The organism is Maribacter sp. HTCC2170 (assembly GCF_000153165.2).
Taxonomy (GTDB): Bacteria; Bacteroidota; Bacteroidia; order Flavobacteriales; family Flavobacteriaceae; genus Maribacter_A.
This window is the reverse complement of sequence record NC_014472.1, coordinates 594306-824991: the sequence shown is the minus strand read 5'-3', so window position 1 is coordinate 824991 and position 230686 is coordinate 594306. Positions and strand designations below refer to the sequence as shown.

Annotated in this window: 211 protein-coding genes, 2 tRNA genes and 1 other RNA gene (2 of these 214 only partly in view); 125 read left to right on the top strand and 89 right to left on the bottom strand. The window is 36.7% G+C overall.

Annotation, left to right across the window (positions count from 1 at the left end):
* Window positions 1-2717: the 5' portion of a SusC/RagA family TonB-linked outer membrane protein gene (locus tag FB2170_RS03825; RefSeq protein ID WP_013305197.1), read on the bottom strand. The gene continues 514 nt to the left of window position 1, outside the view; the window shows 2717 of its 3231 coding nt (coding positions 1-2717); the start codon lies at window positions 2715-2717; its stop codon lies off the left edge, out of view.
* 409 nt (window positions 2718-3126) lie between these two features.
* Between FB2170_RS03825 and rpsL the strand changes: the two genes are divergently transcribed.
* The 40 genes from rpsL to FB2170_RS03630 all read left to right on the top strand — a co-directional run bounded on the left by rpsL (window position 3127) and on the right by FB2170_RS03630 (window position 30873).
* Window positions 3127-3501 (top strand): 30S ribosomal protein S12, encoded by a 375-nt coding sequence (gene rpsL / locus FB2170_RS03820; protein WP_013305196.1) that lies wholly within the window; start codon window positions 3127-3129, stop codon window positions 3499-3501.
* Between the two features lie 23 nt (window positions 3502-3524).
* A complete protein-coding gene (gene rpsG / locus FB2170_RS03815; protein WP_013305195.1) occupies window positions 3525-4001 on the top strand; it encodes a 30S ribosomal protein S7 in 477 nt (158 codons plus the stop codon).
* A gap of 6 nt (window positions 4002-4007) precedes the next feature.
* A complete protein-coding gene (gene fusA, locus FB2170_RS03810; RefSeq protein ID WP_013305194.1) occupies window positions 4008-6140 on the top strand; it encodes an elongation factor G in 2133 nt (710 codons plus the stop codon).
* Window positions 6141-6150: 10 nt separating this feature from the next.
* On the top strand, window positions 6151-6456 hold the full coding sequence (gene rpsJ, locus FB2170_RS03805; protein ID WP_007094989.1) for a 30S ribosomal protein S10: 306 nt from the start codon (window positions 6151-6153) through the stop codon (window positions 6454-6456).
* 154 nt (window positions 6457-6610) lie between these two features.
* Complete coding sequence (gene rplC, locus FB2170_RS03800) at window positions 6611-7234, top strand: 50S ribosomal protein L3 (protein ID WP_013305193.1); 624 nt, start codon at window positions 6611-6613, stop codon at window positions 7232-7234.
* On the top strand, window positions 7234-7863 hold the full coding sequence (rplD, locus tag FB2170_RS03795) for a 50S ribosomal protein L4 (protein ID WP_013305192.1): 630 nt from the start codon (window positions 7234-7236) through the stop codon (window positions 7861-7863). The genes rplC and rplD overlap by 1 nt, the downstream gene beginning before the upstream one ends.
* 7 nt (window positions 7864-7870) lie before the next feature.
* Window positions 7871-8161: a 50S ribosomal protein L23 gene (gene rplW / locus FB2170_RS03790; RefSeq protein ID WP_013305191.1), complete on the top strand. Its 291-nt coding sequence runs from the start codon at window positions 7871-7873 to the stop codon at window positions 8159-8161.
* 9 nt (window positions 8162-8170) lie between these two features.
* Complete coding sequence (gene rplB / locus FB2170_RS03785) at window positions 8171-8995, top strand: 50S ribosomal protein L2 (protein ID WP_013305190.1); 825 nt, start codon at window positions 8171-8173, stop codon at window positions 8993-8995.
* A 12-nt stretch (window positions 8996-9007) separates the two neighbouring features.
* The gene (gene rpsS, locus FB2170_RS03780) at window positions 9008-9286 is read left to right on the top strand and encodes a 30S ribosomal protein S19 (protein ID WP_013305189.1); all 279 of its coding nucleotides are present in this window, start codon (window positions 9008-9010) and stop codon (window positions 9284-9286) included.
* A 3-nt stretch (window positions 9287-9289) separates the two neighbouring features.
* Window positions 9290-9697, top strand: coding sequence for a 50S ribosomal protein L22 (gene rplV / locus FB2170_RS03775; RefSeq protein ID WP_013305188.1), 408 nt, complete (start codon window positions 9290-9292; stop codon window positions 9695-9697).
* A gap of 1 nt (window position 9698) precedes the next feature.
* The gene (gene rpsC, locus FB2170_RS03770; protein ID WP_013305187.1) at window positions 9699-10418 is read left to right on the top strand and encodes a 30S ribosomal protein S3; all 720 of its coding nucleotides are present in this window, start codon (window positions 9699-9701) and stop codon (window positions 10416-10418) included.
* 20 nt (window positions 10419-10438) lie between these two features.
* Complete coding sequence (gene rplP / locus FB2170_RS03765; protein WP_013305186.1) at window positions 10439-10864, top strand: 50S ribosomal protein L16; 426 nt, start codon at window positions 10439-10441, stop codon at window positions 10862-10864.
* Window positions 10865-10876: 12 nt separating this feature from the next.
* Entirely contained in the window at window positions 10877-11068 is a 192-nt protein-coding gene (rpmC, locus tag FB2170_RS03760) for a 50S ribosomal protein L29 (protein ID WP_013305185.1), read from the top strand.
* 13 nt (window positions 11069-11081) lie between these two features.
* Window positions 11082-11339, top strand: a complete 258-nt coding sequence (gene rpsQ, locus FB2170_RS03755) for a 30S ribosomal protein S17 (RefSeq protein ID WP_013305184.1) — start codon at window positions 11082-11084, stop codon at window positions 11337-11339.
* 2 nt (window positions 11340-11341) lie between these two features.
* Window positions 11342-11710 (top strand): 50S ribosomal protein L14, encoded by a 369-nt coding sequence (gene rplN, locus FB2170_RS03750; protein ID WP_013305183.1) that lies wholly within the window; start codon window positions 11342-11344, stop codon window positions 11708-11710.
* Between the two features lie 13 nt (window positions 11711-11723).
* The gene (rplX, locus tag FB2170_RS03745) at window positions 11724-12038 is read left to right on the top strand and encodes a 50S ribosomal protein L24 (RefSeq protein WP_013305182.1); all 315 of its coding nucleotides are present in this window, start codon (window positions 11724-11726) and stop codon (window positions 12036-12038) included.
* Window positions 12039-12040: 2 nt separating this feature from the next.
* The gene (rplE, locus tag FB2170_RS03740) at window positions 12041-12592 is read left to right on the top strand and encodes a 50S ribosomal protein L5 (protein WP_013305181.1); all 552 of its coding nucleotides are present in this window, start codon (window positions 12041-12043) and stop codon (window positions 12590-12592) included.
* 1 nt (window position 12593) lies between these two features.
* Entirely contained in the window at window positions 12594-12863 is a 270-nt protein-coding gene (rpsN, locus tag FB2170_RS03735; protein WP_013305180.1) for a 30S ribosomal protein S14, read from the top strand.
* A 62-nt stretch (window positions 12864-12925) separates the two neighbouring features.
* Window positions 12926-13324, top strand: a complete 399-nt coding sequence (gene rpsH, locus FB2170_RS03730) for a 30S ribosomal protein S8 (protein WP_013305179.1) — start codon at window positions 12926-12928, stop codon at window positions 13322-13324.
* Window positions 13325-13345: 21 nt separating this feature from the next.
* Complete coding sequence (gene rplF / locus FB2170_RS03725; protein ID WP_013305178.1) at window positions 13346-13888, top strand: 50S ribosomal protein L6; 543 nt, start codon at window positions 13346-13348, stop codon at window positions 13886-13888.
* An 11-nt stretch (window positions 13889-13899) separates the two neighbouring features.
* Window positions 13900-14256, top strand: a complete 357-nt coding sequence (gene rplR, locus FB2170_RS03720) for a 50S ribosomal protein L18 (RefSeq protein ID WP_013305177.1) — start codon at window positions 13900-13902, stop codon at window positions 14254-14256.
* Window positions 14257-14264: 8 nt separating this feature from the next.
* Window positions 14265-14789, top strand: a complete 525-nt coding sequence (gene rpsE, locus FB2170_RS03715) for a 30S ribosomal protein S5 (protein ID WP_013305176.1) — start codon at window positions 14265-14267, stop codon at window positions 14787-14789.
* A 9-nt stretch (window positions 14790-14798) separates the two neighbouring features.
* Window positions 14799-14978: a 50S ribosomal protein L30 gene (gene rpmD / locus FB2170_RS03710; protein ID WP_013305175.1), complete on the top strand. Its 180-nt coding sequence runs from the start codon at window positions 14799-14801 to the stop codon at window positions 14976-14978.
* A 15-nt stretch (window positions 14979-14993) separates the two neighbouring features.
* Window positions 14994-15446, top strand: coding sequence for a 50S ribosomal protein L15 (gene rplO / locus FB2170_RS03705; protein WP_013305174.1), 453 nt, complete (start codon window positions 14994-14996; stop codon window positions 15444-15446).
* Window positions 15447-15464: 18 nt separating this feature from the next.
* The gene (gene secY / locus FB2170_RS03700) at window positions 15465-16808 is read left to right on the top strand and encodes a preprotein translocase subunit SecY (RefSeq protein ID WP_013305173.1); all 1344 of its coding nucleotides are present in this window, start codon (window positions 15465-15467) and stop codon (window positions 16806-16808) included.
* Window positions 16809-16811: 3 nt separating this feature from the next.
* Entirely contained in the window at window positions 16812-17027 is a 216-nt protein-coding gene (infA, locus tag FB2170_RS03695) for a translation initiation factor IF-1 (protein WP_013305172.1), read from the top strand.
* Between the two features lie 9 nt (window positions 17028-17036).
* Window positions 17037-17153, top strand: a complete 117-nt coding sequence (gene ykgO, locus FB2170_RS17155; RefSeq protein ID WP_013305171.1) for a type B 50S ribosomal protein L36 — start codon at window positions 17037-17039, stop codon at window positions 17151-17153.
* Between the two features lie 2 nt (window positions 17154-17155).
* Entirely contained in the window at window positions 17156-17530 is a 375-nt protein-coding gene (rpsM, locus tag FB2170_RS03690; protein WP_013305170.1) for a 30S ribosomal protein S13, read from the top strand.
* 13 nt (window positions 17531-17543) lie between these two features.
* Window positions 17544-17936: a 30S ribosomal protein S11 gene (gene rpsK / locus FB2170_RS03685; RefSeq protein ID WP_013305169.1), complete on the top strand. Its 393-nt coding sequence runs from the start codon at window positions 17544-17546 to the stop codon at window positions 17934-17936.
* 87 nt (window positions 17937-18023) lie between these two features.
* Window positions 18024-18629, top strand: a complete 606-nt coding sequence (gene rpsD / locus FB2170_RS03680) for a 30S ribosomal protein S4 (RefSeq protein ID WP_013305168.1) — start codon at window positions 18024-18026, stop codon at window positions 18627-18629.
* Between the two features lie 18 nt (window positions 18630-18647).
* Entirely contained in the window at window positions 18648-19640 is a 993-nt protein-coding gene (locus FB2170_RS03675) for a DNA-directed RNA polymerase subunit alpha (RefSeq protein WP_013305167.1), read from the top strand.
* 66 nt (window positions 19641-19706) lie between these two features.
* Window positions 19707-20210 carry a 50S ribosomal protein L17 gene (rplQ, locus tag FB2170_RS03670; RefSeq protein WP_013305166.1) on the top strand — a complete coding sequence of 168 codons (504 nt, stop codon included), beginning with the start codon at window positions 19707-19709 and terminating at the stop codon, window positions 20208-20210.
* Between the two features lie 95 nt (window positions 20211-20305).
* Window positions 20306-21433, top strand: coding sequence for a glutamine-hydrolyzing carbamoyl-phosphate synthase small subunit (carA, locus tag FB2170_RS03665; RefSeq protein WP_013305165.1), 1128 nt, complete (start codon window positions 20306-20308; stop codon window positions 21431-21433).
* 102 nt (window positions 21434-21535) lie between these two features.
* A complete protein-coding gene (gene eno / locus FB2170_RS03660; protein WP_041632660.1) occupies window positions 21536-22828 on the top strand; it encodes a phosphopyruvate hydratase in 1293 nt (430 codons plus the stop codon).
* A gap of 109 nt (window positions 22829-22937) precedes the next feature.
* Window positions 22938-24482 (top strand): glycogen synthase, encoded by a 1545-nt coding sequence (locus FB2170_RS03655; protein WP_013305163.1) that lies wholly within the window; start codon window positions 22938-22940, stop codon window positions 24480-24482.
* A 107-nt stretch (window positions 24483-24589) separates the two neighbouring features.
* Window positions 24590-25873 (top strand): citrate synthase, encoded by a 1284-nt coding sequence (locus FB2170_RS03650; protein ID WP_013305162.1) that lies wholly within the window; start codon window positions 24590-24592, stop codon window positions 25871-25873.
* A gap of 105 nt (window positions 25874-25978) precedes the next feature.
* Window positions 25979-26893, top strand: a complete 915-nt coding sequence (locus FB2170_RS03645) for a dimethylarginine dimethylaminohydrolase family protein (protein WP_013305161.1) — start codon at window positions 25979-25981, stop codon at window positions 26891-26893.
* A gap of 92 nt (window positions 26894-26985) precedes the next feature.
* Complete coding sequence (gene ctlX, locus FB2170_RS03640) at window positions 26986-27915, top strand: citrulline utilization hydrolase CtlX (protein ID WP_041632659.1); 930 nt, start codon at window positions 26986-26988, stop codon at window positions 27913-27915.
* A gap of 119 nt (window positions 27916-28034) precedes the next feature.
* Window positions 28035-29822: an arginine--tRNA ligase gene (gene argS / locus FB2170_RS03635; RefSeq protein ID WP_013305159.1), complete on the top strand. Its 1788-nt coding sequence runs from the start codon at window positions 28035-28037 to the stop codon at window positions 29820-29822.
* A gap of 28 nt (window positions 29823-29850) precedes the next feature.
* Window positions 29851-30873: a glycosyl hydrolase family 18 protein gene (locus FB2170_RS03630; RefSeq protein ID WP_013305158.1), complete on the top strand. Its 1023-nt coding sequence runs from the start codon at window positions 29851-29853 to the stop codon at window positions 30871-30873.
* A 68-nt stretch (window positions 30874-30941) separates the two neighbouring features.
* On the opposite strand, the gene FB2170_RS03625 is transcribed toward FB2170_RS03630, so the two are convergent.
* From FB2170_RS03625 to FB2170_RS03605, 5 genes are all read right to left on the bottom strand, one after another.
* Entirely contained in the window at window positions 30942-33137 is a 2196-nt protein-coding gene (locus FB2170_RS03625; protein ID WP_013305157.1) for a hypothetical protein, read from the bottom strand.
* An 11-nt stretch (window positions 33138-33148) separates the two neighbouring features.
* Window positions 33149-35083, bottom strand: coding sequence for a transglutaminase domain-containing protein (locus tag FB2170_RS03620; protein WP_013305156.1), 1935 nt, complete (start codon window positions 35081-35083; stop codon window positions 33149-33151).
* Between the two features lie 134 nt (window positions 35084-35217).
* On the bottom strand, window positions 35218-37788 hold the full coding sequence (locus FB2170_RS03615; protein WP_013305155.1) for a TonB-dependent receptor plug domain-containing protein: 2571 nt from the start codon (window positions 37786-37788) through the stop codon (window positions 35218-35220).
* Window positions 37769-38680: a FecR family protein gene (locus tag FB2170_RS03610; protein ID WP_013305154.1), complete on the bottom strand. Its 912-nt coding sequence runs from the start codon at window positions 38678-38680 to the stop codon at window positions 37769-37771. The genes FB2170_RS03615 and FB2170_RS03610 overlap by 20 nt, the downstream gene beginning before the upstream one ends.
* Window positions 38681-38731: 51 nt before the next feature.
* Entirely contained in the window at window positions 38732-39244 is a 513-nt protein-coding gene (locus tag FB2170_RS03605; RefSeq protein WP_013305153.1) for an RNA polymerase sigma factor, read from the bottom strand.
* Between the two features lie 109 nt (window positions 39245-39353).
* On the opposite strand from FB2170_RS03605, the gene FB2170_RS03600 reads away from it, so the two are divergent.
* The 4 genes from FB2170_RS03600 to FB2170_RS03585 all read left to right on the top strand — a co-directional run bounded on the left by FB2170_RS03600 (window position 39354) and on the right by FB2170_RS03585 (window position 44086).
* Window positions 39354-41117 carry a hypothetical protein gene (locus FB2170_RS03600; protein ID WP_041632658.1) on the top strand — a complete coding sequence of 588 codons (1764 nt, stop codon included), beginning with the start codon at window positions 39354-39356 and terminating at the stop codon, window positions 41115-41117.
* A gap of 62 nt (window positions 41118-41179) precedes the next feature.
* A complete protein-coding gene (locus FB2170_RS03595; protein WP_013305151.1) occupies window positions 41180-41632 on the top strand; it encodes a hypothetical protein in 453 nt (150 codons plus the stop codon).
* Window positions 41633-41819: 187 nt separating this feature from the next.
* Window positions 41820-43160 (top strand): signal recognition particle protein, encoded by a 1341-nt coding sequence (ffh, locus tag FB2170_RS03590; RefSeq protein ID WP_013305150.1) that lies wholly within the window; start codon window positions 41820-41822, stop codon window positions 43158-43160.
* A gap of 41 nt (window positions 43161-43201) precedes the next feature.
* Window positions 43202-44086, top strand: a complete 885-nt coding sequence (locus FB2170_RS03585; RefSeq protein WP_013305149.1) for a bifunctional 5,10-methylenetetrahydrofolate dehydrogenase/5,10-methenyltetrahydrofolate cyclohydrolase — start codon at window positions 43202-43204, stop codon at window positions 44084-44086.
* A gap of 2 nt (window positions 44087-44088) precedes the next feature.
* Here the strand turns inward: FB2170_RS03585 and FB2170_RS17325 are convergent, their stop codons facing one another.
* Window positions 44089-44229, bottom strand: a complete 141-nt coding sequence (locus tag FB2170_RS17325; protein ID WP_158306079.1) for a hypothetical protein — start codon at window positions 44227-44229, stop codon at window positions 44089-44091.
* A gap of 141 nt (window positions 44230-44370) precedes the next feature.
* On the opposite strand from FB2170_RS17325, the gene FB2170_RS03580 reads away from it, so the two are divergent.
* From FB2170_RS03580 to FB2170_RS03560, 5 genes are all read left to right on the top strand, one after another.
* Entirely contained in the window at window positions 44371-46101 is a 1731-nt protein-coding gene (locus FB2170_RS03580; RefSeq protein WP_013305147.1) for an alpha/beta hydrolase-fold protein, read from the top strand.
* Between the two features lie 6 nt (window positions 46102-46107).
* Window positions 46108-46731 carry a DUF2306 domain-containing protein gene (locus FB2170_RS03575; protein ID WP_013305146.1) on the top strand — a complete coding sequence of 208 codons (624 nt, stop codon included), beginning with the start codon at window positions 46108-46110 and terminating at the stop codon, window positions 46729-46731.
* 114 nt (window positions 46732-46845) lie between these two features.
* Window positions 46846-47703 (top strand): alpha/beta hydrolase, encoded by an 858-nt coding sequence (locus FB2170_RS03570; protein ID WP_013305145.1) that lies wholly within the window; start codon window positions 46846-46848, stop codon window positions 47701-47703.
* A 4-nt stretch (window positions 47704-47707) separates the two neighbouring features.
* Window positions 47708-47896: a hypothetical protein gene (locus FB2170_RS03565; RefSeq protein ID WP_013305144.1), complete on the top strand. Its 189-nt coding sequence runs from the start codon at window positions 47708-47710 to the stop codon at window positions 47894-47896.
* A gap of 1 nt (window position 47897) precedes the next feature.
* Window positions 47898-48869, top strand: a complete 972-nt coding sequence (locus FB2170_RS03560) for an aldo/keto reductase (RefSeq protein WP_013305143.1) — start codon at window positions 47898-47900, stop codon at window positions 48867-48869.
* 1 nt (window position 48870) lies between these two features.
* On the opposite strand, the gene FB2170_RS03555 is transcribed toward FB2170_RS03560, so the two are convergent.
* The gene (locus FB2170_RS03555) at window positions 48871-49293 is read right to left on the bottom strand and encodes a VOC family protein (RefSeq protein WP_013305142.1); all 423 of its coding nucleotides are present in this window, start codon (window positions 49291-49293) and stop codon (window positions 48871-48873) included.
* A gap of 31 nt (window positions 49294-49324) precedes the next feature.
* Window positions 49325-50164 carry an alpha/beta fold hydrolase gene (locus FB2170_RS03550; RefSeq protein ID WP_013305141.1) on the bottom strand — a complete coding sequence of 280 codons (840 nt, stop codon included), beginning with the start codon at window positions 50162-50164 and terminating at the stop codon, window positions 49325-49327.
* Between the two features lie 105 nt (window positions 50165-50269).
* Here FB2170_RS03550 and FB2170_RS03545 point away from each other — a divergent pair, with 105 nt between their 5' ends.
* Window positions 50270-50692: a winged helix-turn-helix transcriptional regulator gene (locus FB2170_RS03545; RefSeq protein WP_148232055.1), complete on the top strand. Its 423-nt coding sequence runs from the start codon at window positions 50270-50272 to the stop codon at window positions 50690-50692.
* A 4-nt stretch (window positions 50693-50696) separates the two neighbouring features.
* On the opposite strand, the gene FB2170_RS03540 is transcribed toward FB2170_RS03545, so the two are convergent.
* Both FB2170_RS03540 and FB2170_RS03535 read right to left on the bottom strand, forming a co-directional pair.
* Window positions 50697-51251 (bottom strand): hypothetical protein, encoded by a 555-nt coding sequence (locus FB2170_RS03540; RefSeq protein WP_013305139.1) that lies wholly within the window; start codon window positions 51249-51251, stop codon window positions 50697-50699.
* 5 nt (window positions 51252-51256) lie between these two features.
* Window positions 51257-52765, bottom strand: coding sequence for a helicase HerA-like domain-containing protein (locus FB2170_RS03535; RefSeq protein WP_041633025.1), 1509 nt, complete (start codon window positions 52763-52765; stop codon window positions 51257-51259).
* Window positions 52766-52839: 74 nt separating this feature from the next.
* Here FB2170_RS03535 and FB2170_RS03530 point away from each other — a divergent pair, with 74 nt between their 5' ends.
* On the top strand, window positions 52840-53472 hold the full coding sequence (locus tag FB2170_RS03530; RefSeq protein ID WP_013305137.1) for a 7-carboxy-7-deazaguanine synthase QueE: 633 nt from the start codon (window positions 52840-52842) through the stop codon (window positions 53470-53472).
* 3 nt (window positions 53473-53475) lie between these two features.
* Here FB2170_RS03530 and FB2170_RS03525 read toward each other — a convergent pair whose 3' ends face one another.
* Window positions 53476-54273, bottom strand: a complete 798-nt coding sequence (locus tag FB2170_RS03525; protein ID WP_013305136.1) for a hypothetical protein — start codon at window positions 54271-54273, stop codon at window positions 53476-53478.
* A 54-nt stretch (window positions 54274-54327) separates the two neighbouring features.
* Complete coding sequence (locus FB2170_RS03520; protein WP_013305135.1) at window positions 54328-55032, bottom strand: class I SAM-dependent methyltransferase; 705 nt, start codon at window positions 55030-55032, stop codon at window positions 54328-54330.
* 63 nt (window positions 55033-55095) lie between these two features.
* On the opposite strand from FB2170_RS03520, the gene FB2170_RS03515 reads away from it, so the two are divergent.
* The gene (locus tag FB2170_RS03515) at window positions 55096-55617 is read left to right on the top strand and encodes a DUF2059 domain-containing protein (protein WP_013305134.1); all 522 of its coding nucleotides are present in this window, start codon (window positions 55096-55098) and stop codon (window positions 55615-55617) included.
* Window positions 55610-56101 carry a YkgJ family cysteine cluster protein gene (locus FB2170_RS03510; RefSeq protein WP_013305133.1) on the top strand — a complete coding sequence of 164 codons (492 nt, stop codon included), beginning with the start codon at window positions 55610-55612 and terminating at the stop codon, window positions 56099-56101. The genes FB2170_RS03515 and FB2170_RS03510 overlap by 8 nt, the downstream gene beginning before the upstream one ends.
* Before the next feature lie 15 nt (window positions 56102-56116).
* Here the strand turns inward: FB2170_RS03510 and FB2170_RS03505 are convergent, their stop codons facing one another.
* A complete protein-coding gene (locus FB2170_RS03505) occupies window positions 56117-57358 on the bottom strand; it encodes an exo-beta-N-acetylmuramidase NamZ domain-containing protein (protein ID WP_013305132.1) in 1242 nt (413 codons plus the stop codon).
* A 3-nt stretch (window positions 57359-57361) separates the two neighbouring features.
* Between FB2170_RS03505 and FB2170_RS03500 the strand changes: the two genes are divergently transcribed.
* The 12 genes from FB2170_RS03500 (at window position 57362) to FB2170_RS17605 (ending at window position 70224) form a co-directional block, all read left to right on the top strand.
* Window positions 57362-58600, top strand: coding sequence for an ABC transporter permease (locus tag FB2170_RS03500; RefSeq protein WP_013305131.1), 1239 nt, complete (start codon window positions 57362-57364; stop codon window positions 58598-58600).
* A gap of 77 nt (window positions 58601-58677) precedes the next feature.
* Entirely contained in the window at window positions 58678-60072 is a 1395-nt protein-coding gene (locus tag FB2170_RS03495; RefSeq protein WP_158306078.1) for a CotH kinase family protein, read from the top strand.
* A 21-nt stretch (window positions 60073-60093) separates the two neighbouring features.
* On the top strand, window positions 60094-61389 hold the full coding sequence (locus FB2170_RS03490) for a M20/M25/M40 family metallo-hydrolase (RefSeq protein WP_013305129.1): 1296 nt from the start codon (window positions 60094-60096) through the stop codon (window positions 61387-61389).
* 2 nt (window positions 61390-61391) lie between these two features.
* Complete coding sequence (locus FB2170_RS03485) at window positions 61392-62168, top strand: aldose 1-epimerase (RefSeq protein ID WP_013305128.1); 777 nt, start codon at window positions 61392-61394, stop codon at window positions 62166-62168.
* Window positions 62169-62202: 34 nt separating this feature from the next.
* Entirely contained in the window at window positions 62203-62793 is a 591-nt protein-coding gene (locus FB2170_RS03480) for a DinB family protein (protein WP_013305127.1), read from the top strand.
* 2 nt (window positions 62794-62795) lie between these two features.
* Window positions 62796-63251 (top strand): GNAT family N-acetyltransferase, encoded by a 456-nt coding sequence (locus FB2170_RS03475; RefSeq protein WP_013305126.1) that lies wholly within the window; start codon window positions 62796-62798, stop codon window positions 63249-63251.
* Between the two features lie 113 nt (window positions 63252-63364).
* On the top strand, window positions 63365-65185 hold the full coding sequence (locus tag FB2170_RS03470) for a hypothetical protein (protein ID WP_041632657.1): 1821 nt from the start codon (window positions 63365-63367) through the stop codon (window positions 65183-65185).
* A gap of 78 nt (window positions 65186-65263) precedes the next feature.
* Entirely contained in the window at window positions 65264-66442 is a 1179-nt protein-coding gene (locus tag FB2170_RS03465; RefSeq protein WP_013305124.1) for a cytochrome-c peroxidase, read from the top strand.
* Window positions 66443-66471: 29 nt separating this feature from the next.
* A complete protein-coding gene (locus FB2170_RS03460) occupies window positions 66472-68199 on the top strand; it encodes a SulP family inorganic anion transporter (RefSeq protein WP_013305123.1) in 1728 nt (575 codons plus the stop codon).
* Window positions 68200-68262: 63 nt separating this feature from the next.
* Window positions 68263-69672, top strand: coding sequence for an MBL fold metallo-hydrolase (locus FB2170_RS03455; RefSeq protein WP_013305122.1), 1410 nt, complete (start codon window positions 68263-68265; stop codon window positions 69670-69672).
* A gap of 111 nt (window positions 69673-69783) precedes the next feature.
* Window positions 69784-69993, top strand: a complete 210-nt coding sequence (locus FB2170_RS03450) for a DUF2892 domain-containing protein (protein ID WP_013305121.1) — start codon at window positions 69784-69786, stop codon at window positions 69991-69993.
* Window positions 69994-70092: 99 nt separating this feature from the next.
* Window positions 70093-70224 (top strand): hypothetical protein, encoded by a 132-nt coding sequence (locus tag FB2170_RS17605; protein ID WP_013305120.1) that lies wholly within the window; start codon window positions 70093-70095, stop codon window positions 70222-70224.
* Between the two features lie 115 nt (window positions 70225-70339).
* On the opposite strand, the gene FB2170_RS03445 is transcribed toward FB2170_RS17605, so the two are convergent.
* Window positions 70340-71725, bottom strand: a complete 1386-nt coding sequence (locus tag FB2170_RS03445; RefSeq protein ID WP_013305119.1) for an exonuclease domain-containing protein — start codon at window positions 71723-71725, stop codon at window positions 70340-70342.
* A 259-nt stretch (window positions 71726-71984) separates the two neighbouring features.
* Between FB2170_RS03445 and FB2170_RS03440 the strand changes: the two genes are divergently transcribed.
* From FB2170_RS03440 to FB2170_RS03370, 15 genes are all read left to right on the top strand, one after another.
* Window positions 71985-73466, top strand: a complete 1482-nt coding sequence (locus FB2170_RS03440; protein ID WP_013305118.1) for an alpha-L-fucosidase — start codon at window positions 71985-71987, stop codon at window positions 73464-73466.
* 9 nt (window positions 73467-73475) lie between these two features.
* A complete protein-coding gene (locus tag FB2170_RS03435) occupies window positions 73476-75710 on the top strand; it encodes an alpha-L-fucosidase (protein ID WP_041632656.1) in 2235 nt (744 codons plus the stop codon).
* A gap of 33 nt (window positions 75711-75743) precedes the next feature.
* Complete coding sequence (locus FB2170_RS03430; RefSeq protein ID WP_013305116.1) at window positions 75744-78101, top strand: PDZ domain-containing protein; 2358 nt, start codon at window positions 75744-75746, stop codon at window positions 78099-78101.
* Window positions 78102-78112: 11 nt separating this feature from the next.
* Window positions 78113-79705, top strand: a complete 1593-nt coding sequence (locus tag FB2170_RS03425; protein ID WP_148232054.1) for a sulfatase family protein — start codon at window positions 78113-78115, stop codon at window positions 79703-79705.
* A complete protein-coding gene (locus FB2170_RS03420; RefSeq protein ID WP_013305114.1) occupies window positions 79702-81108 on the top strand; it encodes a sialate O-acetylesterase in 1407 nt (468 codons plus the stop codon). The genes FB2170_RS03425 and FB2170_RS03420 overlap by 4 nt, the downstream gene beginning before the upstream one ends.
* 19 nt (window positions 81109-81127) lie before the next feature.
* Window positions 81128-83491, top strand: coding sequence for a glycosyl hydrolase family 95 catalytic domain-containing protein (locus FB2170_RS03415; RefSeq protein ID WP_013305113.1), 2364 nt, complete (start codon window positions 81128-81130; stop codon window positions 83489-83491).
* Between the two features lie 4 nt (window positions 83492-83495).
* Window positions 83496-84410, top strand: coding sequence for an alkaline phosphatase (locus FB2170_RS03410; RefSeq protein ID WP_049782635.1), 915 nt, complete (start codon window positions 83496-83498; stop codon window positions 84408-84410).
* A complete protein-coding gene (locus tag FB2170_RS17150; protein ID WP_013305111.1) occupies window positions 84397-86934 on the top strand; it encodes a sulfatase-like hydrolase/transferase in 2538 nt (845 codons plus the stop codon). The genes FB2170_RS03410 and FB2170_RS17150 overlap by 14 nt, the downstream gene beginning before the upstream one ends.
* Entirely contained in the window at window positions 86934-89378 is a 2445-nt protein-coding gene (locus tag FB2170_RS17540) for an alpha-L-fucosidase (protein WP_013305110.1), read from the top strand. Before FB2170_RS17150 ends, FB2170_RS17540 begins: the two co-directional genes overlap by 1 nt.
* Before the next feature lie 82 nt (window positions 89379-89460).
* The gene (locus FB2170_RS03395; RefSeq protein ID WP_013305109.1) at window positions 89461-91629 is read left to right on the top strand and encodes an alpha-galactosidase precursor; all 2169 of its coding nucleotides are present in this window, start codon (window positions 89461-89463) and stop codon (window positions 91627-91629) included.
* A gap of 21 nt (window positions 91630-91650) precedes the next feature.
* A complete protein-coding gene (locus tag FB2170_RS03390; RefSeq protein ID WP_013305108.1) occupies window positions 91651-92472 on the top strand; it encodes a glycoside hydrolase family 16 protein in 822 nt (273 codons plus the stop codon).
* Between the two features lie 35 nt (window positions 92473-92507).
* Window positions 92508-94607, top strand: coding sequence for an alpha-L-fucosidase (locus FB2170_RS03385; RefSeq protein ID WP_041633019.1), 2100 nt, complete (start codon window positions 92508-92510; stop codon window positions 94605-94607).
* Between the two features lie 14 nt (window positions 94608-94621).
* Window positions 94622-95623, top strand: a complete 1002-nt coding sequence (locus FB2170_RS03380; protein WP_013305106.1) for a metallophosphoesterase family protein — start codon at window positions 94622-94624, stop codon at window positions 95621-95623.
* A gap of 111 nt (window positions 95624-95734) precedes the next feature.
* Window positions 95735-96247: a TlpA family protein disulfide reductase gene (locus FB2170_RS03375; RefSeq protein WP_148232052.1), complete on the top strand. Its 513-nt coding sequence runs from the start codon at window positions 95735-95737 to the stop codon at window positions 96245-96247.
* The gene (locus tag FB2170_RS03370) at window positions 96247-97455 is read left to right on the top strand and encodes a hypothetical protein (RefSeq protein WP_013305104.1); all 1209 of its coding nucleotides are present in this window, start codon (window positions 96247-96249) and stop codon (window positions 97453-97455) included. The genes FB2170_RS03375 and FB2170_RS03370 overlap by 1 nt, the downstream gene beginning before the upstream one ends.
* A gap of 563 nt (window positions 97456-98018) precedes the next feature.
* Here the strand turns inward: FB2170_RS03370 and FB2170_RS03360 are convergent.
* Window positions 98019-98312: a hypothetical protein gene (locus FB2170_RS03360; protein ID WP_013305102.1), complete on the bottom strand. Its 294-nt coding sequence runs from the start codon at window positions 98310-98312 to the stop codon at window positions 98019-98021.
* Window positions 98313-98643: 331 nt separating this feature from the next.
* Here FB2170_RS03360 and FB2170_RS03355 point away from each other — a divergent pair, with 331 nt between their 5' ends.
* The gene (locus FB2170_RS03355; RefSeq protein WP_013305101.1) at window positions 98644-99948 is read left to right on the top strand and encodes an alpha/beta hydrolase family protein; all 1305 of its coding nucleotides are present in this window, start codon (window positions 98644-98646) and stop codon (window positions 99946-99948) included.
* A gap of 106 nt (window positions 99949-100054) precedes the next feature.
* Here FB2170_RS03355 and FB2170_RS03350 read toward each other — a convergent pair whose 3' ends face one another.
* Genes FB2170_RS03350 through FB2170_RS03325 form a run of 6 tightly spaced genes read right to left on the bottom strand, consistent with a single transcriptional unit; the run spans window position 100055 to window position 105405 of the window.
* Entirely contained in the window at window positions 100055-101086 is a 1032-nt protein-coding gene (locus FB2170_RS03350; protein WP_013305100.1) for an SMP-30/gluconolactonase/LRE family protein, read from the bottom strand.
* 2 nt (window positions 101087-101088) lie between these two features.
* Entirely contained in the window at window positions 101089-102411 is a 1323-nt protein-coding gene (locus FB2170_RS03345; RefSeq protein WP_013305099.1) for a GntP family permease, read from the bottom strand.
* A gap of 45 nt (window positions 102412-102456) precedes the next feature.
* Window positions 102457-103614, bottom strand: a complete 1158-nt coding sequence (gene dgoD / locus FB2170_RS03340; protein ID WP_013305098.1) for a galactonate dehydratase — start codon at window positions 103612-103614, stop codon at window positions 102457-102459.
* Window positions 103614-104246, bottom strand: coding sequence for a bifunctional 4-hydroxy-2-oxoglutarate aldolase/2-dehydro-3-deoxy-phosphogluconate aldolase (locus FB2170_RS03335; protein WP_013305097.1), 633 nt, complete (start codon window positions 104244-104246; stop codon window positions 103614-103616). Before FB2170_RS03335 ends, dgoD begins: the two co-directional genes overlap by 1 nt.
* Window positions 104243-105250, bottom strand: coding sequence for a sugar kinase (locus FB2170_RS03330; protein WP_013305096.1), 1008 nt, complete (start codon window positions 105248-105250; stop codon window positions 104243-104245). Before FB2170_RS03330 ends, FB2170_RS03335 begins: the two co-directional genes overlap by 4 nt.
* The gene (locus FB2170_RS03325; RefSeq protein WP_013305095.1) at window positions 105247-105405 is read right to left on the bottom strand and encodes a hypothetical protein; all 159 of its coding nucleotides are present in this window, start codon (window positions 105403-105405) and stop codon (window positions 105247-105249) included. Before FB2170_RS03325 ends, FB2170_RS03330 begins: the two co-directional genes overlap by 4 nt.
* Before the next feature lie 259 nt (window positions 105406-105664).
* On the opposite strand from FB2170_RS03325, the gene FB2170_RS03320 reads away from it, so the two are divergent.
* The 5 genes from FB2170_RS03320 (at window position 105665) to FB2170_RS03300 (ending at window position 110281) form a co-directional block, all read left to right on the top strand.
* On the top strand, window positions 105665-106036 hold the full coding sequence (locus FB2170_RS03320; RefSeq protein ID WP_013305094.1) for a MauE/DoxX family redox-associated membrane protein: 372 nt from the start codon (window positions 105665-105667) through the stop codon (window positions 106034-106036).
* Between the two features lie 414 nt (window positions 106037-106450).
* The gene (locus FB2170_RS03315) at window positions 106451-107713 is read left to right on the top strand and encodes a phage integrase SAM-like domain-containing protein (RefSeq protein ID WP_083802948.1); all 1263 of its coding nucleotides are present in this window, start codon (window positions 106451-106453) and stop codon (window positions 107711-107713) included.
* 57 nt (window positions 107714-107770) lie between these two features.
* Window positions 107771-108442 carry a hypothetical protein gene (locus FB2170_RS03310; RefSeq protein ID WP_013305092.1) on the top strand — a complete coding sequence of 224 codons (672 nt, stop codon included), beginning with the start codon at window positions 107771-107773 and terminating at the stop codon, window positions 108440-108442.
* Between the two features lie 154 nt (window positions 108443-108596).
* On the top strand, window positions 108597-108878 hold the full coding sequence (locus FB2170_RS03305) for a helix-turn-helix domain-containing protein (RefSeq protein ID WP_013305091.1): 282 nt from the start codon (window positions 108597-108599) through the stop codon (window positions 108876-108878).
* Window positions 108879-108883: 5 nt separating this feature from the next.
* A complete protein-coding gene (locus tag FB2170_RS03300) occupies window positions 108884-110281 on the top strand; it encodes a hypothetical protein (protein WP_013305090.1) in 1398 nt (465 codons plus the stop codon).
* Window positions 110282-110353: 72 nt separating this feature from the next.
* Here FB2170_RS03300 and hsdR read toward each other — a convergent pair whose 3' ends face one another.
* The 4 genes from hsdR to FB2170_RS03280 form a co-directional block, all read right to left on the bottom strand.
* A complete protein-coding gene (gene hsdR, locus FB2170_RS03295; protein WP_013305089.1) occupies window positions 110354-112801 on the bottom strand; it encodes an EcoAI/FtnUII family type I restriction enzme subunit R in 2448 nt (815 codons plus the stop codon).
* Window positions 112802-112803: 2 nt separating this feature from the next.
* Window positions 112804-114828 (bottom strand): N-6 DNA methylase, encoded by a 2025-nt coding sequence (locus FB2170_RS03290; RefSeq protein WP_237701156.1) that lies wholly within the window; start codon window positions 114826-114828, stop codon window positions 112804-112806.
* A 102-nt stretch (window positions 114829-114930) separates the two neighbouring features.
* Complete coding sequence (locus FB2170_RS03285; protein WP_158306077.1) at window positions 114931-115971, bottom strand: bacteriophage abortive infection AbiH family protein; 1041 nt, start codon at window positions 115969-115971, stop codon at window positions 114931-114933.
* Window positions 115972-116018: 47 nt separating this feature from the next.
* A complete protein-coding gene (locus FB2170_RS03280; RefSeq protein WP_041633015.1) occupies window positions 116019-117593 on the bottom strand; it encodes a hypothetical protein in 1575 nt (524 codons plus the stop codon).
* 703 nt (window positions 117594-118296) lie between these two features.
* Between FB2170_RS03280 and FB2170_RS03275 the strand changes: the two genes are divergently transcribed.
* Window positions 118297-121371, top strand: a complete 3075-nt coding sequence (locus tag FB2170_RS03275; protein WP_013305085.1) for a UvrD-helicase domain-containing protein — start codon at window positions 118297-118299, stop codon at window positions 121369-121371.
* A 316-nt stretch (window positions 121372-121687) separates the two neighbouring features.
* Here FB2170_RS03275 and ssrA read toward each other — a convergent pair.
* Window positions 121688-122085: a transfer-messenger RNA gene (ssrA, locus tag FB2170_RS17140) on the bottom strand.
* Window positions 122086-122191: 106 nt separating this feature from the next.
* Here ssrA and FB2170_RS03270 point away from each other — a divergent pair.
* On the top strand, window positions 122192-123397 hold the full coding sequence (locus FB2170_RS03270; RefSeq protein ID WP_013305083.1) for an NAD(P)-dependent oxidoreductase: 1206 nt from the start codon (window positions 122192-122194) through the stop codon (window positions 123395-123397).
* Window positions 123398-123464: 67 nt separating this feature from the next.
* On the opposite strand, the gene creD is transcribed toward FB2170_RS03270, so the two are convergent.
* The 8 genes from creD to kdsA form a co-directional block, all read right to left on the bottom strand.
* Window positions 123465-124811: a cell envelope integrity protein CreD gene (gene creD, locus FB2170_RS03265; RefSeq protein ID WP_013305082.1), complete on the bottom strand. Its 1347-nt coding sequence runs from the start codon at window positions 124809-124811 to the stop codon at window positions 123465-123467.
* A gap of 49 nt (window positions 124812-124860) precedes the next feature.
* Window positions 124861-125157: a winged helix-turn-helix domain-containing protein gene (locus FB2170_RS03260; protein ID WP_041632654.1), complete on the bottom strand. Its 297-nt coding sequence runs from the start codon at window positions 125155-125157 to the stop codon at window positions 124861-124863.
* 2 nt (window positions 125158-125159) lie between these two features.
* Window positions 125160-125768, bottom strand: a complete 609-nt coding sequence (locus FB2170_RS03255) for a hypothetical protein (RefSeq protein ID WP_013305080.1) — start codon at window positions 125766-125768, stop codon at window positions 125160-125162.
* 78 nt (window positions 125769-125846) lie between these two features.
* Complete coding sequence (locus tag FB2170_RS03250; protein ID WP_041633014.1) at window positions 125847-127301, bottom strand: sulfatase; 1455 nt, start codon at window positions 127299-127301, stop codon at window positions 125847-125849.
* A 13-nt stretch (window positions 127302-127314) separates the two neighbouring features.
* The gene (locus FB2170_RS03245) at window positions 127315-128430 is read right to left on the bottom strand and encodes an Sb-PDE family phosphodiesterase (protein ID WP_041633013.1); all 1116 of its coding nucleotides are present in this window, start codon (window positions 128428-128430) and stop codon (window positions 127315-127317) included.
* Between the two features lie 159 nt (window positions 128431-128589).
* The gene (locus FB2170_RS03240; RefSeq protein WP_013305077.1) at window positions 128590-130197 is read right to left on the bottom strand and encodes a sulfatase; all 1608 of its coding nucleotides are present in this window, start codon (window positions 130195-130197) and stop codon (window positions 128590-128592) included.
* Window positions 130198-130249: 52 nt separating this feature from the next.
* A complete protein-coding gene (locus tag FB2170_RS03235; RefSeq protein WP_262492780.1) occupies window positions 130250-131647 on the bottom strand; it encodes a sulfatase-like hydrolase/transferase in 1398 nt (465 codons plus the stop codon).
* Window positions 131644-132465: a 3-deoxy-8-phosphooctulonate synthase gene (kdsA, locus tag FB2170_RS03230; protein WP_013305074.1), complete on the bottom strand. Its 822-nt coding sequence runs from the start codon at window positions 132463-132465 to the stop codon at window positions 131644-131646. The genes FB2170_RS03235 and kdsA overlap by 4 nt, the downstream gene beginning before the upstream one ends.
* Before the next feature lie 165 nt (window positions 132466-132630).
* On the opposite strand from kdsA, the gene typA reads away from it, so the two are divergent.
* Entirely contained in the window at window positions 132631-134430 is a 1800-nt protein-coding gene (typA, locus tag FB2170_RS03225) for a translational GTPase TypA (RefSeq protein WP_041632653.1), read from the top strand.
* A 66-nt stretch (window positions 134431-134496) separates the two neighbouring features.
* Here the strand turns inward: typA and ppgK are convergent, their stop codons facing one another.
* The 3 genes from ppgK to FB2170_RS03210 form a co-directional block, all read right to left on the bottom strand.
* Entirely contained in the window at window positions 134497-135246 is a 750-nt protein-coding gene (gene ppgK / locus FB2170_RS03220) for a polyphosphate--glucose phosphotransferase (RefSeq protein WP_013305072.1), read from the bottom strand.
* Window positions 135247-135319: 73 nt separating this feature from the next.
* On the bottom strand, window positions 135320-135742 hold the full coding sequence (locus FB2170_RS03215; protein WP_013305071.1) for a hypothetical protein: 423 nt from the start codon (window positions 135740-135742) through the stop codon (window positions 135320-135322).
* Between the two features lie 5 nt (window positions 135743-135747).
* Window positions 135748-137253 carry a ComEC/Rec2 family competence protein gene (locus FB2170_RS03210; RefSeq protein WP_013305070.1) on the bottom strand — a complete coding sequence of 502 codons (1506 nt, stop codon included), beginning with the start codon at window positions 137251-137253 and terminating at the stop codon, window positions 135748-135750.
* Between the two features lie 227 nt (window positions 137254-137480).
* On the opposite strand from FB2170_RS03210, the gene FB2170_RS03205 reads away from it, so the two are divergent.
* Window positions 137481-138668 (top strand): exo-beta-N-acetylmuramidase NamZ domain-containing protein, encoded by a 1188-nt coding sequence (locus FB2170_RS03205; protein WP_013305069.1) that lies wholly within the window; start codon window positions 137481-137483, stop codon window positions 138666-138668.
* 19 nt (window positions 138669-138687) lie between these two features.
* On the opposite strand, the gene FB2170_RS03200 is transcribed toward FB2170_RS03205, so the two are convergent.
* Entirely contained in the window at window positions 138688-139371 is a 684-nt protein-coding gene (locus FB2170_RS03200; protein WP_013305068.1) for a cell division ATP-binding protein FtsE, read from the bottom strand.
* Between the two features lie 258 nt (window positions 139372-139629).
* Here FB2170_RS03200 and FB2170_RS03195 point away from each other — a divergent pair, with 258 nt between their 5' ends.
* The 3 genes from FB2170_RS03195 to FB2170_RS03185 all read left to right on the top strand — a co-directional run bounded on the left by FB2170_RS03195 (window position 139630) and on the right by FB2170_RS03185 (window position 145724).
* Window positions 139630-142653 (top strand): tetratricopeptide repeat protein, encoded by a 3024-nt coding sequence (locus FB2170_RS03195; RefSeq protein WP_013305067.1) that lies wholly within the window; start codon window positions 139630-139632, stop codon window positions 142651-142653.
* 21 nt (window positions 142654-142674) lie between these two features.
* Complete coding sequence (locus tag FB2170_RS03190; RefSeq protein ID WP_013305066.1) at window positions 142675-144426, top strand: TonB-dependent receptor; 1752 nt, start codon at window positions 142675-142677, stop codon at window positions 144424-144426.
* Between the two features lie 83 nt (window positions 144427-144509).
* Window positions 144510-145724, top strand: a complete 1215-nt coding sequence (locus FB2170_RS03185; protein WP_013305065.1) for an OmpA family protein — start codon at window positions 144510-144512, stop codon at window positions 145722-145724.
* On the opposite strand, the gene FB2170_RS03180 is transcribed toward FB2170_RS03185, so the two are convergent.
* Entirely contained in the window at window positions 145721-146512 is a 792-nt protein-coding gene (locus FB2170_RS03180) for an NIPSNAP family protein (protein WP_013305064.1), read from the bottom strand. The two genes, FB2170_RS03185 and FB2170_RS03180, sit on opposite strands and share 4 nt — an antisense overlap.
* A gap of 130 nt (window positions 146513-146642) precedes the next feature.
* Between FB2170_RS03180 and FB2170_RS03175 the strand changes: the two genes are divergently transcribed.
* From FB2170_RS03175 to FB2170_RS03140, 9 genes are all read left to right on the top strand, one after another.
* Window positions 146643-147947 (top strand): MFS transporter, encoded by a 1305-nt coding sequence (locus FB2170_RS03175; RefSeq protein ID WP_013305063.1) that lies wholly within the window; start codon window positions 146643-146645, stop codon window positions 147945-147947.
* Between the two features lie 130 nt (window positions 147948-148077).
* Complete coding sequence (locus FB2170_RS03170) at window positions 148078-148269, top strand: cold-shock protein (RefSeq protein ID WP_013305062.1); 192 nt, start codon at window positions 148078-148080, stop codon at window positions 148267-148269.
* Window positions 148270-148395: 126 nt separating this feature from the next.
* Window positions 148396-149130 carry a subclass B1 metallo-beta-lactamase gene (bla, locus tag FB2170_RS03165; RefSeq protein ID WP_013305061.1) on the top strand — a complete coding sequence of 245 codons (735 nt, stop codon included), beginning with the start codon at window positions 148396-148398 and terminating at the stop codon, window positions 149128-149130.
* On the top strand, window positions 149069-149419 hold the full coding sequence (locus FB2170_RS17535) for a GyrI-like domain-containing protein (protein ID WP_237701180.1): 351 nt from the start codon (window positions 149069-149071) through the stop codon (window positions 149417-149419). The genes bla and FB2170_RS17535 overlap by 62 nt, the downstream gene beginning before the upstream one ends.
* A complete protein-coding gene (locus FB2170_RS17530; RefSeq protein ID WP_237701155.1) occupies window positions 149394-149615 on the top strand; it encodes a GyrI-like domain-containing protein in 222 nt (73 codons plus the stop codon). The genes FB2170_RS17535 and FB2170_RS17530 overlap by 26 nt, the downstream gene beginning before the upstream one ends.
* Before the next feature lie 22 nt (window positions 149616-149637).
* Window positions 149638-152883, top strand: a complete 3246-nt coding sequence (locus tag FB2170_RS03155; protein ID WP_013305060.1) for a S41 family peptidase — start codon at window positions 149638-149640, stop codon at window positions 152881-152883.
* 64 nt (window positions 152884-152947) lie between these two features.
* The gene (locus FB2170_RS03150) at window positions 152948-153712 is read left to right on the top strand and encodes an NYN domain-containing protein (RefSeq protein ID WP_041633012.1); all 765 of its coding nucleotides are present in this window, start codon (window positions 152948-152950) and stop codon (window positions 153710-153712) included.
* Window positions 153713-153807: 95 nt separating this feature from the next.
* Window positions 153808-154224 carry a hypothetical protein gene (locus tag FB2170_RS03145; protein WP_013305058.1) on the top strand — a complete coding sequence of 139 codons (417 nt, stop codon included), beginning with the start codon at window positions 153808-153810 and terminating at the stop codon, window positions 154222-154224.
* A gap of 138 nt (window positions 154225-154362) precedes the next feature.
* Window positions 154363-155877, top strand: a complete 1515-nt coding sequence (locus FB2170_RS03140) for a M20/M25/M40 family metallo-hydrolase (protein ID WP_013305057.1) — start codon at window positions 154363-154365, stop codon at window positions 155875-155877.
* 80 nt (window positions 155878-155957) lie between these two features.
* Here the strand turns inward: FB2170_RS03140 and FB2170_RS03135 are convergent, their stop codons facing one another.
* Window positions 155958-156497 (bottom strand): DUF2911 domain-containing protein, encoded by a 540-nt coding sequence (locus FB2170_RS03135; protein WP_041633011.1) that lies wholly within the window; start codon window positions 156495-156497, stop codon window positions 155958-155960.
* A gap of 242 nt (window positions 156498-156739) precedes the next feature.
* On the opposite strand from FB2170_RS03135, the gene asnB reads away from it, so the two are divergent.
* The 3 genes from asnB (at window position 156740) to FB2170_RS03120 (ending at window position 161714) form a co-directional block, all read left to right on the top strand.
* Entirely contained in the window at window positions 156740-158404 is a 1665-nt protein-coding gene (gene asnB / locus FB2170_RS03130; protein WP_013305055.1) for an asparagine synthase B, read from the top strand.
* A 292-nt stretch (window positions 158405-158696) separates the two neighbouring features.
* Complete coding sequence (gene gyrB / locus FB2170_RS03125) at window positions 158697-160637, top strand: DNA topoisomerase (ATP-hydrolyzing) subunit B (RefSeq protein ID WP_013305054.1); 1941 nt, start codon at window positions 158697-158699, stop codon at window positions 160635-160637.
* 72 nt (window positions 160638-160709) lie between these two features.
* Window positions 160710-161714 (top strand): DUF6588 family protein, encoded by a 1005-nt coding sequence (locus FB2170_RS03120; RefSeq protein WP_013305053.1) that lies wholly within the window; start codon window positions 160710-160712, stop codon window positions 161712-161714.
* Between the two features lie 77 nt (window positions 161715-161791).
* Here the strand turns inward: FB2170_RS03120 and FB2170_RS03115 are convergent, their stop codons facing one another.
* On the bottom strand, window positions 161792-162163 hold the full coding sequence (locus FB2170_RS03115; protein ID WP_013305052.1) for a hypothetical protein: 372 nt from the start codon (window positions 162161-162163) through the stop codon (window positions 161792-161794).
* 253 nt (window positions 162164-162416) lie between these two features.
* Between FB2170_RS03115 and FB2170_RS03110 the strand changes: the two genes are divergently transcribed.
* Both FB2170_RS03110 and secDF read left to right on the top strand, forming a co-directional pair.
* Complete coding sequence (locus FB2170_RS03110) at window positions 162417-163343, top strand: malate dehydrogenase (RefSeq protein WP_013305051.1); 927 nt, start codon at window positions 162417-162419, stop codon at window positions 163341-163343.
* Window positions 163344-163498: 155 nt separating this feature from the next.
* Entirely contained in the window at window positions 163499-166471 is a 2973-nt protein-coding gene (secDF, locus tag FB2170_RS03105) for a protein translocase subunit SecDF (protein WP_013305050.1), read from the top strand.
* A 69-nt stretch (window positions 166472-166540) separates the two neighbouring features.
* On the opposite strand, the gene FB2170_RS03100 is transcribed toward secDF, so the two are convergent.
* From FB2170_RS03100 to folE, 8 genes are all read right to left on the bottom strand, one after another.
* Window positions 166541-166921: a hypothetical protein gene (locus FB2170_RS03100; protein WP_013305049.1), complete on the bottom strand. Its 381-nt coding sequence runs from the start codon at window positions 166919-166921 to the stop codon at window positions 166541-166543.
* Between the two features lie 555 nt (window positions 166922-167476).
* Window positions 167477-168715, bottom strand: coding sequence for an ATP-binding cassette domain-containing protein (locus tag FB2170_RS03090; protein ID WP_013305047.1), 1239 nt, complete (start codon window positions 168713-168715; stop codon window positions 167477-167479).
* A 62-nt stretch (window positions 168716-168777) separates the two neighbouring features.
* Window positions 168778-169308: a GNAT family N-acetyltransferase gene (locus FB2170_RS03085; protein ID WP_013305046.1), complete on the bottom strand. Its 531-nt coding sequence runs from the start codon at window positions 169306-169308 to the stop codon at window positions 168778-168780.
* Entirely contained in the window at window positions 169305-169796 is a 492-nt protein-coding gene (locus FB2170_RS03080) for a DUF192 domain-containing protein (RefSeq protein ID WP_013305045.1), read from the bottom strand. Before FB2170_RS03080 ends, FB2170_RS03085 begins: the two co-directional genes overlap by 4 nt.
* Window positions 169797-169833: 37 nt before the next feature.
* Window positions 169834-170796, bottom strand: coding sequence for a prolipoprotein diacylglyceryl transferase (lgt, locus tag FB2170_RS03075; RefSeq protein WP_013305044.1), 963 nt, complete (start codon window positions 170794-170796; stop codon window positions 169834-169836).
* 98 nt (window positions 170797-170894) lie between these two features.
* Entirely contained in the window at window positions 170895-171134 is a 240-nt protein-coding gene (yidD, locus tag FB2170_RS03070; RefSeq protein ID WP_013305043.1) for a membrane protein insertion efficiency factor YidD, read from the bottom strand.
* A 40-nt stretch (window positions 171135-171174) separates the two neighbouring features.
* Complete coding sequence (gene cysS, locus FB2170_RS03065; protein ID WP_013305042.1) at window positions 171175-172656, bottom strand: cysteine--tRNA ligase; 1482 nt, start codon at window positions 172654-172656, stop codon at window positions 171175-171177.
* A gap of 15 nt (window positions 172657-172671) precedes the next feature.
* Complete coding sequence (gene folE / locus FB2170_RS03060) at window positions 172672-173352, bottom strand: GTP cyclohydrolase I FolE (RefSeq protein WP_013305041.1); 681 nt, start codon at window positions 173350-173352, stop codon at window positions 172672-172674.
* A 137-nt stretch (window positions 173353-173489) separates the two neighbouring features.
* Here folE and FB2170_RS03055 point away from each other — a divergent pair, with 137 nt between their 5' ends.
* Together FB2170_RS03055 and FB2170_RS03050 are read left to right on the top strand one after the other, a co-directional pair.
* Window positions 173490-175298, top strand: a complete 1809-nt coding sequence (locus tag FB2170_RS03055) for a T9SS type B sorting domain-containing protein (RefSeq protein ID WP_013305040.1) — start codon at window positions 173490-173492, stop codon at window positions 175296-175298.
* Window positions 175299-175423: 125 nt separating this feature from the next.
* Window positions 175424-176854 carry a T9SS type B sorting domain-containing protein gene (locus tag FB2170_RS03050; RefSeq protein ID WP_041633009.1) on the top strand — a complete coding sequence of 477 codons (1431 nt, stop codon included), beginning with the start codon at window positions 175424-175426 and terminating at the stop codon, window positions 176852-176854.
* Window positions 176855-176906: 52 nt separating this feature from the next.
* Here the strand turns inward: FB2170_RS03050 and FB2170_RS03045 are convergent, their stop codons facing one another.
* Together FB2170_RS03045 and FB2170_RS17135 are read right to left on the bottom strand one after the other, a co-directional pair.
* Window positions 176907-178409: an OmpP1/FadL family transporter gene (locus tag FB2170_RS03045; RefSeq protein WP_013305038.1), complete on the bottom strand. Its 1503-nt coding sequence runs from the start codon at window positions 178407-178409 to the stop codon at window positions 176907-176909.
* Window positions 178410-178447: 38 nt separating this feature from the next.
* Complete coding sequence (locus FB2170_RS17135; protein ID WP_193363980.1) at window positions 178448-179809, bottom strand: hypothetical protein; 1362 nt, start codon at window positions 179807-179809, stop codon at window positions 178448-178450.
* 95 nt (window positions 179810-179904) lie between these two features.
* On the opposite strand from FB2170_RS17135, the gene proS reads away from it, so the two are divergent.
* The 4 genes from proS to rpsT all read left to right on the top strand — a co-directional run bounded on the left by proS (window position 179905) and on the right by rpsT (window position 182053).
* Window positions 179905-181380 carry a proline--tRNA ligase gene (gene proS, locus FB2170_RS03035; protein ID WP_013305034.1) on the top strand — a complete coding sequence of 492 codons (1476 nt, stop codon included), beginning with the start codon at window positions 179905-179907 and terminating at the stop codon, window positions 181378-181380.
* A gap of 171 nt (window positions 181381-181551) precedes the next feature.
* Window positions 181552-181623, top strand: a tRNA-Glu gene (locus FB2170_RS03030).
* 58 nt (window positions 181624-181681) lie between these two features.
* Window positions 181682-181756 (top strand) — tRNA-Glu (locus FB2170_RS03025).
* Between the two features lie 45 nt (window positions 181757-181801).
* Entirely contained in the window at window positions 181802-182053 is a 252-nt protein-coding gene (rpsT, locus tag FB2170_RS03020; RefSeq protein WP_013305033.1) for a 30S ribosomal protein S20, read from the top strand.
* Between the two features lie 42 nt (window positions 182054-182095).
* On the opposite strand, the gene FB2170_RS03015 is transcribed toward rpsT, so the two are convergent.
* From FB2170_RS03015 to rho, 4 genes are all read right to left on the bottom strand, one after another.
* Window positions 182096-182794, bottom strand: a complete 699-nt coding sequence (locus FB2170_RS03015; RefSeq protein WP_013305032.1) for a hypothetical protein — start codon at window positions 182792-182794, stop codon at window positions 182096-182098.
* A 55-nt stretch (window positions 182795-182849) separates the two neighbouring features.
* Window positions 182850-183524: a hypothetical protein gene (locus tag FB2170_RS03010; RefSeq protein ID WP_013305031.1), complete on the bottom strand. Its 675-nt coding sequence runs from the start codon at window positions 183522-183524 to the stop codon at window positions 182850-182852.
* A 21-nt stretch (window positions 183525-183545) separates the two neighbouring features.
* Window positions 183546-184241 carry a hypothetical protein gene (locus FB2170_RS03005; RefSeq protein WP_013305030.1) on the bottom strand — a complete coding sequence of 232 codons (696 nt, stop codon included), beginning with the start codon at window positions 184239-184241 and terminating at the stop codon, window positions 183546-183548.
* Between the two features lie 198 nt (window positions 184242-184439).
* Complete coding sequence (gene rho, locus FB2170_RS03000) at window positions 184440-186071, bottom strand: transcription termination factor Rho (RefSeq protein WP_013305029.1); 1632 nt, start codon at window positions 186069-186071, stop codon at window positions 184440-184442.
* Between the two features lie 194 nt (window positions 186072-186265).
* On the opposite strand from rho, the gene FB2170_RS02995 reads away from it, so the two are divergent.
* The gene (locus FB2170_RS02995) at window positions 186266-186676 is read left to right on the top strand and encodes a DUF4293 domain-containing protein (protein WP_013305028.1); all 411 of its coding nucleotides are present in this window, start codon (window positions 186266-186268) and stop codon (window positions 186674-186676) included.
* An 88-nt stretch (window positions 186677-186764) separates the two neighbouring features.
* Here FB2170_RS02995 and FB2170_RS02990 read toward each other — a convergent pair whose 3' ends face one another.
* Window positions 186765-187259 (bottom strand): metallophosphoesterase family protein, encoded by a 495-nt coding sequence (locus FB2170_RS02990; protein WP_013305027.1) that lies wholly within the window; start codon window positions 187257-187259, stop codon window positions 186765-186767.
* A gap of 91 nt (window positions 187260-187350) precedes the next feature.
* On the opposite strand from FB2170_RS02990, the gene truA reads away from it, so the two are divergent.
* A complete protein-coding gene (truA, locus tag FB2170_RS02985) occupies window positions 187351-188100 on the top strand; it encodes a tRNA pseudouridine(38-40) synthase TruA (protein WP_041632650.1) in 750 nt (249 codons plus the stop codon).
* On the top strand, window positions 188093-189859 hold the full coding sequence (locus FB2170_RS02980) for an ABC transporter ATP-binding protein (protein ID WP_013305025.1): 1767 nt from the start codon (window positions 188093-188095) through the stop codon (window positions 189857-189859). The genes truA and FB2170_RS02980 overlap by 8 nt, the downstream gene beginning before the upstream one ends.
* Here FB2170_RS02980 and FB2170_RS02975 read toward each other — a convergent pair.
* Together FB2170_RS02975 and folP are read right to left on the bottom strand one after the other, a co-directional pair.
* On the bottom strand, window positions 189856-190641 hold the full coding sequence (locus tag FB2170_RS02975; protein WP_041633007.1) for a diadenylate cyclase: 786 nt from the start codon (window positions 190639-190641) through the stop codon (window positions 189856-189858). The two genes, FB2170_RS02980 and FB2170_RS02975, sit on opposite strands and share 4 nt — an antisense overlap.
* Before the next feature lie 54 nt (window positions 190642-190695).
* Entirely contained in the window at window positions 190696-191517 is an 822-nt protein-coding gene (folP, locus tag FB2170_RS02970) for a dihydropteroate synthase (protein WP_013305023.1), read from the bottom strand.
* 114 nt (window positions 191518-191631) lie between these two features.
* On the opposite strand from folP, the gene FB2170_RS02965 reads away from it, so the two are divergent.
* The 8 genes from FB2170_RS02965 to FB2170_RS02930 all read left to right on the top strand — a co-directional run bounded on the left by FB2170_RS02965 (window position 191632) and on the right by FB2170_RS02930 (window position 200308).
* The gene (locus tag FB2170_RS02965) at window positions 191632-192177 is read left to right on the top strand and encodes a DUF1599 domain-containing protein (protein WP_013305022.1); all 546 of its coding nucleotides are present in this window, start codon (window positions 191632-191634) and stop codon (window positions 192175-192177) included.
* Window positions 192174-193271, top strand: a complete 1098-nt coding sequence (locus tag FB2170_RS02960; RefSeq protein WP_013305021.1) for a BT_3928 family protein — start codon at window positions 192174-192176, stop codon at window positions 193269-193271. Before FB2170_RS02965 ends, FB2170_RS02960 begins: the two co-directional genes overlap by 4 nt.
* Before the next feature lie 51 nt (window positions 193272-193322).
* A complete protein-coding gene (gene tpiA, locus FB2170_RS02955; RefSeq protein ID WP_013305020.1) occupies window positions 193323-194072 on the top strand; it encodes a triose-phosphate isomerase in 750 nt (249 codons plus the stop codon).
* A gap of 68 nt (window positions 194073-194140) precedes the next feature.
* Window positions 194141-194977 (top strand): 50S ribosomal protein L11 methyltransferase, encoded by an 837-nt coding sequence (gene prmA / locus FB2170_RS02950; RefSeq protein WP_041632649.1) that lies wholly within the window; start codon window positions 194141-194143, stop codon window positions 194975-194977.
* A 32-nt stretch (window positions 194978-195009) separates the two neighbouring features.
* Window positions 195010-195285 carry an ATP-dependent Clp protease adaptor ClpS gene (locus FB2170_RS02945; RefSeq protein WP_013305018.1) on the top strand — a complete coding sequence of 92 codons (276 nt, stop codon included), beginning with the start codon at window positions 195010-195012 and terminating at the stop codon, window positions 195283-195285.
* Window positions 195278-196051 carry a family 16 glycosylhydrolase gene (locus FB2170_RS02940; protein ID WP_013305017.1) on the top strand — a complete coding sequence of 258 codons (774 nt, stop codon included), beginning with the start codon at window positions 195278-195280 and terminating at the stop codon, window positions 196049-196051. The genes FB2170_RS02945 and FB2170_RS02940 overlap by 8 nt, the downstream gene beginning before the upstream one ends.
* A 188-nt stretch (window positions 196052-196239) precedes the next feature.
* Window positions 196240-197844, top strand: a complete 1605-nt coding sequence (locus tag FB2170_RS02935; RefSeq protein ID WP_013305016.1) for an MFS transporter — start codon at window positions 196240-196242, stop codon at window positions 197842-197844.
* A 28-nt stretch (window positions 197845-197872) separates the two neighbouring features.
* Window positions 197873-200308: a GH36-type glycosyl hydrolase domain-containing protein gene (locus FB2170_RS02930; RefSeq protein ID WP_013305015.1), complete on the top strand. Its 2436-nt coding sequence runs from the start codon at window positions 197873-197875 to the stop codon at window positions 200306-200308.
* Window positions 200309-200311: 3 nt separating this feature from the next.
* On the opposite strand, the gene FB2170_RS02925 is transcribed toward FB2170_RS02930, so the two are convergent.
* The 13 genes from FB2170_RS02925 to FB2170_RS02865 all read right to left on the bottom strand — a co-directional run bounded on the left by FB2170_RS02925 (window position 200312) and on the right by FB2170_RS02865 (window position 213063).
* The gene (locus FB2170_RS02925) at window positions 200312-200725 is read right to left on the bottom strand and encodes a DUF6691 family protein (RefSeq protein WP_013305014.1); all 414 of its coding nucleotides are present in this window, start codon (window positions 200723-200725) and stop codon (window positions 200312-200314) included.
* Window positions 200725-201288, bottom strand: coding sequence for a YeeE/YedE family protein (locus FB2170_RS02920; protein WP_013305013.1), 564 nt, complete (start codon window positions 201286-201288; stop codon window positions 200725-200727). Before FB2170_RS02920 ends, FB2170_RS02925 begins: the two co-directional genes overlap by 1 nt.
* Window positions 201289-201405: 117 nt before the next feature.
* Window positions 201406-202104: a DUF2490 domain-containing protein gene (locus tag FB2170_RS02915; protein WP_013305012.1), complete on the bottom strand. Its 699-nt coding sequence runs from the start codon at window positions 202102-202104 to the stop codon at window positions 201406-201408.
* 293 nt (window positions 202105-202397) lie between these two features.
* Window positions 202398-203819, bottom strand: a complete 1422-nt coding sequence (locus FB2170_RS02910) for a DASS family sodium-coupled anion symporter (protein WP_041632648.1) — start codon at window positions 203817-203819, stop codon at window positions 202398-202400.
* A 1-nt stretch (window position 203820) separates the two neighbouring features.
* Window positions 203821-204807 carry an amidohydrolase family protein gene (locus tag FB2170_RS02905; RefSeq protein WP_013305009.1) on the bottom strand — a complete coding sequence of 329 codons (987 nt, stop codon included), beginning with the start codon at window positions 204805-204807 and terminating at the stop codon, window positions 203821-203823.
* Between the two features lie 160 nt (window positions 204808-204967).
* A complete protein-coding gene (locus tag FB2170_RS02900; protein ID WP_013305008.1) occupies window positions 204968-205468 on the bottom strand; it encodes a lipocalin family protein in 501 nt (166 codons plus the stop codon).
* A 128-nt stretch (window positions 205469-205596) separates the two neighbouring features.
* Window positions 205597-206214 (bottom strand): class I SAM-dependent methyltransferase, encoded by a 618-nt coding sequence (locus tag FB2170_RS02895; protein WP_013305007.1) that lies wholly within the window; start codon window positions 206212-206214, stop codon window positions 205597-205599.
* A gap of 103 nt (window positions 206215-206317) precedes the next feature.
* Window positions 206318-207208: a glycoside hydrolase family 16 protein gene (locus tag FB2170_RS02890; RefSeq protein ID WP_013305006.1), complete on the bottom strand. Its 891-nt coding sequence runs from the start codon at window positions 207206-207208 to the stop codon at window positions 206318-206320.
* A 36-nt stretch (window positions 207209-207244) separates the two neighbouring features.
* Complete coding sequence (locus tag FB2170_RS02885; RefSeq protein ID WP_013305005.1) at window positions 207245-208585, bottom strand: hypothetical protein; 1341 nt, start codon at window positions 208583-208585, stop codon at window positions 207245-207247.
* Window positions 208586-208599: 14 nt separating this feature from the next.
* Entirely contained in the window at window positions 208600-210702 is a 2103-nt protein-coding gene (locus FB2170_RS02880) for a right-handed parallel beta-helix repeat-containing protein (protein ID WP_013305004.1), read from the bottom strand.
* A 218-nt stretch (window positions 210703-210920) separates the two neighbouring features.
* The gene (locus tag FB2170_RS02875; RefSeq protein ID WP_013305003.1) at window positions 210921-211496 is read right to left on the bottom strand and encodes a hypothetical protein; all 576 of its coding nucleotides are present in this window, start codon (window positions 211494-211496) and stop codon (window positions 210921-210923) included.
* Window positions 211497-211598: 102 nt separating this feature from the next.
* On the bottom strand, window positions 211599-212141 hold the full coding sequence (locus FB2170_RS02870) for a GNAT family N-acetyltransferase (RefSeq protein ID WP_013305002.1): 543 nt from the start codon (window positions 212139-212141) through the stop codon (window positions 211599-211601).
* 361 nt (window positions 212142-212502) lie between these two features.
* Window positions 212503-213063: a hypothetical protein gene (locus FB2170_RS02865; RefSeq protein ID WP_013305001.1), complete on the bottom strand. Its 561-nt coding sequence runs from the start codon at window positions 213061-213063 to the stop codon at window positions 212503-212505.
* A 134-nt stretch (window positions 213064-213197) separates the two neighbouring features.
* Between FB2170_RS02865 and FB2170_RS02860 the strand changes: the two genes are divergently transcribed.
* Entirely contained in the window at window positions 213198-214100 is a 903-nt protein-coding gene (locus tag FB2170_RS02860; protein WP_049782632.1) for a winged helix-turn-helix domain-containing protein, read from the top strand.
* A gap of 82 nt (window positions 214101-214182) precedes the next feature.
* On the opposite strand, the gene FB2170_RS02855 is transcribed toward FB2170_RS02860, so the two are convergent.
* The 17 genes from FB2170_RS02855 to FB2170_RS02775 form a co-directional block, all read right to left on the bottom strand.
* Window positions 214183-214776, bottom strand: coding sequence for a TPM domain-containing protein (locus FB2170_RS02855; RefSeq protein WP_013304999.1), 594 nt, complete (start codon window positions 214774-214776; stop codon window positions 214183-214185).
* 90 nt (window positions 214777-214866) lie between these two features.
* Entirely contained in the window at window positions 214867-215124 is a 258-nt protein-coding gene (locus tag FB2170_RS02850) for an alpha/beta hydrolase (protein ID WP_262492785.1), read from the bottom strand.
* A 35-nt stretch (window positions 215125-215159) separates the two neighbouring features.
* The gene (locus FB2170_RS02845) at window positions 215160-215438 is read right to left on the bottom strand and encodes a hypothetical protein (RefSeq protein WP_013304997.1); all 279 of its coding nucleotides are present in this window, start codon (window positions 215436-215438) and stop codon (window positions 215160-215162) included.
* A 4-nt stretch (window positions 215439-215442) separates the two neighbouring features.
* Window positions 215443-215952, bottom strand: a complete 510-nt coding sequence (locus FB2170_RS02840; RefSeq protein ID WP_041632647.1) for a peptide-methionine (S)-S-oxide reductase — start codon at window positions 215950-215952, stop codon at window positions 215443-215445.
* A 103-nt stretch (window positions 215953-216055) separates the two neighbouring features.
* The gene (locus FB2170_RS02835; RefSeq protein WP_013304995.1) at window positions 216056-216997 is read right to left on the bottom strand and encodes an aldo/keto reductase; all 942 of its coding nucleotides are present in this window, start codon (window positions 216995-216997) and stop codon (window positions 216056-216058) included.
* A 1-nt stretch (window position 216998) separates the two neighbouring features.
* Complete coding sequence (locus FB2170_RS02830) at window positions 216999-217463, bottom strand: carboxymuconolactone decarboxylase family protein (RefSeq protein WP_013304994.1); 465 nt, start codon at window positions 217461-217463, stop codon at window positions 216999-217001.
* On the bottom strand, window positions 217460-217717 hold the full coding sequence (locus FB2170_RS02825) for a hypothetical protein (protein WP_013304993.1): 258 nt from the start codon (window positions 217715-217717) through the stop codon (window positions 217460-217462). Before FB2170_RS02825 ends, FB2170_RS02830 begins: the two co-directional genes overlap by 4 nt.
* A 176-nt stretch (window positions 217718-217893) precedes the next feature.
* Complete coding sequence (locus tag FB2170_RS02820) at window positions 217894-219306, bottom strand: serine hydrolase domain-containing protein (RefSeq protein ID WP_013304992.1); 1413 nt, start codon at window positions 219304-219306, stop codon at window positions 217894-217896.
* Between the two features lie 145 nt (window positions 219307-219451).
* On the bottom strand, window positions 219452-220384 hold the full coding sequence (locus tag FB2170_RS02815; protein ID WP_013304991.1) for a nitrilase family protein: 933 nt from the start codon (window positions 220382-220384) through the stop codon (window positions 219452-219454).
* 160 nt (window positions 220385-220544) lie between these two features.
* Window positions 220545-221387 (bottom strand): alpha/beta hydrolase, encoded by an 843-nt coding sequence (locus FB2170_RS02810; RefSeq protein ID WP_083802947.1) that lies wholly within the window; start codon window positions 221385-221387, stop codon window positions 220545-220547.
* Between the two features lie 134 nt (window positions 221388-221521).
* Window positions 221522-222124, bottom strand: coding sequence for a hypothetical protein (locus tag FB2170_RS02805; protein ID WP_148232047.1), 603 nt, complete (start codon window positions 222122-222124; stop codon window positions 221522-221524).
* A gap of 136 nt (window positions 222125-222260) precedes the next feature.
* Window positions 222261-222749, bottom strand: a complete 489-nt coding sequence (locus FB2170_RS02800; RefSeq protein WP_013304988.1) for a GNAT family N-acetyltransferase — start codon at window positions 222747-222749, stop codon at window positions 222261-222263.
* A 190-nt stretch (window positions 222750-222939) separates the two neighbouring features.
* Window positions 222940-225003: an FN3 associated domain-containing protein gene (locus tag FB2170_RS02795; RefSeq protein WP_013304987.1), complete on the bottom strand. Its 2064-nt coding sequence runs from the start codon at window positions 225001-225003 to the stop codon at window positions 222940-222942.
* Window positions 225004-225849, bottom strand: a complete 846-nt coding sequence (locus FB2170_RS02790) for a chitobiase/beta-hexosaminidase C-terminal domain-containing protein (RefSeq protein WP_083802974.1) — start codon at window positions 225847-225849, stop codon at window positions 225004-225006.
* The gene (locus tag FB2170_RS02785) at window positions 225804-226838 is read right to left on the bottom strand and encodes a peptidylglycine monooxygenase (protein ID WP_013304985.1); all 1035 of its coding nucleotides are present in this window, start codon (window positions 226836-226838) and stop codon (window positions 225804-225806) included. Before FB2170_RS02785 ends, FB2170_RS02790 begins: the two co-directional genes overlap by 46 nt.
* 10 nt (window positions 226839-226848) lie before the next feature.
* Complete coding sequence (locus FB2170_RS02780; protein WP_013304984.1) at window positions 226849-228342, bottom strand: DUF1501 domain-containing protein; 1494 nt, start codon at window positions 228340-228342, stop codon at window positions 226849-226851.
* Window positions 228343-228344: 2 nt separating this feature from the next.
* On the bottom strand, window positions 228345-230686 hold the 3' portion of the coding sequence (locus FB2170_RS02775; protein WP_013304983.1) for a PSD1 and planctomycete cytochrome C domain-containing protein. The gene runs 4 nt beyond the window's last position; the window shows 2342 of its 2346 coding nt (coding positions 5-2346); its start codon lies off the right edge, out of view; its stop codon occupies window positions 228345-228347.

Below are 230686 nucleotides of genomic sequence, written 5' to 3'. Positions count from 1 at the left end.
GTCCAATCTGGGTTTGGATCCCCAATAGGAACATCATTAGTATCGTTCACATAGGCACCTGTACTAGCTGTAATTACTTTATTTCCAGCATCGTCCCTTACAATTTTATCACCAATCAAAACACCAAATGGCTGACCTACAATAGCGGCATTTTTTGCATCCGCAGTAAAGAAGTTTCCTATGATAATTTGGTCAATACCGTCAGGTAATCTTGTTACCAAAGACTCATCTGCATAAAAATTAACATTTGTTTTCCAATTAAAACCATTGTCAACACTTTTTACTAAATGCAAATCTAAATCAACTTCAACACCTTTGACCTCCATGTCTCCACCATTGATTGTTGTTAGTGTATATCCAGTTGAAGGATCTAAATCTTTATCAGTGATCAAATCTTTAGTTTCTTTCTTGAATATACTTGCATTAAGACCAACTCTATTGTTTAAGAATCTTGTGTCTACACCAATTTCAATTTCAGATACTGTCTCAGGTTCCAAGGTAGGGTTACCGAGGAAATTGGATGTTGTGTTACTAGATACAACATTTCCACTTTCATCCACAAACGCTCTTCCCGATAATGATAAGGTGTTTCTTGTACTATAAACACTTGGGAAACCTGCAGAAGAACCATATCCAAATCTCAATTTAAGATAGTTTAAACCATTGCCATCTGAACGCAAACCTTCAAATGCGTTGGTAGGTACAAACGATACACTTGCAGAAGGATATAACAATGAGTTATTATCACTTTCCAAAGTTGATGTCCAGTCATTTCTAACAGAACCGTTTAAGTATAAGAAATCTTTGTATCCTAAAGAAACATCAGCATAAACACCATAGGTGTTGTTTTGTGTTTTTCTCTGGAAGTTGATACCATTAAATGAATTTGAAGATGCAGCATTGGTGAAGTTCCAGTGCTTTAATACTCCATAAGCAATTTGATTGGTACTCTCAAGACCATCTCTTTCGAATAAAATTGAGTTGGCATTAAAACCACCTACTAATTTTAGATTGAAGTTTTCGTTCAAATCCTTGTCATAATTAATGCTCATATTATGATCAGTAATCATGTTTCTAATTTTTTGGGTTCTATAAAGTCCCAAGGCGTTACCGTCGATACCACCTTTTTGTTGGCCATAGAATGAACCTTCATTATAGATATCCAAACCATAGCGGTAAGAAGCACTCAAATTTTCAGAGAGTTCGTAGCTAAGGGAAACATTTCCAAAAAATCTATCGACTTTTTGACCAGTCTTAGAGTTCTCTACTGTCCAATTTGGATTTTGGATACTGTTTGTTTCTCTATAGTATAAAGAACCACCATCAGCTCTAGTATAAGGAATGTTAGATAAATCAACACTTCTAGGAGTATACATTAAATCTCCGAATAAAGAAGCACCATCACCTTCAACACCTGAACCCCTTGAGGCTGCGATTGGAGGGCTGTTAAGATCTGTAACACTATAATTTAAACTAGCATTAACAGAAAGTTTACCTAGTTTGGTAGAACCACCAACACCAAAGTTGTTCTTCATTAATCTGTTGCCAGGAACAAAACTTTTGTCCTCAGTACGAGAATATGTTACGTTATATCCGGTAGTTCCATTACCTCCGTTGATTCCAACAGATTGGCTTGTGTAAACACCAGTTCTGAAGAATTCAGGAACACTTTGGTAGGCTTTGTATTCATATTGTCCAGCTGCTAAATCCTCGTAACCTGTTATATAGGCAGGCACTGTATTAGTTGCAAATGGGTGATTTAAGAATACTCTTCCATCTCTGATTTCATTTAAATAACCAGTCCATATACCTGGATTTGTATCTCCAAATCTAGGCCCCCAGTTACTAAAGTACCATCCGAATTCTTGATCGAATCCTCCACCGTACTCTTGTTGGTATTCAGGTAAGTGAGGATTACTAAAGAAAGTAGAGCTACTTACTGTTACAGTAGTTTTACCTTCAAAATCTCCTCCTTGTGCATTTTTGGTAGTAATCAAGATCACACCGTTTCTACCTCTATTTCCATAAAGAGCAGTTGCACTAAGGCCTTTCAATACATTTATGTCAGCAATATTGTTTGGATCCAAATCCAAAAATCTACTTGACTCAGTTGCATTATCGAAAAAGGCTTCATTGTTATTAGTGTCACTTCCAAAAGGAACACCATCTACTACGAATAGTGGTTGGTTTGAACCAGTAATAGAAGTATATCCCCTAATTACAATATTGGTTGACGAACCAGAAAGACCATTCGAAGCAGTAATGTTAACACCGGCAGCTTTTCCTTGAAGAAGTCTACCAACGTCACTTGAAGGCTTCTGAGCGACCTCATCACCATCAACCTTTGCGATGGAATAACCTAGCGATTGCGCCTCCTTTTTAACACCAAGAGCCGTTACAACAACTTCTTCCAGTGCTTGTGCATCTTCCTGCATTTGCACATTCATTGAATTGCCAGCACCAACTATTTGTCTGATGTCTTTTTGACCTATATAGGTAAAAAGAAGTGATTGACCTTCAGCGGCACTAATTGAATAGTTTCCATCAAAATCGGTCTGGGTACCATTTGTAGTACCTTCTACAACGATGTTAACTCCGGGAAGTGGCAAACCGTCTTGGTCTGTAACTGTACCAGAAATCGTTTTCTCTTGTGCAAATGAAATGTGCACAACAAACGCCAATAGCAGCGTTAAGATTCCATTGAATTTTGTTCTCATTTTTTAATTATTTGAATTAGCTATCGGCAAAAATCACAATTTCATGTTAATAATCCAAAATAATTTTAATAAAACTTTAAGAGTGGAATTAGATAATACAACTTTCTCAGTCCTTTTTGTTATACGTTGAGAATAGTGTAAGAAAAGTACACAAAAAATGAATATATGTGATTTATAGGATTCGATAAATGTTAAAAATGTAATAAAGCGTGATTTTAGGCAAGATTTTTTACAAAAAGCTAAGAGTGTTTTTTGAATCAGAGGTGACATAATAGCTTAGCGCGAGGTGTTTTTTGAGGAAGATTAAAAAACTTTAAAATTAATCTTGGAAGGATTTGAATTATAATGAAATATTACTACATTTGCCAGCCCTTAAACAGAGGGTAAAATTTTTATACATATATATAGTATGCCAACAATTTCACAATTAGTACGAAAAGGAAGGGCCACGATTACTAAGAAGAGTAAATCGGCTGCTTTGGATTCGTGTCCTCAAAGGAGAGGTGTATGTACTAGGGTATATACGACTACTCCAAAGAAACCAAACTCGGCAATGCGTAAAGTTGCAAGGGTAAGGTTGACAAATGGAAAGGAAGTGAATGCTTACATTCCAGGAGAGGGTCACAATTTACAAGAGCACTCGATAGTATTAGTAAGGGGCGGAAGAGTAAAGGATTTGCCAGGTGTTAGATATCATATTGTTAGAGGCGCATTGGACACCGCAGGTGTTGCAGGTAGAACTCAGCGTAGATCTAAGTATGGTGCAAAACGTCCAAAGAAATAATCATAACTATTTAAGAGACAGTAATGAGAAAAAGACAGGCAAAGAAAAGACCATTATTACCAGACCCACGGTTTAACGACCAATTGGTAACACGTTTTGTGAACATGATGATGTGGGATGGCAAGAAATCAGTTGCATTCAGTGTATTCTATGATGCTATTGATATTGTTGAGGAGAAGAATACTGATGAAGAAAAAACAGCATTGGAGCTTTGGAAAGATGCTCTTTCCAATGTAATGCCACATGTTGAGGTGAGAAGTAGGAGAGTTGGTGGGGCTACCTTCCAGATTCCTATGCAGATCAGGCCAGACCGTAAAATATCTACCGCCATGAAATGGTTGATAAGTTTCGCTCGTAAACGAAACGAAAAAGGTATGTCTCAAAAATTGGCAGCAGAAATATTGGCAGCTTCAAAAGAAGAAGGTGCAGCTGTTAAGAAAAGAGTTGATACGCATAAGATGGCCGAAGCAAATAAAGCATTCTCTCACTTTAGATTCTAGATAGAAATGGCAAGAGATTTAAAATACACGAGAAATATTGGTATTGCGGCTCATATTGATGCAGGTAAGACCACTACAACAGAGCGTATATTGTTTTATACGGGTGTAAGTCATAAAATAGGTGAGGTGCATGATGGTGCTGCAACAATGGACTGGATGGAGCAGGAGCAGGAGCGTGGTATTACCATTACTTCGGCTGCGACCACTTGTACATGGGAATTTCCTACAGAAAATGGTAAGCCAACAAGTGATGCTAAAGGGTATCACTTTAATATAATAGATACTCCGGGTCACGTTGATTTTACGGTTGAAGTTAACCGTTCTTTAAGGGTTCTTGATGGGTTGGTTTTCTTGTTTAGTGCTGTTGATGGTGTTGAGCCGCAATCGGAAACTAACTGGAGATTAGCTGATAATTATAAAGTGCCTCGTATTGGTTTTGTCAACAAGATGGATCGTCAGGGTTCAAATTTCTTGATGGTTTGTAAGCAAGTTAAAGAAATGTTGGGCTCTAATGCAGTACCTATTGTATTGCCAATTGGTGATGAGGCTGATTTTAAGGGAATTGTCGACTTAGCTAAGAACAGGGCAATTGTGTGGCATGAGGATAATTATGGGTCAACTTTTGATGTTGTTGCTATTCCAGAAGAAATGAAGGAAGAGGTACATGAGTATCGTGCGGCATTGATTGAGGCTGTTGCTGAATATGATGAAGAGTTAATGGAGAAATTCTTCGAAGATGAAGATTCTATTACAGAAGAGGAAGTTCACGCTGCTTTAAGAGCTGCTGTTATGGATAGGGCTATTATTCCTATGATCTGCGGTTCTTCTTTTAAGAATAAAGGTGTTCAGTTTTTATTGGATGCAGTGTGTAGATATTTGCCTTCTCCTATAGATAAGGATGATATTATTGGTACTGATCCTGATACAGGAGACCAAATTTCTCGCAAGCCAGATGTTAAAGAGCCATTTTCGGCTTTAGCATTTAAGATTGCAACCGATCCATTTGTAGGTCGTTTGGCATTTTTCAGAACATATTCAGGTCGCTTGGATGCGGGTTCATATATATTGAATAACCGTTCAGGTAAAAAAGAACGTATTTCACGTATATATCAAATGCATTCTAACAAGCAAAATGCAATTGATTACATCGAAGCTGGAGATATTGGGGCCGCTGTTGGATTTAAGGATATTAAGACTGGAGATACTATGTCTTCTGAAAAACATCCAATTGTTTTGGAGAGTATGGACTTTCCTGATCCGGTAATTGGTATTGCAGTGGAGCCTAAAACTAAGGTTGATGTTGATAAATTGGGTATGGCTTTGGCTAAATTGGCTGAAGAAGATCCTACATTCCAAGTAAAAACGGATGAAGCATCAGGTCAGACCATTATATCTGGTATGGGTGAACTTCACTTGGATATTATAGTTGATCGTTTAAGGCGGGAGTTTAAAGTTGAGGTGAGCCAAGGTGAGCCACAAGTTGAATATAAAGAGGCCTTGACAAAATTGGCTGCCCACAGAGAGACATACAAGAAGCAATCTGGTGGTCGTGGTAAATTTGGAGATATTGTTTTTGAAATGAGTCCTGCTGATGAAGATTTCGAAGGAACTGGACTTCAATTTGTTGACCAAATTAAAGGAGGGCGTATCCCAAAAGAATTTATTCCATCGGTTGAAAAAGGCTTTGCTGCGGCAATGTTAAATGGACCGTTGGCGGGATTTGAGATGGATACAATGAAGGTTGTATTGAAGGACGGGTCTTTTCACCCTGTTGATTCGGATGCATTATCATTCGAATTGGCTGCAAAAATGGGGTACAAAGCTGCAGGTAAAGCAGCTGGTGCTGTAATCATGGAGCCAATCATGAAGCTTGAGGTGCTTACACCTGAAGAAAACATGGGTGATATTGTTGGTGACTTGAACAGAAGACGTGGTACTATTAGCGATATGAGCGATAGGGCCGGAGCGAAAGTTGTAAAAGGTACTGTTCCTTTATCTGAAATGTTTGGCTATGTAACATCATTAAGAACATTATCATCAGGTAGAGCAACTTCAACTATGGAATTTTCACATTATGCTGAAACACCATCAAATATCGCTGAGGAAGTAATTAAGGCTGCTAAAGGAGTAACCGCTTAATTTTTAGAAAATGAGTCAGAAAATTAGAATAAAACTAAAATCTTACGATCATAACTTGGTAGATAAGTCGGCCGAGAAAATCGTAAAAACGGTAAAGACAACCGGAGCGGTGGTAACTGGGCCAATTCCTTTACCAACACATAAAAAAATATTTACGGTTTTGCGTTCTCCGCACGTAAATAAAAAATCAAGAGAGCAATTTCAATTGAGCTCTTATAAAAGATTGTTGGACATTTATAGTTCTTCGTCTAAAACAATTGATGCCCTTATGAAGTTAGAACTTCCAAGTGGTGTTGAGGTTGAGATTAAAGTGTAAGTATCGGTCATTCCAAATAGGAATGGTTTAAACATGTCCCGAGCTGCGTGCAAGGGAAAAACGGTAACAAAAATAAATTCAGGGTTGAATTATTTTTGACCCTGTTTTTTTGTAAAAGAGTTTAATAGTTGAATAATAAATAAATAATAATTATATGTCTGGGTTAATAGGAAAAAAAGTAGGCATGACCAGCATCTTTGATGAGAATGGAAAAAATGTTCCATGTACCGTCATTGAGGCAGGCCCATGTGTGGTTACCCAAGTCAGAACCGAAGAGGTAGACGGGTACAGTGCCCTTCAACTTGGTTTCGATGACAAGGCAGAAAAACGTGCTAATAAGGCTGAATCTGGCCACTTTAAAAAAGCAGGTGCTTCTCCAAAGAAAAAAGTCGTTGAGTTCCAAGGATTTGAAGGTGAATATAAATTGGGAGACACTATTGGTGTTGACGTTTTTGTAGAAGGAGAATTTGTTGATGTTGTAGGAACATCAAAGGGAAAAGGTTTTCAAGGAGTTGTAAAGCGACACGGTTTCGCCGGTGTTGGTCAAGCAACTCACGGGCAACACAATAGACTTAGGGCTCCTGGTTCTATTGGGGCGGCTTCTTATCCTGCGAGAGTATTCAAAGGTATGAGGATGGCCGGTAGAATGGGTGGTGACCGTACAACGGTTCAAAACCTTAGAGTTTTAAAAATAGTTCCAGAGAAAAATCTTTTAGTTGTTAAAGGGTGTGTTCCTGGTCATAAGAATGCTTATGTAACCATTAAAAGGTGGCAGTAATGAAGGTAGCAGTTTTAGATATTAAAGGAAAAGAAACAGGAAGAAAGGTAGACCTTTCTGACAATGTTTTCGCTATAGAACCAAACAACCACGCTATTTACCTGGATGTTAAGCAGTACTTGGCTCATCAGAGGCAGGGTACTCACAAGGCTAAGGAAAGAGGCGAGATTGTTGGAAGTACAAGAAAGATTAAGAAGCAAAAAGGTACTGGTACCGCTAGAGCGGGTAGTATCAAGTCTCCTATCTTTAGAGGTGGTGGTCGTATTTTTGGCCCAAGACCTAAAGATTATAGCCAAAAACTGAATAAAAACGTAAAACGTTTGGCTAGAAAATCTGCTCTTAGTATTAAGACAAAAGAGAAGGCCGTAATGGTAGTTGAAGACTTTGATTTGGAGACACCTAAAACGAAGGATTTTGTACAAATTTTAAAGTCCTTGGGACTGGAAAACAAAAAATCTTTGTTTGTGTTGGGTGATTCAAATAATGGTGTATATTTGTCTTCGCGTAATTTAGAGCGTTCTGAAGTTGTAATCAACTCAGAATTAAGCACTTACAAAATATTAAATGCAAATAATATTGTATTGCTTGAAGGTTCATTAGAAGGTATAGAATTGAACTTAAATAAATAGGAAAACGATGAGTGTGTTAATAAAGCCAATTATAACGGAAAAAATGACTGCGGATAGCGAGTTGCACAATCGTTATGGTTTCGTTGTGGATCCTAAGGCAAACAAAATCCAGATTAAGGATGCTGTTGAGGCAACTTATGGTGTTTCTGTGAAAAAAGTAAGAACCATGAATTATGGTCCTACTAGAAAGTCACGATATACTAAAACTGGAATTCAGCACGGTAAGACAAATGCTATTAAAAAGGCTATTATCGATGTTGCTGAAGGTGATATAATTGATTTTTACAGTAATCTATAAAGACAAGAAATGTCAGTTAGAAAATTAAAACCAATCACTCCTGGACAGCGTTTTAGAGTAGTAAACGGATTTGACGCCATTACTGCTGATAAGCCGGAGAAAAGCTTGCTTGCTCCGTTAAAAAAGTCGGGAGGTAGAAATAGTCATGGAAAAATGACCATGCGCCATAGAGGCGGAGGTCATAAAAGAAGGTATCGTATTATTGATTTTAAAAGAGATAAGCAAGGAGTTGCTGCTACAGTAAAATCAATTCAGTATGATCCTAACAGAACCGCTTTTATTGCGTTACTGGAATATGTAGATGGAGAAAAACGCTATGTGATAGCGCAAAACGGATTAGAAGTAGGTCAAACAGTTTCTGCTGGAGCTACTGCTGCTCCGGAGATAGGAAATGCACTTCCATTGAATGATATTCCTTTAGGAACTATTATTTCATGTATTGAGTTGAGACCAGGACAAGGTGCCGTGATGGCGCGAAGTGCTGGAACATTTGCTCAGTTAATGGCAAAGGACGGTAAGTTTGTTACGGTAAAATTACCATCAGGTGAAACTAGGCTTGTGCTCTCTGGTTGTTTAGCGACTATTGGGGCTGTCTCAAATTCGGATCATCAATTGTTGGTATCTGGTAAAGCAGGTAGAAGCAGATGGTTGGGTAGAAGACCTAGGACAAGGCCGGTAGCTATGAACCCTGTTGATCATCCAATGGGTGGTGGTGAAGGTAGAGCTTCTGGAGGACACCCAAGATCTAAAAATGGAATTCCTGCCAAAGGTTATAGAACTCGTTCTAAAACCAAAAGCACGAATAGATATATATTAGAACGTAGAAAGAAATAAAAAGAAAAAGAAATGGCACGTTCACTAAAAAAAGGACCTTACGTTCATCATAGTTTGGATAAAAAAGTCCAACAAAATGCATCTTCTGGAAAGAAGAGTGTGATAAAAACTTGGTCAAGAGCATCAATGATAACACCTGATTTTGTTGGTCTTACTGTAGCTGTTCATAATGGGAGACAATTTGTTCCTGTTTATATTACAGAGAATATGGTAGGTCACAAACTAGGCGAATTTTCTCCGACTAGATCTTTTAGAGGTCATGCAGGAGCTAAGAATAAGGGTAAAAAGTAAGCTATGGGAGTTCGAAAAAGACAAATGGCCGAAAGAATCAAGGCTGAAAAACAACAATTGGCATTCGCTAAATTGAATAATTGCCCTACCTCTCCTAGAAAGATGAGATTGGTTGCAGATTTGATTAGAGGAGTTGAAGTTGAGAAAGCTTTGGCAATCTTGAGATTTAATTCAAAAGAAGCTTCTAGAAGATTGGAAAAATTGCTTTTATCTGCATTGGCAAATTGGCAAGCTAAAAATGAGGATGCCAGTATGGAAGATGCTGACCTTGTAGTTAAGGAGATTAGAGTTGATAGTGGTAGTATGTTAAAAAGATTGCGACCAGCACCACAGGGTAGAGCGCATAGAATAAGAAAACGTTCAAACCATGTTACTTTGGTTTTGGGGTCTAACAATAATATAGCAAGCTAGAATGGGACAGAAAACAAATCCGATAGGAAATCGTCTAGGAATTATCAGAGGATGGGAATCTAACTGGTATGGTGGAAATGATTATGGCGATAAGCTGGCAGAAGATGATAAAATCAGAAAGTATATACATGCCCGTCTTTCTAAGGCAAGTGTATCTAGGGTAATTATTGAGCGCACTTTAAAGTTGATTACCGTTACGGTAACAACTGCGAGACCAGGTATTATAATTGGTAAAGGTGGTCAAGAAGTTGACAAGCTAAAAGAGGAGTTAAAGAAGATTACCAATAAAGAGGTTCAGATCAATATTTATGAGATCAAAAGACCTGAAGTAGATGCTAATTTGGTTGCTGCAAGTATTGCAAGACAAATTGAGAGTAGAATTTCATTCAGACGTGCAATCAAAATGTCAATTGCTGCTGCAATGAGAATGAATGCGGAGGGGATAAAAGTTCAGATATCAGGACGTTTGAATGGGGCTGAAATGGCTCGTTCCGAATCTTATAAAGATGGTCGTATTCCTTTATCAACTTTTAGGGCCGATATTGATTATGCCTTACATGAAGCTCATACTACCTACGGAAGATTAGGTATAAAGGTTTGGATCATGAAAGGTGAGGTATACGGTAAAAGAGAGCTTTCTCCATTGGTTGGCATGCAAAAAGGCCAAGGTGGAAAAGGTGGAAAGCAAGACGGACAGAGAAAGCAACGTCGTAGAAAGTAATTTTTTAAAGAAGTAGAGAAATGTTACAACCGAAAAGAACCAAGTTTCGTAAAATGCAAAAGGGCCGTATGAAGGGTAACTCCGGAAGAGGTCATAGGCTTTCAAACGGAATGTTCGGCATAAAATCCTTGGATTCATCTTTTTTGACTTCCCGTCAAATTGAAGCAGCTCGTATTGCTGCAACAAGGTTTATGAAAAGGGAAGGGCAATTATGGATTAAAATATTCCCAGATAAGCCTATTACCAAGAAACCATTGGAAGTACGTATGGGTAAAGGTAAAGGTGCTCCAGAATATTTTGTTGCTGTGGTAAAGCCAGGTAGAATAATGTTCGAAGTTGGTGGTGTGCCCCAAGAAGTTGCAAAGGAAGCTTTGCGATTGGCAGCCCAGAAATTACCTGTAAAAACGAAGTTCGTTGTTGCAAGAGATTATACTGAAGAGAATTAATCGTAAGGAATCATGAAAAATTTAGAAATAAAGAAATTATCTGTCGAAGAACTTACGGAAAAGCTTGCTGAGTACAAGAAGCAGCATGCAGATTTAAAGATGGCGCATTTTGTAACTCCATTGGAGAACCCTCTTCAGATCAGAAAAGTAAGAAGAACGGTTGCAAGATTAGCAACAGAATTAACTAATAGGGAAAACCAATAATTGGTTCTGCTTTATGGAAAAAAGAAACTTAAGAAAAGAGAGAGTAGGGGTTGTTACTAGCGACAAAATGGAGAAATCTATTGTAGTCGCTGAAGTAAAAAGAGTTAAACACCCTATGTACGGTAAGTTCGTTTTGAAAACGAAGAAATACGTTGCACACGACGAAAAGAACGATTGTAATATTGGTGATACCGTAAAGATTATGGAGACCCGTCCCTTGAGCAAGACAAAATGTTGGAGGTTAGTAGAAATCTTAGAAAGAGCTAAATAATTATGTTACAGCAAGAATCAAGATTAAAGGTAGCGGACAATACAGGAGCAAAAGAGGTTTTGACCATCCGAGTTCTTGGTGGTACCAAAAGAAGATATGCTTCTATTGGCGATAAAATCGTTGTTACGGTAAAAGAAGCTACACCAAATGGTGGTATCAAAAAAGGAGCAGTTTCAACCGCAGTTGTGGTTAGGACAAAGAAAGAAGTAAGAAGACAGGATGGTTCTTACATTCGTTTTGATGATAATGCTTGTGTTTTATTGAACCCAACAGGTGAAATGAGAGGTACTCGTGTTTTTGGCCCAGTTGCCAGGGAATTACGTGATAAGCAGTTCATGAAGATTGTATCATTAGCCCCTGAGGTGCTTTAATATTAAGACGATAATGAAAAAGTTAAAGATAAAAACAGGAGATACCGTTCGGATAATTGCTGGAGACCATAAAGGTACTGAAGGTAAAGTGACCAAGGTGTTTATTGAAAAGGACAAGGCTATCGTGGAAGGAGCCAATATGGTTTCAAAACATGAGAAGCCAAGTGCGAACAATCCTCAAGGCGGTATTGTTAAGAAAGAGGCTCCTATTCATATTTCCAATCTATCATTGATAGATTCCAAATCTAGTGAAGCAACTAGGGTGGGGTTAGAAGTTAGAGATGGTAAGAAGGTTAGATTTTCTAAAAAATCCAATGAAGTAATTTAGTTATGGCTTACGTTGCAAGATTAAAAACAGAATATAACGAGCGTATTGTAAGTGCGCTTAAAGAGGAGTTTGGTTACAAAAATGTAATGCAAGTTCCTAAATTAGAAAAAATTGTGGTGAGCAGAGGTGTAGGAGCTGCAGTAGCTGATAAAAAGTTGATTGATCATGCTGTTGATGAATTGTCAAATATCACTGGTCAAAAGGCTATAGCTACTATATCAAAAAAGGATGTTGCCACATTTAAACTTCGTAAAGGAATGCCGATTGGGGCGAAAGTTACTTTGCGTGGAGAAAAAATGTATGAATTCTTGGATAGATTAGTTACTTCGGCTTTGCCAAGGGTAAGAGATTTTCAAGGAATTCGTGCCACAGGTTTTGATGGCAGAGGTAATTATAGTTTAGGTGTTACTGAACAGATTATTTTTCCTGAAATCAATATTGATAAAATCAACAGAATTAATGGTATGGATATAACATTCGTTACATCTGCGCCAACTGATAAAGAAGCGAAATCATTATTAACGGAATTAGGATTACCTTTTAAAAAGAACTAGTATGGCTAAAGAATCAATGAAGGCCCGTGAAAGAAAAAGGGCAAAGACAGTTGCTAAATATGCTGAAAAGCGTAAAGCTTTGAAAGAAGCTGGTGACTATGAAGCGCTTCAGAAATTGCCAAAAAATGCTTCTCCTGTCCGCATGCACAATCGTTGCAAATTAACAGGGAGACCTAAAGGGTATATGAGAACTTTTGGTATTTCAAGGGTGACTTTCAGAGAGATGGCCAACCAAGGGTTGATTCCTGGAGTTAAAAAAGCAAGCTGGTAATAAAAGATTAATTGGTTTTAGGTTCGACAAATTGTTGAAAACCGCTACCGAAATATATATACATGGTAACAGATACTATAGCAGATTACTTAACAAGAGTTAGAAATGCCAATTCGGCTGGTCACAGAGTGGTCGAAATTCCGGCATCCAATGTTAAGAAAGAGATAACGAAAATATTATTCGATCAAGGATATATTTTAAGTTATAAGTTCGAGGAAGATGAAGTACAGGGTTCAATAAAGATTGCCTTAAAATATGATAAGGTGACAAAAGAGCCAGTAATTAAAAAATTACAGCGTATAAGTAAGCCAGGTTTACGTAAGTATGCCAACTCTGGTAATATGCCACGAGTACTTAACGGGTTGGGTATTGCGATTGTTTCTACTTCTCACGGGGTAATGACCAGTAAGCAGGCCAAAAACGAGAATGTTGGTGGCGAGGTATTATGCTATGTATATTAATACTATTTAAAGAGTAAAAAAATGTCAAGAATAGGTAATAATCCAATCGCAATCCCAGAAGGTGTAACCATCGAGGTTAAGGATAATGTGGTTGCCGTAAAAGGAAAATTGGGTGAATTAACTCAGGATTTTTCTGGTGTAGAGATTAAGATAGAAGATGGTCAGGCATTGGTGACTAGGCCTTCAGATTCAAAAGAACATAAAGCAAAACATGGTCTGTACAGATCTTTGGTTTTGAATATGGTTGAAGGTGTATCTAAAGGTTGGACCAAGGAACTGGAATTGGTTGGTGTTGGTTATAGAGCTAGCAATCAAGGTCAAAAATTGGATCTTGCCCTTGGGTTTTCCCACAATATTGTGATGAACATTGCTCCAGAAGTTAAGATTGAGACAACATCTGAAAAAGGAAAGAATCCAATTATAAAACTTTCCTCTTTTGACAAGCAATTAGTTGGGCAAGTGGCAGCAAAGATTCGTTCTTTCCGTAAGCCAGAGCCTTACAAAGGAAAAGGTATCAAGTTCGTTGGTGAACAATTAAGAAGAAAAGCAGGTAAATCAGCTTAATAATTAGCGTCATGGGATTATCAAAGACTCAAAGAAAATTAAGAATCAGAAGGAGAATCAGAAAGGTTTCCTTCGGAACTGCTGACAGACCAAGATTGTCAGTATTTAGAAGTAATACTGGAATCTATGCTCAAGTAATCGATGATAACGAAGGGACTACCCTACTTGCAGCTTCATCCAGAGATAAAGATTTGGCTTCTGAAAAGGGAAGCAAATCGGAAATTGCTACGTTGGTAGGAAAGACTATCGCTGAAAAATGCAAAAAAGCTGGCATTGAGCAAGTTGCATTTGATAGAGGGGGTAACTTATATCACGGCAGAGTAAAATCGCTCGCTGAAGGAGCAAGGGAAGCAGGACTAAAATTTTAATAAAGAGTATGTACCAGAAATACAAAAACGTAGAGACTGTTAAGCCAGGAGGTTTAGATTTAAAAGATAGATTGGTTGGCGTACAAAGGGTAACCAAAGTAACCAAGGGTGGTAGAGCATTTGGTTTCTCGGCTATCGTCGTGGTAGGTGATGAAGCAGGAGTTGTAGGGCATGGCTTGGGTAAATCCAAAGAAGTTGCAACAGCTATTGCTAAGGCTATCGAGGATGCTAAAAAGAACCTTATTAGAATTCCTTTGGACAAACACACTTTGCCGCATGAGCAAAAAGGAAAATTTGGTGGTGCCCGTGTTTATATTCAACCTGCATCACATGGTACAGGTGTAATTGCTGGTGGTGCTGTGAGAGCGGTACTGGAAGCGGTGGGAGTACATGATGTATTGTCAAAGTCACAAGGTTCTTCTAACCCTCATAATGTTGTTAAAGCTACTTTTGATGCGCTTTTACAGTTAAGAGGTGCAAAAACAGTCGCGCAACAAAGAGGTGTTTCTTTGGAAAAAGTTTTTAAAGGATAATTGAATATTATGGCAAAGATTAAAGTAAAACAGTTAAAAAGTAGTATTAAGCGTCCACAGAACCAAAAGAGAACGTTGGAAGCTTTGGGACTACGTAAGATTGGCCAGATTGTAGAGCATGATGCCACGCCAAATATTCTTGGCATGATAGATAAAGTTAAACACTTAGTTTCCACAGAGGAGGCTTAATATATATACGGTGTAATGAATTTAAGTAATCTAAAACCAGCTGAAGGTTCTGTCAATAGAGACGGTAAAAGAGTAGGAAGAGGACAGGGATCAGGAAAAGGTGGTACTGCGACCAGAGGTCACAAGGGAGCCAAATCTAGATCAGGTTATTCCAAGAAAATTGGTTTTGAAGGTGGTCAAATGCCTTTGCAAAGACGTGTTCCTAAATTTGGATTTAAGAACATAAACAGGAAAGAATACCAAGGAATAAATCTTGATAAGCTACAAGAGCTTGTAGACACTAAGGTGATTAAAGATGTTGTTACTTTTGAAAACCTTGTTGAAAACGGTTTAGTTGGAAAGAACGAATTGGTTAAAATTTTAGGTAGAGGGGAGTTAAAGGCTTCTTTAAAAGTTTCTGTGCATAAGTTTACGGCTACGGCAAAAGCTGCTATTGAGGCTGCTGGTGGTGAAGCAATAAGTTTATAAGCTAGACAAGACAAGACTATGAAGAAATTTTTCGAGACAATATCAAACATTTGGAAGATTGAAGAGCTAAGGAATAGAATTATTATCACCTTAGGTCTTCTTTTGGTATACCGTTTTGGCTGTCAAATTGTTCTTCCTGGTATTGATACCACACAATTAGCAGAGTTATCCTCAAATACCGATAATGGTATTTTAGGCATACTTAATGCTTTTACAGGTGGTGCATTTGCTAATGCCTCTGTTTTTGCCTTGGGGATAATGCCCTATATTTCTGCGTCGATTGTTGTACAATTAATGGGTATTGCAATTCCGTATTTACAGAAATTACAGAAAGAAGGCGAGAGCGGCCGAAAAACTATAAACCAAATTACTAGATGGTTGACCATTGGTATTTGTATTGTTCAAGCGCCGGCATATCTTTATAGTTTAGGTGCATTGGGTGTTCCTGATAGTGCTTTTGTACTAGGAAAAGGATTGGATTTTATAGTGCCTTCTGTTATTATATTGGTAACAGGATGTGTGTTTGCAATGTGGTTGGGTGAGAAAATTACAGATAAAGGTATTGGTAATGGTATTTCATTATTGATAATGATTGGTATTATTGCCACTTTACCGCAATCTTTCGTTCAGGAATTCATTTCTAGAACTGCTAATAATAATGGTGGTTTAATGTTCATCCTAATCGAGGTCATATTATGGTTCTTGGTTATCCTAGCCAGTGTATTATTGGTAATGGCAACACGTCAAATTCCCGTGCAATATGCTCGAAGAACTGCCTCTGGTGGTTACGAGAAAAATGTAATGGGGTCTAGACAATATATTCCATTGAAGTTGAATGCTTCTGGGGTAATGCCAATCATCTTTGCACAAGCTATAATGTTTGCTCCTGGTTTAATTGGGAAAACGTTTAATAATACAGCAGTTGGTCAGTGGATGGAAGTACAGTTTCAGGATATTTTTGGATTGGCCTATAATATATTGTTTGGACTATTGATTATAATCTTTACATATTTTTATACTGCAATTACAGTGCCTACAAATAAGATGGCTGATGATTTGAAAAGAAGTGGTGGTTTTATCCCAGGTATTAGACCAGGGAAGGAAACCGGAGATTTCTTAGATAAGATAATGTCATTGATTACATTACCTGGATCAGTCTTTCTAGCTCTATTGGCAGTATTACCGGCAATAGTGGTTAAGTTGATGGATGTTCAAGCAGGTTGGGCATTGTTTTATGGTGGTACATCGCTATTGATTATGGTTGGTGTAGCCATTGATACTGTTCAGCAAGTAAACGCTTACCTATTGAACAGACATTATGATGGTTTAATGAAATCTGGTAAAAACAGGAAAGTAGCATAAGTTATGGCTAAACAAGCGGCAATTGAACAAGATGGGTCTATTATAGAGGCTCTTTCGAATGCAATGTTTCGAGTGGAACTTGAAAATGGGCATGTGGTAACAGCTCATATATCGGGCAAAATGAGAATGCATTACATAAAATTGCTTCCTGGAGATAAGGTTAAATTGGAGATGAGCCCATATGACCTGACCAAAGCAAGAATTACATATAGATATTAAGACAGCAAGATGAAAGTTAGAGCTTCAGTAAAGAAAAGAAGTGCCGATTGCAAAATAGTTCGCAGAAAAGGCAGGTTGTACGTAATCAACAAAAAGAATCCTAGATTTAAACAAAGACAAGGGTAATTATGGCAAGAATTGCAGGTATAGATATACCAAAACAGAAGAGAGGTGTTATAGCCCTTACCTATATTTTTGGTATTGGTAAAAGTAGGTCTAAAGAGATTTTAGATAAGGCACAGGTTAGTGAAGATACTAAAGTATCTGATTGGAACGATGATGAAATTGGTCGTATTCGTGAGGCTGTTGCTTTATACACTATTGAAGGTGAATTAAGGTCTGAGACACAATTGAACATTAAGCGATTAATGGATATTGGTTGTTACAGAGGTATTCGTCATAGAGCTGGTCTGCCTTTAAGAGGTCAAAGAACCAAGAACAACTCTAGAACCCGTAAAGGAAAAAGAAAAACAGTTGCCAACAAGAAAAAGGCAACTAAATAATAAGTAGCATATTATGGCAAAGACAAATGCAAAATCGGCTAAGAAACGTAAGGTAATAGTAGATGCCGTGGGAGAAGCTCACGTTACAGCATCTTTCAATAATATTATCATATCCTTGACTAATAAAAAGGGAGATGTTATCTCTTGGTCATCTGCTGGAAAACAAGGTTTCAGAGGTTCTAAGAAGAACACTCCATATGCTGCTCAAGTAGCTGCTGAGGATTGTGCTAAGGTAGCTCACGAAGCAGGTCTTAGAAAGGTGAAGGTTTATGTAAAGGGGCCAGGTAATGGTAGAGAATCTGCAATTCGTTCTTTACACAATGCTGGTATCGAGGTTACTGAAATCATCGATGTTACCCCAATGCCACATAACGGGTGTAGACCTCCAAAAAGAAGAAGAGTTTAATTAATATTAATATTTCAAAGGAGGTGTAGTTACGATTATCGAAGGATTAAGCCTTAATTCATAATCACATTTCCAAATTAAAAGAAGATGGCAAGATATACAGGACCAAAAAGTAAGATCGCACGTAAGTTTGGCGAAGCGATTTTTGGAGACGATAAGTCTTTTGAAAAGAAAAGTTACCCTCCTGGGCAACACGGACAGAATAGACGTAGAGGTAAAAAATCTGAATACGCTGTTCAGTTGATGGAAAAACAAAAGGCAAAATATACCTATGGTATATTGGAAAAACAATTTAGAAACTTGTTTGCCAGTGCAAATAGAAGTAAAGGAGTAACCGGTGAGGTACTTTTACAACTTTGTGAATCAAGACTTGACAATGTAGTTTACAGAATGGGAGTCTCTACTTCTAGAAGAGGTGCAAGACAATTGGTTTCTCACAGGCATATTACGGTTAATGGGGAGTTGGTTAATATTCCTTCTTATTCTTTGAAAGCAGGTGATGTTGTAGGAGTAAGAGAAAAATCAAAATCTTTACAGACTATTGAAGATGCTTTGTCAGCTAGTGGTCATGTATATGAATGGATTACTTGGAACTCAGAAAAGAAAGAAGGAACTTTTGTTTCTGTTCCAGAGAGAATGCAGATTCCTGAAAATATCAAGGAACAATTAATCGTCGAGTTATACTCAAAATAAAACAACACTGATCCAATTATGGCATTATTTAATTTTCAGAAACCCGATAAAGTAATAATGATCGATTCTTCAGATTTCGAAGGGAAATTTGAATTTAGACCATTGGAACCTGGTTACGGTTTAACCGTTGGGAACGCATTAAGAAGAGTATTGCTTTCATCTTTGGAAGGCCATGCTATTACTTCTGTAAGGATTGATAAAGTAGAACATGAGTTCTCTGTAATTCCTGGTGTTGTAGAAGATGTTACAGAGATTATTTTGAACTTGAAACAAGTTCGTTTTAAAAAGCAAATTGAGGATTCAGAAGCTGAGGTTGTATCTATTTCTGTAAGTGGAAAAGATCAATTGACTGCTGGTGATTTTCAAAAATTCATTTCTGGGTATCAAGTTTTGAACCCTGATTTGGTTATCTGTAATATGGATTCCAAGGTCAGTATCAATATGGAAATTGTTATTGATAAAGGTAGAGGGTATGTTCCTGCAGAGGAAAACAAAAAATCCAATGCTGCCTTAGGTACAATTGCGGTTGATTCTATTTTTACACCTATAAAAAATGTAAAATATAGTATTGAAAACTTTAGGGTTGAACAAAAGACTGATTATGAAAAATTAGTTTTTGAAATCGTTACTGATGGTTCAATACACCCGAAAGATGCTTTGACTGAAGGTGCAAAAGTTCTTATTCACCACTTCATGTTATTCTCCGATGAGAGAATCACACTTGAGGCGGATGAGATAGCTCAAACTGAAACATATGATGAGGAATCATTACATATGCGTCAATTGTTGAAAACGAAATTAGTAGACATGGATCTTTCAGTTCGTGCTTTGAATTGTTTGAAAGCAGCTGAAGTAGATACTTTGGGAGACTTGGTTTCATTCAATAAAAATGACTTGATGAAGTTCAGAAACTTTGGAAAGAAATCCTTAACTGAACTTGAAGAGTTGGTGATCAACAAAGGATTGAGCTTCGGAATGGATCTTTCAAAATATAAATTAGACAAAGATTAAATAATCATATTTTGCTCTCCTAAAGGTAATTTTTGGGATTTGGTAGCAAGATGATAAAATTGAATAATGAGACACGGAAAAAAAGTTAATCATTTAGGAAGAAAAGCTGCACATAGAAAAGCTATGTTGGCAAATATGGCTTCTTCTCTTATAGAGCATAAAAGAATAAACACTACTGTTGCCAAGGCAAAAGCCTTAAAGCAGTTTGTTGAGCCATTGATAACAAAGTCTAAGGCAGCTAACAATCAGACAGCTGAAAAGGGCACACACAACAGACGTATAGTTTTCAAATATTTAAGAAACAAATATGCTGTCACTGAGTTGTTCAGTGCAGTTTCTGAAAAAGTTGGTGATAGACCAGGTGGTTATACAAGAATCATTAAATTAGGAAATAGACTTGGGGATAACGCCGATATGGCAATGATCGAGTTGGTTGACTTTAATGAGATTTATAACGCTGATAAGCCTAAGAAGAAAACGACAAGACGAAGTAGAAGAGGTGGTGGTGCAAAAACAGAAACTCCACCAGTAGCTGTGGCTGATAGTAAATCAGATGATTCAGAAGAATAAAATGTTATTAACTAATAATATTTACGAAAGGATAAGCTTTACAGTTTATCCTTTTTTTATGTTTATTTGTGAAATTTAATTATTGAGAATAGAATATGAAGTATCAATCTAAAAAACGTGCCGTTCTTTTACTAGCTGACGGCACAATTTTCTATGGTAAAGCTGTAGGCGGAAAAGAGGGGACATCATTTGGTGAGGTATGTTTCAATACTGGTATGACCGGGTACCAGGAGATTTTTACAGACCCGTCCTATTTTGGGCAATTAATGGTTGCTACAAACGCACATATTGGGAACTATGGGACCAATGAAGGTGAGGTTGAATCACAAACAGTAAAAATTGCTGGATTAATTTGCAAGAATTTTAGTTATGAATATTCACGACCTGATGCCGATTCAAGCTTATTGGATTTTTTGAATAAAAGCAATACGCTCGCAATTTCAGATGTTGATACACGGGCTTTGGTGTCTTATATAAGAGATAATGGAGCTATGAATGCGGTTATTTCTACTGATGTGGACAACATTGAAAATCTAAAAACTGAATTAGCGAAGCTACCTAGTATGAAAGGTTTAGAACTTGCTTCTAAGGTATCTACAAAAGAACCGTACTATTATGGGGAAGAGAATGCAACTTATAAAGTGTCAGCTCTTGACATTGGTATAAAATTGAATATTCTTCGAAATATTGCCAAAAGAGATTGTTACATTAAGGTTTTCCCTTACAATGCTACATTTGATGAAATGCAAGAATGGAATCCTGATGGTTATTTTATTTCGAACGGGCCTGGGGATCCAGAACCATTGAATGCTTCGATAAATACTGCAAAGGATATCATTAGCAGTGATAAGCCTCTTTTTGGAATATGTTTGGGCCACCAAGTTATCGCATTGGCCAATGGGGTATCTACCTATAAAATGCATAATGGGCATAGAGGAATAAATCACCCAATTATGAATCTAAAAACTGGAAAGGGTGAAATTACTTCTCAGAACCATGGTTTTGCAATTAATAGGGAAGAGACTGAAGCTAATCCTGATATAGAGATAACACATGTTCATTTAAATGACAATACTGTTGCAGGTATTAGGTTGAAGAATAAAGATGTTTTTTCTGTACAATACCATCCTGAAGCAAGTCCTGGACCGCACGATTCTGAGTATCTTTTTGATGAGTTTTTAAATTTGATCAAGAATTCCGCAAACCAGAAAGTCAAAGTTTAGATTATCACAAATTTAATGTGAATATATGGTGTGATTGCACCTTATAATTTGGTTGTTTCGTATCTTTGTACTTTGAAAAAATCAATACTAAAAGCAAATTATATGAGTGTTATTATTAGTGTGCACGCGAGACAGATTTTGGATTCTCGAGGCAATCCAACGGTAGAAGTTGATGTAATCACAGAAAATGGTATAATGGGTAGAGCAGCGGTTCCTTCTGGTGCTTCTACTGGAGAACACGAAGCTGTTGAACTTAGAGACGGTGGTAATACTTTCATGGGTAAAGGTGTTAGTAAGGCTGTTAATAATGTGAATTCCCTAATCGCAGAAGAAATATTGGGAATGTCTGTTTTTGAGCAGAACCTAATTGATCAAACAATGATTGATTTGGATGGGACTCCCAATAAATCCAAGCTAGGCGCAAATGCTATCCTTGGAGTTTCCTTGGCAGCAGCAAAAGCCGCGGCCAATGAACTTGGAATATCATTGTTCAGATATGTTGGTGGTGTAAGTGCAAATACATTGCCAGTGCCAATGATGAATATAATCAATGGAGGTTCGCATTCAGATGCGCCAATAGCTTTTCAGGAATTTATGGTGATGCCAATAAAGGCTAAAAACTTTTCTCATGCTATGCAAATGGGAACTGAGATTTTCCATAATCTTAAAAAAGTTTTACATGATAGAGGCTTAAGTACTGCTGTTGGTGATGAAGGAGGATTTGCTCCTACATTGGACGGAACAGAAGATGCTATTGAGACTATTGGAAAAGCGGTAGAAAATGCCGGTTACAAATTCGGAGATGAAGTAAAAATTGCTTTAGATTGTGCTGCAGCAGAATTTTACGAAAACGGTAAATATGATTACACCTTGTTCGAAGGGGATAAAGGAGCTGTACGTTCTTCCGAGGAACAGGCAAAATATCTTGCTGAACTTTGTGCTAAGTATCCCATTATTTCCATAGAAGACGGTATGGATGAAAATGATTGGGACGGTTGGAAAGTTTTGACGGAGATGATTGGGGATAAAGTACAATTGGTTGGTGATGATCTTTACGTGACCAATGTAGAGCGTTTATCTAGAGGTATAGAAAATGGTATTGCGAACTCTATATTGATAAAAGTGAACCAAATCGGTTCATTGACTGAAACCATAGCAGCTGTAAACATGGCTAAAGATGCTGGTTTTACTTCAGTGATGTCTCATCGTTCTGGTGAAACTGAAGATAATACCATTGCGGATTTGGCGGTGGCATTAAACACAGGTCAGATAAAAACTGGTTCAGCTTCACGTTCAGATAGAATGGCAAAATACAACCAATTACTTCGTATCGAGGAAGAATTAGGTAGTACGGCTTATTATCCGCAGGAGAAAGCTTTTAAAGTAAATCAATAAGATTTGAACCTTTGCAAAAGCCTTTCTTTGAAAGGCTTTTTTTGGCTCTGAGCTAAACTTTACTTACCTTTTTAGACCAACCGATTACTAATCAAATTAATACACCTAAATGAATAACTTTCTTTTTGTTGCTGCTGAAAATGATGGATTGTACAATTGTAAAGCAGGAGGTATGGGCGATGTTGTTCGGGATGTGCCGAGACAGATATCTGAAAGAGGGGATAAGGTCCATGTAGTAGTTCCTGCATATTCAAGACTACATAAAGGAGGTATACTCAAGGCCAAATTGAATTTTGGATTAAGAGGTACTACCTATACGGCAGAACTGTATGAGGTTATTCCCAAAAAAGAATTCAAAAACGTTCATCATTATGTGATTCATCATCCTGAAATTGAGGGAGGTGAAATAGCAAAGATTTACCACGATAATCCGGTTGAGCCATTTTTTACTGATTTTGTGAAGTATGTCATATTCTGTACAGCGGTAGCCGAGGCAATTAAACATGGTGAGTTTGGTAAGCTTGATATTGTGCATATGCACGATTGGCATTCTAGCTTATTATTGTTCTTGAAAACTTTTCATCCTAAGTATAAATCCCTAAGGAAGATGAGGTTTGTATATAGCATACATAATCTTGCAATTCAGGGGATAAGACCTTTAGAAAACAATTATGCCTCTGTACGGAATTGGTTTCCTGATATTCCCTTTGATTCCAAAGGGTTGATGGATTATCGATATCAAGACTGTATTAATTTAATGGCCGTAGGTATACGGTACGCCGATGCTGTTCACACAGTTTCACCTTCTTATATGGAGGATGTACTCCTGCCCAGTGAACCGCCTGAATTCATTGGTGGGGAGGGTCTCGAAAAGGACTTGCAAAAAGCAGCCAATGAAGGAAGGTTGTTTGGTATTTTGAACGGAAGTAATTATTCAAATATTAATGAGGAATCCACGGGGATGATTTATCGTAATACGGTATTAGCATTGTTTCAATGGTTACAAGATGAGACTAAAAAGTACAAATCAGATTTTTTGGCCCACACAGGAGAAAAAATAATTAAGTACATAATAGAGGGCAGACCCAGTTTTATTGCATCAAGCGTGGCGCGTCTAACGGAGCAGAAATTCTATTTTATTAAACGTTCGCCCGATGCATTTGTTGAAATTCTAAAGAAGCTGGATAAGGTAAACGGTATTTTTATGCTCTTAGGTACTGGTGCCCCGGAATATGAAGATTTATTTAGGAAGATCAGTTATGAGAATAAAAACTTCATTTTTACTAATGGTCAATCAGAAAGTTTGATTGATTCAATGTACCTTGAATCAGATCTTTATTTTATGCCAAGCCTTTTTGAGCCCTGTGGAATAAGTCAAATGTTGGCAATGCGTAATGGAGTACCATGTTTGGTGCACCATACAGGAGGTTTAAAAGATACAGTGGAACATATGAAAACTGGATTCAGTTTTGATGGGGCAACTTATGAGGAGAAGATCAAAAACATGACAACCTCATTTGACCTGATCTTAGATATTTATAAAAATGATAAGCCCAAATGGAAAAAAATCCAGGGGAATGCGAAGAAAATGCGTTTTACTTGGAAGAAGTCTGTTGATGCATATTATAAGCAGTTGTATTCCTTCAGTTCTTAAGCAAAATAGATTGATTATAAATGACTTGTCATTACTACAGCAAAATTGTTAAAATGATGGGTTTTTCTTAAATTTGTCTTTCACCATAATCCAAGTAAAATATACAAATGTCAGATAAAGCAACTCTAGAGTATAACGGTAAAAAATATGAATTTCCTGTAATAAAAGGTTCAGAAGATGAACTGGCCATTGATATAAAAACATTGAGGTCTACCACGGGTATGATTACTATAGATCCTGGGTATAAAAATACAGGCTCTTGCGAAAGTGCCATTACATTTTTAGATGGTGAAAAAGGAATGTTGAGGTACCGTGGATATTCAATAGAAGAATTGGCTGAAAAGGCTGATTTTTTAGAAGTTGTTTATTTGCTGATTTTTGGAGAACTACCCAATAAAGAACAATTGACTTCTTTTCATAATGATATTAAGGCTGAATCCCATGTAGATGAAGAAATGAAGAAAATTTTAGATGGTTTTCCTAAGTCTGCACACCCAATGGGAGTGTTGTCTTCATTGACCAGTGCTTTAATTGCCTTTAATCCAACTTCTGTAAATGTTTCATCTGAAAAAGAAATGTACCATGCTATGGTGAGGATATTGGGTAAATTCCCTGTATTGGTGGCTTGGACCATGCGTAAGAAAAAAGGTTTGCCTTTGGATTATGGCGATGATAGTTTAGGTTATGTAGAGAACCTACATAAAATGATGTTCAAAAAGCCGAACAAGGAATATGAAAAAAACAAAATTGTAATTGATGCTCTTGACAAGTTATTGATATTGCACGCTGATCATGAACAAAATTGTTCTACTTCGACAGTGCGTATTACAGGTTCTTCCCATGCAGGATTGTTTGTTTCATTATCAGCTGGTATCTCAGCGCTTTGGGGCCCGTTACATGGTGGAGCCAATCAGGCTGTTTTAGAAATGTTGGAAGCTATTGCTGAAGATGGTGGTGACACGGAAAAGTATATGGCGAAGGCAAAGGACAAGAGCGATCCTTTTAGATTAATGGGCTTTGGGCATAGGGTTTACAAGAATTTTGATCCAAGAGCAAGAATAATCAAGAAAGCTGCTGATGAAGTATTGGAAGATTTAGGAGTTGATGATCCAATTTTGGAAGTAGCCAAAGGATTGGAAAAAGTAGCTTTGGAAGATCCATATTTTGTTGAAAGAAAACTATATCCCAACGTAGATTTTTATTCTGGAATTATTTATCGCGCATTGGGTATACCAGTAGAAATGTTTACAGTGATGTTCGCTATGGGTCGATTACCAGGATGGATGGCTCACTGGAGGGAAATGCGCTTGAGAAATGAGCCGATTGGTCGCCCAAGACAAGTATTCATTGGCGAAACTACAAGACCTTTTGTTCCTTTGAACAAAAGGTAACAAGTTCAAATAACTAAACAGTAATCAACCACTTTTTTCAATTTTAGAAAAAGGTGGTTTTTTATTATCTACAAAACTGAATTCATATATTTGCGCAAAAAGTATATGCTGCATCTAAATATAAATGACGAAACATCAAAGTTGAAAGCTGTTGTGCTAGGCACTGCAAAAGAAAGTGGTGGTATGCCTTTACCTGAAGAGGCTTACGATCCTAAATCATTGGAGCATATATTGGCTGGTACATATCCTGCAGAGGAAGATATGATTAATGAAATGGAGGCATTTGCTGAGGTGTTTGAAAAGCATGGTGTTGATGTTTTTAGACCAGAAGTATTGAGCGATTGTAATCAGATATTTTCTAGGGATATTGCTTTTGTAATAGATGATAAATTGATCAAAGCGAATATACTGCCAGATCGGGAGGAAGAGTTTGAGGCAATACTTCATGTGTTGGACAGAATTGATCCCGAGAAGATTTTATATCCACCTGACGAAGTGCATATAGAAGGTGGAGACGTGATGCCATGGAATGACCATATTTTTATTGGAACCTATACTGGTAAGGATTATCCAGATTATATTACCGCAAGAACTAATTGGCAGGGAGTTGAGTATATCAAAAAAATGTTTCCGAAAAAGATTGTTAAGTCATTTGAATTGAGAAAATCAATCACCAACGCAAAAGAAAATGCCTTGCATTTAGACTGTTGTTTTCAGCCAATTGGAACAAATAAGGCCATTATGCATAAGAATGGATTTTTGGTCGAGGAAGAATACGAGTGGTTGTTGAATTATTTTGGTCAAGAGAATGTGTTTGAAATCACCGCTGATGAAATGTATCAGATGTGCAGTAATGTGTTTTCGATAGCACCAAATGTCGTAGTTTCTGAGCGCAATTTTACGCGTTTGAACACTTGGCTCAGGGAACAAGGTTTTGTTGTAGAGGAAATTCCATATTCTGAGATTTCTAAGCAAGGAGGTCTTTTACGTTGTAGTACGATGCCTCTGATTCGTGAGTAAGACCCATTTATGCCGGCTAATTTGACTTTTGACGCATTTTTGTCAAAAATCTAAAGCAAAAAATTACATTTGCCCAAAATTTCAGAAAACCTATGCAGATTACAAATACAATATTAATGATTCGCCCTGTGAACTTTCGTATGAACGAACAGACTGCAGTGAACAATTATTTTATGGAGGAGATAGATTTGAAAGCAAAATCTGTCAATGAAAAGGCACAAGAGGAGTTTGATGCGTTTGTTGACGCATTACGAAGCAAAGGTGTTAATGTAATTGTAATTGATGATACCCAAGTGCCAGATACTCCCGATTCTATTTTCCCTAATAATTGGATTTCTTTTCACGCTAGCGGTACGGTTGGTATTTACCCTATGTTCGCTGAGAACAGAAGAAATGAAAGGCGTGAGGATATTCTTGAAATATTGGAAGACGAAGGGTTTATCATCAAAGATGTTGTAGATTATACTTCGGCGGAGGAAGAAGGTTTGTTTTTAGAGGGTACAGGTAGTATTCTTATGGATCGCATACATCAAAAAGTATACTGTGCGCTGTCAGATAGGGCTCATGAGGAGTTGATCATTGAGTTTTGTGAGGATTTTAATTGTTTTCCCGTAATATTTACAGCCAATCAAACAGTTGATGGGCAGAGATTACCAATTTATCACACAAATGTGATGATGGCTTTGGGTGAGGAATTTGCTGTGATTTGTTTAGGTTCTATTGATGACAAAAAAGAACGCAAGAGTGTCGTTGAACACCTAAGGAAAGATGGTAAGGAGATTATTGAAATCACCGAAGATCAGATGCATCATTTTGCAGGGAATATGTTACAGGTCCTGGGAGCCAATGACAAGCGGTTTTTGGCAATGAGCAGCGCTGCATTCAATAGTTTGGATTTTAAACAAATTAAGGCCTTTGAGAAACACTGTGAAATAATACATAGTTCATTGGATACAATAGAAACCTGTGGAGGTGGTAGTGCCCGCTGTATGATGGCTGAAGTATTCTTGCCAAAGGCCTAAGAAGCTATCGTGTTTGTTTTCGTGTAATGTCTAACACCCAAATAGGGGTTTAAGTAAATGTGGGCAATAGGTCTTAAAGCATAAAAAATGTTTAGTTTTGCAGCTTAAATTACAGCCCAATGAGCATTCAAGAAATCCTAACCACTAAGGTAAAAGAAGCAATTTCTACAGTATACAAAGTTGATTTGCCAACTGTTGAGTTTCAGCCTACCAGAAAGGACTTTGAAGGGGATATTACGGTTGTTGTTTTTCCGATGCTACGATTTGTCAAAGGCAACCCTGCGGTATTAGGAAATCAAATAGGTGAATACCTAATGGAACATGTTGAGGATGTATCAGGTTTCAATGTGGTGAAAGGGTTTTTGAATATTGTAATCAGTGATTCACACTACATTGAGTTTTTTAAATCCATAAAAAAAATTAAAAATTTTGGCTATAGAGCTAATGCAGGTAAGGAAGCCGTAATGGTGGAATATTCCTCTCCCAATACCAACAAGCCACTGCACTTAGGTCATATTCGTAATAATCTATTAGGTTACTCAGTTGCCGAAATTTTGAAGGCAGCAGGTAAAAAGGTATATAAAACCCAAATCATCAATGATAGGGGTATTCATATATGTAAAAGTATGCTGGCTTGGCAGAAATTTGGAAAAGGCGAAACACCTCAAAATACTGGATTAAAGGGCGATAAACTTGTTGGTAATTACTATGTCGCATTTGATAAGGCTTATAAAGCTGAAATCGAAGAAATGGTCTCGAAAGGAGTTGAAAAGAAACAAGCAGAAAAAGAAGCCCCTATTTTGTTGGAAGCTCAATCAATGCTACGAAAATGGGAAGCTAGCGATGATGAGGTTGTAGGTCTTTGGAAAACCATGAACGGATGGGTTTATAAAGGTTTTGATGAGACGTACAAGAACCTTGGCGTTGATTTTGATAAACTTTATTACGAGAGTGACACTTATCTTTTAGGAAAGGATGTTGTAGCAAGTGGATTAGAAAAAGGTGTTTTTTACAAAAAGGAGGATGGCAGCGTTTGGATTGATTTGACCGATGAAGGCCTTGATGAGAAAATTGTACTGCGATCAGATGGTACGGCAGTATATATGACCCAAGATATTGGTACGGCAATACAACGAGTAAAGGATTATTCTGATATCACAGGTATGGTCTATACGGTCGGAAATGAACAGGATTATCATTTTAAAGTGCTTTTTCTGATTTTGAAAAAACTCGGTTTTACATGGGCAGAGCGTTTACATCATTTAAGTTATGGAATGGTTGATTTGCCCAGTGGTAAAATGAAGAGTAGGGAAGGTACTGTTGTGGATGCTGATGATTTAATGATTGATATGTCAGAAACAGCGGCCAAAATCTCAGAAGAATTAGGGAAATTGGATGACTATTCTGTTACAGAGAAACAAGGATTATTTAAGATGATTGGCTTAGGAGCTTTGAAATATTATATATTGAAAGTGGACCCTAAAAAAAGAATTCTTTTTGACCCTGAAGAGTCGGTTGATTTTCAAGGGAATACAGGGCCATTTATTCAATACACATACGCCAGAATACAATCTATACTTCGCAAAGGGGACGAGATAGCGAATGTTTGGGATTCCGAGGTTGAACCTGCTATGGAATTACATTCCAAGGAGAAAGAGTTATTAAAACAGGTTCAAGCTTTTCCTGAAACCATTCAATTGGCGGCAGAAAATTATAGTCCAGCTCTCATCGCAAATTATACGTATGATTTGGTAAAGGAGTTTAATTCTTTTTATCAGCAGGTATCAATTTTGGGCGAATCTGTTGAGCAAAAGAAAGTTTTTAGAGTACAACTTTCGAAAAAAGTGGGTGAAGTGATCCAGTCTGCATTTTTATTGCTGGGGATTCAAGTTCCTGAGAGGATGTAGAATTGGTTAAATAGGGAAATGAGTTTATATGTTTTTGATAAAATTCTTCAAAAGACTTGCTCTATGTACTATAGTTTGGGCAGGAGCCTGTTCTGACTCATCAACAGAGGATTCCATTATTTATGAAAACAATGGGGAGAAAAGAGTTGTTGGGTATTTGCCCTACTATCGTTTTTTTAATAGTAACAAAATTGATTATTGCAAATTAACCCATCTTAACCTGGCCTTTGCAAACCCTGATAATGAAGGTAACCTTATTGTTCCAGAAAGCATAAATGATGTGGTGAATGACGCTCGGAGCAGAAATGGGGATATCCTCATTTTTATTTCTCTCGCAGGTGGCAGCCTCTCTGTCGAGCAAGAAATAAATTGGTCTTCGTTTGTTGATGATAATACCAAAACAAGCACCCTTGTTGATAAAATAATAGACTATGTATTGTTAAATGATTTGGATGGGGTTGATGTAGATTTAGAATGGAGTCATGTTACTATTGGATACAGTAATTTTATTTTGACATTAAATCAGGCATTGAAAAAAGAAGATAAACTTCTAACTGCTGCACTACCAAATAATACGCGATTTGAACATATTAACGATGCAGCGCTTGCCGCGTTCGATTTTATAAATATTATGGCTTATGATGGCACAGGGCCATGGAACGCTAATAATCCTGGCCAGCATAGCTCTTATGATTTTGCTGAGAATGGGATTGACTTTTGGAATAGCTCTCAAAATATAAACTCCGATAGACTAACACTTGGAGTTCCTTTCTATGGATACGATTTTACCAATCAAGAAGTTGTGTCATTCACTTATGGGCAAATGATTGAAGAGAGCACTGAGTTTGCCGACTTAGATGAATCTACACAGCGGTACTATAATGGAAGATCTACTATAGAAAGGAAAGTGGAATTGGCAGTAAAGAGAACAGGTGGTATTATGATTTGGGAGCTTGGTCAAGATTCATTTGATCAATATTCATTGCTCAATACGATTCATAATAAGTTTACGGTGATGAAGGTTAAGACTACAGGAATGTGTGGCAATTAGTTATTTGAAATAAAAAACCTCACAAGTAGATTAACTTCTGAGGTTAGTCGCTATTACTTTTAAGCTTATTATTTAGCTGTTGATTTACCCTTTTTGAAAATTATCTTTTCTTGTGTGAATTGGTAGGCGGCTTCAAGAAAATCTACTATTTGAGGCCAGTTTGCATTTGGTTCAAAATAATTTTTGTAGTGCTTACGAGTATGAATTTTTAATACGTCACCTTCGATTTTGGCAGAACTAATGAATCCACCAGAGGCATTTTCAATATTCACATTCAATTTGTCAAGACCTCCAACAGAATATCCAATAGGAATTTTCAATTCAATGGTGTTTTCAAAAGACCTTGGCGAGTACATGTAAACGTTATTTGTACGTGCTTTTTCTTTCTCTGTTAAACTAACTTGGCCGCCGACTAATCTCCCAACTTCAAAAATATAGTTCTTTCCTGCTTTTTTTACCAATTGGTTTTCAATGGTAAAATACTCTTTAGTTACTAACGGACTTTCGTGACCATATCTACCCGTTTCCAAAATTTCATACGTATGTTCGTCTATAGTCAAATCGTACTCTTTTTCAGTCTGTTTTTTTATAGATTCCCCTTGCCTTTTCTTCAGTTTGGAAATTAACGCATGTGACTCTTTCTGGATTTGGTCTTTTCGTTTTTTCTTTTTTACCTGTTTGTCTATATAGTTTTGGTTGTTGAATTTCTTATAGTCTTCATTTATATAGTCAAAATAATAAAGTAGGTCTTCTTGGGCAGAACTTTTGCTGTTCCCCTTGTAGGCCACGTTTTTTTCAACCTTGAAACCACTAAAATCTTCATTGAGGGTAATTATAGCGTTATCTACAGTGCCATTATCTTCAAAAGAGGTTTTTCTGGTTGAGACTGTCTTAATGTTGTTCAACTTGTTTTTGCCATCAATCTTGTTAAGGGCATAGACTTCGGTATTTTCAAACTTATACGCTAGCTCATCAATATCGGAATGTTGCGACAATGGTGGAACATATAATGTTTTTCCGTTTACATGAACTTCTAAAAAAGTCGAGATTTCACTTTTAAAAAGAACGTCCTTTATGGTGCCTTCATACCTTGGGACAGCAAGAATACGGTCAAATTTTATTTCATGCCTATCTAAGTATTCAGCCATCAATGAGGTATTCTCAAATGCATCAAAATGGTCATCATAAGCAGTGCTGCCATAGACCATGTTAGGAATGATCTCGGTTTGGGCATAGACCGATCGCTCTATGAATTGAGTGAGGTAAAAATGTCTAAAATAATAGTACGCCTGTTTTATCTTTTCTTCTTCAGAAAGGTTATGACCTTCAAAAAACTTGTCTAATTCCCTGAATCTTGAGTTCTTCGCGTCATAATCCCAGTGATCATGGTAAAGCTCTAGAACGTCTTCTTTTGACACCACCTTTTTGATTACATCTTCATCTTCGGAAATGAAATCGAAAATTCTGTTCTCATGACTTCCTCTGCGTGCAAAAGTTACTTGAAACTTGTAATAGGGTAATTCTATTTGAGGATAATACCAAAATGGGAAATCGTTCTTATCTATGTTTTCTGCCTTAAGTGTATACCTTCTGTCATTTCTTTTGTCAGTCTTTATTTCGGCAAGCTCGGGAGCACCGTTATAGCTGTTGAAATTGATGAAAAAATCATTTTCGGTGTTGAATTTCAATACCATCTCTTTAATAGGGTATTCATCGCTTATGGTTCGTGTTATGGGTTCAAAAGTGTACCCGTATTTTTGTTTAAAGGGTTCTATGCTATAGATGTAATAATCTAATATATCACCTTCCTCTAATCCGGATATAGCCAATTTATATTCATCATCGGCCCTGACCGCTTCTTCATCAATCTCAATTTCTTTTTCAGAACCATCTGGTTTTATGATTTTTACCCCTACATAGTTGGTGCCTCTTCTTCCCCAACCTTTTCTAGCCCTCAATCTTTTGGTGAATGAAAATTCAGAATGATCGTCAATAGCCGCTTTATCCAATAGCATAATTCGTTTTCTAAATGAGTGTACATAATCTACCTGCTTGGCAAATTTGTGGTAATCATAGAAGTACTCCTTATAAAGAATAACGGCCGACTGATCTTGCCATTTTGATGGTATATCTGCATTTTCTTTTTGGGTGTCGTTTGCACCCCAGAAGATCTCTTTTATCTCAATTTCCTTTTTGGATTGTGCAACAATCGAAAATGTGCATAAACTAACGAACAGGCAAATTATTGATTCTTTGTTGATCATGTTTAGGTTGTTTATTTGGTATTATTGTTTTTGATAAGTATCACTTGTTCTTGGTAGATATTGTTCAGTTGTTTGACGGCTGAATTCCATTTCTCAAAATTAGTTTTGGTAATCGCTGCCTTATTTAATACAAACTTTTTGTTATACTCAAGAGTATTGTTCTTTTTGATAATTGTTATTGAAATGTTGAAATCTTCAGTTTGTACATTGAAATCTTCAGGAATCTCTTTTATACTATAGCCGTTCGGAATTTTTAATGTAGTGTTATACTCAACGTGTGTTTTATACGGGAACTCCAAATCAAGTTCTCTTTCGGAAAGGTCCAAATCTTTAAAATGATTCCCGTATTCCAAATCAATGTAAACCTCGTCATCAAAAGAAGAGATTTTATTGTCCAAAGAAATAGAATAATCAATAGTTATATCATTGTCCCTATTTTCCAAGTCTGTTGTATTGACATCAGTGACTTGACAATTTTTATCCGCTTTACTCAAATAGGCATTAAGAGCGTTCTCTTTTTTGTTTGTCTTGATTGAATTATAGCTATGTAAAAAGTGCGACCTGCTTTCTCCCTGATAGGTCTTATTTACCGTTCCGATAATTTTATCATCGGAAATCTCAAAGTCATAGTTTGTAATTTCCTTATTCTTGGAAGCAATCCCATTGGGGATGTTATCTAAAATATACTCATCACCATTTTCTATTAAAACTGGTCTTCCTTGAATGCGTTCAGCATATTCACCAAAGGAGTTATATTTTTCTGTGCTATCTAAGAAATATGTTTTTCCGTTGTCAATAAGTGAACAAATCATGTGATTGTCTACAGCTAAACTTGGGATAGAATAGTCATAGGCGATTCTCTTAGTGCCAATCCAAGTTAATCTGGCATCAAAACCCGCGAGAACCAGCATTTTTTTAGTGAGATTGGCCATACCTTTACAATCACCATAACGTTTGGTAAATACATTCTGTGATTCATCGGGTTTAAAACCGGCAATACCATCTTCAAAAGCTATATATCTTATATTGTCCTGAACCCAGTAGTAGATATTTTTGATTTTCTCATCATCTGTCTTGGCATCTTCGGTAAGTTCATCGACTTTACTTTTTAGGACAGCTGTATCATCTTCCATACTATCAACCAAAGATTTGTACCAATCGTATAATTGTTGGGTTTCAGGAAACAAGTTTACCTTGTTTTCGTCCTTGGTCATTGATTTGGCAATTACTAGAACATGTGGTTGATAGTGTGATGGTCCTGGGGCATTCTTTTCTGTTGGAAAAGCAGGCATGTTTTTTATGGTATACGTATACTCAGTGGCTTTTTTCTTTTCGTCGTATTTTTCTTCTTTATTGATTTCATATCCTTCAAGATTAAATTCCATTACTTTCAATTGTAACCAATCAGGGATATAAAATGATACTTTCTTTTCTAGAATAGGGTATTCATTATTAAAGGCGATTTTAGTAAAGTACTTTATATCGCTATATTCTTTTTCAAGGTTGTATTTGTATTTGTACCCTTTGACAGGAAAGTCAATATTCATGTATTTGACCCGGGCATCATGATAAAAAATGTCACCACTTTCATAAAATTCATCTTTTACCGCAAAATATTTTGGCTTACCATTTCTGAGCTTTGTGCTAAAATTTTTGATTTTGGTTGTGTTGTCGTACATGACATATTTCTGAATGTCTGACCTTGGCACAATATTCATTAATTCCTCGTTGAGTTTCTGGTTCACCTCCACAAGATTATCTGATTTATTGTAATCAAAGGTTATGTTTTCATTACTGTTGAGAATAAGAATCTCATCATCGGGATAGATTGAGCTCAATAACTCGGCATGGGCTATGTGTTCTTCAGTTGGGTTAACACTTTTTTGTGCAGTTATATTTGTAATAATTAAAAGCGCTGAACAAATGAAGGAATAAGAAGTTTTCATTCTAAAAACGTAGGTTGGTTTGGGTTGATTATATTAACTTTTAAAACGTTAAAATATTGTCTTGTTCAACCAGAATAATCCTCACTATGTTCGATATAGTAGGAAAAGAAGTAGAATTAATAGAGTGACTAATTTTAAAATTTCAGTCTAAAACTAAAATTGGGTGTTAGACCTAAAGAAACACTCTCTACCGTTTCAACTTCGTCATTACTATTTAGACGGTAATACGTGTTGAGAATGTTTTTACGATTTGTGACATTCAGTATTGATACACCTACTGTCGCCTTAATTTTAGGAAGGAGGTCAAAATCATACAAGGCTGAGGTGTCAACTCTTAAGAATTCGGGCAATCGGCTGCTATTTGGTTCTTGAAAAGTAATTCTACTAGGAAAGAAATTAGTGTTAACCGGATTGTTTTCCTCAGGTTTGGTAAATGGCTTTCCGCTCCTATAATTTAACCCGACACCAATTCTAAAATCATTATAGGTGTAATTACCTGCAAAAGTAAGCGTATGCCTAACATCTAGATTGTTGGGAAATGTACTGGGAACAACATCATCAAAAGTATAATTATTAACGTTGTAGGTATAACTTAACCATGCGCTATAATCTGCTGTTTTTTTATTAATCAGAAACTCGATTCCTTTCACATCATAACTGCCGATTTCTTCATTGAATTGATCTTTGCTTTGGAATCCTTGGGTTCGGGCACTAATTCCATTGACTTGTTTATAAAACGCCTCAGCCCCAACATATAGGCTGTGATGGTCATAATTTAAGCCAATTGAACCTTGTTTGCTTTTTGTAATTGGCAAAGGTACTAGTGCGTTTTCTGGGTCGGCGATGTACCATCTACGTTTTTCAATTCCTAAAAAATTCTGTTCTAAATCTACAACTTGATGCGTGGATTGACTTTTAAACTCCCCTTGCAATTCAATATTAAAATCTTGGGATAGCTCATAATTGACATTTAAGCGAGGTTCAACAATATATTCACTGAAAGTGTCAAGATTTTCAACATAGTTTACGCGAGCTCCTCCTCTTGCAAAAAGCTTTTCGTCTGGGGACCTATATTCCACTTCTGAAAAAACCGAATGTGAGCGCAAAACGTTTTTAATTTTATTAAAATAAGGAGGTTGACTAACTTCTGAAAAATTGAACACTCCTGTTTCTCTTAAGTTGTAACCATTTAACCAATGTAACGCATCACTTAGTTGAAACCGTGTATTCAAAACAAGCGCGGTTTCTATTACTTCGTTTTCCTGCGATAGGATTTGGGGAGAATTCACCGTGGTGTTCTCCGAATCAAGGTCATAATGGGTGTAATATGTGTTGATCTTTGTTGAGAAAACATCACTCCAATTGCTTTCTAAGCTTCCTCCTATAGAAAGATTTGTTTGGTTTAACCTGCTGTTGGTTTCACGTAATGAAGTTATGTTTTGTTCTGTGTAATCAAGATGATTGTTGATATTGATAAAACTGACCCTGATTTTATGATTTTCATTTATGTCATATAAAAGTTTACCCGTAAAATCGTAGAAATAAAAATCTTCCGTTCTGTTGATTTCATCCGACTGCCCGGTCCCGCCTTTGATTTGAGTATCTTGAAATGCTCTTTTAAAAAATTCATCGTAGGTTGGGGTATTGAAAAAATCGGTTAACGATCTTCTTCCTGAAAACTGAAATGCTGCATTATGCGCAATAGGTACCTGCCCATATATATCTCCGTTAATCAAGTTAAATCCTGCTCCACCAGCTAAATAATCGGTAATTTGATTATTGGTTTTAATATCAAGAATACCACTGACTCCACCGCCATATTCTGCGCTAGTACCATTTTTAATTAAGGTAACCTTTTCGGTCAGGTAGGGATTAAAGGCAGAAATCAGACCAAAAAAATGACCTGACTGGTACATTCTGATGCCGTCCCAAAGAATAAGATTTTGGTCATTGGTTCCGCCACGAATGTTGATATTGGATACAGTTTCATCAATACTTTTTATTCCTGGTAGTGCCTGAATGGTTTGTAATACATCTGGTTCAATTAACCCTGGAAGTATACCAAAGTCATTGGTTTGTAGTTGAATACTTGCATCCGGTTCTTTGCTTAAACCGGTTGTCAAGAACTGATGTACAATAACCTCTTCCAATTGCTCAAATTTTTCATCCAGCAGAAGTGTTTTGCATGGGTTGGCCCCTGTCAATTCTTTGGCGGCAATGAACAAAGGTTTAAAGCCTATATGTTTGATTTGAATGATTGCATCTCTTGGAATATTCTCAAAATTGAAAGCTCCATTTTCATCGGTTATACCTGCAACAGAACTTCCCAGCACCTCTATGGTTGAACCATTTACCGTATTTTCTTTGAAATTATCAAGAACCGTTGCGCAAATATCCACCGTAGTGCTTTTAGTCAGGGTATAATAGCGAGTATTAAGTTTTTGAATTTTAATCTGCGTTTGTTCCTGCAGATTCAATAGAATTTCCTGTAGGTTCTGATTTTCAGGAATAACGATGTTAATTTTATCAATGTCCTCATCAACAAAAGAAAACTTTATTTCAAAACGTTGCTCCAATATTTGAAGGTAAGTGACTAGGTTTTGGGAATCACCAACGTCTTCCTGTGCTATTATGTTTTTTGGGTAAAACGATAGTAACAGAAAAGATAAAACAATTAAGAATTGCTTATGGCGTTTCTTGGGCATAGAACAACACTTTATTTCCTTCTAATTTAAACTTTATTTGAGAAGGAACACTAATACTTTGTAACGCCAATTCTGTATTTGTGTTGCTAAAAGTGCCTGTAAATAATGTATTAATACTAATATTTTGTGTTTCAACCTTAATGTTGTGCTGTCTCTGAAATTCATCAAGGACATATTTTAAAGGAATACTCTTGAAAGAACTTTCATTGTTCATCCATGATGGTGTCTCCGCATTCGGTTTGTCAGTATCTATTACTTTACCATCGATTGCCAAGAAAGAAGTCCCGGCTGGTAGTTTGGTTTCTTCATTGTTGAAGGTTACACTTACCAATCCTTCATAACAAGTAACCTCAAAATAACCTTCTCTATTTTCAACATTGAACTGGGTTCCCAACACCACCACATCTCCATGATCTGTGGATACTGTAAATCGTTTTCCTTTGGCCACTTTGAAAAAAGCCTCTCCTTCCAAAGAAACATTTCTTTCTTCATCCCATTTCTTTTCGCTATAGGATATTTGTGATTCGGCATTTAAAAGAATCTCCGATGCATCTGGGAGTACTACCTCTTTATTTTCAGCATATTGGGTAGCAATATTTTCGTTCAAAGTATTCAGATAAAAATAAGAGCCCACCATAATAAGTGTTACAGCAGCAGCCACTCTTAAGAACCTTTTAAAAGGTTTCAATTGAATCACTTTATCCTCCTGTAGAACCCGTTTATTTTTAACAGCCTCTAGAGCATTTTCTATATTAAAATCAGGCCCTTCCAAAGTACTGGAGGTCTCTCGAATTCGTTTATAAGAAGTGTACTCGTCAGATTTCTTGAATTCTGCGAGTTCAGCCTCTGTGAGTTCGTTATTGAGCCATTTAGCCAAGTAATTTTCTTGCATGATTTCTAGCTTTATATCTTAATAACAATTCAAATTAAAAAAACCCTACTTTTAAATTCCATCTATTTGTTCGCGTAGCGTTTTAAGCGCCAAATGCATACGCTTTTCAATCGCTTTTACGCTTACCCCTTCCATTTCTGCAATCTGGGCATATTTCTTTCCGTCGATTCTATTTAACAAGAAGGTAGTTCGTTGGTTTTCAGGAAGTGCGTTCAACGCGTCGTCCAATTTTTTCTTGAATTCGTTTTCCTCCATTAAAAATTCTGGGGACTCAAAATTGGTTGTATTTACTTTATCGGCATGTTTTAATCGTACTTTCTCGGCCTTTATTACATTAAGGTATAGATTGTTCGCTATAGTATAAACGTATGCCTTGGCTTTTTCTGGCGTAACCTTCGCGCAGTTCTCCCAAAGTTTTACAAAGGCCTCTTGCACCGCATCATTCGCCTTTTCTTCATTACCGAATTTATAATATATATAGTTAAAAACCGTTTTGGAATTAGCCCTGAAGAGATTGCTATATACCTCTTCTTCACATACGTTGTCCTGAGTATTGGAGTTCAATTAGATTGGTTTTACTCCAAAGATATTTGAAAAAAATGAAATAACGGGGTAGGGTATTTTTAAAGTTGGTTGTTTTAAAGTCATACGAACAAAAAAAATCCAAATCGTTATGAAAAAGTTTTTTAGTTACACATTTTACTCTAGCCTACTGGTAATGGCATTAACATTCACTTCTTGTCAGGATGAGTTTGAGAAATTACCTGAGGATGAGGCCCAAGAACAAGCGATAAATGCAAGTTCATCAACTGCCAAGTTGATAGAGGATACATGCTCTAATGATGGGTCATTTGACAATATAGTTGATGAATCAAGTTGTTTCAACATCAATTTTCCATATACGGTTAACGTAAACGGAGTTGAATTAACAATTAATTCAATAGAGAATCTTGATATGATCGAGGAGATTTTTGATGCTTTGGAAGATGATGAGGATGTTTTAGACATTATTTTCCCAATAACAATCACTATGGCAGATTATGCCGAAGTAACCATTAATGGTATTGAGGATTTACGTGAACTGGCCCAGGATTGTAAAGAAGGTGGTGATGATGACGATATTGAGTGTATAGATTTTGTATATCCTATTACGATGTACACTTTTGATCTTAATAATGAAGAAACAGGGAATATTATTGTTGAGAGTGATAAAGATCTTAGAAGATTTTTTGCGGGACTTGACAAGGATGACCTGATAAGTATGGATTTTCCTGTAACTCTGAAATTGTATGATGATACTGAAATGGTGGTTAATTCAAATGCTGAAATGGCTGCGGCAATAGAAAATGCGAAAGAGTTATGTGATGAAGATGATGATAATGATCATAACGATGATGACTTTACCCAAGAAAGATTAGAAGAGTATTTGGTTGAGTGCCCGTGGTTAATTCATGAGGTTAAAAGAGATAATCAATTACAGACAGACCAATATATTGATTACGTGATGAATTTCACCGAAGATGGTGCAGTTAAGGTTGTTGACCGCGAGGGTAATGAATTGAATGGAACATGGTCTACTAGAGTAGCAGAGCATAAAGTAATGTTGAAGATGGAGTTTGATGACTTGGTTGATTTTACTTTAGAATGGTTTGTTTATGAATTGGGTGAAGGTAGAATCAAGATTTATGGTGATGACGGAAACCGTATTATAATGCACAGAGGTTGTGATATTATTAATGATGATCCAAACACACTGAGAGAAGTGTTAACTGAATGTAGTTGGATAATAAAGAGAGTGTTCAACGAAGGTCAGGAAATCAAAAGGTTGTTAGGATTTGAATTCAATTTCGAACCAGAAGGTGTTGTTACATTGAGTAGTGGAGATATTGTATCTCAAGGTACTTGGGAGATAACCACAAATGAGCAAGGACGTTTGGTAATGGCAATAACTATGGGAGAAGAGCCTGGTGTTAGTTTTGAATGGCCATTGTCTGACTTAAGAGATGATAGACTAAAATTCTCAATACCCGGAACAGATTATGAGTTGGTTCTTGAAAGAAATTGTGATAATGACGATAACGACGAAGATGTAACTTGGATTAGAGGGTTGTTCAATGAAACCGAATGGGAATTAGCTTTGTTCAATCAAAATGAGGATCCAATGGTTGAAGCTTATGGTGGTTTCATTTATAAGTTCAGTACAGATGGTGCGATTACCGTTCTAGATCAGGACATGCAAGAGATTAGTACTGGCAAATGGTATGTGTATAGAAATAGTGATGAAAAATTGGAAATGATAATTAGGTTCGAGCCTGGAAGTAATTTCCAACCTCTTAGCAATGACTATAAAATTCTAGAGGTTGAAGAAAATCGAATAGAATTAAAGCACGAAAATCGCTATGGCGGCTATGACCATTTGATTTTTGAGAAGATATAATATATTGATTCCCAATGCAATTTGTGTTGGGGGTCTTTTTTAATACCCCTAAATTCTAACCTATGAAAAAAAGAATAATGTTTATGGCATTTGCCATACTGAGCATGGGATTAATAATTTCATGTGATAAGGATGAAACAGAAGTTGAACAAGAGATTACATCGGCTGATATGTCTAAAATTAAGACGGCAGTTGAATCTGGTGATTGGAAAATAACTGATTATTCAGATGCTGGCTCTAATGAAACCATCAATTATGAAGGCTTCAATTTCACATTCAACAATGATGGTACTTTAGGAGCTACAGATGGGAGTACTTCGGTATCTGGTGCTTGGTCTTTGAAATCTACAGATAATGACGAGTTGGATTTCAATATATTCTTTACAACCCCAGATATTTTTGAGGAGCTTGCAGATGATTGGGAAATAAAGAAATACTCAAGTTCAAAAATTGAACTTATCGATGTAAGCACAGAGGATAGTAGCACTGATTATTTGACTTTCGAAAAAATATAACCCTTTTTTGCCCCACAACCCTTGAAAAAGCATTCATTTTAAATGGGTGCTTTTTTGTTTTTATTAAAATGAAGAAAAAGTTTATAGGTTTAACAAAACTCAACAATCAACGATTCTTATTAACACTCACTTGCCTATGGACACTATATTTCTTTACTTTGCAAACCTCCGCTAACAATGCAAGAATATGTTTGATAATTTAAGCGAAAAGCTAGATAAAGCACTGCACGTCCTAAAAGGACATGGGCAGATTACCGAAATAAATGTTGCTGAAACGACCAAAGAAGTCCGTAGGGCTTTATTGGATGCTGATGTTAACTTTAAGATAGCCAAAGAATTTACCAATAGGGTAAAAGAGAAAGCTTTGGGCCATAATGTATTGACTTCTTTACAACCAGGCCAATTAATGGTCAAAATTGTAAAAGATGAACTAACCCAGCTAATGGGAGGTGAAACCGAAGGTATTGACCTTTCAGGCACTCCTTCAGTGATTCTGATGTCTGGTTTACAGGGTTCTGGTAAAACCACGTTCTCAGGTAAATTGGCCAATTTTCTTAAGACAAAAAAATCAAAGAAACCATTATTGGTTGCCTGTGATGTTTATCGCCCAGCTGCGATTGATCAGTTACACGTTGTTGGTGACCAAATAGGTATTGAGGTTTATTCCGACAGGGAAAATAACGATCCTGTTTCGTTGGCGCAAGCAGGTGTGGCACATGCAAAGGCAAATGGGCATAATGTGGTAATTATAGATACCGCTGGTCGACTTGCTGTGGATGAAAAGATGATGACCGAAATATCGAACATTCATGGTGCGGTTAAACCACAGGAAACGTTGTTTGTTGTCGATTCCATGACAGGGCAGGACGCAGTGAATACTGCTAAAGCCTTTAATGACGTCTTGAATTTTGATGGGGTTATATTAACCAAATTAGATGGTGATACACGTGGTGGTGCTGCTATTTCAATTAAATCAGTTGTAGATAAGCCGATTAAATTCATTGGTACTGGTGAGAAGATGGAGGCCATTGATGTGTTCCATCCATCAAGAATGGCTGAACGTATTTTAGGAATGGGAGATGTTATATCTCTTGTTGAAAGGGCCCAAGAGCAGTTTGATGAAGAGGAAGCCCGCAAAATCCAAAAGAAAATCGCCAAGAATAAATTTGGTTTTGATGATTTCTTGAACCAGATCCAACAAATTAAAAAGATGGGTAACATCAAGGATCTTATGGGCATGATTCCAGGAGCGGGTAAAGCTTTAAAAGGACTTGACATAGATGATGACGCTTTCAAACATATTGAGGCCATCATTCATTCTATGACACCTGATGAGCGCTCAAACCCTTCTAAATTGAACGCTAGTCGTAAAAAACGAATTGCAAAAGGCAGTGGTCGTGATGTTCCAGAGGTAAATCAGCTTCTAAAACAATTTGACCAAATGGGTAAAATGATGAAAATGATGCAAGGCGGTGGCGGTAAAAAGATGATGCAAATGATGGGTGGCATGAAAGGTATGCGACCATAATTTTTTAAGTAAAGCAACAACCATAATAAATCATTAGACACATGACAATTCTAGACGGGAAAAAGGTTTCCAACGAAATAAAAGAGGAAATTGCTTTAGAAGTGACCAAGATGAAGGAAAACGGGGAAAAAGTTCCTCATTTGGCTGCAATTATTGTGGGTAATGATGGCGCTAGCCTTACCTACGTAGGTAGCAAAGTTCGTTCTTGTGAGCGTGTTGGATTTGAATCTACCTTGGTTCAAATGCCTAACACCACTTCGGAGGTAGAGTTACTTAATAAAATTGAAGAGTTGAACCAAAATGATGATATTGATGGGTTTATAGTACAATTGCCATTACCTGACCAGATTGATACGCAAAAAGTACTTATGGCCGTTGATCCTGATAAAGATGTTGATGGTTTTCATCCTACGAATTTTGGCAAAATGGCGTTGGACATGAGTACATTCATACCAGCGACCCCATTTGGAATTTTGGAACTTATTGAAAGATACGGGGTAGAAACCCAGGGGAAGCATACCGTAGTTATCGGTAGAAGCCATATTGTTGGTAGACCTATGAGTATTCTTATGGGCCGTAAAGGATTCCCAGGCAACTCAACTGTCACCTTAACCCATAGCCGTACCAAGAATATCACGCAAATTACTTCTCAGGCAGATATTATCATATCGGCATTGGGTGTGCCTAAATTTTTAAAGGCTGAAATGGTCAAGGACGATGCCGTTATTATTGATGTGGGTATTACCCGTGTACCAGATGAAACTCGAGAAAGAGGATACTATATTACCGGTGATGTAGATTTTGAAAATGTAAGCAAAAAAGCCTCTTTTATTACGCCAGTTCCAGGAGGTGTTGGTCCAATGACCATTGCCATGTTACTTAAGAATACTTTATTGGCGAGAGAACGTCATAGAAGTAGGGCGTAAGGTCAATAGTCTTCCAGTATCATCTTGGCTTCAATACTATCATTGGGTGTAATTACATCCAAATCATTACTATCATCATAATCACAACTGCTCATACAGATTATCGCGTAAAGTAGTATTCCAATAAAAAATAACTTCTTCATAGGTGGTAATTTAGTAGGTATTATTACCATGTTATGCTATCTAAATAACGTCAAAAAGTTGAAAATGTTACCTGTATACAGACGTGAGGTTTGATTGATTGCCTGCAATTCAGTACCTTTTGTAGATAATCAACCTTCAACATGAAAAACCTCATACTTATTTCCCTTTTTTGTTTGCTATGTATATATGGTTGCAATACCCCAACCAAAAACCAGAACAGTATTGCCATTTCTTTCTCAGAAAGTGTGAATGTAGAGGAATTAGATGGGCGCCTACTATTAATGTTGTCCAATAATGACGAAAAGGAACCGCGTTTTCAAATTAATGATGGATTAAACACCCAACTGATTTTTGGAATGAATGTAGATAATATGAAAGCTGGAGAATCTATAACTTTTGACGATTCAGTATTTGGTTATCCATATGCATCACTCAAAGATGTGCCTCCGGGAGAGTATAATGTACAGGCCTTATTGCATGTTTACGAAACCTTTGACCTTTCTACCGGTCATACGGTGAAATTGCCAATGGATAATGGCGAAGGGCAACAATGGAACAGGTCGCCTGGAAACTTGTACAGCAAACCATTCAAGATTACAGTAACTGAAAGCGGTATTCATAATGTAGAGGTTGTTATGGATGAGGCAATTCCACCAATAGAAGAACCCAAGGATACTGAGTGGATAAAACACATAAAAGTTAAATCAGAAAAACTATCGGAGTTTTGGGGTAGGGATGTATTCTTGGGCGCACATGTGTTATTGCCCAAAGGGTTTAATGAGCATCCTGAGGCCAAATATCCTTTGATGGTTTTTCATGGTCATTTTCCATCAGATTTTGGCGGTTTTAGAACCACACCACCTGATCCAAATATGAAACCAGAGTACTCGGCTCGTTTTAGTATGGAAGGTTATAACATAATCCAGGAGCAGGAATCATACGATTTTTATAAACGATGGAATGAACCTGATTTTCCGAGGTTCCTGATTATTGAGATTCAACACCCTACTCCGTATTATGATGATTCTTATGCAGTTAATTCTGCCAGCCAAGGACCCTATGGTGACGCCATTACTTACGAATTGATTCCAGAGATTGAGAAGCAATTTCGAGGAATGGGAGAAGGGTGGTCACGTTTTTTATATGGTGGTTCAACAGGTGGTTGGGAAGCATTGGCCGTACAGGTCAAATACCCTGAAGAATACAATGGTTGCTTTGCGGCTTGTCCCGACCCAATAGATTTTAGGGCATATTGCCTTACTAATATTTATGAGGATGAGAATGCCTATTATTACGATAGCGGTCATAAAAAGCTTGAAGTTCCATCACACCGTGATTATCTGGGGCAAATTCAATCTACATTGCGACAGGGTAATCATTTGGAATTGGTGCTGGGCGACAAATCTAGATCTGGACAACAATGGGATATATGGGAAGCAACCTATTCTCCTCAAGGGGAAGATGGTTATCCTGTACGACTTTGGGATAAAATGAGCGGGGATATTGACCATAAAGTCGCTGAATATTGGAAAGAGAATTTTGATTTAAGACATATTTTAGAAAGGGATTGGGATAAGTTAGGCGATAATCTAAAAGGAAAAATACATATCTATTGTGGCGATATGGACAACTATTACCTTAATAATGCGGTTTATTTAATGGAAGACTTTTTAGAGAGTACCACTGAGCCGTATTATGGTGGTGAGGTCACTTATGGTGATAGGGACGAACATTGTTGGAATGGTGACCCAGACCAACCCAACGCCATAAGTCGAATGCGTTATAATTCAATGTATGTTCCAAAAATAATGAAGCGTATAGCAGAAAGCGCACCCAAAGGGGCAGATTTAACAAGTTGGAGATATAAATAGTAGGAAATGAAGAATAAGTCCAATAAGGTTTCTTGGCTGGTATTTGTGGTATTGGCGGTAGCAGTAGGATTATATCCGCTTATTTATTTTTTTATTGACAGACAGTTTGGGCTTTTAGGCTCTAAATCACCTGAATTGCTTGCAAATACACTATGGAATATTGGGTTTTACGGGCATATTTTACTCGGGGGATTGGCGCTTTTTATCGGTTGGGCGCAATTCAGTAAAAAACTAAGAAAAGTCAATCTGAAAATGCACAGGAATGTTGGTAAACTGTACATTATTTCCGTTCTGATAAGCGGAATTTGTGGGGTGTATATTGCATTCTATGCAACAGGTGGGATTATCGCCTCCCTTGGTTTTATTTGTTTGGGATTATTATGGCTCTTCACTACAATTAAGGCATATACAGCAGTCCGAAATAAGGATATTACTTTACATAAAGGTTTTATGATCTACTCCTATGCCGCCTGTTTTGCAGCCGTGACCTTGAGAATTTGGTTGCCCATTTTGAACATTATTTTCGAGGATTTTGCCATCGCCTACCGAATTGTAGCATGGCTTTGCTGGGTGCCTAATATGATCTTCGCATTCTTTTGGGTGCGCAAAAGAGGTTTTGCAATAGGATAACTACTTCAAATATTTCAAGATTTGCGTATTCTTTGCAAGAATATAACTCAAATTTCTGAGCACATTTCATTAACTTGTATGTTCTTAAATTAAGAATATAACAATCATTAATATATGAGAAAATTACTCTTTACGCTAACTTTCATTTTTGGGTTTTTAATATCCTGTTTGGCACAGACAGGCAAGGTGTACGATAATTTGTCAATGACCAGTAAAATATTGGATGGTGAAAGAAAGTATGCTGTGTACCTTCCTCCGGATTATGAAACTTCGGAACGTAGTTACCCAGTTATGTATTTGTTGCATGGAGCGACTGACGACCACACGGGTTGGGTACAGTTCGGCGAGGTGTTGAGAATTACTGATAATGCGATAAAAGACGGCACTGCAACGCCTATGATAATTGTAATGCCAGATGCCGATACTGGTCGTATGGGGTATTTCAATGTAGGTGATTGGAAATATGAAGATTTTTTCTTTGAGGAATTTATGCCTCATGTGGAAAAGAAATATCGTATCAAAAGTGAAAAAAAATATCGTGCAGTAGCGGGACTTTCAATGGGAGGAGGAGGATCCTTTATGTATGCACTTCGACACCCGGAACTGTTTTCCTCAGCTTGCCCTTTAAGCGCTTACGTTGGCCCTTTGACTAAAGAAAACATGAAACGGCAAGGTGAAAGAAGAGGTGAAAAATATACAGATGCTGAAATAAAATCTTATATGAAAAATTACGATGCGCTCAATCTAGTAGAAAGTGTTGCTGTTGAGAAAATAAAATCTGTTCGTTGGTATATAGATTGTGGAGATGACGATTTCTTGTTTGAAGGTAATAGTTTGGTACATATTGCTATGAAAAAGAAAGATATTCCACATGAATATCGCGTTCGTAATGGGGCCCATAGTTGGACCTACTGGAGAGAGTCTTTGCCCAAGGTCTTAGAGTTTGTTTCACAGGCATTTCATCAATATTAAATATATGAGTATTAAAAGATTGGTATTACAAGTATTGGCTGCAGTGATACTCTATGTTGGGATTTCATTGATATTGGAGAAGGAGTATACGAATGATATTATTCTTCGAGAAATTCTTGAAGGCGTGGTATTTGGACTTCTTTATGGTGTATTTATTTGGTTTAGAGAGAAGTTTAGGAATAAAAAAAATTAGTATGATTTATAGACGGTTCGGAAGAACAGATTGGCAGGTAAGCGAAATTGGTTATGGTATGTGGGGCATGGGTGGATGGAAAGAGTCTGATGATGTGCAATCCGCAAAATCACTTGATTTAGCTGTTGAAAATGGAGTTAATTTTTTCGATACTGCCTGGGGTTATGGTGAGGGTCACAGTGAGAAATTGTTAGGGCAATTAGTACGTAGACATGTCAACAAAAAATTGTATACCGCAAGTAAAATTCCGCCTAAGAATTTTAAATGGCCTGCAAAACCCGAATATAAATTTGAAGATTCTTATCCCATTGGGCATATTATTGAGTACACCGATAAAACTTTGCAGAATTTAGGTTTGGAACAGATAGATTTGATGCAATTGCATACTTGGGACGATGTGTGGACAGAAAGGGAAGAATGGCAGCGAGCAATTGAGGAATTAAAGGAGGCAGGAAAAATAGCTTCTATGGGTATAAGTATGAATCGTTGGGAACCAGAAAATGGCATTGAGGCCCTTAAAACTGGAATGTTGGATGCGGTTCAGGTTATCTATAATATTTTTGACCAAGCTCCAGAAGACAAACTATTTCCCTTGTGTAATGAAATGGATATTGCCGTGATTGGAAGGGTTCCTTTTGATGAAGGCACTTTAACAGGAAATATAACTAAAGAAACCACTTTCCCCGAAGGTGATTGGAGGGGTACTTATTTTGTTCCAGAAAATTTAAATTCAAGTGTTGAAAAGGCCGATGCCTTACGACCGTTAATTCCTGAAGGAATGACAATGGCCGAAATGGCTTTACGTTTTATCACAATGAATAAAGCGGTAAGCACCATGATTCCCGGTATGCGAAAAGAACGTAATGTTTTGGCCAATACTGCTATAAGCGATGGTAAAGGTATTTCAGAAGCATTATTCGAAAAATTGAGAGGGCATAGATGGGATAGGGTGCCAACTGTATGGTCTCAATAACTTATTTGGCAAATAATTGCCCCATATCTTTGAAAGCTTTGAATTCCAATGCGTTTCCTGCAGGATCTAGAAAGAACATTGTGGCTTGTTCCCCTACTTGGCCCTCAAATCTTATATATGGCTCAATTACGAAATTGATTCCTTTAGACTTCAACTCGGTTGAAAAAGTTTGAAAGGTGTCCCATGGCAGAACCACACCATAATGAGGTACAGGAACGTTTTTTCCGTCTACAGGGTTCGTGTGCAGTTCTTCGTTGGTTTTTGGTTTATAATGTATCACCAATTGATGTCCGAACAGATTAAAATCTACCCAATGATCGCTACTTCGACCTTCTTCGCAGCCAAGAATTTCACCATAAAATTTACGGCATTCAGATAGATTGTGAACAGGAATGGCAATGTGAAAAGGAGATACTTCTGGCATAACTGAAAGTTTGCTTAAAAGTAGATCTTTTCTATGATTTAAGAAACCTCATTATCTCTAGATTCACATTGCCTTGATGCATAGAATGGCCTAACCCCTTGGTTTTGTAAAAAGTGCTATTCTCCCAGTTTGCATGTACACTTTCAGAAGCTTTGAAAGGAGCAATGCTATCTTCCTCATCATGAATTACAAGCCCTCTTTTTGATAAATGCCCCGTAAATGTTGAAGTGGAAAACTCATGTATTCTAAATCCGAAATAATCTTTGAAATAGTCATCTAGTGCACTAAAAACACTATCGTTGAATTTTAGTAGCTGTTGATAGTGTTCCATTATATCCTGAAGCTTGGAAGGTGATCCAATCGTTACTATTTTTTTTATCTGGTCATTGGGATATTTTTCATGGTGATACAATGTGTTCATACCACCAACGGAATGTCCGATTACTATTTGAGGTTTATAGTAATCAACGATTGCCTCAGTACATTCGGTATATAACGGTACATTTAGAATTGTACCTGTAGAATTACCATGGGCAGGGGCGTCAAAAGCTACGATGTTGTAGTCCTCATTATTCAAGTATGATATTAGGTTTCTCCATCGAAAAGCATTGCTTTCCCAACCATGTAAAAGCAGAACAGTTTCATTAGAGCCTTTCCATTCGTAGGCCTGTAACTCTAAATCTTTAACCTTTATCCTTTGACTTTTGGCTTGTTCAAGGAATTCTTGTTGCTCCGGTCTTACTTTTCCTTTTCTAGGAGTGCAAAATAGATTAAAGGCTTTTTTTGCAGCTTGTTTTCTTGAAAAGAGGGCGATTAGGTTAAAAAAGGCCCCGAAAGCCAGTGGAACTAATTTGTTAAGTGTTCTTTTCATTTTATAATGAAGTTACTTTTTGTAACTTAGTATTAAATTAATACCAAAAATAAGAATATTACACCAATTTTTTGTTAGGTGTAAAAAAGGTCACAAGGTATGCAAATGGAAACTATCACTGAGAATCAAAAGGTTAAGGTTGCAAAAAAAATAAAAAAAATGTTTGGACATCTTGATCCAAAATTTGAAGAATATTGTCCAATTAGGGATGTTATGGCCTTGGCTTCTGATAAGTGGAGTATTCTCATAATCCTGTATTTGGGTTATTTTCCAGTAATACGTTTCAATAAGTTAAAGAAATATGTGTATGGTATTTCAAGCAAAGTTCTGAGTGAACGCTTAAAAAACTTAGAGGCTGATGGTTATATTTTTAGGAAGATGTATCCCGAGGTTCCTGTACGCGTTGAATATGGACTTACAGATTTTGGCCATTCCTACCTGCAAAAATTGATTGAACTTACTGAATGGGTCAACGACTATAGTGATGTAATCATGAGAAACAGGAAAAACTACAAGCAAAGCATTTAGTTGGTTAATCCCAACCAACCATCAAATATTTTATTTTCGCCTCATCCGGTACTTGAACGGCATCTATACTTGGACTTGAAACATAGCGAAGACTTGCCGGTAATTCACTCTTGTCAATCGTAAAATACACGTCAGAATCCTTAACGAAGATTACAATATTGTTAATCGATGTTATGATTTTTTTTATTGAGTATTTTTCTTTGATATCCTTAAACGTACTGTTTAAACCTACCCCTTTTTCTGTTTTGAACCTTGAATCATTAATCCTAACATTCTGCACTTTGGGAATACTATCTGTACTTGGTGTTAAGGTCAAAAGATGACTGCCACTTTTCTCATAGACATTTATGCTTCTGGCTCCAAAACCCAAGGCCAGCTTCATTGTATCTTTTACAATCGAATCTTGATCGTAGATTACCTCCAGATCCCGCACTAAACTTATTTTGTCAAGTTTACCAACGCTGTTGTTGGTAATCAAAAAAGTTGTGTCTTTTTCTTTACTACATTGAGTCAATAAAGCAATAGCAAATACCGCTATAACCGCATATACCTTCTTCATATTTATTATCGCATTACTTTTTTTAATACTCCTAAAACACCTCTTATGAAGGTGGCACTAGTTAATACCTTGATGACTGGATTTTGTCTTGTACTTCTTCGAGAGGATGTTCTTTTTCTACTTTTTGGTTTATTCCGTTCTTTTTCAGCCTCTTTTTCAGCTTTCTCTATTTTTTCATTGAGAATTTCATAAGCACTTTCCCTATCAATGACTTTATTGTATTTGCCTACGAGATTAGAGCTTTTAATTACAGACCTTAGCTCACTATCGGTAAGAACATCCATGCGGCTCATTGGAGCACGTAACAATGTAGCTGCCAAAGGAGTGGGGCGGCCTTTTTCGTCCAAAGCCGAAATCAATGCCTCACCTATTCCTAGAGATGTCAATACTTCTTTGGTGTCATAATAATCTGAAAGCGGATAGTTCTCAGCGGTCAATTTAATAGCTTTTCTGTCCCGGGCGGTAAATGCCCTCAACGCGTGCTGAACTTTAAGCCCTAATTGTGCGAGTACTTCATTGGGAACATCGGTTGGGTTTTGGGTAACGAAATACAATCCAATACCCTTAGAACGTATTAATTTTACAATACTTTCAATTTGATCCAACAACGCTCTCGAGGCTTCTTTGAATATTAAATGTGCCTCATCAATGAATAATATCAGTTCAGGTTTATCACTGTCACCTTGTTCAGGGAATGTTGAATATATTTCGGCCAAAAGGCTCAACATAAAAGTTGAGAATAACTTAGGACGGTCTTGAATGTCGGTAAGACGAATGATGTTTATATATCCTCTACCATTTTCATCAATTCTGGTAAGGTCATCAACCTCAAAAGATTTTTCACCAAAGAACAAATCTGCTCCTTGTTGTTCCATTTCAATGATTTTTCTTAAGATGGTTCCAGTAGAACTGGTTGAAATTCGCCCATAATCCTTAGTGAATTCCTTTTTGCCAGTTCCTGTTGCGTATTGAAGTACTTTTTTAAAATCTTTAAGATCTAATAGAGGTAGCTTATTATCATCACAATACTTGAAGACCACAGCGACGATTCCTTCTTGAGTTTCTGTCAGATCAAGAATTCTTGATAGTAAAACTGGTCCAAATTCTGAAACCGTAGCCCTCAATTTCACCCCGTCTTGTTCCGACAGTGAAAGTATTTCCACCGGAAAATTCTTCGGCTCAAAAGGGATCCCTATTTTCTCATGACGCTCATCAATTTTAGGATGGCCTGGACTAGGTTCTGCAATACCACTTAAATCACCTTTGAGGTCCATAAGCAATACCGGAATTCCTTTATCAGATAAATTTTCTGCAATAATCTGAAGGGTCTTTGTTTTACCTGTCCCTGTAGCACCCGCGATCAAGCCATGACGATTTAGGGTTTTTAGGGGGACTTTTACAAGCGCATTGCTAACGGCTTCACCATCTAACATTGCAGCGCCCATTGTTATGAAATCGCCCTTTGTGGTATACCCTTTTTCTATATGTGCGAAAAATTCTTCTTTGGAGCTCATGAGGTCTAATTTTTGATAAAAATAGGGCATTTTTAGGCAACAATAAAACGAATACTAAGTACTATCTTTGCCAAATGGCAAATGAGGAAGTTTTAGCATTGGTAGACAAAGGATTGATGCTTCCGTTAATGGAAGAATTTTATACCATTCAAGGGGAAGGTTACCATAAAGGTACGGCTGCATACTTTGTAAGGGTTGGTGGTTGCGACGTAGGGTGTCACTGGTGCGATGTAAAAGAAAGTTGGGATGCAGAGACACATCCGCCTACAGACATAAAAAGTATTGTAGTTAATGCCGCCGTTTATTCAGATACCATTGTTGTAACTGGGGGTGAACCCCTAACTTGGGACATGGGGCCTTTAACGCAGGCGTTGAAATCAAAAAATATAAATACTCATATAGAGACTTCTGGAGCTTATAAACTTACTGGTGATTGGGATTGGATCTGTCTCTCTCCAAAAAAGAACAAACTTCCGTCTGGTCTTATATATGAAAAGGCCCACGAGCTCAAAGTAATTGTCTATAATAAACATGATTTGATTTTTGCAGAAGAACAGGCAGCTCAGGTAGGCAAGAATTGTATTTTGTATTTGCAGCCAGAATGGAGTGTTCGTGATAAGGTTGTGCCAATGATAGTTGAGTATGTAATGAAGAACCCTAAATGGAAAGTATCATTGCAGACTCATAAATATTTGAATATTCCTTAGCTATTACCTGCCGCCATTGGTTTGAAGGTCCAATATGCACTCAGGATCCAGTCCAGGTGCATCGGCGAATCCTTTGGAAGCTCTTTTTTCAAGCATTTTTTTCATTCCTGCGCCAAATTGTAATTCAGCTCTCATTAGGCAACCCTCAACATTGCAATGGTTTTCAGAATCTACATCTTCATGGCCGTTAACAGGAGTTGAGCCAAGGTCTACAAGCCCTAACAAATGCCCAAATTCATGGTTAAGTGTAGCCGTCTCTACATCGCCAACCGAGATCAGATTGCTTTTACTGGCCAAAGTGCGAATTGTATCCTCATAAATAACCATAGAAGTATTTAGGTACACAGCTCCCAAGGTCACTAAATCTTCTTCTTCCTTATCGTCTTCGGAAGGAGCATCTGCAAAATAAATATAGATTGCCAGAGTGCTGCCATCATTATAAATGGTTCTGTTCTTATCCTCTAATTCAACAATTTCATCTAGTGTTAACTTAGCTTCGTTTGGTGAAGGTAATTCCTTGTAAATGAGTTCTATATTTTGTTTGAATGAATGGGTCTCTAAAAAGTTGACAAAATCTGTCATAGCACTTGTCGTAGGTCTAAAACCGTCAACATATGCTATTTCAATTTGTAGTTTATCAAAATTTGTGTTCGACAGAATATCGTTTGCAGAGGAGCCTGTGGCTTTTAAGTTTGCTGTTTTATCAACCGCACTTTGTTTGGGGTCATCGTTCGAGTTTTTTGAACAACCGAGTACTATACCCAAAAATAACAGCAACACTACCCAAATACGTTTTTTCATGGCTCTTTTATTGTAAAATGTAAAAAGATAACGCAAAAAACATACCTACTATTATTATTTGTGCGTCAATCTGGCTAAATAGTCGTAATGTTCCCCTTGGCTTACAAGTTCACATACGAATCCGCTATCATTTGCGGCATTCTGTAATGTGTTGTAATCAAGGTATAACCAATCAAAAGGCGAGCCTTTCTCACCTTTGTATTGCATGGTAAACTGTACTTCCCCATAATATGAGACATTGTTGGGAACCCAATGGCCCCCGTCCTCATCTTCTTCGAACATATAAATAATATCGCTAGAGTCCAAGATTATTTGACCTTGAGGTTTTAGTAATGATTTAAAATGACTTAAATATGACTTGAGCAATGATAGTTTTCCAACTATGCCAACACCGTTCATGAGCATCAATAAAGTATCAAACCTTTCGCCGTTAAAATCGAGGATTGTACAGTTTTTAGTTGATTTAATCCCTCTTTGAATACAAGTCCTAATAGCTCCGTTAGAACTGTCCAGGGCAGTGACTGTCTTATTTTTATTTTGTAAATAAAGGCTATGATTACCGGCTCCACATCCAATATCCAAGATACTTCCTTTACATAGTTTTAAGGCTTCTTGTTCAATTGGGGGCATTTCTTCATATGCTCTAAAAAGATAAGTTAGAGGAATAGTATCTTGTTCATCTAAGGAAGAAATAGTGATAATATCATCGGAATACTTGCCATTTTCGTAATCCCATAAAGCCTTTCCGAATACATCCATATCCTAAGAATTTGTACTTTGCGTGCAAAAGTGGGGTTTTTACCTCGTTATAAAAAACTGTAGATGAATAACCTCAAGAAGATTTTATGTTGCTTACTATTTTTACCACTAACAATTACGGGGCAAGAATCAGGTTATTCGGAAGATGTATCCAAATATTTGGATAGTAATGGTACAATGTTGCAATATGAATATGCCTATGCTGAACTGATAAAAATATTGAGTGGCCATTATCCGGAAAATAAGGGAAATGCGCATAAATGGAAATACTTGAAAGAAAATAGAAGTAAGGAATTGAAAAAAATGAAGCATTTATTAATTCCCATCTATGAGTCAAATTTCACCAAAAGTGAAATCAACAGAATGTTGACTTTTTATAAGACTGAAGCTGGAACCTTGTTAATAAAGGATCGTACTAAAATGACCGAGACCCATAAGTCCGAACTTAAAGTTTTTTATATTTCGGAGATTGGAAAAAAAATCAATGCGAAGCAAGAAATTTTGAGCCAAGAAGTATCCAAGGTTTCTGAAGTTTGGAGCAGAAACCTCTACATGTCATCTTTAAATCTGTTGAAGAATGAATGAAATTCTAAAACAACTTCCTAAAAAAGCAGCAGAAAAAAAGAATGAAAACAAGAAGTTTTTCACTAGACTAAAAAAGAAACCACCGAAGAACATAGATTATGTAATGCAGGAATTACATGACAATGAATTTGAAAAAACAAATTGTCTTACTTGCGCAAATTGTTGTAAAACCACGGGACCTCTTTTTACGAATGCCGATGTTGAGAGAATTTCCAAACATTTTAGATTAAAACCTCAACAGTTTATAAAAGAATACTTAAAAATTGATGAGGATAACGACTATGTGCTTCAGCAAGTCCCCTGTACTTTTTTGGGTACTGATAATTATTGCTCCATATATGATGTAAGGCCAAAGGCTTGTCGTGAATTTCCACATACCGACAGGAAAAAATTTCAGCAAATAAGTGGTCTAACCATGAAGAATGTCGCTATTTGTCCTGCGGCTTTTAACATTGTTGAGGAAATGAAAAAAAGGCTCAAATAATGAATAAAACCTGCTTTAATTATATAGCAGATACTTTGCTCTTATTTTCATAAATCGCTTCAAATCGGCTTGCCAAGTTTTTTTTATTTCATTTTCAGAAAGTCCAGCTTCGATTTGTTGCTGTAATTTTTCGGTTCCTGCATGTTTGGTAAACCCACTAGTATTGAAAACCTTAGATTTATCATGGGCATTTTCATAAGCATCAATTATCCATTTTAGAGAAACTTCGTTCATTTTAGGAAATTTGGACAAATCTTTTCCATAGCACAACTGCCCATTTTCTTTAGGACTTTTAGAACCAAAATTTGGTTTTGGGGAATATTTAAAACTGTATTGGATACTATCTAAAAACGATGCGCCGTACCGTTGAAATTGAAATTCGGTACCCCTACCGGCATTGATATTGGTTCCTTCAAATAATCCTAAACTTGGATATAAATTAATGGCCGTGTCACTGGGTAAATTGGGCGAGGGTCTTAAAGCAATACTGTATTCAGAATCATGAGTGTAATTTTTCAATTTAATCACCGTAAGGTTTGCTTTAACTTCATTTGCTAACCACCCTTCGGTATTTATCATTTGTGCATATTCCCCTATTGTCATTCCGTACACAAGGGGTATAGTGGTCATTCCTAAAAAGCCTGTATGTTCCTTTTCCATGGTTGGTCCATCAACATAATGACCGTTGGGATTGGGTCTGTCCAATACGATTACGGGAATATTATTATCCGCGCAGGCTTCCATGACCAATTGAAGCGTAGCGATATAGGTGTAAAATCGGACGCCTACATCCTGTATATCAAATAAAACAACATCCAAGCCTTTCAAAAGTTCCTTTGAAGGCTTTCTGTTTTTTCCATAAAGTGAAATTAGGGGCAGTCCTGTTTTGGTGTCAACACCATCTTTAACCTTTTCACCTGCATCGGCTTGACCACGAAACCCATGTTCTGGAGCAAACACTTTTATAATGTCAATCTTTAAACTTAATAACGAATCTACCAGATGGGTATAATTTTTATTGGTTTTATAAATAACACTGGTCTGGTTCCCAACGATTCCTACTTTTTTTCCTTTTAGTAAATTTAGATACTCCTCAGTTCTATTGGCACCTACTTTTATAGGTTTTTTTTCTTCCAATGAAATTTTATCAATTTCAGAACCTTCTGTTTTTTTAGATTGTTTTTCACTGTTTCCACAGCCTGACATTACTAAAACCCATAAGAAAACTGTACTTTTGAAACTGGATAAAAACGCCATAATTTGAATTTAGAATATTTTATAGCCAAACGACTCATCAAGGGTGCGGCGCATAAAATTAGCATATCCGCACCAATAATAAAAATTGCTATAGCGGCTATTGCTATCAGTGTTTTTATGATGTTGATTGCTATTGCAACGGGTGTTGGTTTAAAGCATAAAATACGTGAAAAAGTAGCAGCTTTTAATGGGCATATCCAAATTTACAATTATGATAACAATACTTCAGATGTATCTGTAGTTCCCGTTTCAAAAGAGCAAGAGTTTTATCCTAATTTCAATATTGTAGAGGGTGTTGACCATATTCAGGCAGTCGCTTCAAAAGCCGGAATCATAAGAACAGAAGATACTTTTGAGGGTTTTATTGCCAAGGGTGTGGGCAAAGATTACAATTGGAAAGTTTTCGAAGAGTATTTAGTGGTTGGCGAATTGCCAGATTATTCGGGTGACTTAAATACTGAAGTCGTGCTTTCACAGTTAATGGCCAATCGGTTGCAATTGAAGACCGGGGATTCTTTTTCTGCTTTTTTTCCAAAAGAAGAAGATCCCTTGAAACCAAATCAGCGAAGATTTAAATTAGTTGGTATTTATGATAGTGGTTTTGAGGAGATTGATGGTGTATTTGCATTTGTTGATATTCGGCATGTGCAACGAATGAACAAATGGGAACAAGATCAAGTGGGTAATTTTGAGGTCTTTTTAAATGGTTATGATGATATTGATCAGATAAGCCAAGAAATCTATGGTAAGATTTTATCCAATTTAGATACACAGACAGTGGTAAATAAATATTATAAAATTTTTGAGTGGATAAATTTATTTGACTTTAATATTGCACTCATTATAGGTATAATGATTATTGTAGGTGGTATTAATATGATTACTGCCTTATTGGTGCTTATCCTTGAACGTACCCAAATGATAGGTATTTTAAAAGCCTTAGGTTCTGCGAATTGGAGTATTCGAAAGGTTTTTTTGTACAATGCTGCGTATTTGATTGCTGTTGGCTTATTTTGGGGCAATCTATTGGGGTTAGGTTTTATTTGGGCTCAGCAAAAATATCGTATTCTTAAGTTTCCGAATCCTAAAGAATACTATATAGAATATATTCCTGTGCATATTGATCTTCCAACTATTCTTTTTCTGAATCTTGGTGTATTGGCCTTGTGTTTATTAATGCTTCTTGTACCTTCTTATATTATTACCAAAATAAACCCTGTTAAAGCTATTAAGTTTGAATGATTAAGGGTGGATAATCAAGTACAGTGTAATTTAAAATGAAGAATAGATTTGGTATCTTCGGAAAAAATTGTTTTTCGATGAATTATAAGTTCCAAATGTTTAAAATTCAATATCGCTTATTACTTGTTTTATTTACGACATTGATTGTTGGCTGTAGCAATGATGATGGTAACATTTCCGTTGATCCTGATAAAGAAACTGAAATCCCTGATGGCGATAGACTTCCGTCCGTTTCAATTAATACGCTTGGCGGTTCAATTGTTGATGAGCCCAAAATTGATGCTTTAATGACGATTACAGAGGATGGCACAATAACCTTTGATGGCAATATCGCTATTGAAATTAGGGGTTCTTCTTCTCAGTTTTTCTTCCCTAAAAAATCATACGGTTTTGAAACACGTGACGCCAGCAACGAAGATTTAGATGTTGCATTGATGGGTTTTCCTGAAGAAGAAGATTGGATACTTCATGGCCCATTTAGTGATAAATCACTTGTGAGGAATAAACTTATATTCGATTTGGCCAGAGATTTTGGCATGTATGCAAGTAGAACAAAATTTACTGATGTATCTATAAATGATGATTATCAGGGAGTTTACGTGTTAATGGAAAAAATAAAGCGTGATAGTGTTAGGTTAGATATAAGTAAGTTGAAAATAGATGATAATTTAGGTGAAGAGCTTACTGGAGGATACATATTAAAGATCGATAAATCAACTGGTGCCGGTAGTGGTCTAAGTTCAATGAATTCATTTATATCTCCACATGCCCCATTAAGTGGTAATTCTGGTCAAACCATAGTATATCAATATGCATATCCAAAACCGGATGAAATTACCAGCGAACAGAGAGCATATATTACCGATTATGTTTTAGGGTTTGAAAATGCCTTGGCGGCTGATACATTTACTGATCCCACACTTGGTTATAGCTCCTATATTGATGTAGCAAGTTTTATAGATTTTTTCATTCTGAATGAGCTTTCGAATAATGTAGATGGATACCGTTTAAGTACTTATTTGCACAAGGATAAGAATGAAAAACTTAGAATGGGGCCGATTTGGGATTTTAACTTGGCTTTTGGCAATGCAGATTATTGCAGCGGGGGGTCAACGCAAGTGTGGGCATATAGATTTAATGAACGCTGCCCAGGGGACTTTTGGCAGGTGCCTTTCTGGTGGGATAGATTATTGCAAGATCCTGAGTTTGTTTCACAATTGAAAGCACGATGGACAGCGCTTAGATCCGGTATATTGGCTGATGGTAATATTCACAACAAGGTCGATTCATATGTAGCCAATTTGGAGACTACAAATGCCATTGAATCAAATTTTCAAAAATGGAATATTTTCGGCACATATGTTTGGCCCAATAATTATGTAGGGGCGAGTTACAGTGATGAAGTTGACTATTTAAGAACGTGGATCGATAATCGCCTGTGGTGGTTAGATGGTTCCATTGAAGCTTTATAATTTCAAATAATTATTTTTTACATGAATATTAGATTTTTTATTTTCCTCATTCTATTTTTTTCTTCATTCCATATTACTGCTCAAAAACTGACAAGAGTTGAGAAGAAATTAGTGAAAATCGTTGCAAAGAACAATGCCGATGCCATTACATTATTAGAAAAGACTGTGAATATTAATAGTGGCACTTTAAATACCAAAGGTGTTAAAGAGGTCGGAGAGGTATTTGCCAAGGAGTTTCAATCAATAAATTTTGAAACTAAATGGATTGATATGCCTGCCGAAATGAATAGAGCGGGACATTTGTTTGCAGAGATTAAGGGCGGTAAAGGAAAAAAGTTATTGCTTATTGGTCATCTTGATACTGTTTTTGAAGAGAATAGTCCTTTCCAAACTTTTAAAATGGTCAATGACAGTATTGCCCATGCTCCAGGGGGAAATGATATGAAGGGGGGTAACATCATCGTGCTTTATGCATTAAAAGCTTTACGTGAAAATGGGTTGCTAGATGATGCACAAATTATTGTGGCTTACACAGGTGATGAAGAAAGTACGGGTAAACCTTTGAAAACCAGTAGAGGGGATTTGGTCAATGCTGCAAAAAGGAGCGACATTGCCTTAGGTTTCGAAACTTCGACCGGTTTTAATTATGCAACGGTAGCCCGACGGGGGGCCTCGGGTTGGGAAGTTGAGGTAAAAGGGAAACGCGCACACTCCTCGGGTATATTTAGTGAAAGTGTTGGTGCTGGCGCCATATTCGAGATGTCCAGAATTTTGAACGAATTCTATACCAATGTTAAAGGCGAAGAGTTCTTGACCTTTAATCCAGGAATTTTAATGGGCGGTACATTCTTGGATTATGACATTAAAACAGGAAATGCTTCTGCTTTCGGAAAAAGCAACGTAGTTGCTCAAAATGCCATCGTAAAAGGGGGATTACGTTTTATATCAGAAGAACAGAAAGAAGATGCAAGAAATAGAATGCGTGAAATAGTTAAAAATAATCTTCCAAACACTTCCGCTAGCATTAAATTCACGGATAGTTATCCGGCAATGGGGCCAACAGACGGAAACAAAAGCTTACTTAAACAGTTGAACCAAGTTAGTTTGGATTTATCCCAAGGAGAGGTAATTGCTTATGACCCGGGAAAAAGAGGAGCGGCCGATACTTCATTCGTCGCCGCCTATGTTGATTGTTTAGATGGTTTGGGCACCATGGGCTCGGGAGCCCATACTCCAGAAGAAACGGTCAACTTGAATACCATTGAGTCTTTGACCAAGCGAACAGCAGTACTTATTTATAGACTAATTAATCAATAAGAATGGTCATTCTAAATTGCGAAAACCAAACCGTCAGGATTGATAAAGGTGAGTTGCTTGGTTATGTGGTAGATGACCATGAGTATATTCATCAAAAAGGGAGCTTAGGATGGCGAAACTCAGATACCGAGATGTTTCCTATAATAGGCCCAACCGCCGAGGCTGATTATCAAGTTGCAACTCTGAAAGGCACAGCTGTTCAAGACCAACATGGGCTTTTGAGGGAACTTGATTATGAATTGGTACAAGTCTCGAATAAGCATGCAGTTTTTGCGAAAGAGTATTTTGCCAGCAGCAAGGTGGTGAATTCAAAATATCCTGATAAATCATTGGTTGAAGAATTATCTTGGCCCTATGATTTTAAGTTTGAAAAAAGATTTGAACTTTCTAAGAAAGGCTTGGTAATAACATTTGAGATTTTCGGAGATGAAGATATGCCTTTCATGTTGGGCTATCATCCTGCTTTTAAATTGTATGCAAAGGATTCGTTTGTCGAGACAAAAAAACAGAGAATAAACTTGGAACAAGTGCTTTCGGTTGGTAGTCGAGCATTGTGTTTAGACGAGTGTGAAGACCTTTTTTTGCAGGATGCAAAAAGATTGCAAATAAGAACAGCAGGATTTGGTAACTTTATGTTGTGGACAGAGGTTGACAATATGATCTGTATAGAACCAATTACTTTCTATCCATATAAGGTGAAGCAAAAAAAACTAAATGAGGGATTCATGTTTTTGAAAGAGGGTAGTGCCCAATTCAAAGTTGAAATTCTACCACAATAGTAACCTACTATGAATTTTAAAAAAAAAAGGCTAAATGAAAGCTTATATTAATGTTATTCTGTTATTTATCACAAGTTCAATCCTAGCACAAGAATCTATGAAAGACCCGCTCCCATATGCCGTCATTCCTGAAGTTCCAGAATCTTATACACCAGGCACTGTGGTTTCTCGAATGATAGATGGACTTGGTTTTAGGTATTATTGGGCCACGGAAGGCTTAACCCAGGAAAATATGCAGTACAAGCCTAGTGAGGATGGTAGAACAATTGAACAGACGATGGATCACGTATATGGCCTTTCTAGAACCATTGTTAATTCAGCAAAAAAAGAGCCAACTGACTTTACCGCTGAACGTGAAGAATTATCAATTGAAGAAAAGCGAAAAAGAACACTTGAAAATTTTAAGATTGCTAGTGATTTGTTCAAAGCGACAAAAGATTTAAGCGATCATAAAATTATATTTTTAAGAAAAAACGGTCAGTCTGAATTCCCTTTTTGGAATCATTTGAATGGTCCAATTGAAGACGCAGTTTGGCATGCAGGACAAATTGTTATGATGCGGCGCGCGGCTGGTAATCCGTTCAATTCGAAGGTTAGTTTGCTTGCAGGAAAAGTGAGGGATTAAAAATGATTGAGGTAATCAGGACAAATTCTCAAAATCAAGATTTTGTAAGTCTTGTAAAACGCTTGGACGGCGAGTTGGCTGAACGTGACAAAGAGGAACATGCTTTTTACGATAAATTCAATAATATTGACGTCATTCAACATGTCGTGGTACTTTATGAAAATCAAAAACCTTTAGGATGTGGAGCAATAAAAGAATTTGATAATTCTACAATGGAGGTGAAACGTATGTACACCATTCCAGAAAATAGAGGAAAAGGATTGGCAACTAAAATTCTTACTGAACTTGAGACTTGGGCCTTAGAGATGTCATATGAAGGTTGTGTTCTGGAAACAGGGAAAAGGCAGCCTGAAGCCATTAAATTATACGTCAAAAATGGTTATATGCAAATTCCCAATTATGGCCAATATACCGGAATAGATAATAGTGTTTGCTTCAAAAAAACACTTGGTGTTTGACCAATGCATGACAATTGTCATATTTTCTCCCAGATTAAGAGTTTAGTTTTGAGGTTTTTCGGCTCTGTTCGAAACCTAGCACTAAACAAAACAATCAGTTACATAGTACAATTATGACGAAAACACATTCATTCCATATTCCGGTCATGGGAATTGGGTTTACAGTTGATACCCCTTTAAAAGTTGCACAGTATGGCATGGATTCTGTGATTTCTTTGGTCGATGACATTCTTCTCGAGAAGTTGAGAAAAATGTATTGTGAGGTTCACGAAATTCCATATAAGGAAATCACTGATAAAATAGAAGATTTTAGGGCCAAGAGAATCACATCGTATCTCAACCTTATCAATTCACTGGCCGAAAAAAAGTTTGATGAATTAAAGAATTCTGCCCTAAATACAGGTAAAGAGGTTAAGGATTATCTTAATATGTTACCAGATGGGACCACTATAAAAAAGGAGTTCAAAAACTTAAGTGAGAAGTTCTTGAACATCAACGAAGCTGGTAATTGGATAAAGGAGAATTTGTCACTTGGTAGTATTGATGTGAATATTATGACCAAGGTTGATAAGGCAAATTATTTCAAAGGTGAAAAATTACCATCTGAGTATAATGATGCCCATGCCGCTTTAAGGGGTTATGCTGAAAGTGATTTATGTTCTTCAGTTATTCTTTCTGCCGGAATGAATCCTCGTCTATATGGTTTTTTAGAGAAATTTGATGACTTTTTTCCCGACGAGAATGGTTTTATTAAGAAAAAAGTTGTTCTCAAGGTTAGTGATTACCGATCAGCTTCGATTCAAGGGAAATTTTTGGCAAAAAAAGGTATTTGGGTGTCTGAATATCGAGTGGAGTCAGGATTGAATTGTGGAGGACATGCTTTTGCGACCGACGGTTATCTTTTAGGGCCTGTCCTTGAAGAATTCAAAGAAAAAAGAGAAGAGTTGATTACATCTACATTTACAGTATTGGAACAAGCCTTGACTAGTAAGAATAAAACGGTGCCTAGCTCTTTACTACCTTTAAAAATCACGGCTCAAGGTGGTGTAGGTACAGCTGAGGAACATCAATTTTTAATTGATACTTATGACCTGGATTCGGTAGGATGGGGAACGCCATTTCTTCTGGTGCCGGAAGCCACGACGGTTGATGATCCGACAATGGAAAAATTGATGGGCGCCAAAGAGGAAGATTTATATTTAAGTAATATATCACCACTTGGGGTGCCGTTCAATAGCCTCAAAGGCAATACAAAAGATGATGAAAAAAAGGCCTTGATTGATAAAGATAGGCCAGGCAGTTCATGCCCGCGTAAATTTGTTTCGTTGAACACTGAATTTACAGATAAGGCAATATGTGTTGCATCCCGTCAATATCAGCATTTGAAAATCAAAGAATTAAATGAGACAGAGTATGCTCCAGAAAAATATGACGAGGAGTTTAATAAGATAGTGGACAAATCCTGTATTTGTGTAGGTTTAGGAACTTCAGCACTTTTGGTCAATGACCTTGATACAAGGGTAGAGGGTACTGGTGTTTCAGTATGTCCAGGACCCAATATGGCATATTTTTCGAGCTCAATGAGCCTTAAAGAGATTACAGATCATATTTATGGTCGGGCGAATGTAATTACAAGATTGGACCGTCCAAATATGTTTGTCAAAGAACTCTCAATCTACGTTGATTTTTTAAAAAATAAAATAGATGAGGTTAAGGACACAATTAGTAAAAAGCAAGAGAATTACTTAAACAATTTTGCTAAAAACCTTAATGAAGGTATAAGTTATTACGAGTCGTTGTTCAATACATCAAAAGAACTATTCAAAGAGACCAATGCCATTATATTGGGTGATTTGAATAGTAATAGAAAAAAGTTGCAGCTTTTACATGTTGAGATTGGAAAGTTAACTGAGTTGAGCGCCCATTTGAACTAGACGAGTTTAATGGACTTATGAATTTAAATTATATTTTTATAGCAATAAGATGAAAAAGAACAGCAAATAACGAATGAAATGAGAAGTTTACTTTTATTCATATTGTTATTTGTTTCAGTGTTCAGTTTATTGGGATGTTCTGATTCAAAAACTAAAAAAATATCCAATAAGCCCGTTAAAAAGGTTTCTACTACTATATCGGCCCTGCCAAAACAGGTAATGGACCCAAAAGGCAATGTGAATTCGTTTGAAAAAATTGAACTTGGGCGATTATTGTTTTTTGATCCAATTCTTTCAGGAAATAAAGATGTGGCTTGTGCCACTTGTCATCACCCTAGTACTGGTTATGCCGAGTTTTTGGATATTTCAATCGGTGCGAATGCGAAAGGTTTTGGGAGCAAACGAAAATTCAATTCTCCAAACGATATACCATTTGTTAAAAGAAACGCGCAAACCATTATTAATACGGCGTTTAACGGAATAAATACATATAACAAGTATAATCCTGGAGATGCTCCAATGTTTTGGGATGACCGGGTTAAGAGCCTAGAGAAACAGGCTTTGGAGCCAATAAAGGCCTTTGAAGAAATGCGAGGTCACGGGTTTTCTGAATCTGAGATTTTGGAAGAAGTAGTTAGTAGGTTGAATCAAATTCCTGAATATAGAGAATTGTTCAATACTGCTTTCGGGGATGCTAATATTTCAATTGAAAATCTAGGAAAGGCTATTGCGGCATTTGAGCGTAGTTTAATAACAAATAATTCGCGCTTTGATCAATTTATGCGAGGGGATAATGATGCTATTCTCATTTCTGAGAAAGAAGGCTTTGAGCTTTTCAAAAAAGTAGGTTGTGTAAACTGTCATAATGGTCCCATGTTCTCTGACTATAAAGTTCATGTCCTTGGAGTTCCCCAAAACAGTAAATTAGAGTTGCCAGATGCGGGTGTAAAGGATAGTTTTGGGTTTAGGACACCATCTTTGAGAAATCTAAGATATACTGCGCCATATATGCATAATGGTAGCCTAAAGACTTTGAAAAGAGTGTTGGAGTTCTATGAAGATATAGCCAACGGAAAAAGCAGAAACCCTCTGGTTCCAAAAGAAAAGTTTGACCCGTTTGTTCGTGAATTAGAGCTTAGTGTCAAAGAAATGTCGTTGATAATTTCTTTTTTGAATACATTGAACGATGATGATTTTGATAAGTCGATTCCTGAAAAAGTGCCAAGCGGACTTTCTGTGGGTGGAAATATTCATTAATTCCTGCTTGATTTGCGTAAATTTGACCAATGCGAAATTTTTTCCCATTTCAAGATTGGTTGTCCAAATACAATAAAAGCTTCCTTTTAAAGGATTTGATAGCAGGTCTTACTGTTGGAATCATTCTTGTTCCGCAAGGCATGGCGTATGCCATGATTGCTGGGTTACCACCCGTATATGGTTTGTACGCTTCTGTTTTTCCTATATTGGTTTATTTGTTTTTAGGTACTTCAAGACAATTGGCCGTTGGCCCTGTTGCGATGGATTCTTTGTTGGTTGCTGCCGGGTTAGGTACCTTGGCTATTACAGGCATTGAGAATTACATTGCAATAGCAATTTTTTTGGCATTTATGGTTGGTGCCATACAACTGCTTTTTGGTCTGTTTAGAATGGGGTTTTTGGTGAATTTTCTGTCTAAACCTGTGATTAGCGGTTTTACTTCCGGTGCAGCACTTATTATTATGTTCAGTCAAATAAAGCATTTGTTGGGTGCTGATATTGAAAAAAGTAATAAGTTCCATCAACTTGTGCTTAATGTTTTTGACAAGCTCGTCGAAACTAACATATATGATTTTGCTATCGGCATTATCGGCATACTTATCATTGTTCTTCTAAAAAAAGTTAACAGAAAAATACCCTCTATTCTGTTAGTAGTTGTTTTGGGGATTCTAAGTGTCTATTTTCTTGAACTTCAGCATTTAGGCATTAAAATTGTAGGCGAGATACCAAATGGGTTGCCAAATTTTCAAGTCCCTGATTTTAGTTTTCAGAATGTAATGGATCTTTGGCCAATTGCTTTGACTTTAGCACTGGTGGGTTACCTTGAGGCTATTTCAATAGGAAAAGCCATCGAAGAAAAGAACAACGAGGAGACCATAGATGCAAACCAGGAACTTATTGCACTCGGGAGTTCCAATATCGTTGGTTCTTTTTTTCAATCGTATCCCGTTACAGCAAGTTTTTCCCGTTCGGCAATTAGCGGTGATGTCGGTGGCAAGACAAATCTTTATGCGTTGTTCAGTGTTATTACGGTAGTGGTTACTTTATTGTTTTTGACTCCGCTGTTCTATTTTTTACCAAAGGCAATTCTAGCAAGTATAATAATGGTCTCTGTATTTGGCTTGATAGATTTTGAGTACCCCAGAACATTATGGAAATTTCGTAAAGATGAGTTTATCGTTTTAGTGCTTACTTTCTTGATTACTTTGTTTATTGGAATTAAGGAAGGTGTACTAATTGGCGTTCTTTTTTCATTACTCTTGATGGTATATCGTACTTCAAAACCTCATTTTGCTGTATTGGGAAAGGTAAAAGGATCCGAATATTATAAGAATATAGAGCGGTTTGGCGATGAAATTGAGAAACGGGAGGATTTACTCATATTAAGATTTGACTCTCAATTATATTTCGGAAACAAAAGTTATTTTAAGTCCCATTTAATGAAAGAGGTTAATGCCAAAGGGAATGGTTTAAAAGGCGTTATATTAAATGCCGAAGCGGTGAACTATATAGACTCAACTGCTGCGAATATGTTGATTTCAGTTATTAACGAATTACATGATCACGATCTAAGATTTTATATAGCCGGTGCAATTGGCCCTACCAGGGATATTATTTTTAGTAGTGGAATTATTGATGCTTTGGATAAGGATTTTCTTTTTGTAAGGACCAAGGAGGCAGTTGCCCATTTTGATGATCCAGCTAATATTCCCGATTTTCGTGAAAAGATTGCTCATCAGAGCAAAAAATTGTGGTAAATATTATTGCTGATTTATAAATACTTATATCCTATAATTACAATATTTATACAGAAGAAGAATATGAACATAGAACAGATTTATACGGGGTGCCTTGCCCAGGGAGCTTATTATATTGAAAGTAATGGGGAAGTAGCCATTATTGATCCATTACGGGAAGTGGAGCCCTATATTGAACGCGCTAGAACTGATAATGCCAAAATCAAGTATATTTTTGAAACACATTTTCATGCTGATTTCGTGAGTGGTCATGTTACCTTATCCAGGCAAACAGGTGCCCCTATTATTTATGGGCCAACAGCTAACCCATCCTTTGAGGCAATTATTGCAGAAGATAATCAAGAATTTAAACTTGGGGAACTAACCATTAAGGTATTGCATACGCCAGGTCATACCATGGAAAGTACGACTTATCTTCTTAAAGATGAAGAGGGTAAAGATCATGCAATATTTTCCGGTGATACTTTGTTCTTGGGAGATGTTGGAAGGCCGGATTTGGCTCAAAAAGCTGCAAATATGACTCAGGAAGATTTAGCCGGAATATTGTTTGATAGTCTTCGCACCAAAATAATGCCTTTGGCCAATGATATCATTGTTTATCCCGCGCATGGTGCTGGATCGGCTTGTGGTAAGAATATGATGAAAGAAACAGTTGATACCTTGGGTAATCAAAAGAAAATGAATTATGCGCTTCGTACGGATATGACGAGGCAGGAATTTATAGATGAGGTTACCGAAGGTCTGTTACCTCCACCAAAATATTTTCCATTGAATGTGAAGATGAACAAAGAGGGTTATGAGGATATAGATGATGTGCTAAAAAGAGGTAATGTTGCTTTGTCTCCTGAAGCTTTTGAAGCTGTAGCTAATGAAACTGGGGCTTTGGTCTTGGATGTACGACATCAAAATGAATTTGTAAAAGGGCACATTCCGCGTTCAATTTTTATTGGATTAAACGGTGATTTTGCTCCTTGGGTGGGGGCATTGATCGCTGATGTAAAACAACCCATTTTATTGGTCGCACCTACAGGTAAAGAAAATGAAACGGTCATAAGACTTTCTCGCGTTGGCTTTGATGGTACTTTGGGATATTTAAAAGGAGGATTTGACTCTTGGAAAGAAGCGGGTAAGGAAGATGATACTATTACTTCGTTGTCTGCGACAGAAGTGAAGGAACAAATTAATAAGAAAGGAATATCAGTCTTTGATGTTCGCAAAGAAAGTGAGTACAAATCTGAACATGTTATTGATGCTCTAAATACTCCACTGGATGTTATAAACAAGCACCTTGCAGAATTCCCTAAAGAGCAAGAATTTTTGGTGCATTGTGCAGGGGGCTATCGATCTGTTATTGCAGCATCAATTTTGAAGAGTAGAGGAATCCATAATTTTATTGATGTCGCCGAAGGGTTCAAGGCAATCAAAACTGCTGGGATTGAAGTTACCAATTATGTCTGCCCTACTACTTTGTAGAGAGAGAAATTGGTTTTAAAATAGAGGTTTGATTATAGTCCTTGATTCTTTACGATAATTGTTTAGATGATTACATTTTATTTAATGATTAGTTAACAAAACCGATTAGGCATGAAAAAAAATATGGGAGGTTTGGACAAAATAATAAGGGTTGTTTTGGCAATAGTTGCTGGACTTTTAGTTTATTTTGAGGTTGTAAGTGGTACTTCGGCTTATATTCTTTTAACAGCATCAGCTATTTTTGTAATTACCAGTTTGGTAGGTTTTTGTCCTTTATATGGTATGTTCGGAATAAACAGTTGTAGAAGAAAGAAGGATTAGCTTCGTTTTATGGCTGCGGTATTAACGTTACCTGACTTTTATCATATTTTGAAGTTTTAAGACATTTTATTTTTACACTTTGATTAAATATTCAATACAATGGCATACATACTACCTTTAGTGAATTGGGGCAACGGAATTATAATGATTGGTGTTTTTGCCGCGGTGTGCGTAGCATTGGTCGTGGCATTATTAATGCTCATGAATAGTGGTAAGAAAAAAGATAGCTAAATCTTAGGCGGCATTTTTTACATTGGACTATAAGAAATCTTCTAATTAAGAAACGATTTTCTATTGCCTAGGTTTTTCATAGCATGGCGATTTGCAAATACTCTATGCACAGGATTCATTCGAATGTTAGTTCCTCAACACCTTCTTGCAACTTGTTGGGATTTCTTGTTACAAATGACTTAATGATACGTTCAGTTTCCAATGTGTTTTTTTGGGGTATTAAATAGGCTTCTAAATCTTCATTAGTGTTTATTTGGACTTCCTTATCAATAAAGCCATATCCAACGTAGATTCCATTTTTGACCATTACAAATGCACTTTCAATAAAACTTCTTCCCTTTTCCTGAATGATAAAATTTTCATTTGAATCTTTTATATAAGAAAGGGCCATATTTACCTTGTTATTATAAACTTCTGAAGTTTCGATGCCCCTGCAAATACCATCGCATTGTTTTATTCTGTAATGAGAACATGTCGTTACATTTTCTTGGAGGTGGCAAAATTTAGCACAGAGCGAAAATGACTTACATATTTCTTCGAGATACAATCGGCAATCTGTGGTGTTATATAAGATAGCAACAGGATTTGGTGCCATCTTTATTTTATTGAATGCCAAATGCATAATCCCATTTCTGTCCTCATAAGTGAAAATACCATAGCGCTGAACATTTCTTTTTTGGGCCCGGTTATATTCGGGGTAATGGTGCTTTATTGCCGCGGATTCCATTAAAAGTGCTACGAGGTCACTGCCGGATAGTTCGTAATCAATATCCGTTGTTTCCTCACACATTTGAATTTCTTTGGTTGCTTTATCATAGAAATGACTCAATACCCTTTTCTTGATATTTATCGCCTTGCCAACATAAATTATCTTCCCTTTTTCATTTTTAAAATAATATATGCCAGGAACTGTGGGAAGGTTATCATAGGTTTGTTTGGGTAAACTTGGTGGGAGAGTGGTTTCCTGTGAACGGGCGTTCAGAAATTTTTTGAATACGGCATCGGCATCTTTAGCCCGTAATAATTTTTGGAATAATAAGGTGGTTGCATGGGCATCGCCCCTTGCCCTATGCCTATCGGTCAAAGGAATTTTTAGGGCAGAGCATATTTTTCCAAGGCTGTATGAATTATAACCGGGTATCAGTTTTCTGGACAATCGCACCGTGCACAACTTTTTTCGAGTAAAATCAAGGCCAATGGTTTTCAACTCATTTTTGATAACTCCATAATCAAAACCAACACTATGGGCCACAAAAATGGTGTCTTTGGTTATTTCTAAAATCTTATGAGAAATTTCAATCAATTTGGGAGCATCACGAACCAAGTCATTGTCTATCCCTGTCAGCCCAGTAATGAAATAGGGGATTTCACATTCAGGATTAACCAATGAGGTAAATTCATCTATAATATCATATCCATCATACTTAAAAATCGATATTTCTGTAATCTTGTTGCCTTTTATTCCATTTCCGGTGGTTTCTATGTCAACAATCGTATACATTGTAGGTAGCCTAAATTTAATAATTTGTAAAGAAAACGTGAGTTGAATAGAAACTTCGATTTTTAATATCGAAACCTACTTTTTAGTCCCTAAAGATACTTAGAATTGTATTGCCCATTCGTGGTAAATCTATGAAGATTATTGTCCATGATTGAATAACTACAATCAAAAAGGGCAAAAAAAGTATCGGTAATAATAAATTTTGTGGTAGCAATTTAATCTTTCTGAAGGTAAATTTGATACACTAAGATTAAAGGTTATGCTCAAAAAAGTTACAATTCTCTTCGTATTTCTATGCATAGTTTATTCAGGTGTGGCTCAGACCCAAAAACAATATCAACCCACCTGGGAATCAATTGACTCCAGATCGGTTCCGAATTGGTTCGGAGGAGCCAAGTTTGGAATATTTATTCATTGGGGCCCATATTCGGTTCCTGCGTGGTCGCCCAAAGGCACTTATTCTGAATGGTATCAATACTGGTTGCAAAGCGAGGCTCTTTTTGGAAATGGAGATTTTAAAGGAGATGAGGTTACCAAGTATCATCATAAGACATACGGTAAGAATTTTGACTATTACAAATTTGGGGAAATGTTCAAAGCAGATTTGTTCGAACCAGATAAATGGGCAAGTTTGTTTGAAGAAGCTGGTGCAAAATATGTGGTTCTTACTTCAAAACATCATGATGGTTTTACATTATGGCCAAACAAAGAAGCCAATGATCGAGGATTTGCATGGAATAGTATGGAAGTTGGGTCTAAAAAAGATTTGGTTGGAGAATTGTCAAATGCAGTTAAGAAGAAGGGAATTAAGATGGGCTTGTATTATTCATTATACGAATGGTATCACCCTTGGTGGCAAAATGACAAGGAACGTTTTGTAGATGAACATTTTCTGCCTCAAGTAAAAGATTTAGTTCAAAATTACCAACCGGACATCCTTTGGGCAGACGGGGAATGGGATATGGAAGCCGAAAAATGGAAGTCGAAAGAATTTTTGGCTTGGTTGTTCAACGAATCCAAGATAAAAAATACGGTGGTTGTAAACGATCGCTGGGGAAAAGGTGTTCGAAAAAAGCATGGAGGTTATTTTACAACAGAATATGAATCTGAAGCACCTGAATTTGAAAAACCTTGGGAAGAATGCAGAGGAATGGGGTTCTCATTTGGGTACAACCAAAATGAAGATAGTGAGGATTATAACACTCCTAAAGCATTGGTTTTGATGCTAGTAAATATTGTTAGTACGGGTGGTAATTTATTGCTGGACATTGGTCCTGATTCTCGAGGTAGAATCCCGGTAATAATGCAAGAAAGGTTAAAACAAATGGGTAAGTGGTTAAGAGTTAATGGGGAGGCCATTTACAATACCACTCCTTGGAATAGTTCTTTTCAGTGGTCTGAAGGTGAACGAAATTTCAAACCAAAACAGCACTATTTAGGCGGTGACTTTATATTAAAACAAACTGTTGATCCCGAACCAGGATATGCGGTAAAAGAGGTATTCTTCACTCAGACTAACAGTGCTTATTATGCTATTGTCCCCAGATGGTCAGATAAAGAAATTGTTTTAGAAAATGTCGTGTTGAATAAAAGCTCTCTTATTACCTTGTTGGCGACTGGAGAGACGATTAACTGGAAACAACAGGGAAATAATATTGTTTTGGAAGGTTCCACCTACGACCCAAATAAAATTCAGCCTGGATTGGACTACGCTTATGTTTTTAAAATAACCAAAGAATGATTAAAAAAAATGAAAAAACTCCTTTGTTTTATCAGTTTAGCCTTGACATTAGTGTCTTGCAATATGTCTACAAGACAATTACCGATTACCACTTCAACCAGTTCAATTGACAATGATGATACGAATGATTCCATTATATATAAAGCGGCACATATTGTGCCCACAGCAAATCAATATAATGCCTTAAAGAATGAGTTTATAGCGTTTATTCATTTTGGCCCCAATACGTTTACCAGAATGGAATGGGGTAACGGAATGGAAGATCCAAAAATTTTCAATCTGGAAGAATTGGATACCGATCAGTGGTGCAAAGCAATGAAAGCAGCCCAAATGAAAATGGTCGTTATCACTGTTAAACATCATGATGGTTTTGTGCTCTGGCAGAGTCGTTATACTAAACATGGTATAATGTCAACACCTTTTCAGGACGGGAAAGGCGATATTTTAAAAGAACTTTCTGCTTCTTGTAAAAAGTATGGGTTAAAGTTGGGGGTTTATTTATCGCCGGCCGATCTATATCAAATTGAAAACAAAGAAGGGTTATATGGGAATTTAAGTACTTATTCTGATCGAGTTATTCCTAGACCAATTGAAGGGCGCCCTTTTGAAAACAAAACAAAATTTACATTTAACGTCGATGATTATAATGAGTATTTCTTAAATCAGTTGTTCGAATTGCTGACTGAGTATGGCCCAATTCACGAAGTATGGTTTGATGGGGCACACCCAAAACGTAAAGGAGGGCAAAAATATAATTATATAGCCTGGAAAGAGTTGATTTCTACCTTAGCGCCAGAAGCCGTTGTCTTTGGTAAACAGGATATTAGATGGTGTGGTAACGAATCTGGTGGTACAAGAAATACGGAGTGGAATATTGTTCCTTATCAGGAAAATCCGCTCGAAATGAACAGTTTTGCTGATATTACCAGCAAGGATATAGGTAGTAGGGAAAAATTATATAACGCTAAATATTTACACTATCAACAGGCTGAAACAAATACTTCGATTCGGGAAGGATGGTTTTATAGAGATGATACTTCGCAGAAAACAAGAAGCGTAGATGATATTTTTGATATCTATGAGCGTTCAGTAGGGGGTAACTCTACCTTTTTATTGAACATTCCACCAAATAGAGTAGGTAGATTTTCACCTGAAGATGTTCGTGTTTTGCAAGAAGTTGGTGAGCGTATTAATGAAACGTACACTACCGATTTGTTTAGAGGTGCATCGGGGCCAAAAAATGTATTGGATACAAATACGGATACTTTTGAGCTTTTGGACAGTGAACAGAAAGAAATCGAAATTACACTGAACGAAGCAATTACAATTAATCGTTTGGTCCTACAAGAGGCAATTTTCACACATAGTGAAAGGGTTGAAAAGCATGCCATTGATGCATGGCTAAATAATTCTTGGCAAGAAGTGGCTACGGCCACTAATATTGGGTATAAGCGAATTTTGCGTTTTCCTGAGATAACTTCCAATAAATTCCGAATTAGAATTTCAGAATCACGATTAAGTCCAGCAATTTCTGTTGTTTCTGCATTTTATTATAATACCCGCCCACCACAATTAAGTATTACAAGAACTATTGAAGGAGAAGTAAGTATTCAGCCAAAAAAACATGTGTTTGGATGGAAACCTCACGGACAGGGTAATGGGGGTAATCTGTCTTACGGTTTGGAAATCAGGTATACCACAAATGGAAGCGAACCATCAAAGGAATCGTCTTCATTTGAATCTCCTTTCAGATTAGATTTTGGTGAGGTAAAAGCAAGAGCCTTTATTAAGAATGTTTCTGGCAGTGAAACGTCCAGAAGGTTAGGTATTCTCAAAAAAGATTGGAAACTTATTGATACAGACAGTAATTTAAAAGAGCATCAAGGCAATCATGTTTTTGATGAGGATGAAAATACGTATTGGAAATCAAAATCGGATAGTAAAAAGCACTATGTCTCAATCGATTTAGGAAAAAAGTATACACTTAACGGATTTGTATATACTCCACAAAAAGAGAATGGCGAAGGAATGATTGAACAAGGTGAACTTTTAGTAAGCGACGATGGGAAATCTTGGAAGCCTTTTGATGTTTTTGAATTTGGTAATTTAATTAACGACCCGGTTGCTAGGACGCATCAATTTAATAATACTATTACAACCAGATACATTAAAATAGCATCTAAGGTAATTGCAGGAAGCGATACGTCAGCGGCTATTGCAGAATTAGATTTTTTAGTGAAGTAATACTGGACCTAGAAAGACATAAATAGAATAACCATGAAAAATTTATCTTTCATTTTAGTACTGTTTTTCGTTACATTGGTAGGTTGCTCTCCTCAAATAAATGATATTTATATTGCTCCATCTGGGGTCAACACTTCCCAAGCAAATAAGAATCCGGTTTTTAATTCAATTAAAGAGGGAATAGACAAAGTGAACCTGTTAAGAGAAGAAGGTTATGATGATTTGATAACCTTGCATTTATTGGCAGGTGATCACAGGTTGTTCTCTCCGATTGTGATATCGGCGAATCTGGGTCCATTGAAAATTATTGGGGCTGGGAGTGACAAGACAAGTGTTAAGGGTTCAGAAAAAATTGATATAGTATGGGAAAAGCATGATGATGAGATATGGGTTGCAAATGTGACTAAAGATGTAGGTTTTGATCAACTGTTTGTGGATGGAAAAATGCAAATTTTGGCGAGATATCCAAATTATAGCGAGCTAGGAGGTCATTGGCAGGGACATGCCGCGGACGCAATTTCAAAAGAAAGGGTGAATACATGGGCAAATCCTAAAGGTGCAATTGTTCATGCTATGCACAGAGGAGAATGGGGTGGTTTTCATTTTGAAGTTTCAGGTGTTGATGAAGATGGCGGACTGATTCTCAAAGGAGGGCACCAAAATAACAGACCTTCTGAAATGCATGCAACCTATAGAATGGTCGAAAACGTATTTGAGGAATTGGATACCGCTGGAGAATGGTATTTAGATAAAGAGTCTTCAAGATTATATTACTGGCCGATAGCTGGTACCGATTTAAAGAAGGCAGAGTTTGAAGTGGTTCGGCAAAAGCATTTGTTCGAAATAGTTGGTTCTGAAGAAAACCCAGTTGAAAATGTAGTAATTGAAGGTATTCGTTTTGAACATGCCCAAAGAACAGTAATGGAGAAGTATGAACCGTTATTGCGAAGTGATTGGATGATGTATCGAGGGGCGGCGGTATTTATAGAAGGTACAGAAAATGTTTCTATTAATGATTGTGAATTTACAGAGTTAGGCGGTAATGCAATTTTTGTGAGCAATTATAATCGAGGTACAATAATCTCAAACAATCATATTCATCAAATTGGAGCAAGTGCGGTTAGTTTTGTTGGTAGCCCAAATGCTGTTCGGTCACCTTCTTTTCAATACGGGCAGTATGTAGAATTAAGCGAGATGGATACAATTGTTGGGCCTAAAACCAATTCGTACCCTAGTAATTCTTTGGTTGATAATAACTTGATTCATAGAATTGGACGTGTAGAGAAGCAAACAGCAGGGGTTCAGATTGCAATGGCAATGAAAATCACCATAAGTAATAATAGTATTTATGATGTGCCAAGAGCAGGTATTAATATTGGTGATGGCACATGGGGAGGTCATATTATTGATTATAATGATGTTTTCAATACCGTTTTGGAATCAGGTGATCATGGGGCTTTCAATTCATGGGGTAGAGATCGTTTTTGGCACCCGAATAGGAACGAGTTAGATAAACTGGTTATTGATAATCCTGAAATGCCAAAATGGGATGCCATTCACACCACAATAATTCGAAATAATAGGTTTCGATGTGATCATGGTTGGGATATAGACTTGGACGATGGTTCCTCCAATTATCATATTTATAACAATGTTTGTTTGAATGGAGGATTGAAATTTAGAGAAGGATTCAATCGAATAGCTGAAAATAATATTTTGGTAAACAATGGCTTTCACCCACATGTTTGGTTTAAAGAAAGTAAAGATGTTTTTATGAGAAATATTGTTTTTACAGAACATAAAGATATTCGACTACAGGGATGGGGTAAAGAAGTGGATTATAATTTCTTTCCAGACAAGGCCACATTGCTAAAAACACAGGAGAAAGGTGTTGACGTCCATAGTATTTATGGAGATCCTTTATTCATCGATTCGAAAATTGGCAATTATAGTTTAGTCAATGATTCTCCAGCTATTGAAGTTGGGTTTAATTCTTTTTCTACGGATGTCTATGGCGTAAAAAATGAGTCACTTAAAATGTTGGCAAAGAGCCCGGAAATTCCAAAGATATTTTTTGGGGTATCAAGTGATAGCTCAGCAGAATACAAATGGTTAGGTAGTGTTTTAAAAAACATTGAGACCATGGCCGAACGTTCAGCTTCGGGGCTGGACAATACAGCTGGAGTATTAATTTTATCAATAGAGGAGAATTCTACTATTGCTCGTTCAGAATTAAAGGTTAATGATGTCATAATATCGAGCGAAGAAGATGAAATAACCACAGTTGAAGATTTAATGAAATCTTTTCAAAATAATAATTGGAAAGGGAAATTGAATTTGCAAGTTATTCGTAATCAAAAAGAAATATCCGTTATCTTGATAACAAAATGAAAGTAATGCAAATGTTTAGATCAGTAGTTTTTGCCATTTTTTGTATAGTCTTACTTGTAGGGTGTTCAGAAAAAACACAAATTGTCAAAAAGCAGAAACCGCCGAATATAGTTTACATTTTAGCAGATGATTTGGGTTATGGCGATATAAGTGCATTTAATGCAGAAGGTAAAATACAAACCCCTAATATAGATAACTTAGCTAAAGATGGTATGAAATTTACTGATGCCCATACTTCTTCAGCCGTTTGTACACCTACGCGTTATGGTATATTAACAGGGAGGTACAATTGGCGCAGTCCAATAAAAAGTGGAGTTTTAACAGGTAAATCGGAAGCTTTGATTCCGAATTCAAGAACTACAGTTGCCTCCTTTTTAAGTGATAATGGCTACAAAACCGGTTTTATAGGTAAATGGCATTTGGGTTGGGACTGGGCAATAAAGGATTCTACCAATAATGGTGGAGAAGGCTGGAATGCAACAGATTTTGAAAACCTTGATTTTACAAAGCCTGTTACAAATACCCCAAATGATTTAGGTTTTGATTATGCCTATGGGCATTCAGGTTCATTGGATATGGCACCCTATGTTTATGTGGAAAACGGAATGGCCACTGCTAAAGTTGATACGGTAACTGTCGATAAAGGAAAATACACCTGGTGGCGTGAAGGCCCAACAGCTGCGGATTTTGTTCATGATGAGGTAACCCCTAACTTTTTTAGAAAATCCATGTCTTTTATTAAAGAACAAGGTGCTGAGGAACAACCATTCTTTTTATACTTGGCTTTACCATCACCACATACTCCCATTTTACCAACTGAGGAGTGGCAAGGAAAAAGTAATTTGAATCCATATGCGGATTTTGTGGTAATGATTGATGATTATCTGGGGCAATTGGTTGAGGTTCTAGAACAAAAGGGTTTAGCTGAAAATACGATAGTCATTTTTACAAGTGACAATGGCTGTTCTCCACAGGCCGATTTTAAGATTTTAGGAGATTTAGGTCATGATCCAAGCGCCATTTATAGAGGACACAAAGCTGATATTTATGAAGGAGGGCATAGGATTCCGTTTGTGGTGAAATGGCCGTCAAAAATTGAATCAGGTTCTGTGTCGGATAAAACAATTTGTACTACGGACTTATTGGCAACAGTCGCTGATATTCTTAATGTTGACCTTTTAGATAATCAAGGAGAGGATAGTTTCTCAATCTTACCGCTTTTGGATACTACGGATAAAAGAGAGTTTAAACGTGAGGCGACGGTTCATCATTCGATCAATGGAAGTTTTGCTTTGCGAAAGGCAAATTGGAAAATGATTTTTTGTACTGGGTCTGGTGGTTGGAGCGACCCCAAACCTAATTCAGAGGGAATAGAGGAGTTACCAAAGTTTCAATTGTATGATTTGGCGAATGACCCCTCTGAGCAAACAAATTTATTTGGGCACCACCCTGATATTGAAGGCCAACTTAGTGAGCTTATGCTTGACTATATTGACGACGGTCGAAGTACTCCAGGAAAAAAGCAAACCAATGAAGAAAACGGTTTTGGTAATGAAGAATGGAATCAACTAACCGCATTAAGAAATAATATTCTAGAAAAATGAAAAAATCAATTAAGTTCTTTTTAGTAGTAGTATCACTTTGTTTCGTTCAAGAAAGTCTTGCCAAAATTTGGCTTCCTTCGATACTTTCAGATAATATGGTGTTACAACAAAATTCAGAAGTCACTATTTGGGGATGGACGACGCATACCTCTGAAAAAATTACCGTTATTGGGTCTTGGGATAACGAGGGGGTAACAACAGAAGCCTATCAGGGTACTTGGTCGTTGAAAATTAAAACCCCAAAATCTGGAGGCCCATTTACCCTTAAAATTGAAGGGCATGAGGCAATAGAGATCCAAAATGTATTGATTGGGGAAGTTTGGATAGCTTCTGGTCAATCGAACATGCAGTGGACTCCTACCAATGGCTTATTAAATGCAGAGGAAGAGATTAAAAATGCGAATTTTCCTAACATTCGATTTTTTCAAGTCGATCAACATACGGCAAAATTTCCACAAGAAAACACACCTGGAAAATGGATGGAGTGTACACCGGAGACAATGAAGGACTTTAGTTCTGTGGCGTATTTTTTTGCTAGGAATATTCAAGATAGGCTGTCTTTTCCTATGGGAATGATTAGTTCTAATTGGGGAGGTACTCCAATAGAAACTTGGATTCCGTCAGAACTAATCAATGGGGATATGGAATTAAAAAAAGCGGCGACCAAGGTAGAAGAAAAACCATGGTGGCCCAATGATGCTGGCTTAGCCTATAACGCAATGATTCATCCCTTATCAAAATTTAATATTGCAGGATGTATTTGGTATCAAGGGGAATCAAATAGACAAAACCCCAATTCATATTATAAATCATTTCCTTTACTTATTAAGTCTTGGAGAGACCTATGGCGGAAGGATTTTTCATTTTATTTTGCGCAGATTGCTCCATTTAAATACGGAAAAATGGATGCTATTGATGCCGCTATTGTTCGCGATGCCCAATTGACAACAATGCTACATGTTCCCAAAACAGGAATGGCCGTTACCTCAGATATTGGTAATTTGGAAAATATTCACCCTATTAATAAGCAAGAAGTTGGTAAAAGGCTTGCGCTATGGGCATTGGTCAACGATTACGGTATTCGGAAGTTAGTGGAATCGGGTCCCATTTATAAATCGATGAAAATCAATAGAAACAAGATTATCTTGTCTTTTGATCATGCCAACAACGGATTGATTAAAAAGGGAAAAAAATTGACCAATTTCAAAGTCGCCGGAACAGACAAGGTTTTTTATTCCGCTAAAGCTAAAATCGAAGGAAATACGATTGTAGTTTATGCCAAAAATGTAAAAAATCCAAAAGCTGTCAGATTTGCATTTACTGACACTGCCGAGCCTAATTTATATAATACCGAGGGACTACCGGTACCGGCTTTTAGAACAGATTCTTGGAAATTTGAATAATCATAATGAATAATCGACCATGACAGCAAAAAAGATACTTGTTAGGCTAGTTTTTATTTTATTGATGACCTCCTGTAGTACTGAAAAATCTTTTGAGTACGAGGATAAATTATGGTACGGCAAACCTGCTAAGGAATGGATGCAGGCCTTACCGGTTGGTAACGGTCGTTTGGGGGCCATGGTATTTGGGGACCCCAATCATGAACGAATTCAATTGAATGAGGACTCAATGTGGCCCGGCGAGGCAGATTGGCCAGATTATAGGGGCAATTCAGATGATTTAGAAGAGATTAGAAATTTACTGAATGAGGGTAAAACCGGTGAGGTAGATAGCTTAATAGTAGAAAAATTCTCCTATAAAACCATTGTTCGTTCGCATCAAACCATGGGAGACCTCTATATAGATTTTGAAAATGAAAGGTCGGTCGAAAATTATACGAGGTCTTTAAATTTGAATGATGCTTTGATTACCGCAGCGTACCAATCAGGAGGAAATTCTTATTCTCAAAAGGTTTTTAGTTCAAAACCTGATGATGTTATGGTCATTGAACTATCCACTGATGCTACAGATGGCATGGATTTTACACTTCGAATGAACAGGCCCACTGATGATGGAAATGCAACTGTAACTACGAGAAATCCATCAGAATCTGAAATAAGTATGAAAGGGGTAGTGACTCAATACAGTGGTAAAAGAGATTCCAAGTCTTTCCCATTGGATTATGGGGTTAAGTTTGAAACTAGATTACGTGTGCATAATGAAGGAGGAACAGTTACTGCCGATAAAGGGCAATTAACTTTGAAGGGGGTGAAAACGGTGCTGATTCATTTAGTAGGTAACACCTCTTTTTATCATGGAGAAAATTACACTAAGAAGAACCTTGAGACTTTGGAAAAAGTCAATAACTCTTCGTTCAAGACACTTTTGAAAAATCACACAAAGGACTATGAAGAACTGTACAATCGAGTAGGTTTGGATTTGGGTGGTAGGGAATTGGATAGTCTTCCAATTGATGCCCGGTTACAGCGAATAAAGGAAGGGAATGATGATCCAGATTTGGCTGCAAAATTATTTAAATATGGTCGTTATCTTCTAATCGCATCTTCTCGTCAAGGAACAAACCCTGCAAATCTTCAAGGTATTTGGAATGAGCACATTACTGCCCCTTGGAATGCGGATTATCACTTGAACATTAATTTACAAATGAATTACTGGCCGGCGGAAGTGGCCAATTTAAGCGAGCTTCACCAACCTTTTTTCGAATACTTGGATAGGGTTTTGGAGCGCGGAAAAAATACTGCAAAAAAACAATACGGCATTAATAGAGGTACAATGGCCCATCATGCATCCGATTTATGGGCAACACCATTTATGCGTGCTGAACGGGCCTATTGGGGTTCATGGGTACATGGTGGTGGATGGTGTGCCCAACATTATTGGGAGCATTACAGATATACAGAAGATAAGGAATTTTTAAAGAATAGAGCATACCCTGTTTTAAAAGGGATATCAGAGTTTTATTTGGATTGGTTGGTTTGGGATGAAACCAGTAAAGCTTGGGTTTCATCACCAGAAACCTCCCCCGAAAATTCTTATTTTAATGCAGATGGCAATTCTGCTGCAGTTTCATTCGGTAGTGCCATGGGCCACCAAATAATTGCTGAGGTATTTGATAATGTGTTAGAGGCGGCAAAGGTTTTGGGAATTCAAGATGAATTTACCAAAGAGGTAAAAGCAAAAAGAGAGAAGTTATTCCCTGGAATTGTTGTTGGTGATGATGGTAGATTATTGGAATGGAACGAACCCTATGATGAACCAGAAAAAGGGCATCGACATATGTCTCATTTATATGCCTTGCACCCTGGCGATGAAATAACTGCTGACAATTCAGAAGCTTTTGCCGCTGCAAAGAAGACCATTGATTATAGGTTGGAACATGGTGGTGCTGGTACTGGATGGAGTAGGGCCTGGATGATAAATCTCAATGCGCGCCTTTTGGATGGTAATGCGGCGGAGGAAAATATAAGGAAGTTTCTGGAGATATCAATTGCGGATAATATGTTCGATGAGCACCCACCTTTTCAAATTGACGGGAATTTTGGATTCACCGCCGCTGTACCAGAATTGTTGTTCCAATCCCATGAAGGTTTTTTAAGAATTTTACCGGCTCTCCCGGCTAATTGGAAAAACGGTAAAATAAATGGTATAAAAGCCAGAGGTGATATTGAGGTTGATATTGAATGGAAGGATGGCGAGCTTGTGAAACTAGGATTGACAGCGAAGAAAACAAAAAGCATAAAAATAAAATATGGTACTAAAGAAGTTGAAATTGAACTTCCAAAGAACGAAAAAATAGAGTTGAATTCAATATTAGAAAAATAAGAAAATGAAGAGAGTTTGGACTATATGCATATCATGCACATTGATTTTATTTTCATGTAAGACTGAAGTAAAAATTGAAGCGCAAAAACCTCTGGCGAAACATGTAATCCTTATCGGTTCAGATGGTTTTGGTGCTTATGCTATTAAGAAAGCAAAAGTGCCTAACCTTAGGAAAATGATGGAGGAGGGGTCGTATTCCTTGGAAGCAAGGGCAGTTTTACCTTCTTCCAGTGCTGTAAATTGGGCATCAATGATTATGGGCTCGGGACCAGAACTTCATGGGTATACCGAATGGGGAAGTAAAACCCCTGAAGTACCTTCCCGAATAATCGGAAAGGACAGTATATATCCCACAATATTTGGAGTAATAGATGAACAAATGCCAGATGCGAAGAAAGGGGTTTCCTATAAATGGGGAGGTATTGGCTATTTGTTTGAAAAGAATATGGTGGATCTTGATTTTAATGGGAAATCAGATGAAGAAACTGCCGATAAGGCCTTAGAATTCATTATCAAAGAAAAGCCCGCCTTGACATTCATTCATTTTGATGAACCTGATGGTGCAGGTCATAATTTAGGTCATGACACCCCCGAGTATTATGAGGCAGTGGAAATGATTGATGGATTGGTTGGTAAGATTTTGAAATCACTTGAAGAAGCTGGAATGATTGAAGAAAGTATAATTATCTTTAGTTCTGATCACGGAGGAATTGATAAAGGTCACGGAGGAAAGACTTTGTTGGAAATGGAGATTCCTTGGATAATTTATGGTAAGAATGTTCCAGCTAAGGGTAAATTGGAAACAAGTATAGTTACTTACGATACTGCATCGACTATTGCGCATATCCTTGCCCTTGAATCACCAGATTTTTGGAGAGGAAAACCGGTAATAAAGGCATTTGAGAATGATAAAAACTAGATTATTATTGTTATTGGTTTTGTTTTTTGGTATAACCTCATGTGAGCCAGAGCAAATACCTGAGCCCAAACCAAATATTGTTTTGTTTTTTGTGGATGACATGGGGTGGCAAGATACATCTGTACCTTTTTGGTATAAAAAAACGCCGTTCAATGAGGTTTATAAAACTCCTAACATGGAACGTTTGGCTGCGGACGGAGTTAAATTCACCCAAGCATATTCGACGGCAGTCTGTTCACCAACTCGAGTAAGCTTAATGACCGGGATGAATGCCGCAAGACATCGTGTGACGAACTGGACATTGAGAAAGGATAGTATTCAGCCTATGGAAAAAAACCACCCAATACTGGAATTTCCATTATGGAATGTAAACGGAATGAGTCCGGTAGCAGGTGACCCCAAAGCAGTTCATGCAACTCCACTACCTCAATTATTGAATGATGCGGGTTATTTTACTGTCCATTCTGGTAAAGCACATTTAGGAGCTATTGGTACGCCAGGTGAGGATCCCTTGAATTTAGGTTTTGATGTGAATATTGGAGGGCATGCGGCCGGAGCCCCAGAGAGTTATCATGGTACCGATAATTTCGGAAACGGAAAAGAAGGCAAAGAAATATGGGCGGTACCGGGATTGGAAAAATATCATGGGAAGAACGTACATTTATCAGAGGCTATAACCCAAGAGGCGTTGATGTCTCTTGACTCTGTTGTAGCAACACAACAGCCCTTTTTCTTATACATGGCCCATTACGCGGTTCATACCCCGATAATGCCAGATGACCGCTTTGTTCAAAAGTATTTTGAAAAAGGAATGGATTCCACTGAGGCCAAATATGCATCTATGGTCGAAGGAATGGACAAGAGTCTTGGGGATATCATGGATTATTTAGAGGAGAAGGAAATTGCAGAGAATACCATTATTCTATTCATGTCTGATAATGGAGGATTGAGTTCCGTAGCCCGGGGAGGTGAAAGACATAAACATAATTTACCACTATCGAGTGGTAAAGGTTCAGTATACGAAGGCGGAATTCGAGAACCTATGTTGGTTAAATGGCCTGGAACCGCAGCTCCAAATACGGAATCAAATGAACAGGTGATTATCGAAGACTTCTATCCATCCATACTTGAAATGGCAGGGATTGAAGGATATGAAACTGTGCAGGCTGTAGACGGAAAAAGTTTTGTGGCAACCTTTGAAGAGGAGATGAAAGAACCTGGAGAGCCGCGTGCATTGTTTTGGCATTATCCAAATGAATGGGGCCCTGATGGTCCGGGAATAGGGGCGTCCAGTGCCGTGCGCAAAGGAGATTGGAAATTTATCTATTTTCATGAAGATAGGCGAATGGAATTGTACAATTTAAAACGGGATATAGGTGAAACCAAAAACTTGGTAGCTGAAGAAAGTGATAAAGTGAAAGAATTGGCAAGTGTCCTTACAAATCATTTAAAAGATGTTAAGGCACAAATGCCTATCGAAAAGAGTACGGGAGAACGAGTTCCATATCCTTCAGAATTAATTATAGAAGAAACCGGACCAGAATTATCATTTATTGCTAAAAACCTGGAGTTTAAAGGTGTAGCTCTTGAGGATAAAGATTACACGATTTGGGGATGTGCCCCAATTCAAAGTAAAGATGGTAAAACACATTTATTTGCAGCTCGTTGGCCGGAGAAGAATGTGGACCCAGCATGGAGAAAATCATCAGAAATAGCACATTATGTTTCCAATAGCCCAGAAGGGCCATTTACTTTTTCGGATGTTGCAATTACTGGAACCAATGAGAATACTTGGGATAAATATGCCCCTCACAATCCAGAAATAACAAAAGTTGATGATAAATACGTATTGGTATACATAGCAAATACCGACCACCAGCAACCTCCTCACCCATCTAATCAAAGTATAGGAATGGCAATGTCCGATAGCCCTTACGGACCTTGGGAGAAAGTAGGCGTAGATGGTAAAATATTAGACTCGAACAATCCTGAAAAATGGAACTATCAGTCCAAAAATGGGGTGGCCAATCCGACTTTCTTAACTCATAATGGTAAGTTTTATCTCTATTTTAAAACGAGACATATAAATGGTAATTTACAATACGGTTTGGCCGTTGCTGATAATTTAGAAGGTCCCTATACTATAACCGATTCTCCTGTAACTTCAAACAAAGGAACTTTGGAAGATGGTACAGTTTTTAAGTATGAAGATCATATTTATCTTCTTACCACTGATAATCATGGTGAAAACACTGGTGTTGTTGGTGGAGGAACCTTATGGAAATCCAAGGATGGTATTTATTTTAAATTAGAAGATGCAACTATTGGTTATGGTCGACTTCCATCATATTATCTTGAATATGATGAAAAAATAAGTACTAAGATTTATGGACCGGACCCCAAATTGGAACGCCCTAAAATTTTAATGTCAGAAGGGAAGCCGGCCTATTTGTATGGGCCAGGAGGATGGAATATTTATGGAGGTGATAGAACTGTGGCATATGTCTTTAAAATCAACCTATAATGGTCATTAGCGTTAATGTAGCTTCAGAAATACCTAATTACAAGATGAGTTTTGATTTTAGATTTCTTAAAAGCTTAGTTGCTCCACTGTTATTTTTCTTTTTTATCAACTCCATTGCCCAATCCCCACCAGACACCTTATTTTTTAAAGATAGGATACAACTACTTTCATCAGATAATATTTTTAAGACAGAGGGTTATTATAACTGGGGAGCCTCCATTATTAAGGACAAGAAAGGCACCTACCATCTTTTTTACTCACGTTGGAAAAAAGACTACAAGTTCACTGGTTGGTTAACTCATTCAGAAATTGCCCATGCAACATCTAGGAGCCCGCAAGGGCCTTGGAAATTTAAAAACACCGTAATTACCGGTAGGGGAAAGGGTAAGTGGGATGCTATTACAGCCCATAATCCCAAAATCAAATATTTTGACGGCAAATACTACTTATACTATATATCCACCAACTTAGGAGAGAAGGATTTTACTGAAAAAGAACTTATTGAGACAGCTCACACTGGTTATAACCATGCCAATTGGAAGATTTTAAGACCAAATCAGCGTACTGGTGTAGCAGTTTCGAATTCTATAAATGGGCCATGGACACGAATGGGAAAACCATTAATTGAACCGTCTGGCCCAATTACGACATTGACAGTGAATCCGGCCATAGACAAAGGAAAAGATGGCAGGTATTATTTGATCGTAAAAGGAGATAAACCCAATGAAAAACGATTTGTTAGAAACCAGGCTATTGCTATTTCCAAATCTCCTCTTGGGCCTTTTGAAATGCAACCAAGCCCAGTGATTGATTATCTCGATACTGAGGATATGTCCATGTGGTATGACGCTAAACGCGATTATTTCTATGGTACTTTTCATGCACATACAATGATTGGAATGATCAGCTCGCCGGATGGTATAAATTGGAAAAAAGCCACCGAGTATGCACTTATGCCAAAAAAATCGTTATGGCTTGGAGATTCAGAAATTATCCCAGACCGAATGGAACGGCCTTTTATTTATGTAGAGGACAACCAACCTCAGGTATTGAGCATGGCCGTAAAGAAGGGTGATGAGTCCTATACGGTATTTGTGCCTATCAAAGAAAAAGAAGAGCTTCCAGTACCCAATAAAAGACAATTGGCCTGGCAGCAAGCCGAAATGGGTGCGGTATTTCACTATGACCTCCATGTTTTTGATGGTTTGAAATATGGGCAGGGAAACAACCGTATTGACCCTGTAAAAGACTATCAGGTTTTTAATCCAGAAAAATTGGATACAGATCAATGGGTAAAGGCTGCAAAAGATGCTGGTTTTACTTTTGCCATATTAACAGCAACCCATGAAACCGGTTTCGCGCTGTTCCAATCGAACGTAAATCCTTATGGCATGAAGGCCTTAAAATTTCAGGACGGTAAAGGAGATGTGGTACGTGATTTTGTAAACTCGTGCCGTAAATATGGCATAAAACCTGGTATTTATTTAGGAATTCGATGGAATTCATTCATGGGAGTGCATGATTTTAAAGTGAACGGCGAAGGTGATTTTAAGGTTAACCGCCAGAAATGGTACAACAATATGGTCGAAAAAATGGTCAAAGAAATCTGTACCAGCTATGGCGAATTGTTTGAAATTTGGTTTGATGGAGGAGCTGATCATCCAGATAACGGAGCGCCAGATGTGTTGCCAATTGTTCAGCAATATCAACCTAATTGTCTCTTTTATCACAACGGTCAACTTGCAGAGGCGCGTTGGGGCGGTTCAGAATCCGGGACTGTGTCTTATCCGTCATGGGCTACATTTCCCTATAGGGCTACAGGAGCTGGCGAGAGTGCTAAGGAGAATATTGCAAAAAACGGATTTCAGCTATTGAAAACTGGTGATCCAAATGGAGGGTATTGGATGCCAGCCATGTCAGATGCTCCATTACGTGGATATAACGGGCGTCATGAATGGTTTTGGGAACCGGGGGATGAAGCCCATATTTTTCCATTGAATAACCTTATGGAGATGTATTACAAATCTGTAGGGCGTAATTCTACTTTGATTATGGGCCTAACACCAAATCCTGATGGTTTATTGCCTGAACCAGATGTTCAAAGATTAAAGGAATGGGGAGATGAAATAAGAAGAAGGTTCTCCACGCCGATTAAATCTGCGAAGGGAGAAGGTGCCAAATTGGTAATGAAATTGGAAGAGTCAAGAATAATTGACCACGTCATAATACAAGAGGATATTAAATTTGGGGAACGAATTCGAGAATACAAAATTGAAGGCTTGGTAAATGGGAAATGGCAATTATTGGCGCAAGGACAAAGCGTTGGAAATAAAAGGATAGAACAATTTGATGCTGTTAAAGTAAAACGAATTCGATTGGTGGTTACAAAACACACTAAAACTCCTAAGGTTAAGAATTTTAGTGTGTTTTTCGTAAATAAGTAAAACAGTTTTTTTGTTTTAGACGGTCCAAAAATACTTAAGACAAACAAATGATGATATTTTAATTTGAATAAAACCTGAATAGATGATTTTAAAGAGTAGAATAGGGAAGTTTGTTTCTTTAATGGTGGTTGGCATTAGTAGTACATTGTGCATGGCTCAAAAATCTGAAGACACAAAAGACTGGCTGATAGATAATTCGGGATTTACATCCTTGGTGATTCAAAAAGGAAATGATATTAGCTTGGATAATGGGCTTGTAAACCGAACGATTAGAATAGCACCAAATGCAGCAACCGTCGAATACAGGAATCTAACCACGGGTGAATCCATGCTTCGAAGTATAAAACCTGAGGCCGAAGTTTCAATCAATGGGGAAACTTATGCGGTCGGTGGCTTAGTGGGATTGAAAGAACATGGCTATCTTTTGGAAGAATGGTTAGATGATTTAACAGCAGATGCCGATGCCTTTCAATATGTAAAACATGAAGTGAAACAAATTCAATCCAAAATAAAATGGAATGATAAAAAACGTTTTCATACTACTGAAAACGCCACTCCAAAAGGTAAAGAGTTAATCATTCAATTTAATCATTCATTAAAGGAGTTAGATGGAGTTTTGGTCAATGTACATTATGAGATTTACGATGGCATTCCATTGATTGCCAAATGGATTTCCGTAGAAAATAAGTCAAATAAAAGCATAGGAATCACCGGGTTTAAAAATGAAATTTTGGCATTTCCTGAAGCTGAAAACTTTGTTGAACCTTCAAAAAGATGGCGACGACCCAATATGCACGTAGAAAGTGATTATTCTTTTGGAGGGTTTACATCCGGCGAGTCAGAAACATCCATCTTTTGGGAATTTGACCCAGAATATACTTCACAGGTCAATTGGTTGATGAAGACTGAATGTTTATTGGAAAGTAAATTATTGGTTGGGCCGAATGAAGTTGTTAAGCCAAAAGATTCTTTTGAGAGTTTTCATACCTATGAATTGCTACAAGATAATACGGATCGAGAAAGAACATCTTTGGCTGTTCGTAAAATGTATAGATTATTGGCTCCTTGGTCTACAGAGAATCCCATTTTTATGCATTTGACAACCACCAACCCTGAAAAGGTTAAAACGGCCATAGACCAGTGTGAAGCTACAGGTTACGAAATGGTGATATTGAGCTTTGGAAGCGGGCTCAATATGGAGGATAATTCAGAGGGTAATATTAAAAAGTTCAAAGAACTGGCCGATTATGCACATAACAAAGGCATTGAATTGGGTGGATATTCATTGTTCTCGAGTCGAAAAATCAGTGATTCTGTTGATGTAATCGACAAGGATACAGGAAAACCGGGTGGTGCCAAATTCGGGAATGCCCCTTGCTTGGCTTCGGAATGGGGGCACACCTATCTAAAAAGAATTAAATACTTCCTTGATAAAACAGGGTTTGACCTCCTAGAGCATGATGGGCCTTATCCAGGAGATTATTGTGCATCTACCACTCATAAACACCACAAAGGATATGAAGATTCTCAATGGGTGCAATGGAATATGACCAAAGACTTTTACCATTGGCTAAAAGAGAAAGATATTTATTTAAATGCCCCTGATTTTTATTATTTGCAAGGCTCAAACAAATGTGGGATAGGTTATCGAGAGGTAAATTGGTCCTTGCCTAGAGCGCAACAGATTATGTTGGGGAGGCAGAATATTTATGATGGTACTTGGGAGAAAACACCTTCGATGGCCTGGACATTCGTTCCTTTGACCGAATATCATGGAGGAGGTGCCGAAGCTACTTTAGAACCTTTGAATGATCATTTAGATTCTTATGAAGCGCATATGGTGCAAAATTATGGTTCAGGGGTGCAAGCTTGCTACAGGGGCCCTAGACTGTTCGACTCTCAGGCCACAAAAGAATTGGTCATAGATCAGATCGACCATTACAAGAAGTATCGAAATATATTGAATTCAGATATTATTCACTTGAGAAGACCAGATGGTAGGACTTGGGATGGATTTATGCATGTGAATCCGAGCCTGGAAGAAAAAGCTTTGGTTATGCTTTTTAATCCTACATCAAAAACGATTGAAGAAGAAATTAGTTTACCCCTGTATTTTACAGGATTGGATGAAGAAGCACGCATAGTGGAGAAAGGAGAGAATTCTCTAACTTCAAAATTGAACCGGAATTACGAATCGGAAATCAAAGTGACAATTCCACCAAACGGATATACCTGGCTGGTAGTTCAATAATCTAAAGGGTTAAAGAAAAGTATGAAAAATGTATTATGGCTCGTAGTGTTGATTTTGGTTGTTGGGTGCAAATCTGTTTCAACTAAAAAAGCGAGTACTACTATTTATGTTCAAAAGGAAAATAGAATACATAAAGATTGGAAAGTAGTTTGGCAGGATGATTTTGACAAAGCAAAAATAGATACTACAAAATGGACACGCATACCCCCCAATAATGCGGATTGGGGAAATTATATGACCAGCGACCCACGATGCTATTCTCTAACCGATGGTAAATTGTCCTTAATTGGTATTAATAATCCTGATACTATTAGTGATCCACGTCCTTTTTTGACCGGTGGTATTTATACCAAAGGGAAATTTGCCTTTCAGTACGGAAAAATTGAAATCAGGGCCAAATTTGAAAGTGCAAAGGGAGCATGGCCAGCAATTTGGATGTTGTCAGAGCAAAGCAAGTATGGTGCATACCCTCGAAATGGAGAAATTGATATCATGGAACATTTAAATTATGAGGATAAAGTATATCAAACCACACATTCATATTATACCCTGGAATTGAAACAAAAAAAGAACCCGCCCTATTATACCACGGTCAAATGTGATACTGAAAAGTTTAATACATATGGTTTAGAGTGGTATCCAGATAAACTGGTGTACACCCTAAATGGAAAAGAATCTTATACATATCCAAAAATTGAAGGGATTGATCCATCTCAATGGCCATTTGATCAACCATTTTATTTATTGATAGACCAACAACTCGGGGGTTCTTGGGTAGGCGATGTAAACCCAAAGGATTTACCAGTACAAATGATAATAGATTGGGTCAAAGTGTATCAATGATTAACTTTAAAGAAAGTTATCTTTTAAATGATTTTATGATGAGCAAAGAAAAGATATTTATTGTTGCTATTTTACTCCTATTCCAATCCTGTGATAAAGTAAATCCACCCGAACCTATTGGTCCTTTGCCATCTGAGCGGCAATTGGCATGGCATGAGCTAGAATATTATGCATTTGTGCATTTTAATATGAACACCTTTACCAATATGGAATGGGGTACTGGAGGTGAAAAACCAGCTCAGTTCAATCCTTCGGAATTGGATACAAGACAATGGGCAAAAGTGGCCAAAGAAGCTGGAATGAAGGGAATAATAATTACGGCAAAACACCACGATGGTTTCTGTCTTTGGCCTACTAAGACCACAGAGCACTCAGTAAAGAATTCTCCTTGGAAAAATGGTAATGGTGATTTACTGAAAGACCTCTCAGAGGCTTGTAAAGAATTTGGTCTTAAGTTTGGGGTTTATCTATCCCCATGGGACCGGAATCATGAGGATTATGGAAAACCAGAATATGTGAAAGACTTTCACGAGCAATTACGAGAACTATTGACCAATTATGGTGAAGTCTTTGAGGTTTGGTTCGACGGTGCCAATGGGGGTTCCGGATATTATGGGGGAGCTAATGAAACCAGAAAAATTGATAATAAGACATATTATGAGTGGGGAGAGGCAGTGGCCATTGTCCGAGAACTTCAACCCAATGCTGTTGTTTTTAGTGATGGAGGGCCTGATATACGTTGGGTTGGTAATGAAGAGGGTTGGGCTAATGAAACCAATTGGAGCATCATGCGACGAAACGAGATTCATCCAGGATGGCCAAGATATGTTGAGTTACGTTCTGGGCATGAAGATGGCACACATTGGTTACCTGCTGAAGTTGATGTGTCAATTAGACCAGGTTGGTATTACCATGCAGCTGAGGACCATCAAGTTAAAACCTTGCCTAAACTTTTGGATATTTATTATCACTCCGTTGGAAGAAATGCATCTTTCTTATTGAATTTACCTGTAGATAATCGCGGGTTGGTACATGAAACGGATGTGGAACAACTTAAAACATTACGTAAACAATTGGATGCGGACTTTAAGACAGAATTGGCCAAAAATGCTAAAGTCTCGGCTACTGACGAAAGAGGTAAGAATACATCCTATAAAGCGGTCAATGTAAACGATGGAAAACCAGAAACGTATTGGGCAACCAATGACACAGTAACAAATGCTTCATTGTTTTTTGAATTTGATGAGCCAACGGAAGTAAACCGAGTCTTATTGCAGGAATATATACCACTGGGACAAAGGGTTAAAAATTTTATTGTTTCGGCGGAACTGCATGGGGAATGGCGAGAGTTAGATGGGCAGACAACAATTGGGTTTAAGCGAATATTAAGATTTGAGACCGTTAAGACCAAGAAAATAAAAGTACATTTTTTAGAAGCTAAAGGGCCGTTGGCGATATCGAACATAGAGCTGTTTAGGGCTCCCAATCTCTTGATTGAACCAACTATTAAAAGGACAAGAGAAGGTATGGTAAGTATGGTTGTTCCAGATGAAAGTGTTCAAATATTTTATACGCTTGATGGTTCTGAACCTACCGATAAATCAATGAAATATGACAAATCTTTTGAGGTTAACTCACCAACCATGGTAAAAGGTATTTCATATGACCCCGACACCAATGAACAAAGTGAAATTACAGAAACCTATTTTGATGTCTCTAAGAAAAATTGGGAAGTAATACATACAACAACTGGTAATATGAACGATGGAATTAGACTTATGGATGATGACCCAAATACTTTCTGGTCAACTGACAAAGGTGTTTCCACAATTCAAGAAGTAATTATTGATATGGGTGAGGTTCATAACTTAAAAGGGTTCACCTATTGGCCCATTCAAGAGAGATATCCGTTTGGTATTATAACAAACTATGAATTCTATGTTAGTACAGATGGTAAAAGCTGGAACCGTGTTGTACGGGGAGAATTTGCAAATATTGTAAACAATCGGATTCAGCAGAAAGTGAATTTCAAATCAACCAAAGGGAGATATATTAGGTTGAGGGGAATAAAAGTGGCAGGTGAAGATTATACTACTTCCTTTGGGGAAATTGGGGTGATAACAGAGAAATTATAAGCGAGTATAACGTTATGGATCGACGATATTTTATAAATAAAATAGGTCTTGGGACTGCTGCAACCGTTGTTCCTACCACCATGCTTTCTTTTGCTCCATCTATCAATACTGAAAAAAACGAATTGAATTTTGGAATCATTGCCGATGTTCATAAAGATTTAATGCCCGATGCCAACAGACGTTTGGAAGAATTCATTTCCGAGGCAAATCAAAGAGAAGTTGATTTCATAATTCAAATGGGTGATTTCTGCATGGCGGAAGAAGAAAACACCGCATTTATGAATATATGGGAAACGTATAAAGGGCCGAAATATCATGTTTTGGGCAATCATGATATGGACAGGCATTCAAAGAAAGAGATGCTCGATTATTGGGGAATGCCAAAAACCTATTATTCCTATGATTTTCAGGGATTTCATTTTGTGGTATTGGATGCTAATTTTTTGTTCCAAGATGGTAAGTTCATTGATTATGAAAAAGCTAATTTTTATGTAGATAGTAGTCTGCGAACATTTATTGATGATGCCCAGATTGAATGGTTCAAAGCTGATTTAGAAGCTACAAAACTACCAACTGTTGTTTTTTCACATCAAAGTCTTTGGCACTATGAATGGGGTGTGAAGAATAGACTTGCACTTCAAAGAATAATGGAAGCCCAAAAAGAAAAAGTGATATGTTGTATGAACGGGCATAACCACATTGATTTTCATCATTATCAAAACGGAATTGATTATATCGAAATAAATAGCGCGTCATACCAGTGGATGAGCGATAAATATCGAAGTACGGAACGCTATTCCAAAGAGTTATATGAGGAGTACAAATGGTTGGCAAATTTGGCACCATACAAAGATCCATTATATGCGTTTGCCACATTAAACCCTAAAGGAAGTTTAATCATTGAAGGAGTGAAAAGTGAATGGATGCCGCCATCACCTTTTGATATTGGGAAGCCAAAAGGTATTCTAGGCTCTCAATTATCAGCGGAAATATCGGATTATAAGTTGGATTTTTGAAAATTTAAGTAGAGGTATAGTGGTGTGTTTTTGTGGATTATTTAGTTTTTTTTGTGCCTTTCAAACAACTAAAATGAGTTAATTTTGTGCATTGAACTTCAAAAAATATTTATGAGAACTCCAGTTTTTTTATTGGTCCTGATAATGGGGATGTTGAATTCTTGTAAGGATGCGGATAAAAAAAGTACGACCGTCGTCAGAATGGATAAATCGATTGAAGAGGCGGTTGTTTCAAGTAACGGTTATGAAGATTTAGAAGGAAACCCTGTAGACCTTAGTGATTATAAAGGAAAAAGAATTCTTCTTAATTTTTGGGCAACTTGGTGTAGACCTTGTGTTGAAGAAATGCCCTCACTATTAAAAGCAGAAGAGATTCTAGAAAAGGAGAACTATGTCGTTTTGTTGGCCACTGACCAATCGGTTAAAATCATTAACTCCTTTAAAGAACGGAAAGGTTTTGAATTCACGTATATTAGATATACTGGAGCCTTTGCCGATCTTGGTATTAAAGCATTGCCAAAAACTTTTGTATATAATGAAGAGGGGAAAAAAGTTGATGAAATTTCTGGAGCTCTGGAATGGGATTCCCCAGAAACTATTGAAAGACTTAAAAGTTTAGATTAATGAGGTTTTGTTTATTCGCGCTTGCTTTTATTTTGTTTTTATCATGTAAAGAAGAACAAAAGAGAGAGGTACAATTGGTAAAGTTTGTTTCTTCGCCGACGGGACCCATGAGTTCACTGCCAAGTTTGTCTTCTAATAAGGATATTACACTTATTTCTTGGGTTGAAAAAGTTAATGATTCATTGACGAAACTGAAGTATGCGAGGTTGATAGGTGGACAATGGAAAGATCCGAAATTAATAACGCAAGGTGAGGATTGGTTTGTGAATTGGGCTGATTTTCCTACCATAGCTGAGAACAACGGTAATCTTGTTTCACATGTTTTAAAAAAGTCATCAAAAAAGACTTTTTCGTATGATGTCCGATTAAATGTAATGGGGAAAGAGAACTCTCAATGGGCGGCAGATCTTCAATTACACTCAGATTCTACCAAAACTGAACATGGTTTTGTAACAACATTACCATATGATGAGGCGTTTTTTATTACTTGGTTAGATGGTCGTAACACCTCAGGTTCTGGTCATGACCACCATGGTGGAGCAATGACCATTAGAGCCGCTGAAGTATCTTCAAAAGGCTTAATAAGTAATGAACATGTATTGGATGAAAGAACCTGCGATTGTTGCCAGACTACTGCTGCTATAACGGCAAATGGGCCAGTAGTTGTTTATCGGGATAGATCGGATGATGAGGTAAGAGATATGTCTATCGTAAGGTTGGTCAATGGAAATTGGACAGCTCCAAAGACCATCAACAATGATAATTGGCAGATAAAAGGATGTCCTGTAAATGGCCCCAAGGCTGATGCTATTGACAATGATTTGGTTGTAGCTTGGTTTACGGAGGCGAATGGTGAAGCCAAAGTAAAAGTCACCTTCTCCTCAGATGGTGGGGTTAATTTTGACAAACCTATTCGTATAGGAGATACCAAGGCTATGGGAAGAGTGGATATTGCACTTATTGATGCTGAAAGGGCCATAGTAAGTTGGATGGAAACAATCAACCAAAAAGCGCTCTTCAAGGCAGTTAAAGTAAATAAAAATGGGCAAATGGGAAGGTCTATAGTTATTGATACGATGGCCGCCTCTAGAAAATCAGGCTTCCCTCAAATGGAACTGGTTCAAGACAAAATATATTTTGCCTGGACTGATGCAACGGGCGATATAACAACGGTTAAAACTGCTAATGTTCGATTAGATAGCTTTTAAAAGGGATGCATTGAATAGATTTCAATAAAATTTTGGGTATAAAAGATGGTTATTGGGCTGCCCTAGTCGGTAAATAAGTCATTTTCCTTTGTATCGAGAACTGCTCTTTGAGCTGTGTTTTGTACAGAAGGATCATCAAGTTTCTGTTCTTGTAAGTTCTCTGAAAGAACATATTCTTCAACTAAATCAGAATTTTTATCACAGGAAGTAAAACAAAGGACGAAAAGGGAAAATGAACAAAAGTAAAGTGTGGCGCGAAAAAAGGTTTTCATATAAATCTGCGAGATGGTAGAGGTTTAGCTTCAGGTTTATTAATTCGCACACGAAAATATCCAAAAGAATCAAGGCGCGGATGAAATGCATTATTTTTTCGATGAAATGCACACTTAAAATTTTGTTAAAGCTTTGTGGGTGTGATTTTAAGGTGTTTTTCGTTGATTTTTTTCAATCAAAAAAAATCCTTCGCGTGGTATAGATGTTACAATCAATTTCGAAAAAGGAAATCGGTCACTATCAGGTGTCAAGAATTACTTATCTGATTTGTAAATAGATACGTCAGTAATTTATTGCTGTGGCGTTTTCCGGGTATTATTCAGGCTGTCAACTTCTTTTCTAAACCTTAGAATCACCAAAGTATCCATTTGGTGATGAATACTATCTCGCATTGCCTTCCAATTCCTTGAATTTATTTGGGAAGTAAATTTTTGAATATTCTGGAGTCTACCCATATTATGTCTATTGGCCTTCCAATATGCACTTGTACTTTCCTTGTGTTTTAAGTCTTGTAGGTATATTCCAATACCAAATCCGGCAAGGATAATTATTTCAACAATAAAAAGTGTACTTCTTTTAACCATGTTATTTGGTTTAAGTTCAATGGGGCATGTAAAAATAAAGGTTTTTTTCTAATTACTGCACTAGGCATACCTCAAGGAGGACTCATTAAAAAAAAGAGATACTTAAAATCTAAATCAAATTTACATATCCGGAGCAAAGAACCCAAAATAGGTTTAAATAAGGAATTAAATTGGCTGTAAAGATCAATTTTAGTGATGAAACCTTTTTTATCGTAACTCGTCGGTGAATACCTGGATTAGTTTTATTAAGGATTGGTTTATGTGACTTCTGATTAAGATTATTACTCCCTGATAAATTCCGTACATTTAAACAAAACCAATATTCCCTAATATGAAGTTCAGTTTTGTTCTAAAATCATCTTTCTGCTTTACCCTTATTATTCTTTTTTTAAATGTTTCCCTAAATGCTCAGGACACTTTTTTGTATGGTGATCCTTTACCTGATGCGCCCGAGCTATCGAAGCGTGGTGAGCTTTCCGTAGGAGTGCGTACAATTGATTTGGTAAACACAGGTCAAGTAGATATTTTGAATTCCAAGGAGGGAAACGATCCGTTGTATAATCGTAACTTGAAAGTAGAAATATGGTACCCCGCACAAGTAGAAACAGATGTAGAAGCCATTGTAATTTATGAAGAAGTAATGGGCACTCGTGGTGATTCGTTACGTCCTTTGGTGCCTTTTACCTTTAAGGGAAGGGCTTTGCGTGATGCAGAACCCAAAGCTGCTACTGAAAAGTATCCACTAGTTATTGTGTCCCATGGTTATGTTGGTTCACGATACCTAATGACATATTTGACCGAAAATTTGGCCTCCAAGGGGTATGTGGTCGTTGCCATTGATCATACCGATTCTACTTTTAAGGATGCTGCCCCTTTTCCAAGTACATTGCTGAATCGTGCGAAGGATATACAGTTCGTTATCAGTGAAATGGAACGCTTAGGTAAAAGCGATAGTAGTGATACATTGGCAGGAATCATTGATGCCAATAAAACTGGCATTGTTGGATATTCCATGGGAGGTTATGGTGTCCTTAATGTAGCGGGTGCTGGTTATTCTGATGGTATGGGCAAGTTTTTTACAGGCATGACCGGCGGTAGTTCGGCCATTTCAGAGCTTTTGGCCAGTAATCCCAACTTTATGGGCGGAAAAGACTCTCGCATCAAAGCAGTTGTGGCCTTTGCTCCTTGGGGCATGGAACGTGGCGTTTGGGATGCAGAAGGCTTAAAAGGCTTAAAAACCCCAACATTATTTGTTGCAGGCAGTGAAGATGATATTTCGGGCTATGAAAAAGGTATCAAGGCCATCTATGAAGGGGCTGTTAATGCTGATCGCTATTTACTCACATATATGAATGCAAGACATAACGTAGCGCCTAACCCTCCCCCAGCGGAGTCCTTAAGGCTTGGATTACATATTGATGAGTATTATCGTTATGCAGAGCCCACTTGGGATCAACGTAAAATCAACAATATCAATCAGCATTTTGTTACAGCGTTTTTAGGCACCCATTTAAAAGGAGGTGATTTTTCAAAATACCTTGGCCTCCCTAAAAATTCCAATATAAAAACTTGGGAAGGGTTTAAAAATCGTTCTTCAACAGGGATGGAGTTGCTTCATAGCAAGGCTCTTGAGTAGATATTCGTAGTTCGAAAAAAAAACAAAAATTATGATAAGCTAAGTTGTTTGCTTATTGGGTTTGTTTTCGTTCATCACACTGTAAATTAGAACTGTTTTTGAAAGGTTATTTCAGGTTTACTGACATAATGTAATCATCCGCTGTAATGAAAAGTGTTTTTTGGTCTTTTGATAAAGCACAGTTAGATGTAAGTTGACCTGTATAAATCCTGCCTATTGGCTTTGCAGATTTATTGAAAATCCATATTCCACCAGGACCTGTTGCAAAAAGATATCCTTTATTGTTCACTTTCATTCCGTCCGGGAGTCCTTGTTGACCTTTTTGGCCAACTAAATAGGTAACATCATGGAATATTCTTTTATTGACAACTTTGCCTGGTTCAAGGATATCATATTGGTACCAGACTGCATGTTTTTTATCTGAAACGGCTACATAGAGGGTTTTTTGGTTCAAAGAAAGAGCTATCCCATTTGGTCTTGACAGTTTATCCAACAGCATTATCTCGCCATTTTTCAAAAGACAGTATACACCTTGAAATTCAAGCTGCTTATTTGGGTCGTTCATTTTTTTTGGAAGCCCATATGGGGGGTCTGTGAAGTATAGGTTTCCTTCTTTGTCAAAAGAACCGTCGTTTGGACTGTTGAATTTCTTTCCTTTAAAGGAGCTTGCCAGTGAAATGTACTTTTCACTTGGTGCTGATAATGGTGCATCCATTAATCCAATTTGCCTATCTCCATGTTGCATAAGCACTAGTTTTCCTTCTGGGTTCAGTAATAATCCATTTGAACCTGGTTCATCTCCTGAAAAACCTTTTGCAGTGAAGCCTGAAGGTTGTAAATATGTAATGGTATCATTCTTGGAGTCAAGTTTATAAACCTTATTGTTGGGAATGTCAGAGAATAATAAATACTTCCCATCATCAATCCACAAGGGACCTTCTGTCCAAATAAAACCACTAGCCAAAACATTTATGGTTGCATTGGGCGCTATAACGCCCAACGCTTCATTATCCAATATTTCTATTGAAAAGCTAGCTGCTTTCTCAGTCTTTGGTTCTACAGAGTCTTCTTTTCGGATTTTTTTGCAAGAAACTGTTACTATCAAAATGGATAGACCTATTACTACGAAATATTTCATGACTATAAAATGAGTTTGGTTATGAAATATATTACCGCCATTGCAGTAACTCCAAAAATTAGAGTTCCTGCCGTAAGTACCTGATAACCTTGTTTCACATTCATACCAGTAAGTTGGGTAAGTACCCAGAAAAAACTATCATTAACGTGGGTGACAACTGAGGAACCAGCTCCAATCGCTAAGACTGTCATGGTCTGAAACGACGGTTCATCTAAACCTAAAACAGGCATTAGTGGGGCTACAATCGAAGCTGTAGTAACTAGTGCCACAGTTGATGATCCTTGAGTAGTTTTAAGGCAAGCAGCTAAAAGAAAAGGAAAAAAAAGCCCTATTTCCATTCCAGAGAATCCTGTTGTAATTATGTCGGCGATTCCTGAATTCTGGAGCATCTTACCAAAAATTCCGCCTGCACCTGTTATGAGTATGATAGGTGCTGCAACTTTCAAAGATTCCCCAATCCAGCCAGAACTTGAAAAAACTTTTTCATCCAATTTTTCAGGTAATACAAGGGTCAATAATACTCCAATTAGAAGTGCAATTACTGGAGTACCCAAGAATGAAAGACATTGCGTAAAAATCGACGGTTCAATTTTTAATTCGGGATAGTCTAACACTGATTTGGCTAAGATTAGCACTAGAGGAACTACAATGGCCAGCAAAGATTTCCATAAAGCCGGTTGTCGTTTTGGATTGGCAGTAGGTTTAATTTTAATGGGTAATTCGATTTTTGAGGCCACTCGTTTAGCATAAAAATAACAAGGTCCTAATGAGATAATACTCACTAAAAGTCCCCATAATATTACATCTCCTAGATTGGCCCCAAGAATTCCTGCGGCGGCGATTGGACCGGGTGTTGGCGGTACCATGACATGTGATGCGGTAAGTCCCATCGCCAACGCAGCAGTGGTTCCAGCATATGAAACAGCGGCTTTTTTTGATAATACCTTATTTAGAGGATTCATTATTAAAAGTGCACTATCAGCGAAAATTGGTATAGATAAGAAGTATCCAGTAAGAAGCATTGCTAAATGAATAGCTTTTTCACCAATGAGATTAATAATTTTGGACGCTATGACCAATGCCCCCCCAGATTTTTCCAGTATGGTCCCTATAGTTACGCCAAATAGAATTATTAATCCTATTTTACCTAAAATATCTCCGAAACCGTTATTGATAGATGCAACTATCATATCAATACTCATTCCTGTGAAAAAGCCATATATAATTGCAGCCATTAGTAATACAAAGAAAGGATGAATCTTAAATTTAACAATGCCAACAACTAAAAACACCAACGATACTATTAATGCAACTATATATATCATTTCAAATATTATTCTGATTAAAAATCATTTGTGCAATTTAGGATATTACCATTCTGCAAAACTAGAATCTTCATTACGCCAAATAGGATTAGTCCAATCATGACCTATTTTTGAGGCTTTCTTTAACTTATCTTCATTTATTTCCACTCCTAAACCTGGTTTGGTTAAAACATTTATATAACCATCATTGAGATAAAAATCTTCAGGATTCAAGACATAATCCAATAAGTCATAACCTTGATTATAATGAATACCCAAGCTACTTTCCTGAATAAATGCATTGGCCGAAACAAAATCAATTTGTAATGCCGATGCTAAAGAAATGGGACCTAAAGGACAGTGTGGTGCCAGTGCTATATCATAAGCCTCGGCCATTGTGGCAATTCTTCTTACTTCTGATATTCCACCGGCATGACTTAAATCCGGTTGAATAATATCGACCACCCCTTGATGCAATATCTCCTTGAAATCCCATCTAGAGTACATTCTCTCCCCAGTCGCTATGGGAATGTTGGAATAGTGATAAATATCTTTTAAAGCATTATTATTCTCACTAAGCAAAGGTTCTTCGATAAACATGGGCTCATAAGGGGAAAGTTCATCAATTAATTTCTTTACCATTGGCTTATGTACTCGTCCATGAAAGTCCAATCCAACGTCCAAATCATATCCAAATTCTTCTCTTAGCAGTTTAATGTTCTGTGATATTTTTTTTATATCCTTTAGTGATGAAACCCAATCCATGGGACCGGTGGCATTCATTTTAACAGCCTTGTAGCCAGATTTGACTTTTTCATGAGCTTGTTCAAGCACAACATCTGGGTTATCACCTCCTATCCAGCAGTACATCTTCATCTTTTGACGGACAGCCCCTCCAAGCAGTTCGTGTACAGAGACATTTAGAAATTTTCCTTTTATATCCCAAAGTGCTTGATCTATGCCGGCTATTGCACTCATAATAATGGGACCTCCTCTATAGAACCCTCCTCTATAAAGAATTTGCCATATATCTTCTATATTATTGGCTTTTTGCCCCAGTATAAACTTTTGAAGCTCTTTTACACAAGCTGCAACTGTATCAGCCTTTCCTTCTACAACAGGTTCTCCCCATCCTACAATTCCTGATTTGGTAGTTATTTTTATAAAAAGCCATCTCGGAGGGACTTTAAATAATTCTATTTTTTCAATTGTAAGTTTATCCATTAGAAATTTTTGATCAGATTTATAAATTCTTGAGCCTTATTTTTGATGGTTTCTTCACATATTTCCTCGTTTGGTGAGTTGGTTAAAACGCTACCAATACCAACGCCAGATACTCCGGCCTTGAACCATTCTTGAATGTTTTCCAAATTAATTCCGCCTACAATAAAGAATTTAGCATCATTAAGAGGCCCCTGTATTGCCTTAAAGTAATCTATCCCCAAATTTCCAGCGGGAAAAAGTTTAATTATATCTGCTCCATATTCAATTGCTAAACAAATTTCTGAGGGAGTAAAAGCACCCATTAAAACCGGAACATCATTTTCATGTGCGAGCGTTAGTACATCAATATTGGTATTGGGCGTAACCAAGAACTGAGCTCCTGCCTCTATGGCAATTTTAGCAATAGACGTATTTACAACTGTTCCTGCCCCAATTAAGATATTCGGATAAGAATCTCGGGCTTTTTTTATTTCCTTGTTGAATCCAGGGGTATTGGAAGTTATTTCCAATACTTTTATTCCGCCTAAAATCAACCCCTTAATTACAGTATCAACCTCCGATTGTTTCTTCAATCGGATGATTGCAACTATTTTCTCTTTTTCAATGATGTTTGTAACTTCTTTTCTTTTCATCTTAAGACATATCCTCCTGCATTACCTATCATAATGGACAGGATTTCTTTTTCATCGCTCGTATGTTGATCTCCTTTTATTGTGTGTTTTAGCGCAAAAGCAGCTGCCCCAAAATTGATAATGTCATCATTTTTCCAGTCATGATTAATTGCATGAAGACATGCCGCTGCAAAGGCATCTCCTGTTCCAAAGCGATCTGTGATTTCCACGTCATATGAATCTGAAATATAATGTTTCGAACCTGAAATGTAAATGGCCGAAACCAAGTTATTACTTGCTGAAATGTGTTTTCGAATAGTAAAGGCAATGTGTGGGACATTAAACTTTTTAGATGCATCAAATGCAACTTTCAGGGTTTGCTCACTTATATTGCTCCCTTTTGCTTGCATTTCATAAACATCTTTAAGAACACCGAAATTGCCAAACAACAAATCTGTGTGTTTCAAAATTTTATCGAATATCTTTCGTGCATCTGCAGGATTATTCCACAATGACCTCCTATAATTCATATCGAAGGCGACTTTTACGCCCATTTTTTTTGCAATCTCTGCAGCTTTAATTGTTTCGAGGGCACATTGTTCAGAGAGAACCGGAGTTATTCCGGATAAGAATAACCATTTTTTATTAAGTAGAATTTCTTCCCAATCAAATTCTTCGGAACTTAATTCACTTATGGCAGAGCCTTTTCTATCATAAATAACACTGGATGGTCTTATCGAAGAACCGATTTCAACAAAATAAGTGCCAATTCTATTCCCACCTTTAACTATATACTTTGTGTCGATGCCAAATCCACGAATCGAGCTAATGGCCGCATCTCCCAATTGATTACCAGGTAATTTTGTAATATATGAAACTTGATTCCCCAATTTCCCTAAAGAACTGGCTACATTGGATTCAGAACCTGCATATCCAACATCAAATGCCTGTGATGTCCTTATTTTATTAGAAAAGTCGGCAGGACTTAGACGTAACATTATTTCTCCAAAGGCTACAAAACTCATTGTTTTTTAATTGATAATAAATAATTATTTCTGGTTTCCAGTAAATGATCACGCATTGCTTTTTTGGCCCTTTTTTCACCCATGTCAACAATAGCACTTAAAATATTAACGTGGTGGGTCAGCATAATGTTCTTGTAGTATAATAAATCACCCATATTAGGTTTAGCGAATACTTCACTTTTAAATTTTGGCAACAAGTTAAAATTAAGCTTTTCCTGTTAAATGTTTATTTTCGTAATGAATTTACTATAACTGTATTTAATTATTATTTCAAAATACCTTGACCTCCTTAAAAATTCCAATGGAAAAACTTGGAAAGGATTTAAAAATCGCTCTTCAACAAGAATGGAACTGTTTCATATTGCGGGAAAAGAATGGCTATTAGTAAACTAAATCAATAAAAATAGGGTGCATATGAAGATATTTTGGAGGGTATTACAAATTCTATTGGCTGTGTTTATGATTTATGCTGGAATTCAGCATTTTATGAAGCCCGAGTTTTATACACCATTTGTTCCTAGTTTTTTGCCTTTTGAAATAAGCCTCATTTATCTCTCTGGTTTATTTGAAGTTGTTTTTGGTTTACTGTTGCTGATTCCCAGATATGCTAAATTGGCGAGTACTGGAATACTATTACTCATGTTGGTTTTTTTACCAATACACATTTGGGATGTGTTTGCAGATACACCTGCAATAGGTAGCCATAAAGCGGCATTAATTCGCTTGCCAATTCAGTTTGTATTTATTGGCTGGGCATTTAAGGTTAGGCAGTTTCTTAATAAATAGAAAAGTTATAAAACCACTCCGCAAAGAGTGATTTGTTATTGTGGAGTCGCAGTGGTTAGCTTCGTTGCTCCCAAATATCTCGCAATGTTGCAAATAAAAATACCCATCGCTATCACGATGGGCATCTTACTAATCATTCAAAAATGCTTTAGCAAGCTAGGCATTTTATAATGCTCTAAGCGGCTGGGTATTTTTGAGTGTCGTGGAGCCGGAGGGACTACATTAGTACAATGTGTCTATCGAAATAACTCTAATGAAATCTACATATATTTATTTAAATACAATCAAAACCATTGAATTTCGGTTCTTTTGTAATTGAACTGGATTGATATAAGTAGCATCTAGTTGCAAATAAGCTGACTAATAAATGACTAAAATGTAATATTATTATACATTTGTAGTTATTTAATTATCATGGCTACAATTAAATATTTATTACAAAGCTCTGCGAATAACGTCCCAATCTACATGAGACTTTCTCTTGGGAAAAGCAAAAGTATAAAAAGAAAGACCGGAGTTTTTATAAATCCAAATAGTTGGAGCTTGGCTACTGGCTATCCAAAGCAGAATGAAGCTAAGAACAAGAATTTAAGTGTTAAGTTAAAAGAATTAGAGGCCTTTGTTTATGAAAGTCTAAACGACACCAAAGTTCCCCCACACTCTATAAATGGTGATTGGTTAGAAACTATTATTGATAAGTTTCACGGCCATAGTAAAGAGGATTCTAAGGAATTTCTAGCCGAGTATTGTACATTCTTTCTTAGTAAAATAAGAAGCAGTCAAAAGTCTCTTTCAACAGTTAAAAAATACCATACGATAGTTAACAAGTTATCTAATTATGAAAAACATACAGGAAAAAAGTATTTAGTTCAGGATATTGATTTAGCCTTTCGTGAGAGATTTATTGACTATCTATCAGATGTGGACAAACTTTCTATGAATACTATTGGCCGCTATTTGAAATTTGTAAAAACTATTTGTATTGATGCAGATAAAAATGGTATTACAGTAAGTAAGCAGTTACCATTTTTTATGGGGTTTACAGAAGAGTCACCAACAGTTACACTTTCGTTTGATGACCTAGAAAAAATTAAGCAAACCAAATTGGAAGAAGAAAAACTTTTGATAGCCAGAGATTGGCTTATTATTGGTTGCTATACCGGTCAAAGAGTATCTGATTTATTGAGAATATCAACAAGTATGTTTCAGAAAATTCAAGGTTTTAACTTTATAGTCTTAAATCAAAAAAAGACAGGTAAGATTGTTCAAATTCCTATTCATCCAGAAGTAAGGAAAATCTTAGATAAAAGAAATAGCCAGTTTCCTCCGTTACATACTAATAACTTGGAGAGTAGTAAAACCCTTTTTAATAGGTACTTAAAAAAATTGTGTGAATCTGCCCAGATAAACGAATTGGTTGAGGGTAATCTTTATGACAAAGAGACTGAGCGAACGAAGAAAGGACTTTATGAAAAATTTAAACTTGTATCTTCTCATATTTGTAGAAGGTCTTTTGCAACGAATTTTTATGGCGACCCAGAATATCCAACACCTTTATTGATGAATATAACAGCACATAGTACTGAAAGACAGTTTTTAGAATATATTGGTAAAAAGCCTATAGATTATAGTTTGCAATTAGCTAGAATTTGGGCTAAAATTGAAACTAAGAATTGAAGATGAATTAAGGAATAATCTCATATGAAAATTAAAAGACTTGTGATATATCACTACATGAAAAATTCATTAATAGAAATTGACAATGAATTAACTGATGAATTTTATCAAAATCGAGAAGAATACCTTGCGCATTTAGATGAGGTTATAGAAAATCAAAGGAAGTTTTTTTTGAAGGACTTAACTATTAGGACACATAGGTCAACCACTGATTTCAAAGTCAAACTAATGGTTAAGTCTTATGTCAGCAATATAAATAGGTCTGCTAAGTCACTAAAATCTCTCAAGGGCAATGATGCACAAAGAATCATTATTGAAAGATATTCTAAAAGCTATAGAGATACACTAACATATATGGCTCAATACTATGGAGATTACTTTCCTCAAACCGAGATTGAAGCTCTAACAACAATTAAGAATAAAAAATTAGAAAAACATATCTTCCAAGACAAACTGATGAAATTCAAAGAAGTTAATTCCAAAGCCGTAGAATATGGATTAGTTGGATTTGATAATAGTGGTTATTTTTGGATGGGCAAAAAAAATGAATTAGTAGATTTTTGCAGAGTATTGAATAGCAATAGTATTTTGAATAAGAACATATCGCTAACTAATCACATACACTTCTTCGAGGATTTCTATAATTTGAACGTAGGTGACCAATCCAAACCGAGTAAATTTAATAAAAGGTCTCTTGATTTGAACAAATTTAATCACCTCCTTACCTAATTCCCCTTTAGACTCATTTTATTCCCCTTTAATTCCCCTTTGAAATCACTGATTCAAGCTATCGCAATACCTTAAAAACAAGGTTATTCCCCTTGGATTACCACCTTTTTTTGATTCTATAGTTTAGCTCTAATAATTATAAAAAAGACATATTATGAGCAAAACAATTCAATTTTTACAAGTTACTCCGGAGGAGTTAAAACATGAAATTTTAAAGGGGCTAAGCAAGCAGCTAGAGGAGTTAAAAAAAGGCTTTTCAACAAATGCCCCAATAGATTATTTAAGTAGAGCAGATGTAGCCAAAATGCTTCAAATCGACCTTAGCACACTTTATATTTGGACGAAAAAGGGAGTACTGACGTCTTATGGTATTGGCAATAGGGTCTATTATAAGAGAGAAGAAGTTGAAGCTGCCATTATCAGGCTTAATCAGTAGTGATTATGAAATCAGTGATAATTCAAAAGCCATTACTTGAAGACCTTAAAGAGAGTATTGGACTACAGAACAAATTGGAATTGGACAAGGCTGTTTATTTTGTAAGCCTAATCAATAGCATGCCAACCTCATATCGGGGTAATGAAATTGACTTTATGCGGGTCAATTTAGATTCCCAAAAGTTGAAAGGGGTTGATTGGAAAGCTGCTGATTACATGAGGTTTCTTATTAAAAATAGGTTCATTGAAAAAGTTAGAAACCATTCATCCTTTCATGGCAAATGTGCTGCATATCGGATTCCTGAACAATACTTCCATGGTGAAATTGTGCCATTTAGAATATGGAATAAATCCGTTTTAGAAAAATTCGACCAAAAGGGACGAGATAGTTCTAAATCCCATCAAATGGATTTTTGCAGAGAGCAACGCCCACATTTGGTTAGATGGTTCGATGAAAACCTAAGTATCAATCGAGAGGATGCCCACAACGAGATAAGCTACTACCGGAATAACGATGACCATCAGAAATACATTCATAGCATGCAGCTTATTTCAGAATGGGAAGATAAATCATGGACTTACAGTATAAAACCTGAAACGGACAACCGACTTCACACAACCCTCACAAGGACAAACAGAAGCCTTAGAAAGCATTTAAGATATCAAGATAAAGGTTTAGTTGGCCTTGATTTAAAAACATCTCAGCCTTATTTTTTATGCGCCATTTTAAAAGGTCTTTGTTTTCGGGACATAGATTATTTGGAAAGAATAGGTGCAACCAAAATTCTAGGAATGAATTTGATTCAAGAGTTGTGCGCTCTAGTTGATATTGATGAAGCCCGTGCCTTTGCTTGTGATGTAATCAACGAGGATTTATACAATGTACTTATTAAAATAATTCCAATTCAATATGATTTAGAAACAGGAAAACCTTTTAGAATAGTAATTAATGGCAAGGGCATGAAAGAGTTTATAACCAAGAAATTATACGAGTCTGAAAGAGACTGTATGAAAGAAGTGGTACTGACCGTATTTAACTGTAAAAAAGGGTACAGTTCGGCGGAGACCAAGGCCTTTGCTGCTGCTTTCCCCTCTATTTATGCTATTATTCAACGAATAAAAGAAGATGAAGATGTAGAATTTTATCAATTATTAAGTCATGTTGAGGCATACTGCCTTTTGGATTGTGTAGCGAAGAAAATTGCGGCCAAATATCCTGAAATGCCATTGTTGAGCATACATGATTCATTAGTTACAACAGACGATATGAAAACACTATTACAAAATAAAATGGAAAAATATTTATTCGATATTACGAGATTAAAACCAACTATAGAATTGGAGAACTGGACAGAAGATAAGGGAATTACAATAAACAATAAACTACTAATTACCCTAATGTAACAGATGTTCTGCTAAAACCTGATATTCAATAAATTGCAATTGATTACTAGTTGATTAATTCATCCTCCATTCTCACATTGCCCTATCTCGATACAACAACTCCTGAAACCCAATAAAGGTATCTCTTATTGACTTAATTGCACCTAGTTCATTTTTGGCGTCAGCGATAGCCTGATACTTCAATTCTAATAAATTTGGAAGTTTGGCGTCATCCAGTTCATCAACTCCTTCTTTGACATATTGCTCTAATACAAAGTTCAAAAACTCCTGTTGCTTTGGATTGTAGTCATTCATCTGGATTTTAGCTTTACCTGCTCTTTCTAATCGAGGAACAAGGTCTTTGTGATACGCTACGTAGCTTAACACATCAAAAAGGTCACTTTCTTCACCGTGAATTAAATTTCTCAAATCTTCCAATTGCGAGTTTGTGTATCCTTTTTCGCTTAGCTCGTTTAGCAATTTTTTGCGTGTGCTTGGCAAACTCCAAATTTTTCGTAATTCATTTTCACTTGCAAAGAATGAAGGTAAATCCCCAAACAATTGCTCAATAAATTCTTGTGAGGAAATTGGTTTTCCTGATGGACTCCAAAATGAAGTCTTGACCATAGAATCTATTTCTCTCACTTTGTTATCCGAGAGTTTAACTTTAATCATTCTTCTCGGTGGTGTTTCGCAAACACAAGGAATATTATCACATTCAGGACAGGGTTCAGGCTCCGGTCTTTCGCAAACACAAGGTGTTTCTCCGCAAATATTACAAACTCTTGGTGTTCCGCCTCCCGTTGATGGTTCTGGCGGTATAGGTTCGCCGTCCCATTCTGGGTCTTGAAAATGATTATGAGCATTCACAAAATCGAACAAGGTGAAATAATCTTTACTATCAAATAACCTTGTGCCACGACCAACTATTTGCTTAAACTCTACCATGGAATCTACAGGACGAAGTAAAACAATGTTTCTAATTTCTGGTGCATCTACACCCGTACTCAACTTTTGTGAAGTTGTTAATATAGTAGGAATACTTTTTTCATTGTCTTGAAAATCTCTTAGGTGCAGTTCGCCCATTTTGCCATCATCTGCCGTTACACGATGACAATAATTTGTACTCTTACTATCTGTATTTTGATTTATTAAATCTCTTATTAATGCAGCGTGCTTTTGAGTTGCACAGAAAACCAAAGACTTTTGGTTTTGATTAATGATTTCCAAGAATTTTTTAACTCTATATTCCTCAACCTGTTGAATTATAATTTTACGACCATAATCCCTATAGGTAAAAGTATCGCCTACCTCTGCTTCACCGAAAATTATAGTATCATCTTCTGTTACTGTGTATTCATCATAATTGGTTTGAATTTCTTTTACCTTAAAAGGGGTTAAGAAACCATCATTAATACCATCTTTTAACTTATAAGTATAGACAGGGTCACCAAAGTAATTGTAGGTATCTCCGTTTACATCTCGTTTTGGCGTTGCAGTTAAACCTAATTGTACAGCAGGCGAAAAATAATCCATTATGGCTCTCCAAGAACTTTCATCATTACCACCTCCACGATGACACTCGTCAATAACTATCAAGTCGAAAAAATCTGGTGGGTATTGTCCGAAATTAAAATCTTCTGGTTTTTTTATTTCAGGTATTACATCCTCAGAAACTTCTTCTAGGTCAACATTCTTTTGTGCATCCGTCATAAAAGTTTGAAAAATGGTAAAGAAAACACTCCCATTTGTAGGTACCGTACCTTTCTTTTTTATTTCCGACGGTCGGATTCGAACCTTTATGTTTTCATCAATGGTATCAAAAGCATTGAATGAATTAAATGCTTGGTCTGCTAAAATATTTCTGTCTGCTAAGAATAAGATTCTTGGACTTCTTGATGCATCTCGCCTTAAATTCCATTTGGCATGAAATAATTTCCAAGCAATTTGAAAGGCAATTGCAGTTTTTCCTGTTCCTGTTGCTAAAGTCAGCAAGATTCTGTCCTTCTTCTCTGAAATAGCTTCTAATACTTTAGCGATTGCATTTTGTTGATAATATCTTGGTTGCCAAGTGCCTCCTCTATCTTCGAAAGGAATTGCAAATAAGCGTTCTTTCCAATTGGCAATCTCAACTTTGTAATCTTCTTTAGGCGTTGGGTACGTCATTTCCCAAAGCTCGTCAGGTGTTGGGTATTTAGATACATCACCTTCTGTACATTCTTCTAAATCTATACCATAGATTTGTAAACCGTTGGTGGCGTACGTAAATCGAATATTTAGACGTTCTGCGTAGTCTTTGGCTTGACCAACACCATCTGTATAATATAAATCTCTTTTTTTAGCTTCTACAATACCTATTCTTCTGTTTTTATATTCTAAAACATAATCAGCAAAAAGTGGTTTAGAACGTCTGTTTTGACCAATTAAACGACCTTTGGTAATAGGAAACTCCAAACGCAATCGACTACCTTTAACAATGCCCCAACCTGCTTCACGCAAAGCGGGCTCTATTAAATCGTGTTTGGTTTGAGCCTCATTCATTATTAAGCAGATTCTAATTCCTCAATACTTGCTTCAAAAGTTTCCTGTAGTAGAGACTCTCCGAGGTCTTCCAAATGATTAAGCTGATTACGCGTTATGAGTATTGCATCTTCAAAAGAATTAACTAAAGAATCGATTCTTTGAATAATTCTCTTTTGTATTTCAATTGGAGGAATAGGTACCATTATTTCTTTTAGAATTTTCACAGAAGCTACATTCTTAATTGCTGCACCCATTGATAGTTCTTCAATTTTTAGTTTGAATACTTTACTTTCCATCCAATACTTCAAAAAATTTACATCAATTGAAGGATTAGGTGATAGTTTTAATAAAGCCTGATTTATTATTCCTTTTTCAAATGATTTAGGGACAATAGCAACCTTACCCATTGTGCCCGAACAACTCATTATTAAGTCACCTGATTTAAGTTCAAATCTTTTCATTTCATTGAACTTATCTTGATTTATGTAATATCTTACATGTTCAAATTGGTTATTTATTGCATGTTGTTGTTCATAAACTGCAATTCCCTTTTCAACAAAAATTGATTTTTTTAAACTACCGCCAAAAGGACCCCTTACAAATTCACAAACATCGCCGAAACGTTCCTCTTTCCATATTCCTCCCTCATTTTTTAGCATTAGATTAACTTCTGACAAATAACTGTCGATATTGGTTTTAATTTTTTGAAGTTCTGAATTAAAATCCATGGAGTACTTGCTTACAGCAGAAATAATCGTATTAGGGCTTAATATCTTATCTAACTTTTCCTCATTTGGATTTATTGGAGTTAAATTGCATGTGTTCTCATCTATTTCATGGGCTTTTATTATCCAAGAGTTTTTACCAATTTCTTTATTCCTTATTTTTTCAAGAAAATCTTTAAAATCATTATCATTAAGAGGTTTTGTTTTCCCTAAAGTTCTTTTAGGGTCAAGTTTATAGTACCATATTTTCTTAGTTGGAGCCCCTTTTGTAAAAAATAAAACCACAGTTTTGACTCCTGCTCCATAAAATGTACCTCTTGGCAAATCGAGAATACAATTTAACTCGCAACTTCCAAGTAGATTTTTCCGAAGTGTTGAGTATGCTTTTTCAGTATTATTAGATAAAAAAGAATCTTTTATTACTATTGCCGCTCGTCCACCTGTTTTTAAACTTTTAATAAAATGCTGTAGAAACAAAGATGCAGTTTCTCCCGTTTTTATGTCAAAATTTTGTTGTACTTCTTTTCTTTCTTTACCACCAAATGGCGGATTCGCTAGAATAACATGGTAACGATTCTTCTCTTGTATATCACGAACATTTTCGCCCAGCGTATTGGTATGAATGATGTTTGGGGCTTCAATGCCGTGAAGAATCATGTTCATGACCCCAATAACATACGCCAAGTTCTTTTTCTCTTTTCCATAAAGTGTTTCCTCTTGTAAAGTTTTAAGATTGCCGGTTGTTTTTTCCATGCGCTCATACATGTATTCGTATGTTTCGCATAAGAAACCACAAGAACCTGCTGCACCATCATAAATTTTTTCTCCAATTTGTGGGTCAATCACATTAATCATGGCACGAATAAGCGGTCTTGGTGTGTAGTATTGTCCACCATTACGACCTGCATTACCCATGTTTTTAATCTTACTTTCGTACAAGTGGCTTAACTCATGTTTATCAGTAGAAGCTCGAAAAGGAAGTTCGTCTGCATATTCTAAAATCTCTCGTAAGTTATAACCGCTTTTAATTTTGTTTTTCAGTTCAGAGAATATTTCGCCAATCTTGTATTCAATAGTTTTTGGGTTGTCAGCTTTTTGTTTGAACTCTGCCAAGTAAGGAAATAACTTTCTGTCTACAAACTGAACCAAATCTGGTCCTGTCATAGCCTTGTGGTAGTCTAATTTTCCGTCATCATCTTTTGGCATTGCCCAAATTGGCCAACGGTATTCTTCATCTAAAATGAATTTGTATTCTTCGCCTTTTAATTCCGCTTCGTCTGCTTTGTCTTGTTCCAGTTCGTCTAAATAACGCAAGAACATAACCCAAGAGGTTTGTCCTATGTAATCTAATTCGCTATCTGCTCCTGAATCTTTGTAAAGCAGGTCATCTATATTTTTAAAAGTTTGTTCGAAACTCATATTTTATGCTGTTTTTTCATTTGGAAAGAGGTCTAATTTAAGTTGTTTATTATCTATTAACAACTCATCTAGCTTAATAAAATTAATATCCTTAATCCCTATTCCTTCCAAGGTCTTTTTAACTTCTGCCACTTTATTTGCCGACCGATAGGAAACAGTCCATTTTACCTTAACGCTAAGATTCTTTACTATCTCTATTAAATAAGGCAAATCAACGCTTGAAAATGAAAGCCCAAAAATATAAATCTGTTCAATGTCAGCTAGTTTCTTAAAAAAATCTTCATTGGCTTTTATTATAGTATCAGTAGGTTTATAGGTGTCAGTAAAATATCGGTATAACTGTTCCATTCCTTCATCAAAAGAATAATCATAGTTATCATTCTGCTCTTCCACCCACCTATCCATCTCTTCCTCTGTCAAACCATCTGGTGGAGTTGGGTCATTTCTAAAATTTTCTGGTTTAATTCCATGACCTAGTATAATATCACCTGAGCCGTGGAAAGCACTATTATGTATGTATAAGATTTTTTCTTTTGGTATATCGTATAATCTTTCTAAGGTATTGGTGTAATTGAAACTTAAATATTTGGCATTTTTATTTAGTTCTATCAATCTTTCTGAAACAGATTCTTTATAAACAGTTCTAAGGATGAAATCTTCAAAATTTTGAATTAAATCAGAAGTCAGTTTTCCACAAATTTCCATCATGGTATTAGGAAAAGCATGCAAATCTCCCGCTCGAAAATCGTCACTCGACCAATCCGGTAGGTATACATTGTTATCATCAATGATGCCGTCTATATCCAAATGGGCCAAATTTTCTTCAAAATCACCCCATAGATTATCATCCTCTGTTGGAGTATCACCTTTAATGGTGAAAGCAATATACTTTTCCAACAATTCAAATAACTCTTTATCGTTGTCTAAAAGATATTCACCAAAATCATTATAACCGGTTTTTAGTCCGTGATGCAAGTCAAATCCATTACCAATAATGTAAAGGGTCTTACTATTTTTCGTTTTGGATTTTAGATTTGTAGTCAATTTGGCTTTTTCATTAATCAATGCCGGTTATCATCAATAGGGCTATGTTATTTCAATTTGAAATACTCTTCTAGTGTATTAAAGGTATGAACAGATTTTATGAATATTTCTTCTAATACTTCCATGTAATTGTCATCTTCTATTTTAAAATATTTAAGCGCTTTTTTACAATCCGAATTTGATTCACTAAAGCTATGAGCAATCAAACCAGACCTTAAATTTTGTAAATTTCTTAAAAATTCAAACATATCCGGAATTTTCATTTCTTTGGATTCTAAAAATTTCTCAAATTTTAAAATTCCCCTGACATTCGAATCTAAATTTAGTCCCTTGGCTAATTCTTTTTCATTTAACCTGTCTATTGTTAATTTGACAATGGTTAGTGTTTGTTCACAAAAGGCTTTAATATTATTAGACGTTATTTTATGTAAAGAGGTAAATAAATATTTATCCAATTCAGATAATGGTTTATAGAGATTCCATCCAAATTTCTTTTCCCACTTTTTATTGAACTCTTTATATTTTGATTTGAAGAATAAATCCGCAGTTTCTGGTTGCTCCGCCCATTGTCCATCTATCATTGTACGATAATAAGTACGACTAATATTCATGTTCTCTTTTGGTGGAATATTATATTGCTTCCAATGAAGCTGTTCTTTATGAGGGAGTGTTCTTAAATTCGTAAGAAAAACAGGAACATAATCACCAACATTGTTATCAATCTTTAATGAAAAGAACTTAGAACTCACTCCAAATCCATCAACTTCATATTTATACGGTTCGTTATAGTATTTGTTTAGCACTTCCTTTTTGAAGTAGGTTGCTTTAAAATGATTTCCATCCGTTTTTCCACAATTTTCATAAAGTAATTCTCCTTCATCATCATAGCCAATTATAAATTCTTCATTCTTTGATTCGCCTAAATCAAAATGGGTTTTTTTTACTTTGTTTGGTTTTATTAAAACTTTACCCATTATCCAACTTTGTATTTTATCAGATACATTTCGAATAAGATGACTATAGATAAATTCATTGTCATTTATCAATTTTTCCCCGTATTTAATATTCCATTCTGATGGTATATTTGAGACAAGTCTCATAAAATCATAACACACAACAAAGTTCATATCCCTCATTGTAATATATTCCTTTAAGTATTTGATTTGTATTTTAATTAAATGTGGTTCAATTGTGATGACTTCATCTAATTCTCCATAATCATTGACGTAAAAAAAAGTTCTGTTTTGTTTATCACTACCTTTTTCATAAAGCCTGAAATAAAGAATAAATTCCTCGGAAATATCTATGTACTTAACAGAGGATTCAGTAAGGGAAAACTGCTTGTAAAAAAGAAAGGGTTCTAAACCTTCTTCATCGTATGTTTTATAAGCATTATCCCCATAGACGGATGGTTTTCCTTCTCTTCCCATTGAAAGTGGCCATTTATAATCTTTATTATACAACTCGAATTGATTATTAGAAACCAAACAACAATATATTCCAGACGAATCGTCTAGGCCTTTTGAATCATTCTCATAAATTTTGAGCCAACCGTTATTGATAAAAAATTTTGATTCAATTTCCTTTATTTTATCCTTTAAAAGGAAATAGTCTTTTTCCATATTCATTCAATCTTTATTTTGTTCAGCACTAATCTTCTCAGCTATAATTGTAGAATGAAACTATTGTGGGAATAAATAATTATAGCTCGGTGAGACACCTAACAAAAATACAATTTATAAGAAGTAAAGTCCTACAAGATTTTAGCTAAATTTAAAGATGTAAGGGATAAAATTAGGTATGAAACCTGTCATGCTAAAAAAGAGAACGTATTGCAATTTTATTCATTAATCTATAACTATCCGTATAGACTATAAATTGATTTGAAGACTTTAATAAACTGGTTTTATGGAAGTTACAAGTTATGATTAAAACTAATTAGTTATTTTTTAGCCTCTCTCTTAAACCCGTAAAGGACATGTATTGTTGTAGGCCGTGATATGCCAAAAGGAAAACGATTTATTTTAAGACGGGGGGTTTCGAAAACAAATAATTAACCTCAAAAAGTTTTAGCTTTTAGAAAACCTAAAATTTACACCAAGATTATCACTTATTTCAAAATAAATTGAATCCTTAATTTCTGTTTCGGCGTAATATTGTTTTCCATTTGCACCTGAAATAGTTTAATTATGTTTGTGTTATAGAATTTATGTAACGTATGCCTAAGTAAATTAATTAAAATCGTTGACCAAATGTTATCATAGTTCTATATTTATTGTAGCATTTCCAAAATTAAAGTTTGAATAATCATTAAATTATATCTGAATGTTAGTGTACGTCGCTTTAGGTGGTATTGCTTTAACTACTATTTCTGTTTCAGCTTATTTAAATGTTAAAAAGAAAAAAAGGTTTGAAGAGGAACAAAGATTACGTATACTCGAAAGTTATAAAAAAAGTCTTCAAAAAATTCTTTTAAAAATTGAGTATTTCAATGAAGATTTTAAAAGATTTAGGAATGAAATAAAGTACATTTCAAACTATGATATATTTGATTTTAAATTAAATTATGAAGATTTATTTTATGAAGTTAGTAATGTTGAGTATAAACATTTACCAGACTTTGAGAATGAAATAAATTTCATAAGTAGTTTTTTACTTGATTATTCAAAGATTAAAGAATTAATTAAAGAAAGAAACAACAAATTTGTTAAAAATGAACTAGAGAAAGCCAATGATTTGTTAAGTGATGTTGAAGGGCATTCTCTTGATAAACAACAGCGAAATGCAATTATAGTAAATGAAGATAACAACTTAATTATTGCAGGTGCTGGCTCTGGTAAAACAACTACTATTGCGGGTAAAGTAAAGTATCTCACTCAAAGATTAAAAGTTAAACCTGAAAGCATATTACTAATTTCATTTACACGTAAATCAGCAGATGAAATGGCGGAAAGAATCCAAAAGAAAATGGATATTTCATTACCCGTAAAAACATTTCACAAATTAGGATTAGATATACTTGCTGAATCATCAAACCAAAAACCATCAATCTTTGGTTTATCTCAAAAAGAAATACTGCAATTAATAACTTCATTTATATCGAATGCAAAGGCTAATAGCCAATATTTAAATAAGCTAATTGACTTTTTAGCATATCACTTAAAACCTTATAAAGACATTCACGACTTTGAATCCGATGCTGAACATAATAATTACTTAAAAGAACAAAAGCTCGAAGGCTATAAAACAATAAATAAAACAACTTCAAATGGTGTTGAAATAAAATATAGGGAAAGATTTAAAAGCCAAGAAGAAGTATTAATAGCCAACTTCTTTTTCAGAAATAATATTGAATATAGATATGAAGAAAGCTATCAATATAAAACAGCGAGTAAGAAGTTCGGCCAATACAAACCAGACTTTTATTTACCCGAACGCAAAATTTATTTGGAACATTTTGGTATTGATGAAAAAGGTAAAGTCCCTTCTTGGTTCAAAGGGGATACTGAAAAATCAGCGCAACAAAAATATACGGAAGGTATTGAGTGGAAAAGAAATGAACATCGTGATAACGGTACGACACTAATTGAAACCTATTCTTGGGAACAAAAAAAAGGGATATTACTTTCTAATTTAAAAATTAAACTTGAAGACAAAGGAGTAGTTTTCAACCCTATGTCAGATGATGAATTATGGCAATATATTGAACAGTATACCACAGAAGATATTGATGTATTTACGCAATTATTAAACACTTTTTTAATATTGTTTAAATCTAACGATGAAACAATAAATAACTTATCAAATAGAGCAAATAAAGAGGGGAATGAAAGAGCAATATTGTTTTTAGAATTATATGAGCCAATATTTAAAAGTTATGAAAGCTATTTAAAAGAACTTAATGAAATTGATTTTAGTGATATGATAAATTTAGCCACTAATTCGATTCTAAATAACCAATTTACATCACCATACAAGTATATTATCATAGATGAATTTCAGGATATTTCACAAGCAAGATATAAATTAATTAAATCATTATTAGACCAAAAACCTGATACAAAATTATTTTGTGTAGGTGATGATTGGCAATCAATATATCGTTTTGCAGGAAGTGATATAGGTGTATTTACAGGTTTTTCAAAGTACTTTAAATCATCTTCTATTAAGGGGTTTAAAAGAACTACAAGCAGGTCTAATATAGAATATACTTACAGATTCGAGAATAAGTTGATTGACTTGTCTAGTAGTTTTATTTTAAAAAACCCTAACCAAATAAAAAAGACATTAAAAAGTCATAAGAAATCAAATTATAGCCCTGTTACTATTCATAAATATAGAGATGCAGAACGAAATGGTAAATCCGCATATCAAGCCTTAAATAATGCTTTAGAAATAATCAATGAAAAAGAAAAAAGCAATAATATTTCGGTATTGTTATTAGGTAGATATGATTTTGAAAGAAGAATAGTCGAAGATTCTCAGAACATAGCTAAGAAGTATAATGAGCAACTAAATAGATATGATTATGTATTTAAGGGTAATCAAAATCATACTATAAATTTTTTAACAATTCATGCATCAAAAGGTTTGGAAGCAGATTATGTTGTTATTCTAAATGGTAATTCAGGGACATACGGTTTCCCTTCGGAAATTTCAGATGACCCATTGTTAAACTTTTTACTATCAAAAGCAGACCAATTCCCTAATGGAGAGGAAAGGCGTTCGTTCTATGTTGCTTTAACAAGAGCAAAAAAACAAGTACATATCTTATCAAGTCATGAATATCCTTCAAAATTTATTGAAGAAATTGAACCTTTCCCGCCAATTACCTCTTTAAAATGTGAATGGTGCGACAATGGTAAATTAGTTGAACGAAATGGCCGTTTTGGGTATTTCTATGCTTGTAATAACAGTCATTACTGTAATTATACCAGAAAAATTGAAGCAATAGATTTAAAAAATGTTGCATTAGAATTTTCAGAAAAAAAGGACTTTGAAAGTGCTATTAAATATTATCTGAAATCTTTAGAAATTGGAAATGACAATGGCAATACTCATTTTGAATTAGGGAGGTCTTATGAACAAAACGGACAATTAGAAGATGCCCTTGAACATTATAATACATCAATATATTTAGACAATAATTTTGCTTATGTTTATTTTTGGCGTGGTAGTGTTTTATTCGATTTAAGAAATTATAACGATGCAATAAATGATTGGGTGAAATTTAAAAACTTAAAGCCAGCTAACAATAATGTTAACTATTGGCTGGCAAAATCTTATTATAATCTTAAAAATTATCGGGTAGCAATCTCTTACTTAGATAAATCCCTTGCAGTAAATAAAGATGATTCTGATTGTATAGATTTAAAGAACAAATGTTTAGAGAAAAAATAAAACAGGTAAAAAATCCGTCATATAAGAAATCGCAAAAAGTTACATGATTTTACATCAAAATTTAAGCCTGTTACGCTGTCTTCAATTTTCTAAAAAAGGTACTGATATACCTTTTGGCCTATATGGTTAAAAAGAAAATCGAATCTATTTTAGGGGTGGGGGTAAAATATTTAAAATTATGTTCAAAAAGTTTTAGGATTTTGCCTGAGTAAATCTACACTTGAAGAGCCTTAAATTAAAAAATTGACTATTAGCTGACTAAAATATATCAAAAATACATTTAAATATCTAATAATCAATCTTTTAATTAATAGTATTGTGGAGCCGGAGGGAGTCGAACCCTCGTCCAAACAAGCAACGTTAATGCCTTCTACATGTTTAGTTTCCGATTGGTTTTCGTTGCATGCCTGACCGGAAACGGCCTAACATACACTTATCTTCTTAAGATTTTGGTGCTACTATCGAAGCGCTAGTAGCCTTATATCGACATTTATGGTGCTCCGAATTGAATCGCCGTCGACAGAGGCTATTCAGGAACATCTCGCTTCTCTACCTAGTAGAGACGAGGCTAATCTTACTATAATTCAGATTAAGCGGCAAGAGCGTAATTGTTATCGCCAATTAAAAGTGTGGAAAATGAGATTAGCGAGCTATTCACCAGCGCTCGACATGCTTACATTGCCATTGGTCTCGCTGTCAAAACCAGTCGGCCCCATATTTTCAAAGAACATCCTATCAAAGGATTGCAAAGCTAACAAAAAGTTTGCGTACCCTCGCAATTCCACCTATTTTAGGGCAAAATTTATACCAAACATCACTTATGCGATTCGGAATCATACGAGAACGTAAAAATCCACCAGATAGGCGAGTAGTGCTATCACCAGAGGCCTGTCAAAAAGTCCTTTCAACATATGATAAAGCCCAAATAACGGTGGAACCTTCACCAATACGGGTTTTTACCAATGAAGAATATAAAGAGGCCGAAATTGAAGTTGCTTCAAAGATGAAAGAATGTGATGTGCTATTGGGGGTTAAGGAAGTCCCAATTAAGAATTTGATTCCTAGTAAAAAATACTTTTTCTTTTCACATACCATTAAAAAACAGCCCTATAATAGGAAGTTGTTAAGGGCTATTCTAGATAAGAATATAGAAATGTATGACCATGAGGTCATCACCAATGAAAAAGGTATTCGGTTGGTTGCCTTTGGTAGGTATGCCGGTGTAGTGGGGGCCTATAATGGTTTTCGTGCTTATGGATTAAAAAACGGACTTTATAAAATGCCAAAGGCAGAAAAATTGACTGACCAACAGGCATTGATAGCTGAACTTTCGGGAATCAAGTTATCGAATATCAAGATTCTATTGACAGGTAGGGGTAGAGTTGGTAATGGTGCTCGTGAAATGTTGGATGGTATGGGCATGAGAAAGGTGAATGTGCATGAATTTTTAGATGAGGAATTCAATGAACCAGTTTATTGTCAAATAGATGCCTCAGATTATAATAAGCGTAAAGACGGAGTTCGGGGAAATAAAGCTGATTTCTTTGCTAATCCAGAAGAATATAGATCCAATTTCTTTCGTTTTACAAAAGTGGCCGATTTCTATATCGCAGGTCACTTTCATGGCGATGGAGCACCTTTTCTCTTCACCAGGGAAGATGCAAAACAACCTGAGTTTAGAATAAATACGGTGGCAGATATCAGTTGTGATATTGATGGGCCTGTGGCAAGTACCTTGAGGGCTTCGACTATTGCCGACCCAATATATGGATATGATCCTCAATCAGAAACAGAAACCAACTTCAAAAATAAAAGGGCCATTGCTGTAATGGCGGTGGATAATCTTCCAGCAGAATTGCCTCGAGACGCCAGTGGTGGTTTTGGAGAAGCATTTGTCAAATATGTAATACCCGCTTTTTTTGATAAGGATACACACGGAATTCTCAAAAGAGCCCGTATGACCAAAAATGGGAAGCTTACTAAAAGATATGCCTATCTCCAGGATTATGTTGATGGAAAGGAGTAAACCATAAATTTAGAAAAGTATTAAACCGCCAGAATATTGCATTCTGGCGGTTTTTATTTGATAACTCTTAATTATTATTTGCCCAATCGATTTTCTTTGAGGTGAACATGATAATGGCAAGGATGATGAACAGTCCTATACTGCCCACTAATAATGCATAGTTCTCTAATTGAATGATGACAAAAATGAAGGCATATAGCGCGGTTAAAGAACCAAAAATGAGAAGTGGAAATTTCTTGTTCTTTAAAATGGTTTTCGAATAGGTCGTTATTAAACCAACTACTGAAATTCCGGCGATTAAATAGGCGATTAAAAAGTTTTGATGTTCGGAAATAGAGATAAGCAGAGTATAGAACATGACCAAAGCCAATCCTATCATAAAATATTGAAATGGGTGTATGGGGATTTTGCTAATAATCTGAATCAACAAGAAAACCAAAAGGGTAAGACCAATGATCATAAGACCGTACTTGCTTGTACGTTCGGTTTTTTGATAGTCATCTATGGGAATGATCAAATTGGTGCCAAAAGAGTATTTGTTCAAATTGGGAAGATTGTTGAAGAACTGTTGACCAAATTGACGGTTTGTTTCAAGGACCTTCCAATCAGCTTTAAATCCGTTGTTTGTTATTTTCTTGGTTTCATCATTCGGCAGATAATTTCCATTGAAACTTGGAGAATGCCAATCTGAAGCCATATGAACAGTGGTTTCGGCTCCAATGGGAATAAATCGTAGTCCTTCGCTTCCATTGATTCTTAAATTCAGGTCGAATGTTGAAGCGGAACTTTGATCCTTAAGTTTTTGAATATACCCCGATTCCAGAGTACTCATATATTCTTCATCGAATTTAGGTTTCAAAGTGTATTCGGCATCATTCAATTGAACCTTTAACTCATTACGAATTCCTTTTAAGTTTGAGGTTTTAAATAGTAAAGTTGTTTTATCCCAAAGGATATCTTCTTGGGGAATGTCTTTGGAGGAAAAATCAAAGATCGAAAAACTCCCTTGCATTTTAACATCTGCCGTATATACAACCGATTCATAAATTCCACGTTCCAGTTGTTTACTTTTGACACCAGAATCTATGTTCAGTTTATTTGGTAAAAAGTACCCATGGTTGATTATCTCTTCATATGTTTTTATGAAGGTTTTGGTTTTGTCATCAAATGTTTTTTCTTCGCGATAAGTTTTATAAGGAATTCTAAGTATAGGGCCATATAAAATTACTTCATTACCCCATTTCTCATTTATTTCCTGAATTACTTCGGATTGCCGTATTTCTCGCTCCCTGATTAAATCTTTGACATAACTCAAGGGTATCAAAAGAATTAGAAGAATAAACCCTACTACAAACATTTTGGCTGAGATGGATGTTCTGAACCAGTTTCCGATTTTTTGCTTTTTTGTTTCCATGTTTAAAAATTAAAAGTACTTTGAATTGCAAAGTAAAATGATAAAAAAATTATTCTTGTTGCTTAATTAAATTTTCGAGGGCACTAATATGTTTTTGGAAAGCGTTTCTTCCCAACGGCGTAATTGTATATCTGGTATTTGGCTTGTTACCAATAAATTGCTTTTTCACCTCTAAATAGGTGCCTTTTTCCAGCGCCTTTATATGACTTGCGAGATTACCATCAGTAACTTCCAATAACTCTTTCAAAGTTGTAAATTCCGCATATTCATTTACCATAAGAATAGACATAATGCCCAGTCTTATGCGATGGTCAAATACTTTGTTTATATTGGTTATAATGCTCACGACTATTTTTTCTCGTACTTAAAATACATTACCGATCCGTATATGATGTGCATAATGCCAAAGCCAAATACCCATAACCAAAAACCGTACCCAGGAACCAGTGCGCATATAAGGCCCAGTATAATCTCAATATACCCTAAGTAACGAATGTTGCCAATGCTGTATTTAGCTGCATTAATTAAAGCGAGACCGTAAAATATAAGCATTAACGCTCCAGCTTGGCCATACTTTTGCTGACTTAATATTATAATTATATATAAGCCACCGGTTATCATAGGAATCATGAAATTTACAATTAACCTTTTTGATGAGGCGTCCCATATTTTTTCTCCATTTTTCTTGGCTTTTCGAGTGGTTAAATAAATACCCGTTAGTATACTTAGCCCAGCTACACAGCATAAAATGAGTAGTGAGGTTCTGAAAATCCATCCATCCAAAAGTAAGGTTCCGTTGCTATAGGTGGTTACCAACCAATACGTTATGGTAGCACCAATTAAGGCGTAAATACCGGCCAATACTCCAGAGAGGCCACTTAATGATATAAAGCGAGATGACTTGCTCATGAGATCTTTTATCTCACTGAGGTCTTTTAAATAGTTTTTTGATTCCATATTAAAAGTACTTTGAAATGCAAAGTTAAAACAAAAACCCACTTTTCCAAAAGAAATTGGGTTGATGTAGATAAGTGGTTACTTTTTTAAGCTGTAATCAATGTTTAGGTCATTGCTTCTAACGGCTTTCAATTTTGTTTTCAATTTTTCCTTGAATGAGTCCACAATAGATGCGTATTCCGGTAGTTGTGCCAGATTGGTAAATTGTTTTGGGTCTTTTTTCATATCGAACAATTCAATCCCCGAAGCTGCGTCTTCATCATATTGAATATAGGCCCAATCCTCATTTCGTAACAAAAATGATTTACCTCCTTGGGAAACAGAAAATGCCATATCCCTAACTTCATAGGTAGGTTCATCTAATATATTCACCAAAGATTCGCCTTGAAGCTGATCTGAATACTTCAACCCGGCCAATGCGGTGATAGTAGGGTATAGGTCTAATAACTCGGTAAACGAATGGCATACCGCAGGTTTTTTACCGGGGACCTTTATAATCAAAGGAACTTTAACCGATTCTTCATGCAAGCTGACTTTCATCCAAAATTCATGCTCTCCAAGATGAAACCCATGATCAGAGGTAAAGACAACAATCGTATTGTCTTCAAGGCCTTCTTCCTTCAAGGTTTTTAATACTTTTCCAACTTGAGCATCCATATAAGAAACTGAAGCATAATAAGCAGCAATGGCTTTTTTTTCCTGCTCAGTATTCATTTTACCATTAACACTGGTCACATAGTTAATACCGCGTTTTGGAATATCGTCCCAATCATTTTCAACTTTTTTTGGGAGCTTCGTTTGGTTATGTGGATACGGTTCAAAATAGCTTTTAGGTGCGACAAAAGGTACGTGCGGCCTAACAAAACCAATGGCCAAAAAGAACGGTTTGTCTTTATGTTTTCTGATTAATTCACTGGCTTTTTCTGCTGTCTTACCATCTGAATGGACTAGGTCATCACCATCTGCCTTAACAATGGTCATTACGTTTCCCCCTTTTATGGGCAATGTACCATCGGGATTTCCTTGAACCAATTCCCCCGCTCCAGGCGCTTTCCATTCGGGACCTTGGCTATTGAATCGTTCAGTCCAAGATTGCTCATCATCTTGCCCATTGCTCCCTTTTTCAATATCAATGGGCACACCCATGTGGAAGATTTTGCTCACACGTGCGGTATAATATCCGTTATCCTTAAAAACCTGGGACCAAGTTTTTCTCTCACTCCCAATATTTTTGCGCCCACTTACGTAGCCATAGGTTGTAGTGGCACTTGGGTAATAACCAGACATGAATGAAGCCCTTGAAGGACCACAAACTGGATATTGACTGTACGTTCTTGTAAATAGTACTCCTTCTGAAGCTAGTTTGTCGATATGAGGTGTATTGACTTCTGAATTTCCATAAGAAGAAACCGCAGTTGTTGTTAGATCATCTGCAATGATGAATAGAACATTCGGCTTTTTTGCTTCCTGAGAACACGATGATAGCGCAAAAAGCAAAACAAGAAAGAAAGGAAAATCTCTTTTTATAAACATATTGAAAAAAATGTTAGTCAACAACAATTTTCCATTCCACAACAGGTTGCTGTTTGGGAGCAGTAAAAGCACCTAGGGCTTTAAGCTTTAATTGAACAGAAGTTAATTTTTCTATAGTTTTGATATGGACGGTTTTCGTTCTACCTGCTTCAACCTCAAAAACAGGAGAACTATCGTAAAAATTGAAGTCCATTTGGTTTTCAAAAAGTAAATCGCTGCTTGATATATTCTTTAACTCCACTTTGAGTACATTAGTTTTAGAAAGGTATTTTGCACTTTCAATCACAATGCTTTCCTTTAAAAGCGGATTCAAGTATTCAGGTTTCCCTACTAAAAGGTCATTGTATACCGCAACGGTTCTACCTTCAAACAGGGCTTCTTTCATACTTTTCAAGCTTTTTTCTTTTGCGAAAACCAATGTTATAGGTCGATGATTGCCCTTTTCAGTATAATCCCAATCAATTAATCCATGAATATCACTTGTGCCCATAATGGTTAAATCATATTCCAATGCCAGTGCCAATGATTCTTCTGCATAATCCATCGCATTGATAACCTCAATACCATGAAGTTCACCATTTTTGATGCGCTCTTTTTGGAAGTCACTCATAATTGGGTTTCCAGTCGGGCTTTGAGCATGCCATGCAGGGTGGTTCCAAAAAACAAATGCATTTTGTTTTTTTGCTTCTTTAAATGGTGATTCAGGATTGCTGCCCATTAACTTATTTGCATCATTTATAAAAACGGCATTGTTATGACCAACAGGCTCTGATCGGGTTATTTCTGAACCAGGAATAATTAATAAATCATGGTCTTTCGCTTCTGCGAATGCCAAGTGATAAGCTCTGTTTCTATCAGGGTGCGGAATATCATCTTTGTGCGGTTGGTACTCAATATGCTCGGTAAGTGAAATAGCATCTAGATTCTCCCGTAATGCTTCCTGTACCCGTATGGTGGGCCAAACATTTCCATCTGAAAAAACAGTATGTATATGTAAATCCGCCTTTAAGGTCACATAGCCCTCAATATTTGGATAGGTAAATGCCTTATTGCTTAGATGCGAGTGTGATTGGGTAAAAACGAGAGAAAAACTAAATAATAGAAGAATGGTTAAAGCTGTTTTTTTCATATTGTTAGGTTTGTTTAGGTTCATTACTTTGACATCTTAAATTAGTAAAACATGTCGCTATAGACCTAAGAAGTCATCACTTTAATTTAATTGATTCCGCCGAAGATAGATAGCTAATTTGGATGAGCCTTTTAAGATGTTTTTCTTATTCGCTAATGACTATTCAATCCAACCTTTATCCTTGTATAACTGAATATAACCATTGCTTATCTCATCGGAGTCTTTGTACTTTTTACGAACTTCATCCATCTTGAGCTTCATTTCTTTTGCGGTTGAAGCATACTCAGGATTGTCATAAACATTGTTCATTTCTTGAGGGTCATTCTCCAAGTCATACAATTCCCAAACATCAACATCGTAATAAAAGTGAATGAGTTTAAATTCTTTCGTAGCAATACCATAGTGCCTTTTTACGGCGTGCTCAGCTGGGTATTCGTAATAGTGGTAATAAACAGCGTCTCTATCCCATTTTTCTTTTTGTCCTTTTAATAATGGGACCAAACTTTCTCCCTGCATATCTTGAGGAGCTGTCACCCCTGCCGCTTCTAAAAAAGTCTGCGCAAAGTCAAGGTTCTGTACCATTTCGTCTTCTGTAGTGCCTGGGGCAATCTTATTGGGCCACTTTATCAATAATGGTGTTTTGAATGATTCATTATACATAAAACGTTTGTCGAACCAACCATGTTCACCCAAATAAAATCCTTGGTCAGAGGTATAGACCACTATGGTATTCTCAGAAAGCTTTTTATCGTCCAAATAATCTAATAAGCGCCCCACATTTTCATCTACTCCTGCGATTGTACCTAAATAATCCTGCATATAACGCTGGTATTTCCATACGGCAAGAGTCGAGTCGTTCATAGTGCCGAATTCTGCTGCAAATTCTTCTGCAATAGGATTGTAAACGGCATCCCATTTGGCCCGTTGTTCATCATTGAGTCTATTCACTCGATTCCCTAATTGATTCCAGTTCTCAATGTCAATATTTTCAGCAACCTTATTGGGTACTTTTAGGTCGTAAGAGACTTGCATATGTCTCAATATTCCCATTTCGGCAGGTCCTGCCGTGGTTTCTCTTGTGTTGTGTATATCAAAAAGAGACTCCGGTAACGGATAAGTGTTTTTGGTGAATGTTGGGTAATGACGTTCGGCGGGCATCCAAGTTCTATGTGGTGCCTTGTGTAGGTACATTAATAAAAAAGGTTTGTCAGGCGCCCTTCTTTTCTCAAGCCAATCAATGGTCAAGTCAGTTATAATGTCGGTCACATATCCTGTAATGGTGGTATCCCCCTTGGAAGTATTGAATTTTGGATTGTAATAATCACCCTGTCCCGGTAGTATTTTGAATTCATCAAAACCTTTAGGATTGTTACCAAAATGTAGTTTCCCGAACATGGCCGTTTGATAGCCTGCATTTTTAAGCAGTTGTGGAAAAGTTACATTGGTAGTGTCAAAAGGGGAGAGGTTATCAATCTTTCCGTTTATATGAGAATGCTTGCCGGTTAGAATTACTGCTCTCGAAGGTGCGCAAATAGAATTGGTTACACTGGCATTTGTGAAAAGCATACCCTCATTACCTATTCTATCAATATTCGGCGTTTGAATCAGTTCGTCATTATAAGCACTGATTGCCTGATAGGCATGATCATCGGACATGATGAAAACAATGTTCGGTTTTTTCGGTTTTGGATTTTCTTTTTTATGACTTCCGCATGAAGTAATAAAAAGACTGCTGATAAGTGCTAAACCTAGAATATTGATTTTCATTTAATGAAATTTGGTTGACCTATACCAAATGTATTGATTTATAGTCAAAACTCTATTTCATTATTGGGTATTTCCCCAACACTTTTTGAAATTGCGAATGGATTTTCATTACTTTTTCTGATTGCGTGTTTTGGTCTATAGGATTTTGTTCTTCCATGTCATTTCCCAGATTATAGAATTCTCCATTCTCATACAATTTCCATTTTTTGTTTTGAACATAGCGTCGAGGTTTGAAATTTCCCCAGTTTGGTTCGTAATGACAAAAAATCCATTCTCTTGGTTTTGAATCATCTCCAGTAAGTTGCGGGTAAAAACTATGACCATCAGTTACAGTTGAATCCAATCTGCTTTCTGTTGCTGTCTCTAAAATAGTTGGCAGAAAATCGGTAAAATCAATAAGGTTATCATTAATACTTCCTTTTTTTATTTTTCCATCCCAAAAAGCTATCAATGGAACATGTGTGCCTGCATCTGTAGTATATCCTTTATTTCCTATAATTGATTTCCCATCCTTAATGGATGTCACATCTCGATCAGTACCGTTGTCCCCAACAAATAGAATCAAAGTGTTGTTTTGAATACCCAATTTTTCAACTTTCTTTCTTATTCTACCAATAAGCTTGTCCATGTAACTAACCATTTCACCAAAATAAATAGTATCGTTTACTTTTGATGCTGGGTCAAAGGACTTGAAAATTTGGTTATCGGGTGTTGGAACAAAGGGGTCGTGGGTGAGCACCATGGGATAATAAATAAAGAAAGGATTGTCCTTATTTTTATCCATGAAGGTTTCCATCTTATCTACAAAAATATCAGGACCAAATTCATTCTCATACTTCATTACTCCATCTGGGGTACTTAAAGTAGGGTTCTTGTATCTAAATCCCCTTTGGTCTATCTGCCATAGACAAAAGTCATCAAAGCCAGCTTTTTCAGGAGTTGTTCCCTTTTTGTTTCCTGCTAATTTTTGTTGATGGGCATTACCCAATAGTTGCCATTTCCCAGCCACAAAAGTTTTATACCCAGCTTCTTTCATATAATGCCCAAAGGTTTTTTCATTTGGATCCAGCAGGCCAAAACCTATATAATTTCGGTGATTATATTTACCTGTCATCATCTGTACCCTTGACGGAGTGCAAAGAGGAGTGGAATAACAATGGTCGAACCGCATACCATCAATCGCAAGCTTGTCCAGGTTTGGTGTTTTATAACTAGAACCTTTGTAGGTTCCCAAAGCCTCAAAACCAAGATCGTCAGCCATAACCAGGATAATGTTGGGTTTTTTGGGCTGGGGTTTTTTGGGTTTTTCTTTACAAGATGAAACAAAGAAAACTGTAATTAGTAGTATGGAAATTACTAATATATTTTTTCTGTATATTCTTAAAGAACCACCTCGCTTAGAAGATTTAGTTCCAATTAGATTTGATATATAATTGAGAAATAGAATCAATTCAACATGTTTACAGTTTTTCGCAACATTACCAAGTTAGTCAATAATTTTTCCAAATGGTCTAAATGCAACATATTGGCACCATCACTTTTGGCATTGGAAGGATCAAAATGTGTTTCAATGAAAAGCCCGTCCGCTCCAGTAGCTATTCCGGCTCTAGCAATGGTCTCGATCATATCTGGCCGCCCACCAGTCACCCCAGAAGTTTGATTGGGTTGCTGTAACGAATGGGTTACGTCTAAAACAACGGGTGCGTACTTTTTCATGGTCGGGATTCCTCTAAAATCCACTATCATATCTTGATAACCGAACATAGTGCCACGATCCGTGACCATTACCTGTTCGTTTGCAGAGTCCTCAACTTTACGAACTGCATGTTGCATACTTTCCGGACTCATAAACTGCCCTTTTTTAAGGTTCACTACTTTGCCAGTTTTTGCCGCAGCCACAACCAAATCAGTCTGGCGGACTAAAAACGCAGGAATCTGAAGAACATCTACATATTCTGCTGCCAATTCGGCATCGGAAACTTCATGGATATCGGTAACAGTTGGAACCTTAAAGGCTTCAGAAACCTTCTTTAAAATATTAAGAGCCTTTTCATCTCCAATTCCCGTAAATGAATCAACTCTACTACGGTTCGCTTTTTTGAAACTTCCTTTAAAAACATAAGGGATCTCAAGCTTATCTGTTATACTAATGATTCTTTCAGCTATACGCATGGCCATATCTTCCCCTTCGATTGCACAAGGGCCTGCTAAAAGAAAGAAGTTATTTGAATTTGTATGTTTTATTTGTGGTATTAAACTCAGTTTCATAGACGTTAAATTGATTGGTCAAAGATAACGGTTTTTGATTCGAAATTGTTTATGTTGAACATGCTCAAAATCAATTAATTAAGAATTAATGGTCTTTTATTATTAACTCCAAAAAATAGCAGTATCTTTGCGCGCTGCAAATAGCAGGCCTAGTAAAATAAAGATATGTCAACAACTAAGAATATCGCGATTATCGCACACGTAGACCACGGTAAGACTACATTGGTAGATAAGATCATGCACCATTGTGAACTGTTTCGTGAGAATGAAAAGACCGGTGAATTAATTTTGGATAACAATGATTTGGAACGCGAACGCGGAATTACCATTGTTTCTAAAAATGTGTCTGTAACCTATAAGGATACTAAAATCAATATTATTGATACTCCTGGTCACGCCGATTTTGGTGGCGAAGTTGAGCGTGTTTTAAATATGGCCGATGGTGTTCTTTTGTTAGTTGATGCTTTTGAAGGCCCAATGCCACAAACCAGGTTCGTTTTACAAAAGGCAATTGATTTAGGATTGAAACCATGTGTGGTTATTAACAAGGTTGATAAAGAAAATTGCACACCTGAGGAAGTTCATGAAAAAGTATTTGATTTGATGTTCGAATTGGGTGCTGAGGAATGGCAATTGGATTTTCCTACCGTTTATGGATCAGCCAAGCATAATTGGATGAGCGAGGATTGGCAGAACGAAACAGATTCCATTGAACCATTGTTGGAAATGGTAATTGAACATGTTCCCTCATTTCATGCTCAAGAAGGTAATACCCAAATGCTTATTACTTCCTTGGATTTTTCTTCCTTTACAGGAAGAATAGCTATTGGAAGATTGCAACGTGGTAGCTTAAAAGAAGGACAACAGGTCTCTTTGGTAAAAAGGGATGGTAGTATTGTAAAATCAAAAATTAAAGAACTTTTTACGTTCGAAGGCCTTGGAAGAATTAAAGTAAAAGAGGTTGCTACTGGTGATATTTGTGCGATTATAGGTTTGGAAGGTTTTGATATTGGTGACACCATAGCCGACTTGGAGAACCCTGAAGGATTAAAGACCATTGCTATTGATGAGCCTACGATGAGCATGTTGTTTACCATTAATGATAGTCCATTTTTTGGACAGGATGGTAAGTTCGTTACTTCAAGGCATATTAAAGAACGTTTAGAAAAAGAACTTGAAAAGAACTTAGCATTACGTGTTGAAGAAACAGATAGTGCAGATAAGTTTATGGTTTTTGGCCGTGGAGTATTACACCTTTCAGTATTGATTGAGACGATGAGAAGGGAAGGGTATGAACTACAAATAGGTCAACCTCAAGTTATCATTAGAGAGTTCGATGGAGTTAAATGCGAACCTATAGAACATTTGACCATTGATTTACCAGAAGAAGTTTCTGGAAAAGCTGTTGAGATGGTGTCAATCCGAAAAGGTGAAATGACCAGTATGGAGGCTAAGGGGAATCGTATGCTTTGCGAGTTCATTATTCCGTCAAGAGGTATTATAGGCCTACGAAATCAATTATTGACAGCTACTGCTGGCGAGGCTATTATGGCCCACCGATTTTTTGAATACCAACCTTTGAAAGGTAATATTCCACAGCGTCAAAACGGTTCTTTGGTTTCTATGGAGAAAGGAAAAGCAATACCTTACTCTATTGATAAATTGCAGGATAGAGGCAAGTTCTTTGTTGATCCAGGCGAGGATATTTATGAAGGTCAGGTTATTGGAGAGAATTCTCGTGGAGATGACATGACCATAAATATTACGAAGACTAAGAAATTATCCAACGTTCGTTCGGCAGGAGCAGATGATAAGGCTAAAATTGTACCGGCAATCAAATTCTCTTTGGAGGAAGCTCTGGAATATATTCAAAAGGATGAGTATGTGGAGGTAACGCCCAAATTTTTACGACTACGTAAAATTTATTTAACGGAAGTTGATCGAAAGCGAAATAAAATTGCCTAGTGCAATCAAGAATAATGAAAAAGCCCAAACAATTGTTTGGGCTTTTTTGATTTAAGATGGTTTTTATCAGTCTTTTGGTGCTTGATGCAAAGCCGCCGCGGCAGCTCCAATAATACCGGCTTCATTACGAAGTTCTGCAGGAATTACAGGGGTGTCAATAGTTATATACTCTTTATACTGATCGAATTTTTTAGAAGTTCCACCGCCCAAGATTATTAAATCTGGTGAAATAATCAAGTCGACTAACTTTAAAAATGTGTTGAATCGTTTGCCCCATTCTTTATAAGATAGTCCTTCACGTTCTTTAGCAGAAGCCGCTGCCCATAATTCAATTTTCTTATATTTTTTATACGGTATTTGACCAAGTTCCATATTCGGGATCAATTCTCCATCTAAAAATGCACCACTGCCTAAACCTGTACCAATGGTAATCATTAACACAAAACCTTCTTTGCCTTTTCCTATGCCATAGTTCATTGTGGCATATCCAGCCGCATCGGCATCATTAATAACAGTAACAGGTAAGCCCGTAACTTCACTAAATAACTCGTGTACATTTACATTCAGCCATTTTTTATGAAGATTTCCTGGAGATTTACAAATTCCGTGCTTGATTACTGTTGGAAAACCAACACCCACAGGTCCTTTATGATTAAAGTGCTCTACCAATTGTTTTACAACTTCGGCCATTTCTTTCGGCTTTCTTGTTGGTGGAGTGGGAATCCTATGCCTTTCAGTCAACATTTCACCTGTTAACGAATTTACCAAGGCTCCTTTCATTCCAGAACCTCCTATATCAATACCGAGAACTACCATTGTTGTTTTTTAGATTTGAGCGCAAAATAACAAAAAGAATTAGCAATTACGCTCGAGCTCTTAAAATTGACAATTAATCGTTTGGTTCTACATGATAGTCGATAGAATTCAAGGAATGGTTATTGTCAATTATATCAAGAAGTCTATCTACGACTTTACCAAAACCTGTGAGGGTATTTTCTTGTTTATTCTTTCCAAGTGCGCTTGATATGGTTTCATCTCTATTACCAAATCTATACCCTCCCTTTTTCACCCATAGAAGATTCAATAGGTGTTGCATTACTACATTGCCCAATTGATCAATGGAAATTGCAAGTTTTAAAAAGAATTCTCCTACTCCAGAGAATCCTTTGGTGAAAAGAGCATGAAAAACTCCGTAGATAAAACCCAACGGACCAGTGAAAACCACCAAGAAAATTGAGATGATGAACAATAGAAGGCCAATGAATGGATTTACTTTTTTCGAGGATTGGGATTTTTGTTTTTTGTGTATCATAACATCTAAGGAACATATTTAAAACGGCCTAAGCTATTCTTTTCTAATTTGTAAATATCCCAAACTTTGCTGCCACCGCCTTTTTCCAGTTTTTGAGCGATGATGCACCGTTCGCCATCAGTTCTTAGGTTTATCGAACCATATACGGTTACATTTCGCTCCTTAAGCTTGTCATTTTTTTCCTGTATCTGATCTATTAGTTTCAGGCGTTTGGCATTAGTTGTAGCGGTCGCCAGTTTTATTTCCAGCTCTGAGATTTCATCCAAGGTCTTTTTTTCATCTTCTCTATGTGAACGGGCCAATTCAGTGCTGAATATCAATGGTCTGTCACCTCTACCGTTCACGCCAATTGCCCCTAACGTATCTGGCCTAGGGTGGGAATGTTGTTCTTCGTCGCCACTGGAAATAACCGTTGCGATGGAATTTAGACATTTTAAGAATAAGCTTGTGAAATCAGCACTACCATGATGACAGGCTTTTGAGACGTCAGCTTCAAAAATATTACGGGCACTTTCAATAAATTCGTTCTCTTCTATCGCAGAATTAAACTCTAAAGTTTCACCAGTATGTTCTTTTAGAAGAAACTCTTCTGCTTTGATATTTAAATCACCACCCAGAAATATATTTATGTCCTTATAGTTAAGTTTAAATACTATCGAATGTCCGTTTTTGGTCTTTCCCTTGTTACCTAAGGATCTTAGTGCTTTTTGCCCACCAATATCTTCTGTAATGGGTCCAAGTATTTGAATGTTCAGGGGTTTGTGCTGTTCAAAACCTTTCAGATATTTATCGCCTTCAGTAACCATCTTTATTTCTCCCTTTATTTTGTTGTTATCTAGCATGCGTTTAAGGAGTTTGGCGTACTTTTTATCCCATTGCTCTCTTCCTGTGGGATGTTTCCAATTGGGTTCATGAATTAGAAAGTCAAATACTTTTTGCTTACTATCGAACAATTCAGTGTAATACGTACGATCGGTAATTACCGAATCACCAAAATAGGAGGACTTCACATCTTTTTGATATTCCAAAAGGCCATTATGTAGATAGTTTTCGAAAAAAACATTGGGTTCCCCCGCCAAATAATGATAACCACCATAATGATCTTGATCAGGGTGACTAGCTATTGCGTATTTGAAAGTCCATTCAGTCTTGAATTCATTATATCGCCATTTTAAGAAACGCCACATGTTATCACCTAAACCGGCGTCAACGATAATATGTTCATCGTCTGGAGTCACTATCAATGCTCCATCACCTTGCCCTACATCCATAAATACAATTTCAAGAACGCGTTCATCTAGAAGGGCATCTTTGTGCATCCATCCGTTTTCACCACGAACTCTTACCAAAACATAATCACCATCAGTCTTTTTTGGTTTGAGGACACCGACCCAGTCACCAAAAATTATTTGGTGTATTTTCTTTTCTCCTTTATGGCCATTGTCATCTTTATATAAATGTGCAAAAGGGTAATTGGCATATTTAAAACCCTCATATTCAAATTGTGGCATAACTATAAACGTTTATTTAAAGTTATAGAATGTTTGAATTGAAAGGAAAGAAAATGTAAGAATTTACTTGAATTTTGTATGGTTGACCTTTGAAGCATTGCGGTTGGATTCCAATAACGCCATTTGTAAATGGTAGTAGCGAATAAAAAGGTTTAGCCTTACTTTTGAATATAGGTATAATAACATGTTATTACTATGTGTTTAATATTTAGCAAAAAGCATTTACAATGAATAAGGTGGCAACTGGTTTGGAAGTATTGGTTAATGATTCGGCTTTGCAGCAAAAGTTTAAAGGCAATATTGCGCTGTTATGTCATAATGCTTCAATTGATGCAAATTATACTCATGCTGCTACAGAGTTTAAGAACATGTTTGGTTCTAGGTTCACAAAATTATTTGGACCTCAACATGGTTTTTCGACTGATGCCCAGGATAATATGATTGAGACCGATCATTTTGTTCATCCATATTTTGAGATACCCGTGTATTCACTTTATTCAGAAACAAGAATACCTACGGACGAAATGCTAGAGCGGATTGATCATTTGTTTGTCGACTTGCAGGATGTAGGGTGCCGTATGTACACGTACATATACACTTTGACGCTACTATTGGATAAATGTGCTGACAAGGAAATTGAAGTGATAGTACTGGATAGACCAAATCCTTTGAATGGAATTGATTTTGAAGGAAATATGCTGGATGTGGATTATGCTTCTTTCATTGGATTGCACCCAATCCCTGTTCGGCATGGTATGACAATTGGTGAGGTGGGGCTGATGCATCAAAAGTATTGGGCGAAAACTACTGCTAATTATCGCGTTATTCGAATGGAGAATTGGGAACGAAGTATGTTTTTTGAAGATACTGGATTGCCTTGGTTGTTGCCTTCTCCCAATTTGGCTAGACCTGAAAGTGCATATACATTTCCTGGAATGGTTTTGTTTGAAGGAACGGAATTGAGCGAAGGCAGAGGAACAACACAATCTTTGGAAATTGTTGGCCACCCAAAGATTGAACCATTTTCATTTTATGAAAATCATTTAAAGGATGTCTTAAAAAAGGAAAAACCAGCTGGTTTGGCATTCAGGCCAATTACTTTCTTGCCCACTTTTCAAAAACAGGCAAATGCTGTCTGTGGAGGCCTACAAATACATATAACGGATAAAGCTAATTTCAAACCATGGAAAGGTGGGCAGTTAATTATGAGAGAATTGTATCATTATTTGGGAGAAGATTTTAAGTGGAAACAACCTCCGTATGAATATGATTATACCCATATGCCAATTGATATTATAAACGGGACTGATAAATTAAGGCATTGGGTTGAAAACAATGGGGATTTTGAGGAATTGGATTCTTTTGAAAATTTTAATTCTCATCAAATTCAATTGGAAGAAATAAAAATATATTGAATGGGTTATAAAGTTAGTACTAAACTGCTTTCTGAACTACCTCAAAAACCTTACTACCATCACATTTGAGTGTTTTGGAAGGGTATTTTAGGATAAGTGCATAATCATGGGTTGCCATGAGTATAGTTCTTCCTGATTGATTTATTTCTTGAAGCACTTTCATTACTTCAACACTAGTTTGGGGGTCAAGATTCCCTGTAGGCTCATCTGCCAAGATGAGTTCAGGGTCATTTAGTAGCGCCCGTGCTATTGCTATGCGCTGTTGTTCTCCTCCAGATAATTCATGGGGAAATTTAAAACCCTTGGTTTTCATACCAACTTTATCCAGAACCTCGGCAATCTGGTTATTCATTTTAATCTGGTCCTTCCATCCAGTTGCTTTGAGTACAAATTGAAGATTGTTGTTTATGTTTCTATCAGGAAGAAGCTTAAAGTCTTGAAAAACAATGCCTAACTTTCTTCTTAAAAAAGGAATGTCTTTTTCTTTTAGTTTTTCCAGGTCAAAACCAACAATTGTTCCAGTTCCTTGCCTCAAAGGTAGATCACCATAAAGGGTTTTCATAAAACTACTTTTGCCACTACCGGTTTTCCCGATCAGATAAACAAATTCCCCTTTCTTTATATCCAAACTAACCTCATTCAATACCATGCTTTCCTTTTGGAAAACACCCACATCTTTTAATTCTAAAATGGATTCGGACATATTCTTATTGTTGATATAAAAGTAATAAGTTCTATCAGATTACAAAGACAGCCTTTGTAAAATATTTTTCTTTGTTAGAGTTACAATTTAAGCAAAGGATATACTTAGGTACGATATTTGCCGTTATTCTTTGTAATTGCTGAGTCTTCCTTGAGGTAACACTCAAGGACACTTAAGCACATTCCCGCGAAGGCAGGAATCTTAATAAAGAATTCAAGAATTTTTTATTGTACGGAATTTTTAAATAGTTAGAACACTATGCTAAGAAGAATCACCGCTTTTATTCCCATTTTCATGGGGATTATTTGGATTGGGGCTGCCCAGGAAACCAAAATCTACACACACGAACAAAAAGATTATCAAGATGCTTTGGCACTGTACAATAATGAGCAGTACCAAGCGGCCCAAACTATTTTTGAAAAAGTCAAGTTGACCACCAAAGATTATGAGACCGAGGCCAACAGCGCTTACTATGCGGCAAATGCAGCTGTGCGTTTAAACCAACTTGGAGCCGATAGATTAATGGAGGATTTTGTCGAGAGATATCCAACCTCTACAAAACGTAACTCGGCCTACTCAGATGTAGCCGACTACTATTTTGAAACGGGAAAATACCCGTATGCTTTAAAGTGGTACAACAAAGTTGACCAAAGCGCAATGTCCCGAAATGAAATGGACAAGTTTAATTTCAATTATGGCTATTCCTTATTTTCTTCGAAAAAGACAAAACAAGCTGAGCGTTATTTAAGTAAGGTCACCAATTCTGCTGTTTATGGTTCGCAGGCTAAATATTATTTAGGTTATATCGCCTATCAACAAGATGACTATGAAGGCGCCAATGAACGGTTTGATCAGATCACTGATCCAGAGTTACTGGACGAGAAGCTTTCATATTATCAGGCAGATATGAATTTTAAACTTGGTAAATTTGATGAGGCCATAGCTTTGGCCAAAAAACAGTTGCCAAAATCGGACCGCAGGGAAGTTTCCGAGCTTAACAAGATTATTGGCGAGAGTTATTTCAACCTTAAACAATACGCAAATGCAATCCCTTATTTAGAAGCTTATAAAGGTAAAAGGGGTAAGTGGAGCAATACAGATTATTACTTATTAGGGTATTGTTTTTATAAGCAGGGTGATTTTGTAAACGCCATTCAACAATTCAACAAAATAATCGGTGGCACCAATAGTGTTTCACAGAATGCATATTACCATTTGGCGGAGTGTTATTTAAAACTTGATAAAAAGCAGGAAGCTTTGAATGCTTTTCGTAATGCTTCACAAATGGATTTTTCGGATAAAATTCAGAAAGATGCTTATTTAAATTATGCTCGATTGAGCTATGAAATAGGTAATGCCTATGAGCCGGTACCACAGGTCATTTCGAGTTATTTACAGCAATATCCAAATGATACCCATGCTCAGGAAATGCAGGAATTATTGGTTGATTCCTATATCACTTCGAAAAACTTTGAAGGTGCAATGGAGTTACTTGAAAAGAACCGCAACTATGCGAGCAAAACAACATATCAAAAAGTTGCTTTTTACAGAGGCGTGGAACTTTTTATAGATGGGGACTATGCCGGGGCAAATGAAAGTTTTGCCAAATCCTTGGGTAGTGCCGAGGATGCCCTTTTCAAAGCGAGAGCCAATTATTGGAATGCCGAAGCTGTTTATATGTTGAACCGTTTTGAGGAGGCTTTGGCAAGTTATTCCGATTTTAAACAGAATTCCGCTGCTAGGCTCACCGAGGAGTATAAGGACGTTGATTACAATTTGGCATATGCCCATTTCAAATTAAGGGATTATGGCAGTGCAATTGGCTATTTTAATAGTTTTTCTAAATCTGGCACAACGGATCAAGCAAAACTGAACGACAGTTATTTGCGTTTAGGAGATAGTTATTTCGTTACCAGCAAATATTGGCCAGCCTTGGAAACCTATAATAAGGCATTGGCATTATCTGGTCCAGAAAAAGATTATGCCGCTTTTCAAAAAGCCTTGAGTTATGGCTTTGTGGGAAAAAGTGCATCAAAAATCGAGGAGCTCGACAAATTTGTTTCACGTTACCCTAAGTCCACATTAAAAGATGACGCCCTTTTTGAACTGGGCAACTCATATATTTCTGCCGGACAGGAAAATAAAGGATTAATTGCCTACGATCGACTTATTCAAGGGTATAGAGGAAGTTCTTTGGTGCCACAGGCTATAATGAGACAAGGTTTGGTTCATTATAATTCCAATAGAAATGAAAAAGCTTTGGGCAAATTCAAAACTGTAGTTAGGGATTTTCCAAACACACAAGAAGCGATACAGGCCGTTGCGACCGCCAAATTGGTGTATGTTGATTTGGGGAGAGTTGATGAATATGCCGCTTGGGTACGGGACCTTGATTTTGTTGAAGTAACAGATACTGAACTGGATAACGCAAGTTTTGAATCAGCCGACAAGCAAAATCTAGAAGGCAATACAAATGCAGCGATTAAGGGTTATGAAAGCTATATAAAACAATTTCCTAATGGATTACACGCCGTAAAAGCCAATTTTAATTTGGCCCAATTGTATTTTGGAAAAAATCAAAAGGAAAATGCATTGCCATATTATAAATACGTGGCAGATTTAGGTGCAAGTGAGTATACCGAACAAGCATTAACGAGGGTTTGCGAGATTTATGTTGGAGGTAAAGACTATGATACGGCTCTTCCATATTTACTACGATTGGAAGAACAGGCAGATATTCAACAAAATAGGACCTTTGCTCAATCCAATTTAATGAAAGGATTCTATGAACAACGAAATTATAGTCAGACCATTGCATATGCCGAAAAGGTTTTGGCCACGCCGACTATTGATAATCGGATTAAAAGTGATGCCCAAATTATGATAGCTCGTTCGGCCATTGAAACCAATGATGAGAACAGGGCTGAATCAGCATACGCTGAGGTACTTAAAATAGCAACTGGTGAAACTGCGGCCGAAGCACTTTATTATGACGCTTATTTTAAAAATAAAGTGGGACAACATGAATCATCAAATGTATCTGTACAAAAATTGGCTAAAGATTTCTCTAGTTATAAAGAATGGGGAGGTAAAGGCCTTGTTCTTATGGCAAAGAATTTTTATGCACTTGATGATGCCTATCAAGCTACATATATCCTTGAAAGTGTCATTACCAATTTTAGTCAATATCCTGAGATAGTTGCCGAAGCTCAAGGTGAATTGGCGATAATTAAATCAAAAGAAGCCCAAAGTAATTCATCTATCAATCCAGACGGAAACTAAATTTCCATTAAAGAACACGTTATGCCAAAGCACTTAAATATATTTTTAGCAATTCTGGGATTGTCACAGCTTGTTCAAGCCCAGGATGAGGAAAAGGACGATATCGGAACCGAGACGGTGACTGTAACCAAAGCCTATACTCCAACAATTTCCGATGCTTTTAAGATTAAATCCATTCCCAATTTGAATGATTCAATCGTTCTTCAAAAGAAGAAAATTGAGTATAATATTTTCTCGGTACCTGTCGCGTCGACCTTTACACCAGCAAAAGGTAAAGCCTCGGCTGTAAAGAAAATGCCACCACCAGAATTATACAACTCGTATGCTTCTGCAGGTGCAGGAAACCCAAGCAATGCCATGGCTAAATTTTATACAAGCCGAGCAATAAATAGGGATGAACGATTGGATTTGGGTTTCAATCATAATTCTTCAAGGGCAACAATTGATGGTGTGGATTTGGAAAGCAAGTATTCAAATACAGAAGTCGATGCATCCTATTCGAAAAGAGATAGAGACATGAGTTGGGGTGCAAACGTTGACCTTCAACATCAATTGTATAATTGGTATGGGCTCCCAGCTGGTGTATTTGATTTGACCACTATTGGTGGTATTGATGAAAGACAAAACTATTTTATGGGCGAACTAGGTGCGAATATTAATGTTGAAGATGCTTATTTCAAAGACGCCAAAATTAAGTATAGAAGATTTTGGGACGCTGTTGAATCTGGTGAGAATAGAGCAATTTTTGGCACAGGCTTGGAGTTTCCAGTAGGTGATGAATCTTTTGGGATAAATATTAATATGGATTACGTTGGGGGTAGTTTTGCAAATGCCAATGTAAATAGTATATCAAATGCGGGTGAAATTAAGTACAGTAACTTTCAAGTAGGACTTAACCCAACCTTGAGTATGTTAAGAGATGATCTTACGCTAAACCTTGGGGTTAATATTGTTTACGGACTCGATATGGAAAACAGCGAAAGCAATTTTTATGTCTACCCGGCCGTAACGGCTTCGTATCGATTATTGGATGATACGGTTATCGCTTATGGAGGTATTGAAGGTGAATTGAAACAAAATTCATATCATGGTTTTGTAGAGGATAACCCTTTTATTTCCCCAACACTTGATATTCAGCCTACAGATTCACAATACGATGCTTATATAGGTTTAAAAGGCCAGTTATTACCCAATTTAAGTTATAATATAAAAGGCTCGTATACGGCCGAGAATCGTAGTCCGTTGTTCAAGTTAAATCCTCAAAACAGTTTTAGGAATGATGAAAAAGGGTATTATTTTGGTAATTCTTTCGAGGTTTTTTATGATGATATAAAAACGTTGGGACTGTTTGGTGAACTAAATATTGATGTAAATCGAAATTTTACTTTAGGAATAAATGCCGAGGTTTATGAGTATGATACTGAGACCAATAACCCAGCATGGAATTTGCCCAATTTAAAAGGTTCCTTGTTCATGGATTATCAAATAAATGAACAATGGTACATGGGAGTCAATCTATTTTATATTGGCGAACGCGAGGATTTTTCTACTATAGTGGTTCAAAATCCGCCCCCGACCGGTATAGATGCTACACGAATAATCCTGGATAGTTATTTTGATGCCAATGCTCATGTTGGTTATAGGGTAAATGACCAACTATCAATTTTTGTGAAGGCCGCTAATATTGCAAATAACAATTATCAAAAATGGGCGAATTATCCTGTTCAAGGCTTCCAAATTCTAGGTGGTGCTACTTATAAATTTGATTTTTAGAAGATTACCGCCTATCAAGATTGAATTTATTCGAAACCTATAGTTCATGTTAATCTGCTGGAATTGTTTGAAAGGTCAATCATTTGGGATTCTATTTAACATACAAATATGATTATACCATAGCTCAATTGGAATTTGTTACTTTAGAAGTGATATATCAAATTAAGGTGCTTTTGCTTAATCATATAAGACATATAGTTTTGGTTTTGTGCATGATATGCGCACCTAATACTTTTGCACAAAACCTTATCAAAAACCCAAGTTTTGAAAAATTCGATAAATGCCCTGATCAATTGGGCAACTTTGATTCGGATGTTCAAAATTGGTCGTCCCCAACAATAGGATCAACTGATTACTTTAACGGTTGCAGTATAGCTATGGGAACCCCAAAAAATTTCAATGGTTCTCAGCCTGCCGATTTTGGTGTCGGTTATGCGGGACTCTATCTTTATGCCCCTGATGATTATCGTGAATACCTGCAGGCGGAATTATCCCAAACTTTGGAAAAAGGAAAAAAGTATAAAATATCTTTTTATGTAAGCCTTGCGGAGCGTTCCGATTTTGCCATAAAAGAATTTGGGGTATTGTTTTCCGAAAACAAATTACATTTTCCCATTAGAAAAGAACTCTCGAAAATGCATTTGTACAGGGATAAAAAAAATGAATACAACACTCTGGAAATTAGCTCTTCAAATTTCTTAGAGGATACCAAAGAGTGGGTTCTGCTTGAAAAACGATTTAATGCAAAGGGCACCGAAAACTATATTACCCTGGGAAATTTCAAGAATAATAAGCGAACGAGAAGATTTAAGACAAAGCGTAATGCAAAACAAGGTTCTTATTATTATATAGATATGGTACTTCTGGAATCGGCTGAGCCTGCTGATTTTGTTCAAAACCCAACGGCGATTAGGAATAATGATAGAAACTTAATTGTGTTGAATGAAACTCACTTATTTGAAAATGTCTTATTTCATTTCGACAAATACGATTTACTTGGACAAGCCAAAAATGAATTGGATCGGGTCTACCGAATTTTAGAGAATGACTCAAGTTTATCTATTTCCATCTACGGCCATACTGATTCCGTTGGCGCAGAGAGTTATAACCTTGAATTATCAAAATTAAGGGCAAAATCTGTTGCTAATTATTTCGTTGAACTTGGTCTATCTTCAAATCGGATAAAGTCAACGGGAAAAGGGAGCTCGGAACCAATCGCTAGCAACGCTTCCGAGAATGGTAGAAAGATGAACAGACGTGTTGAGTTTGTTCTCTCCAACAAAAAAATAGATCATTAATAGTCAGAATACTCCGTAGGATATAGGAATGTAATGTCTATATGAGAAACATTATTTTGGTATTTAGACATTGAAGATAACTCTTTCCATTTTGGGGCAACTCTAAAAGCATCCCAATGTTTATCTCTGCTTTCTTTATTTGTAAAGGTGGTCATGTACATTAAATTGGGCATTTTGTCTCCTGAAAGCACTTCCGCATAAAAAACTGCATTAAATCCTAATTCCTCAAAAAGAGTGACTTCACCTCCCGCGTTGAACATATCAACTTTATTTTTGAAAATAGTCTTCGTTGGCGACTCATAACTCCTTAACTCGTATATTCTATCTTTTCTTGATCCTTCGACTTTTGAAGGAGCCATTTTTGGCATATCATCAAAAGCCAACAAGATAGTTGAATTCAATCTTTCATAGGGTGGCTGTTTATAAGATGCCAAAATGTATTCTTTTCCTGATTCATTGTATAATTCATCTTTGTGCAAGTCTTGTTCCAAGCCGTAAAGTTTGTCCAGAGAGGAAAACGGAATCAAGACATAGATTTTATTAGATAGAACATAGTTGTTCGAATGCATTTTAAACACGCCAACATTCTGAATTCCCATTCTTTTTAGTGCTGGTAAATAAGCATTTTTCAAATAAGCATCCGTCATTGATTCCTGCTTCTCATTTGCAAGAGTATATGTTTGGAGCTGATAATATTCCTTTTGTTGATTTTGAGCGTGGATGATTGTTACAGTTCCTAGCAAGAACAATGCTAATGTTAGGGTCTTGAAGAAGGAATTTATTTTCATTTTCTTAATGCTAAGTGGTTCATTCAAACTTACTCATGATTATGCATAATTCCTATTTTTTCATTAAAAGAACTACCTAGCTTCACCTCTGCAGATCTAAATATGTACATTCGCTTATTACTTAATAATCATGTCCAGGCCAAATCGTTTTTCAATTGTTAACCCATCCAAAAGTCCCGTCTTTTATGGTTACGTGGTATTGGTTATCGGTACTATTGGTATTTATTTTAGTATTCCTGGACAAACAATAGGGGTATCTGTTTTTACGGACCCAGTGAAGGATGCACTAGGCTTATCGCGAAATCAGTTTAGCAATTCTTACATGATTGGCACGATTCTAAGCGCTTTGGTCATAGGCAGGGCGGGTATCTGGTTTGATAAATATGGAGCTCGTTATGTTGCTTTTTTTGCGGCGTTGACCTTGGCCTTCTCACTTTGGTTGTGCTCCTGGTCGGCCAATATGAGCAATTTTATAAAGGAATTCTTGAACTTGGATTCTTGGACGGTACCTTTCGTTCTCATGACCATACTTTTTTTTATGCTTCGTTTTTCTGGACAGGGTGTATTGACCATGGCCTCACGAAATATGATTATGATCTGGTTCGATAAGAATAGGGGAAAGGTCAATGCTGTAAGTAGTGTTGCCATTTCATTTGGATTTTCATCATCACCTTTGTGGATTGATTATTTGATAGAAGGAAATAGTTGGGAAGTCACCTGGAAAATCTTGGCATTGGGTCTTTTAGTATTTAGTTTTTTTGTGTTGCAATTATACAAGAATAGACCAGAAGATCACGGTCTATTACCTGATGGAGCTTCGAAAGTAATTGAAGCTGATGTTGATTCAATGGCTCTAGGAAAGCAATTCACGCTAAAAGAAGCAAAAGGAACCCGTGCTTTTTGGATGTACGGGTTAATCCTGGCCTTTAATAGTTTTTTTATAACAGGTCTTACGTTTCACGTCGTATCTATTTTCGCCAGTGAAGGTTATCCAAAATCAGATGCTATTTCAATATTTTTGCCAGGGTCGGTAGTGGCAGTAACTATTTCTACAATATTTAATTTTTTAAGCGATTACTTACAACTAAAATGGTATTTGTATTTGATGATTTTGGGAGGTATCGTAGCTTCAATTGGTTTCTTGTATTTACCCACTCCATTTGGTATACCCTTATTAATTGCCGGCTTTGGAATTATGGGAGGATTCTTTGCCGTTCTCAACGCCATTGTTTGGCCCCGGTTTTTTGGGCGGAATAACCTTGGTGCCATTACAGGTAAGATAATGGGGTTTCTCATTTTAGCAAGCGCTTTGGCACCTCCTATCTTTAGTTTGTGTTTTTCAACTTTTGGGTCGTATAAACTATTGGGCTATTTAGGTCTTACTTTCATGATTTTTATGGCGGTCGGTTCTTTGAAAGCTGATAATCCACAATAGTTTTAGTTCTTATGTCAATAAAAACAGCATAAATTATTTATTTACAGCACATTACGATTTAAAAAGGCCATGGTTACATTTATTGGCACTATATTTGTTTTACGATAAGTAATTAATTTAAATTTTAACAATGAACAAAGGAACAGTAAAGTTCTTCAATAACGCCAAAGGATTTGGTTTTATAACTGAAGAAGGCGTTGACAAAGATCATTTTGTACACGTATCTGGATTAGTAGACGAAATTCGTGAAGGCGATGAAGTTGAATTTGATCTACAAGAAGGTAATAAAGGATTAAATGCGGTAAACGTAAAAGTTATTTAATAGATACTTTTTAATTTTTTAAGATAGGAGCCCTAACAGAAATGTAAGGGCTTTTTTTATTTATTGCTTTTTTTATTCTGTAAATTGCTGGTTGAATTCTTCCAGAGAAAACCGTCAACTCAAAAGATGAAAATCAAATACACTCTTTTCTTAGTTTCTTTAATTCTAATTATTGGGTGTAAAGCTCAAAACAGCACTAATTCTTCTTTTGAATCCGAAAATTTAAGAATTAAACAATTAACTGAAAATACCTATGTACATATCTCATACCTTGAGACTGATACCTGGGGGAAAGTCCCTTGCAAAGGAATGATAGTTACTGATAATGGTGAGGCAATTGTTTTCGATACTCCTACGAATGATGTGGCTTCAGTAGAATTACTTAATTGGTTAAAGAACGATTTAAAATATCAGGTCAATGCTGTTGTTGCAACCCATTTTCATGTTGATTGTATTGGAGGTTTAAAAGAGTTTCATAAAAATAATATTCCTTCATACGCGACCAATATGACCATTGATTTGATGAAAAATGGTGTAGTTCCAGAAAACGGATTTGATAAGTATCTAGAACTAAAAGTAGGGAACAAAAAGGTTGTAAGCCAGTATTTTGGCGGAGGACATACCTCGGATAATATTGTGGGATACTTTTCTTCGGAAAAAGTGTTGTTTGGAGGGTGCTTGGTAAAGTCGATTGGAGCCGGAAAAGGAAACCTTGAAGATGCCGATGTACAAGCATGGTCAAAAACAGTTGAAAATGTCAAGAAACAGTTTAAGAAGGTTGAGGTTGTAATACCAGGGCATGGGGAAGCTGGGAACGCTGGACTACTTGACTATACTATTGAATTATTTAAACAAGAATGAATTAATGGGCTTGGAACCAAGAATAGCGACGTTGCCGCCAAAGAAATTGGCTGGCGTAAGTATTGGAATGTCATTGGTGAATAACAGAACTTTTGAATTATGGAGCAGTGTCATGCCTAAATTGATCAAAATGGGGTATAAAACTTCAGATGATAAATATTCATTGCAAGTTTATCCGAAATCTTATTTCGATAGTTTTAATCCATTAACTGAATTTGTTAAATGGGCCTTAATTGAGATTGATGAAAACACTGATGTTCCGGATGGCATGGAACTGTTTATCATCTGAAGGTTTATATGCCGTTTTTGATTACAAAGGTTCTAGTGAGGTCCACAAGTTTATTCAATACATTTATACATCTTGGTTACCAAACTCAGAATACAAACTTGATCACAGACCTCATTTTGAAGTGTTAGGCGAAAAGTACAAGAACAATGATCCAAATTCTGAAGAAGAAATTTGGATTCCAATACAACGAGAATAAAGTAATTCAAAAAACGAATAATATGATCTTGAAAATCAAAATCGCGAAACTATTCCCTCTTTTGTTAACTCTGATATTGCTGCTGGCAAATACTGTAAGATCTCAAGGTTTTGAGGGTTACTATCAATACCCTGATGTACACGGGAATAAAGTCGTTTTTGCTGCGGAAGGCGATATTTGGACTGTTCCTTTATCCGGCGGATTGGCTTATAAACTTACTACTCATGCAGAGGAAGAAAGGTATCCGGCTATTTCACCAGATGGTAAAATGATTGCATTTTCAGCAAGTTATGAAGGACCAACGGAGATTTATTCGATGCCGATAGATGGTGGACTACCGATAAGATGGACCTATGAGAGTGATTTCTCAAGAACTAACGGATGGACCCCAGACGGAAAGATAGTTTATGATACACGCGCTTTTGCAACATTGCCCGATAGGCAATTAGTGACAATAGATATTAAAACCAAGAAAAAAGTAAGGGTGCCACTGAGTCAGGCAAGTGAAGCTTCCTTTGATGCTTCTGGTAATACGGTCTTTTTTGTAAGGCCTTCGGACCATGGTAATGTAACCAAACGATATAAAGGGGGTACGGCAAGGCAAATTTGGAAATTCACCAATGAGTCTACAGAAGCAATTCAATTGACAAAAGGATATGCTGGTGAAAGTCATCATCCCATGTGGTTTAATGCTCGAGTTTATTTTATAACCGATCGCGATGGTATCATGAATATCTGGTCTATTGATGAAAATGGAAATGATTTGAAACAACATACTGACCATACCGATTTTGATGTTCGTTATGCCAATCTTCACAAGGGTAACATTGTTTATCAAATAGGAGCTGATATTTGGCACTACAATATTCAGAATAATAACAAGAAAAAAATCAATATTAAACTTACTTCGGATCTAGACCAATTAAGGGAAAAATGGGTTGAAAATCCATCAAAATATATAACATCGGTAAATCCAGATAAGAAAGGTGAACGTATTGTTATTACTGCTAGAGGAAGGGCCTTTGTCGCTCCAGTGAAGTCAGGCAGACTTGTTGAGTTTACCGATAAGAAGAATGTGAGGTTTAGAGATGCGGTGTTTTCTTCAGACGGGAAAAAGGTATACACACTTTCCGATGAAAGTGGAGAATTTGAATTTGTAAGTATGCCCAGCAACGGGGTAGGGTCACACGAAGCAATAACGAATAATGGTAAGGTACTTAGATATGCTGGAAAACCTTCGCCAGATGGTAAATGGTTAGCCTATGATGACTTAATGGGTAATATGTTTGTACTTAATATTGCAACAGGGTCGAGTAAAAAAATATCAACCAAAGAAGAAGGTATTTACTCCTTTTCGTGGTCACCAGATAGTAAATGGATTGCTTTTGTACAGGTTGCAGACAATACGATGGCTCAGATTTATTTATATGGTTTGTCTTCGGGAGCTTCCTTTCCAATAACCACGGATAGAGCAAATAGTAATTACCCGGCATGGAGCCCAGATGGAAAGTTCATTTATTTCCTTTCTGACAGAAATTTTACCACCCTTGTGGGTAGTCCCTGGGGGCCCAGACAGCCTGAACCTTATTTTGATGCCAGCGAGAAGTTATACCATATCGCACTACAGAAGGGAACAAGGTCTCCTTTTAGAGCTAAAGATGAGCTGGCTCCAGTAGAGAAAAAAGAGGATAAAGAGGATGGGAGTAATTCGGTAGCAGTTAAGGTGGATCGCGATGGCATACAAGAAAGAATTGAAGAGGTCCCTTTAAAACCTGGTAATTATAGAGGATTGGCCGTTACTAAAAAAGCGGTCTATTTAATGTCCAGAGAAACAGGGGTTGATGCTAAAACACATCTAGGAGTATTGAAAATTGATAATGAAGATGTGAAATTGAAGACTATGATGGAGGATGTCCGAAGTTTTGGCCTGACAGGGGACACAAAACAGCTTTTGGTAAGACAAAAGAACAATTTTTATATGGTGGATGCGGGCACCGGGAAAGTAAGTGATTTAGCAGATAAAAAAATAGATTTAAGCGGATGGAAATTTGCTATTACTCCACAAGAAGATTGGAAACAGATTTTTAGAGATGCATGGCGTATGGAGCGAGACTATTTCTATGACAAGAACATGCATGGTGTAAATTGGAAGGCAATGCATGATAAATATTATGCACTAATTGATAGAATAACTACAAGAAACGAGTTGTCTGATTTGATAGGTAGGTTTGTTGGTGAATTGGCAGCCCTACATACGAGTGTTAGGGGAGGAGATGTGCGAGGAGATTCTAAAAACATATCTGTAGCAGATTTAGGTGCACGATTTAGTAGAGATGAGGCAAATGGTGGTTTTAGAATCGAGCATATTTACAGGGCAGATCCTGATTATCCTGATGAGAAATCTCCATTGGACGACCCTTTTCTTGATATTCGAGTTGGCGATGTAATCACAGGTATTAATGGAAAACAGGCATTATCGGCAGTTGATATAGGTGAGTTGATTCGAAATCAACAAGGCAAACAAGTGAGAATAGAAATAAAACGAGGAACGGTCAAAAAAAATGTAATTGTAAAACCAATTGGCAGTACATATCGTTTGCGTTATCGCGATTGGGAATACTCGCGCCGCTTAGCTGTAGAAAAAGCAACGGAAAGTAAAATAGGATATGTGCATTTGCAGGCTATGGGTAGTAGTGATTTAAATCAATGGTACAGAGAGTTTTATCCAGTTTTTGATAGGCCTGGTTTGATTATTGACGTTCGTCATAATAGAGGCGGTAATATTGAAAGTTTTATTCTAGAAAAATTGCTTAGAAAGGCTTGGATGTATTGGAAATCAAGATCGGGAAAGCCATATTGGAATATGCAATACGCCTTTAGGGGTCATATTGTTGTTTTGGTAAACGGTAACACGGCATCAGATGGTGAAGCCTTTGCAGACGGTTTTAAAAAGCTGAATCTTGGTACTGCGATTGGCACCCGTACCTGGGGAGGTGAAATTTGGTTGAGTGGGGTAAATAGACTCAGCGATGGTGGTATAGCTCGGGCGCCTATGATGGGCGTTTATGGTCCCGATGGGGATTGGTTGATTGAGGGACATGGTTTTGAACCGGACATCGTTGTGGATAACCTGCCGCATGCCACTTTCAATGGTAAAGACGCACAATTGGATGCAGCAATAGAACATTTAGAAAAATTAATTGCTAAGGATCCTAGACAAGTACCCAACCCACCAGCCTACCCAGATAAATCATTCAATAATAAATAATATGAATTTTAGGAGTAGCTTTGATTTTAAAACCACGTAACTTGCAGAAAATCAATTATAAATGATGGATGTAAACTTTGCAGTACTTATTGATGGTGACAATATTCCTTCCGCTAATGTAAAAGAGATGATGGAAGAAATTGCCAAATACGGTAACCCTACCATAAAGCGCATTTATGGTGACTGGACAAATCCGCGCCTTAACAAATGGAAGGCTGTTCTTTTGGAAAATGCCATTACTCCCATACAACAATACGGTTATACCAGCGGTAAGAACGCCACGGATTCTGCTATGATCATCGATGCCATGGATATTTTGTATTCGGGCAAGGTAAATGGTTTTTGTTTAGTAAGTAGTGACAGTGACTTTACACGTTTGGCAACACGGTTACGTGAAGCCGGAATGCAGGTTTTTGGCATTGGTGAGAAGAAAACACCCGATCCGTTCATTGTGGCTTGCGACAAATTCATTTATATAGAGATTCTTAAGAATCAGTCCGAGGAGACCTCAGTAAATACTGATGATGAAAAGTCCAAAGGCCAGAATACCATTGATAAGATTACAACAAAGGAAATTCGTTTTATAACAAGCACAATAACCGATGTTGCAGATGATGATGGTTGGGCGTTTTTAGGTGATGTTGGGAGCTTGTTGCAAAAAAGACATCCAAATTTTGATTCAAGAAACTATGGTTTTCAGAAACTTACACCGCTAATAGGGTCTATAAAGAATTTTGAATTGGAACGTCGTGAGGATTCCCGTGGTCGGAAAAAGCTGATTTATGTGAAAATCAAGGAAAACAGATCTTCTAAACCCCGAAAGAAATAATACTTTGATTTAAGGTCGAAAATAAGATACATCTGACAACTCTATTTCGTAATTTTACGTATATATTCAGTACTTAAAACATTAAACATTATCATATGAAATCTATTGCGAGAAAGTTCCAAATTTTAGTGATTGCTACATGCTTACTTGGTATTACTGCTGCATCGGCCAATACAACCAATGAGAAGAATAAAGTGAATTTTTCAATCCCTGCGGATGAGGTCACAGGAGCTTGGGAGTATACTGTGGAGAATGTTCCTTATGAATATAGTAAAGGAGTCTTGATGATATCTAAAGAAAATAAAGAATATATAGTTAAAGTGCAGCTGCAACATGGTGCAATCAATGCTGAAAATGTAAAGGTCAAGGATAACGTAATAACTTTCACTGTAAATGTGGAAGGCTCAAATGTTTCAGTCACTTTAAATGTTGATGGTGACAAGATGAGTGGAGAAAGTAGTTCTTACGATGGTAATTTTGCCATTGAGGGCAAGAGAATGCAACCCGAATAATCTATCTTTTTTAAAAAATTTAAATCCAAGAAATTCATTTATAGAATTTCTTGGATTTTTTTTAGAACGGTTTTCTATAAATGAACTGATTATTGGAAAGCACGTAGTAATTCTTATTTTTGGGTAAATACCTTATCCATGAAAAATCTAATTTTACTTTTTGTATGTGTACTCTCCGTAACTATTGCCTATAGTCAAAAATTGAATGAAAAGCAGTTGGGTGAGTTGGCTGCTAAACATACTCTAAAATCATTCCCGTTACTAAAAGATATTCTTAGTATTCCTAATGATGCCTTTTATCCAGATGATATAGAAGAGAACGTAAAATGGTGTGAGAAATCGTTCATCAAGCGAAATTTCACGACCACAAGAATTCCGACAGAAACAGTCCCTCTTTTGTTGGCAGAGCGGAAACATAAAAATGCAAAGAAAACCGTTTTGATTTATCTTCAGATTGATGGACAACCTATAGATTCTACCCGATGGTTTCAATCTAGTCCATATAGTCCAACATTAAAAAGAAAAAATACCACAGGTGAGTGGTCAGAAATTCCTTGGAATAAAATTGAAGAATATGAAGATGATTGGCGGGTGTTTGCAAGATCGGCTTCAGATGCCAAAGGCCCAGTAGCAATGTTTCTTGCAGCATTGGACGCTATTGAGGAAAGAAAGATTTACCCTAATTACAACATAAAGGTTATAATGGATTTTGAGGAGGAATTGGGTTCTCCGCAGTTGCCAAAAGCTGTAATCAATAATACTGAATTGCTTGCCGCGGATATGTTGATAATTTTTGATGGTCCTAGACATATAACGAATAAACCAACATTGACTTTCGGTGCAAGAGGAATCGCTACAATCACGTTGACCACATATGGTCCAGTTGTACCACAACACAGTGGTCATTTCGGAAATTATGCACCAAACCCAGCATTGCGATTGTCTAAGCTTTTGGCTGGGATGAAAGATGATTATGGTCGTGTGGTTATTCCTAGTTTTTATGATGGAATTTCTATTGATGCTGAAACGAGTAAGGTTTTAAGAGCAGTGCCTGATAATGAGGAAGAAATTCGAGATAGATTACAATTGGGAAGTGTTGATAGAGTCGGAAATAATTATCAAGAAGCCATTCAATACCCCTCTTTGAATATTAGGGGAATGCAATCAGGATGGATAGATGAAAAAGTGAGGACCATTATTCCAGGATGGGCCAGGGCAGAAATTGACGTTCGTCTGGTACTTGAATCAGACCCAAATAGATTAATTGGGTTGATAAGAAATCATATAGAAGACCAAGGTTATTTTGTAATAAACAAAGTTCCAACAAAAGTAGAGCGCATGGCACACGAGAAGATTGCGACTTTCAATCATGAAATTTCGTATCAATCTTTTAGAACAGATTTTGACTCGGAAGTTGGGCTGTGGCTTCAAAGGGCCTTGAAAAAGGCATTTAACGAAGATCCCATAATGATACGAATGAGTGGCGGTTCAATTCCCATTTCTCCTTTTGTGACCACATTGAATATTCCTGCTGTTACCGTGCCAACGGTGAATAGAGATAACAACCAACATAGCCCTAATGAAAATTTACGATTGGGTAATTATCGGGAAGGTATTAAAACCATGATTGCTATTTTAAACGAAAAGTTATAGCGTTTAGGAATAAGTTACCATATAAAAAAGCCGAAGAATTAACTTCGGCTTTTGATTTTCTTTTTCAAAGTAACTTTTTTCTACATCATAATAGGAAGAGAAACTCTAGTGGTTCCCCATGCCATTACCAAATGTGCACCTCCCTCAACTTCTTTAAAAGCAATTGAGAAGGCATCAAGAGATTCAGAATCAGTGCTTGCCTTTGCCTGTGCTCTGGCAACATCAGCTTTTTTACTATAAGAATAAGCTCCCCATTGGTTTAGGTTATTGTTTAAAATTACCGTCCATTCGTTTTTGCCAGGAATGGTAAATAGTGAATAAGTACCCGCCTTTACATCTGCATCACCGATTTTTGCATCTTTATACAACGTGATTTCAACAGCTTCATTGGCACCGGTTCTCCAAACTTCTCCCGCAGGAGCTAATTCAGAAACGGATCGTCCTTTTAATTGAGGTCTACTATAGGTTACCCTAACAGCTTTATCGGCTATTTTGTAGCTAGATGGGTATGTGGCCATATCCATCGGACTTTTGTCCAAACCACTGAATTTTTGGGCAGAAACATTTGTAGTGAATACCAAGGCTAGCATTAAAATAGAAAGTGCAAATAAATTTTTCATAATTGTGTTTGTTTTTTGTAATTCAAATCTAAGTAGTAATACATTCATTGATACTTAAAAAGTCGTTAAAATTATCCCAACTTACAGAATGAACAGATATCATTTGTTTTTTCGTAATTCAATTTCAATATTTTGTTTTATTACTCGTAAATATGTTAATGTGAAAGTAATAAGTGTAGATATGTTTTATGAATGATAGTTTAATTGCATCTTTGCTTTTAAATTGATATAAATATTAAGTTATGTGTGGAATTGTATGTGCATTTGATGTTAAGGAAAGCACGGATGTTTTAAGACCTCAATTGTTGGAGATGTCCAAGAAAGTTAGGCATAGAGGGCCAGATTGGAGCGGCATTTATGCGGATGAAAAAGCCATTTTGGCGCATGAAAGATTGGCGATTGTTGACCCGGCTTCTGGTAAACAACCACTTTTTAGTGAAGACGGAAAGTTGGTTTTGGCTGCAAATGGCGAAATATATAATCATAGAGAGTTACGTAAACAATTTGAAGGGAAATATAATTTTCAAACTGAATCCGATTGTGAAGTTATATTGGCTTTGTATGAAGAAAAAGGTGTTGATTTTATTGATGAAATGAATGGCATTTTTGGTTTCGCAATTTATGATGCTGAGAAAGACGAATATTTTATTGCTCGTGATCATATGGGTATTATACCTTTATACATGGGTTGGGATAAGAACGGCACTTTTTATGTGGCTTCTGAATTAAAGGCATTGGAAAGTGTTTGTACCAAAATAGAATTATTTCCTCCCGGGCATTATATGCATAGTAGTGATGGTGAGCTTAAAAAATGGTATTCCCGTGACTGGATGGAATATGATGCCGTAAAAGAAAACGAGACCAGTATACAAGAAATCAAAAAAGCTTTGGAAGATGCAGTTCACAGACAACTAATGTCTGATGTGCCGTATGGTGTATTACTTTCTGGTGGGTTGGATTCATCAGTGACTTCAGCAATTGCGAAGAAATATGCTCAAAAACGAGTTGAATCAGATGATACAACAGAGGCATGGTGGCCACAATTACACTCTTTTTCTGTTGGATTGGACGGTTCACCTGATTTAGCTGCCGCACAAAAAGTAGCGGATCATATTGGTACCGTACATCATGAAATCAAGTTTACCATTCAAGAAGGGTTAGATGCCATAAAAGATGTTGTTTATAACCTCGAAACATATGATATAACCACTATTAGGGCCTCGACGCCAATGTATCTTATGGCTAGGGTAATAAAGTCTATGGGAATTAAAATGGTGCTTTCTGGGGAAGGTGCGGACGAGTTGTTTGGAGGATACCTATACTTTCATAAGGCTCCAAGCCCAAAAGATTTTCATGAAGAGACAGTTCGTAAATTGGATAAACTACACATGTACGATTGCTTGAGGGCGAACAAATCTTTGGCTGCATGGGGAATAGAAGGTCGTGTGCCATTCTTGGATAAAGAATTTATGGATGTTGCCATGCGCATCAATCCAAAAGATAAAATGATCAATGGTGAACGAATGGAAAAATGGGTGGTCAGAAAAGCCTTTGAAGATATGTTGCCTGAAAGTGTAGCTTGGAGACAAAAAGAACAATTCTCTGATGGAGTTGGTTATAGCTGGATTGATACTTTGAAGGAGGTAGTTGACACTGAAGTTTCAGATGAGCAGTTGGCAAATGCAAAGTTCCGCTTTCCTTTACAGACACCAACTACAAAAGAGGAGTTTTACTATCGTTCAATATTTGAGCAACATTTCCCATCAGATGCAGCAGCTTTATGTGTGCCACAAGAACCTTCAGTGGCTTGTAGTACTAAAATAGCGCTGGAATGGGACGAAGCCTTCAAAAACATGAATGACCCTTCTGGCAGGGCAGTTGCCAATGTGCATGATGATGCATATTAAATTGACCAACTAAAAGGGTTTACGACAATTCTGTTTTTCTATCTATTGATAGTTACAGTTTTATTTAATTAGTCAGTAAGAAGTGTCTCCAAGGAGGCACTTCTTTTTTGTTCAAAATCTGCCTTATTGGCAATACTTATCTCAATCTAAAATCCAAATAATCAAGTCAATATTTTCCACAATTTTTGTTGATAACTTCATGGTTTAAAAAAGGTCAGAAACCCATATTGCATAGGGTATTGGTTATATTTGTGAGATTGCTAAAATTTTAATGATCAGAACAAATTAATTTATGAGCGAAGAAGCAAATAAAAAGAATTATTCGGCCGATAGTATTCAGGCACTTGAAGGGATGGAGCATGTTAGAATGCGACCTTCAATGTATATCGGTGACGTTGGTGTTCGAGGATTGCACCATTTGGTTTATGAAGTGGTTGACAATTCAATCGATGAGGCAATGGGAGGACATTGCGATAGGATCGATGTGACCATTAATGAGGACAATTCTATTACAACTAGAGATAATGGCCGGGGAATTCCGGTTGATTTACATAAAAAAGAAGGCGTATCTGCACTAGAGGTTGTTATGACCAAGATTGGCGCAGGTGGTAAATTTGATAAGGATTCCTATAAAGTGTCTGGTGGTTTGCACGGGGTTGGGGTTTCCTGTGTGAATGCACTGTCAGACCATCTTAAAGCTACAGTTTTCAGAGATGGTAAGATCTGGGAGCAAGAATACGAAAGGGGTAAATCTCTTTATCCTGTTAAAAGTGTTGGGGAAACGAAGGAAAGAGGAACTGAGGTTACTTTTCATCCAGACACCACCATATTTACCCAAACCATAGAATATAGTTATGAAACTTTGTCAAATAGAATGCGTGAGCTTTCGTATTTGAATAAAGGGGTAACCATTTCTATTACTGATAAACGACAAAAAGACGAAAAAGGAGAATTTGTTAGTGAATCTTTTGTCTCCACCGAAGGCTTAAAGGAATTTGTTCGGTTTTTGGATGGTAATCGAGAAGCATTGACCCAAGGGGTTATCTCTATGGAAGGAGAGAAAAATGGAATTCCGGTTGAAGTGGCAATGGTGTATAATACCTCTTATACTGAGAACCTTCATTCTTATGTGAACAATATCAATACCCATGAGGGAGGTACACATTTGTCAGGTTTCAGAAGAGGATTAACAAGCACCTTGAAGAAGTATGCCGATGCTTCAGGAATGTTAGATAAACTAAAATTTGAAGTCCAAGGAGATGACTTTAGAGAGGGATTAACTGCTATTGTATCGGTTAAGGTAGCTGAACCCCAATTTGAAGGCCAAACCAAGACAAAATTGGGTAATAGGGAGGTTTCTTCAGCAGTTAGTCAATCTGTGTCCGAAATGTTGACTAATTACTTGGAAGAACACCCAGACGATGCTAAAATAATAGTCCAAAAAGTAATTTTGGCTGCACAAGCAAGACATGCTGCTACTAAGGCTCGTGAAATGGTGCAGCGTAAAACGGTAATGAGTATTGGTGGCTTGCCAGGAAAATTATCCGATTGCTCCGATCAAGATCCGGTTAACTGTGAGGTATTCCTGGTTGAGGGAGATTCGGCCGGAGGTACGGCCAAACAAGGACGTGATAGAAACTTTCAGGCAATTTTACCGCTTAGAGGTAAGATTCTGAATGTGGAAAAAGCAATGCAGCATAAGGTTTTTGAAAATGAAGAAATCAAGAATATTTATACTGCGCTTGGTGTTACTATTGGTACCGAAGAAGATAGTAAAGCATTGAACCTTGAAAAACTGAGATATCATAAAGTAGTTATTATGTGTGATGCCGACGTTGATGGTAGCCATATTGAAACATTGATTCTGACTTTCTTCTTCCGTTATATGAGGGAACTGATTGAAAATGGACATGTATATATAGCAACTCCACCTTTGTACTTGGTTAAAAAAGGAAGTAAAAAACGTTATGCTTGGTCAGATGAGGAGCGTGATGAAATTGCCGAGAGCTTTAATGGTAGTGTTGGGATTCAGCGTTACAAAGGTCTTGGGGAAATGAACGCAGAACAATTATGGGATACCACGATGAACCCTGAGTTTAGAACGCTCCGACAAATAACTATTGATAATGCCACTGAATCTGATAGGGTATTCTCTATGTTAATGGGAGATGAAGTACCTCCAAGAAGGGAATTTATTGAGAAAAATGCCGTTTATGCGAACATTGATGCATAAGAAATAGCACTTACACAACAAAAACTCTGACAGCAATGTCAGAGTTTTTAGTTTTAGGGAAAATTCAGACAAATGAAAAGAATAGTATCCCTATTTGCGATGGTTTGTAGTTTACAAGCTATGGCACAATCTAATATCAATGAAATTTTGGCAGCAGGCCTAAATGATGCGGAAAAGTTTACAACTGATTACCTCTCACCAACATCCGAAGGAATCATGTATAGTCTTTCAAGTGGATGGTACAATACCGCAGACGCCAAACCATTAGGTGGTTTTGAGATTTCAATTATCGGTAATATGTCTAATTTTAAGAATAAAGATGATAAAAAAGCTTTTGAATTAAATACAGCTGATTACGAAAATTTGCAATTTACAGATGGAAGCACATCAAAATTGGTCTCAACGTCCTTAGGCGATATTGAGGGTGTGAGTGTATTCATTGAAGATGAGAGCGGACTTGTAAGACAGGATTTGGATTTACCTTCAGGTTTGGCCTCAGAGGACATCAATTTTGTTCCTTCCGGTTTTATCCAAGCAAGTGTCGGTCTTATTAAGGGTACCGAGTTGAAAGCAAGGTTTTTACCCAAGATCAATACAGATGATTTTTCCATGGGAATGTATGGTGTTGGTATTCAGCATGAATTTACTAAGCACTTACCAGCTGATAAGATTTTACCTATTGCTATTTCTGCAGTTATCGGGTATACCCATTTAGATGCTTCTTATGATTTCACAAATTCGAATGTAATTGCGGGGCAGGATCAAAAACTCGAAGTGGATATCAATACATGGGCATTTCAAGCAGTTGTTTCTACTAAGTTGCCCATTATCAATTTTTATGGCGGCTTGGGGTATTTGTCAGGTAAGTCAACCACTGATGTTTTAGGAACATACGTGGTACAGTCAGGTCCTTTCCAGCAGACATATGTAGATCCCTTTTCAATTGACAAAGATACAAGCGGAATTACAGCAAATGTTGGGACCAAGCTAAAATTAGGATTCTTTAGGTTGCACGCGGATTATGCGGTGGCCGAATTCAATACATTATCGGTCGGAGTGAATTTTGGATTTAGGTAGAAAAACAATAATACTCATATAAAAAAAGCCTTGGCAGAAATGCCAAGGCTTTTTAGTTTGTATTTATGACTTAAGATTTATTCTCTTATTGCAAGAACATTGCCTTTGTTGTCCTCAAGGGTTGCGCGATCTTCAGATTCTTTCATTATAACCTTATCGTCTTCTTTATCCATTCCTGGGTATGAGATGGTATAAATGCCATCTTCTTGTTGCCATTTAAAATCTGTTTTGGCCACCACATTTCCGTTTTCCTTTATGTGATACCTTCCAAGATAGGCATCATTGAATATCCATTCGAAGCGAGTGGAAACCTTTCCGGTCTCACTATTGGTCAATGTGGATAAACTTGTCCAAATACCAATTACGGGATCATTGTTTTCTGGAATTCTTGAACAGTTGCTGGCAAGTATAATACTGACAATTGCAATAAATGAAAATAACTTTTTCATTAGTAGGTAAATATTGATTCGGGGTTAATATTTCTTGAACGGTATTATGTCTTTGGGTATTGTCTAAAATCGATGTATGGTTAAATATTTTGTAAATCTTCGTTGAAACGCTATTTTTTTTAACAAACCCTGCCTTTTATTGGTGGTTCAATACATTATTTAAAAAACGATTAAACTGATTTTTGTCATCTTTTTTCAGCGAGGATTCAGTATTTTTGCATGGTAAAAAATTACAATTTAAAACTATAAACATATGAAAGTTACCGTAGTAGGGGCAGGAGCTGTTGGCGCTAGTTGCGCAGAGTATATTGCCATTAAAGATTTTGCATCTGAAGTAGTGGTTTTGGATATTAAGGAAGGCTATGCTGAAGGCAAGGCCATGGACTTGATGCAAACAGCTTCTTTGAACGGATTTGATACAAAAATAACAGGAACAACAAATGATTATTCCAAAACAGCAGGTAGCGATATTGCTGTTATCACTTCAGGTATCCCTAGAAAACCTGGAATGACCAGGGAAGAATTAATAGGTATTAATGCGGGAATCGTTAAAACTGTATCTGCCAATTTAATTGAACATTCACCTAATGTTATATTGATTGTAGTGAGCAACCCTATGGATACCATGACATATTTAGTTCATAAAACAACAGGATTGCCTAAGAATAAGATTATAGGTATGGGAGGTGCTTTGGATAGTGCACGTTTTAAGTATCGTTTGGCAGAAGCCATGGAAGCTCCTATATCTGACATTGATGGTATGGTAATAGGTGGCCATAGCGATACAGGTATGGTTCCTTTGGCGTCACATGCTACAAGAAACAGTATCAATGTTTCAGAGTATTTATCTGAAGATCGTCTTAATCAGGTGGTAGAAGATACAAAAGTAGGTGGGGCAACATTGACTAAATTATTAGGAACAAGTGCTTGGTATGCTCCGGGTGCTGCCGTTTCTTCTTTGGTTCAGGCCATTGCCTGTGATCAAAAGAAAATGTTCCCTTGCTCAACCTTGTTGGAAGGTGAATATGGCCTAAATGATATTTGCATTGGAGTGCCCGTGATTTTAGGTAAAAATGGTATCGAAAAGGTTGTGGATGTGCCACTTTCAGATGCTGAAAAAACCAAAATGCAGGAAAGTGCTGCAGGTGTGACTAAAACCAATGGGCTGCTAGAAGTTTAGACTAGTTTTTATAAACAAATTTGATAAAGGCACTCTAATTAATTAATTAGGGTGCTTTTGTTTTTACATTAACTCATAAATATATTGTCAAATCTTAGTGTAAATCATATATTTGCAGGCTGTTGAGAAAAGCACACATAAAATATACTTAAACAATGCAAAATAAAGGACTTATAAAGCTTTTTGCCTTCTTATTCGGGCTCGTTAGTATCTATCAATTATCATACACTTTCATCACCGGTAAGATTGAGAAAGATGCAGAAGTTTATGCTTCCAATCAAATTACTGAAGCTGAGGAGAACTACGTTTCGAAGAGAGAGGCTCTTGAAGTTAGGTATCTTGATTCTATTGGCGGAAACCCCATTTTAGGTTACACCAATTATGATGAAGCCAAGAAGAAAGAGTTGAACAAAGGGCTTGACCTTAAAGGAGGGATTAACGTAACGCTACAGATTTCTGTAAAGGATATACTTAAAGGTCTTGCGAATAATACGAAGAGTCCAATTTTTAATAAAGCTTTGGCAGATGCTGATACTGCTTCTAAGAGTAGCGATGATAACTATGTTGACCTTTTCTTTGATGCTTTTGATAACATTAAAGGCGATTCAAAATTAGCTTCCCCGGAGGTTTTTGCAAACAAAGGACTTAGTGATGAGGTTAATTTTCAAATGACGGATGATGAGGTAAAACCAATTATCCGAAGAAAAATTGATGAATCCATAGTCTCTGCTTTTGAGGTATTACGAGAAAGAATAGATGGTTTTGGAGTTACGCAGCCTAATATTCAACGTGAAGGAAATTCAGGTCGTATTTTGGTAGAATTACCAGGAGCCAGAGACATTGCCAGAGCTCAGGAATTATTATCCAGTACCGCACAATTAGAGTTCTGGGAAACTTATGAGCAAAACAATCCTAGTTTTGGAAGTTTTATCGTTGCCGCTAATGAAAGACTTAAGTCAATTGTAAAGACTGATGATGCTATAGAAGAGCCTGTAAAAGAGGAATCGGAGCTAGATTCTTTGCTGTCAGATGCAACAGATTCATTGGATCTTGCAAGTCAAGTAAATCCTCTATATGATATTTTGCTTCCTGCTAATCCAGGAACAAATGCAATGTTCAGGGCAGCAATAAAAGATACTGCGACCGTTGGGGCATACCTTAGAATGCCTGAAATTCAAAGATTGTTACCTGCTGATATTCAGTTTACCAAGTTTTTATGGGAACGCCCATCAGCGGATAATGTAGAGGTTCTTGATTTATATGCTTTAAAGTCAAATAGAAGTAGTACACCTAGAATAGCTGGTGATGTCGTTAGTGATGCAAGGGATACTTATGATCAGTTCAGCAAGCCAGCTGTGAGTATGAGTATGAACTCAAGAGGTGCTAAGGAATGGCAAAAATTGACCAGCGATGCAAATGTTAACAATACAGGTATTGCAGTTGTATTGGATAATAAGGTATACACTGCACCTGGTTGTTCTGTAGTAGGTGGCATTTCTGGTGGTGGTACTGAAATTACCGGTTCATTTACTGTTGATGAAACCAAGGATATAGCGAATGTTTTGCGAGCTGGTAAATTACCTGCAAAGGCTGAGATTATACAATCAAATGTTGTAGGACCTTCTTTGGGTCAAGAAGCTATTGATAGTGGTTTTATGTCGTTTTTGATTGCTATGGCAATCGTACTTGTTTGGATGGTATTTTATTATGGTAAAGCTGGAATCTTCGCGGATATTGCTCTATTGTTGAATATACTCTTGATTTTTGGAGTATTAACGAGTTTGAGCGCGGTTCTAACACTTCCTGGTATTGCTGGTATTGTATTAACCATTGGTATGTCAGTTGATGCTAACGTGCTTATTTTTGAACGTATAAAGGAAGAACTTGCCAAAGGCAAAGGAAAGTCCCAAGCTGTTTCTGATGGATTTGGTAATGCACTTTCATCTATTTTGGATGCGAATATAACAACAGGTCTAACAGCTTTGATATTGTTCTTATTCGGTTCAGGACCAATTAAAGGGTTTGCAACAACCTTATTAATAGGTATTCTTACTTCTTTGTTTACAGCCATATTTATTACAAGATTATTGGTTGATTGGTACCTGAGCGGTAAAGGAAGAACCCTGGATTTTTCTACACCATTGACCAAAAACCTATTCAAGAATATTAGCATTAATTTCTTGAGTAAGCGTAAAATAGCTTATGTAATTTCATTTATTTTGGTTGGTATTGGTTTGTTTTCACTGTTCTTTGGACCAGGGCTGCAACAGGGTGTTGATTTTATAGGAGGACGTTCATATCAGGTTCGTTTTGAAAAGGAAGTTAGTGCTTCCGAAATCGCATCGGAACTGAATACGGTTTTTGGTAGCGGTACCAATGTGAAGATTTATGGAGAGAATAATCAAATAAAGATTACTACTCCATATAAAGTTGATGTTGAGGGTGTTGAGGTAGATAATGAAATTCAAGATAAATTATATACTTCATTGCAAAAGTACCTACCAGATGGTACAACAAAAGCCAATTTTATAGTAGGTAGCGATGACAGGGCAATTGGTATTATGCAGTCTGTTAAAGTAGGGCCAACCATTGCGGATGACATTAAGAACAATGCGTTTTTGGCCATTATAGGATCGTTGGCAGTTGTATTCTTATACATACTTTTACGTTTTAGGAAATGGCAGTTCTCGTTAGGTGCTGTTACCGCCGTATTCCATGATGTGTTGATCGTTCTAGGAATCTTTTCAATAACCGGAAAGATTATGCCATTTAATATGGAAATTGATCAAGCTTTTATCGCAGCAATTCTAACAGTAATCGGGTACTCTTTGAATGATACCGTGGTGGTTTTTGATCGTATACGTGAGATTGTTGGTGAAAGAGGCTGGAAAGGTGGAGATAATATAAATTCAGCTGTGAATAGTACGTTAGGTAGAACATTAAATACTTCTTTAACAACCTTGGTTGTTTTATTGGCGATATTCATTTTTGGAGGAGAATCGCTTAGAGGATTTATGTTTGCTATGATAGTAGGTGTTATTGTAGGTACGTATTCATCAGTGTTTATTGCGACACCTGTTATGTTTGATACTTTGAAAAAGAAAATTTTGAACGATAAAGAGGAATAAAAATAAAAAAACTAACTCAATTAAAAGGGGCCGCTAAATAAGCGGCCCCTTTTTTTATATTGGAGTTTTTTATATTATTTCGAGCCATTTTTTAGCTTCTTTGGTATTACCAAAGGATTTACATTGATAACCAAAATTATTGATAAAAGTTACTTGACGTTGATATTGTAAAAACAATTGTTTATTAAAGGCGACACCGGCAAGTTTATAGCTGGGATTCCATCCTATAGACTTGAATGCTTCGGCAAAAGCGAAAGCATTGGAGGTGCTCAATATTTTATTTAATCTTGAAATGGCCAATACTTTATATAAATCATGTTCTTTACACTTATTTGCCACTTCGGTCCAAAGTCTAATACTTTCTTCCAATTCATTGGTAGTTTCACGTATTCCCGTAAATTCAGCTACAAGGTAGTTATCATAAATTCTAAGATCAAGTTTAATTGGCATGTTGATTATTTTAGTGTTTATAATCTATAGCTTACAAAATATTTAATGACTTTATCAAATATTTAATAATCATTTTTTAGTATCATTTTTATTATGAAACAACTTGCTTTCATAACTTAAATCAGAAAAAAAATAGTCTTAAAAAACAACATGTTGGCAAAAACTATTTTATCAGGAGCAATTCCTGCAATTTTGAAATTACTTTGCAAACCGATTTGGCTCAAAACTTAGGTTATTACAAAGTCTGAAATAATTGGTTAATCTTCCTACAACCCCCGATGAGTCCATGATAATATTTTCAGGCTCCTTTTTTGCTAAACCGGCAACTTTCGACCTAAAATTCAATCCCTTCAGAAATTTCTTCGCCAGAAGTTCTAAACCCAGTGAATTCAACCAACAAATGACCACTGAAAACCTAATGTTTTAGCCGTAATGATAATTTTATTGAATTTACTAGGGGAGGAGCAATGCAAAGGTAGTTAAGAGTCCAAAAAGAATAAAATATTAAAACAAATAAAACATAATGATTACTTTATATACCAAAACTCTTTATTTCTATGAGGTCTGACCGATGGAACCCATATCACTTGTTTTAAGTATTAATTGATTGGTAGGGGACAAACCAGGCTCTTTTCTGTGAGAAACAAAGATAATGGCAGAAGAACTTTCTAAAGCGATTTTATTTACAAGGTTGACAAGAAGCATTGCTGATTCATCGTCAAGACCGGCCGTCGGTTCATCCAAAATTAATAATAAAGGATGTTTGATCATTGCACGAGTGGTCATAACCAACCTTTTTTGGCCCATTGTGAGATCATGAAAAAGAGTATCTTTCATTTCCCACAAATTAATGAGTTTTAACCATTCTTTCGCTAATCTAGTTTGGGCTTCCGTTGGCCTTACGTATAACCCGACAGAATCTAGAATGCCTGAAATAATCATATGTTCCACGGAGTGATAGCCAGTAAATTTATCGGTCATTGAAGGTGTAAAATAGCCAATGTTCTTTTTAATATCCCAAACACTTTCCCCACTGCCTTTTTTAAATCCAAATAAGTAAAGGTCTTGCCCATATCCTTTTGGGTTTTCGCCAGTAATCATGGATAAAAGTGTTGTTTTTCCGCTTCCGTTTTTGCCACTTAGTTCCCAAAAATCACCTTTGTTGATTTGCCATGAGATATTTTTTAAAATTGGCTTCTCAGCGTAACTCACATTCACTTTGTTAAGCTCAATTAATATCGTGTCTTTGTATTCCGACCATTTCAAAGGGGGAGGTATAGAACCGTTAAAATACTCCAAATTTACATTTGGATTTAGGTTGTCTAGTTTTGGCAATTTTAAGAACTCACTTTCTCTTAGTTGCGCATAGTTGGATACAAAAGGAAGCAAGTCATTTTTTCGACTTATTATCTGGATTATTATGATATTTTTTGATAGTGATTTTAGGGTCGTTTGGAATTCAACTTGGAAATCTTGATCTAAATTATCAAAGGGATTGTCTAATACCAGGAAGTCCGGTTTGGTATTTAATAAGTAATTTAAAAGAACCCTCTTTTGTTCGCCACTGGACATGGTCTGCAATGATTGCTTACTATTACCAGTAATTCCGCTATCTCCATGCCTACTTTCTTTAACAATTAATTTAAGTAGAGCCAGTTTGGAGAAAAGAGCACCCTTTAAACCTTTTATCGAAATTAGTGCTTCAGGAATATTTCCATTGAACAGATTATCGATAAAAGCAATCTTCTCCGAGGAATTATCTATGAATATGGCCCAATGCGCTTTAGCTAGCATGTTGCTCCAGGTTTGTCTTCTGTATTTTCTATTTTTTTTATATACACCACAAAAAATACGGATTAGTGATTATTAACCCGAAAGATATGAACGGGATTGTTTTTGTAGGTTGTGGTCTTATCAATTGACATACCATTTCTTAATGCTACCTGTTGAGAAGCTTTGTTTTCAACATGTATTATGGAGATCAAGGATTTGGCCAGTCCGTTCTCGAAAGCGAAGGACTTACATTTTTGAGCTGCCTCAGTTGCGTAGCCCATATTTCTAAATAGAGGAAGGAGAGAATATCCAATTTCAATCTCCTCCATTTCGTCTACTGTCTGTTTTAGTAGCCCGCACTGACCTATAAAATTCTCGGTCTTTTTGTCTATTAATGCATTCATGCCACCCAGATTGTTCTTGTACCGGTAAAATACTTTTTCAAACCACAGTTGACAAGCCTCATCTGGTGCAATGGTCTTTTCGTTCCAGTGTTCGGTGCTCGAAGGGTCCTGGAAAAAAGGAAGCCATAATTCAAAATCCGTAGGTTGTATTTTTCTAAAATGTAACCTTGTCGATTCCTCGTTTGATAAGAGGTAGCTCCTAGAATTCATAATTTATTGAATTCTACCCTGTCACCAATCTCCAACAACCATTTTTCAGATAGTCCAGCATTGATTTCCAAAGCATACTTTACTGGTACTTGGGAGGGTAATAACTTTTCATCAAATGGCCTGGCATTTTCTTGAAAGCTGGCAATTTTTAGATTTTCATCCAAAAAAACAATATCCAAGCCAAATTCAGTGTTTTTCATATGGAAAAAATGCTGCCGAACATCGGGGAAGATAAAAAGCATACCTTGATTTTTGGCCATACTCTTACGATACATCAGGCCTGTCTCGGTTTCATAGCTAGATTCAGCTATTTCAATATCTAAATTAACAACTATAGAATCAGTTTGGCCCTTATAAATGGCTAACGTACCTTCTTTTGTAAAAGTCACCATCTCGGTTTTGATTATTTTTTTGGAATCTTCTTTGCAAGAAAAGAAAAACACAAACAGACCAAAAACAGTGAAAAACAACTTATCTAGTTTTATCATTTATTCAGAATTAAGCATAAATGAAAGAATGCCTTTTTTACGACTTCTTTGTACTGGGCCTAAACATAAAATAGAGACCTATTAAAATGAAAGGGATACTTAACCATTGCCCAGTAGATAATAGACCCAGCGATTCCTCGAAACCACCTTGACTTTTCTTCACAAACTCTACGAAGAAACGAATCGTCCATAACAATACAAGAAATAGTCCGAACAAATACCCCAGTTTATTCTTCTTATCAGTCTTCCAGTATAAGTAATATAATAGCAAAAAGACAAAAATATAACAAACACCTTCATACAATTGTGCTGGGTGTCTGTACGGAATTTGAGCCAGATACTCTGAGAATTGTGTATTGTTTTGAATAGCATCATATGCCGCATTAACAGTTTTTTCCTTGGTGACACCCAAAGCTTTGGAAGGATGCATATCATCGGAATCACGAATGAACTTAGTGGCGAAAATGAAAGATTCGTCAGTTACTTTTCCATTGATCTCCGAATTGAAAAAATTGCCCAATCGTACACAGAATGCCCCGATTGCAACAGGAATAACAACCCGGTCCAATACCCATAGCAATTTAAACTCAGGAAATTTTCTAGTATATAGATACATGCCAATAATTACGCCTATCGCAGCACCATGACTTGCTAAGCCAGTAAAGCCTGTAAATTCATAACCATTTATAATTCCAAAGAGGGTCTCACCAGCGTTTTCACGAATAGGTAGTAAGATTTCTGCAATGTGGTTTTTATAATAGGGCCAATCATAAAAGAAAACATGACCCAATCTGGCACCAAGCATGGTTGCCAAAACTGCATGTATAAAAAGGGAATCTAGCTGCTCTACTGATTTCTTTTCATTGTTGAATACACGTTTCATTATATACCATCCGAGGGCGAAGGCAATAATCCACAATAAATTATAGTATTTAATTTGAAGGAATCCTATTTTGAACAGTGTTTCGTTCGGGTTCCAAATAAAGCCTAAAAAGTGCATATGTAAAATTTGAAAAGCTAAGATAGCTATTTAGAATAAAGTACTCGGTATTGATTCGATGGTATTTGAAATATTCAAATGAACCCATTTGAATTGTGTTAAGGAACGGGGTCATAACCTTTTCCTCCCCACGGATGGCAACTGAAAATACGCTTTATAGAAAGCCAACCTCCTTTAAAGAGACCATGTTTTTGCAAAGCCTCTAATGTATAGTGTGAACAGGTAGGGGAATAGCGACAAGTTGCAGGTGTGTATGGCGAAATTGCATATTGGTAGAACTTGACCAACAGAACAAAAGGTGCAATAAGTACTTTCTTCACTGTGATTCTATTTTCCATACAAAAAGTCAATAAGCTTTACAGAAAGAATAAGGCGGGTTTAAGAAACGCTAAAAGTAGTACCTTCTTTCCCATCTTTAAGTTGAATGCCTAAGGCTAACAATTGATCTCGAATTTTATCAGATGTGACAAAATCTTTATTGCTTCGTGCTTCATTCCGAAGTTGAATCAATAATTCAACAACGCCCTGAAGTTTATTTGAATCTTGACCACTTTCATTTTTTTGCTCCAATCCAAGAACTTCAAATACAAAACCTTTCATTGTTTGCTGAAGTAATTCTTTATCTGAAATCGAAATACTTTCGTTACCCTCTTGTATGAGGTTAATATGTTTAACGGCTTCAAACAAATTTGCAATCAAAATAGGTGTGTTGAAATCATCGTTCATGGCATCGTAACATTTTTGGCGCCATTCAATGACATCGAAATCTGATTTCCCACCGGCATCCAAACCATCAAGGTTTTCGACAGCTTCCATTAATCTTTGATATCCTTTTTCAGAAGCCAGAAGCGCATCGTTACTTAAGTCAAGAATACTTGTATAATGTGCCTGCATCATAAAAAATCGAACAACCGACGGAGTAAATGCTTTACTCAAGATATCATTTTTACCTGTGAATATTTCACCTGGAAGAATATTGTTTCCTGTTGATTTTGCCATTTTTTTGCCATTCATGGTCAACATATTGGCGTGCAACCAGTAATTTACAGGGGAATGACCATTGCTTGCTTCGGCTTGGGCAATCTCGCATTCATGATGTGGAAATTTAAGATCCATTCCTCCTCCATGAATGTCAAAAGTCTCTCCAAGATATTTTGTGCTCATAGCTGTACATTCCAAATGCCAACCAGGAAAACCATCACCCCAAGGTGAAGGCCAGCGCATAATATGCTGTGGTTCTGCTTTTTTCCACAATGCGAAATCTTGAGGGCTTCTTTTGTCACTTTGAGCAGTAAGTTCACGTGTATTGGCTATCATGTCTTCCAATTTTCTTCCGCTCAATTTACCGTACTCAAAACTCTCATTGAATTTTTTTACATCAAAATAAACAGACCCATTTACCTCATAGGCAAATTCTTTTTTAAGAATTTCCTTGATGATTTCCAATTGCTCAATTATATGACCCGTGGCAGTTGGTTCAATGCTAGGAGGCAGAAAATTAAACTGATCTAATATGTTGTGGAAGTCCACAGTATAACGCTGAACGACCTCCATCGGCTCTATTTTTTCAAGTCTTGCCTTTTTGGCAATCTTGTCCTCTCCTTCATCTGCATCATCAACCAAATGGCCCGCATCCGTAATATTTCTTACATAACGTACTTTATAGCCTAAATGCTTAAAATATCTGAATATCATGTCGAAAGACATGAAAGTTCTACAATTGCCCAAATGTACATTGCTATATACGGTAGGTCCACAGACATACATGCCTATATGACCCTCGTTAATAGGTTCAAAATCTTGTTTTTTTCCGGTAAGTGAGTTGGAAACTTTTAGTTTTTGTTCTTTGTACAATTGCATCTTAGGCGAAAACGATTAAAATTTTGTATCCAGATTTAAATATTCCAAAAATTCACGACGAACTGTTTCGTCTTTGAATTTACCACCGTATTCAGCAGTTACAGTACTACTTTCGACATCCCTGATTCCTCTGGAATTTACGCATAAATGTTTGGCATCTATTACGCAGGCAACATCCTCGGTATTCAATACTTTTTGAAGCTCTCTAACTATTTGAATATTCAATCTTTCCTGAACCTGTGGTCTTTTTGCATAAAAATCAACGATGCGATTCATTTTGGACAAACCTACGACTGTTCCATTAGAGATGTAAGCAACATGAGCCTTTCCTACAATCGGTAATAGATGATGTTCACATGTGGAATACAATGTTATATTTTTTTCGACCAGCATTTCACCATACTTGTATTTATTCTTGAAAGTTGATGATTTTGGCTTTCTCTTTGGGTTTAACCCACCGAATATCTCATTAACAAACATTTTAGCAACACGATTAGGTGTACCATTCAGACTATCGTCATCTAAATCGAGACCCAATGTGAGCATTATTTCTCTCACATTCGCTTTAATACGTTCAATTTTTTCATCATCGTTTAAAACAAAAGCATCGTCACGTAATGGGGTGTCTTCCGCCGAAGAGACATGATCATTTCCCATGTCCTCAAAATGCTCTTCCAATGTACTATCTAATTTCATTCAAAAATAACTTTACAGAACGGCAAAGATATACATAATATGGCACTTTATACCACCATTACGCCATTACACAACATAAATTAGTGTTAAGAAAAAGTGCTGATTATTTTTATAATCTCCAAGTTTGGAACTATTAGATGAGGCAAAAAAGTGTTTTTATCTGTTTGGCTTTGCTGTTAGGGTTTTCTTCTGCTTTTGCTCAGATTGCCCCTGATTGTGGCAATGCTATACCCATCTGTAATAATACACCAGTTAATGGGGGTACAATGGGCTATGGTTCTGATGATTTTAATGGGGCACAGAAGACCGGTTGTTTAGAACAGACCACTACAGGTGCAATAGAATCAAACTCAGGGTGGTATCGTTTCAAAACTGGCGCATCAGGTCAATTGGGTTTCAATATTGGTTTTGATACGGAAGAAGATTGGGATTTTGCCCTTTACAAGACTAGCGATTGCAATAATCTTGGGGATCCTATTCGGTGTAATTTTTTTGATAATCAAGATGAAAGTGCCTTTGTAGGTGTAGGTCAAGACCCAACGGGAGATGTTGAAAATATTCAATATGAAGATTGGCTTCAAGTTGAACTTGGAGAGGACTATTATTTGTTAATCAATAATTTCAGTAATAATAACTCTGGATTTTCAATTCAATTTTCGGGTAACATATTCGTGACCAATCCCTATGACGCATTGGATTGTTCAATCATCAATAATTTACTGGGTCCACCTATTGCTGCTTGTGAAAATGATATAGTTACCTTGGATGCCACAACAGCCGACGCTATCAATTATGACTGGTACGAAGACCTTGGAAGCGGTTTTCAACCCGTTATGGGGCAGCACAATTCAACCCTACAAGTAACAAATTCAGGTACGTATAGAGTTCATGTTGCAACTCCGACCAACAATAACATCAATAGCTATGTTCAAGTTGCTTATTCCCCTTTGCCTGTCTCTTTCGCAATAACTGATGATGCCTCATGTTCTGGTTCTGAGATTTATAATCTGTCACAAAAAGATAGTGAAGTACTAGGTGTTCAAAACCCCACAGAATTTATTGTGAGTTACCATTCGTCATTGACCGATGCAACCAACGGACAAAATATATTGCCTAGACAGTACACAACAGGTAATGGTTCCCAAACCATATATACTAGAGTTACATCTATAAATAATCCGATGTGCTTTGATGCATCTGAAGAATTTCAACTTACCAATTTAGAAACGCCAATAATGAATTTTGAAACTGAGGTTTACCTCTGTGCTGAAAATTCAAGTACTACAATCGGTGAGCTCTCCCCACCAAATTCTAATTATACATATATGTGGGATTCTGGTCAAATTACTTCCAGTATTGTAATTACACAGGCAGGAACATATACGGTTACTGCAACGAATTCGTTAGGAGGATTAAGTTGTAGTGATGTAAGAACAATAAATGTGACAGAGTCAACTACACCTGTGATTACAGATATTCTTATTGAGGATTTACAAAATAATAACACTGTTAGCATAATAACCGATGTGACCAACAATGTTGAATACCGATTAAATGATGGGGATTTTCAAACTTCGAATGTTTTTATAGATATAATACCGGGAATGCATACGGTAACGGTTAACGATACAAATGGCTGTGGAACGACAACAGAACAGATTGTTGTCGTTGGTTTTCCGAAATTCTTTACTCCAAATGGGGATGACAATAATGAGTTATGGCACATTGCTGGGATTTCTAATCTTGAAAACCCTGTTGTATTTATATACGATCGCTATGGTAAATTGTTAAAACAGTTGAGTCAAACAGATAGTGGCTGGGATGGACATTTTAATGGAAACTTATTGCCTTCTTCTGATTATTGGTTTAAATTGACCTATTTAGATAACCTTGGGCAAAGGAGTACTGCGAAGTACATCAATAATCACTTCTCATTAAGAAGATAGCCCGATTTGTTTTTAGGATCAATGCATTTTATCGATTAACTACGTAAATTTTCGCTAAATTATAATAAAAGAATAGTGCTAGAGTTATACTATTTATCAGTAGTATAATGTTAGCCCCATATTCTATGCGAACACTAATTTGCGTTGTTTGTTGTTTTTTCCTGTTTACAATAGGGATGAACGCCCAAAACTCTCCGGATTGTAGAAGTGCAATTCCTGTATGTGCCGATGGTCAGCCAATAATGCCAATGGTGGATGGAGGTGGGGATATTGATGATTTTGATCCAGATTTTATTCGACAAAGCGGATGTTTGGAAAAAGGAAGTGTTAGTTCTGCGAATATTGAGAATAATACATCTTGGTTCGTGTTCAGGGCCGGAACAGGAGGTCAAGTTGGTTTTGATATAGAGGCTTTACCAGTGGGCGGTGTCGGTACTGTGACTGCTGAATGGGATTTTGCAGTATATGGCCCAGATGTTGATTGTGGGAGTATAAGTAATGGTACAGCGCAACCAATTAGATGTAATTACGAAGTTAATACCACTAGTTTTACCGGTATAGGGGTTAATCCTGAGAATGGTGTTCCGGGAGGGCCTTTTGTAAAGGGTAGTCAAAATACTTATGATGATTGGTTGGATGTACTTCCCGGAGAAGTATATTATATATTAGTCAACAATTTCAATACTAATTTTAATGGTGATGCTGAAACTTTTTCCTTGACTTTTACTGGTAGTTCTGTTGATGCAGATCAGGATAATGCTTTGGACTGTACCCTTAGAGATGAATTTTTAGGATTGGATATAACGGCTTGTGAAGGTGACCCTGATATTATCCTGAGTGCTTTAAACTCACCCGCTGGTCCTGATATTACTAATGTCATATGGTCTGTAGACTATGAAGATGACGGTGTTATTGATGCGGTATTGGCAAATGGCCCGACTGAAACGGAACTCACAGTTTCTAGTCCAGATTCTGGTCGATACTTTGTTGAATTGCAACCTAGTCTTTCAGCAGGAGTCGTGACGGATGATATTTTAATCACTTTTTATGGAATACCAGCTCTTGAACCAGGAAACGAAGTAACAATTTTAGATGATCTTTCGGATCGTAATAATGTTGAGTTCAATGTTGTTGGTAATGGAGATTATGAATATGCAATCAATGGGGGTGAATTTCAAGACGACCCAATTTTTATAGATGTTCCCCCAGGTTTGAATTCTGTTATTGTAAATGATAAAAATGGATGCGGGACTTCGGGACCTATAGAATTTTTAGTGGTGGGGTACCCTAAGTTCTTTACTCCAAATACAGATGGCTTTCATGATTTTTGGAATGTCCTTGGTATTGAAACCCTTACCGATCCCGTCGTTCACATTTTTGACCGATACGGTAAACTTTTAAAACAGCTGGATGAGACCACTATAGGGTGGGACGGTACTTTTAACGGTAAACCAATGCCATCTTCGGATTATTGGTTTAAAATGGAATATTCACGTGATGATGGTGGTGCTTTGGTTGCAAAGACATTACGGACTCACTTTACATTAAAACGATAAATTAAAAAAGACCGGTTTTACCGGTCTTTTTTAATTTATTGGGTTTTTGCTTTTAGAAATTCATGGTATAACTTAAAGTTACATTTGTGTTTATTTTGTTAATTAGGGCAGGTGTGGTAATACCAGTGTTAAACAACTGCATGTTATAATCTTGCTCTGTTCTATTTACGGCAAGGTCTAATTTACTCCCCCCAAAGTTGTAACCAAGTCCGCCAGAATACCCTGTTAGATCACCAATATTATTTCCGTCGGAATAAGGACTTTGTTCAAACCTGTAACCTGCACGAAGACTTACTTGGTCCACGCGGTATTCTCCACCTAATCTAAAAGAAGATACTGCGCCAAGATTATTGGCTATTTCTGAATTAATGGTCGCGAAACTTGAATCACTTGTTGGTCTTAACTCAGCCTGTGACATATCTTGATAGCCGTAGTCAAAGCTTAGAAGTCCTTCCTTGCCAAAAACCAAAGCCATACTACCCGTAAGTTTTGCAGGTGTTTTTATGGTGTATGCTTCGAAAAGGTTAACGACATCAAAGTTTATAAAATTGATATCATCATCAGCTAGGTCAGAATCGATTCTTTGAGAAAAATCATCGGTTAAGCGATACCATGTTGGTGATTGATAACTACCTCCAAGTCTTACACTTTGGTTTAGCTTAGCTATAGCTCCCAAAGTAAATGAGAACCCCGAACCTTCAGTATGTAGAAAATTGAAAAAATCTGTATTCTGAATTGGTGAGGAAGTATCATAACCATTTTCACGAAATTCATCAACTTGATCATAAAATATTGTGTGAAAGTTCAATGATGCACCTAGATAAAGCTTATCTTGATACTGTGAGGCGAGATTGAATGTAAATTTGCTATTAAACCCCGAGGTTAATCTTAAAAAGTTATGGTTTACATTGTCGTACAATGCATTGCTATTATATGTTGTGGTGGCTTCATCCTGGTCTTCTGGATCTAAAATACCTCCGTAGTATCCTAAAAATGCCTGTTGATCACCAAATCCCTGATTAGAACCTATATCTAGATAACCATCTTCAATATATTCTCCGTCCTGAAGTAAAATTGAACCAAAAGGAACCCCTTGGGCAAAACTCAGAAAATAATTATCGATTCCTTGATTACTATCCCCCTGTATGTTGAATTCATCATCAAAGTTCTGAACTATGTCATAGTTGATGGCTATTGCCATTTTTTTCCAATCGGAATTGCCGTTACTTTTAAAAACAAAGACACCACCAAATTGATTAATATCAACATCATTGGTTTTGATTCCGGAATAGGTTCCAAAGTAGTTGGCCAAATTATCCATTTCGTAATGGGTGCCAGAAATTGTAACTAAACCGTTATTGAAAACGGCAGATCCGGCTGGGTTAACACTAAGAGCCGAAAGGTCACCGCCCAAAGCTCCAAATGCACCACTCATACCTTGAAAGCGAGCTGTTCCCTGTAAATTTTCATGGCTGAATCGTAATACGTCATTTATGTTTTGGGCGCTTACTAAGGTGCATGCCAAAATCACTATGAAAGTTAAATATCTTTTCATCTTATTTTTTTTGAATGTCTCTTTTGAATAATCCAGATTTATTGTCTTCTACCACCGCTTCTGCCCGAAGAAGACCGGCCACTTGATGATCTTGAAGAGCCCCCAGAGCTTCTTGCGCTACTGCCTGAACTTCTGGAGCTACCTCCAGAACTTCTGTAGCTGCCGCTGCTTCTAGTACTTGAACTTTTGCTTCCTGATCTATAGCTACTGCTCCTTGGCGCCGAACTTCTATAAGATTGTGAACTTCTAGTGCTTCTTCCAGAACTTCTATATGTAGAACCACTTCTAGTACGACTACCTGAACTTCTGTAGGTAGAACTTCTTGGAGTAGAAGATCTTGTAGTGCTTCGAGTTCCAGAAGAACCACTTCTATATGTGCTACTTCTAGGGGTACTGCTTCTGTAATATTGACTGTTCCTGGATGAACTATTATATCTTGGGGTTGTCCTAGTACTTCTACTTGTACGATAAGCTCTGTTTTGGTCAACACCAACAGTTCTTCGAGCGGTAGAATTACTTCTGTAAGTGCTTGTTCTTCTTGTATTGGCACTACTTCTTGTACTACCAATCCTTGAGGATGTGCTATTGCTTCTATATCTAGGTGAAGTTCCTCTGGTATTCAAATTAGACCTTCCTCTAAGATTTCTGGCTGAGCTATTACCAGCTATGCCACTTGTGTTATAATAACCTCGTCTACTTCTGTTATAGGCATAATTTCTATAGCTGCCATATCGGTTATAATATCTATTTCCGTAGTATCTGTTACCATAATAACCACCATACCCGTAACCGTAGTAAGGATTACGCCAAGGGCTATAATAGCCGCCCCAACCATATCCGTAACCGTACCCATACCCATAGCCGAAGTGCCAAGGGTTATATCCGTGGTATCCATAACCGTAATAAGGGCTCCAGGCGTTCCAACCCCAATTGTTCCAACTGCTTAAAATCCATGGGTTATAATAGCCTCCATAGCCCCAGTTGTTCCAACCATTGTCATAAATATTAATGGTAACACCAGTGGAGTTGTCACCCCAACCGCCATAACCTTCATAATCATTTTCGGGTTTGTAGTAATCGGTCAATTCGCCTTTTTGCGGAAGACTATCCTGTTCTATTTCACTTGAATAAGAATCTATATCAGTAAACACTTCGCTATCCAATATTTCACCATATTCATCGGCCTTCTGGCCAAAATAATCTGAGTAAGGGTCGTGTTCTTTTTTCTTCTTTACCTGTTGCGGTGCTTTTTCAACAACACGAACGTTATCATCTTCGTATATGCCATCATTATCATAATATGATGCTTGCTGGTAAGAACCACAGGAAACGACCAATATGCCGGCAATGGCAAGAAGGGTCGCGGTGCGAATTCTTGATAGGGGTAGAGAATGTATCATCGTTTCAAATTTTATTGTTGAACATGTTAAAAATAGTTAGTTTTACCGAACTATTTTGATAACATTAACACAAGTTTTGTGCCAAACTACGCATAATGGGTAAAAATTTGACAAAGAGAAGTGAGGATTATTCCAAATGGTATAACGAGCTCGTAGTAAAAGCTGATTTAGCAGAAAATTCGGGGGTTCGCGGATGCATGGTCATTAAACCATACGGATTCGCCATATGGGAAAAAATGCAGGCCGGACTGGATAAAATGTTCAAGGAGACGGGGCATGAAAATGCATATTTTCCGTTGTTCATTCCAAAATCATATTTAAGTAAAGAAGCTAGTCACGTGGAGGGTTTTGCAAAGGAATGTGCAGTTGTAACCCACTATAGGTTAAAGAATGATGAAAGTGGCAAAGGCATCATTGTTGATCCAGATGCAAAACTAGAAGAAGAACTTATAGTTAGACCTACTTCGGAGACCATTATTTGGGATACATATAGAAAGTGGATACAATCATATCGCGATTTACCATTGTTGATCAACCAATGGGCGAATGTTGTGCGATGGGAAATGCGTACACGTCTTTTTCTTAGGACTGCTGAGTTTTTATGGCAAGAAGGGCATACTGCCCATGCCACAGAAAAGGAGGCCATTGAGGAGGCTGAACAAATGATGCATGTATATGCCGATTTTGCAGAGAATCATATGGCAGTACCTGTTATTAAAGGAATCAAGACAGAAAGTGAGCGTTTTGCTGGAGCTATAGAAACGTATTGTATAGAGGCGTTAATGCAAGATGGAAAAGCTTTGCAAGCAGGTACATCACACTTTCTTGGGCAGAATTTTGCCAAGGCTTTTGATGTGAAGTTTGCAACCAAAGAAGGTAAACAAGAATATGTTTGGGCAACTTCTTGGGGAGTTTCAACGCGATTAATGGGAGCTTTGGTAATGACACATAGCGATGATAGTGGCTTGGTATTACCTCCAAAATTGGCACCAATTCAAGTGGTAATCGTTCCAATTTATAGAGGACTTGAGCAATTGGATGCTATTTCGGAAAAGGTGGGGCCTTTGGTGAAAGAGTTAAGGGCGAAAGGAATCTCTGTAAAGTATGACAGTAGAGACACGCATAAGCCAGGTTTTAAATTCAACGAATATGAATTAAAAGGAGTGCCTGTACGTCTGGCAATAGGCCAGCGCGATATGGAGAATGGTACTTATGAGGTAGCAAGGCGCGATACTTTTGAAAAAGTTACCATACCTGAGGATGAAGTGGTATCAAAAATTGAATTTCTATTGGAAGATATCCAGAAGAATATTTATGCTAAAGCACATAAGTATAGGGAAGAGCATATTACCGAGGTTAATTCTTATGAAGAATTTAAAAAGGTGCTGGAAGATAAAGGAGGTTTTGTTTCTGCCCATTGGGATGGTTCAATTGCAACTGAGGATAAAATAAAAGAGGAGACAAAAGCAACAATACGCTGTATTCCGTTGGAGAATGATGCATCTTCAGGTAGTTGTATGGTTACTGGTAAACCTTCGTCAAGAAGAGTACTATTTGCTAAGGCGTACTAAAAATTGTTTAAGCTCTTAAAATAGGTGATATTTAAGATTGGTGCTACTGGAAACAATAGTAAACAGCAATGGCTCAGACTTAATTTTAAGATTAAGAAAAAAAATAATTAGTAGGTGTTGCGATAGTTAAAAATAATTGTATTTTTGCATCCGCATTTTGTGCAAAGTAATGGTCCGTTCGTCTAGGGGTTAGGACGCCAGGTTTTCATCCTGGTAACAGGGGTTCGATTCCCCTACGGACTACAAGGTTGTTTTGAAATAAGGGGGTAAACTGATTATTTAGTTGTTCCCAGTATAAAATGGCCCGTTCGTCTAGGGGTTAGGACGCCAGGTTTTCATCCTGGTAACAGGGGTTCGATTCCCCTACGGGCTACCAAGAAAAAAAAGGATGAAGTATCCTTAAAACATAATAAAAGAGAAGATGGCAAATCACAAGTCAGCATTAAAGAGAATCAGAAGAAATGAAGCTGTTCGTTTACGTAACAGATATCAGCATAAAACTACCCGTAATGCTATCAAAAAATTACGCGGTGAGGAGAAGAAAAAGGATGCTGAGAAGTTATTGCCTGAGGTTGTTAGTATGATCGATAGGTTGGCCAAACGTAATATCATTCACTCCAACAAAGCTGCTAACTTAAAAAGTAAATTGGCAAAGCACGTTGCTGCATTGTAATATACTTTTCAAAATATTTTATAAATGCCCTGACGGTACCCGTCAGGGCATTTTTTTTTGCCTTACGTTTCTTTTTGCGAGCAAAAAGCCTAGGATAAAGCAAGAGTACATAAATGCTATTAATAGATGTAGTATTTGCCGTATATACAGCTCTTGATATAAACCATGGTCATAATGCCCTATGATAAATATGAATGGGTAAAAAGAATAAAAAACCAAAAGCCCTATACTGATCCAAAATAACAGGTCCCTATTATTCCGAATTTCTTGGTTTGATTTCAATTGAATAAAATAAAACCATATGCAGGCAATTAATACGACCGATCCTACAGTTGAAGCAAATAATTGTGGTGAGAGAACAAAATCCTGAAAAAATGGGTTGACTAGACTAACAATAATAAAAAGTATTCCACCATATTTTATTAATCGCTTAAACCTTTTGGCATAAAGTACAATCCAGAAAACGTAAAAAAAGAATAAGAAGAATATAATATCGAATATATTGTAAATCAGGAGGTTGTAATATGAGTATCCATCTAAATAAACAATTTGAATTTCCTCAACATCCCTAATCAAGAGACCAAGGATTTCCGTGATCAGAGTATATGTTATGAGTATGGGTAGGTATTTTAAAACAGTGTCAAAGTATTTTTTATAGGTGACCAAAGAAAAAACCAAAGCCAAGGCATAGAAAGCCAAGAAATAATTGTTGAATAGAAAGTCTGTAAGTTCGCTAACCATAATTGGTCATTATATTCTAAGTATCTTAAGTTCAAAATGAATACCTATTTAATTTTTAGGCTTCTTTTGGGCGCATTTGTCTCATAAGTAAAAAACCTAGGACAAAACAAGAATACATAATTACAATTAATATGTAATGAATTTGTCTAAGAAATAATCTTTGGTAAAGGTCATAGTCAAATCGGGCAGTGAGCGAAATAAATGGAAATAAAAGATTAAAAACCAAGAGACCAAAACTTATCCAAACCATTAGATTTCGCTTCTTTTCTTTTTGTTTCTTAATCTCATTATAATAAAGAAAAATAGCAACTATCAGAATAATGGAACCTACAGTCGATGCATATATTTGAGGGAAAACCAGGACATTTTGAAAAAAAGGATTGACAATTGCCGCGATAACATAAATTAGAGCTCCATACATAATAATGCGTCTAGATTTTAAATTCTTTACAACTCTCCAGAATAAGGAATAGAAGTATATAAAGAAAACAACATCGTAAATGTTGAATACAAGATAGTTTGCATAGTGATAACTCTCCTCATAAACAATTTGAAAACCTTCAAAATCCCGAATTAAAATACCAATTAATTCTGTCACTAGTGTGTATGCGATGAACATCGGAAAATATTTTAAAACACTTTCGAAATAATAACGATAGCGAATTAAAGAAATAATCAATGCGGCCACATAGAGTGGAATAAAATAGTTTTTTGCTAAAAAATCGAACAAATTTTAGGGTATAACTTAATATTAATTATATGGTGGTGGCGCGCCTCCACCTTTATTCATAGTAAGACTGGTTCCGGCGTAGAAAGATGCATTCAACGTTGTGTTTGTCGTTGATTCAGGCATATTGGGTAAAAAAGAGGCATGTGACTTAGTATTGTCATTGTCAATGCTACCAACTCCATTAGTATCTATTGGTCCAAAACTGTCTGAGAGTAGTACTGCCTGTTGGTCAGCCTCAGTTCCTCCGATATAGAATAGATATTCCCTATCTTTTCCTTTCAATGTAGGAGACAACATCACTGAATTTTGTCTAGGGTGTAATATAGGTTCTCCATTTTCAAACTTAGGACTGTCCGGATAATTTGAAAAATAGAAACGCAATCCAGAGATTTCTACATTCGCCCTTTTGGCCTCCTGTTCTATAAAAGCCAAGTATTGTTTTATTGTTTCGTAATCGTAAGACACATAGCGTGCAACATCAAACTTTTTCTTGCCTCCGTTGATTGAGTCCTCATAGTTTTGAATCAATGGCATTCTGCGATCGGTGTAATTATCATACATCTTCTTCGCTTGGTCAATCTGTACTATTTGTTTAGGAGCCAAGACTTCTGGAGCATCTTCTTGTTCCTTTTCCACTTTTTCAGCACAACTATTAAGACTGAAAACGAAAAGAGATAACACAATTAAACGAAAAAGAGATTTTTTTGGTTTGATCATAACAATGTTTTTAGGTTATAGAATGTTCATGCAAAAAAAAACAGGGGGAGTGTATTCTTTGCCTTATAAAGATATTAAAATAACCCGATTACATTAAAATTGATAATGAATTAATAAATACCTAAGTTGTTGAATGGTAATAAAAAATCCCAAAAGCCTAGACCTTTGGGATTTATGTTTTATGAGTTGTAAAGAGTACTACTGATTCATTGTCATTAAGAACTCTTCATTGTTCTTAGTCTGTTTAATACGTTGCTCAATAAACTCCATTGCTTCAATAGGATTCATGTCTGCTAGGTATTTTCGCAATATCCACATGCGTTGAATCGTGCTTTCATCAAGTAATAAATCATCTCTACGTGTGCTGGATGAAGTAAGGTCAATAGCAGGGAATATTCTTCTATTACTGATCTTGCGATCCAGTTGAAGTTCCATGTTACCGGTACCTTTGAACTCCTCAAATATAACTTCGTCCATTTTTGATCCAGTGTCCGTTAGTGCTGTTGCGATGATAGAAAGTGATCCACCTCCCTCAATATTACGGGCAGCTCCAAAGAAACGTTTTGGTTTATGTAATGCATTGGCATCTACACCACCACTTAATACCTTTCCAGATGCTGGTTGTACCGTATTGTATGCTCTTGCCAAGCGGGTAATTGAATCTAATAAGATAACTACATCGTGTCCACATTCAACCAAACGTTTTGCTTTTTCCAACACTATGTTCGCAACGCGAACATGCTCCGTAGCTTCTTTGTCAAAAGTAGAAGCAACTACTTCGCCTTGTACATTCCGTTGCATATCGGTTACCTCTTCAGGGCGTTCATCAATCAATAAAACAATAAGATAAACTTCAGGATGATTGGCAGCGATGGCATTTGCAACATCCTTCAAAAGCATCGTTTTACCAGTCTTTGGTTGTGATACGATCATACCTCTTTGCCCTTTTCCTATAGGAGAGAACAAGTCGATGATACGTGTAGATATGCTCGCCTGACGTTCTGAAAGATTGAATTTTTCATCAGGGAACAATGGTGTTAGATGCTCAAAAGAAACTCTGTCACGAACAACCTGTGGATCAATACCATTTATTTTGTTCACTTTAATTAAAGGAAAGTACTTTTCACCTTCTTTTGGCGGGCGCACATTTCCTAAAACAGTATCACCAGTTTTTAAGCCAAACAATCTAATCTGTGATTGGGAAACATAAATATCATCTGGTGATGAAAGATAGTTGTAATCAGATGATCTTAAGAAACCATAACCATCTTGCATAATGTCCAAGACACCTTCACTAGCGATAATACTATCAAATTCAAACTCAGGTTCCTTGTACCTGTTTTTAAGATCTTTGTCAAAATTGCTGTTACGTTTATCCTGACCATTTTTTTGATGATGAGGTTTTTTAGCATGTTGATTTTTATGTTGCTGACCTTTATTGTGATGGTCCTTTTTGACATTTTGATTGGGATTTGGCCTTGGGTTTGGTTTATTCCCTTGTTTTTGCTCTCTTTTGACCGGTGGTTTAGAAGTTTCTGATTGTGCTGGTTTAACAGCCTCAGTCTTCTCATTCTCGGTTTTAGGACTCTCTGTTTTCTTTTCTGCAGCGACACGTGCTCTTTTAGGTCTAGGAGCAGGTTTCTTTTTCTCGGCAGGGTCAGGGGAAGTCGATAGTTCCGCTGTTGCCTTTGGGTTTGCAGCTTGTAGGTCTAATATTTGGTAGACCAAATCCAGTTTTTTTAAACTCTTGAACTTTGGGACTTTCAATCCCTTTGCTATTTCCTGCAATTCAGGAAGCTTTTTCGATTTTAAATCTGAAATCTCGAACATTAAGTATGGTATAAATTATACGTCTTTAGAAAATTTAAGAAGTGTATTGTTATTTGGGTACTTCGAGGGAAAAGAATCCCCTTATTGGTAAGTGATATAACTAATAACGCAACAATATTACAAATTATTTTCAATAATACAGGGATATTTTTTAAAAGACATGTATTTTTGCCTTTCGAAAAGGAAGAAAAGCAATGATTCAAAGAGTTCAATCTATATTTTTATTGGTGGTGGCCTGTATAAGTGCACTTTTGCCAATATGGTTGAATCTTTGGAAAAATGCTGATGGAAATGAGGTTTTTGCCCAGACCGAAATGGGGACAATGATCGCTTTTTATAGTTCAGCGGTATTGGCGATTGTTGCCATATTTTTATTTAAGAAAAGACAAAATCAATTTGTTGTTAACAGATTGAATATGATATTGAATCTTTTTTTACTAGGATTTTTCGTTTACCGATCGCTAAACTTATCCGGAGAAACCTTGGTTTCAGAGAAGGGTATTGGGATGTTGATTCCTGTATTTTCTATCGTTTTTTTAGTTCTGGCCAACAGAGCTATAAAGAAGGATGAAGATCTTGTAAAATCTGTGGATCGTTTGCGTTAAACCTAACATCTTAGTAGTATTAGTGCGTAAACCCTGATGGAAGCATCAGGGTTTTTTGCGTTTTAAAAAGAACTGGATTCAAGTAATATCATCTTTTACCCAGTTCAATTATTTCTAGGTCTTTGATTTCTGCACCATCGATAACAAATCGTAGCATGGTCCGTACTTGATGGAACCCGTGTTTTCCGCAGGCACCGGGATTCATATGAAGTAGATTCAATTTTTTGTCCCACATGACTTTTAGAATGTGTGAATGACCACTAATGAATAATTTAGGTGGGTTGGCTACGATTTTCTTTTTGACTTTGGTTTTGTATTTTGGTGGGTAACCTCCTATATGGGTAATCCAGACATCAACTTCTTCACACATAAATCTTTTGTTGAGCGGAAATTCTTTTTGAATGATATGGTCATCAATGTTTCCGAATACCGCTCTAAGTGGTTTTATTTTTTCAATGGCATCAGTTACTTCTAAATTTCCAATATCGCCGGCATGCCAAACTTCATCGGCCTGTTTAGCGTATTTTAAAATTGAGTCATCAATATGGCCATGGGTATCAGATAACAAAAGAATCTTGGTCATAAAACTTAAATTAAGCTTAAAAATAAGGGTATTCGGTTTCTTTTTGAACGGAACGAAGTATATTTAACCTCCGCAAAAATAAAGGATTCACTTGAGATATTTTATCACTTTTTCATACTTCGGTAAGTCGTATCATGGTTGGCAAAATCAACCTAATGCGCTAACGGTGCAGGAAGTTTTGGAAAATGCCATATCCAAACTTTTAAGGAGTCCAATTTCCGTTGTGGGAGCGGGTAGAACTGATGCTGGGGTGCATGCCAGAGAAATGTTTGCCCATTTTGATTTTAAAGATAGCATTGATTCTAAGGATTTGGTCTATCGTATGAATGCATTCTTGCCGGCCGATATTGCCGTTTCGCAGATTTATCTTGTAAATGGTGAAGCACATGCCAGGTTTGATGCTACAGAACGAACATATGAATATTGGATAACCCAAAAGAAGAACCCTTTTTATTTTGATAGGGCACATTTTGTTAAAAACACTCTTGATGTTAAGGCAATGAATGACGCTGCCAACCTCTTTTTAGGGCGTAAGGATTTTGAGTGTTTTTCAAAATCGAATACTGATGTTCATACCTATTTATGTGATGTTCGCAAAACAATTTGGACAGAGGAGGAAGATAAACTGGTATTTACGATTGTTGCAGATAGGTTCCTAAGAAATATGGTAAGGGCAGTAGTAGGAACGCTTATCGACGTTGGAACCGGCAAAACAAGTTTAGCCGATATTCAAAGGATTTTGGAGAGCAAGGACCGTACAAAGGCTGGGGCCTCAGTACCGGCAAAAGGATTATATTTAACTAAAATTGAATACCCAAAGACTATAACCAAAAATGAGTAAAGAATCTGGAAAAGCATTTGATACTGGTTTGTTCAAACGATTGCTGGCGCACACAAAGCCATATAAAGTAACGTTTTACAGTGTAGCCTTATTCGCTATTCTGCTTTCTGCTTTTGCGGTATTGAGTCCTTACTTTTTACAACAAATTGTTGATGAAGCCATCAAAAAGTCAGATGCTGAAAAATTGTTATTCCTGGTTTTGGCCATGTTGGGGGTTCTTTTGGCCCAAGTCATATGTCAGTTATTGTTCAACTATTACGCTAATTGGCTCGGTGAGTCAGTGATTAAGGATGTTCGGATAAAACTATTCGAGCATATGTTGGATTTCAGAATGAAATATTTCGATAATTCATCCCTTGGTGTCTTGGTGACTCGAGCTGTGGCCGATATGCAACGGATCGGTGAAATTTTTAGTCAAGGCTTTTTTGTGATAGTTGCGGATTTATTGAAAATGATAGCTGCTGCAGCTTTAATGCTTTATATGAATTGGAAGTTGGCATTGATAGTTTTTGCCCTGCTCCCTGTTATTTTATATGCAACAAGGCTATTTCAACAAGCAATGAAAGTTGCCTTTATTGAAGTCAGGGCACAGGTCTCCAATTTAAATTCATTTGTGCAGGAACGGCTGACTGGTATGAAAATAGTTCAGTTGTTCACTAGAGAGAAAATTGAAAGCGACAAGTTTAGGGAAATTAATGAAAAGCATAAAAAGGCATGGTTGAAGACCGTTTGGTATAACTCCATTTTCTTTCCTATTGCCGAGATAGTTTCTTCTGTTGCCATTGGTTTAGTTGTTTGGTATGGCGGATTGCAAAATGTCACTAATATATCTGATAATGTGGCAGGTACTATTTTTGCCTACATACTTTGTATTGAAATATTGTTTAGACCCCTACGGCAAATAGCGGACAAATTCAATACCCTGCAAATGGGTATGGTAGCGGCCAATAGGGTATTTTCAATATTAGATACCGAAAGTAATATAGATGACTTGGGCACGGTGGAAAAGACCAGTGTAAACGGTGATATTAAATTCTCGGATGTGCGTTTTGGTTACCTAAAAGATGAGGAGGTACTCCATGGGGTCTCCTTTGATGCCAAAGCAGGAGAGACCATTGCTATAGTCGGTGCGACTGGTGCGGGAAAATCGACCATTATTAATTTGTTGAACCGTTTTTATGAGATTAATTCCGGCCATATATTAATTGATGGTATTGATAGTAAAGATTATAAATTGGCCTCATTGCGGTCACATATTGCCGTGGTTTTGCAAGATGTATTCCTTTTTGCAGATACTATTGCAAATAATATTTCACTCAAGGATGAATCAATTTCGATAGAGGCTATTGAACAAGCTGCGAAACAAATTGGGGTACATGAATTTATTGCAAGTTTGCCAGAGGGATATCAATATAATGTAAAAGAACGAGGCTCTATGCTGTCTAGCGGACAACGTCAACTTATTGCTTTTTTAAGAGCCTATGTTAGTAATCCCAGTATACTTATTCTTGATGAGGCAACATCTTCTGTTGATACGTATTCCGAGCGATTGATTCAGCGTGCTACAGAAAAAATCACCGAGGGGAGAACCTCAATAATTATTGCGCACCGCTTGGCTACAATCAAAAAAGCCGATAAGATTTTAGTGATGGATGCCGGTAAAATAGTTGAATCTGGGACACATTACGAGTTATTGAAAAAAGGCGGGTATTATAATAATCTTTATGAAGCCCAATTTATGGAAGAAGAGGTAGCTTAAATCAAATCTTCTTTCATCATATTACCGAGCTCGGTAAGGTCTTTGAACAAAACAAACTCTCCATTTTTTATATAGGAAATATTACCCGTTTCCTCACTTACCACTAGGGCCAGTGCATCGGTGCGTTCTGTGATTCCGACTGCAGCCCTATGGCGAAGACCAAAGCGCAAGGGAATATTGCGTTCATTCGAAACTGGTAAAATAACACGTGTGGCAGTCACATAATTGTCTTCAATTACTGCGGCACCATCATGTAACGGACTGTTTTTATAGAAAATACTGCCTAGGATGGGCTGGTTCACTTCTACATACATTTGATCACCACTCGATTTAACAAAATCCAGTGAATTATTTCGTTTGATTACCAAAATGGCACCTGTTTTTGATTCACCCATAATTTCACATGCTCCCAAAATTGCATCAACATCAATATTGGTTCCAATCCCGTCAGTCTTTAAAAAACGGAATCGTTTAATGAAGTTTCGTTTGTTGGCAAAGTTCGTAGAGCCTATCATCAAAAGAAATTTTCTAATTTCCTGCTGAAAAACAATGATTAGGGCAATCAGCCCTACTTGCATAAACCCACCTACCATACTACTGATCATTTCCATCTCAAGTAGTTCGGTAAGCTTCCAAAACCCCCAAATGATAACTATACCAATGAAAATATTTATAGCAACAGAGCCTCTTACAAGTTTGTAAATGTAGTAGAGAAGTACGGCGACTAAGATAATGTCGATGATATCGGTAATCTTAAAGTCGAGAAAATTTAAAAAATCCAATCCTTGCCGTTTTGGTAAAATTAACAAAAATAGATTACAACGTACCTAACTTGATCAGTTCAAATGTTCATTTAATGTAATACATTCAATGGCTTCGGCAACGTCATGAACACGTAAAATCTTGGCACCTTTTTGCAGCGCGATCATATTCAACGCAGTTGTGCCATTCATTGCCTCCTGTGGTGTCACGTCCAATGTTTTGTAAATCATTGATTTTCTGCTTACTCCGACCAAAATAGGTAATTCCAAAGTATTCAATAAATCCATTTTTCGTAACAACTCATAATTTTGTTCTAGGGTTTTACTGAATCCAAATCCGGGATCTATGATTATATCATTGATCTTATGTGCCCTTGCCTCTGACAATCTTTCTGAAAAATAATATAGTATATCCGTCATCAAGTTCTTGTAGTTGGTATTTTGTTGCATGTTCTTTGGTGTACCCTTCATATGCATCATTATATAAGGGGCCTGGTGTTGCGCTACGATCTCAAACATTTTATCATCTTGTTTTCCAGCTGAAATGTCATTGATTATTGATGCTCCTTCATTGAGACATGCTGAGGCAACTGTACTGCGAAAAGTGTCAATAGAAAGTATTGCTTCGGGAAATCGTTTTATAATGGACCTTATAACCGGAACTATTCTGTCTTTTTCTTCATTTTCGGTGATATGGTCTGCTCCAGGTCGTGAACTGTATGCACCAACGTCTATAAAGATCGCTCCTTCAGAAAGCATTTTTTCAACCTGCTCAAGTATGGATGTGTCATTTTCATATTTTCCTCCATCATAAAAAGAATCTGGGGTAATATTGAGTATGCCCATGACTTTAGGTGTGGTTAAGTCAATTAAGTTTCCTTTACAATTTAGGGTCATTCTGTTGATTTTTACTGCAAAGTTGATGCTTTAAAGTTTGATTTACACACTTTAAACCTCGAACTTTGATGTTTAAATATTTTAAGCGAAATTTACGCAAATTAGTGAAACTACATGCAGCAGACTTCTGAACAGTACGATGCCGTAATAAAGACCTGTCGGGATTTATTCCAAAAAAAAATGAAGGATTACGGTAGCGCGTGGCGCATACTAAGGCTTCCCTCATTAACAGACCAAATTTTTATTAAGGCACAACGAATTAGAGGTTTGCAACAAAACGAGGTTAGAAAGGTAGATGAAGACGAGCGCTCAGAGTTCATAGGTATTATCAATTATTCGATTATGGCCTTGATTCAATTGGAAAAGGGGGTTGTTGAGCAGCCCGACCTTTCAACAAAAGAATCCTTAGACCTTTTCAATAAACATATCTCTATGACCAAATCGCTTATGGAGGATAAGAACCATGATTATGGGGAGGCGTGGAGAGACATGCGAGTAAGCTCATTAACTGATTTGATTCTACAGAAATTACTACGTGTAAAGCAGATTGAGGACAATAAAGGTAAAACCTTGGTAAGCGAGGGTATTGATGCTAATTATCAGGATATGGTCAATTATGCGGTTTTTGCCATGATTCATTTAAACGAAGAAACGGAATGAAGTATTTAGTTGCGTTCTCAAGAGTTTTTGTTGGTGTTCTTTTTATCATTAGCGGGTTTATAAAACTCAATGATCCGGTAGGGTTTTCATTCAAACTTGAAGAATACTTTAGCCAGGGCGTATTGGATTTACCCTTTTTGGTGCCCTATGCACTTGCCCTATCGTTATTTGTTGTCATTTTTGAAGTGTTATTGGGGGTAATGCTGTTAATTGGTTTTAGAGCAAAATTCACCTTATGGAGCTTACTGTTGATGATTGTGTTCTTCACTTTTCTCACTTTTTATTCTGCGTATTTCAATAAAGTGACAGATTGTGGTTGTTTTGGTGATGCGGTTAAATTAACTCCTTGGGAATCGTTTACGAAAGATGTTGTTTTATTGGTGTTCATTGTAATACTGTTTGTTGGTAGAAAGTATGTGAAACCAATTTTTGGGTCTAATGCCAAACGTGTGATTACCGCCATTTCTTTGGTGTTGTGTATACTATATGCCAATCACGTTTTAAGACATCTTCCAGCTATAGATTTTAGACCTTATAAAATTGGAGCAAATATTCAAGAAGGTATGAGCGTTCCAGAGGATGCTCCCAAGCCAATATTTGATTACGCATGGAAATTCAATGTGAATGGTGAGGAAAAGATAATTGTGACCAATGGGGATTATCCTTCGGTTGATGGTGAGTTTATCGAGGTAGAGACTACAGAAGTGCAAAAAGGATATGAGCTACCTGTTCATGATTTTACAATAGAACAAAACGGGGAAGATTTTGCTGCTTCATTATTGGAAGAGGAAAAACTTATGATGATCATCGCTTATGATTTAAGGAAGAGTAAACTAAACGCGTTTGAAGAAGTTAAAACGGTTGTGGATTTGGCAGTAGATAAAGGCTACAAGGTAATAGGGATGTCTGCTTCTGGACCTGAACAAACTGATAGGTTAATACAGGAATATGGTTTGAACATGCAGTTTTATTTTACAGATGAGACTACTTTAAAAACAATAGTCCGTTCCAATCCTGGTGCATTGGTTTTGGAAAAAGGGACTATAAAGCAAAAGGTGCATTTTAATGATATTAACGATTTGAATTTTAATTAGGATAAAAAGCATTCAATAAAAAAGATTGTAAAACATTTAAGTGAGTAAGAGATGAGAAGTAAAATAGTAGCGGGAAATTGGAAAATGAACAAGAACCTCGCAGAAACGGAGGCTTTGGTTATAGAGTTAGAAGCAAAATTACCTAATACAGATGCTGAGGTAATGGTGTCACCAACATTTGTGAATTTAGCCAGTGCTGTAAGCAAGCTCCAGGGTTCAAAAATAAAGGTCATTGCCCAAAATATGCACAATGCTGAAAGTGGAGCATATACTGGCGAGATTTCTGCAGATATGTTGTTGAACATAGGTATTGATACCGTGATCTTGGGTCATTCAGAAAGAAGAGCCTATTTTGGTGAGACCGATGAGATTTTGGCAACAAAGGTAAAAGCGGCTTTGGCAAAGAATATGCAGATAATGTTCTGTTTTGGAGAGGAATTGAATGATCGTAAATCTGACAATCATTTTAAAGTAGTGGAAAGCCAGTTACGTAATGCGTTGTTCGATTTGGATCCAAGCGCATGGAGTAGTATCATACTGGCCTACGAGCCCGTTTGGGCCATTGGTACCGGTGAAACGGCATCTCCGGAACAAGCTCAAGAAATGCATGCCTTTATTAGAAAGACCATTGCAAACGCCTTCAATAATGAGATAGCAGAAAATGTTTCTATCTTATATGGTGGTAGTGTAAAACCAGGTAATGCGAAGGAGATTTTCTCAAAACCAGATGTTGACGGTGGCCTTATAGGGGGAGCGGCATTGGTTGCAGATGATTTCGTCGCGATTATCAATGGAATTTAGAGCTAAATAAATATAAAATGTGATGCCCCTTAAAAACTTTTAAGGGGCATTTTATTCATAGGACTATCATGTCGAACATAATTTACATAGAATACGAGTTCATGGTTTCGCCATTGCAACCAGCAACAGATATTCTGATCGCGGAATTGGGTGCTGCCGGTTTTGAAAGCTTTGTTGAAAAGGAGAATGGGGTTCAAGCTTATATTCAGGAAACCGATTGGCATGAGGGTATTCTGGAGGGTGTTTCTATATTGGGGAACCCACTTTTTGAGGTTTCTTATGTTTTAAAGAAAATAGAACAACAGAACTGGAACGCCACTTGGGAACAGAATTTCAATCCAATCACCGTGGGTAACAAATGTCAGGTGCGCGCGCCTTTTCATGAAAAATCAAATACTGAGTTTGATATTGTTATTGAACCAAAAATGAGTTTTGGTACTGGGCATCATGAAACAACACATATGATGCTTCAATTTATTTTGGATCATGATTTCAATGGTAAATCGGTATTGGATATGGGAAGTGGTACAGGTGTTCTTGCCATTCTAGCAGCCATGAAAGGAGCTTCAGCTGTTGATGCCATAGATATTGATAATTGGTGTTATTTGAATGCCAAGGAAAATGTAGAGCGTAACGGCAATCAAGCTGTTGAGGTTTATGAAGGAGATGCAAGTTTGTTGACCAATCAACGCTATGATGTAATTATTGCCAATATCAATAGAAACATTCTGTTGAATGATATTCCTACCTACGTTAAATGTTTGAACCCAAAAGGACAACTTTTTCTAAGTGGATTTTATAAGGAAGATATTCCATTGATAAGCCAGAAATGCAATGAGTCCGGATTGAAATTTGAAAAAAACCTTGAAAATAATAATTGGGTTGCGGTAAAATATGTATTTTAGATTAGTTGATATCATGTATAATTTAGTTGACGATGGGTACCAAGGAAAAACTTTCAGAGGAGCTACTTTTAGAGAAGGAAGCCGTAAAGCAGAATGAAATCGTACTTTTCAATGATGAGGTAAATACTTTTGATCATGTAATTGATACTTTGATTGCTGCATGCGATCATACGCCCGAGCAGGCAGAACAATGTTCATTGATTGTCCACTACAATGGAAAATGTACAGTAAAGACCGGGGAATATAAAGATCTTGAACCAAGATGTTCCAAGCTTTTACAAGCAGGTTTAAGTGCCGAAATTGTTTAGATCCACTTCTTACATATCATTGCTTATTATTTTAGTTGTATTTTCTTCTTGTAAGCAGAAAGCCACCACATTAATCTGGGAAGAGAATTTTAATGGTGATACGCTCAATGCCTCAAACTGGAATTTTGAATTGGGTGATGGCTGTCCTAACCTTTGTGGTTGGGGTAACGATGAGCCCCAGATTTATACTCGGACCAACCATTCGTTAAAAGATGGTTATCTCTATATAACGGCCAAAAAAGAAGATTCGTTGATCACTTCAACACGAATCACAACCAAAGACAAGTTTGAATTTAAATATGGTAGGGTCGAGGCACGTGCCAAATTACCATTAGGGGTTGGGGTATGGCCTGCTTTCTGGATGCTCGGCTCAAATATTACTGAAGTAGGTTGGCCACTTTGCGGTGAAATTGATATTGTGGAATATGTAGGCAAGATGCCTGATGAAATTTTTACCTCATTGCATACCAAAGATAGTCACGGCAATACCATTAATACGAAAAAGACCAAAGCGAAAGATATTGAAGAAGGCTTTCATACTTACATGGTCGATTGGTCACCAGAGAAAATTGGGTTTTACCTTGACGATAGTCTTATTTACACCTTCAATCCAAAAGAGCGTACAAAAGAAGTATGGCCCTTTGATCAACCATTTTATATGATTTTGAATTTGGCAGTTGGAGGAAACTTCGGCGGCCCGGAAATTGATGACTCCATGTTTCCTCAAGATTTTGTCATTGATTATATAAAAGTATTTCAAAATTAGAAGCTTTTTTCTACCATTGTGGAGCCTGAATTTTATTTATTGTCATTTTCTGCGCAATGAAGTGATAATTCATAGTTATGCTTTTTGAGTGCTTTTTTGCTTTGTTATTGTCTAAGAAATAGACTAATTACGGTTAGTCATAGCTTTGTTTATTGAGTAATTTTGGATGTTAACCAATAGGAAAAGCCATGTCTTCATTAGAAAAACTATCAGTAAAGGAAAAAATCGGATATGCGTTAGGAGATGGCGCGGCAAATATTGCATGGAGAGGTGTAGCCACCTTTTTGTTCATATTTTATACTGATGTTTTTGGGTTGAGTCCTGTTACTGTTGGGGTTTTGATGCTAGTCGCTCGTTTTAGCGATGGTATTAGCGATGTGTTGATGGGTATCATCGGGGACAGAACAAAATCAAAATACGGTAAATTCAGGCCTTGGATTTTATGGACAGCAGTTCCATTAGCGGCAATTCTTTCATTGTTGTTTATCAGCCCTGATTTAGGTACATCAGGTAAAATTGCATATGCCTACATAACCTATATATTCTTTACGCTGATATATACCGCGAATAATGTGCCTTATGGTGCGCTTATGGCTGTGATGACGGGAGATGATAAGGAACGTACGAGCTTGGGTTCTTACAGAATGGTCGGTGCTTTTGGTGGTGGTATGTTGGTGCAAGGAGCCTTGCTTTTTTTGGTGGCCTATTTTGGGAATGTAAATCCTGATGTCGAAGTAAATAAACTTGCTGATGAGAAATTTAGGGTAGTTGTTTCTGCTCCATCCGATGTAGAAAATGTGAACATTAAAACAGAAGATGGTATAGCCATGTTCACTTGGGAGGAAACAGAATCAGCTTCCGACGAAAATACACCTACGCACGGAAAGAGTTTTTCAATTGAGGCAGATAAAAAATACGCCTTTATAGTTGACGGAGAAGAAAACCTTTCACAGGATAAGATTACAATCATTGATCAAAAAAAGGGGTACAGTAATTCAATGTATTTGATGTCTATATTTTTGGCGATATTAATGTTCTTGACATTCTATACCACCAAGGAAAGAATTCAACCACCAAAAGAGCAGAAGAATAATCTTAAAAAAGATTTCAAAGATTTAATTTCTAATAAACCTTGGCTAGTACTATTGGTCATTGGCCTTCTTTTCAATGTTTATAATTCAATAAAACAGGGTATTGTTATTATTTACTTTACCCACTATCTAAATGATCAATTGTTAGGGGCTTCGTTCCTTATTGGTTTAATGATTGCTTCGGTGATTGGCGCAATGGTCACTTCACCTCTTGGAAAAAAGTTCGGAAAGCGAAATCTCTTCATATACGCCCTTATTTTCTCTGGAGGTGTAAACGCTTTACTTGCGTTTTGTGGCCCAGAAGATATTGGTGCAATATTCACTATTGGTATTATTTCAGAGTTCGCAGCTGCAATATTCCCAACCCTATTCTTTGCCATGCTCGGTGACGCTGCTGATTACTCCGAATTCAAGAACGGGCGAAGGGCTACTGGTCTAATTTATTCAGCAGGCTCATTTGCCACCAAGTTTGGTGGTGGTTTAGCTGGTGCCATAATAGGTATGATATTGGGTGCTTTCCATTATAATGGTCAGGACGCTAATTCTATCCAAGGGGCAATTCCGGGGATAATAATGTTGATGAGTTGGGTGCCGGCAATAATTACGGCAATAGCAGCAGGTTTAATGCTCCTTTATCCACTCACACAAAAGAAACTTGATGAAATAACATTAGAGTTGAAAAACAGAAGACTTCAAGAATAAAATTTACTAAAGATTAAAGATTTAGAATATGAAATATGGTCATTTTGACGATGCTAATAAAGAATATGTCATTACCAATCCCAAAACACCTTACCCATGGATCAATTATTTAGGGAATGAGGACTTTTTTTCCCTAACGTCGAACACAGGTGGAGGGTACACTTTTTATAAAGATGCGAAATTTAGAAGATTAACACGCTACAGGTATAACAATGTTCCAGTTGATAATGGCGGAAAGTACTTCTACATAAAAGACGGAGATACAACCTGGTCACCGGGTTGGAAACCGTTAAAAACACCTTTGGATTCTTACGAATGCCGACACGGAATGAGCTATACCAAATTCAATAGTTCAAAGAATGGTCTAGAAGCTCAGATTTTACAGTTTATCCCATTGGGATTTTGGGGCGAGATTCAAAAAGTATCATTAAAGAACACTGCCTCAGAAACCAAAAAAATAAAACTCTTTTCTTTTATTGAATGGTGTTTGTGGAATGCCGAGGATGATATGACCAATTTTCAGAGAAACTTCTCCACAGGTGAAGTTGAGATTGAGGATTCAACCATTTACCACAAAACGGAGTTCAAAGAACGTAGAAACCATTATGCATTCTATTCATCCAATCGCCCAATAGATGGTTATGATACTGACCGGGAATCGTTTGTGGGGTTGTACAATGATTTTGATAATCCTGATGTAGTGAATGATGGTACACCAAAGAATACGGTTGCACATGGTTGGTCACCCATAGCTTCACATTATTTTGAGATTGAGTTACAGCCAGGGCAACAGGAAGATTTGATATTCATGTTGGGTTATGTTGAGGTCGATAAAGATGATAAATGGGAGAGCAAGGGTGTCATAAATAAGAAACCTGCAAAGGCAATGATATCCCAGTTTGATACTGTTGAAAAAGTTAATGTCGCCTATAATGCCTTAGCGGTATATTGGGATAAACTATTGGGTAAGATTAATATTGATTCCGGTGATGATCGTTTGGACCGTATGGTGAACATCTGGAACCAATACCAATGTATGGTCACCTTTAATATGTCACGCTCCGCTTCTTTCTTTGAATCAGGAATTGGCCGTGGAATGGGATTTAGGGACTCCAATCAGGATTTAATAGGATTTGTACACCAAATTCCTGAAAGGGCAAGAGAGCGTATTTTTGACATAGCATCCACACAGTTTGAGGATGGTTCGTGCTATCACCAGTATCAACCTTTGACCAAAAAAGGGAATTCCGCTGTGGGAGGGGATTTTAATGATGATCCCTTATGGTTGATTTTATCGACCACAGAATATATCAAGGAAACGGGTGATTTTTCGCTCTTGGATGAAATGGTGCCTTTTGATAATGATGAATCAAAAGCGAAACCACACTTTGACCATTTAAAAGCTTCTTTCTATCATGTTGTGAACAATCTTGGCCCTCATGGACTTCCATTGATTGGAAGAGCGGATTGGAATGATTGCCTCAATCTGAACTGTTTCTCTGAAAACCCAAATGATTCGTTCCAGACCACCGGAAATAAAAAAGGTAGAACAGCTGAGTCATTAATGATTGCGGGTCTTTTTGTAGTCTACGGAAAGGAGTATGTAAAATTATGTAACCGAATAGGAAATGAAGCTGAAGCTAATAAAGCGCAAACACATGTTGACCAAATGATTGAAGCTGTAAAGCAGCACGGTTGGGATGGCGATTGGTACTTACGTGCTTATGACTATTTTGGAAAGAAAGTCGGTTCCAATGACAATGAGGAGGGCAAGATATTCATAGAATCACAAGGTTGGTGCTCCATGGCCGAAATAGGTAAGGAAGAAGGAATGGTTGAAAAATCAATGAATGCCGTTAAGGAGCATTTGGATTGTGAATATGGTGTTGTGTTGAACTACCCAGCTTTTACAAAGTATTATATAGAATATGGTGAAATATCAACCTATCCAGCAGGGTACAAAGAAAATGGCGGAATCTTTTGTCATAATAACCCTTGGATAATGATCGGTGAGACCATTTTAGGTAGGGGAGATCAAGCCTATGAATACTATACCAAGATTGCACCTAGTTTCTTAGAGGATATTTCTGAATTGCATAAAGTTGAGCCTTATGTGTACTGCCAAATGATCGCAGGTAAGGAGGCCCATACACCGGGTGAAGCCAAAAATTCTTGGTTATCCGGTACGGCTTCGTGGAATTTCTTTGCGATTACCCAATACATATTAGGTGTGAAGACCGATTACGACGGACTTGTTATCGACCCTTGTATCCCTACCAAATGGAACGGATTTAAAATGACGCGGGAGTTTCGGGGAGCAACCTATAACATAGAAGTTCAAAACCCAAACCACGTAAGTAAAGGGGTGAAAACAGTACTTGTAAACGGGTCTGAAATTAAATCGAATACAGTGCCCATTTTAGAAGCGGGCAAAGAACATTCGGTAATGGTAATTATGGGATAGTTGTTAGTGCGGTAGCTTGTCCTTGATGACCCCATACACAAAGGTTCCTAGGACAGCTGCTGCAATAACGATCAACATACTAAAAACACCTGTACCCACAAGAATATACATAGGTCCCGGGCAAGCACCTGCCAGGGCCCATCCCAAGCCGAATATTGAACCTCCTAAAAGCGCTCGAATAAAACCCTTTTCTTTGGGTTTTAGATTTATTTTTTCACCGTGAATATTCTTCAACTTTAAAAGTTTTATCAGGCCCACACCAATGACCCCAAGCACCACGGCAGAACCAATTATGCCATACATGTGAAAGGATTGGAACTTGAACATTTCGTAAATACGGTACCAAGAAACCGCCTCTGATTTAACTAGGATTATACCGAATATAAAACCTGCGAATAGGAATTTTAGAAACTTCATTATGCTGTAAAGATTAGGGGTAAAATAAAATGTGTCATGATCAATCCGCCTATAAAGAAGCCAATAACCGCTATCAAAGAAGGTTTTTGAAGGTTACTCAAACCAGAAATTGCATGGCCCGAAGTACAACCTCCGGCATATCTTGTACCAAAACCGACCAAAAAACCAGCAATGACCAATATCGAAATACCTTTTAAGCTTAAAACAGCATCCCAGCTATAAAGCTCGGACGGTAAAATATTTTCTCCAACATTATTAAAACCTAAGGCGTTTAAATCTTGAATTGTAGCATCAGAAACTTGAATCGTAGAACCGTCAGATAAGAACTGTACGGCAACAAAACCACCTATAATGGCACCTAGTACCACAACAAGGTTCCAGCGTTGTGCTTTCCAATCAAATTTGAAGAAATCTGCGTATTTACCAGCACCTCCTATACTACACAAGGTTCTTAAATTGGAAGACATACCAAAGGTCTTTCCAAAATAGAACATCAAAAGCATTACCAAGGTAATCAATGGCCCAGAGACGTACCAGGGCCAAGGTTGAAGTATATATTCCATCCACGTATTTTTTGCAAATATAGGTAAACGCTTAGTTTAGGATGACATTAGGGAAAAATAAGAAATGATAGTCGCTACGTTAACTTTTTTGAGAAAGTTTGGAATGTATTTTGAATTTCAAATCTTATGATGCAAGCTTACTTGTAGCTGCTTCTTACTCCAATTATCCGTTGTTTGGTTCATGATACCTACTTGAACTTTCAATCCCTTTTTTATTATATATCCCAATGCCAAGTAGAATCTGTTACGATCAAAAATTTCAACGGTATTTTCGTTTCCTGTATCGCGTTGCCCATTTATGAACAGCTCGTTATAAGCGGCTAGGTAAATTGTTTTTTCTTCCATCACCGATTTGTTTAAAGGAATGTTCAAAAATAAATTATACCTGTACCGGGTTCTAAAATCTTGATTTTCAACAAATCTTTGTTCGTAACGAAAACGGTGATTTGTAAAGAGCCGTTTACCAAATTGCACGGGAAACAAAGCTTCTTGATAAATTCTACTTTCTGTGGTTGTTGCAGTATTTGAACCGAACACACCAGTCGTAATATTCCCATAACCAAGGGTTAGTTTAACAGCTGAGTTTACAGGTTTATAGGTGATGCCTCCTCGAATCAATAATTGTTCAAGGTCTCCACCAAGGTTCCAATTACGATATTGGATATCTCCTTGTGCACCCCACTGGCTTTCTTTAAAAGAAGTATCAAAGAAATACATATACCATGCTCCCAATTTATCTTCATTTATCTGAGCTTGCCCCACCTTAGGAAGGAAGAGCATAATACATAGAAAGGTTAAGAAAACACTTTTTTTCATTTTAATACTATTTTAGAATTAGTAACTAAATCGATCATCTGTAATTGTATGGCCTCAGCAGATGTGCTCGCATTATTTTTACGGAAAAATAATAAATTCCAACAATTTTTTAAAGAATATCTGCATATTAGCCAGCACGTCCAATAATACATAAGGTTTTTAGATTGGAAGAAATACCAAGGCCACGTTTAAGTATGTTTTCAACGATGTAGTTATACGAACGAATGACGGTAGGATTGCGAAATTGGATGAATTTGTAAGGTTTTAGGTTTATTCAGAGAAAAACGATTCCGTTATAATGATGATGCCCACATGATCCAAGGGGTGGCAAGTAGAAAGATCACTATGTTCAAAACCGTGACTATCGCACCTTGTTTATAAATGTCTTTAGAGGGCAAAAAACCACTTCCAACAAATAATACATTTGAACTTGAAGCCTGTGGTGTAATTGCGGCAAATAAATTGGTAGCGAATGCGAGCATAAAAGCCATCAAGGCTGCAGGTACTCCAGCATTCACGGCCACTTGTAAAAAAACAGCGTACAAAGCAAGCAAATGTGCAGTCTGGCTCACGAACAGATAATGAATCACAATATACAGAACAGTTAAGAGAATATATACAGTAACCCAACTATAACCACTAATGTAGGTCGCTAATTGGGCACCCAGGGTCTTCATAAATCCCATATCGTTCAATGCTGTGCTCATCATGTATAAAATGGCGAACCAAATATAGGTTTCGAGCGCGTCTCCGCCACCTTGGCGAATGTCTTCAACGGTGTATACATTGGCTAATATCAGGATTGCTAATCCAAGAAAGGCAACGATGGCAAGGTTTAAATTCAGTACGGGGGAAAAAGCCCATAGGAGGATCATTCCAAAAAATGTACCGGCCATAATCCATTCCTGTTTGCCCATGGGTCCCATTTCAAGAAGTCCTTTCCGCGCAATTTCGGGTGCTTCAGGCGTGAATTTATTTCCCGGCGGAAACAGTTTATAAAGTATGAAGGGAATGGCGATAAGCGCGATAATACATGGTACAGAAGCCACGAAGACCCAATTGCCAAAACTCATGTTTACACCAAATTGGGCAGCGATTCCCGCACCAATGGGATTGGCGGCCATACCGGTTAACCATAGGGCAGAACTTATCGTTTGACCGGCAATATAGGTCATCATTAGATACGTGCCTGTTCGCTTTCTTCCCTCGGGTGTTGGCAGAGATCCAGTGTCCAGACATAACGCATGGGTAATGGGGTACATAACTCCCGAACGCGCTGTATTGCTTGGGATAGATGGTCCTATAATGGTATCGGTAATAACAAGACAGTAGCCTAGGTTTAAGGTTGATTTCCCAAACCGTCGAATGAGCAGAAAAGCAATACGCCTTCCCAAACCTGATTTAATGATTCCCTTTGCTACCAAAAAAGCGGCCAAAATAAGGAGGATAAAACTTTCGGAAAAACCGGAGAATGCTTTTTCAGGCGGAAGCACCCGTAATAAGACTACGGCCACCAATGCAATAATAGAAGCGGTGAAAATAGAAAGGGCCTCAAGTAAAACACCAATGATGGCAGTAAAAAAAATAGCGAACAAATGCCAAGCGTCAGGTGTTAGATCCCAGGGTATGGGAAGGTGCCAGATGATGACACCAAGTAGCAGGGTTATACTTCTTTTTACCCATAGTAATTTATGGTTAGTTGATGGTTGGTTCACTTTAGTTGTACTTGTTTGATTTATAATATGTCTTTATTGAATTTTCATAATATATTTTATAAAGAATTTCTTCGGGCAAATCAATTCCTTTGAAATTACCACTTATCTCTGTTGATTCACAATTATCACTTGTTGACAGAAACTTCCAATCATCGATAAGTGAGGATATCAGTCTTTTTGGGTTGTCGTATGCATCTGTACCGTATAATATCCTATCGGAATATTTGATGAAAAAATTCCGAATATCGTCATATCCATTTTTTGATTGCAATTGTATATGCCCTAAACGCGAGGATAAATCAACTTTAAAGTTAGGGTATTTATCAAAACGTTGGGATAATTCTTCATGACTCCATTCTAAGCTTCCCAAATGTGCACCAACAAAAGCCAAATCGGGAAACTTTGCCAGTACATTATCCCTAGCTTGTATCTGCCGGTTATAGTGTGGTATTTCTGGATGTAAATACGCATGGAATTCGGGATTGTTGGTATAATACAGCTTGTTTCTATTTGATGTCATTTCGTCCAATGGCAGCCAACAATTTTTGGGTTCTCCTAAATGGGCCAACAATGGGATTTTGTTCTCACTTAAATAATCAAATAGCGGGTCAAAAAATGGATCATCAATCATTAAATAGCATTTATCGGATGATTTAATAAGTTCCATTCCAATATTCTTCCAAATTTTAATCCCAACTGCTCCTAATTCCATCGATTTTTTAATTCGAGCAATAGTTTTCTCGTACCACCCTTCATTTTCCCATCCATCCATTTCAAAACTGGCAATAAATGAAAAATGTTTTTTGTCTTTACCAATATATTCCAAGGCTATGGTTTCTTGTATTTCTATTGATGGAAATACGTTGGCGTTCGTATTTATATTTATGAGCTTTATATTATGTTCTTTTGCAATTTTCTCATAAACCGGATTGTAAAAGGTTGAATGAAAATGGGAATCAATTTTTGGTAAGCTCTTGAATAATTTCATAACTGTAAAAACATGTCCAATCTTTTATTTTAAAAGATATAAATGGGATTTTAAGGTCCAGATACTGCCTGTTTTATAAAGTTACGCATTTTCGCTTTCAAGAATACCGCCCACAATGGATTATGGGTTCGGTTGTGGCAAGCTTTTGTAATGCAAATAATTATTTTATTCGATAAAGAGTTGACTTATCAATACAGTTTTCAAGAGGGCCACAGGGGTCATAGTCAAATACCAATTTCTTGTTTTGGCTAATTGAATAAGAAAAACTCCATGTTTCGTTCTCAGTAACCAATACAAGTTCGTTGATATTTTTTAATTCCGAATACTGATTGTCTAAAGGTTCTGCCCCCCAATGTTCAAAAATAAGATTCAGTCTATTTCCTTCAATCCCATAATGGCCCAAATATCTATGGCTATAGGCTAATATACTGCCCGAATCAATGTTCCTAATAAAGCTTCCGTACTCGAATGATTGATTTAAATTGAAAGTATATTGGACCACATGTTCAAAGCCTTCTTCTTGAACACTTGAAATATCACCAATTTCCAGTATAAATGTATTTTCCCATATACCAACTAAATCAGTGTTTATTATGTCATCGTTGTCTTTAGAACAAGATAAAAAAGAAATCAATAGAAGATAAAACCCTATTTTTTTCATTTTAATGATTTTTGACCTGTTAATATGATGATCAGAAAAGGGAAAAGTTGCGTCGAATATTGCCTTTAGTATATTATGATATTGGTTTTTTTGCTATCAGATCAACTGTTAGCCACTTTTTTTTTCATTCAATTCAATTGTTTTTTAAAACTACAGAACAAGAAATTCTGTGTTGTATCAAAGGGTGTTAAATGGTCTTCTGTTACACATTTAATTTTGACAAATCCATCTTTTAATTCAGATGTTAATTCATCTTCGTTGTATTGTTTTATATCAAGTCCGCTACATTGTTTGGGTCCATTTTGTGAAAAGGTTCCGATCGTCAAGAATCCCTTGACGGATTTTCTAGCGGTTATCATATATTTTTTTATTTGGTCGGGCGAAGTGAGAAAATGAAAAGTCGCTCTGTCGTGCCAAACATCAAAAGTCATATTTGATTCAAATTCTGTAATATCACTTACAATCCAATTTACTTTATTTGCTTTTTCTCCAAGTCGATTTTTTACTTTTTCAAGTGATTTGGCAGAAATGTCAAGTACAGTAATATTTTCAAACCCTTCATCAAGTAAGTGATCTACAAGTTTACTGTCGCCACCACCAATATCAATTATTTTCGAAGTCTTATTTAGCCCGAATGAATGTATAAAGTCAAGTGAAGTTTTTGGTATTTCTTGAGTCCAACTTACTTGCTTTGGATTTTTTGTTTCATAAACAGTTTCCCAATGTTTCTTTCTGTCTAATTTCATTCCTTTGGTTGTTTTCTAAGCTTTAGCTGAATGCGTTACATGGTTTGGCTAAACTGCATTTTTATTTTTTGTTTTAACTCTTCGATCACCGTATTATAATACTTTATTGATAAAGTCTTACCCAATCAACGGTCATACTAATTGGAAGTTCCTCTGGATGTGTTATCATTCCTGGCCAGGCATGTTCCATCTGTTGATCAATAAGTAGGTAAAAAGGCTGGTCAAATGGCCACTGGTAGGTACCTGCTCCCGGCACCTTTGGGTATTCATAGGACGTAACACCATTTACAGCATAAACCAACTTGTCGGGATACCAACTCACACTATAAATGTTGTAATCAGTTGTGTCAATAGGTGCGGTTGCAAATTTTTCGGGCTCAGTCTGCTTCAGGGTAATGGTGTAATGATTGTGTGTGGTTTGATAGGCAAAGTCATCATGATTTAATGTTTCCATAATATCCATCTCCCCATTATGCTGATCTGGGTAGATATCCTTTTCCGAGAGCATCCAAATTGCAGGCCACATTCCAAAGGCCTGATCTAGCTTCGCTTTAATCTCAATACGGCCATATTGAAAAGCGAACTTTTCCCAGGAATAGATTCCACCAGTCAGATAAGGACGTGGATCTCCTGTAACTGAATCTGGATTAATTATACCATTCAAGTGAATATTGTCTTCATCAAATGTAACTACCCGAGAATCCGTTGCGGAAATATATCTGAAACAGTTATCTACTTCTCTCCATTGCTCTATTGGAACTTTCCATTTTGACGATTCGAACAATCCTATGCGGCTCCAGGTATTGGTATCAAGAGAGTCTTTGTTAAAACTGTCTTCCCATACCAGTTGCCATTCTGTTGAATCATTCCGCCTTTCTTCTTTTTGAATATATATATATTCATCGGTTAGTACGTAGGGTTTTTTATCGCATGAAAAAGTAATCATGATTATTGTTGTAAATAGGGCAAGTAAAGAAAGCTTTTTTATTTTCATTTTATGTGTTTTCTATACATGGTTGGCAACCGTATTTTATTTAATATTATAATTTCTGAATGCTGGACAAAAGTTGTCTATAACGTATTTTGCATTTTTATTATTAATTCTAATATTTTGTGAATCACAGAGATTTCCTCCTCCGTAATGACCATTCAGAGCATAACTTAATTTGGCATTTTTTGGGTTTTCGGTACACTTAATAACTAATGTATTACCCTTTTTTATATAAGGTTCGTTACTGATAATGTCTTCTCCTTTTTCATTTTTAAGGCTAAACCCATAATTCTTTTGTTTCCCATTAAGATTATGAAATTTATCCGCCGATGTATCAAACCTCATTGGAGAAACGGGAACTTCAAATTTGATCGATAATATCCACTCAGAATCCTTATTTTTTACTTTATATTTTATTGGGGAAAATGTATCCATTGAGACATTGTCATTTACTATTCTTTTGGCAACTATACCTAACTGAATGCCCACAGTAGCTCTATCTCTCGGATGCCAAAGATCACCATAATCATACTGATACATAGCTCCGCCCATAAAAACATTGTTTTTTTCTTTTGCCAATTTTAATTGAGCAAAACTAGGGCCGCAATCATCATATGTTCTAGGGTTTTCGATTGAAGGGTATGGCACAGTTCCAATTACAGGGGCAGTTTGGTAGGTGATAAAGACAACATCCTTTTTTTGCTTGGTTATTGACTTGATGTCATTATTTAAATCAATGAATATCCTTTTCAATTTATCATAATACTGTTCTTCAGTGTCTGTTTTTACATTTGCTTCTCCTTGAACCCAAAAGAGACAAGGAACACCAAAAGTTTTGTTCGTCTTCTTCGAAAATTCATATCCCTTTTTAACTCCTAAGAGAAGACGTTGATAATATTCAGTGTTTTTTGATAACTTTTCAATAGAAATACCTGAATAACCTGGAGTTGAAAGTAAAAATTGATTGTCAAATTCGGATAAATCTATATTGTCCTCCTTTTCGAGAAGGTTCATCCAACTTACTGCAATTGAAGCAGCAGGAGGCCAACTTTTATTGGTTATTGAATCTAAAAGAACAAATTCATCTCCGTAGAAATTGGCAACACTCTCAGGGTTATTAATATTGACCTTTGAAGCCCATTCATTACAACCTCCTTTAAAAGAAATAGTATTTCGGAAGTTGCTTTGGGAATTTGTGGCTCCTCCTCCCACTGATAGACTTTGTCCGTAGCATATTAACATATTAACGTTGTAATCAAATTTCTTGGTGAATGGTTTTTCTACTTGACCATAAACGAATTGATTACAGCAGAGTAATACAAATAAAACAGCTGGGGTTAGTGCAATTTTTATTTTTGAAAGTATATTCATTTTATTCATATATAATCATGTAGCTAATCCCTATTCATATTTTCTTCAACGACTTTATCAAAATCTTCTGTAATATGCTTAGGTAATTTTGATTTGCCTATCCATTCGATACCTCCATAAACCCCTGCTTTTGAAAAATCAAAAGGTCTGAAGTTTATTTTTCTAATGCTTTTATTATTTCTTAACCTAAAATCAAAATTAGGGGCGTCTTTAAAATTCGGATTCTTTATAATGCTATTTATATCATTCCCCGATTTTTGCCATTCCTTAAAAGATTTACCATTAAAATCATAGGTATTGCCTCCTGTATTCCAATATAAGTTGCTGTCCATGTAAATATCGATTTTATTCCAGGCCCCATTTAAAACAACACCTTTATCAAAAACAATAATATTGTTGCTAAAATTAAATGAGCGATGTTCTTCAACTCTTGTGCATTGTGCCTGATACATTTTGGAATAAGCAAAAATATTGTTTCTTATGGTATTGTTTTTACCATAATGTTGGTGGAAACCACCGGTTTTGGTGCTATAAACCAGGTTGTTTTCCATTACAATGTCAGACGAGCCTTCATCTGGGTATAGCCCCCATCCTCCATAAGAATATGCATGTACATGGTGTATGACATTGTTGCTAACAACAGTTTCTTCTGATTTACCCAAGGTATAGACGGCAGCCATATCGCTTAATAAGTCCCAACCAATATGGTGGATATTGTTGTAAGTAATTTTATTTCTTTTGGCGAAACTTGGTTTATAGCCCCAAATCCATCCTACTGAAATACCTGTGTAGTAAAAATTTCCAATATCATTATGTGTTATTTCATTTTCAGAACTATGTCCTACCCATATGCCAACAGCGGGTGGAAATTCCTGCCCTCCTGAATGAATAATATTGTTATCTAATTTAATATGATGTGTATGTTCAACACCTTCTAATGGAGCAACATCACCTAAATAAATGCCACCACCCCCAATATTGTTGATATAGCATTGACTTAAGAGAGAATTGCTACATCCTTTACCAAACCATATGGCGTGTTGCCCTGTATGGGAGATTTCACAATTAGAAAAAGCAATATTTTTTGCCCCTACAAGCATTACGGATGAAGGAATTTCGGTTGCCGCCTGATTTGGTTCAAACCCGGTTCTTGGTAAACGATAATGACTATGCTTGAATGCAAGGCCTTCAAATTTGATATGCGTTACAAATTTATTATTGGCTATGTCTCCTTTAATGGATATTAGATTCTCTAACACTGGTGCTATCACCTCTGTGTTTTCAGGAGTTTGCCCAGGTAGCGGTATATATGACAATATGCCCTCATTATTAAGAAACCATTCTCCAGCTGAATCTAAAGCGGATTCATAATTTTCAAAAACAATACGGCCATCTTTTTTTAATGGATTCCATGGTTTCATTCCCTCGCCGGAAGTGAACAATGCCAAGCTATCTTTATCAATTTTATCGATATGTCTAATAGTAAAATCCCACTTATGATACGTACGGAAACGTATAAGTTCTAAATCATCATCACTTAGTCGCTGTATTGATTCAAAATCATCTTTATCAAAAGTTAATATTTGTTGCGCTTTTTCTGGAGTACGTCCAGTTCCTCTTTCCCAAATATTTTCTGCAACGCCACCTATTTTTAAAAAGCCTATGTTTGGGGTTCGAGCTAGAACCGCTCTTTTATTATTAACATAGAGCTGGTCGAATCTCCATTTATAGTACTTGCTTTCCGGAATGGTTGTTTCCCAAACACCATTTTCCTTTATGGTAAATCCACCTATCTTTTTTCCTCCACTAAAAATCGGAGAAGCTCCTCTTTCCGCTTTATAAAGTATAGGATGTTCAGATGTGCCACCATCTTCATGCGTTAAAACAAAAGGCTCTTTCATAGTATAAATACCATCAGCAATGGTTACAACAAAGGAAACTGATTGCACATTCTTTTTTTTGTATTCGCGAATAACATTGCGAGCCCCTGTCAATGAAGCTAATGGTAGTTCTGATGTGCCTGGGTTTAAATCATTTCCCAATGGGGAAACGTATAGTCTATTTTGGGCATTTATAATTAAATTACAAAAAACAAATGCAATACTAATAAAGATGTTTTTCTTCATTTCTTTAGAATCTTTAATCGATATTAATTGTTGCCAGCGGTCTGGCAAAATGATACGCTGCGGACGCCGTCTGCGAAGTATCGGGTGGGTTGTCACACCTATAACTAGGCTATTCCTGCCGTAGTATAAAGTTAGCTAATTGCGCTGATTTCCGTTCAGGAAAACCACCCGAAATGGATTATGGGTTTTAGCACCTTGGCTACTATTACTTATGAACCTTATTGCAGCATCTTTTTGCTGCCTATCTTAAGTAAAATCATGCTGAAACCAATTAAGGTTAAAACGTACCCAAAAACTAATCGAAAAGGTAATGGGATTATATTCCACAGAATAAGGGCAGCTAAAAGAATCAGTAGTACTCCCATTATGTTTTCTTTCAAATAATTCAGGCTTAAAATCAGTAATCCTAAGTTGAAAATTTTTGAGCTTGGGCCAATAGTTATAAAGGGTTTCCAAATTGACGGAACCTGTGAGATATGATTGGTGAATTCTATTCGCGTTTCTTCAGTGGGAAAACTCCACCATATGAAGTCCAATACACACATCCCAATGATACAAACGATCCCAATTAAGGTTAAAGGAATTCCGATCAAGCTATAGATTTTTTTAGGAAAAGTCACCGTTTGGGGAATCAGCAAAGTTACGCCGACCAATAAAAACCAATGGGCAAAATCGATGGGCTCCTGATTATATACAAAATCATTGCCCTTGGCCAATAATAATTGACCTATTAAAAAGAAAATAAGCCCGAATAGAAAGAGTAATCTATTTGTTAGGCCAGGTTTTGGATTCATATTTTCAATCACAAACTCTTTATTTTTAATTTGGAAAACTCAGTAAATAAAACCAAGCCATTAAATTTAGCGTTTTTTGCCTATTTGCTATAAATGGTGACGCTACATGTTTTTATTTATTCCGTAACAAATACATTTTTCAAGGTCAGGAAATTCTTTTAGTTTTGGATGATTGAATTCTCCAATTTTATTCATTCCGATTTTTTTCATGACGTTTTCTGATTTAGAATTCTTCACGGTACAAATAGCGATTATTTTATCTAAATTCAGTTTGTTGAATCCAAAGTCAATACATTTTTTAGCGCCTTCTGTTGCAAAACCTTTGCCCCAAGCACTTTTTTTCAGCCGCCAACCAATGTCAACTGCAGGGGTGAAATCGGTTTTGTAATCTTGAAATACCAGACCAATAAACCCGATTAATTCTCCGCTCTCTAAAATTTCTGTTGCGAAATACGTGTGGTTGTGTTTTTTGTAATGAAGTCTTAGTTTTTCGAATAATGCCTTGTTCTCCTTTTTTGCCAAGGTTTTTGGGAAATGCTCCATTACTTCAACATCAGAATTCATTATCTCCAATTCTTTCAAATCGTTTTCCTCCCAATTGCGAAATCCAAGTCTTTCAGATTTAAATAGGTATTCTTTTTCCAATTTAAGTGGGATTTATGTCAAATGTCCGGTACAAGATAATAGCCATTGCTTAAAAGTAGGGATTTCTAATTGGGAAATCCATAGTACTGGATTATAGGTATTGGGAATAAAAATTGCCGCACCTCCCAAGCGAAACGAACACATGAATACCATATATGAAATAGATACGGCATGAACTAAATTGCTTTTAGCTTATGTTGTGACATCGTTTTGTCTCGATGCCCGGTTAAAACTGAAAGTCAATAGGTACGCTAGAGGCAATTTGGTTGAGCAGGCCATTGTAACACATTTCCTTTTTGGGTAGGAGCGTGTAGCTCATAGCAACAAAAGTCAGCTTAGCTAAATGTTGCAACAGCTAAGCTTAGCAACCCCTTCTTCCAAATGAAACTACCAGCTCCTGGGCCACTTTTTCGCCTTTAGAATTTTCGGCCGGTTTCCATTTCCCTGGTGTTTTGGTGATGAGTTCGATCATTCTGTTATTTATTGAAATATAGCCCGAAGCTCCATCCAGTTTAAGTTTAGCATTTTCAATGGTCCCTTTTTTGGTCACCGTAAAAAGTAGCTCGAAAGGTGGTAGTTCGTCCATTTGATAGCCGGCCCTGGCTTCTTTACTATTTTCTTTGAGATATTCCATAAGCGCATCCGTACCACCTTCATATAGCGCATCCTTACCACCATCATATTCTGTTTGCTTTTTGAGGACAACCGTAAAGTACGGCGCCCAATCACTATTTTCCAATTGCATCGGGCCAACAAAGATTTTCTGATTAGTTTCCTCAGTTATTGGTGCAATGCTAGCAGTATCCTCACTAACCGATGTACCTGCCTGATCTGTCTCAGAATCGTACCAGTCCATAACACCAAAAGAGGTTAAACTAAAGGCTGCGAGTGTTACGTAAAAAAATAAAATTTTCTTATTCATATCTGATAGATTTAGTGATTGATTTCTATCAAATTTAACGAGGATACCCCCTTCAATAGGTATATCAAGTGTAAAATGATGTAAATTTTGTGTAAAACAACTTAAACTTTCGCAGATATAAATAGTTTTGTAGCATGTGCCCAAGACTGTTTAAAATAGCTTCGTTCACTTTTGTCTGCATATTGCTGTTCATTTCAAAGGGTAATGCACAATCTAGGCAAGACGAAAGACATATAGAAGTGTCATTGCGGATGATCGGACATCAAGTCCTTCTCAGTTCAGGTGATAGTATCTCTCGAATATTACCTATCAAAAAGGAAGATGATCGGTATAGAATTCAATTCGAATCTGAATTTGAATTCTTCCCGGATGAACTGGTCAATACAATTAATCAAGTTGTCAAAGAAACGAGTTTGTCAACCAGCTATATCGTGGAGGTGGAGAAATGTGAAACCGGTGAAGTGGTCTATGGTTATGAAATGAACGATTTGGAACAAACGGACATAATCCCCTGCAAATTAAGAGTTCAACCCAAATCCTGTTTTAGTCTTTTATTCACCTTGATGGGTACAAGTGAACCAAAAGAATCATTGCATGACGTTACTCAAGGTCTTTCTAACGGATCGCCTCCTAAAGCAGGTAAAGTAACTTATTCAATAATATCTATACTGCTTATTTTTATGCTTGGTGCCTTTGTTTTTCTGAGGTGGAGAAGGCGTAATACTATTGTTGATTCGAATTTGATCTCCTTAGGTGAATACCAGTTTGACAAAAGAAATACAGAGCTATTATTTGAAAATCAAAGAACTGAGCTTACTGGAAAAGAAGCAGATCTGCTCCTTTTGCTTTACAATGCTGTCAACACAAGTGTTGAACGAGAGGTTATTCTAAATAAAGTCTGGGGAGACGAAGGCGATTATGTTGGCAGGACCTTGGATGTTTTCATATCGAAATTGCGCAAGAAATTCGAAGCTGATCCAAAGGTGAAAATTGTAAACATTCGTGGGGTCGGGTATAAGCTTGTTATAGGTGTTTAGATTTATCTGGGTAAAATAAGGGTTGATTTCCGTTTAGTAAATCTGTAAGCAATGAATTATCCGTGTCTTAGCATACAGTTCTTTAATCCCATTGCTTAGTTAATTCTGCCATTCCTTTTTCTATTCCGGCAAGATATTTTCCATTTTTGAATTGAGGAATTATAGTTGAATCAATGACTTTTTTGCATATTTCGTCGGTCAATATTTTTTCTGTCCCCAATCCCGTCGAAATACTAATTTCCTGTAGATTTTTACTAAATAATATCAAAAGTCCATTGTTCGTTTCAGCTTTTCCAATTCCCCATTCGTTCGCTAAATCCGTCGAGTATTTTTGAATATCAATATATGGCTCAATACTGCTTACAGATACAATTGCGATTTCTCGTGTAGTTTCTTGTTCATAGCTGGAAATTATTTCAGTCAGTTTTAAGATTTGACCTTCACTAAATACTTTTTCATAATCTGAAACAGAACCAATAGGAAAAGGAAAATCCCCAATACTGTCTAAAACGAGTTCATTTAATCTATTGCCGGAATTTTCTTTTTCATATTCAGACCGGTTTTTATAGGATTCGTAAGCAGCTAGAGGTACACCAATATAATTTGGCAGAAGGTAGGAAACGAAAAAATAGATTATGCCAATCGACCCAATTATTAGTAATGCTTTTTTCTTCATTTAGGTATTGCTTACAACGTCTAAGACCAAAGTTAGCTAATTGCACAGATTTCCGTTTAGTAAATCTATCGCAATAAATTATAGATGTTGTTATTCAATTTTCACACTTGGGGCAGCTGTTACATAGTTTAGCGATTGTAAAAATTTATCTGCTTCGCCAACAGTTTTCTTGTAATGTTCTAAATTCTTGTAATTAAAGAACCCATGACCTTGACGCTTATATAACAGTAGCTCACATCTGCTCCCGACTTTTTCCATTACTTTATTATAATATTCTGCGTTTTCAACAGGAATCAGCACATCAATTGTTCCAAGGAAGAAAATTGTGGGAGGGGCTCCTTTTTTGATATTATGAAGGAGTGAAAAGCTCTTGTAGTACTCAATTAATGATCGGAATCATATTTAATATTACAAGTTTTACAAGTATAGGAATCTTGTTGTATGCGGATGCCTTCGATATTACTTTCTACAATTTTATTGATAAAGTTATTATAAGTCTCATCACGCTTATCGTTTTTACTACCTTTCATAAACTCGTAAAATTCACCTTCCCATTCCTGTTTTCCCCAGCAATTTGGGCAAACCCCTTCAGGTGCCTCACCGGTTTTTTCGTTGTTCATTTTTTTTCCAAAGTAGCTTTTAATAGATTCTAATATCGACATAGTTTTAGTTCGTTATGATAAAATTTTTGTTGACTTGATTTGAAAACTTATCTCTTATAAATATCAATTTAGGATTTATATACTTTTTACAAAACGGTTTTTCAGGATTTTTTTGATGATAATTCTGAATAGCTTCACTTGAGGCTTTAAATTCCGAAAATGGATACACTTTTGTTACCAGTTGATGGTCAAATTCATATTGAAACTTTTGCAATATGTTTTTAGCCTCTTGCGATTGTTCCTTGGAAAATGTATAAATGGCCGAACGATATTTTTCTCTCATTGAGTGCTCTGAAGTACTCTTGTGCGTGTGCAAATGAACTTCAATCAGGATTTGAAGTGTAATGACTTCATCATTGAATAAAACAATTACAGCTTCAGAAAACGAGCCATGTTCACCATATGATGCTACATAACCTTGTTCTACATTTACAACACCTATTAAAGATTGAAAAACAGCTTCGGTACACCAATGACAACCTCCACCAAATGCTATTTTTGTTAATTCTCTCATTCTTATTCTAGTAATTCTTCTTTTACTGCTTGCAATTCTAAATTGGTGCATGTTCTTCCTACATATCGTGAGTGAACACCAATTCGTAATTAGTTTTAATAGTTTAATTCCAAATTAATTGTTTTCGCTCTTGCCAATACTTTGTTGTATCAATTTTGAAATTCTTAAGCATAGCTATATCATCTTCAGATAAAACAGCAGTATTCGCTTTTAGGTTCGATTCTAAATGCACAATATTTGACGCACCACTTAAAACCATATTTTTGGCTATTGTTTGTTCGCAAAACTTAAGAGCTATAACATCAACACCAACATTGTGGTTTTTTGCTAATTCTTCTAAAACATTATATAGCTTTAGATAGTGATCATAACTGGTATTTCTAAAAAGTCTTCCATTGGCTAAAGCCTCTTTAATGATTATCCTTTTATTTTGCCCAATCAGTTCTTTTGAAATTGCATTTAAACTTTGATCAAGTATATTATAAGTTACCTGAAAAGCATCAAATAATTGTTCTTGATTTACTGAAACATCCAGCGCTTTTTTAATCACTTCTGTCTGGTTTTCTCCAGTGACAGTAATACCAATTTCTATTTGATGTTCATTTTTTAAAAATGCCATTCGCTCTAAAATGGCCCTATTTTCAAGAACACCGGTTTCTAATGTTGCAGAATGTATTTGATACACTTTTAGGTTGGGTAAAAATGCTCTTGAAATTTGCCATTGCTCATTTAGCTTTTCTAAGCTATGCTCTTTTATTTCGTGAACTTTAGCATTTGAATTAAAATTTGCAACATAGGTATATCCCCATTTTGTTGCTATTTGAATACTCGAATCGTTTTTAGTATTTAACCATTCCAATAGTAGATTTTCTGCCAAACCATAACCTGGAGCTGTATCAAAATATCTAACACCTAATTCATAAGCTCTTTCTAAAACAGAGAAACTTTGCGCTCTAAAAGACTTTAGATTCATTTCAGAAGGCTCTAGGCGTACGTTTATATATTGTGGTCTACCTAAAGCAGCAGTTCCTAATCCTATGGCCATATTATTCTTTTATGAATGGAATAGCGCCTTGTGCTAGCTTCAGTCGTGTCCATAAATTCATATTAATAATTATAGCTGCTATTTCTGCAATTTCTTTTTCATTAAAATGGTCTGTTAATGCATCGTGATATTTCTGAAAGTCTTTTAATTTACCATCTGTTAACACATCGCAATATGCTAGTGTCACTTTTTCAACTTCGTTAAATAATTCACTATTATACCAAGATGAAATATTATCGGTTTTTGCTTCAGAAATTCCGGCGTCCCGTGAAGCCTTTGCATGCAAAATGACACAATATGCACAGTCGTTTTTTTGGGCTACGCGTAAACGTAATAGTTGCGCCAATTGTTTGTCTATTGCTAAGTCTGCTGTATAACCAACTGCTTTAGCCATATTTTTAGCTAAATCATGAAAAGGTGTTATGTCTGGATTGAATCGTATATTTTTAAATTTTACTTCGCTCATATTAAATCTATGTTTTTTAAAAAATGGATTACTTTTTCTTTTGGCATTTCGCAAGGTTTTAATAATTCATTGTTAGACGTTAAATAATAGTTTAAGCTTACAAAGTCGTTACCCTGTAGTTCGCTTCCATAGATTTTAAATGATTTGCCATTATTAAAAACTTCTTTAGTAATTCCATATTTCTTGTTGTTATAAATAGCTTCTGAATAGCCTATAGGTAATTTTTGAATTTGTTTTAAAATCATTTGCTTCATTTTTTCAATAACTAAAAAAGTGAAATGTAAATTTTTAGCATGCCACCTCCGCTAGCAGTGGGCGAGTAGAGGCGTGCATGGTAGAACTTTTGCGTCTAAGACCATAATTTGCTAATTGTACAGATTTCCGTTTAGGAAATCTGCCCGCAATGGATAATAGGTATTGTTAGCACCTTTTATTTCTTTTCGAATTTTAAATTGGTTACTCTTCCCGCATCAAATTCAAAACTTGTTATTATTCCATTCCGCCTGTTGAATCGAATTGAGAATCGACCTCCACTAAAACTATCTTTGTCATAAACGGACAATTCTTGAGGAGCATAATTTGCAATTTGAATATTTAGTTTTTCTTCTTCAAGAGATAAAATATAATTCACATCTAATTCTTCGCTATAATATCTCCCGATATAATCTTCGAAGTTTAAATTTGAAAAATCTATCTTTTCTTTTCTATCAGAACTGCTTTCATCTACTTTTTGAATTTTCTTCTCTGCGGTTTTTTCTTCTACAAATTTATTTTTTAGTAGAATATCTGTTATTTGAAAAGATTTACGAGTTGGATTTGCATCTCCTCTGTTGGCCAGAATGATTACAGAAAAATTCTCATCCGGGAATCGCATTAATTGTGCTCGATATCCTGCAAGTGAACCTCCATGACTAACCGTTTTTAATCCTTTATAATTTCCGTTATTTAAGGCAAAAGCATAGCCACTACTTTCTCCATTATTTAAAAAACCTTCCTCGTGCATTTTATTAATAATGCTTTGCCCTCCTTTTCCAAGCTTATTGTTATAAAAATTCTGATCCCATAAAAACAAGTCTTCTATACTTGAATAAACTCCACCAGAACCAACTAGGTCAAATCTCATAATCAAATTATTAAATCCATCTTCATTACTTTTCTTCTCATAACTAAAAACTCGATTTTTAATTATGTCTGTATTGTCATCATAAAAAAGAGAATTTTTCATTCCTAAAGGCTGGAAAATATTTTTATGTGCAAAATCTTTTAAGGATTGACCTGCGGCTTTTTCAACTATCATTGCGAGCATGAAATAACAAGAATTGCTATATAAATATTTCTCGCCAGGTGTAAAATTCAGCTCTTTCTGTTTTTTTATAAGTTCATAGACTTCATCTTCATCGGTATTGTCGAGATAGTTTCTTCCCTTTAAATACATCAAGGTTAAATAGTCTCTAACACCACTAGTATGATGAATAAAATTTCTAATAGTTAGGGTAGAATCATATTCGGGGAAATCAGGTAAATACTTTTGAATTTTATCATCAAGGTTTAACTTCCCTTGCTCCTCAAGAAGTAAAATACTAAATGTTACAAACTGTTTAGAGACAGAGCCAATATAAAAAACAGATGCCGGTGTTATTTGTATATCGTGTTCCAAGTCAGCAATTCCATATCCTTTAGTGTAGATTAGTTTTCCATCCTGAACAATTCCTATTGCGCAACCAGGTACATTGGGCTTATTCCAATCTAAAAAGAGGTAGTCTATTGCCTGACTCTGTTTTAATTGACCAAATGAACATATTGTAAAAAGTAGAAATAAAAATAATAGAGATTGCTTTTTCATTGTTCTGTATTTTTTAATTGGTGCGCGTCTCGGCTATGATTAGTGCGACATCATAAATATACACAGACCTTGGGGTAAAGACCGAAGTCCGTATTAATTATAGGCATTGTTATGCACAGGCTTTTACGCAATCTTTGGCCGTTTTCTACTTCATCCAAACAGGTGTTGTGTCCGATTCGTGATTTCCGCCAATTATGTCTTTGTACAATTCCGGTCTTCTAGCGTTTTTATATCTCCAACCACCGGACAGTTTGATTTTTTCTTTTGTGATTTTTGAAATCGTAATATCGTCGTCAAATGACTTTACTTCAGATAAAATTTCTCCAAATGGGTCGATTATCATCGAATTGCCATTTTTCAGATGTTCTCCGTCATAACCAATTGGGTTTGTAAATGCGTAGTAAACTCCATTGTCATAAGCCCTTGCAGGCAGCCAACGCATTAACCAACGCCTACCTTTCGGGCCGTCAAATTCCATTCGCAACGAAACAGGGTCATTTAAGCGGTTTTGCCAATACTTGTCTGCTACATAATCTCGATGTGGCATTGCCGATGGTGTACAACCTGTAACGTGGGGCGCGAAAATTAATTCCGCTCCCAAAAGGCTTGTCGCTCTTACATTTTCTATTACATTGTTGTCATAACAAATTAAAATTCCGCATTTCCAGCCAAGCAGGTCGAATACGCAATACTCATTTCCAGCCGACATATGTTTACTGATAAAGGGATGGATTTTTCGGTACTTTGCGACCACTCCATCTCCCGTAACGCAGATATACGTATTGTATATTTTCCCATCATATTTTTCGACTAGACCTGCCAAAATCGGTATGCCCAATTCTTTGGAAATTGCAATTAATTCCTGCGTACTTTTCCCATTTGGCACTTCCTCCGCCAATTCCGTTATCTGTTCTAGAGTCAAGTCCTTGGTAAAAGTATAGGCGGTAATAGACATTTCGTGAAAACTGATTAAGTCCGCTGCATTGGATTTTGCTTTTTCCGCAAGTTTGCGTATTATCGATAGGTTGTATATTTTATCTCCGTCTTTTGGTTGAAATTGGGCAACTGAAATGTTCATATTTTGATTGAAGTTGAATTTTTTCGATGCTTGTGCATAACCGTTCGGTTATGATAAATAGCGGAAAATGTCCACCGGACTTTTCTGTCGTATCATAAAGTTAGTGAATAAGAGAAGATTTCCGTTTAGGAAATCCGCCCACAATGGATTATAGATATTCTTACTCGATTTTTACAATTGGTTTAACCGATAAATAGTTTAATGATTGTAAAAATTTATCTGCTTCGCCAACAGTTTTCTTATAATGTTCTATATCCCTGTAATTAAAGAACCCATGTCCTTGACCCTCATATAAAAGTAGTTCACATCTGCTCCCAACTTTCTCCATTACTTCATTATAATATGCTGCAGTTTCAACAGGGATCAGTGCATCATTTGTTCCTAGGAAGAAAATGGTGGGAGGAGCTCCTTTTTTGATATTATGAAGTGGCGAAAAGTTCTTGTAGGCGTTCCCGATTCTTTCATAACCATAACCACCAGGTCCGTTATCTATAACTGGGTTAAAAAGCACCATTGCATTTGGTATGCAGCTTATGCTTAAATCATCGGTGTCTTCATTATAACCCTCAATCAATGCGGTCGCAGCAGCCAGATGCCCTCCGGCAGAGCCGCCAGAAGCTATAATTTTTGTTGGGTCAATACTAAATTTTGACGCATTCTTTCTAATGAACCTAATAGCGGATTTGGCATCTTTAAGTGATTCAAAGGGTGTGGTCTTATGCTTCGTTGCCGTACGGTAATCAACGAGAAAACAAATAATCCCACGTTTGGAAAAATACTTTGCATGGTTCAAAAAATGAGATCTATCACCACCTTTCCAGCCGCCTCCAAAAAAGAAAACCATTGCAGAATATTCTTTGGATGTCTCAATCTGTTCGGGCGAATAGACTTCCAAGAATAGTTTGGTGGAATCGACTTGTTTGTATAGGAGTTCTCTTTGTGCAGTACAAACGATACTACTCAAAATAAAGCATACTAAGATGATTTGTCGTATGGAATGCATTGTTGATTTCTTAATTGTCTCTAGCGTTTCGCTTAGATTCAACCCACTGGTTAAAAATAAGGATTTATAATTAGGAATTCCCTGCTTGCCTCTGGCAGCCGCCGCAATGGATTTATAGGTATTGTTGTGTGTAATTATTTATTAAACCCTACAGGACTATTCCCTTTTCCATTATTTATTAATTGTTTTTTCAAATTTTCGAATTCATCAAGGGTAATTATTTCTCGGTCTTTTAGCCAGGATAAATTCATTAATTGAGGTTCAGTTGGTAAATCAAAATCTAGAGTTCCATATTTTGATTTAAGGTATGTAGTTATTCTGATTGTTAACTCGCTTAAAAACTCATCAAACTGTTTTTGATTTGGTTTCGCTTTCAAAATTTCAATATACCCGTTGTTCATGGTTGGAATTAATACAAGGTTTTTGGATTTAACATAGGTAATCATTGCACTAAACAACGTAACCATAAAAAGGAAAAGCCCAACACCAAACCATCCATCATCCTTATAGTTATCTGGGTTAAAAAGATTTATCGTGAAAAACCCACCAAATATTATTGTGATTATCAACATTATATTGTCAGTTTGTTTTTGATAAACTAGCTTAGAGGTGTCGATTTCTTCATAAGAAATATTCAGTTCTTCTGAGCTTGTTAAGTCGGATGACTTAATATTTAATTCTCCTTTATTCATTGTGAATTCTCTACGTAGGAAGAGTTTTCTTTGAAATAGAGTCATATTCTTTTTTTTAATTACACACAACGGTCTCGGCTATGAGTAGTTGCGTGGTTTAGCGGTTAACTTTGCAAGTACACACCGAACTGAAAAGCCGCGAGAGCAAGCAATTACTTATAGCCATTGTTGTAGATATTTTTTATTTTTTTAAATCTTTATACATAATATATGTGTCTACCAAACCTAGTTTAGAGTGTCTAAATCCTTTAGGCGTGGTTCCAATTATTTCAAATCCATATTTTTTCCATAATTCAACTGCTCCTTTATTCGTACTTACTACAATATTGAATTGAATTCCCTCAAATCTATTTTCCCTTGCTATTTTAATAGATTGTTCACAAAGTTTTTTTCCAATTCCTTTTCCGTGAGAATTTGGATTCACCATATAACTGCAATTTGCAATATGATTTCCTAAATCAATTTGGTTAGGTTTGATAATATATGTTCCGAGTATTTGTCCATTTTCTTCAATTACATAGGTTTCCATATAATCCGCAAACCAATGTTTTTTTAAGTCCGCTTTTGGTGTATTCGGTTTGAATACATAGGTGTCTCCAGTTTCAATCACTTTTGAGAATATTTCCCAAACTTTATCAATATCAGTTTCTGTTGCTTTTCTAATGTTCAATTTGCTCGTTTCTTAAATTACCTCCAACAATTGTATAAACGTAGCATGGTACGTTTATTTCTATTTTACGAATACTATAAATTTCCTATAAATACTATTAGAAAACAAGTAGAAAATGATAAACTAAAAAATTAACCGTTTATTGGTGATGGGTTTAAATAAGGAAGGTTTTGGAATGTTTTTAATTGCTTTAATTAAGAACAATCTCATCAACAAACAACCAACTTTTTCCGCCAGGGTTGGGGTGCCAAGAAGGGTTCTTTAATTGACTTTTTACCTCTACGCGTACATATTTGGCTTGGGTAGGGGGTATGTGCACATCAAAAAAACGAAAACGGGTCAAGGTATTTATTTTTTCGGTCCCCACTTTGTGTCTTTTTACCAATTTAAAATCAGTACCATTAGTAGAGGTCCATACATTAAAACCGGTAGGATAGAAAATCCATTTTTCAGGTGAAGAGAGTGTCCCAACTGAGACTGTGGAGATGGTTTCTTTTTTGCCAAGCTCTACGGTAGCGGTAATATGGCGCCCTTCAAACCCCAACCAATTACCATCTACAAAATTGGTGCTACCACGTTTTAAATCATTCAAAGTAGCTGCCCCGTGGCCTTTATAGCGCTCATTTGGTGATTTGTTTAGTGCTATTCCTGCATAGTCATATTTAAACCGTTTAAAATCGCTTTCGCTAAGCTTGCTGGGTTTGTAGTCTTCAGCAACGGTAACCGCTTTCAGTAAAGTAGATTCGGTTATTAAAATGGGTTGGGTGTATTTGGTTGCCTTAGCATCTGGTTCAGAACCGTCTAGGGTAAAATGAATATCAACATCATCAAAAGCATAATCCAACTCAATCTGCAGACTATCTTTAAAAAAGTCTTTATCGGCAATAATGATTGGTGGCTCTAGCCTTGTTGGTTTAAAGAGTTCACTGTCTACCTGTCCCTCCACTACTGTCTTAGGGTGCGCACTGGTATATTTTGCAATGGCCTTCGAGGTCACATTGGTGCCAAATAAATAGAGGTTGGTTAAATTGGGCAATGCATTCAACTTTGTTAGACTTTCGTCATTTACCGCATTGCCATATAGGTTTAGTGATTCCAAATAGTCCAACTCAGCAATTTTATCTACCGTCAGGTCAGTGATACCTGTACGCTGTAACTGCAATTTTGTTAGGTGCTTAAAGCTGGGTAAGACCGCTGCCAAAGTATCATTGAAATTGGTGTTTCCAAGATTTAGTTCTACAATGTTCTTGGCATATTTTTTTAATATTTTAAAATCCTGTTTGGTCAAATCTTTACGACCATACAAACTCACTTCTACCAGCGGGTTGTCTTCAGCCAAAGTAGATGCCGAGATATTTGAATTGTTCAATGCCAATAACCAATCGTAGGAAACGGGTTCAACCTCCTTGGCAATCAAGGCACGTGGTGAATTATCAACTTCGAGGCTTTTCAATATTTTTTGGAGTTCTTCGGACTTATCCATGGGCCCCGCAACACAATCAAAACAGTTATTGTTGGTCATCCACCATTCAATGAGTTGTAATTCTTCTGCCGTGGGTTGTATTTTTCCTTTAGGCGGCATATGGTCCTCATGCTCCAAGGGTAAACGTAAATGCATTAGCATTAAAGAAGGTTCGGTTTTGGAGACTGAGTCGAGAATACTTCCAGAATCCCCACCTGCCAATAGATTGGTTTGGTTGTTCATCAATAAACCACCTTTTACCTTTGAGGGGTTATGACAACTCACACATTTTGCATTGAATATTGGTTGAACAATATCAGTATAGACCAAGGCCTCATCCACATTTTCAATAATCACTTTTTCTTCCTTGTTATCCGCAAAAAGGTAATCTTCACCATGGGTCATACTACCACCATAATGCCCTGTAATACTTAAAAGTATCAAGGTGATAATGAAAACGGGGAAATAGGTTTTACCCGCTAAATGGTTTGTGCTTTTTTTCAAGACATACAACAGCCCAGTAAAAACAGTAAAAGCGACCGCTAGCCATCGGTGGCGAAAAAGCAAGGTTTCATCATAACTGCCATCTTCTCCCAATAACCAGCCAGAACCCAATGATACCAACGAAGAAATAAACCCAATGAGTAAAACAACAAGCACTATGTCTTTGGCAGTCTCAGACGGTTTCTTTTTATACAGTAGCTCTAAAATGAAGCCGATGGCGAGAATCCCGATGGGTAAATGTACCAGCAAAGGGTGTAAATGTCCTATTTGAATGGTTTGTGCGATCATTTATTCAAGAATGATTTCGTCTATAAAAAGCCAAGGTAACGTACCTTTTCCTTGGTGCCATTGTGGTATTTCTTCGAGTGACTTAATAACAATGGTCAGTTTTTGATAATTAGCTGGGGTTATGGGTACAGGAATCATTTGTAATTGGTTGGCCTGTGTTTTGTTGGCATCATCCAACTGTGTAGCGCCGATTTCTTTATCGTTGGCAAAAACGCTCACTTTTTGCGGGGAGAAAATCCACCCATCTTGATTCACTAAAGTGCTCAGTCCTATTTTTGACAGTTGTATCTCTTTTTGAAGGTCTATAGATACTTTTACCTCCTTTTCTTGAAAGCCCAGCCATTGGTCACTTCCCCTAAATTGCATGGTGCCTTTTTGCATATCTACCAAACCGGAAGCACCATTGCCTTTATAATTGGTATTCGCTTCTGTCGAAAGACCTACAAGGGCATTTGAAACATTATATTTTATTTGGGTAGAATGTACTTCGCTTGTGCCACTTTCCAGATAATCTTTATGAAATGCCTTGGCCTTTATGACCATTGATTCCCCAATTTGAAAAGGGGCCGTGTAGAGTGTACTATTCTTATCAACAGCATTGCCATCGGTGGAATATCTGATTTCGACATTTGGTAATCCCAAAGCCATTTGCACTTGGGCCGATTTTTTAAAGATGGATGAATCCAATTCGATAGTGGGAGCAGCTAGTTGGAATGTGCCACTTTGCGACAGGGGTTTTGGTTCAGGCGCACACGACTGAATCAATACCAATAAGATTATGAGGGAAGTCCATTTCATAATTACACCCTGAACAATTTTATAGGATATGTTTTCCCAGAATTCCATTGTGCGACATATAGGTTTTCATCATCATCAACACACACATCATGCGGATGGTGAAAAATCTTGGCTGTTTGGTGCATATGTTCCAAGGTGCCGTCAACATAATTTGGTGTACTTCCACCAGGTGCAGAAATTAATTTGTTATCCTTGTCCAGCACAGAAACGAAACCAGTATTTTCACTACCATCGCCAGACCAAATCGTGGCCAAATACACATTGGTACCATGTATTACAGGCCTACAGATATAAGCGCCCGGTAAATCTGAGCTTTCAATGAACTTACCATCCATGGTAAATCTTTTGAGTTTGTTCTGCTGTCTAGCCGTAATCAACAGGGTTGGGTCGGATGGGTTTCGGGTATCAATACAGATACCGTGTGCATTGTTGAATTTTTCATCTTCCTCACCTTTACCACCAAAGGTGTTCAATAATTCCCCTTTGGCGTTATAATGCATGATGAATTGCTCACCGTAACCATCGGCTATATATACATCGCCATTTGCTGCAATCGCAGTCTCGGTTGGCACGTACAGTTCTTTTTTATCATACTTACCCGATTCTTTTGGATAGGTAAATACCTGTATTACCTTGCCATCAATGGTCGTTTTAATGACCTCATGTCTGGCATTGTCCGAAATGTAAAGTACATCTTCGCCATTTTCAACATTTAATGTGAGTCCATGGGCACCGGGATAATCGGTTCCCCAGACTTCAATCAATTTTCCCGATTTGTCATATACAATGACATTGTTTTTGGTGTGATTGGTCAAAAGAATGATGCGTCCTTTGGAATCCTGAACCATTTCATGGCAGTCATTCACTGGGTAGAAATTTGAATTCAACGCTCCCCAATTCATATCTATTTTATATTGATGTGAATTATGACCAATGATTACATCTTTAAAAGGTGCCATGGCATTTAAAATGGGCATTCCGGCAAGGAGCCCTCCGGAGGCTAAGGAAGTATTTTGGATAAAGTTTCTTCGATTCATTGGTCTTGTTTTAAGTAAGGATGTCTTTTATCACATGCCCTTCAACATCTGTCAATCTAAAGCGTCTTCCTTGATATTTATACGTTAGTTTTTCATGGTTTATACCAAGCTGATGCAAAAGCGTAGCCTGAAAATCATGTACATGAACTGGGTTTCTCGTAATATTATAACCAAAATCATCAGTTTCGCCATAAACAATGCCCGGTTTTATTCCGCCGCCGGCCATCCACATACTAAAGCATCTTGGATGGTGGTCGCGACCATAATTGGTATCGGTCAAAACACCTTGTGAATAATTGGTACGACCAAATTCGCCGCCCCAGATAACCAAAGTATCTTCGAGCATTCCACGTTGTTTTAAATCGGCGATCAATGCAGCTGAGGCTTGATCAGTATCTTTTGCCTGCCGCTCAATGGCACCGGGAAGGTTGTCATGTTGGTCCCAGCCCATATGGTACAACTGAATAAAACGAACGTCCTGTTCTGCCAATCTTCTAGCCAATAAACAGTTTGCTGCATAAGTACCGGGAATTTTGGCATCGGCACCGTACATTTTGTAAATATAATCTGGCTCTTTATCTGTATTTATTACATCAGGGACCGAAGTCTGCATACGATACGCCATTTCATATTGCGCGATTCTGCTCTGTATTTCGGGGTCACCACTTTCTTGAAAATGTTTGTCGTTCAACTCGGCGATTTGATCCAGCATATCGCGTTTGCTTTTCTTTGAAATACCATCTGGGTCATTCAGATAAAGTACAGGGTCTTTTGCAGCCCTGAATTGAACGCCTTGGTGCAATGAATGTAAAAAACCATTGCCCCAAAGTCGGGTATATAAAGGTTGACCGTTTGGCCTACCCGTACCCCGTGATAACAATACCGTAAATGCCGGAAGGTTTTCGTTTTCGCTGCCTAAACCATAGCTCAACCAAGAGCCAATACTGGGTCTTCCCGGTTGCTGAGAACCTGTTTGGAAGAAAGTCACAGCCGGATCATGGTTAATGGCCTCAGTGTACATTGAGTTGATGACGCAAATATCATCGGCCATTTTAGCCGTGTAGGGCAATATGTCGCTGATCCATGTGCCATTCTTGCCATGCTGTTGAAAACCAAATTGTGATCCCACCAGTGGGAATTTATCTTGACCGGAGGTCATGCCTGTTAATCGTTGCCCATTTCTTATGGATTCTGGCAGATCTTCACCACGTCTTTTGTTCAATAGTGGTTTGTAATCAAACAATTCCAATTGGGATGGGCCTCCACTTTGAAATAGATAGATTACCCTTTTTATTTTAGCTGGGTGATGTAGGGAGTTCAATATACCGTTAACTCCTGCAGGTCCACCATCAGCTGTTAAGATGCCATTTTCACTTTTTCTGAAAAAGTTGGTTCCCAAGAGAGAAGCTAAAGCAACACCACCAACACCCAGGGCGGTTTTACCTAAAAATGATCTACGGTTTAGAATCAAAGACCGTTCTTCAAGAATTTTCTTCTCACTCATAATTATCCTCTGGTTATGGTTTCGTCCAAGTTTAGAATAGTGTGGGCCGTTAAGGCCAAGGCGCCCCATTCCTCTTTGGCAATATTCTCCTCTGTTTTATAATTTCCGATAGCGAGGTATTCCTCAACTTGTATTTCTTTATTTTTTATGCTTTCCAATGTTTGCTTATAGTATGTGCTCAGCATGTTTTTTTCGTTTTCATCAGGTAATCTGGAGGTTGCTTTTTGAAAGATTGAGGTAATTTGGGCTTCCAGATCGTTTCCTTTTTTCAATTCTTTTAATGCCAATACCCTTGAAGCTTCAATAAGTTGAGGGTCGTTCAATAAGACCAAAGCCTGAAGTGGCGTATTGGTCTGTTGTCTTGTTACCGAGCATAGGTCACGTGAAGAGGCATCAAATGTCATCATACTTGGCGGAGGTACGGTTCGTTTCCAAAAAGTATACAGGCTTTTACGATAAATGTCATTGCCCTCGCTCAATACATAGGTTGCGGTCGTACCACCACCACCTCCTGTGGTTTCTTCCCAGATACCTTCGGGTTGATATGGTTTAACACTTGGCCCACCTATTTCCTTGTTCAGAAGTCCACTTATTTGCAGCGCCTGATCGCGAATGGTCTCTGCAGACAACCTCAATCGTGAGGCACGGGCCAGATATCTATTTTCTGGATCTATCTCTAGATCGATTTCAGAAATCTCTGAGCTTTGCTGATAGGTAGCAGAGCTTGCTATGTATTTCAACATTTTTTTAATATCCCATTGTTCCTCTATTAATTTAAGGGCAAGAAAATCGAGTAACTCAGGATGTGAAGGTAAGGCACCTTGATTGCCAAAATCAAAGGCAGAAGCAACAAGCCCGACCCCGAACATACGTTGCCAAAGTCTATTTATGGTTACCCTTGCGGTTAACGGATTGTCTTTATGGAACAACCATTTGGCCAATCCCAATCTGTTTCTAGGAAATTCTTTGGGAAATGGCATAATTGAACTGGGGGTATTCGGATAAACCTCATCTGTGGGTTGGTCATATACGCCACGGTTCAAAATAAAAGCAGGTCTTGGGGTTTTCATTTCTTCCATGACCATGAGTTTGATCTCCTTTTTATCATTTTCATCAAAATTGATAAATTGAAGCACCCCATTTTTCTCTTTCTCGGTTATGGTCATAAAAGGCTTGGGGATAACCCCCGCACCTCCGGCTACAAAACCATCTTCATCTAAATTGTTGAAAAAACTAAAGAGTTCAAAATGTTCTTTTTGACTGATTGGGTCGTATTTATGGTCATGACAACGTGCACATTCAAAGGTGAGACCCAAGAATGCGGTACCGAAGGTATTGGTACGGTCCTCAACATATTCTACCCGGTATTCTTCGGGAATTACTCCACCTTCAAAAGTGATTTTGTGGTTTCTATTGAATCCCGTTGCAAGTATTTGTTCTTCAGTAGGGTTGGGTAAAAGATCACCCGCCAATTGATAGGTGATGAACTTATCATATGGCATGTTTTCATTAAAAGCATGAATTACCCAATCGCGCCACGGCCACATTAAACGCTCAAAATCATCTTGGTAACCATGGGTGTCTGCATACCGTGCAATATCCATCCATTCCGTGGCCATGTGCTCGGCATAATCATCGGTGTTCAAGAATGTATCAATTACTTTTTCAAAGGCCTCCGGGGCATCATCGGCAACAAATGCGTGTATCTGTTCTTCGCTAGGTGGAAGTCCGGTCAGGTCAAATGACAGCCGTCGGATCAATTTTTCTTTAGAAGTTTTTTCGGAATGGTTAAGACCAATTTCCTGTTGTTTATGAACAATAAAATTATCAATCTCGTTGTTTCCCCATTTGTCTTTTGGACTGTCTGGGATTTCTTGTTTGCTGGGCGGAATATAGGCCCAATGGTCTTTGAATTCGGCTCCTTGCTCAATCCATTTGGTTAAAAGTTTTTTCTCATAGTCATTCAACTCCAAGTTTGATTCTGGTGGTGGCATCATCAAATTAGGGTCATCAGTATAAATGCGGTTCACCAATTCACTTTTTTCAACATCGCCGGGAACAATGGCAAAATGATCCTGCTCTTTTCCTAAGGCAATAAATGCATCTTCCGCAGTATTGAGTGATAGTCCGCCTTCAATTGCATTTTTGTCGGGCCCATGACATTTAAAACATCTATCTGAAATAATAGGTTTAACATGAAAGGTGAAATCAACCTTTTCGGGTATTTTTTTTTGGGCAACTGCTGAAGTACCTTGGGTGGTTTTTGGATTATTCTCGCAAGAGGAAACCAGCAGGGCGAAAACAAAACCCAATACAACCTTTACATAATTATTTGTAGAAAAAT

What these genes read in the sequence shown, in the direction of transcription:
- rpsL (WP_013305196.1), top strand. Translation starts at nt 3,127, where the DNA reads ATGCCAACAATTTCACAATTAGTACGAAAAGGAAGGGCCACGATTACT.
- rpsG (WP_013305195.1), top strand. Translation starts at nt 3,525, where the DNA reads ATGAGAAAAAGACAGGCAAAGAAAAGACCATTATTACCAGACCCACGG.
- fusA (WP_013305194.1), top strand. Translation starts at nt 4,008, where the DNA reads ATGGCAAGAGATTTAAAATACACGAGAAATATTGGTATTGCGGCTCAT.
- rpsJ (WP_007094989.1), top strand. Translation starts at nt 6,151, where the DNA reads ATGAGTCAGAAAATTAGAATAAAACTAAAATCTTACGATCATAACTTG.
- rplC (WP_013305193.1), top strand. Translation starts at nt 6,611, where the DNA reads ATGTCTGGGTTAATAGGAAAAAAAGTAGGCATGACCAGCATCTTTGAT.
- rplD (WP_013305192.1), top strand. Translation starts at nt 7,234, where the DNA reads ATGAAGGTAGCAGTTTTAGATATTAAAGGAAAAGAAACAGGAAGAAAG.
- rplW (WP_013305191.1), top strand. Translation starts at nt 7,871, where the DNA reads ATGAGTGTGTTAATAAAGCCAATTATAACGGAAAAAATGACTGCGGAT.
- rplB (WP_013305190.1), top strand. Translation starts at nt 8,171, where the DNA reads ATGTCAGTTAGAAAATTAAAACCAATCACTCCTGGACAGCGTTTTAGA.
- rpsS (WP_013305189.1), top strand. Translation starts at nt 9,008, where the DNA reads ATGGCACGTTCACTAAAAAAAGGACCTTACGTTCATCATAGTTTGGAT.
- rplV (WP_013305188.1), top strand. Translation starts at nt 9,290, where the DNA reads ATGGGAGTTCGAAAAAGACAAATGGCCGAAAGAATCAAGGCTGAAAAA.
- rpsC (WP_013305187.1), top strand. Translation starts at nt 9,699, where the DNA reads ATGGGACAGAAAACAAATCCGATAGGAAATCGTCTAGGAATTATCAGA.
- rplP (WP_013305186.1), top strand. Translation starts at nt 10,439, where the DNA reads ATGTTACAACCGAAAAGAACCAAGTTTCGTAAAATGCAAAAGGGCCGT.
- rpmC (WP_013305185.1), top strand. Translation starts at nt 10,877, where the DNA reads ATGAAAAATTTAGAAATAAAGAAATTATCTGTCGAAGAACTTACGGAA.
- rpsQ (WP_013305184.1), top strand. Translation starts at nt 11,082, where the DNA reads ATGGAAAAAAGAAACTTAAGAAAAGAGAGAGTAGGGGTTGTTACTAGC.
- rplN (WP_013305183.1), top strand. Translation starts at nt 11,342, where the DNA reads ATGTTACAGCAAGAATCAAGATTAAAGGTAGCGGACAATACAGGAGCA.
- rplX (WP_013305182.1), top strand. Translation starts at nt 11,724, where the DNA reads ATGAAAAAGTTAAAGATAAAAACAGGAGATACCGTTCGGATAATTGCT.
- rplE (WP_013305181.1), top strand. Translation starts at nt 12,041, where the DNA reads ATGGCTTACGTTGCAAGATTAAAAACAGAATATAACGAGCGTATTGTA.
- rpsN (WP_013305180.1), top strand. Translation starts at nt 12,594, where the DNA reads ATGGCTAAAGAATCAATGAAGGCCCGTGAAAGAAAAAGGGCAAAGACA.
- rpsH (WP_013305179.1), top strand. Translation starts at nt 12,926, where the DNA reads ATGGTAACAGATACTATAGCAGATTACTTAACAAGAGTTAGAAATGCC.
- rplF (WP_013305178.1), top strand. Translation starts at nt 13,346, where the DNA reads ATGTCAAGAATAGGTAATAATCCAATCGCAATCCCAGAAGGTGTAACC.
- rplR (WP_013305177.1), top strand. Translation starts at nt 13,900, where the DNA reads ATGGGATTATCAAAGACTCAAAGAAAATTAAGAATCAGAAGGAGAATC.
- rpsE (WP_013305176.1), top strand. Translation starts at nt 14,265, where the DNA reads ATGTACCAGAAATACAAAAACGTAGAGACTGTTAAGCCAGGAGGTTTA.
- rpmD (WP_013305175.1), top strand. Translation starts at nt 14,799, where the DNA reads ATGGCAAAGATTAAAGTAAAACAGTTAAAAAGTAGTATTAAGCGTCCA.
- rplO (WP_013305174.1), top strand. Translation starts at nt 14,994, where the DNA reads ATGAATTTAAGTAATCTAAAACCAGCTGAAGGTTCTGTCAATAGAGAC.
- secY (WP_013305173.1), top strand. Translation starts at nt 15,465, where the DNA reads ATGAAGAAATTTTTCGAGACAATATCAAACATTTGGAAGATTGAAGAG.
- infA (WP_013305172.1), top strand. Translation starts at nt 16,812, where the DNA reads ATGGCTAAACAAGCGGCAATTGAACAAGATGGGTCTATTATAGAGGCT.
- ykgO (WP_013305171.1), top strand. Translation starts at nt 17,037, where the DNA reads ATGAAAGTTAGAGCTTCAGTAAAGAAAAGAAGTGCCGATTGCAAAATA.
- rpsM (WP_013305170.1), top strand. Translation starts at nt 17,156, where the DNA reads ATGGCAAGAATTGCAGGTATAGATATACCAAAACAGAAGAGAGGTGTT.
- rpsK (WP_013305169.1), top strand. Translation starts at nt 17,544, where the DNA reads ATGGCAAAGACAAATGCAAAATCGGCTAAGAAACGTAAGGTAATAGTA.
- rpsD (WP_013305168.1), top strand. Translation starts at nt 18,024, where the DNA reads ATGGCAAGATATACAGGACCAAAAAGTAAGATCGCACGTAAGTTTGGC.
- FB2170_RS03675 (WP_013305167.1), top strand. Translation starts at nt 18,648, where the DNA reads ATGGCATTATTTAATTTTCAGAAACCCGATAAAGTAATAATGATCGAT.
- rplQ (WP_013305166.1), top strand. Translation starts at nt 19,707, where the DNA reads ATGAGACACGGAAAAAAAGTTAATCATTTAGGAAGAAAAGCTGCACAT.
- carA (WP_013305165.1), top strand. Translation starts at nt 20,306, where the DNA reads ATGAAGTATCAATCTAAAAAACGTGCCGTTCTTTTACTAGCTGACGGC.
- eno (WP_041632660.1), top strand. Translation starts at nt 21,536, where the DNA reads ATGAGTGTTATTATTAGTGTGCACGCGAGACAGATTTTGGATTCTCGA.
- FB2170_RS03655 (WP_013305163.1), top strand. Translation starts at nt 22,938, where the DNA reads ATGAATAACTTTCTTTTTGTTGCTGCTGAAAATGATGGATTGTACAAT.
- FB2170_RS03650 (WP_013305162.1), top strand. Translation starts at nt 24,590, where the DNA reads ATGTCAGATAAAGCAACTCTAGAGTATAACGGTAAAAAATATGAATTT.
- FB2170_RS03645 (WP_013305161.1), top strand. Translation starts at nt 25,979, where the DNA reads ATGCTGCATCTAAATATAAATGACGAAACATCAAAGTTGAAAGCTGTT.
- ctlX (WP_041632659.1), top strand. Translation starts at nt 26,986, where the DNA reads ATGCAGATTACAAATACAATATTAATGATTCGCCCTGTGAACTTTCGT.
- argS (WP_013305159.1), top strand. Translation starts at nt 28,035, where the DNA reads ATGAGCATTCAAGAAATCCTAACCACTAAGGTAAAAGAAGCAATTTCT.
- FB2170_RS03630 (WP_013305158.1), top strand. Translation starts at nt 29,851, where the DNA reads ATGTTTTTGATAAAATTCTTCAAAAGACTTGCTCTATGTACTATAGTT.
- FB2170_RS03625 (WP_013305157.1), bottom strand. Translation starts at nt 33,137, where the DNA reads ATGATCAACAAAGAATCAATAATTTGCCTGTTCGTTAGTTTATGCACA.
- FB2170_RS03620 (WP_013305156.1), bottom strand. Translation starts at nt 35,083, where the DNA reads ATGAAAACTTCTTATTCCTTCATTTGTTCAGCGCTTTTAATTATTACA.
- FB2170_RS03615 (WP_013305155.1), bottom strand. Translation starts at nt 37,788, where the DNA reads ATGCCCAAGAAACGCCATAAGCAATTCTTAATTGTTTTATCTTTTCTG.
- FB2170_RS03610 (WP_013305154.1), bottom strand. Translation starts at nt 38,680, where the DNA reads ATGCAAGAAAATTACTTGGCTAAATGGCTCAATAACGAACTCACAGAG.
- FB2170_RS03600 (WP_041632658.1), top strand. Translation starts at nt 39,354, where the DNA reads ATGAAAAAGTTTTTTAGTTACACATTTTACTCTAGCCTACTGGTAATG.
- FB2170_RS03595 (WP_013305151.1), top strand. Translation starts at nt 41,180, where the DNA reads ATGAAAAAAAGAATAATGTTTATGGCATTTGCCATACTGAGCATGGGA.
- ffh (WP_013305150.1), top strand. Translation starts at nt 41,820, where the DNA reads ATGTTTGATAATTTAAGCGAAAAGCTAGATAAAGCACTGCACGTCCTA.
- FB2170_RS03585 (WP_013305149.1), top strand. Translation starts at nt 43,202, where the DNA reads ATGACAATTCTAGACGGGAAAAAGGTTTCCAACGAAATAAAAGAGGAA.
- FB2170_RS17325 (WP_158306079.1), bottom strand. Translation starts at nt 44,229, where the DNA reads ATGAAGAAGTTATTTTTTATTGGAATACTACTTTACGCGATAATCTGT.
- FB2170_RS03580 (WP_013305147.1), top strand. Translation starts at nt 44,371, where the DNA reads ATGAAAAACCTCATACTTATTTCCCTTTTTTGTTTGCTATGTATATAT.
- FB2170_RS03575 (WP_013305146.1), top strand. Translation starts at nt 46,108, where the DNA reads ATGAAGAATAAGTCCAATAAGGTTTCTTGGCTGGTATTTGTGGTATTG.
- FB2170_RS03570 (WP_013305145.1), top strand. Translation starts at nt 46,846, where the DNA reads ATGAGAAAATTACTCTTTACGCTAACTTTCATTTTTGGGTTTTTAATA.
- FB2170_RS03565 (WP_013305144.1), top strand. Translation starts at nt 47,708, where the DNA reads ATGAGTATTAAAAGATTGGTATTACAAGTATTGGCTGCAGTGATACTC.
- FB2170_RS03560 (WP_013305143.1), top strand. Translation starts at nt 47,898, where the DNA reads ATGATTTATAGACGGTTCGGAAGAACAGATTGGCAGGTAAGCGAAATT.
- FB2170_RS03555 (WP_013305142.1), bottom strand. Translation starts at nt 49,293, where the DNA reads ATGCCAGAAGTATCTCCTTTTCACATTGCCATTCCTGTTCACAATCTA.
- FB2170_RS03550 (WP_013305141.1), bottom strand. Translation starts at nt 50,164, where the DNA reads ATGAAAAGAACACTTAACAAATTAGTTCCACTGGCTTTCGGGGCCTTT.
- FB2170_RS03545 (WP_148232055.1), top strand. Translation starts at nt 50,270, where the DNA reads ATGGAAACTATCACTGAGAATCAAAAGGTTAAGGTTGCAAAAAAAATA.
- FB2170_RS03540 (WP_013305139.1), bottom strand. Translation starts at nt 51,251, where the DNA reads ATGAAGAAGGTATATGCGGTTATAGCGGTATTTGCTATTGCTTTATTG.
- FB2170_RS03535 (WP_041633025.1), bottom strand. Translation starts at nt 52,765, where the DNA reads ATGAGCTCCAAAGAAGAATTTTTCGCACATATAGAAAAAGGGTATACC.
- FB2170_RS03530 (WP_013305137.1), top strand. Translation starts at nt 52,840, where the DNA reads ATGGCAAATGAGGAAGTTTTAGCATTGGTAGACAAAGGATTGATGCTT.
- FB2170_RS03525 (WP_013305136.1), bottom strand. Translation starts at nt 54,273, where the DNA reads ATGAAAAAACGTATTTGGGTAGTGTTGCTGTTATTTTTGGGTATAGTA.
- FB2170_RS03520 (WP_013305135.1), bottom strand. Translation starts at nt 55,032, where the DNA reads ATGGATGTATTCGGAAAGGCTTTATGGGATTACGAAAATGGCAAGTAT.
- FB2170_RS03515 (WP_013305134.1), top strand. Translation starts at nt 55,096, where the DNA reads ATGAATAACCTCAAGAAGATTTTATGTTGCTTACTATTTTTACCACTA.
- FB2170_RS03510 (WP_013305133.1), top strand. Translation starts at nt 55,610, where the DNA reads ATGAATGAAATTCTAAAACAACTTCCTAAAAAAGCAGCAGAAAAAAAG.
- FB2170_RS03505 (WP_013305132.1), bottom strand. Translation starts at nt 57,358, where the DNA reads ATGGCGTTTTTATCCAGTTTCAAAAGTACAGTTTTCTTATGGGTTTTA.
- FB2170_RS03495 (WP_158306078.1), top strand. Translation starts at nt 58,678, where the DNA reads ATGAATTATAAGTTCCAAATGTTTAAAATTCAATATCGCTTATTACTT.
- FB2170_RS03490 (WP_013305129.1), top strand. Translation starts at nt 60,094, where the DNA reads ATGAATATTAGATTTTTTATTTTCCTCATTCTATTTTTTTCTTCATTC.
- FB2170_RS03485 (WP_013305128.1), top strand. Translation starts at nt 61,392, where the DNA reads ATGGTCATTCTAAATTGCGAAAACCAAACCGTCAGGATTGATAAAGGT.
- FB2170_RS03480 (WP_013305127.1), top strand. Translation starts at nt 62,203, where the DNA reads ATGAAAGCTTATATTAATGTTATTCTGTTATTTATCACAAGTTCAATC.
- FB2170_RS03475 (WP_013305126.1), top strand. Translation starts at nt 62,796, where the DNA reads ATGATTGAGGTAATCAGGACAAATTCTCAAAATCAAGATTTTGTAAGT.
- FB2170_RS03470 (WP_041632657.1), top strand. Translation starts at nt 63,365, where the DNA reads ATGACGAAAACACATTCATTCCATATTCCGGTCATGGGAATTGGGTTT.
- FB2170_RS03465 (WP_013305124.1), top strand. Translation starts at nt 65,264, where the DNA reads ATGAGAAGTTTACTTTTATTCATATTGTTATTTGTTTCAGTGTTCAGT.
- FB2170_RS03460 (WP_013305123.1), top strand. Translation starts at nt 66,472, where the DNA reads ATGCGAAATTTTTTCCCATTTCAAGATTGGTTGTCCAAATACAATAAA.
- FB2170_RS03455 (WP_013305122.1), top strand. Translation starts at nt 68,263, where the DNA reads ATGAACATAGAACAGATTTATACGGGGTGCCTTGCCCAGGGAGCTTAT.
- FB2170_RS03450 (WP_013305121.1), top strand. Translation starts at nt 69,784, where the DNA reads ATGAAAAAAAATATGGGAGGTTTGGACAAAATAATAAGGGTTGTTTTG.
- FB2170_RS17605 (WP_013305120.1), top strand. Translation starts at nt 70,093, where the DNA reads ATGGCATACATACTACCTTTAGTGAATTGGGGCAACGGAATTATAATG.
- FB2170_RS03445 (WP_013305119.1), bottom strand. Translation starts at nt 71,725, where the DNA reads ATGTATACGATTGTTGACATAGAAACCACCGGAAATGGAATAAAAGGC.
- FB2170_RS03440 (WP_013305118.1), top strand. Translation starts at nt 71,985, where the DNA reads ATGCTCAAAAAAGTTACAATTCTCTTCGTATTTCTATGCATAGTTTAT.
- FB2170_RS03435 (WP_041632656.1), top strand. Translation starts at nt 73,476, where the DNA reads ATGAAAAAACTCCTTTGTTTTATCAGTTTAGCCTTGACATTAGTGTCT.
- FB2170_RS03430 (WP_013305116.1), top strand. Translation starts at nt 75,744, where the DNA reads ATGAAAAATTTATCTTTCATTTTAGTACTGTTTTTCGTTACATTGGTA.
- FB2170_RS03425 (WP_148232054.1), top strand. Translation starts at nt 78,113, where the DNA reads ATGTTTAGATCAGTAGTTTTTGCCATTTTTTGTATAGTCTTACTTGTA.
- FB2170_RS03420 (WP_013305114.1), top strand. Translation starts at nt 79,702, where the DNA reads ATGAAAAAATCAATTAAGTTCTTTTTAGTAGTAGTATCACTTTGTTTC.
- FB2170_RS03415 (WP_013305113.1), top strand. Translation starts at nt 81,128, where the DNA reads ATGACAGCAAAAAAGATACTTGTTAGGCTAGTTTTTATTTTATTGATG.
- FB2170_RS03410 (WP_049782635.1), top strand. Translation starts at nt 83,496, where the DNA reads ATGAAGAGAGTTTGGACTATATGCATATCATGCACATTGATTTTATTT.
- FB2170_RS17150 (WP_013305111.1), top strand. Translation starts at nt 84,397, where the DNA reads ATGATAAAAACTAGATTATTATTGTTATTGGTTTTGTTTTTTGGTATA.
- FB2170_RS17540 (WP_013305110.1), top strand. Translation starts at nt 86,934, where the DNA reads ATGGTCATTAGCGTTAATGTAGCTTCAGAAATACCTAATTACAAGATG.
- FB2170_RS03395 (WP_013305109.1), top strand. Translation starts at nt 89,461, where the DNA reads ATGATTTTAAAGAGTAGAATAGGGAAGTTTGTTTCTTTAATGGTGGTT.
- FB2170_RS03390 (WP_013305108.1), top strand. Translation starts at nt 91,651, where the DNA reads ATGAAAAATGTATTATGGCTCGTAGTGTTGATTTTGGTTGTTGGGTGC.
- FB2170_RS03385 (WP_041633019.1), top strand. Translation starts at nt 92,508, where the DNA reads ATGATGAGCAAAGAAAAGATATTTATTGTTGCTATTTTACTCCTATTC.
- FB2170_RS03380 (WP_013305106.1), top strand. Translation starts at nt 94,622, where the DNA reads ATGGATCGACGATATTTTATAAATAAAATAGGTCTTGGGACTGCTGCA.
- FB2170_RS03375 (WP_148232052.1), top strand. Translation starts at nt 95,735, where the DNA reads ATGAGAACTCCAGTTTTTTTATTGGTCCTGATAATGGGGATGTTGAAT.
- FB2170_RS03370 (WP_013305104.1), top strand. Translation starts at nt 96,247, where the DNA reads ATGAGGTTTTGTTTATTCGCGCTTGCTTTTATTTTGTTTTTATCATGT.
- FB2170_RS03360 (WP_013305102.1), bottom strand. Translation starts at nt 98,312, where the DNA reads ATGGTTAAAAGAAGTACACTTTTTATTGTTGAAATAATTATCCTTGCC.
- FB2170_RS03355 (WP_013305101.1), top strand. Translation starts at nt 98,644, where the DNA reads ATGAAGTTCAGTTTTGTTCTAAAATCATCTTTCTGCTTTACCCTTATT.
- FB2170_RS03350 (WP_013305100.1), bottom strand. Translation starts at nt 101,086, where the DNA reads ATGAAATATTTCGTAGTAATAGGTCTATCCATTTTGATAGTAACAGTT.
- FB2170_RS03345 (WP_013305099.1), bottom strand. Translation starts at nt 102,411, where the DNA reads ATGATATATATAGTTGCATTAATAGTATCGTTGGTGTTTTTAGTTGTT.
- dgoD (WP_013305098.1), bottom strand. Translation starts at nt 103,614, where the DNA reads ATGGATAAACTTACAATTGAAAAAATAGAATTATTTAAAGTCCCTCCG.
- FB2170_RS03335 (WP_013305097.1), bottom strand. Translation starts at nt 104,246, where the DNA reads ATGAAAAGAAAAGAAGTTACAAACATCATTGAAAAAGAGAAAATAGTT.
- FB2170_RS03330 (WP_013305096.1), bottom strand. Translation starts at nt 105,250, where the DNA reads ATGAGTTTTGTAGCCTTTGGAGAAATAATGTTACGTCTAAGTCCTGCC.
- FB2170_RS03325 (WP_013305095.1), bottom strand. Translation starts at nt 105,405, where the DNA reads ATGGGTGATTTATTATACTACAAGAACATTATGCTGACCCACCACGTT.
- FB2170_RS03320 (WP_013305094.1), top strand. Translation starts at nt 105,665, where the DNA reads ATGAAGATATTTTGGAGGGTATTACAAATTCTATTGGCTGTGTTTATG.
- FB2170_RS03315 (WP_083802948.1), top strand. Translation starts at nt 106,451, where the DNA reads ATGGCTACAATTAAATATTTATTACAAAGCTCTGCGAATAACGTCCCA.
- FB2170_RS03310 (WP_013305092.1), top strand. Translation starts at nt 107,771, where the DNA reads ATGAAAAATTCATTAATAGAAATTGACAATGAATTAACTGATGAATTT.
- FB2170_RS03305 (WP_013305091.1), top strand. Translation starts at nt 108,597, where the DNA reads ATGAGCAAAACAATTCAATTTTTACAAGTTACTCCGGAGGAGTTAAAA.
- FB2170_RS03300 (WP_013305090.1), top strand. Translation starts at nt 108,884, where the DNA reads ATGAAATCAGTGATAATTCAAAAGCCATTACTTGAAGACCTTAAAGAG.
- hsdR (WP_013305089.1), bottom strand. Translation starts at nt 112,801, where the DNA reads ATGAATGAGGCTCAAACCAAACACGATTTAATAGAGCCCGCTTTGCGT.
- FB2170_RS03290 (WP_237701156.1), bottom strand. Translation starts at nt 114,828, where the DNA reads ATGTTCTTGCGTTATTTAGACGAACTGGAACAAGACAAAGCAGACGAA.
- FB2170_RS03280 (WP_041633015.1), bottom strand. Translation starts at nt 117,593, where the DNA reads ATGGAAAAAGACTATTTCCTTTTAAAGGATAAAATAAAGGAAATTGAA.
- FB2170_RS03275 (WP_013305085.1), top strand. Translation starts at nt 118,297, where the DNA reads ATGTTAGTGTACGTCGCTTTAGGTGGTATTGCTTTAACTACTATTTCT.
- FB2170_RS03270 (WP_013305083.1), top strand. Translation starts at nt 122,192, where the DNA reads ATGCGATTCGGAATCATACGAGAACGTAAAAATCCACCAGATAGGCGA.
- creD (WP_013305082.1), bottom strand. Translation starts at nt 124,811, where the DNA reads ATGGAAACAAAAAAGCAAAAAATCGGAAACTGGTTCAGAACATCCATC.
- FB2170_RS03255 (WP_013305080.1), bottom strand. Translation starts at nt 125,768, where the DNA reads ATGGAATCAAAAAACTATTTAAAAGACCTCAGTGAGATAAAAGATCTC.
- FB2170_RS03250 (WP_041633014.1), bottom strand. Translation starts at nt 127,301, where the DNA reads ATGTTTATAAAAAGAGATTTTCCTTTCTTTCTTGTTTTGCTTTTTGCG.
- FB2170_RS03245 (WP_041633013.1), bottom strand. Translation starts at nt 128,430, where the DNA reads ATGAAAAAAACAGCTTTAACCATTCTTCTATTATTTAGTTTTTCTCTC.
- FB2170_RS03240 (WP_013305077.1), bottom strand. Translation starts at nt 130,197, where the DNA reads ATGAAAATCAATATTCTAGGTTTAGCACTTATCAGCAGTCTTTTTATT.
- kdsA (WP_013305074.1), bottom strand. Translation starts at nt 132,465, where the DNA reads ATGAAACTGAGTTTAATACCACAAATAAAACATACAAATTCAAATAAC.
- typA (WP_041632653.1), top strand. Translation starts at nt 132,631, where the DNA reads ATGTCAACAACTAAGAATATCGCGATTATCGCACACGTAGACCACGGT.
- ppgK (WP_013305072.1), bottom strand. Translation starts at nt 135,246, where the DNA reads ATGGTAGTTCTCGGTATTGATATAGGAGGTTCTGGAATGAAAGGAGCC.
- FB2170_RS03215 (WP_013305071.1), bottom strand. Translation starts at nt 135,742, where the DNA reads ATGATACACAAAAAACAAAAATCCCAATCCTCGAAAAAAGTAAATCCA.
- FB2170_RS03210 (WP_013305070.1), bottom strand. Translation starts at nt 137,253, where the DNA reads ATGCCACAATTTGAATATGAGGGTTTTAAATATGCCAATTACCCTTTT.
- FB2170_RS03205 (WP_013305069.1), top strand. Translation starts at nt 137,481, where the DNA reads ATGAATAAGGTGGCAACTGGTTTGGAAGTATTGGTTAATGATTCGGCT.
- FB2170_RS03200 (WP_013305068.1), bottom strand. Translation starts at nt 139,371, where the DNA reads ATGTCCGAATCCATTTTAGAATTAAAAGATGTGGGTGTTTTCCAAAAG.
- FB2170_RS03195 (WP_013305067.1), top strand. Translation starts at nt 139,630, where the DNA reads ATGCTAAGAAGAATCACCGCTTTTATTCCCATTTTCATGGGGATTATT.
- FB2170_RS03190 (WP_013305066.1), top strand. Translation starts at nt 142,675, where the DNA reads ATGCCAAAGCACTTAAATATATTTTTAGCAATTCTGGGATTGTCACAG.
- FB2170_RS03180 (WP_013305064.1), bottom strand. Translation starts at nt 146,512, where the DNA reads ATGAAAATAAATTCCTTCTTCAAGACCCTAACATTAGCATTGTTCTTG.
- FB2170_RS03175 (WP_013305063.1), top strand. Translation starts at nt 146,643, where the DNA reads ATGTCCAGGCCAAATCGTTTTTCAATTGTTAACCCATCCAAAAGTCCC.
- FB2170_RS03170 (WP_013305062.1), top strand. Translation starts at nt 148,078, where the DNA reads ATGAACAAAGGAACAGTAAAGTTCTTCAATAACGCCAAAGGATTTGGT.
- bla (WP_013305061.1), top strand. Translation starts at nt 148,396, where the DNA reads ATGAAAATCAAATACACTCTTTTCTTAGTTTCTTTAATTCTAATTATT.
- FB2170_RS17535 (WP_237701180.1), top strand. Translation starts at nt 149,069, where the DNA reads ATGGGGAAGCTGGGAACGCTGGACTACTTGACTATACTATTGAATTAT.
- FB2170_RS17530 (WP_237701155.1), top strand. Translation starts at nt 149,394, where the DNA reads ATGGCATGGAACTGTTTATCATCTGAAGGTTTATATGCCGTTTTTGAT.
- FB2170_RS03155 (WP_013305060.1), top strand. Translation starts at nt 149,638, where the DNA reads ATGATCTTGAAAATCAAAATCGCGAAACTATTCCCTCTTTTGTTAACT.
- FB2170_RS03150 (WP_041633012.1), top strand. Translation starts at nt 152,948, where the DNA reads ATGGATGTAAACTTTGCAGTACTTATTGATGGTGACAATATTCCTTCC.
- FB2170_RS03145 (WP_013305058.1), top strand. Translation starts at nt 153,808, where the DNA reads ATGAAATCTATTGCGAGAAAGTTCCAAATTTTAGTGATTGCTACATGC.
- FB2170_RS03140 (WP_013305057.1), top strand. Translation starts at nt 154,363, where the DNA reads ATGAAAAATCTAATTTTACTTTTTGTATGTGTACTCTCCGTAACTATT.
- FB2170_RS03135 (WP_041633011.1), bottom strand. Translation starts at nt 156,497, where the DNA reads ATGAAAAATTTATTTGCACTTTCTATTTTAATGCTAGCCTTGGTATTC.
- asnB (WP_013305055.1), top strand. Translation starts at nt 156,740, where the DNA reads ATGTGTGGAATTGTATGTGCATTTGATGTTAAGGAAAGCACGGATGTT.
- gyrB (WP_013305054.1), top strand. Translation starts at nt 158,697, where the DNA reads ATGAGCGAAGAAGCAAATAAAAAGAATTATTCGGCCGATAGTATTCAG.
- FB2170_RS03120 (WP_013305053.1), top strand. Translation starts at nt 160,710, where the DNA reads ATGAAAAGAATAGTATCCCTATTTGCGATGGTTTGTAGTTTACAAGCT.
- FB2170_RS03115 (WP_013305052.1), bottom strand. Translation starts at nt 162,163, where the DNA reads ATGAAAAAGTTATTTTCATTTATTGCAATTGTCAGTATTATACTTGCC.
- FB2170_RS03110 (WP_013305051.1), top strand. Translation starts at nt 162,417, where the DNA reads ATGAAAGTTACCGTAGTAGGGGCAGGAGCTGTTGGCGCTAGTTGCGCA.
- secDF (WP_013305050.1), top strand. Translation starts at nt 163,499, where the DNA reads ATGCAAAATAAAGGACTTATAAAGCTTTTTGCCTTCTTATTCGGGCTC.
- FB2170_RS03100 (WP_013305049.1), bottom strand. Translation starts at nt 166,921, where the DNA reads ATGCCAATTAAACTTGATCTTAGAATTTATGATAACTACCTTGTAGCT.
- FB2170_RS03090 (WP_013305047.1), bottom strand. Translation starts at nt 168,715, where the DNA reads ATGCTAGCTAAAGCGCATTGGGCCATATTCATAGATAATTCCTCGGAG.
- FB2170_RS03085 (WP_013305046.1), bottom strand. Translation starts at nt 169,308, where the DNA reads ATGAATTCTAGGAGCTACCTCTTATCAAACGAGGAATCGACAAGGTTA.
- FB2170_RS03080 (WP_013305045.1), bottom strand. Translation starts at nt 169,796, where the DNA reads ATGATAAAACTAGATAAGTTGTTTTTCACTGTTTTTGGTCTGTTTGTG.
- lgt (WP_013305044.1), bottom strand. Translation starts at nt 170,796, where the DNA reads ATGCACTTTTTAGGCTTTATTTGGAACCCGAACGAAACACTGTTCAAA.
- yidD (WP_013305043.1), bottom strand. Translation starts at nt 171,134, where the DNA reads ATGGAAAATAGAATCACAGTGAAGAAAGTACTTATTGCACCTTTTGTT.
- cysS (WP_013305042.1), bottom strand. Translation starts at nt 172,656, where the DNA reads ATGCAATTGTACAAAGAACAAAAACTAAAAGTTTCCAACTCACTTACC.
- folE (WP_013305041.1), bottom strand. Translation starts at nt 173,352, where the DNA reads ATGAAATTAGATAGTACATTGGAAGAGCATTTTGAGGACATGGGAAAT.
- FB2170_RS03055 (WP_013305040.1), top strand. Translation starts at nt 173,490, where the DNA reads ATGAGGCAAAAAAGTGTTTTTATCTGTTTGGCTTTGCTGTTAGGGTTT.
- FB2170_RS03050 (WP_041633009.1), top strand. Translation starts at nt 175,424, where the DNA reads ATGCGAACACTAATTTGCGTTGTTTGTTGTTTTTTCCTGTTTACAATA.
- FB2170_RS03045 (WP_013305038.1), bottom strand. Translation starts at nt 178,409, where the DNA reads ATGAAAAGATATTTAACTTTCATAGTGATTTTGGCATGCACCTTAGTA.
- FB2170_RS17135 (WP_193363980.1), bottom strand. Translation starts at nt 179,809, where the DNA reads ATGATACATTCTCTACCCCTATCAAGAATTCGCACCGCGACCCTTCTT.
- proS (WP_013305034.1), top strand. Translation starts at nt 179,905, where the DNA reads ATGGGTAAAAATTTGACAAAGAGAAGTGAGGATTATTCCAAATGGTAT.
- rpsT (WP_013305033.1), top strand. Translation starts at nt 181,802, where the DNA reads ATGGCAAATCACAAGTCAGCATTAAAGAGAATCAGAAGAAATGAAGCT.
- FB2170_RS03015 (WP_013305032.1), bottom strand. Translation starts at nt 182,794, where the DNA reads ATGGTTAGCGAACTTACAGACTTTCTATTCAACAATTATTTCTTGGCT.
- FB2170_RS03005 (WP_013305030.1), bottom strand. Translation starts at nt 184,241, where the DNA reads ATGATCAAACCAAAAAAATCTCTTTTTCGTTTAATTGTGTTATCTCTT.
- rho (WP_013305029.1), bottom strand. Translation starts at nt 186,071, where the DNA reads ATGTTCGAGATTTCAGATTTAAAATCGAAAAAGCTTCCTGAATTGCAG.
- FB2170_RS02995 (WP_013305028.1), top strand. Translation starts at nt 186,266, where the DNA reads ATGATTCAAAGAGTTCAATCTATATTTTTATTGGTGGTGGCCTGTATA.
- FB2170_RS02990 (WP_013305027.1), bottom strand. Translation starts at nt 187,259, where the DNA reads ATGACCAAGATTCTTTTGTTATCTGATACCCATGGCCATATTGATGAC.
- FB2170_RS02980 (WP_013305025.1), top strand. Translation starts at nt 188,093, where the DNA reads ATGAGTAAAGAATCTGGAAAAGCATTTGATACTGGTTTGTTCAAACGA.
- folP (WP_013305023.1), bottom strand. Translation starts at nt 191,517, where the DNA reads ATGACCCTAAATTGTAAAGGAAACTTAATTGACTTAACCACACCTAAA.
- FB2170_RS02965 (WP_013305022.1), top strand. Translation starts at nt 191,632, where the DNA reads ATGCAGCAGACTTCTGAACAGTACGATGCCGTAATAAAGACCTGTCGG.
- FB2170_RS02960 (WP_013305021.1), top strand. Translation starts at nt 192,174, where the DNA reads ATGAAGTATTTAGTTGCGTTCTCAAGAGTTTTTGTTGGTGTTCTTTTT.
- tpiA (WP_013305020.1), top strand. Translation starts at nt 193,323, where the DNA reads ATGAGAAGTAAAATAGTAGCGGGAAATTGGAAAATGAACAAGAACCTC.
- prmA (WP_041632649.1), top strand. Translation starts at nt 194,141, where the DNA reads ATGTCGAACATAATTTACATAGAATACGAGTTCATGGTTTCGCCATTG.
- FB2170_RS02945 (WP_013305018.1), top strand. Translation starts at nt 195,010, where the DNA reads ATGGGTACCAAGGAAAAACTTTCAGAGGAGCTACTTTTAGAGAAGGAA.
- FB2170_RS02935 (WP_013305016.1), top strand. Translation starts at nt 196,240, where the DNA reads ATGTCTTCATTAGAAAAACTATCAGTAAAGGAAAAAATCGGATATGCG.
- FB2170_RS02930 (WP_013305015.1), top strand. Translation starts at nt 197,873, where the DNA reads ATGAAATATGGTCATTTTGACGATGCTAATAAAGAATATGTCATTACC.
- FB2170_RS02925 (WP_013305014.1), bottom strand. Translation starts at nt 200,725, where the DNA reads ATGAAGTTTCTAAAATTCCTATTCGCAGGTTTTATATTCGGTATAATC.
- FB2170_RS02920 (WP_013305013.1), bottom strand. Translation starts at nt 201,288, where the DNA reads ATGGAATATATACTTCAACCTTGGCCCTGGTACGTCTCTGGGCCATTG.
- FB2170_RS02915 (WP_013305012.1), bottom strand. Translation starts at nt 202,104, where the DNA reads ATGAAAAAAAGTGTTTTCTTAACCTTTCTATGTATTATGCTCTTCCTT.
- FB2170_RS02905 (WP_013305009.1), bottom strand. Translation starts at nt 204,807, where the DNA reads ATGAAATTATTCAAGAGCTTACCAAAAATTGATTCCCATTTTCATTCA.
- FB2170_RS02900 (WP_013305008.1), bottom strand. Translation starts at nt 205,468, where the DNA reads ATGAAAAAAATAGGGTTTTATCTTCTATTGATTTCTTTTTTATCTTGT.
- FB2170_RS02895 (WP_013305007.1), bottom strand. Translation starts at nt 206,214, where the DNA reads ATGAAATTAGACAGAAAGAAACATTGGGAAACTGTTTATGAAACAAAA.
- FB2170_RS02890 (WP_013305006.1), bottom strand. Translation starts at nt 207,208, where the DNA reads ATGAAAATAAAAAAGCTTTCTTTACTTGCCCTATTTACAACAATAATC.
- FB2170_RS02885 (WP_013305005.1), bottom strand. Translation starts at nt 208,585, where the DNA reads ATGAATAAAATGAATATACTTTCAAAAATAAAAATTGCACTAACCCCA.
- FB2170_RS02880 (WP_013305004.1), bottom strand. Translation starts at nt 210,702, where the DNA reads ATGAAGAAAAACATCTTTATTAGTATTGCATTTGTTTTTTGTAATTTA.
- FB2170_RS02875 (WP_013305003.1), bottom strand. Translation starts at nt 211,496, where the DNA reads ATGAATCCAAAACCTGGCCTAACAAATAGATTACTCTTTCTATTCGGG.
- FB2170_RS02865 (WP_013305001.1), bottom strand. Translation starts at nt 213,063, where the DNA reads ATGAATAAGAAAATTTTATTTTTTTACGTAACACTCGCAGCCTTTAGT.
- FB2170_RS02860 (WP_049782632.1), top strand. Translation starts at nt 213,198, where the DNA reads ATGTGCCCAAGACTGTTTAAAATAGCTTCGTTCACTTTTGTCTGCATA.
- FB2170_RS02855 (WP_013304999.1), bottom strand. Translation starts at nt 214,776, where the DNA reads ATGAAGAAAAAAGCATTACTAATAATTGGGTCGATTGGCATAATCTAT.
- FB2170_RS02845 (WP_013304997.1), bottom strand. Translation starts at nt 215,438, where the DNA reads ATGTCGATATTAGAATCTATTAAAAGCTACTTTGGAAAAAAAATGAAC.
- FB2170_RS02840 (WP_041632647.1), bottom strand. Translation starts at nt 215,952, where the DNA reads ATGAGAGAATTAACAAAAATAGCATTTGGTGGAGGTTGTCATTGGTGT.
- FB2170_RS02835 (WP_013304995.1), bottom strand. Translation starts at nt 216,997, where the DNA reads ATGGCCATAGGATTAGGAACTGCTGCTTTAGGTAGACCACAATATATA.
- FB2170_RS02830 (WP_013304994.1), bottom strand. Translation starts at nt 217,463, where the DNA reads ATGAGCGAAGTAAAATTTAAAAATATACGATTCAATCCAGACATAACA.
- FB2170_RS02825 (WP_013304993.1), bottom strand. Translation starts at nt 217,717, where the DNA reads ATGAAGCAAATGATTTTAAAACAAATTCAAAAATTACCTATAGGCTAT.
- FB2170_RS02820 (WP_013304992.1), bottom strand. Translation starts at nt 219,306, where the DNA reads ATGAAAAAGCAATCTCTATTATTTTTATTTCTACTTTTTACAATATGT.
- FB2170_RS02815 (WP_013304991.1), bottom strand. Translation starts at nt 220,384, where the DNA reads ATGAACATTTCAGTTGCCCAATTTCAACCAAAAGACGGAGATAAAATA.
- FB2170_RS02810 (WP_083802947.1), bottom strand. Translation starts at nt 221,387, where the DNA reads ATGCATTCCATACGACAAATCATCTTAGTATGCTTTATTTTGAGTAGT.
- FB2170_RS02805 (WP_148232047.1), bottom strand. Translation starts at nt 222,124, where the DNA reads ATGACTCTATTTCAAAGAAAACTCTTCCTACGTAGAGAATTCACAATG.
- FB2170_RS02795 (WP_013304987.1), bottom strand. Translation starts at nt 225,003, where the DNA reads ATGATCGCACAAACCATTCAAATAGGACATTTACACCCTTTGCTGGTA.
- FB2170_RS02790 (WP_083802974.1), bottom strand. Translation starts at nt 225,849, where the DNA reads ATGGAATTCTGGGAAAACATATCCTATAAAATTGTTCAGGGTGTAATT.
- FB2170_RS02785 (WP_013304985.1), bottom strand. Translation starts at nt 226,838, where the DNA reads ATGAATCGAAGAAACTTTATCCAAAATACTTCCTTAGCCTCCGGAGGG.
- FB2170_RS02780 (WP_013304984.1), bottom strand. Translation starts at nt 228,342, where the DNA reads ATGAGTGAGAAGAAAATTCTTGAAGAACGGTCTTTGATTCTAAACCGT.